Origin of the sequence: Streptosporangium sp. NPDC087985, from assembly GCF_044741965.1 — a bacterium.
In the GTDB taxonomy this organism is placed as follows: Bacteria; Actinomycetota; Actinomycetes; order Streptosporangiales; family Streptosporangiaceae; genus Streptosporangium.
In genome coordinates, this window is sequence record NZ_JBIUTQ010000004.1 from 57672 (window position 1) to 288357 (window position 230686).

Sequence of the window (230686 nt, forward strand, 5' to 3'; positions counted from 1 at the left end):
CCTGGCTCCCCATCCCCCTGGCCGCCTTCCAGGTGGAGCGCTAGCGCCGGTCACGCAGTCCCCGAGTGATCCAACCACCTCGAAGCCTCGCCCGAGGCGGCTGCTAGCGTGTGCTCGTGCCGAAAACAGACAAGGTGCGCCGTCGCTGAGAGCGGCGGCGCAAAACCCCAGTTCTCGCCGTCGCTCCTGACCTCAGGCCAGGAGCGCCTTCATGGCGCTCGGATTCCCCTTGTTCCGGAGCGCACTCATGTTCGCCTTGTCTTTTCGTCAACGTCGGCGTGTCCTTGTCGCTGCCCTCATCTCTGATGCGGTGTTCCCACTCGCGATCACCGGCGCGACAGCAGTTGTCCCTGATGTGACCGCGCAGCTGCCCGGTGCGGGTGCCCTGGGTCCGTGGATCGTCCTCGCCTACAACGGGCTGTTCGCCGCAGCCCTGCTGCTGGCGGGGGCGACAGCGGATCGCACCGCCCGCACCCGCTTTTTCGCCGTCGGCAATGTCGTTGTCGCAGCCACCGGGGTTCTGACCGCCCTCGCTCCAGACCTGTTGTCTCTGGTGGCCCTCCGCGCGGTCGCCGGCGTCGGGGCGGCCATGTGCGCCGCCGGTGGATCGTCGATGATCTTGGCCGTGTACCCGCCGGAGGAGCGGCGTCGGGTGTACGGCTACGCGGGCGCCGTGCTGGGCAGCAGTCTGGCGCTGGGCCCGGTCGTTGCCCAGGCCCTCATGGCCATCGGAGGTTGGCCCCTCGTCTTCGTCGCGCCGGCGGCTGTCGCCGCCATCGCGGCCTTGGCCACGCTCGCGCTTCCGGGTCTTCGCAGCCCCGAGGTGCCCGACAACTTCGACCTTGCCGGCGCTGTCCTCTTCGGGGTGACCATCGCCGCCGCGGTGACCGCGCTCGGGCTGGGCCTTGGGGCCGGCGTCCCGTGGTGGGGGCCGGGTGTACTCGTCCTCGTCGCGGCAGCCGGCGCCACGGGGCTCGTCCGCGTGGAACGGCGTGCGTCTGATCCCGCGATCCCCGTGGACCTGTTGCGGATCCCCGCCTATCGCGCGTACGCCTCGGCGACGGGTGCCTTCATGGGGATGCTCGTGGTGGGGTTGACCGTGCTCCCTCAGCTTGGCTCTGCCCAGAGCATGGGCCCAGGCGAGGCAGCGGTCATGCTCAGCCTGCTGACCGTGCCGTCAACGGTCCTTCCGCTTCTCGCCGCTCGGCTCTCGCGCCGATGGGCACGGCAGCTGGTGACAACCGCCCTGTCCGTCTGCACCGTCACCGCGGTCATCCTCCAGGTGACCAACCATCCTGTCGCCCTTCTCGTCGCGGCCGGGGCCCTCGGGCTGTGTCTTGGGCTGACCGAAGGCGTCCCAGACGGGCAGGCACTCAGGTACGTGCCCTCCCAGCGCGGAGGGGCGGGCGCCGCACTGTTCAGCACGGCGCGGATGAGCTTGGAAACACTCACCCTGGCGACTGCCACCGGGGTGATGGCGGCTCTCGGCCCCTCATCCGGAATGGCAGTCGCCGGAGCCATGTGCTTCACCGCCGCCGTCATCGTCCAGCAAGCCGTCCCCTCCCGCGATGCATAGACGGCCATCCCAGGCAGTCAACGGAGGGATCACCGTTCGCTGATTCTCAGTGTTTCTCGGTGAGAGCCAGCGAGCTGCCGCGTTGCCGGGGCAGCCGCGCCGCCGTACCCGGGTCGCGAAGGCGACCGGTAGGGGTCACGGAATCGGCCGCCGGTCGGTGGACCGGCGGCCGCCTGAACATCCCAGCGGGGGTCAGCGGAGCTTGCGGACCTCCACCGTCTCCTTGCGGTAGTTCTTGCCGTTACCGTCAGGCTTGTAGTTCTTCTCGACGTTGCCGGCGATGTCCACCGCGAACCAGTGCACCTCGGCGGTCTTGTCGAGCGTGATCTGCTGTGCGTTCTCGCGCATCCCCGCGGCGGTGAGCTTGGCGGAGTTCAGCGTCGGGCGGCTGCCGTCCAGCGTGTAGTACACGTTGGCGGGCTCGTTGGTCGTGAAGGTGAACGTGGTCGAGGTGTCGGTCCGGCCGGTCACCTTCAGGTCCGACTCGGGACGCTGGCTGTCCTCGGCGAAGGCCCGGGCGACCTCGAGGATGCCGATCTGACCGGAGGCGAACTCCATCGCCTCCTCGTGACCCTCGGCGAACGGCGGCTGGAAGCCGACGGCCTCGAACCGGTTGGTCTTCGGGTTGTAGATGTCCGCGCCGACCTCGAAGTCCCAGCCTATGATGCCCCGGTTGAACCAGTGCTCGTCGGCGCTGTTACCGGCCGCGGAGTACAGCACGTCCGGCACCGGGCCGGTGCGACCCGGCCAGATCCCCGTACCGCGCCAGGACTGGACCGCGGAGAGGATGTGGTCGGAGGCGGTCCAGAAGAAGTTCTCCGTGCCGAAGTCGACCCGCGGCAGCAGCTCGCGCCCGGCGGTCTTGTACGCCCCCGGAGGCCACATGAAGTAGCCGCCGTAGGAGTGGGTGTTCATCGCGAACTTGATGTTCGGGTACTGCTGGGTGAGCCAGACCTCGTTCCGCGCCTCCGGCTCGGACAGCTTGGCCGGGCCGGAGAACGTGTCGCTGCTGCAGCTCGACGAGGCGCCGCTGTAGCCGTCGAAGATGGAGCCGACCGAGAAGTTACGGTTCAGGTCCACACCCCAGCTGTTACGCGCCGCCGGGTCCGACATGTTCGCCGCACAGTGGTTGGTCATGTTGCGGCGCTGCATGTTGTAGTCGTACATGCTGTAGTGCGCGCCGTCGGGGTTGACCGCCGGCATGATGAAGATGTCGAGGTTGTCGACCAGCTTCTTGGTCTGGTCATCCTTGGCGTAGTTGCGCAGGAGCCGCTCGGCGGTCTCCACGCAGGTCAGTGAGGTGACCCACTCGCGGGCGTGCTCCTGGCAGTAGAGGAACACGCCGGTCTTCGAGCCGTCCCGCTGCTTGCCGATGCGCAGCGCCTTCACCTGGAACGGGTCGCGCGAGACGCTTGACGGCGCCTTGAGGTTGTCGGTCAGCCCCGTCGCCGGTGCCGCGGCGACCACGCCGGTGCCGGCGTTGCCCCGGTAGGTGGCGGCGGTCAGCAGCGCGGATGCCGCAGCGTTGGCGTTGAGGGCGTTCACCACCTGGACGGCGGTGCTGCTGACCGCGCCGGACGCGTCCGTGGCGAGGTTGACCACGACGTTCTTACCGCTCACCGAAACGCTCAGCGCGCTGGACGCGGCGGCCGGCTTCACCAGGGCGACGCTGATGTCGTTGCCGCCCTCGTGCCCGTACGCCTTCGAGCTCACGTAGAACGTGCTCGCCGCGACGGTGCCGAACTGCGCCTGCGCCGCCCGGCGGTAGCCGTTCGTCTTGTTGGGCAGGTCGACGATCTGCGAGAGCTTGGGGAACTCCTTGGCCAGGGAGGTGATCCGGCTGGTGAGCTCGGTCGGGTCCATGTAGTGGTCGACGAAGTCCGCGACGTAGTGCTTGCTGGGGGCCTTGCGCTTGGCACCCAGCCACTGGGTCACCGGGACCGTGACCGAGCCGCCCCGGTTGCTGGTGATCGTGACCGTGCTGGGAGCCTCGGTGATGGTCAGCGGCGAGTTGAACCGGTGGTACATGTACTGGCCGGCGTCGGTGAAGCGCGACATCGTCGCGGTGCCGCCTGAGCCGGGGGCCGTCCCCTTACCGCTGTCCCAGGTGGCGGTGAGCACGGTCTGCGCGTCGGTGGCGCTCGACTTCACCTCGACCGAGAGGAAGCGCTGATTGTCGAGGCTGGTGAACCACTCGGCGCGGAGCGAGGTCAGCGTGTCGGTCTCCGCCGCCGCTTCCGCCGCGGACGCGATCGCGGCCCGCCTCTCCGCCGTGTTCTCGGCGAAATCGGTCTGGTCCGAGATGGCGTCACGGACGTCAAACCCAAGATCGCGGAGCCCCTGAGCCTCCTGGGGGCTCAGTACGGCGTGCACCTCGAAGCCGCTGTCGACGGGCTTCTTGTACTCCGCCAGGTCGACGCCCAGGGAGTTGAGCCGGTCGACACCGTCCTGGTCGGGGACGATGATGCGCAGCAGTGCCACGCCGTTCTGTTCGGTGCTGGGTTGCCGGTCGGGCACAACCGTGCCGGTCGACGGGGATGGGTCGGCCAGAACGGGCATCGAGCCGAAGCTGAGGGCAATGGGTAAGGCGAGCACGACCGCGACACGGCCGGCTCTCCTGCCATTGAGAGAGCTCCTCATGAGAGATTCCTCCAGTTGGCGCACGGCCCCGGGTAGGGGGTCATCCCGGCAGGAAGTACGCAATTAGCAAGAATCTTCGTCAGATGTCCGATTTTCGTCAAGACTCTAAATCAACACATTTAGTGCATATAATGCCGTAAGTGAATCTTTATCTAAGCTTTATGCAAAACCCATATCGCCTGACATGCAACCGTCGCCGGCAGCGCCTTCCAGAAGGCGCTGCCGGATATCACCCATTTAGTGACTTTTGAGCGATTTGAAAGCGGGTGACGACCCCCCCCGCTCGGCCACCTTGCAGGTTCGATCAATACCCGTCGATCAAATGCTCCACATCCTGATCCGGGTCAACGGCTCAACGGTGCGCGCGGAGCGCCGCGATGAACCACTCGAACACCGGGACACCGGAGGGGAAGGGCGGCGTGCCGTTGAGGATCCCCATCAGCTGCCAGTAGCGCTCCACCCGCCGGTCGGTGAACCTCTCCACCTGGTCCGCCAGCCGTAGGCGCTCCTCGACGGGAGTGTCCGCGGCGACGACCCGGTCCAGAACGGCCCTGCCCTCGGCGGAATCGGGGGCGACCCCGGCGGCCAGCGCGCCGCCGCAGTGCTCCAGGACCGGCGCGGGGTCGTACGGCTGCGGCTGCTCGCCGGGCTCCGTGCCCGCCACCGCCATCTGCCGTACGCGCTGCCGGAACGCCTCGTCGGCGACGAGCTCGGCGAGCTCCACCCAGGCGTCCACCTGCTCGGTGGTGGGGTCGGCCGGCAGCTCCGCCGGCATCCGGCGCATCGACTGCGCGATGTGGGCCCCCGGCGCGTCAGGGTCGAGGCCGGCGAAGGTGTGGTCGACGAAGTCGTCGATGACGCGCTGCCGCTCCTGCGCGGACAACCGGGCCAGCTTGTGCATGAGTCTCATCTCCTCGGTGGTGCTTCCTCGTTCGGCGACCGACCGCAGCACCGCGCGCCGCAGCTGGAGGACGCGGATCTCCGTATCCAGCGCGTCGGCGTGTGCCCTGGCGATGTCGGCGACGGTGCCCTGCCCGCGCAGGACCCGCCGGACCGTCTCCAGGTCCAGCCCCAGCTCACGGAGCGTCCGTACCAGGTCCAGGCGTGCCACCGCCGCGACGTCGTAGAGCCGGTAACCACCGGCCGAGCGACGCGTCGGCGGAACGACGCCCACGTCGGACCAGAAGCGGATGGTCCGCACCGGCAGTCCGGTACGGCGGGCGAGCTGTCCAATGGTGAACAGCTCGGTGCGGTCGTTCACGAGACCAGCTTCAACCTTCCACTCGCCGGAGACTCAAATCCATTTTCGCGCCAGCGGAAATCCGGGAGAGCGTCGAGGGCCACCAGCCCGTCGAGACCACCGGACCGACGGCGGGGATGGAGCCATCGGGAGGATCATCCACCCTCACCCGCGCCAGCCGCGGGTGACGGCATCACCGTGGGCGTGGCGGAGGACCGGGCAGGCCAAGTCCCCACGTGTGCAGCCTGCCGTCGGAGCCACCGGCGACGGCGATGGTCTCACCGTCCAGCTGCCCCAGCGCCACCGACGTGACGGCGTCGCCGTGACCGGTCAGAGGCTGCCCCAACTGCTTACCGGCGGCCAGATCCCACACCCGCACCGCACCGTCCGAACCACCCGAGACCGCGACGGACTTCCCCTCCAGCTCCCCCAGCGCCACCGACCAGACAGTGTCGCCGTGACCGGTCAGGGGCTGCCCCAACTGCTTGCCGGCGGCCAGATCCCACACCCGGACCGTGCCGTCCGAACCACCCGAGACCGCGACGGATCTCCCCTCCAACTCCCCCAGCGTCACCGACGTGGTGGTAGTGGTAGGGCCTGTCAGGGACTTACCGATCTGCTTCCGCGTCAGCAGATCCCGTACCAGCACCGTGCCGTCATAGCCGACGGAGACGACGATGGGCTTACCGCCCAACTGCCCCAGCGCCACCGACCAGACAGCGGCGCCCTGACCGGTCAAGGGCTGCCCTGACTGCTTACCGGCGGCCAGATCCCACACCCGCACCGCACCGTCCGAACCACCCGAGACCGCGACGGACTTCCCCGCCAACTCCCCCAGCGCCACCGACCAGACGATGTCGCCGTGACCGGTCAGAGGCTGCCCCAACTGCTTACCGGCGGCCAGATCCCACACCCGCACCGTGCCGTCATAACTGCCGGAGACGGCGATGGACCTACCGTCCGACCGGCTGACCGCCACCGACGTGACGGCGTTGCCGTGACCGGTCAGGGGCTGCCCCAACTGCTTACCGGCGGCCAGATCCCACACCCGGACCGTGCTGTCGTCTCCGCCGGAGACGGCGATGGGTTTACCACCCAACTGGCCGACCGCCACCGAGGTGACGGTGGCGGTGTGGCCGGTCAGCGGCTTGCCCAGGGCGCTCCCGACGGGGGTCGGGGAGTCCGTAGGGCCGGGGGCTGTGGAGTGGGTGCCCTCTGGTGCGTGGAGCCAGGAGGGGACCGCCGCGATGATCCCGGCAGCGGTGAGCGCGGTCAGGCCGCCGAGCAGGAGGCGGCGCCGCGAGCTCCGGCGAGCGGCGGGAAGGCCGGGCTGGTCGTCGTTGGTGAGGCGGCGCAGCAGGTCCGCGGCGCCCGGCCGAGCATCGGGACGTTTTTCCAGGCAGGTCTTCAGCAGCGGACGCAGGTCCTCGGGAACACCGTCCAGGTCGGGCTCGCCGGTCAGGATGGCGTGCATCACCGCGGGAAGGGTGGAGCCCGGGAAGGCCAGGTGTCCGGTGGCGGCGAACACCATCGTGGCGGCCCAGCCGAAGACATCGGCCGCGGGCCCCGCCGGCTGCTGCTCGAACTGTTCGGGCGCCATGTAGGCGGGGGTGCCCACCGGGCCGGAGCGGGTGGTGAGGTGCTCCAGCACCCGGGAGATGCCGAAGTCGATGACCACCGGGCCTTCGGGTCCCAGGATGACGTTGCCGGGCTTGAAATCCCGGTGGACGATCCCGGCGCGGTGGATCGCGGCCAGGGAGGTCAGGGTGGCCACGGCCAGGCGGTGCAGGCCACTGCCGGTGCGCGGGCCGTCGCTGTTGACCAGCGTGTCCAGCGCTATGCCGGGGATGTGTTCGCTGACGATGTAGGGGCGGTCGGCGAACAGGCCCATGTCCAGCACCCGGGCGGTGCAGAAGGGCGCGATCCGGCGGGCGATGTCGGCCTCGCGCAGCAGGCGCCTGCCCGCGTCGGGATCGGCCGCCATCCGGGCGTGCAGCACCTTGATCGCCACCGATGTGCCGGTAGGGGTGCGGGCGCGGTAGACGATGCCCTGGCCGCCCTCGCCCAGCACGCCGGTCAGCAGGTAGTCGCCGATCCGCTCGGGATCACCCGGATCCAGCGGGCGGCGACTCGGCAACGCCCACCTCTTCGGAAACCTCGACGATCGCGATGCGGATCACAACGATAGATGACCCTTGTAAAGGAGCGGAAGGCTTTCGAAATTCAGGATTTTCCGGCAGAGACGCTTCAGGCCGGCGGTCACGGAGACCGGCGTTCCAGGGGCCACCCATGTCCGATGATGACGTAGAGAAACATATCGACTACGATACGTGACCGGACGTGAAGATCATGCTTGGCTGGCGAGCATGATACCGAGCAGGAGTTTCGTCGCGATCGGGTTGGCGGTCGCGGTCGCCGGAGGGATGGCGGGGGCAGGGCCGGGTGCGAGAGCGGCCACCGCCGGTGCCGTACATGAAGGTGCCGCACGCGATGGTGCCGTACGAGATACGGTCCCGCAGGTTGAGGCATACCTCGACGGGATCCGCCACGAGCCGGGCCGGCTCCGGGAGTTCGTGTCCGACCTGCCCAAGGGCGCCGACCTCCACACGCACCTGTCGGGGGCCGTGTCCACGGAGTTCCTGCTCCGTTCCGCCGGACGCGACGGCCTGTGCGTCGACACCACGTCCTTCGTCGCGTCGGCACCGCCGTGCGTCACCGGTCAGCGACCGGCCCACGACGCGACCACCGACCCGCACTTCGCCGACGACATCGTGCGGGCGTGGTCGATGCGGGGATTCACCCCGGGCACCGAGTCGGGCCACGACCACTTCTTCGCGGCGTTCGGCAAGTTCGGAGCCGCGTCCTCCCACAAGGGAGAGATGCTGGCCGCGTTCGCCTCCGAGGCCGCGGCCGAGCACGAGTTCACCCTGGAGGTCATGCTGTCCCGTCAGTCGGGCGCGGTCCAGGAACTCGTCAAGAAGGTGGGGGCCGGCACCAATCTGGCGCAGCTGCGCGACCGGCTGCTCGCCGACGGCGCGATGGCCAAAATCGTCAGCGCGGCGCGCGCGGACGCCGACGCGGACATCGCCCAGATGCGCACCGGTCTCCGCTGCGGCCGTAAGGGCGCCGATCCCGGCTGCAGGCTGCCGCTGCGTTTCCTCCTCCAGGTCACCCGCACCGCCGCGCCCGAGGTCGTCTTCGGCCAGATGCTTCTGGGATTCGAGCTGGCCGAGGCCGACAAGCGCTACGTCGGCGTCAACCTCGTCGCCCCGGAGGACAACCCGGTCGCACTGCGCGACTACCGGCTGCACATGCGCATGCTCGGCTACCTGCGCGGCGTCTACTCGAAGGCTCACATCACCCTGCACGCCGGTGAGCTCGCCCCCGGCCTGGCCCCGCCCGCGGATCTGCGGTTCCACATCCGTGACGCCGTGGAGACCGGCCACGCCGAACGCATCGGGCACGGCGTCGACGTCAGCGGCGAGGACGACCCGGACGGCCTGCTGGCCGAACTGGCCCACAAGCACGTCCTCATCGAGATCGCTCTCACCAGCAACTGCCAGATCCTCAAGGTGTGCGGCGCCCAGCACCCGTTCATGACCTACCGCAAGGCGGGCGTCCCCGTCGCCCTCGTCACCGACGACGAGGGCATCGAACACACCGACATGACCAACGAGTACATCCGGGCGATCACGGACTACGGGCTGCGTTACACCGAGCTGAGGACCCTCGCCAGGGCCGCGCTCGACCACAGCTTCCTGCAGGGCCGCAGCCTCTGGAAGGCACCCGACGACCACACGCCCGCACCCGAGTGCGCGGGCTCGCCTCTCGGCGGCACCACACCCGTCCCGGCCTGCCGCGCGCTCCTGAAGAGAAGCGCGAAGGCCAGAGCCGAATGGAGGCAGGAGGCCGCCTTCACCGCCTTCGAGGACCGCTACGACGGCTGACGAGGAACGGCATCCTGTCCCTGCCCCCTGACAGGAAGATCCCGCCTTTGGGGGTTGAGGACTGACCGATCACCCCGGAACAGGACGGGTGAGGGCGGGACGGTGGCCCGCACCTTTGTCGGGTGCGGGCCGTGTTCCGGTCAGCCGCAGTGGAAGACGGGCGTGGTGAGGTTGGCCCAGTTGTAGTTCTTGTCCTGAATGCTGGCCTGAACCTTGATGCAGCGGTTCGTGCCGTTCACGGTGATCGGCCCGGCATAGTAGGAGAAGTGGCCACTGTCGCTGTCGTGGTCCAGCGCGTTGGACGTGCACGAGCTGCTGCTGGAGCCCTTGGCGCAGGCCCACATCTGCACGATCATGCCCATGTTCTGGCCATTGGAGGCGACACCGTAGTCGACCGATCGGTTCAGCTGGGCGCAGTTGACGCCCGAACCGTAGTAGAGGTCCAGGTAGCCGTAGACAGAGCCACCCGAGGTCTTCACGGCCAGGTGGTCGATGTGCGACCCGCTACAGGAGGCCGCGGCGGCGGGCGTCGCGGTGAGCGTCAGCGGGACGGCGGTGGCGCCGATGAGCGCGGCGGCCGCGACAGCGGTCTTCACAAGCTTCACGGAGGGACCCCTTCAGTCATGATCGGAATCGACATCACAGGACCGTAACCACGCCTTGGAGCTGCCTCAATAGATCTCAGCGGCAACAAAAGAGGATAATCGGGCGTCCTCAACTCGAACGGATCATGAACTGCGCGAGAACGCACTGCCCAGGGGATGGCCACTGCTGCGACGATGTGGTCATCCGATAACGGTCACCAGGCGACCTGCAGGGACGCCAGGCCGTACACGACGTGGAAGGAGCGGAAGTGCGTGTCGGGCTCGGCCACGCGCAGCTCGGGGAAGCGCTGGAACAGCGCCGGGAAGGCGATGCGCATCTCCATCCGTGCCAGCGGCGCGCCCAGGCAGTGGTGCACGCCGTGGCCGAAGGCCACGTGGCCGTGCGCGCCCCGGCTGAGGTCCAGCATCTCCGGGTTGGGCAGGAGCGCGGGATCGCGGTTGGCGACAGGCAGACCGCACATCACCAGCTCGCCGGACCCGATGGTATGGCCGGCAAGCTCGACCTCCGTGGTGGTCGTCCTGACGATGCTGGCGTGGAGGATGCTGAGCCAGCGCAGCAGCTCCTCCACCGCGGCGTCGATGCGCTCGGGCTCCTTCCTGAGCAGCTCCAGCTGGTCGGGATGGCGCAACAGGGCCAGCGTGCCCAGCCCGAGCATGTTGGCGGTGGTCTCGTGACCGGCCACCAGCAGCAGACCGCCGATGCCGATGAGCTCGTCCGTCGTCAGGTCGTCGCCATGTTCGCGCACCAGCATGCCGAGCAGTTCCTCACCCGGATCAGCCTGGGCGCGGGCGACCAGCTCGGCCATGTAGGCGCGTGACTCCGCCTGCATCGCCATGCGCTCCTCGACGGGCGCCGACACATCGAGCAGCCGGTTGGTCCTGCGCTGGAAGTCCTTCCGGTCGGCGTACGGCACGCCCAGCAGCTCGCAGATCACCAAGGACGGGATCGGCAGCGCGAACGACGACACCAGGTCGACGGGAGACCCGGCGCGTTCCATCTCGTCCAGGTGTTCCTCGACGATGCGCATGATCCGCGGCTCCAGCCGGCGCATCCGGCGGATCGTGAACTCCGGCGTCAGCATCCGGCGCAGCCGGGTGTGCTCGGGAGGATCGCAGGCGAGCAGGTTGCCCGCGCGCAGCACGGCGATCTCCTCCTCGCTCCTCCACGGGGCGCCGGGCAGCCGGAAGCTGCCCGGCCAGGTGTTGCTGAACCGCTCGGTGTCGCCCAGCACCGCGCGCACGTCCTCGTAGCGGGTCACCAGCCAGGCATCGACGCCCAACGGCGTGCTGATGCGCCTGACCCCCTCCTCCTCCCGCAGCGTCCCCAGCTCCGGATCAGGATCGAACCCCGCTCGCCGCATGTACAGCGGTAGCGTCGACGACTCGCTCATGCAACCCCCTGGATGACTCGCTGTCCCGACTGATCTGACAGAGACATGACAACCCACCCCTTACCCGCAAAGGGTCCCGGCGACCCACCGGAGCGCCCGCCGGGCAGCGCTCCTGATCACGAGAGCGGAGATCAGGCATGCGCGGGATCCGACCCCGTGCGACGTGTCCACCGCCATGGGGAGCTCCGCCATCGGATACGGGGAGCCTGTCAGGTTCCGGCCCTCAGTTGAGGGTCGGTGATCCCGCCGGGGCAGGCGAGCCGGGCGATGTCCCAGCCGGCACGCCGGGCTCCGGCCTGGTAGGCGCTCTCGTAGAAAGCCAGTACGGCGGCGCGCGGGTCGGGCTCGGAGCGGGCGTCGGCGTAGCGCAGCACGGCCAGGTGGCTGCCTCGCTGCGCGATCCACCGCGCGGCCTCGGGCCTCAGGGGCTCGCTGTCCAGCCCCTCGGGCTCGGGGGCGGTGTAGGAGTAGAAGGCGGGCTCGGGGAAGGAGTCGTCACCGAACCAGAAGCCGGAGCTGATCACCTCCCGGGAGTAGGCCTCCCGCGTCACGGAGTCGACCGAGGGCGGCTGGTCGACCCGGCGGTCGGAGAAGCGGGTGCAGGCGATGTCGAAGGTGTGCCAGAAGTGGTGGACCGGGCTGATCTTTCCCGAGAAGCCCGCGGCGAACTCCTCCAGCACCAGGTTCACCTGGCTGAGGACCTGCCAGTAACGGGTGGCCATGGCGGGGTCGTAGGCCGCGTGCTCGGTGTCCTCCTCGAACGGCCGTCCGGAGTCGGGCAGGTCGAACGGCCGCGGTATGTCCAGGTCCACCCGCACGTCCAGCTCCGCCAGCGCCCCCATGACCCTCCGGTAGAAGGATGCCACCGACTGGCCGTAGAGCGGGAACGACACCGCCCGGCCGTCCAGCGCGGTGACGAGCAGTCGGTGGCCGACGAAGTCGAAGTCGATCGTGAAGATCGGGTTGCCGTCCGCCTGCCCCATCGGACGGGTGGTGAGCCCCCGGCCGGTGAGATGGAACGGCACGTTCCACCAGTGGTTGCGCCGGACCTCGGCGGTGAGCCGGATCTTGCCTATCACCTGGCAGAACCGGTGCAGCGTGGCCTTGGTGTCCTGCCACTCGGCCAGCGGTATCGGGGCGAACAGCTCCATGACGCCACCATTCCCGCAGCGTGCGCGTCAAAGACCCCGCCAGAACCACGGAGAGCAAGATCTTCATCGGTCTCTCTCCGCCGCTTGGCTCCCATGGCGACCAGTGTGCCGATCGGCATGGGAAGCCGGGCGAATCCAATGTTTTTATGATGCCAGGAACACCTCGTCGAGATGCCATTCGAGAGTCTCCGCATCAGGCCGGTCGTGCGGGTGTCGGGGAACGGCGATCTGGCTTCCGGCACGCCGGTAGAACTCCTCACCGTTGCCGAACTCCGTACGCAGCCGTGGACTGACCATCAACTGATAGGCGGGGTCGACGGCCAGGTAGCCCCGGTCGAAGAGGGTGTGCACGTCCGAGCGCAGCAGCAGGCCGTTGTCCAGTCGATGCTCTCCTCCGGAGGCGATCGGGCGGATATGGGCGGCCTGGAGAACGGGGCGGATCTTGTCGCCGGTAATGGCGCAGCGCCGCTCGTAGGCGCTCAGCACGACGGCCTGGAACGCCTGCTGGCCGAGTCTCTGCGGGACCAGCCGAGGATCACCGTAGACCGGTCCGTCCCGATGCCACGGCCTGGAAAGGTCGATCTCGACGGCGGTTCCCAGCAGTCGCGGAAGCAGCTCGTGGAAGTAGTACGCCTGTGGATGGGAGGCGAGGTCGTAGCTCTTTCCCTGCACGAGGTTGGGCGCGAAGTCCGGCGGCTGGTCGGCTGGCGCGTCAAGCGGGAAGAACCGGGTGTCGCGGAGGAGGACGCAGCCGATGACCGGGTCCTCCTCAGGGGCGATCGGCTGCTTGCGGTACTGACTCACCCGCATGCGCATCTGCTGGAGACTCGTGGCGCCGTTCGCCTCTCGGAAGATGTCCCAGGCCTCGGAGATGCGCAGCTTCTCGAAGCCGTTGAAGAAACCACCACCCACCACCCGGTTGTGCGGGTGATGAGTTTTGAAGAAGAACGGTTCACCGGGGTTCAGCGCCTTGAATCCGCCACCGGAGGGGCGCCAGAAATTGGCCTCGGTCAACGTGGGACGCGCGGCGAGGAACCGGTGCCACCCGCCATCCGTCACTCCGACGTATGCCTTCACAAGGCATGATTGTGCATCTTCACGAGATGCATGGCCATGGAGATGTTCACCTGATGCCGTAGCGAAATCTGGCATCTCGCCTTCCAACGCCGCGCTGCGACCGCTTGCCTGTTCTTCGGCTACGACAACCTCACCACCTGGCGGTCCTCCGAGAGGGACCGACTGTTCCGGCCCGCCCAAGATCGGGACTGTTCGGCTCGACTGCTCAAGTCCGCGCCTTCACAGCGGAAGAAGGAGTTGCCGGAAAATGATGTTCTACATATTAATGCATTAATCGGACAGATTATTATCCAAGCCGCTCACACGAATGACGATTTCATGATGTGATCCCCATCCTGTTCCGTGGCAAGGGTTTCAAAGAGCACACCGATGGGATAATCCGCACCATGATCGTAGTCGATCTCCTCGAACGGCCGACCTACACGATGGCACCGGTCGATCGCCTGCTCGGCCTGTGCTCAGGCACTGCACGACGCTGGATTGACGGATATACCCGCAATGGTCGCGCCTACAATCCGGTTGTCCGGCAGCGTCATACCGGCGAAGAGATGGCGACTTGGGGCGAGTTCGTTGAGACCCGCCTGCTGGCTGGATACCGCAATACAGGCGTCCCCATCATCAACATGCGGCCGGCCATAGCAAAACTGCGGGCCGAGACCCGATCGCAGTATCCACTCGCCCAGTCGGCGAACTTCGTGACCCCGCACGGCAAGGAGCTCGTCCAGCGGATTCAGGAGCAGGTCGGTCTACAGAAAGAGCTTCTCCTCGTGGTGATCCACAGCGGCCGGCTCGTCATGGCCCATCCCGTCGAACCACCTTGAGATTCGGGCTGTCCGCGCGTACGAATCCGCACCGGAACCGGCACTCCGCTCCGAGGACGTGGAACGAGACTCGCGGGCCGCGAGAAGCCCGTGGCGCAGGGTCCGTTACTTCTTCACCGAACCATCGGTGTGTATGGCTGCCTGCGCCGCGCTCGACCGAGCAGGCCAACGGATCGCTCCGCTGATCGCGGCGACCGGAGAACTGAGCGAAACACAGGCGCGCGTGACCGCGAACGCCCTCGTTTTCGGCTACTTCGCCGCACTCGAGCAGTGGTACCTCGACGGCGGCGACAGTCCTATCGCCGACTACGTCGAGAAAGGCATGCGACCGTTACGCAGGATCTGGTCACCGTCCGACCGCGCAATCTCCGCTCCCGGTTCTCATCCGAAGAGTCGAGAAGGATGTGGTTCTCGTGTGGAGCCGGATCTGGGACCGGAGGAGACGCTTGGCGAGCAGGCCGAGCCCAGGTGACCGTAGCGCCCTGCGGCACAGGCCGTACGGGCTCCGACGGGATGGCCCCGGGCACGGTGGGAATGCCGGGGGCCACCGTTACGCGGAGGTCAGCAGCGGACGAGCAGACCCGTGATGGCGGAGCAGGTGGCGGAGGCTGAGTCGTTGGAAGACCGGGGGTCGGCCGGGCTGCTGTCGAGGCGGGCGGCCGTGACGGTGAGGTGGCTGCTGATGACGAGCAGCTGGGTGTGCAGGCCCAGCGACCTGGTTACGGAACCGCCCGCGGGGATGGCGCCGAGGTCACAAGTGACGGTCCGCGCCGAGGTGTTGACGGCGCAGCCGGGGGCGCTTGGCTGGGCGAAACCCGCCGGGTAGGTGAAGCGCAGGCGTGCCGCGGTCGCATTACCGGGGCCCTGGTTGGTGACGGTGGCGGTGAAGGTGGCGTAGAGGACGCCCAGTCCCTTGGGCGAGGAGTCCAGCGAGACGGCGAGGTCGGCCGCGGGCGGGGCGGTGTTGATCGTCAGGTCGCCGAGGTCGGTGGTGACGGGTCCGTCGTCGAAGTTCTCGATCAGGGTGGCGTGCAGGGGGACCTTGCCGGATGCCGAGTTTTTGAAGGGGATGTAGACGACAGTGCGGTTCGTGTCACCCGGGGCGAAGGAGCGCCAGTCGACGGTGACGGTGCGGGCCGCGGTGTCACCGGTGACGGCCTGGGTGTGGCCCGCCACGTCGGGCGACCACCAGGAGAGCCTGCCCGCGTCGATGCTGCTGTCGGCCTCGGGGGCGAAGGTGATGGTCAGCGGAGCTGAGGCGATCGTGCGATCGGAGGTGTTGGTGTAGACGAGGTCCAGCAGGGCCTCACCGCCGGGGGCGACGGTCCTGGACGCGGTGAGCGTGATGTGCCCGGGCTGCCCGATGGTGATCGTGGTGGCGTCATCGGCGGCGGCGGGCTGCGGGACCACCACGCCGACGGCGGCCAGGAACGCCAGCAAGAGGCCTGACACCACGGATGTCCGGCGCGTACGGCCCGGTGTGGCGCATGTCGTCGGGGACATGTCTTCTCCTTCATGTAGCGAAGAACGGCTCGATGGTCGCCCTGCGGGATGTCCCGCCGGCCTCCGCCCGGCAGGGGCCGGAAGCAGGCAGGCGGAATCTCTCCGTACAGGACAACATGCAGAGTGTGACGAATCTTCGTGAAACATGAGGTGGTTCTGGCATATCAGATGAGATCGGCATGATTTCGGTTTGGTCGGCATGATTTCGCTCTGGCTGGAGAAGGCCGCCGACCCGCCCGTTCCCTCGGACTCGGGCCGCAGCTGAGCAGCCAGCCGGTGGAGCACCTCCCCGGAGACGTCGAGGACGGCCCGACGGGGCATCGGGGGATCGCGGGGGGAGCCTTTCAGCGAGGGTGGTCCGCTGCGGCGAGCCGGGCGGCGCGGGTGATGAGGTAGTCCCGCTCCGGGATGCTCGTCGTACGGCTCGCCGCCTCGCGGTAGTCGTCGATGGCCGCCCGGCGGTCGCCGGCCATCTCCAGGAGGTGGGCCCGGGCCACCACGAGGCGGTGGTGTCCCGCCAGGCGTCCGCCGGCGTCGAGCGCCTTGAGCATGTCGAGGCCGGTCCCGGCGCCGTGCACCATGGCGGCGGCGACGGCGCGGTTGAGCGAGACCACGGGGTTGTCGGACATCCGCTCCAGCAGGCCGTACAGCGCCAGGATCTGCGGCCAGTCGGTCTCCTCGGCCGTCGTCGCCTCGTCGTGGACCGCGGCGATCGCCGCCTGGAGCTGGTAGGGGCCGACCGCGCCCCTGGCCAGGGTGGCGGTGATGAGCGCGACCCCTTCGGCGACGGCCGTGCCGTCCCACCGGCTCCGGTCCTGTTCGGCCAGCGGGATCGGGGTGCCGCCCGCATCGGTCCGCGCGGGGCGCCGGGCGTCGGTGAGCAGCATCAGTGCGAGCAGCCCGGCCACCTCGCAGTCGTCGGGGAGCAGGTCATGAGCCATCCTGGCCAGCCGGATCGCCTCGCGCGACAGCTCGACGCGGTGCAGGGTGGAGCCGACGCTGCTGGCGTAGCCCTCGTTGAAGATGAGGTACAGCACGTGCAGCACCGAGCCGAGCCGCCGCGCGCGTTCCTCGGGGGCGGGCATCCGGAACGGGATACCGGACGCCTTGATGCGCTGCTTGGCCCGGCTGATCCGCTGCGCCATGGTCGCTTCGGGCACCATGAATGCCTTGGCGATCTCGGCCGTGGTCAGACCGCCCACCGACCGCAGGGTGAGGGCGATCGCCGATGCCGGGGTCAGCGCGGGATGACAGCACAGGAACAGCATGACCAGCGTGTCGTCCCGATCCGCCCGGTGCGCCTCGTCCGCCGGTGGCGCCGTCCGCCGGTCCGCGGGTGCCTGCGTGGCCACCCGTTCCTCCCGGCGGCGGCGCGCCTGCTCGCTCCGTAGCTGCTCGGTCATCCGGCGGGACGCGACCTGGATGAGCCACCCCCGCGGATTGTCGGGCACGCCTTCCTCGGGCCACTGGGCCGCGGCGTCCAGCAGCGACTCCTGGACCGCGTCCTCGGCGGCGTCGAAGTCTCCGAAGCGCCGGGTGAGCACGCCGACGACCTGCGGCGCCAGTCCGCGCAGCAGGTCGTCGACGGCCGGGCTATCCAGCGGTCACAGCTCCTCCGGCAGGGCCGGCATCACCGGTCACAGCTCCTCCGGCGGGCCCGACATCACCTGGCGCACCTCGATCGGCATGTTCAGCGGCTTACCGCCGGGGCCGGGCGCGGCCGAGACGTACGCGGCGAGATCGATCGCCCGTTCCCGGCTCTCGCAGTCGACGATCCAGTAGCCGACCAGGAACTCCTTCGTCTCGGGGTAGGGGCCGTCGGTGACGACGGGGGCACCGCCGTCCCCGGCCCGCACGATCCTGGCCTGTCCCGGGTCCGCCAGCCCCTGCGCGTCCACGAGCTCCCCGGCGTCGGTGAGCTTGCTGTTCACCTCGTGCATGAACTCGATGTGGGCCTTGACCTCATCCGGGAGCCAGGTGCTCATCGGCGGGAGGCCACTCTGCTCACCGAACTGCATCAGCATCATGTACTTCACGTTCTCGTGTCCCTCACGTTCGCGCGTCCTCGCTGACGCTCTCACATACAGGTCGAAGCACGCCCCCGCGTTCTCGACATCCCGGCGGGAATCCGAAGAAAAAATTCAGCCGGAGTCCGCCGCCGAGGTCCGGGGCGACGTCGCCCGGCGACCACCGCACAGAACCCTGCAAATACCCGCAAGCCGAACCAACGGCGCAATATGCCTTTTGACCTGCCCCGACACTACTCGATGGCTACACTGCGCGAGCGAAGGTCAACAATCAGTAAAGAAGGTGCTCGTGAGACGACGGCGGATCATGATGGCACTCGCGGGGGCGGGGGTGGTGGCCGTCGCCGGGACGGCGCTGTTCCTCTCCGGCGAGCAGGCCCCTCAGGCGGCACGGTCGGCGCCGAGCGCGCCCGTCCCGGGAGATCCACTGACCGGCGAGGAGGTCACGCGGGCGACCGCCATCGCGTCGGCCACCTTGCGGGCGCATATGACCACCGGGCAGGTCGACCTGCTCTACGTCGAGCGCGACGACGACAAGGGCGCCGAGGACCGGCGGCGGGCCGACGCCTACCTGTACGACTACGCCACCGACAGCCTGATCGTGCGGACCGTGGACCTCGGTCAGGGCAAGGTCGTGAAGGAGACGGCGACGCGGGGCGTGCAGCCGCCGCCGTCCAAGGCGGAGGAGGTCAGGGCCGCCGAGCTGCTGCTGGCCGACCCGGTGTACGGCGGGGGCGTGCGGGAGTCCTACGCCAAGGCACTCGGCGGCGGGCTGTTACGGTCCGCCGCGGACCTGGGGCTCCGGGGGCTGATCTTCACGCCGGGCCAGGAGCGCGGGGGCGAGCCGTGTAAGACCCACCGGTGCCTGCGGCTGTTCGTCCGTCTCCCCGGCAACACCTGGCTGGACACCAGCCGGATCGCCGTCGACCTGTCCGCCAAGAAGATCTACACCCTGGAGTGGTGACCGTGTTCCTGCGCCTGGCCCTCTCCTGCGCCCTGCTCACCGGCGGCCTCGGCACCGCACCTGCCGCCCATGCCGGGAATGCCGCACCTGCCCCGTCTCCCACACGGACGCCTCCCGTACAGGCGCCTGCCGTACGGACACCCGCCGTACAGGCGCCGCAGCCTCCGTGCAGCGCGCCGTACCGGATCGACGAGACGCTGCCGAACGGCGCGCGCTGGCAGCTCTGCTGGGAGATGCGCAACATCGAGGGGCTGACCCTCACCAAGGTCGTCTACACGCCGAAGAACAGCAGACCGGTCGGCGTGCTGCGCAGCACCGCGCTCGCCCAGATCCACGTGCCCTACGACAGCGGCAACCCCCGCTTCCACGACATCGGTTCCCTCGGCTACACCGCCATCCCGTTGCAGGCCGCCGACTGCCCCGGCGGCGAGCGGCGCGAGCAGTCCGTCTGCGTGATGACCCGGGCGCGCGGCCACGCCTACCTCAAGAGCGGCTACGAGGAGCCGGCCAAGTCGGCCCAGGGACGCGATCTGGTGGTGTTCGCCGCCTTCCAGGTCGGCTGGTACACCTACCTGGCCGAATGGGCCTTCTCCGACGACGGGGCGATCACCCCGCGCGTGGGCGCGACCGGCTCGCTGTCCGGGTTCACCACCACACCCGAGCACGGCTGGCCCATCGGCGTGGGCAGCCGGACCTTCGAGGAGAGCCACAGCCACAACATCTTCTGGCGCCTCGACTTCGACGTCCAGGGCAAGGCCGACGACGTCGTGGAGCAGTACGACTTCTCAGGGTCGGGTACGGCCAAGCGGAAGCTCAAGCGCACGGTCTTCACCAGGGAGACCAAGGCCGTCAACAGCCCGATGCGCTGGTGGCGCGTGGTGGACCGCAAGGTCCGCAACTCCGACGGGCACCGCGTCTCCTGGGAGATCAACAACTCCGACAGCGCGGAGTATCGCGGCCCGGCCGGCGAGGCCTTCACCCGCGCCGACCTCTACGTCACCAACTACCGTTCCTGCGAACGCCTGGCGACCAACAACCCGGCGCCCCACTGCGCCGCGTCCGTCGACCGCTACGTCAACGGCGAGAAGCTCACCGACCCCGTGCTCTGGGTCAACGTCGGCTACCACCACGTCGCCCGCGACGAGGACGCCGACCCCATGCCGACCCACTGGCAGGGCTTCCGCATCACTCCCCGCGACGTCACGGCCAGGAACCCGCACTGACCTCACCCTGCTCCCCTGAGCTCCCGGCCGCGGCGGTCCTCATTACGATCAACCCGTCGGCGGACAGTGTTTCCATAAGCCGTTTCCATAAGCTGTGAGAGACGCCTACCGGGATTCTTCTGCCAGCAGATCCGCACGTTTTCCCAACACGCATGGTGATACCGGACAAGGGCATGAGTTGGAGCACCCCGGTAGGGCAGGGTAGGGATATCGATCTCTGGGAGTGAGTCATGAACGCGGATCTGGACCTGGACCGGCTGGCGGGCGGGGCACACCACGATCCCCACTCGATCCTGGGTGCCCATCTGGGGCCCGAGGGCGTGACCATCAGAGCGCTGCGGCCACTGGCCCAGAGGGTCCACGCGGTCGTGGGCGGCGAGGCTCACCCCATGAAACACGTGGCTCACGGCGTGTTCTCGGTGACGATCCCCGGGCTGGACAAGATCCCCGACTACCGTTTCCAGGTCACCTACGCCGGGGCCGAGCCGTACGAGATGGCCGACCCCTACCGGCACTGGCCCACGCTGGGCGAGGTGGACCTGCACCTGATCAGTGAGGGGCGTCACGAGCGGCTGTGGGAGGTGCTCGGCGCGCGGATCATACGGCACGAGGACGTGGACGGCACGGCCTTCGCCGTGTGGGCGCCGAACGCGCGCGGGATCCGGGTGATCGGCGACTTCAACCACTGGGACGGCACCGGCTACCCCATGCGCTCGCTCGGCAGGTCAGGGGTGTGGGAGCTCTTCATCCCGGGGCTGGGCGAGGGCGACCGCTACAAGTTCGGCGTCCTCGGCGCGGACGGGGTCTGGCGGGCCAAGGCCGACCCGATGGCCCGGCGTACCGAGACCCCGCCCGCGACCGCGTCGGTGATCGACAGGTCGGCGTACGAGTGGCAGGACGGCACGTGGATGCGGCAGCGCGCGGGCCGTAACGCGCTGGAGGAGCCGATGAGCACCTACGAGGTGCACCTCGGCTCGTGGCGGCCGGGGCTGTCCTACGAGGAGCTGGCAGGCGAGCTGGTCGACTACGTGGTGGACATGGGGTTCACGCACGTGGAGTTCATGCCGGTGGCCGAGCATCCGTTCGGCGGTTCCTGGGGCTACCAGGTGACGTCCTACTACGCGCCGACCGCCCGGTTCGGCAGCCCGGACGAGTTCCGTCACCTGGTGGACCGGCTGCACGGGGCGGGCATCGGGGTGCTGGTCGACTGGGTGCCCGCGCACTTCCCGATGGACGACTGGGCGCTGGCCCGGTTCGACGGGACGCCGCTGTACGAGCACGCCGACCCGGCCCGGGGCGAGCACCCCGAGTGGGGCACCTACATCTTCGACTTCGGGCGCAGGGAGGTGCGTAACTTCCTGGTCGCCAACGCGACGTACTGGCTGCGCGAGTTCCACATCGACGGGCTGCGGGTGGACGCGGTCGCCTCGATGCTCTACCTCGACTACTCGCGGCGCGAGGGCGAGTGGACGCCCAACGAGTACGGCGGGCGGGAGAACCTCGACGCGGTGGCGTTCCTCAAGGAGATGAACGCGGTGGTCTACCGGGACCAGCCGGGGATCGTCACCGTCGCCGAGGAGTCGACCGCCTGGCCCGGGGTCTCCCAGCCTGTGTATCTGGGCGGGCTGGGGTTCGGGTTCAAGTGGAACATGGGCTGGATGCACGACACCCTCGCCTATCTCAGGCACGAGCCGATCTTCCGGCAGTACCACCACCACCAGATGACGTTCTCGCTGATGTACGCCTTCTCGGAGAACTTCGTGCTGCCGCTGTCGCACGACGAGGTGGTGCACGGCAAGGGGTCGCTGCTCGGCAAGATGCCCGGCGACGAGTGGCAGCGGTTCGCGAACCTGCGGGCGCTGTTCGCCTTCATGTGGGCTCACCCCGGCAAGCAGCTGCTGTTCATGGGCGGGGAGTTCGGCCAGGGCTCGGAGTGGTCGGAGTCGCGCGGTCTTGACTGGTGGGTGCTCGACTTCGACGGGCACAGAGGGGTCCAGCGGCTGGTCCGCGACCTCAACCGGGTCTACCGGGAGACCCCCGCCCTGTGGAGCCTCGACTTCTCCGCCGAGGGCTTCCGCTGGATCGACGCCGACGACGCGGCGGGCAACGTGTTCTCCTTCCTGCGGCGCGCCCGGGACGGTTCCGCCGTGGCCTGCGTGGTCAACTTCTCCGGCGGGCCGCACGAGGACTATCGCCTGGGCCTGCCCTTCGGCGGCCCGTGGGAGGAGGCGATCAACACCGACGCCTACGACTACGCGGGCAGCGGCGTGGGCAACCTCGGTGCCGTGGAGGCGGTGGAGGAGCCCCATCACGGCCTGCCGTACTCCGCCCGCCTGCGCGTCCCGCCTCTGGGTGCCGTCTGGCTCCGCCATGCCGGCGACGGGGAACCGGCCTGATCTTCATCGGATTCTCCGCCGGTCCGGGCCGGTCACGCATGGCGTGACCGGCCCGTTCCTTGTCCGGCGGGTGTCCGGCCGGTGTACGGCGGGCATCCGGCCGACCCGGATTGGCCGGCGAGGCATTGACCGGCTGGGAACGAGAACCTACTCTTTAGAAATTAATAGGAAACTTTCCTGTGAATACGGGGGCTAGGCACTCTCTGACCTGGAGCGACCCTTGCGACGAATCACCATTGGCTCCCTGATCGCAGCGGCGGCGCTGCTCGTCCCCCTGGGAATGAGCAACGCGACGGCCGCCACCCCGGCCACCGCCACCTACGCCACCACCATCGACTGGGGGACGGGCTTCGAGGGCAAGGTCACCGTGAAAGCGGGAACGAGCGCCCTGACGAGCTGGAAGGTCGAGTTCGACCTCCCATCCGGTAGTTCGATCCCCTCGGCATGGGACGCCGACCTCACCAAGAGCGGCAACCACTACACCTTCGTCAACAAGTCGTGGAACGGAGCCGTGGCGGCGGGGGCCTCCGTGAGCTTCGGATTCAACGGCGCGCCCGGCGGGCTGACCGGGGTGCTGAACTGCAAGCTCAACGGCGGCGCCTGCACCGGCGCCCCGGATCCGACCCCCGCCCCGACCCCCACCCCGACGGTCACCCCAACCCCCACCCCAACCCCAACCCCGACGGTCACCCCGACCGGCGACCCCAACCCCTCGGGTAAGAAGATCGTCGGCTACTTCACCAACTGGGGCGTCTACGCCCGCAACTACCACGTGAAGAACCTGGTCACGAGCGGCTCCGCGGCGAAGCTGACCCACATCCTGTACGCGTTCGGCAACACCACGGGCGGCCGGTGCTCGATCGGCGACTCCTACGCCGACTACGACAAGGCCTACACCGCCGACCAGAGCGTCGACGGAGTGGCCGACACCTGGGACCAGCCGCTGCGCGGCAACTTCAACCAGCTCCGCAAGCTGAAGAAGGCCTACCCGAACATCAAGGTGATCTGGTCCTTCGGCGGCTGGACCTGGTCCGGCGGCTTCACCCAGGCCGCGGCCAACCCCACCGCGTTCGCCGACTCCTGCTACAGCCTGGTCAAGGACCCGCGCTGGGCGGACGTCTTCGACGGCATCGACGTCGACTGGGAGTATCCCAACGCCTGCGGTCTCACCTGTGACAGCAGCGGCCCCAACGCGTTCAAGAACGTGGTCTCGGCGCTGCGCTCCAAGTTCGGCGCCAACGCCCTGGTCACCGCGGCGATCACCGCTGACGGCTCCAACGGCGGAAAGATCGATGTCGCCGACTACGCGGGTGCCGTCAACAACCTGAGCTGGCTCATGCCGATGACCTACGACTACTTCGGCGCGTTCAACGCCCAGGGGCCGACGGCTCCGCACTCCCCCCTGACCTCCTACACCGGCATCCCGCAGGCCGGTTTCAACTCCGACGCAGCGATCCAGAAGCTGAAGGGCAAGGGCATCCCTGCCAGCAAACTGCTGCTCGGCATCGGCTTCTACGGCCGCGGCTGGACCGGTGTGACGCAGGCGGCTCCGGGCGGCAGCGCCACCGGCGCGGCCCCGGGCACCTACGAGGCCGGCATCGAGGACTACAAGGTCCTCAAGACCAAGTGCCCGGCCACCAGCACCATCGCAGGCACCGCCTACGGCCTCTGCAGCGGCCAGTGGTGGAGCTACGACACCCCGTCCACCATCGCCGGCAAGATGACCTACGCCAAGAACCAGGGTCTGGGCGGCGCGTTCTTCTGGGAGGCCAGCGGCGATACCGCCAACGGCGAACTCATCAGCGCGATCTCCAACGGGCTCAAGTAATATTTCGACACTCGGCCCTCCGTGTGCGTCACGCCGCGGGGGGCCGAGCCGTTTCTGAAAAGATCCTCATAATCCGGATCAAGGTATTCACTCAGGACAAAGGGCTCTCTAGACTCCGAATCGCCTGTTTGACCCCCCGGAGGATGTGTGCGACTTCGAGCCCTCGCGGCCCTGGCGATCATGCTTACCATCGCCCCCGGCGTCCCCGCGTCCGCCGAGAACCCACCCGCGCCCCCGCCCGTCGTCGCCCAGGATCCTCCGGCATCCGCCGCGGAGACACCGGCCGAGGAGACACCGGAGCCCGCCGCGGGGACACCGGAGGCCAAGCTCGAACCCGGGCTCACCGTCGACGGCGGCGAGGCCCGGGTCATCGTCGAGGTGGCCACCCCCGTGGAGACCGCGTCGGTCGCGGACGAGGCCCGGGAACTGCCCGGCGCCGAGGTCGTCCTCCAGCCGCCGGACACCTCGTTCATCGTGGTCGAGGGCACGGGCGAGTCCCTGGCGGCGCTGGCCGAGGACCCCCGGGTCGTGTCGGTCCGCCGTGACCGCGCCTACACCGCCGCCTCGCTGGCCTCGGGCCTGACGCTGATCGGAGCGGACCGGGCCCAGGCGGAGGGGGTCACCGGCGAGGGCAAGATGATCGCGGTCATCGACACCGGGATCGACCGGGACCATCCCGCGCTGGGCGGCAGGGTCGTGGAGGAGGCCTGCTTCTCCGCGGCGGACGGCGGCCCGGAGTCGCTCTGCCCCAACGGGAGCACCACGCAGATCGGGCCGGGTTCCGCCGACGCGAAAACCTCCCGGTGCGTGGACGGCACCGTCAACCTGTGTGACCACGGCACCCACGTGGCGGGCATCGCCCACTCCGTCGCGCCCGGCGCGGACATCGCGGCCATCCAGGTCTTCAGCCGCACGGACGACTGCGACATGGGGGAGGATGCCTGCCTGAGCGCCTACGAGTCCACGATCCTGCTCGCCCTCGACCACGTCACCAAGCTGAAGGACGACGGCGCCGACATCGTCTCGGTGAACCTCAGCCTCGGCGGTGGCCTCTACGATGGCGCCTGCGACGGCGAACCCGAGATCGGGGCGATGAAGGCGAAGATCGAAGCGCTGCTCGCCAGGGGCGTGACGACCGTCGCCGCAGCCGGGAACGACGGTTTTCCCGGTGCCGGAGCCCCGGGCTGCATCTCCAGCGCGGTGACCGTGGGCGCGATGGATGACAGCGACCACGTCCCCCACTGGTCCAACTACGGCCCCGTACTCGATCTCTTCGCCCCCGGTGTCGCGATCGACTCCGCGGTGCCGGGCGGCGGGACCGCGGTCTACAGCGGGACCTCGATGTCCACCCCGCACGTCACGGGCGCGCTGGCGCTGCTGGCCCAGAAATTCCCCGCCGACACGACGGACGCGCTCCTCGGCAGGCTCACGGCGGCGGGGCGCCCGATCATCTACGACGGGGTGACCACTCCGCGCCTCGACGTGTACGGCGCGCTCACCGGCAGCGCCCCCTCGCCCCCGGTGACCCAGTCACCCGACCCGGACGAGCCCGGTGACGAGCCGAGCCCGGCCCCGAGCTCCGGGCCACCGCCGGCCCCCGGTCCGGTGACCCCGCCCGCCCCGAGCCCGGTCCCGCTGCCGACGGTGACCGTCACGGTGACCGTGACCGCCACGCCCACCACCCTGCCGGCGGTGTGCACCCGGGGCAGGGCGAAGACGACCCTGACCGCCGCCCAGTGGGCCACCGAGATGACCCGGGGCAAGGGAGAGCTGTCGGACGAGACACTCGGCTGCTACCTGCGCCTGGTCGCGAAGGCCAGCGACGTCTTCCCCGAACTGACGCGCGCCTCTACGCTGGGTACCGCCTACCGGGTGCTCCGGCCTTCCGCGAAGATCAAGCTCACCGGGAAGGTCAAACTGGAGAGCGAGCTGCTGGCCGCCTGGCTGAACTGGGCGCACGGCGGGGTCAACTTCACCGCGAGGATCAACGAGTCGACCACGGTCCGGCAGGCCCTCGCCTCGGCCGAGCGGCAGCGGCTGAAGAGCACCATCTCCTCCGCCTCCATCTCAATGCTGAAAAAGCATGTGAACTCGCGACGTATCGCGTAAGCCCGAGATGGGTCGCTTAAGGTGATACCCATGGACCCGACCAAGGTGATCATCGACGGCGTCGACCGGTTCCGGCAGCGGCGCACCGCTCCACTGGTCCTTGAACTCGACCTCACCGAGGGCCTCACCGAGGGCCCTCCGGCGGATCCGCTGGGCGCGCTCCTGTCCATGCGCAGAACGAGTCTGACCGACGTGCTGTCCGCGCTGAAGCGCGCCCGGAACGACCCCCGGGTCAGGGCGCTGATCGTCAAGATCGGCACCCGGCCGCTGGGGCTGGCGATGGTGCAGGAGCTGCGCCAGGCCGTGGTCCAGTTCAGGGCCGCCGGCAAGCTGACGGTCGTGTTCGCCGAGACGTTCGGCGAGTTCGGTGCGGGCACCGTCCCCTACTACCTGGGCAGCGCCTTCGAGCGTGTCTACCTGCAGCCGTCCGGCGACGTCGGGCTGACCGGCATCGCGATGGAGCAGCGCTTCCTGCGGGGTGCGCTCGGCAAGCTCGGTGTCGAGCCCCAGATGGGCCAGCGGCACGAGTACAAGACCGCGGCCAACACCTTCACCCAGGACCACATGACCGAGGCCCACCGCGAGTCGATGGGCCGGATCACCGAGTCGGTCACCGAGCAGATCGTCGCGGGGGTCGCCGAAGGACGCGGGCTGGAGCCGGCCAAGGTCCGCCGGCTCATCGACGAGGGCCCGTTCATCGGCGCCGAGGCCGTCGAGGCGGGGCTGGTGGACCGGCTGGCCTACCGTGACGAGGTCTACGACGAGGTCAAGCAGGCCGTCGGCGACGACGCGCTCCTGCTCTACGTGGGCCGGTACGCCAAGGGGCTGATCGCGAAGAAGCTCCCGCGCCCCGGTGAGCAGACCGTCGCGCTCGTCCACGGCACCGGCGCGATCCGGCTCGGCCGCAGCGGGCGCAGCCCGCTGGGCGGCGGCGGTTCGATGGGCTCCGACACCGTCTGCGCCGCCCTGCGTGCGGCCCGCCGTGACGAGCACGTGAAGGCCGTCGTCTTCCGGGTGAACAGCCCGGGCGGTTCCTACGTGGCCTCCGACGCCATCTGGCGCGAGGTCGTGCTCACCCGCAGGGCGGGCAAGCCGATCGTGGTCTCGATGGGCGACATGGCCGCCTCCGGCGGCTACATGGTCTCGATGGCCGCGGACGCGATCGTGGCCCAGCCGGGCACGCTCACCGGTTCCATCGGCGTTTTCGGCGGCAAGGCGGTCATCGGCGGGCTGCTGGAGAAGCTCGGCGTGACCTCCGAGACGGTCGGCGAGGGCACCAACTCCGGGATGTTCTCCCCCACGACCGCCTTCTCCGAGGCCCAGTGGGCCCGGATCAACGCCTGGCTCGACCGGGTGTACGACGACTTCGTGAACAAGGTGGCCGAGGGTCGCGGCCTGTCCAGGGAACGCGCCCACGAGCTGGCCAAGGGCCGGGTCTGGACCGGCGCCGACGCCCACGCGGGCGGGCTGGTCGACGAGCTCGGCGGCCTGGAGGACGCCCTCGCCCTGGCCCGGGAGAAAGCCGGCCTCGCCGCCGACGCCCCGGTGCGGGTCTATCCCAAGCTGAACCCGCTGGAGCGCCTGCGCCCGCCGGACTCCAGCGAGGACAGGACCGCCGCCCTGGCCAAGGTCCGCCTGGAGTCCTGGGGCCCGCTCGCCCACCTCGCCACCGAGCTCGGCCTGCCGTCCCACGGCCCGCTCATGCTCCCCGGCTCGTGGACGATCCGCTAGCGCGGCGGGCGGTCTGCCGGCACGGCGGCGGGACCGGTCAGCCGACGGGGCGGTACCGGCCGCGGAGCCGTACGAGCGGGAGAACCTTCGGGTTGACGTAGCTCACGTCCAGGACGCGGGCGATGTAGAGCGTGTGGTCCCCGGCCGGGACGACCTGGACCGTCTCGGCCTCCAGGGCGGTCACCCCGCCGTCCACGACGAGCGCCTCGCTCAGCTCCCCCCGGTGGTGCGGCGTCCCCGCGAGCAGCAGCCGGGCGCCGGGCCGGCCGGCGGTGGCGAAGCGGCTGGCGATCGTCTTCTGCTCGGCGGACAGCACGCTGGCGGCCCAGCGGTCGCGGCGCAGCAGGAGTTCGTTGAGGTAGCCGGTGTTCTCCATGCTCACCATCACCAGCGGCGGGTCGAGCGAGATGGAGGTGAGGGTGCCGACCGTCGCTCCCACGTCGTCGCGCTCGTCCTTGACGGTGACCACCGTCACCGCGGTCGGCGCCTGCGCCATGGCCTCGATGAACTCTTTCATGCCGCCATCATCCCGGACCGCGCCCGCCACTCCGGACGCCCCGAGGTCCGGACCTCCGGGTGTCCGGCAGAAGCGGTACGGCCCGCGCACGGGATCGCGCGCGGGCCGTACCGGGTGGAGCCGGGAGAGAGCCGGAGGGCCTAGAGCAGGCCGTTCTGGGTCAGCCAGTCCTTGGCGACCACGGCGGCGTCGTCCTTGTCCACCGCGATGCGCTTCATCATGTCGACGAGGGTGGCGGTGTCGAGCTTGGCGGAGACCGCGTTCAGCGTGGTCTTCACCGTGTCGCCGGTGGCCGCCCTGTTGACCAGCGGCGTGATGTTCTGGGCGCTGAAGACGTTCTTCGGGTCCTCAAGCGAGACCAGGTCGTTGAGCACGATCTTCGGATCGGTCGTGAACACGTTTCCGGCCAGGACCGTACCGCTCTTGATGGCGTCAGCAGTGGTGGCGGCGGTCGGCTTCCACTCCTTGAACTCCAGGCCGTAGACGTCCTTGAACTGGGCCTCACGGCGTTTCTTGAACTCCGGCGGCCCGCCCACGACGTAGTCCTTGGAGATCTTGGCGAGGTCCTCGATCGAGGTCAGGCTGAACTTGGTGGCGCTCTCCTTGGTGACCGTGAGGGAGTCCTTGTCCTCGGCCGCCGCCGAGTCGAGGATCTCCACCTGGTCCGGGAGCTCCGTCTTCAGCTCGGCGTTGACGTCGTCCTTCGACGTCGCCGTGCTCTTGGGGGCGATGAACGCCAGAAGCGCTCCGTTGTACTCCGGCAGGATGGTCAGGCCGCCGCTCTTGATCTGGTCGTAGACGATCTCGCGGCTGCCGATGTTCGGCTTCTCCTGGACCTTCACGCCCTTGGCCTCCAGTGCCTGGGCATAGATGGAGCCGAGCAGCACGCTCTCGGGGAAGTCGAAGGAGCCGACGACAGCCGTCTCACTGGAGGCCGACGCGGACTCCGGGGCGGCCGGGCTCGCGGACGCGCTGGTCAGGGGGTTTTCCCCACCGCACGCGGTAAGTGTGAGCGCTGCGGAGAGGAGGATCGCCGCAGTGCCGGACAGGCGCTTCACCGTAATTTTCCCTTCTAAAGCGGGGGGTAATACATAGATTAGCGGATCTGTTTCCTCTGGCTCACCCCCGGCGACACCGTCATCCGCTGCACCACCGTGAACAGCACCTGCACCCCGAGTGCGAACAGCACGACCAGTACGGCCCCGCCGACCACGCTCTCGTAGTCCTTGGTCGCCAGGCCGTCGATGATGAACCGGCCGAGCCCGCCGAGCCCCGCGTAGGCGGCGACGGTCGTGGTCGCGACCACCTGGATGGCCGAGAGCCGCAGGCCGAGCAGGAGCAGCGGCAGCGCGACCGGCACGAGCACCCGGCCGAGGACCTGTCCGCCGCGCAGGCCCATGCCGTACGCGGAGTCGCGCAGTTCGGGGTCCACCCCGCGGACGCCCTCGTAGGTGTTGACCAGGATGGGCGGTGCCGCCAGCGCCACCAGCGGGATGAGCACCGGCCAGACCGTGGCAGTGCCGAGCACCAGCACGATCAGGACGAGCAGGCCGAGCGTGGGCATCGCCCGGGCGACGTTGACCGTGATCACGATGAGGTAGGCGCCCCGGCCGGTGTGACCGATCCACAGCCCCAGCGGCAACGCGATCAGCGTGGCCAGCAGCAGTGCCGCCGCCGAGAAGGCCAGGTGCTCCAGGAGCCGGGCCGGGATACCGTCGGGCCCCGACCAGTTGTCAGGGTTTCCGAAGAAGCCGATCAGCCAGTTCACGTGTTCCCCCTCGCTCGCACCCAGGGGGTGAGCAGGCGCTGCACGACGAGCAGGAGCCCGTCCGCGAAGAGGGCGAGCACCACGACGAGCACGATCCCCACGACCGCCGGGGTCGGGAAGTCACGTTTGAAGGCGTCGGTGAACAGGTTTCCCAGGCCGCCCTGACCGATCAGCGCGCCCACGCTGACCAGGCTGATGCTGGAGACCGCGACCACGCGCAGCCCGGCCAGCACCACCGGGACGGCGATCGGCAGCTCGACCTGGATCAGCCGTCGCAGCGGGGTGAACCCCATCGCCACCGCGGACTGCCGGACGTGGTCCGGGACCGAGTTCATCCCGTCCACCACGGCGGGGACGAGCACGGCCACCCCGTAGAAGGTCAGCGGGATGATCACTGTCGCCGGCCCGAGTCCGGTCGCCGGAAGCAGGAGCATGAAGACGGGGAGGGACGGCAGGGCGTAGACGACGTTCATCAGCCCGGCGGTCGGCTGGTACAGCAACCGCCAGCGCACACACGCCAGCCCGATCGGCAGGGCGATCAGCAGCCCCAGGACCACGGGGAACAGCGACATCAGGACATGCTGTCCGAGCAGGAGGTCGATGCTGCCCGCCCGGCCGGTGCTCCAGTTACGCCAGATCCAGTCCCAGCGGACCAGCGGCTCCTCACCCACCAACGGCTCCCCGGGAGGCGAGGGTCAGCGCCTCGTCCAGCTCCTCGTGGGTGGCGACGCCCTCGACCCTGCCCGTGCCGTCCACCGCGATCGCGCTCCCCGAGGGCGACAGCAGCGCCGCGTCCAGGGCGGCGCGGAGCGAGTCGCGGCCCCTGACGAACGTCCCGTACGGCGCGAGCGGCGCGTCCGCCAGCGTGCCGGACTCCGGCAGGTCCTTGACGGCGGCCCAGCCCAGCGGCCGGTTCCTGTCGTCCACCACGGCCAGCCAGTCCTCGGCCGTCCCCCGCACCGAGGAGACCCCGGCGGAGGCGGGCGCGGTCAGGTCGGTGCGCAGCCGCAGTCCCTCGTCGGAGACGAACGACAGCCGCCGGATGCCCCGGTCGCGGCCGAGGAACTCCCTGACGAAGTCGTCGGCGGGCCGGGCCAGCAGCGTCGAGGGGTCGGCGAGCTGCGCCAGGCGTCCCCCGACGCGCAGCACGGCCACCCGGTCGCCGAGCTTGATGGCCTCGTCGATGTCGTGGGTGACGAACACGATGGTCTTGTGGAGCTCGGCCTGCAGCCGGAGCAGTTCCTCCTGCAGGCTCGCCCGCACGATCGGATCCACCGCGCTGAACGGCTCGTCCATCAGCAGCACCGGCGGGTCGGCCGCCAGCGCGCGGGCCACGCCGACGCGCTGCTGCTGGCCGCCGGAGAGCTGGAAGGGGTAGCGGTCGGCCAGCTTGAGGTCGAGGCCGACGCGCTCCAGCAGCTCCATCGCCCGGTCCCGGGCCCTCTTCCTGTCCCAGCCGAGCAGGCGGGGCACCGTCGCCACGTTGTCGACGATCCTGCGGTGCGGGAAGAGCCCGGCCTGCTGGATGACGTAGCCGATCCCCCTGCGCAACGTCGGCGGATCGATGGTCTTCACGTCCACGCCGTCGAGGAGGATCCGGCCCTCCGTCGCGTCGATCATCCTGTTGATCATGCGGAGGGACGTCGTCTTGCCGCACCCCGAAGGGCCGACGAACACGGTTATCTCCCCCGTGGGCACCTCGAGTCCAAGGTCGTCGACGGCGACGGTCCCGTCGGCGTAGCGCTTGGTGACACGGTCGAATTTGATCATGCGCAACCTCTTGCTCTCCGGCAGAGCCGCGGCCGCCGGCCACAACTGCCCCCGTGATCCAGCACGGGCCGTCCTATGGCTGACGTTCCCGATCCGTCTTCCCGTCTCCGGTCGAAGCGCCTCCGAACAGCGCGATATCTATCAAATGGGCATTCAATCCTACAGAGAACCTCAACAACTCGGCATGATTACCCATATCGTGGAGATTGACACCTCCAGTTTCATACGCATCACAGGCCCTACGGCCTCCACTCCACACCACGCTCGCCCGAACTACCAGAGGAACGGCCCCGTGCCCCCACCGCTCCTCGGTCAGCGCATGCGCGGCGAACTGATCGCCGAGCTCTACGACCGTCACGCCGCCGGACTGTTCGCCTACTGTCACGATCAGCTCGGTGACTCCGGATCCGCCGCCGCCGCGCTGGTGGCCGTCTTCGCCACCGTCCCCGACGTGGAGCCCCCGCGTGCCGCGCTCTACGCGGTCGCCCGTCGTGAGATCTACCTGCGGGACGTCGTCTACTCGCCACCCTCCGCCGGCGCCGACCCGGTCGCCGCCTTCGTCGAGCGGGTGCTGCGTGACCTGCGCCCACACCAGCGCGAGGTGCTGTACCTGTCCGGCATGTGCCAGATGGACACCGCCGAGCTCTCGTGGGTGCTCGACGTGGCGGCCGACACCGCCGACGAGCTGACCGTGAGCGCCTGCCGCCGCTTCGCCCAGTCGCTGAACCTGGCCCTGGCCTCGGCCAGGGTGCCGGACCATCTGACCGACGTGTTCGGCGCCCTCCCCGTCGCCCCGGTCCGCGACGTGCTCGTCCGTGCTCCCTGGGCCACCCCGCCCGCGGCCCTGCGCGCCGCCGCGCTGGGACCCCGGCCCGGTACGGCCTCCGCCGCGTCCTCTCCCATCCTGCGGGTCAAGCCACTGTGGCCGACGACTCCGGCATGGCCGCTCCCGCTCACCGGCACCGGCGCCGGTGAGCCCTCCCCGTCGGAAGGCTTTCCCGACCCCTTCTCCTTCCGGGACCTCGACGTGCTCTCCGCGCACGAGGCCACCACCGAGCCGATGCCCCAGATCAGGGACGCGGTCCTGACGGCGCTCGACGACGTGCTCTCGCGGCCCCGGCGGCCGAGGCTTCAGCGGCCGAGGCCGCGACCGCGCGGCGCCGCACCCCTGCCCACCCCGACCGTGTCTCCCCTGGCCTCCCCCGCCGCGCCTCCTCCGTCCACCCCCACCGCGTCTCCCTCGGCCGCCCCCACCACTCCGCCCTTCCTGGCCGCCCCGCTCCCCGCCGACATACTCGACGACGTGCTCGACGAGCCCCCGGCGGAGAGCCTGTTCCGCCCCCGCACCCCCGAGGCTCCGGCGGCCCTGCTCCACACCGACAAGCTGGTCGCCTCCGCGCCCCGCGCGGAGCCGGTCCCCGCCCCCGGCTCCGCCCCCGGGCCCGAGACGGACACGCCGGGCGGCGCCGTGACCGGCGGGGCGGGGTCCGACGCCGAGACGGCGCAGGCCGTACTCCTGAAGCGGGCGGACCGGCCGACACGTCGCAGGCCCCGGCCGACCAGGAAGGAGAGGCACCACGACTGGATGTGGGAGCTGATCGGCTTCCTCATCTGCGTGGCGATCGCGATGCTCGTCTTCTTCGTCATGCCGACCAGGTGACGCCGTAGGAGCCGTTCCACGGTACGGGTCACTCCGCCGACAGGACCAGCCCGCTGGTCGGCACGCCGGGGACCGCGGGGGACCGCGCTCAGCGGCCGGGGAGGGCGAACCTGACGGTGCCGGAGGCGTGGTCGCCGAGGCTCACCCTGCCGCGGACCTCAACCGTGAACTCACCGTCATCGCACGCGACGACGGTGCCGGTGAAGGTCAGCGTGTCACCCGCGTAGGCGGGGACGCCAAGCTTGACGTTGATGCCGCGGATCAGCGACTCGGGGCCCGCCCAGTCGGTGACGTAGCGTTCGACGAGGCCCATCGTGGTCAGGATGTTGAGGAAGATGTCCTGCGAGCCCTGCGCGTGAGCGCTCTCGACGTCGTGGTGGACCGGGGTGAAGTCCATCGTCGCCAGCGCCGTCGAGACGATCATCGTGGGGCTGAGGTCGATCACGAGATCGGGGAGAACGGATCCGACCCCCACCTGATCTTCGGTAAGTGTCCGCATCACAACTCCCGGGGGGCCCACATCGGCAGGATCAACTCGTCATCCATCTGGCGATACGTAACACTCAACGGCATACCGATACCCACTTCTCCGGGTGGGCAGTCCACGACGTCGCCCACGATCCGCACCCCTTCCGGCAGCTCCACCACAGCGACCACAAAAGGCGCTTTCAACCCCGGCCTGGCTAGATCTTGTTGAAGTCCACTGGCGCTCCAGGGGGTGCCGCCGGCGGTGCCGGATGAACTCGTCGATCTCGGTGATGTCGCCGGGAGCCGGGGGTCACCTTCCCGGGCATCACGCCTCCCAGCGGTGATGCTCAGGCCGGCCGCTCCGGAAAATAGAACGCATTCTATTATTTGCCCGGGGGCGACTGATCGCAATAGCTGCCGACACCCGGCTGTAATACATATGCCGTGAAAGGATGGGGCATCTTTGTGACCGGCGGGTAATCAGTCAGAGGGTCCGGAAATCAGATAACGTGTTCTCATGCGTACCCCGCATATGACCATCGAGGCGCCCGTTGCCTCACGCCTCCCCGGCCCGCCGCCCCCGAGCGCCGCCGGACGGGCCACGATCAAGGGGGCAACCGGCGTGCAGAACGGATCGGCGTCCGCGGGCGTCCGCACGAGGAGTCAGCACCAGCGGCGCAAGCGCATCGTCCAGGCGGCCGCCGCCCTCGCCTCGCGCGGCGGCGTCGAGGCCATGCAGATGCGCACCGTCGCCGAGCGTGCGGGAGTCGCCCTCGGCACCCTCTACCGCTACTTCCCCTCCAAGATGGATCTTGTCGTCGCCGTCGTCAGCGAGGAGATCGATCTTCTCGAGGGCAGCATCGAGCGCCGCCCGCCCAGCGCCGCCACGGCCTCGGGACGCGCCGTCGACGTCCTGATGCGCGCCACGCGCGGCCTGATGCGTGAGCCCGAGCTCGCCGACGCGCTCATCCGCTCACTGATCATGGCCGAGGTGGACACCCCCTTCGGGGACCGCATGACGGGCCTGCTGCTGCGCGTCGTCGGAGACGGGCTCACCCCGGAGACCGCCACCGAGGAGCAGTTCGCCCTTACCGACTCGCTGGCCAGCATCTGGGTGCACGAGCTGCTGGAGATGCTCCGCGGCCACCGCACCTACGAGCAGATCCAGCGCCGCATCGAGATCGCCGCCACCCGCCTGCTCGCCGACCTGCGGCCGGCCGCCTCCGCCTGAGGTCTTCCCCCGAGACCCTCCGCCCGAGACCTTCCGCCTGAAACTAGAACGCGTTACGGTCGCAGGTGGAAGATGATCAGAGCGACGTTTTGGTAAAACGCGCCAAGGGACCGGCTCGCTGACGCCGGCTCCGAGCCGCCGGGCGAGGGGATCGTATGGGTGCAGTGATCGTCGAGGCCGTGAGAACCCCGATCGGCAGGCGTAACGGCTGGCTGGCGGGGCTGAAGCCGCAGGCGGTGCTCGCCGCGGCGCTGAGGGGCCTGGTTGACAGGTCGGGGATCGACCCGTCGGCCGTGGGCCAGGTCTTCGCCGGGTGCGTCACCCAGTCGGGTGAGCAGGGCGGCCACGTCGGACGGCACGCCTGGCTCTACGCCGGCCTGCCGTACCAGACGGGCGTGACCACGATCGACGCGCAGTGCGGCTCCTCCCAGCAGGCCGTACACCTGGTGGCGGCCCTCATCCAGGCGGGCATCATCGACGTCGGCATCGCCTGCGGCGTGGAGGTGATGAGCCGCGCCCCGCTGGGGAGCAACGTGTTCCCGGCCGATCCCCGGCCCGGCGACTGGGCCATCGACCTGCCCGACCAGTTCACCGCCGCCGAGCGGATCGCCCAGCGGCGCGGGCTGACCCGCGAGCGGCTCGACCGGTTCGGCGCCCGGTCCCAGCGGCTGGCCGCCGAGGCATGGGCCGAGGGCCGGTTCGACCGGGAGATCGTCAAGGTGACCGCGCCGATCCTCGGCGAGGACGGGCAGCCGACCGGCGAGAGCCGCACCGTGGACACCGACCAGGGGTTGCGCGAGACGACCGTCGAGGGGCTGGCCAGGCTCAAGCCGGTGATGGGCGGCGGCCTGCACACCGCGGGCAGCGCCTCCCAGATCTCCGACGGCGCGGCGGCCGTGCTGCTGATGAGCGAGGAGGCCGCCGCCCGGTACGGCCTGCGCCCCCGCGCCCGCATCCTCGCCCAGGCGCTCGTCGGCGCCGAGCCGTACTACCACCTGGACGGGCCGGTGAACGCGACGGCCAGGGTCCTGTCCGCCGCGGGCATGACCATCGGGGACATCGACCGGTTCGAGGTGAACGAGGCGTTCGCCTCGGTCGTCCTCTCCTGGGCCGCGGTGCACGGGCCGGACATGGACCGGGTCAACACGGGTGGCGGCGCCATCGCCCTCGGCCACCCGGTCGGCGCGACCGGCTCCCGGCTGATCACCACCGCCCTGCACGAACTGGAGAGGTCGGACTCGTCCACCGCGCTGGTGGCGATGTGCGCGGGTGGGGCGCTGGCCACGGCGACCGTTCTCGAACGGCTCTGAGAGCGAGAAACACCACCGTTGACATCCCGCCGCGGGGCCGTACGGCAGGCGGCGCCCGGCAGACGCCGGTGGCGGGGTGAGACCCGAGGGGTGATCCGCCGCATGCCAGGGGACCCGGTCCGCTACGCCCTACACTCGTAGACATCCGATGTATGAGGGAATCCGGGGACGGTGAAGCGTGGCGGTCACCGACGCCGCTATCGACAGGATCAAGCAGATGATCCTCTCGGGCGAGCTCGTCCCCGGGAGCAGGCTGCCGAAGGAGTCCGAGCTGGCCGGACGGCTCGGCCTGTCGCGCAACTCCCTGCGGGAGGCCGTCCGCGCCCTGGCCCTGATCAACGTGCTGGACGTGCGTCAGGGCGACGGCACCTACGTGACCAGCCTGGAGCCGCGGCTCCTGCTGGACGCGATGTCGTTCGTGGTGGACTTCCACCAGGACGACACGGTGCTGCAGTTCCTCCAGGTCCGGCGGATCCTGGAGCCGGCGGCGACCGCGATGGCCGCGTCGCGGATGACCGCGGCCGAGGTCGACCGGCTGCGCGAGATCCTCGGCGCGCTGCCCGCGCACCCGAGCGTGGAGCAGCTCGTCGCCAACGACCTGGAGTTCCACCGGCGCATCGCGGCGGGCTCGGGCAACGCGGTGCTCTGCTCCCTCCTGGAGAGTCTGTCGGGCCCCACCACCAGGGCGCGGATCTGGCGGGGGCTGACCCAGGAGAACGCCCTGGAGAAGACCCGCGAACAGCACGCCGCGATCTGCGACGCCATCGCGGCCGGGCAGCCCGAGGTCGCCCATGCCTGGGCGACGGTCCACATCGCCGGTGTCGAGGAGTGGCTGCGCAGCGCGCTCGCCTGAGCAATCATCCGCCGCGGGCATCCCGGCGATCGACGAGGTGGTGGAGAGCGTCACCCATCCCTGTCTGCGGCCGGCCCGCAGAGTTCTCTGCCGATGACCGACAGGGATCGACAGGTGTGCGCGGACAGTAAAGAACTGGGCGCCGACAGGCAATGTCCGGCTTATGTCGTCAACCTAATATGAGGTGTCCGCAAAACCGATTCCTCTTCAGGAGGGGAATACATGCGATCGACTCGCAGAATTCTTTCCGCTGCCGCCACAGGCATTCTCGCCGTGGGAATGATGACAATCGCCTCCCCCATGGGCGCCGCGCACGCGGCCGCCTCCGACTGCACGAATGGCAAAAACGGCTTCGTCGACATTCCCTACAACAAGACCGGAACCGTCATTAACAGCATTACCCTGGACGGCAGCAGGAAAGTAGAGCTGCACGCGGGCACGATCAACGGCGCCCAGCACGGATGGGCCATCATCCGGGGAGCGACCAAGAAGGGCGACCGAGTCTGGATGGACTGGACCCAGAACTCCGGGACCAGCTGGATCCAGTGCGGTCCCTTCACCGTGCAGAGCGACGGCTCGCCGAACACGAGCGCGGCCAAAAAGACGAGCACTGCGAGCGGCTATCGGTTCCGGGCCTGTGGGGATACCCCCACCAAGTCCGCGGTGTGCGGCCCCTGGTGGTAGGGACAGCAATCCGCGTCCGCTCGCCCTGGGATCGGTAAGGAACAGGGAGCAGGCCGGGCCATCCGGTCCAGAGCGTTCTCGAACCACACGGAGAAATACCGCACGACACGCGGAACCATGCCAGGAGCCACCCGAGGGGTCCGCCAGGGCGAAACGGCGGACCCCTCAATGGTCCAGGGCCCCGGATATCCGGCGTGTTTCCCCGCTATCGGCGATCCCCGCACTTCACGACCGGTCACTACATCTCGACAGGCCCCTTCAAGGACTTTTCGGACACTCCCCACCTGTGGTTAACCAGCAGAGTCCCCGTCGGAGCCCTGCCGACAACCGGCAGGGGTCGACAGGCGTGCGCGGACAGCAGAGCGCTGTGCGCCGACAGACAATGTTCGGCTGATGCGATCCACCTAGCACGAGGTATCCGTAAAACGGATTCCTCTTCAGGAGGGAAACACATGCGATCGACTCGTAGAATTCTTTCCGCTGCCGCAGCAGGCGTTCTCGCCGCGGGAATGATGACAATCGCCGCCCCCGTAAGCGCCGCGCAGGCATCCGTCGCCGACTGCGTGAAAATTCCCTACGAAAAGACCGGAACCATCGTTAGTAGCACTCTCATGGACGGCAGGAGACTAGAGCTGCACACGGGCACGGTCAACGGCGCCCAGCACATATGGGCCGTCATCCGGGGAGCGACCAAGAAGGGCGACCGAGTCTGGATGGACTCGACCGCCAACTCCGGAATCAGCTGGATCCAGTGCGGTCCCTCCGTCGTGCAGGGCGCCGGCTTGCCGGCCACGAGTCCGGCCCAACAGACGAGCGGTGCGCCCGGCAATCGGTTCCGGGTCTGCGGGGACACCCTTACCCGGCTCGCGGTGTGTGGCCCCTGGTGGTAGGACGCCTGGTGAGCGGACCCCGGAAAAGTGACATCGAGTAGCCCGTCGCCTGATCCGCGGCAGTAATGGGCCACACGATCGGCCAGAGGAGCGGGCAGGTACGAGCTTCGAGATCATGAAGTTCTCAACGCCAAATGATCAGAGAAGACCGTACCTGTCCCCTCATCATTATGATCAAACGGGACGGCCGGGTGGGGCGCTGGGCCGGCCCCACCGGATGACAGGTATCGCGTCATCCCCTAGCTTGGACAATATGGTTGACCAAGCAGCGGATCGGGCCGCCTGCCGTGTCCGTTGACCCGCCGGGATTCGAGCTGCCGCTCCGGCTGTTCATGGGTTTCCGCGTCCTCATCGACGAGCTCCACACCGAACTCGTCCGCCAGGGGCATCCCGACCTCCGGCCGATGCACGGCTTCGTCTTCCAGGCGATCGGCACCGACGGCACGACAGCCACCGAACTCGGCCGCCGACTGGGGGTCTCCAAGCAGGCGGCGGGCAAGACCATCGACTCGCTGGAGCAGCTCGGCTACGTGGAGCGCGGCTCCGACCCGCGTGACGCGCGGCGCAAGGTCGTACGGCTCACCGAGCGCGGCGTCGACTCCCTCGTGCGGTCGGCGCGCGTCTTCGACGAGCTGCGCGCCCGCTGGGCCCAGACGCTCGGCGAGGAACGCCTGCGTGCGATGGAGACCGACCTGCGCAAGGTCACCCCGGCGGATCTCTTCCGGCTCGACGTCCCGGGCTGGTTCGGCGGTTACTGACGGCCGCCCCTGCCGTTCAGCCCGTGATCAGTTCCTCGGCCGCGAGGTCGGCCCAGAGGTCCTCGGGGACGGGCCGGCCGGCCAGGGCCGCGTTGCGGGTGACCTCGGCGGCGGATCTGGCGCCGACGACCACCGAGACGACCGCCGGGTGGCGTAGCGGGAAGGCCAGTGCCGCCTGGGGCAGGGTGACGCCGTGACGCTCGCAGACGGCCGCGATCCGGCGGGCGCGGGCGAGCAGCGGCTCGGAGGCCGGGGCATAGTCGTAGGTGCCCGACGGTTCGTGGGTGGCCAGCAGGCCGCTGTTGAACACCCCCGCGGCGAACACTGGGACGCCGCGCTCCTGACAGAGCGGCAGCAGTTCCTCGGCCCCCGACCGGTCGAGCAGGGTGTGGCGGCCGGCCAGCATGACCATGTCCACACCGGTCTCGCGGACGAACCGGGTGAGCATCTCCGCCTGGTTCATGCCGACCCCGACGGCCCTGACGACCCCCTGGTCGCGCAGCTCGGCCAGGGCCGGATAGGCCTCGGACACGGCCTGCTCCCAGTGGTCGTCCGGATCGTGGATCAGCACGATGTCGACCGCGTCGAGGCCGAGCCGCGCCAGGCTCTCCTCCAGCGACCGTCGCACCCCGTCCCGCGAGAAGTCCCACACCCGGCGGAGGTCGGCCGGGACGTCGAAACCCTGGTCGTCCCTGCCGGCGGGACCACCGGCGGGCGCCGGCACGAGCAGGCGGCCGACCTTGGTGGACAGGGTGTAGGAGTCGCGGGGCCGTCCGGCCAGGGCGGCGCCGAGCCGCCGCTCCGACAGGCCGAGCCCGTAGTGGGGCGCGGTGTCGAAGTGACGGAACCCGGCGTCGTAGGCGGCGTCCACCGTCGCCCTGGCCTCGTCGTCGCCCACGGCGGTGAACAGGTTGCCGATCGAGGCGGAGCCGAAGCCGTAGGTGCTGAGGGGGAAGGTCATGGCAGTCAATCCTGTACCTTGCCGTAGCCGCTGGGGAAGAGGATCAGTCCTGCGCCTTGCCGCCGGCGAGGCGGCTGATCATCAGGGCGATCAGGATGATCGAACCGTAGACGAGCTGCTTCCACTCGCCGGGCACGCCTTTCAGCGTCAGGATGTTCTCGACGAGACCGATCACCAGGACACCGGTGAGAGCGCCGAGGATCGTGCCCTTGCCGCCGTCCATGCTGACCCCGCCGATGACCGCGGCGGCGAAGGCCATGAAGATCCAGCCGACGCCCTGGTTGGCGCTGATGCCGCCCAGGCGGCCGGTCTCCAGCACTCCGGCGAGCGCGGCGATCACGCCACCGACGACGAAGACGGTCCACAGGACCCGCTCGACCCGGATGCCCGCCGCGCGGGCGGCGTCGGCGTTGCCGCCGATGGCGTACAGCGCGCGACCGGCCCGGAAGTAGCCGAGCGCGGCGATGGCCCCGGCGAAGAGCACGCCGGTGATCCAGATGGCCGCAGGGACGCCCAGCCAGGTGGCACTGCCGAGGTAGAGGAACGACTCCGGCAGCGCGAACAGGCTCTTGCCCTGGGTCAGGCCGAGCTGGAGGCCGTGAACGACGATCATCATGGCCAGCGTGACGATGAAGGCCGAGAGCTGGAACCGCATGATCAGGAAGCCGTTGAAGGCGCCGATCAACCCGCCGATCAGCAGGCAGAGCGGGATCACCAGGACGGCGGGCAACTCCAGGCCGAACCCGCCGGAGGCCACCGGGATGACCAGCATCACGCCGACGGCGGGGGCCATGCCGACCGTGGACTCCAGAGACAGGTCGAACTTGCCGGCGATGAGGATCAGCGCCTCGGCGAGCACCACCAGCGCCAGGGCCGACTGCTGCTGAAGCACGTTGATCAGGTTGCCCGGGGTGAGGAAGACCGGATCCACGAAGGATCCGGCGATCAGCAGCATGACGATCACCGGGACCAGGGTGAGGTCCCGGAAGCGCCCGAGCTGGATGCGGCGGCCCGCCGGAACGGCCGCCGCGGGAGAGGTCTTTGTCGTGGTCATCGCTGGTCGATACCTTCCATCGCCGCCACCAGTTCGGTGTCGGTCCAGCCGCGCGGCACGTCCTTCACGACGTGGCCGTGGAACATGACCAGGACCCGGTCGCAGATCCGCAGGTCGTCGAGCTCGTCGGAGACCAGCACCGCTCCGGCCCCCCGGGCGGCCGCGTCCTCCACGGCGCCGAGGAGCGCGTGCTTGGCCTTCACGTCCACCCCGGCGGTCGGGTTGATGACCACGAGAGCGCGGGGGTCGTCCGCCAATGCCCTGGCCAGCACGACCTTCTGGGCGTTGCCACCGGACAGGTCGCCCACCGGCTGGTCGGGGCCGGTCGTCTTGATGTCCAGCTCGGCGATCATCCGGGCGCCGCGCTCACGCCGTCTCGCCGGGGAGATCAGGCCGTACCGGCCGAGCTTGTGCGCGATCGGAACGGTGGCGTTCTCCGCGATCGACAGCAGCGGGACGAAGCCCTCCCGGTGCCGGTCCTGGGGGACGAAGCCGAGCCCGGCGGCCAGAGCCGAGGGCACGTCTCCCGGTCTGACCTCGGTGCCGTTGACGGTCACCGTGCCGGTGTCGGCCCTGCGGAGGCCGACCAGGGTCTCGGCCAGGCCGACCTTGCCGCTGCTGCCCGAGCCGGCCAGACCGACGATCTCCCCGGACCGGACGGCCAGGTCCACCCTCCGGTAACGGCCGTCGAGGCTGAGCCCTCGGGCGGCGAGGACGACGGGGGCCGAGGTGTCGGCCGTACGGGACCGGTGTTCGTAGGCGGCGGAGGCCTCGCCGGTCATCGCGTCGACCAGCCGGTCGTGCGGGAGGTCGCCGACCTTCGCGGTGACGATGTGCCGGGCGTCGCGGAAAACCGAGACGCTCTGGCAGATCTCGTACACCTCCTCCAGGTGGTGCGAGATGAACATCATCGTCACGCCCTGCTCCCGCAGCGCGCGCATCCGGTCGAAGAGCCGCTGGATGGCAGCGCCGTCGAGCTGGGCGGTGGGTTCGTCAAGGATGACGAACCGGGCGCCGAACGACAGTGCCCTGGCGATCTCCAGGAGCTGACGCTGCTCGACGCCGAGGTCTCCGGCGAGGCTGTCGGCGTCGACGTCCACGCCGTACTGCTCCAGGAGCTGCCTGGCCCGTGAGCGCAGAGCACGCCAGTTGATCGCGCCCCGATCCGTCTGGCGGTTCAGGAAGAGGTTCTCCGCGACGGTGAGCGCGGGAATGATCGTCGACTTCTGGTAGACACAGGCGACGCGCTGCCGCCAGGCGTCCCGGTCGGCCGGCGGCGGGGCGGGCTCTCCGCCGAAGCGGATCTCGCCCTCGTCGGGGCGCTGGAGACCGGTCAGGATCGACACCAGGGTGGACTTGCCCGCGCCGTTCCTGCCGACCAGCGCGTGCGTCTCCCCCTCCGTGATGGCGATCCCGGCGCGGTCGAGCGCGGTGGTCGGGCCGAAGCGCTTGGTGATGCCGAGCGCTTCGACCGCCTTAACGGAAGATGTCATCACTTGACCTGATTGCCCCAGAGATTCTTGTCGTCGACATTCTCCTTGGTCACCAGCGGGGCGGGAAGCTGGTCCTCAAGACCGTTCGGAAGCTGGATGATCGTGCTGTCGTGGTCGGTCGGGCCGGGCTGGAAAGTCTTGCCGTCGACCGCGGCCTTGGCGTAGAAGAGCGCGTACTTGGCGTAGAGATCGGCCGGCTGGGAGACCGTGGCGTCGATCTCCCCCTTGCGGATGGCCTCGAACTCCTGTGGGATGCCGTCGTTGGAGATCACGAAGACGTGCTTGGGGTCCTCCAGCGGCACGATCAGGCCCTTGGCCTTGAGCACCTGCAGGGTCGGGGCCAGATGGACGCCGCCGGCGTGCATGTAGACGCCCTTGATATCCGGGTGCTGCTGGAGGCGGGTCTGCAGCATCGAGGCGGCCTTGGTGCCGTCCCACTCGGTCGGCTCCTCGAAGATCGTGATGCCGGGGAACTTCTCCTTCATGCACGCGCCGAACGCCTCGGCCCGGTCCCGGCCGTTGACGGACGACAGCGCGCCCATGAGCTCGACGACCTTGCCCTTGCCGCCCAGCTTCTCACCGAGGAACTCGCACGCCTTGGTGCCGTAGGCCTTGTTGTCGGCCCGCACGACCATGAAGACCTTGCCCTTGTCTGGACGGGTGTCCACCGAGACGACCGGGATGTTCTTACCCTCCAGGGTCTGCAGCGTGGAGGCGATCGCGCCGGTGTCCTGCGGGGCCATGACGATCGCCTTCGCGCCCTGGCCGAGGAGCGCCTGGGTGTTGGCGACCAGCTTGGCCACGTCGTTCTGGGAGTTGGTCGGCGGCATCAGGTCGACGCCCAACTCCCCGGCGAGCTGGGGGACGTACTTGTTGTAGGAGTTCCAGAAGTCGGAGTCGGCACGCGGGAAGTCGACCCCGATCTTTCCGCCCTTGGCTCCGGTGTCGGCGGGCGCGGCGGAGGTGCCGGTGGTCCCCGACGAGCCACATGCCGAGATGGTGCAGACGAGCGCGAGCAGTGCCACGCCCGTTGCCGCAGTTTCACGTCTCATACCGTTGCCTCGATTCGAAACCAAGTGGGGGGTGAACTTGCTGGTGAACCGGTATCTCGTACCTCGTCCGCCGCCGGGCCGCGCCGCGTCACGTGGCGGGTCGGAGCCTGAGCCCCTGCATCCCTCCGTCCACGGCCAGGACCGTGCCGGTGGTGGAGCCCGCGAGCGGGCTCGCGAGGTAGGCGATCGCGGCCGCGACCTCGTCCGCGCTCACCAGGCGGCCCATCGGCTGGCGTCCCGAGAGGGCCGCCCGCTCGGCCACCGGGTCGGGGGCCGCGTCGAGCAGGCGCTGCACCCAGGGCGTGTCCGCGGTGCCGGGGTTGACGCAGTTGACGCGGATGCCCTCGCGGACGTGGTCGGCGGCCATCGCCAGGGTGAGCGACTGGACGGCACCCTTGGACGCGCTGTAGAGCGCCCGCTGGGGCAGCCCCGCCGCAGCGGCGACCGAGCAGGTGTTGACGATCGCCGCGCTCGCCGAGAGCCGGAGGTACGGCAGGGCCGCCCGGGTCACCCGGACGATGCCGAGGACGTTGACGTCCAGGACCCTGAACCACTCCTCGTAGGGGTTGTCCTCGACCGTCCCGGCCGCGCCGATCCCGGCGTTGTTCACCAGGATGTCGAGGCCCCCCATCTGCCCGGCGACCCGGGCGACCGCCGTACGGACCGTGTCCTCGTCGGTGACGTCCGCCTTGACCGGGATGAACGGCTCGCCGGGCGGGTTGACGTCCAGGCAGGCCACCGTCGCGCCGCGCTCGGCGAGCAGGGTGGCCGTGGCCAGGCCGATGCCGGACCCGCCGCCGGTGACCAGCGCTCGCAGGCCGTCGAACTCACCCATTGAGGGACCTCCAGACCGGACCGTCGGGATAGGTGTGGTCGCTGATCGACCGGGCGTGCATGGCCGCGCCGGAGCCGGGGCGGCTCGGCGCGACGTAGGAACCGTTCCTGATCACCACGGGGTCGGCGAAGTGCTCGTGGAGGTGGTCGACGTATTCGATCACCCGGTTCTCCATCGAGGCGCTGACCGCGACGTAGTCGAACATCGCCAGGTGCTGGACCAGCTCGCACAGGCCCACCCCGCCCGCGTGCGGGCAGACCGGGACGCCGAACTTGGCGGCGAGCAGCAGGATCGCGATGTTCTCGTTCACGCCCGCCACGCGGGCCGCGTCGATCTGCAGGTAGGAGATGGCCTCGGCCTGCAGGAGCTGCTTGAAGATCACACGGTTCTGCACGTGCTCGCCGGTGGCGACCGGGATCGGCGCGATGCCCCGCGCGATGGCGGCGTGACCGAGCACGTCGTCGGGGCTGGTCGGCTCCTCGACCCAGTGTGGCCGGAACTCCGCTAGGGCGTTCACCCAGGCGATGGCGGATCCGACGTCCCAGCGCTGGTTGGCGTCGACGGCGATGGGGAAGTCGTCCCCGCAGGTGTCGCGCGCGATGCGCATCCGCCGCCGGTCGTCCTCCAGGTCGGCGCCGACCTTCAGCTTGATCTGGGGGAAGCCGTCGGCCATCGCCTTCTCGCAGAGGCGGCGGAGCTTGTCGTCGCCGTAGCCGAGCCAGCCGGGCGAGGTGGTGTAGGCGGGGTAGCCGTGTTCCTTCAGGTACGCGATCCGCTCCTGCCGTCCCGGCTCGGCGGCGCGCAGGATCTCCAGCGCCTCCCGCGGGGTGAGCGCGTCGCTGAGGTAGCGGAAGTCCACCAGCGCGACGAGCTCCTCGGGCGACATCCCGGCGAGCAGCAGCCAGAGCGGCTTGCCCTCCCGCCTGGCCTTCAGGTCCCAGAGCGCGTTGACCACGGCGGAGATCGCCATGTGCATGACGCCCTTCTCGGGGCCGAGCCAGCGGAGCTGGGAGTCGTGGACCATGTCCGTCCAGAGCGCGCCCAGGTCCTCGACGTCCTTACCGAGCACGTACGGCTCCAGCGCCCTGATCGCGGCGGTCTGCACCTCGTTGCCGCGGCCGATGGTGAAGGCGGAGCCGTGGCCCTCGGACCCGTCGTCGGCCTTCAGCACCAGGTAGGCGGCCGAGTAGTCCGGGTCCGGGTTCATCGCGTCGGAGCCGTCGAGCTCCAGCGAGGTGGGGAAGCGGATGTCGTGGGTCTCCAGCGCGGTGATGCGACAGCCGGTCACGCCTGCCCCACGGTCTGGCGCTGGCGGCCCAGGCCGTCGATCTCCAGCTCCATGATCTGGCCCGCGCGCAGGTACGGCGTGCCCGGAAGGCCGAGTGCGACGCCGGCCGGGGTGCCGGTGTTGATGACGTCGCCGGGTTCCAGGACCATGAACCGGCTGAGGTAGCGGACGATCTCGGCGACATGGAAGATCATGTTCTTGGTGTCGCCGTCCTGGTACAGCTCGCCGTCCACCCGGAGCCGCAGCCCGAGGGCCTGCGGGTCGGCGATCTCGTCGGCGGTGACCAGCCAGGGGCCGAGCGGGTTGAACGTCTCGCAGGACTTGCCCTTGTCCCACTGGCCGCCGCGTTCGAGCTGGAACTCGCGCTCGGAGACGTCGTTGGAGATCGTGTAGCCCGCGACCTTGGAGAGCGCCTCTCCGTGCGTCTCCACATAGCGGGCCGTCTCGCCGATGACGACGGCCAGCTCGACCTCCCAGTCGGTCTTCACGCTGCCTCTCGGGATCAGAACCTCGTCACAGGGCCCGATGACCGTGTTGGGGGCCTTCATGAAGACGATCGGCTCGGCCGGGATCGCCGCGCCCGTCTCCTCCGCGTGGTCGCGGTAGTTGAGCCCGATACATACGATCTTTCCGGGCCGGGCGACCGGCGCGCCGATCCGCAGCCCCTCCGCCTCCAGCACGGGCAGCTCGTCCCGCTCCAGCGCCTCGCGGACGCGCGCCACTCCCCCGGAGACGAAGAAGGTCCCGTCGATCTCGGGTTCGGAGATCGCGCGGAGCGCACCGGCCCCGTCCATGACGGCTGGTCGCTCCTGGCCGACGGGCCCGACTCGCAGCAGTTTCACACCGCACCCTTCGCTTATACATCGGATGTATCGTGCCGTGATGTTGAACGACGTCGGACCTCCATGTCAATCCCCCTGAGAGATACATCCGATCCGTTACCGATGGAGAATCCGCAGATGACGGCCCATCAGGGGGGTGATCCCCCGGCTCTCTCCGGGCATTCATCGGATGGGCCGCGCGGAGGACGGCGGGGATCCCCCGGTGGACCGTCCAGAGCGCGAGTCCGCTCCATTGATCCACAGGCTTCAAACATCGGAGGTCAAACCTTGTTATCGCGGGGGTTTCGGTGCTATCTCCTTGGGACAGGCCGGCCCCCTGATCGGAGGAATCCGTGTGTCCGACGACCTGACGCTCTGGTACGACAGACCCGCCGCCGACTGGGAGACCCAGGCACTGCCCATCGGCAACGGCGCGCTGGGTGCCATGGTGTTCGGCGGGGTGGCGAGCGAGCGGATCCAGTTCAACGAGAAGTCGCTGTGGACCGGTGGCCCCGGCTCCAGCGGCTACGGTTCCGGCGACCGGACCGGTCCCCGGCCGGAGGCGATCGCCGAGGTCCGGGCACGGATCGACCGGGACGGCAGGATGGCCCCCTCGGCGGTGGCGGCCACGCTGGGCCGGCCCAGGAGCGGGTTCGGGGCCTACCAGCCCTTCGGCGACCTCTGGCTGGACGTGCCGGACGCCCCGGCCGGCCCCACCGGCTACCGGCGGGAGCTGAGCCTGCGCGAGGCGGTCGCCAGGGTCGGCTACAGCTCCGGCGACGTGACCTACTCCCGCGAGTACTTCGCCAGCCACCCCGGCGGCGTCATCGTCGGGCGGATCTCCGCCGACCGGCCGGGCAAGGTCTCCTTCACGCTCCGAACCTCCTCCCCCCACCCGGACGGGCGGGTCTCGGTCGCGGACGGGCGGCTGACCGTCCGCGGCACGCTCGCCGACAACGGCATGACGTTCGAGGCGCAGGTCCAGGTGGTCACCCGGGGCGGCAGCCGTACCGACGGGACCGACCGGGTCACCGTCACGGGCGCCGACAGCGCGATGTTCGTGCTCTCGGCGGGCACCGACTACGCCGACGCCTACCCCTCCTACCGGGGCCCCGACCCGCACGCCAGGGTGACCGCCGCCGTCGACGCCGCCTCGGCCAGGAGCTTCAGCCGGCTCAGGGCCGCCCACCGACGCGACTACGGGCAGCTGTTCGACCGGGTGCGGCTGGACCTGGGGCAGCGGGTTCCGGCGGTCCCGACCGACCGGCTCCGCGCGGCCTACACCGGCGGCGCCTCGGCCGACGACCGGGCCCTGGAGGCGCTGTTCTTCGCCTACGGCCGCTACCTGCTCATCTCCTCCTCGCGTGAGGGGTCGCTCCCGGCCAACCTGCAGGGGGTGTGGAACGACTCCACCAGCCCGCCCTGGTCGGCCGACTACCACGTCAACATCAACCTGCAGATGAACTACTGGCCCGCCGAGCAGACCAACCTCGCCGAGACGGCCGTCGCCTACGACCGGTACATCCAGGCCATGGTCGCGCCCGGCAGGAAGACCGCTCAGGAGATGTTCGGTTCGCGGGGCTGGGTGGTGCACAACGAGACCAACCCGTTCGGGTTCACCGGCGTGCACGACTGGGCCTCCGCCTTCTGGTTCCCCGAGGCGGCGGCGTGGGTGACCCAGCAGATGTACGACCACTACCTCTTCAGCGGCGACACCGCCTACCTGCGGGACACCGCCTACCCGGTGATGAAGGGCGCGGCCGAGTTCTGGCTGGACAACCTGCACGTCGACCCCCGTGACGGCACGCTCGTGGTCTCGCCGAGCTACTCCCCCGAGCAGGGCGACTTCTCCGCGGGCGCCTCGATGTCCCAGCAGATCGTCTTCGACGTGCTGACCGGCAGCCTGGAGGCCGCGAGGACGCTGGACGTCGACTCCGCCTTCCAGACCGAGGTCACGGCCGCGCTGGCCAGGCTCGACCGAGGGATCCGGGTGGGCTCCTGGGGCCAGCTCCAGGAGTGGAAGAGCGACTGGGACGACCGCGGCAACCCCCACCGGCACGTCTCCCACCTGTTCGCGCTGCACCCGGGGCGGCAGATCGTGGCGGGCACGCCGGAGGCGGCGGCGGCCAGGGTCTCGCTCACCGCGCGCGGCGACGGCGGCACCGGGTGGAGCAAGGCCTGGAAGATCAACTTCTGGGCCCGGCTGCTGGACGGCGACCACGCCCACCGGATGCTCAGCGAGCAGCTCAGATCCTCCACGCTGGACAACCTCTGGGACACCCATCCCCCGTTCCAGATCGACGGCAACTTCGGCGCCACCTCCGGCATGGCCGAGATGCTGCTGCAGAGCCGGCACGGCACCGTCCACGTGCTGCCCGCGCTGCCGTCCGCCTGGCCGACCGGCTCGGTCACCGGCCTACGCGCCCGGGGTGACGTGACCGTGGACGTCTCCTGGCGGAACGGCTCCGGTGAGAGGATCACCCTGCGGCCCGGGAGAACCGGGACCGTCAAGGTCCGCGCGGCCCTGGTCTCGGGTGACCACCGGGTCCGGGACGAGACGGGCGCCGCGGTCAGCCCGAGCCGCGACGGCGACACGCTCACCTGGAACGCCCAGGCGGGCCGGACCTACACGATCGTCAGCAAGGACACCGCGGCACCTGAACACCCAGGCGGGCAGGACCCACACGGCTGTCGGTGAGAGCGCCGATCCGCCCCGCGCGGCGGCCCCGGCCGACCGGGCCCCCTTGACTCGGCCCCCGCCGCGTAATAGAACACGTTTCAGAAGGCCGTCTCGCCAAGCGCTTGATCAAATTCCTGGCGACCCGGCATGCCCCGACGGAAGGCAGGCCCCCCTTTGACGGCGGCCTCACGACCGCCCCGTCCACGACGGGTCTTTCCGCGAGGCCCATGCCGTACGGACAGGCGGGTACGCCCGCCGACCGTGCCCCCTAGGCTGCATCGAAATGAGCCGCGTCGAGAGACGCCGGTCCGGTTCGCGCAGGAGGACCAATGGATATCGATCTGGTCGATCAGGACCTCTACCGGAGGGACGGCGCTCCTCACGACCAGCTGACCTGGCTACGGGCCAACGACCCCGTCCACTGGCACCGGGGCGACGACGAGCGGGGATGGCCCGGCTTCTGGGCGGTCACCCGGCACGCCGACGTGGTGCAGGTCTCCCGCCGCTCCGACCTGTTCTCGTCGAGCAGGAGACTCGCGCTCTTCAACGAGCTGCCCGAGGACCTGCTCGCACTCCAGCGGATGATGATGCTCAACCAGGATCCGCCGGAGCACACCCGGCGGCGCTCCCTGGTCAACCGGGGGTTCACCCCGCGCATGATAGGCGCCCTGGAGCAGCACATCCGTGACATCTGCCACGAGCTGGTGGACGAGGCCAAGGGGCGCGGATCGGCCGACTTCGTCAGGGACATCGCCGCCCCGCTGCCGCTGTACGTGATCTGCGAGCTGCTCGGCGCCCCCGTCGAGGACCGGGACAAGATCTTCAACTGGTCCAACCAGATGATCGGGTCCGAGGATCCGGACTACGCCGCCGACCCCTCCGCGGGTGCGAACGCGGCCATGGAGGTCTACGCCTACGCCAACGCCCTGGCCGCCGCCCGGCGCGAGCAGCCGCGTGAGGACATCGTCACCAAGCTGCTCATGCCCGACGCCGCCGGCGAGACGCTCACCACGGAGGAGTTCGACCTCTTCGTGCTCCTGCTGGTCGTCGCGGGCAACGAGACCACCCGCAACGCGGCCTCCGGCGGCATGCTCGCCTTCTTTGAACACCCCGAGCAGTGGCGGCGGCTGGTCGCCGACCCCGCCCTCGCCCGCACCGCCTCCGACGAGATCGTCCGCTGGGTCTCCCCGGTCAACCTCTTCCGCCGTACGGCCACCGCCGACACGACGATCGGCGGGCAGGAGGTCAGGGAGGACGACAAGGTCGTGGTCTTCTACAGCTCCGCCAACCGGGACGGGGACGTGTTCGCCGACCCCGGCGTCTTCGACATCGGCCGCGACCCCAACCCGCACATCGGCTTCGGCGGCGGCGGAGCCCACTTCTGCCTCGGCAACCACCTCGCCAAGCTGGAACTCCGGGTGCTCTTCGAAGTGCTGGCAGAGCGGCTGCCGAACCTCGCCCAGGCCGGTCCGGCCCGCCGGCTCCGCTCCAACTTCATCAACGGCATCAAGGACCTGCCGGTCACTCTCAGCTGAAGGGCGGGAACGACACGGACAGGACCGCGATCACGATCTCGCCCGTGATCCCGCGGGCCGGTCCGGCGTGTCCCGGGGCGCTCCCCGGCGCCTGCGGAGACACCGGCCGTGACGGAGGTGGCGCGGGCGACGTCCACGCCCCCTCGCACGTGCGGAAACACCTACCGCCGCATGAAGTGCCCTTTCCCGGAACGTCGACTATGGTCGAGGTGATGAGGGAACCGCGGTGGGGCACACCCAGGCCCACTGCGGCCGCGGCCGCGGTGAGCCTTGTTCTCGTTGTCATCCTGGCCGCCATCGCCCCCTCCCCGTGGTCCGGCGGGTGGAGACCCACCGACGTCGGCACCAGCCTCTGGGTTCCCCAGACCAACGGCACGCACCACTCAACGGCGCCCAGACTCCTGGCCGGCGGTGCCGAGCACCTGCCGACACCGGGACAGCTCCGCTCCCTCCTGGCCGTGGGCTCCGGGGCGGCGGCCATCCTGCTGTCAGCCGCCTGGCTCTCCACGGGCCCGGCCTCCGTTCCCCGGCGTGACGTCCAGCGGGTCGTCAGCTCACGCAGTCCACCGCGCTTCTAGACTCCTTCCCTTTTCCCGGCCTCCATCGAACGGTGAGTTCGAGCGGGGGCTCCAAGCAGCGCGGTGCAACGCATCGCCATGCGTCTGGGTTCCGGCTTTCCCGGTGGCGGGCCGCGCTCGGCCCGAGCCACCGTGAGTCATTCAAGGAGTCGATGTCGTCATGGGTGACATCAGATCGACAAGCAGGCTGCTGGAGGAGTACCAGCGCCACACCGCCCAGCTTGATGAACTGCACGCGCTCCTGCACGAGCGGCTCGTCGCCGCGCGGGCGGAGTGGACCTCTCTCACCGAGAACGAGACCGTACCGGGACCTCCGGCCGCGGGCGAACCGGTCCCACTCGCGTGGGGACGTGCCGAACGTGCCAAGACCACCGTCGCGGAGATCGAGGCGGCGATCGAACGGCTGAACTTCGGGGTGTACGGCACCTGCCAGCGGTGCGGGGCGTTCATCACGCTGCGCCGGCTGCGGCGCGTCCCGCACACCCGGCACTGCAGCGTCTGCCACGACGCAAGGAGCCGGTGACGTGATCACTCACGGCAGACACGCCGCCCTCGACCTGGGAACGGCGCGGACCCGGCTGCTGCTCTCCGGGAATGACACGCTGCTCGACGAGCCGTCCGCCGTCCCGGCAGATCTGTCGGAACCGGACACCGGTACGGCGGGCGCCGTACCGGACGCGCGGTGGCGCTGGCCGGTACGGCACGGCATGGTCGCCGACGCGTCCGCCTGCGCCCGGCTGACCGGCCGCATCCTGCGCGCCTCGGCCAGGCAGGGTACGGCTCCGCTGGAGCGTCTCCTGCTCGGCGTGCCGGTGGCCGCGTCCGGAGCGGAGCGCCGGGCCGCCGTCACGGCGGTCCGCGCCGTGGCGGGCTGCCCGGTGGCGGTGGTGGAGGAACCGCTGGCCGCCGCCGTCGGCAGCGGCGTGAGCGTGACGGACCCGCACCCGCGGATCCTGCTGGACATGGGCGCCGGAATCATCGAGGCGGCCGTCATCAGCCGCGGTCAGGTCGTCGACACCGGCTCCGTGCAGATCATCAGGGAATTCCACCCGGGGAGGGTCACCGGCATGCCCGCCCATCTCCTCACCCATGTCGCGGCCACACTCGCCGATCTCGTCAACCGCGTTCCGGCCTCCATCCGGCGTGGAGCGCGCGACCGGGGCCTGATCATCACCGGCGGCGGTGCCACCCGCCCCGGCCTGGCCCAGCACCTGTGCTCCGCACTGCGTGTCAGCGTCAGCGTGGCCCCCGACCCGGCCCGCGCCACCGTCCGCGGCCTGGCCCGGCTGCTGGCCTCAGACCGGCCTTGACGGCCACTCCTACATCTCTTCTCCCGTACTTCCGAAAGGACTCGGACATCGTGATTTCCGACATCCACCTCAGCAGCATCCAGCTCGACACCATCCGCGAGGAGCTGGAGGGACAGCTTTTCCGGCGGACCAAGCAGCTGGCGGACCTGGAGGCGGCGGTGAACGACGACGCCGTGGAGGTCTCGGCGAAGTCGGGCCTGCTCGCTGACATCGCCTCCACCGAGCGGAGCACCGTCGTCGTACGCAACGCCCTGCAGAGCATCGCCGAGCTGACCTACGGCCGCTGCGAGAACTGCAGCTCGGCCATCCCCTACGAGCGGCTGAAGGCCCGTCCCCTGGCGCGCTTCTGCATGGACTGCCAGCGCCGCCACGAGAACCGCTGAGCTCCCCCGCCCCATCCCGGGCCGGCACCCCCACCGGCCCGGCCCGGCACAACCCCGTGCGCGCATGATGCGGCCGACCTGGGCGGCGACCTCGCACCTGTGAGCGGCAATCGGCCGCTTCACCTACCGCCGCTACACCGGGCACGACGTGCGGCGGCTGTACCGGGTGCGGGCCCTGCGGGTGCTCGGGCTGTCGCTGGAGGAGATCGCGGGCGTACTCGCGGACTCTGCGGGCGATCTGGCGGCGATGCGCGACCTGCTCACGGCCCAGCTACACGGGCTGGAGGCACACGCCGCACAGGTCCAGCAGCTCACGCACCAGCTCCGCGGGCTGCTGGGACAGATCGACAGCGCGTCGATGCCCGATCCGGACCAGTTCATGACAACCTTGGAGATGATCTCGGTGTTCGAGACCTCATTCACGACGGAGCAACGGGAGCGGTTGGCCCAGCGCAGGGCCGAACTCGGTCCGGGGGCCGTCGAGGCGGCCAGGACCGAATGGGCCGGGCTCGTCGAGGAGCTCCTGCGGCACGTCCAGGACGACACCTCCGTCGACGACCCGCGGGTGCGGGCCCTGGTCGACCGCTGGGACGCGCTGGGGAACCGGTTCCACGCCGACGGCGCCGACGGCGAGCAGACCAAGGCCGCGGCACAGAGGATATGGAAGGAGAACAGCGAGGAGATCGGCCAGAGCCTGCCGTGGCCCGTGGACCGGATGCGCGGCCTTGTCCACTACCTGGAGCGGGTCCGGCAAGCCCGATAACCGGAGCCGGCAGGGGACGAGGCGGCCGCGGGACAGGCAGGCCGCGCCGAGGCCGGGGGCCGGAGGTCAGGGCCAGGAGGAGTCCTGGTCGGGGTCGCCGCCCTCGGACAGGAGTGTGACGTCGGACTCGACCATCATCCCGACGAGCTCCTCGAAGGAGACCGAGGGCTCCCAGCCGAGCTGCGCACGGGCCTTCTTCGGGTCGGCGCAGAGCAGGTCCACCTCGGCGGGACGGTGCAGGGTCTGGTCGCCGACCACGTACCGCTCCCAGTCGAGGCCGGCGGCGGTGAAGGCGGCCTCTACCAGCTCGCGGACGCTGTGGGTACGGCCGGTGCCGATCACGTAGTCCTCCGGCGTCTCCGCCTGGAGCATCAGGTGCATCGCGCGGACGTAGTCGCCCGCGTAGCCCCAGTCGCGGCGGGCCTCCATGTTGCCCAGGCGCAGCTCGGAGGCCAGGCCGAGCTTGATCCGGGCCACGCCGAGGGTCACCTTGCGGGTGACGAACTCGGCTCCCCTGCGCGGGGACTCGTGGTTGAACAGGATCCCCGACACCGCGTACATGCCGTACGACTCGCGGTAGTTCTGGGTCAGGAAGTGACCGTAGGCCTTGGCCACGCCGTACGGCGAGCGGGGGTGGAAGGGGGTGGTCTCGCTCTGCGGGGTCTCCCGGACCTGGCCGAACATCTCCGACGACGAAGCCTGATAGAAGCGGATCTGTCCTGACCCGGCGGCCGTCCGCGAGGACGAGATCCCCGAGCAGACCCGGATGGCCTCCAGCATGCGGAGCACGCCCATGCCGGTGACCTCGGCGGTGAGCTCGGCCTGCTCCCACGACATCGGGACGAACGATATGGCGCCCAGGTTGTAGACCTCGTCCGGCTGGACCTTCTCCACGGCGGAGATCAACGAACCCTGGTCGAGCAGGTCACCGCGGACAAGCCGGACGTCCTGCAGAAGCTTGCGCACCCGGGAGACGCGGGGGTTGGCCTGACCCCGGACCAGACCCCACACCTCGTACCCCTGCTCCAGCAGGCACTCGGCCAGATAGGAACCGTCCTGCCCGGTGATACCGGTGATCAGTGCGCGCCTGGCCAACGCGTCCTCCTTGTTCGTCGAGCGGACCTTGTGCCACTGAGTGGCGAATGTACCGCCACGCCCCTATATGGGCACCATGTTGGCCCCGCCACGGCTAGAACAGGTTTCACCGAATCACGCTCGATCTGGCTAACTTCGCAGCTCGGGAGCGGTGAGGACCGTTCTAGGAACAATTACACATCGGGTCCAAGAAGATTCCTAAATGGTAGGGTCCGATGTACTAAGGTCATCTTTCGCGGTGCCTGTCCCCTTCCGGACAGGTTGAGGAAGGGGTTGCCGTGCCAGGTGCGGACTCACTGCGGGTTGCGCTGCTGTCCTACCGCAGCAAACCGACCTGCGGCGGCCAGGGGGTCTACCTGCGTCACCTCAGCCGTGAGCTGGTCGCCCTCGGACACCACGTCGAGGTCTTCTCCGGCCAGCCGTACCCCGAGCTCGACGAGGGTGTCATCCTCAACAAGGTCCCCAGCCTGGACCTCTACCGCGACGAGGATCCCTTCCGCACTCCCAAACTGCACGAGTACCGCGACTGGATCGACTGCCTTGAGGTCGCGACCATGTGGACCGCCGGGTTCCCCGAGCCGCTGACCTTCACCCTGCGGGCACACCGCGAGCTGAAGAAGCGCGTCGGCGACTTCGACGTGGTGCAGGACAACCAGACCCTGGGCTACGGCCTGCTCGGCATCCAGAGGCTGTTCCCGCTGGTCGGCACCATCCACCATCCGATCAGCGTGGACCGGCGGATCGAACTGAAGGCCGCGCCGCTGCGCAAGCGGCTCTCCCTCAGAAGGTGGTACGGCTTCGTCCGGATGCAGGCCAAGGTCGCACCCCGGCTGAGCCCGATCCTGACCGTCAGCGAGTCCTCCCTCGCCGACATCCACCGTGACTTCAACGTGCCGCAGGCCAACATGCGGCTCATCCCGCTCGGCGTGGACACCCGCTACTTCCATCCGCGGCCGGAGATGCCCAAGCGGCCCGGCTCGATCGTCGCGGTGGCCAGCGCCGACTCCCCCATGAAGGGCGTCTCGACGCTGCTGCGGGCGGTGGCGAAGCTCGCCACCGAGCGCGACGTGAACCTCACCGTGGTCAGCAGGCCCACCCCCGGCGGCCCGACCGAGAAGCTGGTCACCGAGCTCTCCCTGAACGACCGGGTCAGATTCGTACACGGCATCTCCGACACCGAGCTGGGCGAGCTGATCGCCACCTCGGAGATCTCGGTCGTGCCCTCCCTCTACGAGGGCTTCTCACTGCCGGCCGTCGAACACATGGCCTGCGGCACCCCGCTGGTCGCCAGCCGTACCGGCGCGCTGCCCGAGGTGGTCGGCGACGCGGCCGTCCAGGTGGCCCCCGGCGACCCCGAGGAACTGGCCGCCGTCCTGCGCCGCCTGCACGACTCCCCCGAGGAGCGGGCCGCGGTGGGCAGGAAGGGCTACGACCGGGTCATGGAGCGCTACACCTGGAACGTCGTCGCCCAGCGGACCGTGGAGGCCTACCACGAGGCCATCCAGACCCACCGTGCGAAGTAACCCGGCCGGGCGAGGGAACCGACCTCGAACCGATCATCTCAAGAGGAGCGGCGAGTGCTGACTGTCGACTTCGGCCGGTTGCCCGTGGGGCCCGGAACCCGAGTTCTGGACCTGGGCTGTGGCGGCGGACGGCATGCTTTCGAGGTGCTGCGCCGGGGAGCCGACGTCGTGGCCTTCGACATGGACGCCGGCGAGCTGGAAGGCGTGGCGAGCATGTTCGTCGCGATGGACAAGGCCGGTGAGGTGCCCCCGGGCGCGACGGCCGAGACCGTGACCGGCGACGCGCTCGCGATGCCGTTCGAGGACGCGAGCTTCGACCGGGTGATCGCGGCCGAGGTGCTGGAGCACATCCCCGACGACATGGCTGCGATGCGGGAGATCTTCCGGGTGCTCAAGCCGGGCGGCCAGGCCGCCATCACAGTGCCGAGCTTCCTGCCGGAGCGGATCTGCTGGGCGCTGGACGAGGCGTATCACACCGCCCCCGGCGGTCATGTCCGCATCTACACGCTGGCCGAGCTGAGCGCCAAGCTGAAGTCGGTCGGCATGGAGATCGGCCCGCACCACCACGCCCACGGCCTGCACGCGCCGTACTGGTGGATCAAGTGCGCGGTGGGCGTCAACAACAACGACCACCCGCTGGCCAAGGCCTACCACGAGATTCTGGTCTGGGACATCATGAAGCGCCCGGCCGCCACCCGGATCGCCGAGGCGGTGCTGAACCCGCTCATCGGCAAGAGCGTGGTGCTCTACGTCCGGAAGCCCGCTTGACCTCCTCCCCAGGGTTGAAGTCCGTGGTCTCCATGCTGAAAGGATTGAGATGACCTCCTGGGACCCGACAGACTGGAACCAGGTCATCCGGACCGCGCAGAGCATCGCGGCGGTGCAGGAACGCGACGGCGGCGTCCCCTGGCCCGACGGACACGTGGACGCCTGGAACCACATCGAATGCCTGATGGCGATGAGCGTGGCCGGGCTGGCCGGGCCGGTCCGCAGAGGCTACGACTGGCTGGTCCGCACGCAGCGTGCCGACGGCTCCTGGCCGATGAAGCTGGCCGGGGGCAGGGCCGTCGAGCAGGGCGGCGAGTCCAACCATGCCGCCTACGTCGCGGTCGGCGTCTGGCACGAGCTGCTGGTCACCGGGGACGAGGGCTTCGCCCGCGAGATGTGGCCGGTCGTCCGGTCGGCGCTGGACTTCGTGGTCGGGCTGCAGACCACCCGGGGCGAGATCGTCTGGGAGCGGGCCGCCGACGGCAGCCCCGCCCGGTACGCCCTGCTGACCGGCTGTTCCTCGATCTACCAGGGGCTGCGCAGCGGTGTGCTGCTGGGTGAGCGGCTGGGCGACCCGCAGCCCGACTGGGAGCTCGCGGCCGACGAGCTCGGTCACGTGCTCGCCGCCCACCCCGAGGCGTTCGCCGACAAGAGCCGCTTCTCGATGGACTGGTACTACCCCATCCTCGGCGGCGCGGTGCGCGGTCCCGCCGCCCAGGCGCGGCTGGCCGAGGAGTGGGACACGTTCGTGGAGCCGGGGCTCGGCATCCGCTGCGTATCCGACCAGCCGTGGGTGACCGGCGCCGAGTCGTGCGAACTCGTGCTCGCGCTGGAGGCCATGGGTGAGCGGGACCGTGCGCTGAGACTCTTCGCCGACATGCAGCACCTGCGGCACGAGGACGGTTCGTACTGGACCGGCTGGCAGTTCGTGAACGAGAGGTGGTTCCCGCACGAGCGCTCCGCCTACACCGCGGCCGCCGTCGTGCTCGCCGCCGACGCGCTGGCCGGCCACACCGCCGCCGCGGGCATCTTCCGGGACGCGGGCAGGTACGTCACGGACCGTCCCACCGCGGCCTGCGGCTGCAGCCACGCCCGTTCACTGACCTGACCGGCCCCCTGGGATCTAACGGTTTCTTTGCCAGGACCCGAAACGCGGTGCTTGAAGCCCTGAATCCGGATTACTACGTTCAGGCATGTGAGCAATGCGGAGGGCACCCGGACAGTGGCTCAGGGCGACGGAGCCGGACAGGCCGCCACGGGGGAGGCCCCTGGCGCGGACCGGATCCGTGGCACCGACAGGATCGTCGCGAGGAGGGTCGCCGACGCGGAGATCACCGCGGAGATGGACCGGGTCCCCTGGGCGGAGGAGGCCGAGGCCGGGGAGGCCGTATACGGGGAGAGCGTCTCCGATCCGGCGGCTCCCATCGCTCCGGGACCACCGTCTCCCGACGCCCCGGTCCCGGCGGCCACGGCCGTTCCGGGAGCGTCGACCCCGGCCACGCCGGGTCCCGCGACCTCAGCCCCGACGCCCCCGGTGGATCCGGCCGAGCTGGAGCTGACCAGGCCACGCGGCCTGCCCGGCCTGCTCTGGCAGGATCTCGCCCAGGTCGACTCCGGACCGCGCAGGTTCCGGCTGGGCCCGGCGCGCGAGCGGCTGGAGACCGCCAACCAGTCGTTCCTCACCGGCTTCAACGCGATGGTCGCCGGTGAGGTCGAGCGGATCGACGACCTCCACGAGGAGCTGCGCGGGTTCGCCTACGAGGGCGCGGGCATGGCCTGCGCGACCCTCGACGTGCTCACGATCACCGGCGGCCGGCGGCTCAGGGGCCTGCTCAGCGGGCAGGGCATGCGCTATCCGCACCTGGTCCACCTGGGCACCGGCTGGGCGTACGCCCGGCTGGGCCTGCGGCCGATGTGGGGCATCCGCTCGGTCCACCCGCTGCTGCGCTGGCTGGCGTTCGACGGTTTCGGCTTCCACCAGGGCTTCTTCGCCACCGACCGGACGGTCGGCCGGCAGCGTACGGCCGGCCTGATGGACCGGACCCGCCGGGCGATATTCGACCAGGGACTGGGCCGGATGCTCTGGTTCCACGAGTGCGCGGGCGCGGACGACGTCATCCTGCGCATCGCCGAGTTCCCTCCGGGACGCCGCGCCGACCTATGGAGCGGCGTGGGCATGGCCGCCACGTACACGGGCGGGGCGGACACCGCCGGGCTGGAACGGCTGAGCGCGGCCGCGTCCGAGGACGGCTTCCGCGCCCATCTCGTCCAGGGCAGCGCCTTCGCCTGTGCCTGCCGGCTGATCTCCGGGATCGTGCCCGGGCACACGGCCGCCGCGGCCCCCACGCTGTGCGGGGCGGAGGTCGACGAGGCAGCCGGCTGGACCGACTCCGCGCTCGTCGCCCTGGGGCACAACGCGCACAGCGGTGACCATTACCAGGCCTGGCGGGCGGGGATCCGGAAGGCATGGGCGCGGCGTAACCGCGACTCATGACCTCAGCTCGGGGGAGCCGTGAAATCGATATCGGGGGTCCGTAGATGCGCGGCGGGAGCTCTGGCCGTGGCCGCCTGCGCCACCGGCTGGAAAATGACCGGACCACCCGGCACCTCGGCGGCGGAGGCCGTCCCGGACTTCTCCTTCACCGCCGTCCCTCTCGGCCCGGCCGACCGGCCGGGTGATCGGAGTCTCCGGCCGGTCGCGCCGGGCTACCGGAGCATCCGCGCCTGGGCGTCGTCGACGGGCGCGGGAGTCGCGCTGTTCGACGCCGACAACACGGCCGTCTCCAACGACGTGTGCCTGGTCGACCCGCGCCACGACACGGTGACCGTGAGCCCCGTACCGGGCACGCCCCGCGGCTACCGGCCGTTCACGCTGGTCGCGCCGGGGCGCAGGCCGTACGAGGCGCCGATGGGATGCCTGCCGGTCGACCTCGACCAGGACGGCTGGCAGGACCTGGTCGTCTACTACTGGGGCCGCTCACCCTCGCTGTTCCTCCGCGTCCCCGGGGTTCCGCCGTCCAGGGCGGCCTTCCGCCGGCGTGACCTGACGGCGGAACCCGAGGTCTGGAACACCAGCGCCGCCACGGTCGGCGACTTCGACGGGGACGGCCGCCTCGACCTGGTGTTCGGCAACTACTTCCCGGACGGCGCCCGGGTGCTGGACAAGACCGGGGACCACGGCGACATCGCGATGCCCGACTCGCTGTCCGACGCCCGCAACGGCGGCACCAACCGGCTCTACCGGGCGACGGGGCCGGCACGGTTCGCCGAGGTCAAGGGGGTGTTCGACGAGGTCGGCGGCAAGGGCTGGACGCTCGCGCTGGGCACCCAGGACCTGGACGGCGACGGGCGGCCCGACCTGTACGTGACCGGCGACTTCGGCCCGGACAGGCTGCTGGTCAACGAGTCCACGGCCGGGAGGATCAGGTTCCGGGAGGCACAGGGCACCCGGGACCTGACCACGCCGAGGTCCAGCGTCGTCGGCCAGGACTCGTTCGAGGGCATGGGGGTCGGCTTCACCGACCTCAACGCCGACGGCACGCCGGACATCCTCGTCAGCAACATCGCGGAGAACGACGGGTGGCACGGGAACAACTTCGCCTTCGTCTCCCGGCCGGGCGGGTTCCATGACGGCCACGCGCCCTACGAGGAACACGGCGAGGACCTGGGGTTGAGCCGGAGCGGCTGGTCCTGGGACGTCAAGGCCGCCGACTTCGACAACGACGGCACCGACGAGATCATGCACGCGACCGGGTCGGTCAGGGACACCGCCGGCCGCTGGGCGCGGCTGCGGGAGGGCGCGATCTCCAACGACCCGGCCCTCTCCCCGTCGGCGCTCTGGCCGGACGTCGGGACCGACCCTCCGGACCGCGACGCCAACAGCTTCTTCACCCGGGGCGCCGACGGGCGCTACGTGGACGTGGCCCGGCGCGCCGGGGTCGGCGGCGACGCGGCCGGCCGCTCGTTCGCGGTCGGCGACGTGAACGACGACGGGCGGCTGGACTTCGTGGTCGCCAACCAGTGGTCCGCGTCGGTGTTCTACCGCAACGACGGTGCCACCGCGCCGTTCGTGGGCCTGCGGCTCCGCCTCCCCGCCGGATCCTGCGGTACGGCCGCCGCCCCGACCGGCACCGGCCGGGCGCTCTCCGCGCTGCTCGGCCCCCTTCCGTCCCCTCTCCCGCCGGGGCGGCCCGGGATGGCGATCCCCGCGTTGGTCAGCCCGGACCCGTTCCTCCCTCCCTCGCGCCGCTCCGCCGTACCCGTCCCCGCCCTGACGCGTCCCGCCATCGGCGCCACCGCCAGGATGCGCCTGCCCGGCGGGACCACACTCAGCCGTCAGCTCTACCCGGCCAACGGGCACAACGGTGTCTCCGCACCGGAGCTGCTGTTCGGCCTGGGGACAGACGCGCCGGGCGGCCTGTTCCCGGTCGAGCTGTCCTGGCGCGACGCCTGCGGCGTCCCACGCACCGCGTCGGTGTCCGTGAAGCCCGGCTGGCACCGGATCCTGCTGGCCGACGGCCACGCCTCGGAGATGAACTGATCATGAATGCCGTCCGGGGTCGCGACAGGACGCTCCGCCGTTTCGCCGGTTCCATCACTCTCGTCACGGTGCTCGGGCATACCGTGCTCGGCTTCGAACAGCCATATCTGGCGCCCGTCGTGGGCGCGGCCACCGGTATGGGCACCGCGTTCGTGCTGGAGACCGTGGAGGCGTGGGCGTGGCGGCGCCCGGCCCGGTACCGCGGGGCGCGGGGCCTCCGGCTGGCCGGCTTCTTCCTGCCCTCCTACGTCACCGGGCTGACCTGCGCGATGCTGCTGTACGCCGGCGCGCGCCCGATGCCGGTCGTGCTGGCCGTCATGATCGGGGTCGGCAGCACGTACGTCCTGCGGACCAGGACGCCCGGCGCGGCAGGACACCGGGCCGGAGCCACGCCCGGCATGCACTACATGAACCCGCCGTGCCTTGGCGTCGCCGTCGTGCTGCTGCTGTTCCCGTGGGTCGGCGTCGCACCGCCGTACCCGTTCACCGAATGGCTGTCGGGGCCGTCCGGCGCGCTCGTCCCGCCGGTGGTGCTGGTGCTGGGCTCGGTGGCGAACGCCGTGCTCATCGGGAGATTGCCGCTGCTCCTGGGCTGGGTGGGCGGGTCCGTCCTGCAGGGGCTCGTCCCGGGCGGCCTGGCCGACGGCTCCGTGGCCGGTGTCCTGCTGCCGATGACCGGCGTGGCGGCCGTCCTCTACACCAACTACATGATCACCGATCTGGGCACCACGCCCGCCCGCCCCCGCCACCAGGTGGTGTTCGGCCTCGCCACGGCGGCGGTCTACGGCCTGCTGGTCCGGTTCCACATCGTCCCCGGGCTGTTCCTCGCCCTGCTGATCGTCTGTGCCGGCCGGGGGGCGGGCCTTGCCCTGCTCGCCCGGGTCCGGCCGCCCACCGTTCCCGTCCCCGCCGACGCGCGTGACCTCTCCGAGGTCCCGGCGGGCGTCCAGCCGTGATCCATGTGAACACCTGAGGGGTGTGCCGAATGTCCGTCGCGATCGTGGGACTGGCCTGTACCTATCCGGACGCGCCCGATCCGGGGACCCTGTGGGAGACGGTGATGTGGCGACGGCGGGCGTTCCTACGCCTCCCGGCCGAACGGCTGGACCTGGCCGACTACCACTCCCACGACCGGTCGGCCCCCGACCGCACCTACAGCGACCGCGCCGCCCTGATCGAGGGCTGGGAGTTCGACCGGGCTGCCTTCGGCGTCCCCGAGCCGGTCCACCGCGTCACCGACCCGGCCCACTGGCTGGCCCTGGAGACCGCGTCCCGAGCCCTGGCCGACGCCGGTCTGCCCGGTGGGGAGGGTCTCGACCGGGACAGGGCCGCGGTGGTCGTCGGCACCACCGCGGCCGGCGGGATCACCCGGGGCGCCACGCTCCGGCTGCGCTGGCCGCACGTACGGCGCGTGCTGGCCTCGGCACTGGCGAGGCTCTCCGGGGAGACGGCCGCCCGGCTGCTGGCCCAGGCGGAGGCCGAGTATCTGCGGCCATTCCCGGAGGCCTCGGACGAGAACCTGGCCGGAGGTCCGCCCGGCACGGTCGCCTCGCGCATCTGCGCCCATTTCGACCTGCGCGGCGGCGGATACACGGTGGACGGCGGATGCGCCTCGTCCCTGCTGGCGGTGATCACTGCCTGCCGCTCGCTGCTGGACGGCAGCGCGGACTTCGCCCTGGCCGGCGGCGTGGATCTCGGCCTCGACCCGTCCGAACTGGTCGGACTCGCCAAGGCGGGCGTGCTGGCGGGTGAGCGCATGCGGATCTACGACACCCGGTCGGACGGTCTCTGGCCGGGTGAGGGCTGCGGGATCGTCGCCCTGACGCGCACGGCCGACGCCCGCGCCGCCGGGCTCCGGATCTACGCGGAGATCGCCGGTTGGGGTGTGTCCTGCGACGGCAGGGGCGACGACGTCACCCGCTCCGACGCCGACGGCCGACTCCTGGCCCTGCGCCGCGCCTACGCCCAGGCCGATGTCTCCCCTGCCGAGGTCGCCCTGTTCGAAGGCGCCGGCACCGGCACCGCCGCCGGTGACACGGCCGAGCTCACCGCCCTCACCCGTCTTCTCTTCGAGGCCGTACGGCACGCGGCGGCCGAGCCCGGCGTCCTCCATCGGGCGACGGCTGGGCCCGTTGCCGGGCGGCGGGCGGCGATCGGGTCCGTCACCGCCAACATCGGGCACACCAGGGCGGCGGCCGGGGTCGCGGGCCTGATCAAGGCCGCCCTGAGCATCGCCTCCGGCGTGCTCCCCCCGACCACCGGCTGTGTGGACCCCCACCGCCTGCTTACCGTCCCCGGCACACCCCTGCGTGTGCTGCCCGCCGCCGAGCCGTGGCCCGCCGGTCCCCGTCACGCGGGGGTGAGCGCCGCGGGGTTCGGTGGTGTCAACGCCCATCTCGTCCTCAGCGCCCCCGACCCGGTGGACGCGGGCATCCGCCTCACCGCACCGGAGATCACCCCGGCCCGGCGGGCGGCCGACCGGCCCTCCCGGGAGGAGCCGCTGGTGTTCGCGTTCTCGGGGCAGGACGCGCGGGCCGTACGGCCGGTGCTGGAGCGGGTCGCCGACCAGGCGGTGCGGTGGTCGGAGGCGGAGCTCTGCGATCTCGCGTACGCGCTGGGGACCGCTCCGGCCGGGCCGGTGCGGATCGCGATCGTGGCGGGATCGGCGGAACAGCTGGCCGAGCGGGCTGGCATCGCCCTGGAGCGGTCGGCCGCTCCGGGATCCGGCCGGGAGACCGTCCTGCCGGGAATCCACTTCGGGCCGGGCGACAGGGATGGCGCTGACAGGGACGGCGCGGCACCGGCCCGCACCGGCCGGGGAGCGGACACCGTTCACCCGCGTGACGAGAACGCGGCCTCCCACTCCCCCGGCGATCTCCCCCCGGCCCAGGCCGCCGCGCTCTGGGCGGCCATGGCGATTCCGGACCTCACCCCCCTCTACGGCGGCCGGCCCACCCGCCCCATGGACATCTGGCGCGACCGTCTCTTCATCCCCGGCCCCTGCTCGTCCGTCCCGTACGGCGACGCCGCGGGCAGGCCCCCGGGCGACGCGGGCCGGGTGGATGACGGTCCGGTGGCCGGGGTGACGCGCTGGGTGAGGTGTTTCGCCGCGGACCCGGTGACCGGCGAAAGCAGCCCGCTCACCCTTGACCCGGCGGGGCCGCTCCCGGTGGGCCCCGCGGACGTGGTGCTGGTCAGCGGCGGCGGCGAGGGGATCGGGTTCGCCTGCGCCATGGCGCTGGCCGAGGCCGGTGGATGCGGGCTGGCCCTGCTCGGGCGGGAGGAGCCGGACCACGATGTGATCCTGATGGGCAACCTGAAGGAACTGACCGGCAGGGGGATCCGGTACGGCTACGCGGCGGCGGAGGTGGGCGACGCCGAGGAGGCGGCACGTGCCGTACGGGAGCTGGAGAGCACGCTGGGGCCGGTCACCATGGTGATCCACTCGGCGGGCGCCGGTGAGCCGGGCCGGGCCGCCGACCTCACGACCGAGGACGTCGAAGGGCGTGTCGCGTCCTGGCTGACCGGCCTGGACAACCTGCTCGCCGTCACCACGCCCCGGCGCGTCGTGACGTTCGGCCCGCCGATCGGCCGGTACGGCCCGGCCGACGCGGCGGTGCGGGAGCGGGTCGCGGGGATCGGCGGGCTGAACGTCGACTGGCCGGTGTGGGCAGGGACGGATCCGCAGGGGCCACCGGACGCGGCCGAGCTCCCGGCCTGCACCGATGAGGCGGCCATCACGTCGCGGGAGGGGGCGGAGCTGTTCCTCACCCTGCTCAGGACCGGTGACCTGCCGTCCGGCGTGGCCGTCCACGGCCGGCCCGACGGCCCTCCGGCCCCGTGCCCGGGGGGCGGCCGGTTCCTCGACGAGGTGCGCGTGCACGTCCCCGGGGTGGAGCTGGTCGCCGACAGCCGCCTGTCGCTCAGGAGCGACACCTACCTGGACGACCACCGGATCGACGGGCAGGCGGTGCTGCCCGCGGTGGTGGCGCTGGAGGCGATGGCGCAGGCCGCGGGGGCGCTGGCGGGGCGGCCGCTGGACGAGGCCGGGCAGATGACGTTCGACCGGCCGGTGGTCGTGCCCGACCGGGGCGGCACCACGATCCGGGTGTGCGCGCTCCGGCACGGGCAGACGGTCGAGGTGGTGGTCCGCAGCGAGGAGACCGGGTTCCACGTCGACCACTTCAGAGCGGTCTTCCCGGTGGACCCGGCCCACGAGGCGCTGGCCGTACCACAGCTGAACCGGGACGGCTCCGAGCCGCTGGGCGCCGGGGACCTGTACGGCGCGCTGTGCTTCCACACCGGGCGGTTCCAGCGGGTCAGGGAGCTCACCCTCGTCGAGGCGCGGGGGTGCCGGGGCGAGCTGCACGGCGACGACCCCGACGGTTGGTTCACGGGCAGGCCGGTGCTGGGCAGTCCGGGACTGAGCGACGCCACGATCCACGCGCTGCAGGCGTGCGTGCCACACCGGCGGCTGCTGCCGGTCGGCGGCGAGCGGCTGGTGGTCCGGCCGTCCCAGGGGGACGTGCGGCTGCACGCCGCCGAACGCCACCACGACGGGGGCGAGTACGTCTGGGACGTCACCGCCACCGACGTGCGCGGGCGGCTGGTCGCGGCGTGGACCGGGCTACGGCTGAGGGACGTCGGCCCGCTCCCCCGGCGCGACCCATGGCCGCCGAACCTGCTGGCCGTCTACCTGCAACGGGCCGCGGTCGCGCTCGGCCTCGATCCGGCGCTGCACGTGACCATGGACGGCGGGACGTCCCGCAGTCGGCTGGGCGACCTCATGCTCGGCGTGGACGGTCCGGCGTACTGCTCCTGGGGTCGGGTGGATGAAGCGCGAGAGTCTCTGGGAGAGACGTTCGCCCCGCTGGTCGACGAGCTGCGGCAGTGCTGCGACGAGCCCGGGGAGACCGTGGCCGCCCGGGTCTGGACGGCCGTCCGCTGCCTGTCGAAGGCGGCCCTGCCGCCGGCGACACCGCTTACCGTGGCGGGGGTCCACGAAGGCGGCTGGCTGCTGCTGCGGGCGGGGGCCGGACTGATCGCCTCGGCGGTGGTCCAGGTCAGGGGGGTGAGGGAGCCCGTAGCGGTCTCGATCATGACCGTGGAACGGCGTTGAGCCCCCGCTGGCCGCTCCGGCGGGTCCCGTGGGGGTGTGCGGGGTCCCGCCGCCCCGGCCGGAGCGCGGCCGGTCGCTCAGCCGATGCCCGGGCCGATCCGCTCCAGCACCCGCAGCGAGTCCTCCCATCTGACCTCCTTGAAGGCGCCGGAGGCGAGAGCCCGCTGGTAGACGCGGTAGGGCGCCTGCCCTCCGGTGGCGGGGTCGGGGTAGACGTCGTGGAAGACCAGCGCGCCGCCCGGCATGACGTGCGGGGCCCATCCCTCGTAGTCCTTGGTCACCGGCTCCTCCGAGTGGCCGCCGTCGATGAAGAGCATCGCCAGCGGGGTGTTCCACAGCCGGGCGACCTGCTCCGACCGGCCGACGACCGCGATGACCTCGTCCTCCAGCCCTGCGGAGGCGAGCGTGGTGCGGAAGGTGGGCAGCGAGTCCATCTTGCCGAAGCGGGGGTCCATCAGCGAGGGGTCGTGGTGCGCCCAGCCGGGCTGGATCTCCTCCGAGCCGCGGTGGTGGTCCACGGTCAGCACGACGGAACCGGCCTGCCGGGCTCCCGCGCCGAGGTAGACGGCCGATTTCCCGCAGTAGGTGCCGATCTCGCAGATCGGCCCGCGCGGGCCGTACGCGGAAGCCGTCTCGAACAGGACGAGACCCTCGGCGTGGGGCATGAAACCCTTGGCGCGCTGGGCCGCGTGCAGCAGGTCGGCGGGCATGGTCGGGTTGCTCATTGAGGCAGACTACCGAGACCGAACAACATTCCGAACGACCCTTGCCCGACCTTGTGGAACATGTTCTACTTTGCACCGTGAACCAGCGCGCTCACATCGTGATGACCGAGGACGAGATCACCGCTTTCATCGAAGGTTCGCGGAAGCTCCAGCTCGGCACGGTCAATTGGGCTCACCGCAAGCTCGCCACCGCGGCATAGGAGGCCCACATGGAGATCAAAGTTGACTATCTGGTCTGCGAGGCCAACGCGGTCTGCACCGGACTCGCCCCGGAGGTCTTCGAACTCGATGACGACGACCAGCTGCATGTGCTGTTGCCTGAGCCGCCGCCGGAGATGACGGACCGCGTCCGGCACGCCGTGCGGTCCTGCCCCAAAGCCGCACTCTCCCTTGAGGAGAACTAGGAGGACCCCCATGCGTGGTGCGCTTCTGCATGCCGTCGGTGACGACAAGCTCGACATCCGCGACGACTTCACCCTCGCGCCGACAGGTCCGGCGGACGTCCGCGTCAGGATCAGGGCGACCGGCGTCTGTCACTCCGACCTGTCGGTGATCAGCGGCGTGCTGCCCATGCCGCTCCCCGTCATCCCCGGGCACGAGGGCGCGGGCGAGGTGGTCGAGGTCGGCGACCATGTCACCACGGTCCAGCCCGGTGACCACGTCATCATCAACTGGACCCCGGCCTGCGGCAGCTGCGCGAACTGCCTGGTGAACCAGCCGTTCCTGTGCATGACCCACATGATGGACAGCTTCGTCAACGCCCGCTTCCGCTACGGCGGCGGCACTCCGGCGTTCGGCATGGCCGGGTGCGGCACCTGGTCCGAGGAGATCGTCGTGCCCTGGCAGGGAGCGATCAAGGTCGATCCCGAGGTGCCCTACGAGGTGGCGGCGCTGATCGGCTGCGGCATCACCACCGGTGTCGGCGCGGCCCTCAACACCGCCCGGGTGAAGGCCGGTTCGACCGTCGCGGTGGTCGGCGCCGGCGGCATCGGCCTCTCCATCATCCAGGGGGCCCGCATCTCCGGCGCGACCACGATCCTGGCGATCGACCCGCTGGAATCCAAGCACGAGCCGGCCAAGAAGGTCGGGGCCACCCACGCCGTCACCCCCGACCAGCTCATGGACGCGATCGGGTCGCTGACTGGCGGCAGGGGGTTCGACTACGGTTTCGAGGCCGTCGGCAAGTCCGCCGCCATCATGACCGCCTGGCAGGCCACCCGCCGTGGCGGCGACATGATCGTGGTGGGTGCGGGCGCGATGGACGACACCGTCCCGCTGAGCGCCTTCAGCCTGCTGTTCGAGGGCAAGAACATCCTCAGCTCGCTGTACGGCGGGTCGGACGTCCGCCGCGACTTCCCGTTCTTCGCCGAGCTCTACAGGTCCGGCAAACTCGACCTGGAGAGCATGATCAGCGCTCGCATCAGGCTCTCCGACCTCAACGACGCCGTGGCCGCGCTGAAGAGCGGCGAGGTCCTGCGCCAGATCGTCATCATGGACTGAGCCGGGTTCCGGTACGGCCCGCGCCCGCCGGTGCGACCGGAGGGCGCGGGCCGCACCCGTCTCACTCGGAGGAGAAGGCCGCGTCGAAGGAGGCGGTCGGCGGGGTGATGGCGTTGAGCCTGCGGATCACGCCCAGCGCCTCGGGGGCGCCGTCGAGGCGGTCCATGCCGGCGTCCTCCCACTCGATCGAGATCGGCCCGGCGTACCCGATCGCGTTCAACGCCCGGAAGCAGTCCTCCCACGGCACGTCACCCCGGCCGGTGGAGACGAAGTCCCAGCCGCGGCGCATGTCGGCCCAGGGCAGGTGGGAGGCCAGCCGGCCGCGCCGGCCGTCACCGGTGCGGACCTTGGCGTCCTTGCAGTCGACGTGGTAGATCCGGTCGGCGAAGTCCAGGATGAAGCCGACCGGGTCCAGCTCCTGCCAGACCATGTGGGAGGGGTCCCAGTTCAGCCCGAACGCCGGCCGGTGGCCGATCGCCTCCAGGGTGCGCACCGTGGTGTGGTAGTCGTAGGCGATCTCGCTGGGGTGCACCTCGTGGGCGAAGCGCACCCCGACCTCGTCGAAGACGTCCAGGATCGGGTTCCACCGGTCGGCGAAGTCGGCGTAGCCGTCCTCGATCATCGACGGCGGCACCGGGGGGAACATCGCGACGGTGTGCCAGACGGAGGAGCCGGTGAAGCCGATAACGGTGTCCACGCCGAGCTTGGCCGCGGCGCGGGCGGTGTCCTTGATCTCCTCCGCGGCGCGGCGGCGGACCTGCTCGGCGTCGCCCTCCCCCCAGATGCGGGCGGGCAGGATGGCCTGGTGGCGGGCGTCGATGGGGTGGTCGCAGACGGCCTGGCCGACCAGGTGGTTGGAGATGGCCCAGACCTTGAGGTTGTGCTTGGCCAGCACCTCGCGTTTACGTTCGACGTAGGAGTCGTCGGCCAGTGCCCTGTCGACTTCGAAGTGATCGCCCCAGCAGGCGATCTCCAGGCCGTCGTAGCCCCACTCGGAGGCCAGCCGGCACACCTCCTCGAACGGCAGGTCGGCCCACTGGCCGGTGAACAACGTGATCGGGCGGGTCACGATTCCTCCACTGGGGTGAAACGGCTGCTGTCGGCGGCGCTGGCCTCCACCGCCGCCAGGACGCGCTGGACGCGCAGGCCGTCGGCGAACGACGGCGAGGGAGCGGTACCGGCGGCGATCGCCTCGATGAAGTCCTTCACCTCGTGGGTGAAGGTGTGCTCGTAACCGAGCCCGTGACCGGGCGGCCACCACGCCGCCGCGTAGGGATGGTCGGACTCGGTCACGATGACCCGCCGGAAACCGGCCTCGGCGGCGGGCAGGGTGTGGTCGTGGAACCACAGCTCGTTCATCGCCTCGAAGTCGAAGGCCAGGCTGCCGGCCGAGCCGTTGACCTCGAGGCGCAGCGCGTTCTTACGGCCGGTGGCGAACCGGGTCGCCTCGAACATCCCCACCGCGCCCCCGCTGAAGCGGGCGGTGAACAGCGCGGCGTCGTCGACGTCGACCGTGCCCGTCCGCGAGGAGACGGCGTCGGCGCTCAGACCGGCGGAGGTCTCGGCCAGCGGCCGCTGCGTGACGAAGGTCTCGGTCAGCGCCGAGACACCGGTCAGGTGCTGGCCGGTGACGAACTGGGCGGTGTCGACGATGTGCGCGCCGATGTCGCCCAGCGCGCCGGAGCCGGCCCTGTCCTTCTGCAGCCGCCACACCAGCGGGAACTCGGGGTCGGCGATCCAGTCCTGCAGGTACTGGGCGCGGACGTGGTGCAGCTGTCCGAGCCGGCCCTCGGCGACCCACCGGTGGGCCAGCGCGATGGCCGGCACCCGCCGGTAGTTGAAGGCGACCATGGCGTACACGCCCCGGGCCGCGGCCCGCGCGGCGGCGTCGACCATCGCCTCGGCCTCGGCCACGCTGTTGGCCAGGGGCTTCTCGCAGATGACGTGCTTTCCGGCCTCCAGCGCGGCGATCGCGATCTCGGCGTGCGAGTCGCCGGGCGTGCAGATGTCGACCACCTGCACATCGTCACGGGCGATCAGATCCCGCCAGTCGGTCTCGGCCGCCGCCCAGCCCAGGTCTCGTGCCGCGGCGGAGGTGGCCTCCTTCGACCGCCCGCCCACGGCCGCCATCACCGGCCGGTAGGGCAGGTCGAAGAACGCTCCGACGCTCCGCCAGGCCTGGGAGTGCACCCGTCCCATGAACGCGTACCCGACCATGCCGATCCCCAGTGTCGGCCTGTCGTCTGCGGCCATCAGGACTCGAATCCGAGCGGCAGGTACTGAGCGACGTTGTCCTTGGTGATGGTCTCCGAGGCCAGCGTGATCGACTGGGGCACCTGGTTCTCCAGCAGGTCGCTCATCCCCTTGCCCTGCGCGATCAGGCGGGCCAGCTTGATCGCCGAGGCGGCCATCGTGGGACTGTAGGTCACCGTCGCCTCCAGCACCCCGTTCCCGGCCTGGATGTCACGCATCGCGTTGGCCGACCCTGCCCCGCCGACCATGAAGAACTCGCTGCGGCCGGCCTCCTTGACCGCCGCCAGCACCCCGATGCCCTGATCGTCGTCGTGGTTCCAGATCGCGTCGATCTTCTTGTGCGCCTGCAGCAGGTTGCTGGTCACCTTCGTGCCCGACTCCACGGTGAACTGCGCGTCCTGGCGGGCCGTCACCGTGAAACCGTAGGTCTTGAGCGCATCGTCGAAGCCCTTGCTGCGGTCCTGGGTCAGCGGCAGCGTCGCGATGCCCTGGATCTCCAGGATCACTGGGTCGCTCACCCCCTTGTCCTTGAGCTTCCTGCCGATGTAGTGGCCCGCCGCCACGCCCATGCCGTAGTTGTCACCACCGATCCAGGTGCGATACGACAGCTTGTCGGGGAACACCCGGTCCAGGTTGATCACCGGGATGCCCGCGTCGCTGGCCTGACGGGCGATCTGGTTGAGCTGCTGACCGTCGTTCGGCAGGATCACCAGGGCCGAGACCTTCGCCGCGATCAGCGACTCCACCGCCGAGATCTGCGCGTTGATGTCGTTGGTCGGCTCGACCGGCTTGAACTCCACATCGCTGTACTGCCTGGCCGCCGCCTCGGCGTTCTTGGCTATCGCGGCGATCCAGCCGTGATCGGCCGCCGGAGCGGAGAAGCCGATGACGACCTTGTCGCCGGGGCTGTCGTTACCACCGGCCGGCGCGGCGACCGGCGCCGACTCCGCCGCGGCGGGCTGAGCGTCCGGCTCGTTACCGGTGCAGGCGCTGACCAGCGCCCCGGCCCCGATGACGGCTCCGCCCAGAAGGAAACCCCGGCGGGCGACTCTCTCTGTCATGACCATGCTCCTTTTGGAGGGAAAAGCGTGAGAAGGGAAAAGGATTCGGTGGGTCCGACACGTTCAACAGGTCCGGCGGGTTCGGCGCGTTCGATGGGTTCGATGGGTTCGGCGGGTGGGGGATCCCGCGTCCCGCAGGCCCCCGACCAGGCCGCGGGAGGCGGGCCGGGTCAGGTCCGAAAGGTCAGCCCGCGCCGCTGCAGCAGCACGGCCACCACGATGATCAGGCCCTTGGCGATCAACTGATCGCTGGTGTTGAGCCCGTTGAGAATGAACAGATTCGTGATCACCGTGAAGATCAGCAGGCCCAGGATCGACCCGATGATCGACCCCCTCCCCCCGGTCAGCAACGTGCCACCGATGATCACAGCGGCGATCGCGTCCAGCTCGTACAGATCCCCGTGCGTGGACGACCCCGTCGTGGTCCGCGCCATGATCAGCACCGCCGCGATCCCGCAGCATAGCCCCGACAGCGCATACAGCCACATCGTGTGCCGGCGGACATCGATCCCGGCCAGCCGCGCCGCCTCCGGATTCCCGCCGACGGCGTAGGTGCGGCGGCCGAACGTGGTGCGGTTCAACACCACCCACCCGGCCGCCACCACCAGCGCGAACACATACACCAGCAGCGGCAGCCCCAGCACCCGGGTGGTCGACAGCGCCACGATCGCGTCGTTGCCCTGCTGTACCAGCTGCGTGCGGCGGTCCGACATCCGCTGCGCCAGACCGCGGGCGGCCACCAGCATCGCCAGCGTCGCGATGAACGGCACCATCCGCCCGTAGGCGATCAGCAGCCCGCTGACCAGGCCCGCCCCCGTGCCGACCAGCACCGCGCACACGATCATCACCAGCGGGCCGTAGGACTGGGTGGCCAGGGTGGTCGCCCACACCGAGGCCAGCGCCATCACCGCACCCACCGACAGGTCGATCCCCCCACCGATGATCACGAAGGTCGCGCCCACCGTGATAACCCCGATGGTGGCGGCCAGCGCCAGGATGCTCACCAGGTTGGAGGCGCTGGCGAAGGTGTCCGGCACGGTCACCAGCCCCACGGCCGCCAGCAGCACCAGCGCCACCAGCAGCCCCAGGTGCGGGACCTCGGCCAGCCGGCCCACCCGGCCGACGCTCACGGCCGGCCTGCGCCCCGCCGCCCCGTTCCGGCCGCCCTCCCCATCCGAGGACCTACTCGCGCCCTCCCCGGCCGAGGACCTGTCCGCGGCCTCCTCGTTCCGGCCGCCCTCCCCGGCCGAGGGCTCCACGGCGTCCACCGGGGTCGCGGGAGCCCCGCCTTGCGGATCGGTCACAGCGCACTCCCTTCCATGATCATGTCGAGTACTCGATGTTCGTCCAGGTCACGGGCATCGGCCTGGTGGATGACCTGGCCCTCACGGATCACCAGCACCCGGTCGGCCAGCCCCAGCACCTCGGGCACCTCGCTGGAGACCAGCAGCACCCCGATGCCTTCGTCGGCCAGCCGGCGCACCACCGCGTACAGCTCCGCCCGCGCGCCGACGTCCACCCCCCGGGTGGGCTCGTCCAGCAGCAGCAGCTTGCGGCCGTCGACCAGCCAGCGGGCCAGCACCGCCTTCTGCTGGTTACCACCCGACAACGTCTTGATCGGCCGGTCCGGATCACCCGGCCGGATGTCCAGCGACTCCACCAGACGCCGCGCCTCGGCCGCCTCCCGGCGCCGGTCCAGCCAGCCCCACCGCGAGTAGCGGCCCAGCCCGGCCAGCGTGATGTTGCGGGCCACGCTCTGATCCAGCAGCAACGCCTGAGCCTTACGCTCCTCCGGCGCCAGGCCCATGCCCAGCCTGACGGTCCGGGCCGTGCCCCCGCCCCGTACCGGCCGCCCCTCCAGCACGACACTGCCCGTATACCGGCGTGCCCCGTAGATCGCCTCGATGATCTCCGAACGGCCCGAGCCGACCAGCCCGGCCAGCCCCACGATCTCCCCCGCCCGTACCGCGAAGGACACGTCGGCGAACACCCCGGGGACAGCCAGCCCCTCCACCCGGACCACCTCCGCACGGCCCTCGTGAGCGCCCGGCTCGGGCCGCGGCGGGAAGACGTACTCGACGTTGCGGCCGGTCATCAACGCCACCACCTGCGAGGTCGGCGTGTCCCGGGCCGGCAGCCCCACCGCCACCGTGCGGCCGTCCTTGAGGACCGTCACCCGATCCCCGATCTGCCGGATCTCCTCCAGCCGGTGGGAGATGTAGATCACCGCCACCCCCTGGGCGGTCAGCTCCCGGATGATCCGGAACAGGTTGTCCACCTCGTCGTGGGCCAGCGCCGCCGAGGGCTCGTCCATGATGATCAGCCGGGTGTCGTGCGACAGCGCCCGCGCCATGCTGACCACCTGCTTGGCCGCCGGCGACAGCCGCCCCACCTCCCCGTTCGGCCGGATCTCCCCGTGCCCGAGCCGCTCCAGCAACCCTCGGGCGGCCCGCGCCGCCTGCCCCTGGTGGACGAACCCCAGCCGGGACGGCTCATGGCCGAGGAAGATGTTCTCGGCCACGCTCAGCCCGTCGACCAGGTCCAGTTCCTGGTAGATCGTGGAGACACCCGACCGGATCGCCGCGATCGGGCTGCTCAGCCGGACCTGCTCACCGCCCAGGGTGATGGTGCCCTCGTCCGGCTGGTGCGCCCCCGCGAGGATCTTGATCAGGGTCGACTTGCCCGCGCCGTTCTGGCCGAGCAGGCAGTGCACCTCCCCGGCACGGACGTCGAGATCGACGCCGTCCAGGGCGCGCACGCCGGGGAACTGCTTGACGATCCCCTTCATCAGCAACAGGGGACTGTCTTCGGACATGAGGCCTCGCTGGGAGTCAAGGTGCCGAGCCCGGGTCAGGGTGCCGCATTCGGTTGGTTATGCAGAAGCTAACCCTCATTTGCTCATGTTGTGAAGACCTTTTAGCCAACAGTCCGCAGACTTTTGCGGATTTGGGCAAAAGTCTGCGGACTCGCCCGGTCGGCCCCAACTCCCCTGGCAGACCAGAAAGGGCGCCCTCCGAAGAGCCATGCGCGGAGACGACAGGCTGCCGAACCGTCGCGGATAGTGATCGCGCGTGTGAATTTCTGCTAAAGTTTCTGCCCCGAACAGGGCGAGGGTCAACGACGACACTCCTCCCAGCACGGCCCCGCCCAGAGACCCGGGCTGGAGGCAAAGCATGCCCTCATCTCCGCCCCTACGAGTGATCCAGTGGGCTACCGGTGCCGTTGGCCGATCCTCCCTTCGCGCACTGATCACCCGTCCCGATTTCGATCTCGTCGGGGTTCTCGTCTACGACCCGGACAAGGTGGGGAAAGACGCTGGAACACTCGTCGGCCTAACCGAAGCCGGCGTCACCTGCACCGATGACGTTGACGAGATCCTCGCCCTGGACGCCGACTGCGTGCTGCACATGCCGCTGCCGACGCTCTACTTCGGCGGCGACCGGCCGTCCGACATCGAGATGATCTGTGCCCTGCTCGCCTCAGGCAAGAACGTCGTCACCACCACCGGTTTCGTGTACCCCCAGTGTTACGGCCCCGGCGTGGTGGAACGCCTGGAGTCCGCCTGCCAGGCGGGCAACTCCTCGCTGCACGGCACCGGTATCAACCCCGGCTTCATGAGCGACATCCTCCCGCTCGCCCTGACCGGGCTGTCCAACCGGATCGACCACATCTACGTCCGCGAGTCCTCCGACTTCCAGGGGCACCCGTCCCGGCGGATCGTGGTCGACCTGTTCGGCTTCACCCTCTCGGCCAAGGACTACGCCGGCGCCGTGCGCCCCTTCCGCGCCTTCCAGCGCGCGCTGTTCGCCGAGAGTGTCCAGTTCGTGGCCGGAGCCCTCGGTGTAACCCTCGACCAGGTCGAGGAGAGCGACGAGTTCGAGCTCGCGTCCGAGGAGTTCGAGATCGCCGCGGGGCTGGTCAGCGCCGGCACCGTGTGCGCATCCCGCTGGACGTTCACCGGTCTCGTCCGCGGACGTCCGTTCATGACCGTGGAGTGCGTCTACAAGGCCGACGCCGCCAAGGTCCACCGCTGGCCCGACCCCGGCTTCACCATCCATATCGAGGGCGTCCCCCAGATGACGCTCACCGTCGACGAGATGTCCCACGGTCTCGCCGGCGCCGCCGCCCACGCCGTCAACTCGGTGGCCGCTCTCTGCGCCGCCCCGCCCGGCATCCGCACCCTCCTCGACCTCCCCCTCGCCACCGGCCGCGGCACCGTCCGCCTGGCCTGACCAGCCCGATCCGGCGGTCACCGTACGGAGGCAGGTGGATCGGGGGCCTGCGCGCCGCAGGCGGAGATCTACGGCGGTTCGATCACCGTGCCCATCGAGCACGACCGGTCCCGTGCGGGGGCGCTCCGGGAAGGGGCGCTCCCGCCCGAGATCAGGGATGCGGAGCGAAGCGGCCGAAGCGGCCCTGGTGGTAGAGGAGAGGATGGCCGCCGGGGTCGAGGTTGGCCTCGATGACGAGGCCGACGACGAGAACATGGTCGCCTATGTCGACGGTGGAATAGGGGGCGCAGATCAGCTGGGCGGACACGCCGTTCAGCAGGGGCACGCCCAGAGGGCCGGAGTACCAGGAAGTGGGGGCGGCGAAACGGTCGGCACCCTTGCGTGCGAACCGGGAGGCCAGCTCGGCCTGGTCGCTGGCCAGCACGTTCACCGCGAAGTGATCGGCCTGACAGAGCCGGGGCCAGGTGGTCGAGGACTGGTCGACGTAGAAGGAGACCAGCGGGGGCACAAGACTGACCGAGGAGAACGAGGTGGCCGTCAGGCCGACCGGGATCCCCTCGGCCTGGGCGGTGACCACGACCACCCCGGCGGCGTGGACGGCCAGTGCCCGCCGGAACTGCTCGGCGTCGACCGCCCTGCCGGACATGGTCTCGGTCATGGCTTCTCGATCCGCACGATCACTTTTCCTCCTCGGCGGCATGAAACACGCTTATGGTCCGCAACTCATTCATAACTCCATCTCTTCCCGATATCACGCCGAAACTTCCTCTCTGAGTACCGCAGCCACCTGAGAAGCGGCCGTACCCGAGCGATCTTCCACCGGCGATTACGCGGGGAACCAGAGGTCGGGCTCGCCCGCGACCCGGCGCAGGCGACCCCTGGCCTCCAGCCAGACCAGGTGCGCCAGCGTCTCGTTGTTGGCCCCCCGGCGCATGAACGGCGGGATGGTCTCCCACGGACGCGACCACGTCAGTCTGGTTGCCGCGTCCCAGCAGGTGATCCCGTCCGCGGCGCCGACCGCCGCCTCGATCTCGGCCAACCGCTCCTCGTGGTGGGCGATCACATGGTCGACCCGGTCGGCCAGCTCCAGGAACCGGTACTCATGCGCGGGCAGCACCTCGTCCACGTCGAACTTGCCTACCGCCGCCAGCGCCCCGAGGTAGTCGGCGAGCGGGTTGGGTGCGGACTGCGAATGGACGGCCACGATGGGTGTGATCCTGGGGAGCACGTGGTCGCCGGAGAACAACAGCCGCCGTTCCTGCTCGACGAAGCACAGGTGGCCCGGCGAGTGGCCGGGCGTCCAGATCGCCCGCAGGTCCCAGCCCGGCAGATCGAGGCGGTCGCCGTCCTCGATCAGCCGGTCGGGCATGGCCATGCTCACGTGGTGCCGGATCATCATCGAGGCCCCGGCCAGCTCGTCCAGCGTGAGACTCGGCACTCCGGCCCGCGCCAGCAGCTCGCGTTCCCGCGCCACCAGCGCGTCGACCTTGTCCTCGTCGTAGCGGCCGTGCAGCAGCCGGGAGTCCGCCGGGTGCAGCCCGATCCAGGCGCCCGACACCTCGCGGATCCGTCCGGCCAGCCCGTAGTGGTCGGGGTGGATGTGGGTGACCAGGATGGCCTTGACGTCGGTCACCTCGTATCCGGCGACCGCGAGTCCAGCCGCCAGCGCGCCGTACGCCTCGTCGGTGTTCCACCCCGCGTCCACGATCGCCACCCCGTCGGGGAGTTCGAACGCGTAGACCAGCACGTAGCGGAGAGGGTTGATGGGGATCGGCACCGGAATCGACCACAGCCCCGGCCGCACCCGCTCCACCTCGGGGAACCCCCCGCTCCTCCATGCCGCGCGCTGCGCCTCGTTCGCCGGTGTCACCATGTCCCGGACTCCCTTCGTCGCCCCGATTGTGCCCTCCCAACCGAACCATGTTCTACGCGGGGTGGCATACGGTCTAACCATGAAGCTGGGACGTGAGATCTCCGACGCCGGACGCTTCATCCGGCAGCCGAACCGGTTCACCGCACGCATCGAGGCGGGCGGCGAGCATCCGCCCGAGCCGGGCCGCTATCAGCTCTACGCCTCCTACGCCTGCCCGTGGGCGCACCGCTCGCTCATCGTGCGCGAGCTGCTCGGCCTCCAGGACGTCGTCGGCGTGACGATCGTGGACCCGATCAGGGACGAGAAGGGCTGGCGCATCCCCGGGAACGATCCGGTCACCGGCGTGGAGTATCTCTCGGAGCTCTACCTGGCGACCGACCCCGGCTACGAGGGCCGCTACACCGTGCCCTGCGTCTGGGACCGTACGGCCAAGCGCCTGGTCACCAACGACTACCCGCAGATCACGCTCACCCTGGAGACCGCCTTCGCACCGTGGCACGCCCAGGACGCGCCCGACCTCTACCCCGCCGAGCTGCGCGGGGAGATCGACGCGCTGAACGAGGTGATCTTCAACGGGCTCAACAACGGCGTCTACCGAGCCGGGTTCGCCACCTCCCAGGAGGCCTACGACGAGGCGGTCACCCAGGTCTTCGACACCCTGGACCTGCTGGAGGAACGGCTCGCCACCCGGCCCTACCTGCACGGCGACGCGCTCACCGAGAGCGACGTCCGGCTCTACCCGACGCTCGCCCGGTTCGACGCGGTCTACCACTCCCACTTCAAGTGCGCGATCAGACGCCTGACCGACTACCCCGCCCTCTGGGCCTACGCCCGCGGCCTGTACGCCATCCCGGCCTTCCGTGACACCACCGACTTCGACCACATCAAACGGCACTACTTCATGACCCAGACCAACATCAACCCGACCCGGATCGTGCCACAGGGCCCAGAACTCGACTGGACCGCGGACTGATCACCGGGATGCGTCAGGCGCGGCCGGTGCTAGGCGCTCTTCTCCGCGGCCTCGACCACGTTGGTCAGCAGCAAGGCCCGGGTCATCGGGCCCACACCGCCGGGGTTGGGGGCGAGGAAACCCGCGACGTCCTTGACGTCGGGGGCGACATCGCCGGCGATCTTGCCATCGACCCGGGAGACCCCGACGTCGAGCACGGCGGCGCCGGGCTTGACCATGTCGGCCGTGATCAGGTGCGGCACGCCCGCGGCGGCGACGACGACGTCGGCGCGACGGGTGTGAGCGGCCAGATCCTCGGTGCCGGTGTGGCAGAGGGTGACGGTGGCGTTCTCCGAGCGGCGGGTCAGCAGCAGGCCGAGTGAGCGGCCCACGGTGATGCCCCGCCCGACCACGACGACCTCGGCGCCCTTGATCGGCACACCGTACTCCTGCAGGAGCAGGACGATGCCGTGCGGGGTGCAGGGCAGCGGCGCGTCGACCATGTGGACCAGGCGGCCCAGGTTGACCGGGTGCAGGCCGTCGGCGTCCTTCGCCGGGTCCATCCGCTCGATCAGCGCCATGGTGTCGAGGTGGCGGGGCAGCGGGAGCTGGACGATGTAGCCGGTGCACTCCTCGGCCGCATTGAGCTCGTCGATGACCGCCTCGACCTCGGCCTGGGTGGCGGTCGCCGGCAGGTCCCTGCGGATGGAGGCGATGCCGACCTCGGCGCAGTCGCGGTGCTTGCCCGCCACGTAGATCTGGCTGCCCGGGTCGTCGCCGACCAGGACGGTGCCGAGCCCGGGGGTGATACCCCGCTCTTTCAGCACGGCGACACGCGCCGCGAGGTCTGCCTTGATCTTCGCCGCGGTGGCCTTGCCGTCCAGAATCTGCGCACTCAAGGGTTCAGTCCTTCCAAGTGGTCATCCGCGCTCCGCGTCCCTGCGCTCAATGATCCTGCGCGTGAAGGGAATGATCTCCACGGCCTTGGCCCCAAGGTAGGCGGCGCCGAAGGCGAAGATGAGGAGCAACCAGGGACTCTCCCAGAATCCACTCATGATCACAAAGGCGTTCAGGGTGCCGTCCAGCAAAGGCATGAGGGATCTCCATGGAGGTGACGGAGGGGATGCTTCAGGTTAACTACGGTTCAAACCTTCTCCGGCCAGAAAATCTGTCCGGTCCGTCACTTTCCTATCTCTGATGTACGGCTGCCCCGGTGGTGCGGCAGCCGTACACCTGTGCGTAGATCAGTGGAAGAAGTGGCGGGCGCCGGTGAAGTAGAGGGTGACCCCGGCGGCCTCGGCCGCGGCGATCACCTCTCCGTCCCTGATGGAGCCGCCGGGTTCCACGACCGCCTTCACCCCGGCGTCGATGAGCACCTTGAGGCCGTCGGCGAACGGGAAGAACGCGTCGGAGGCCGCGGCGGAACCCCGGGCGCGGTCGCCCGCGCGGGAGACCGCGAGCTGCGCCGAGTCGACCCGGTTGACCTGGCCCATGCCGACGCCGACGCTCGCGCCGCCGGCGGCGAGCAGGATCGCGTTGGACTTCACCGAGCGGCAGGCCTTCCAGGCGAAGGCCAGGTCGGCGAGGACCTCGGCGGAGGCGGCGGGGCCCGCCTTGAGCTCCCAGGTGGACGGGTCGTCGCCGGGGGCGTTCACTCGGTCGGTGGTCTGCACCAGCAGGCCCCCGTCGATCCGGCGGAACTCGGCCGCGTTGCCGGGCCCCTCCGGGCAGGCCAGCAGCCGGATGTTCTTCTTCTCGGTGAGCACGGCCAGCGCCTCGGCGGTGAAGGCCGGGGCCACCACGACCTCGGTGAACACCTCGGCGACCTGCCGCGCCATCGCCTCGGTGACCTCGCTGTTGACCGCGATCACCCCGCCGTACGCGGAGACCGGGTCACAGGCGTTGGCCTTGCGGTGCGCCTCGGCGACATCGGCGCCGACCGCGATGCCGCACGGGTTCTGGTGCTTGATGATCGCCACGGCGGGCTCGGCGAAGTCCCAGGCGGCCCGCCAGGCGGCGTCGGCGTCAAGGTAGTTGTTGTAGGACATCTCCTTGCCGTGCAACTGCTCGGCGTTGGCCAGGCCGTCGCGCCCGCCGGAGTACAGCGCCGCCCCCTGGTGCGGATTCTCGCCGTAGCGCAGCGGCGACCGGAGCGTCCACGCGGCGCCCATGTAGCGTGGCCAGGCCCCTTCCTCGGCGGCGTAGACGTCCGCGAACCAGGAGGCGACGGCGGTGTCGTAGGCGGCGGTGTGGGCGTACGCGGCGGCGGCGAGGCGGCGCCGCTCGGTGAGGGTGAAGCCACCCTCGGCCACCGCGGCGAGCACGTCACCGTAGGCGCCGGGATCGACCACGATCGCGGCCGTGCCGTGGTTCTTGGCCGCGGCCCGGATCATCGCGGGGCCGCCGATGTCGATCTGCTCCACGCAGTCGCGGTCGGAGGCGCCGGAGGCCACGGTCTCCTGGAACGGGTAGAGGTTGACCACCACCAGCTCGAAGGGGGCGATCTCCAGCTCTTCGAGCTGCTTGACGTGGGCGGGATTGCCGCTGTCGGCCAGCAGGCCGGCGTGCACGCGCGGGTGCAGGGTCTTGACGCGGCCGTCAAGGCACTCGGGAAACCCGGTCAGTGCTTCGACGGGAGTGACGGGGACGCCGAACGAAGCGATCTTCGCGGCGGTCCCTCCGGTGGAGACGATCTCCACACCCGCGGCGTCGAGCCCGTGGGCCAGCTCCTCCAGCCCGCTCTTGTCATACACCGCGATCAACGCGCGCCGGATGGCGATGCGGGTCACTTCGTGCTCCTCTTGTCTGGTTCCGGTCTCATCCGGGGCGCCCGGCTCATCTGCCGGGTCGTCCGAGGCGAAAGATCCTGCCGGTCACGGTCCAGCCCTCACGGGCCATCCGTCCGACGGTGTCGACGAGCAGGCTCCGCTCGACGGTCTTGATGCGTTCGTGCAGGGTGGCCTCGTCGTCGCCCTCCAGCACGGGCACGGCCTTCTGGGCGACGATCGGCCCGGTGTCGACCCCCGCGTCGGCGAGCATCACGGTGCAGCCGGTGATCCGCACGCCGTACGAGAGGGCGTCACGGACCCCGTGCGCCCCCGGGAAGGCGGGCAGCAGCGCGGGATGGGTGTTGAGCACCGGGAAGGCGGACAGCGTCGGCGCACCGAGGATCTTCATGAATCCCGCGCAGACGACCAGGTCCGGCCGGTGCTCGGCGATCCGCGCCGCGACGGCCCGGTCCCAGGCGTCCCGTCCGGGGTGGTCGGCCAGCCTCTCGACGAAAGTGGGGAGACCGGCCCGTTCCGCGCGGGCCAATCCCTCGATACCGTCACGGTCGGCCCCCACCGCCACGATCCGGGCACCGTAAGACTCGTCTGCCGCAGCGTCCAGCAGGGCCTGTAGGTTGGTTCCAGAACCGGACACGAGGACCACAAGCCGAGCGGCCTGGGATGACACCGACGCACTCCATTCGGACGGGGACTCACGCCGCTGCAAGGGTATCTGCCTGTCCACTCACACGATGCAAGGAGGTCAGGTGACGACTCCCGTCCAGGCACGGCCGGCGGAGGGCGCGGGACGACGGGCGTTGTGGCTCGCGTTCTCCTCGGTGGTGCTGACGCTCTTGCTCCCCCTGGCGGGGCTCGTCATGTCGATCTTCGCCCTCGTCGCCTCGATCCGCGCGATCCGGGCCCTGCGGTCGGTGACCAAGCCATCGACCCCCGCGGTCCTCGGCATCGTCGTGTCGTCGCTGGCGCTGCTGATCTCCCTGGGAGTGACCGCGATGCAGTTCTACTTCAGCGACGAGCTGAGCGCCTACGCCGAGTGCCGCAAGGGGGCGGGCACCGTCACCGCCCAGAACGAGTGCGTGGATCATCTCGAACGGGCGATGGAGAAGAAGATGCCCTTCGTCCAGCCTGGCGACGTGCGGTTCCCCTTCCCTCCCTGAGGGGGCTAGTCACGGTCCCAGGCGTAGGGATCCAGGTAGATCACGTGCCCGCCCTTGTCGTCGGACTCGTCCACGATGTCACGCCGGGGCGGGCGTGGCGGTTCGCGGTGGTGTGCCGCCGGCGGGTTCTCCGCCGCCGCCGAGGCGTGCTCGTCCTCCCAGTCGTCCTTGATGATCGGGATCGGCTGGGTGTCGCACTCGGTGGCGTCCATCCAGTGGCCGGGGAGCATGCGGGGTCCGTCCGGCTCGGCGAGCCCGACCTTGTCGGCCACCGCCCCCGCCGCCCTGGCGATCCTGGCCCCCGCCCTGCGGACCGGCTCGGTCGCCGCGCCGACCTTGGCGGCGGCCTTGGCCACGACCGGGTTGTATCCCCGGAAGATCAGCCACCAGTTGGCCAGCCCCGCCGAGATGCCCGCGGCGACGCCCACCTCCAGCGTCACCGAGAGCATGACCTCCCAGGCCGCGGGTCCGACCGCGGAGAGCCTCTCCCCGCCCAGTGAGCCACCGGACAGCGCGGCCAGCCCCCCGGCCGCCGCGCCGGTCACCAGCCCGCAGACGAACCCCCACAGCGGCGCGCCCTCGTACGACGGCGACGGCGCGATCCTGACGCCCAGGACGCCCGCCACCGCCCCCGCCGCGAACGGCAGCGCGATCACCACCATCACCCATGCCGGGGTGGTACCCGACTCCGGCAGAGCGCCCAGGAGCGGCAGGCTTGGCACGGTCCCGAGCTGGACGCCCGTCGGCGCGACCAGCGTGCCGGTACCGACCGCGAAGCCCGGCCCGGCGATGTAGGCCATCCCCCAGATGACCGCGTTGAGCAGGTAGAGACCCTGGACCAGCAGGAGCAGCAGTCCGCCGACGAAGCCCGGTGACAGGACGCCGGAGAGCTCCTGGACCTGTCTGAAGTTCACCACGATGGCGCCGAGCACCATGAGGGCGCCCGCCACGAGCATGATCCCCAGCGCGGCGGCCGAGGCGGCCATGACCGAGCGCAGCCGTTCGGGCAGCAGGCGCAGCATCGACCGCCACGGCCCGACCGTCCTGGCGGTGGCCAGCGAGCCCGCGAGGAAGGCCAGTACGAGATGGCTGACCAGCACGTCGCCGAGGAACGGCTGGGTGACCTCGTTCCTGGTGACCAGCGCGATGATTCCGGCCAGCAGCGCGTACGGCGCCGCCAGCGAGACGCCCGCCTGGGCGACCAGTACGAGCTGAGCCCGGCGCCGGGCGTTGGCCTCGTCCTTCGGACTGTTCTTGGGCAGCCGGGCGGGGAGCCGCAGCCGCAGGTCCGCGTCCCGGGCCATCCAGATCCCGGCGCGGTACAGCAGGATGGCCGGAAGCACGGTCAGCCCGAGCGGGAGCAGCCCGAGCGAGCCGCCCGGAATGGCGAACCCCGCGTGGTGTGCCGCCAGCCAGAGCTGTGCCGCGGCGCGGAAGACTCCCGGCAGTCCCGGGCCGAGCGCGCCCTTGGGAGAGGCGATCCAGCCGACCAGGGTGAGGGTGGTGAGCACCGTCAGCCCCACGCCGAGCGTCCAGGCGGCGGCGAGCATCCCGGAGACGGGAAGCGGCCGTCGGACGTCGTCGTCACCCGTGACGCCGGGTAGGGGGATACGGCTGAGGACGTTACGGGGAACCGTCCGGAGCTGATCGAGAAGGGCCGTCACAATAGTCGATGGTCTCAGGATCTTCCGCGTGGACGGGACTTCTCCGCCCCGCGTGTCGCATGCCGTACGGGAAGCTTCCGGACAACAGGAAAGGCGCCCGGCAGGACACCGGGCGCCTTTCCTGAAGGACTAGCGCGCCTGCATGACCTCGCGCATCAGGCGGGCGGTCTCGCTCGGGGTCTTGCCGACGCGGACGCCGACCTTCTCCAGAGCCTCCTTCTTCGCCTGGGCGGTGCCGGCCGAGCCGGACACGATCGCGCCCGCGTGGCCCATGGTCTTGCCCTCGGGGGCGGTGAAGCCCGCGACGTAGGCGACGACCGGCTTGGTCACGTGCTGCTCGATGTAGGCGGCGGCGCGCTCCTCGGCGTCGCCACCGATCTCACCGATCATCACGATCGCGTCGGTGGCCGGGTCGTCCTGGAACGCCTGGAGGGCGTCGATGTGCGTGGTGCCGATGACCGGGTCGCCACCGATGCCGACGGCGGTGGAGAAGCCGAAGTCCCGCAGCTCGTACATGAGCTGGTAGGTCAGCGTTCCGGACTTCGACACCAGACCGATGCGGCCGGCGGTGGTGATGTCGGCGGGGATGATGCCGGCGTTGGAGGCGCCGGGCGAGGCGATGCCGGGGCAGTTCGGCCCGATGATGCGGGTCTTGTTCCCCTTGGCGACCGCGTAGGCCCAGAACTCGGTGGTGTCGTGGATCGGGACACCCTCGGTGATCACCACGCAGAGCGGGATCCCCGCGTCGATGGCCTCCTTGACGGCGTCCTTGGTGAACGCCGGGGGCACGAAGACGACCGACACGTCGGCGCCGGTCTCCTTGATGGCCTCGGCGACGGTGCCGAAGACGGGCAGGCCCTCGTGGGTGGTGCCGGCCTTGCGGGCGTTGACGCCACCGACGACGCGGGCGCCGGAGGCGAGCATGCGGCGGGTGTGCTTGGTGCCCTCACCACCGGTCATGCCCTGAACAATGATCTTGCTGTTCTCAGTCAGCCAGATAGCCATTACGCACCTACCGCGGCGAGTTCGGCGGCGCGCTTGGCCGCATCGTCCATCGTGTCGACCAGCTCGACGCGCGGCAGGTTGGCGTCGGCCAGAATCTGCCGCCCGAGGAGGGCGTTGTTGCCGTCCAGACGGACGACCAGCGGGTGGGTCACGGCCTCGCCACGGCTCTCCAGCAGCTGGAAGGCGGAGACGATGCCGTTGGCGACCGCGTCACAGGCGGTGATGCCGCCGAAGACGTTCACGAAGATCGACTTCACGGACGGGTCGGAGATGATGATCTCCAGGCCGGCGGCCATGACCTCGGCCGAGGCGCCGCCGCCGATGTCGAGGAAGTTGGCCGGCTTGGGCTGGCCCGGGAACGCCTCACCGGCGTAGGCGACCACGTCGAGAGTCGACATGACCAGACCCGCGCCGTTGCCGATGATGCCCACGTTGCCGTCGAGCTTGACGTAGTTGAGGTCCTTCTCCTTGGCCGCGGCCTCAAGAGGGTCCTCCGCGTCCTTGTCCTCGAAGACCGCGTGGTCGGACTGGCGGAAGGCCGCGTTGTCGTCGAGGGTGACCTTGCCGTCGAGGGCCTTGACCTGGCCGTCGACGGACAGGATCATCGGGTTGACCTCGACCAGGGAGGCGTCCTCGTCGATGAAGGCGCACCAGAGCTTCTCGATGAGCTCCGCGGCGCCATCGAGCGCGGCCGCCGGCAGGCCACCGGCCTGGGCGATCTCGCGGGCCTTGGCGCGGTCCACTCCGTCCAGGGGAGAGACCGGGATCTTGGCGACCTTCTCAGGGGCGCTGTGCGCGACCTCTTCGATGTCCATGCCGCCCGCGGCGGAGCAGATGGCGAGGAAGGTGCGGTTCGCACGGTCGAGCAGGAAGGAAAAGTAATATTCCTCCGCGATCGCACTGGCCTCCTCGATCAGGACCTTGTGGACCGTGTGGCCCTTGATGTCCATACCGAGGATCTGGGTGGCCTTCTGCTCGGCGTCGGCGGCGTCGTCGGCGACCTTGACGCCACCGGCCTTACCGCGGCCACCGGTCTTGACCTGTGCCTTGACGACGACACGGCCGGTCAGCTGGTCGGCTGCCGCCCGCGCCTCCTCCACAGTGTGCGCGACAATGCCACGCGGCACTGGGATGCCGTACTCCGCGAAGAGCTCCTTCGCCTGATGTTCGAACAGGTCCACGAGGGTCCGTCCTTGCTTGTCCGGCTGGTGTACAGATATCGGCGAGCCGGCTCCTTGATCAGAGAGGGAGCCCGGCGGTTTTGCGCCAGTGAAGCCTAGCCCCCGCAGGGGCGTGCGCAGGTCACCGGGTCCCTAAACGCCGGCGGGAACGGCACTGCGCACCCACTCGACGATCTCCTGAGTGGTCGCACCCGGCGTGAAGACCCGGGCCACGCCCATCTCCTGGAGCTCGGGCATGTCGGCGTCCGGGATGATCCCGCCGCCGAACACCACGATATCCGCAGCGTCGTTCTCCTTCAGCAGTTCGATCACCTTGGCGAAGAGCGTCATGTGCGCCCCGGAGAGGATGGACAGCCCGATCGCCGCCGCGTCCTCCTGGATGGCGGTGCGGACGATCTGCTCCGGTGTCTGGTGCAGGCCGGTGTAGACGACCTCCATCCCGGCGTCTCGCAGCGCTCGCGCCACGATCTTCACGCCTCGGTCGTGCCCGTCAAGCCCGGGCTTGGCGATGACGACGCGGATCCTCGACACGGCACTCATTCAGACCTCCTTGTCTGCGCCCCACTCGCAACGTGAGAGCTGTCCGCAGCGTAACCGGCCGTCCCGCCCGGCCACATACCAGGTCGTCACAGATCACCCGGCAGCGATGATCATGGGGCTGAATTTCGCGAGACCTTTCCACGCAGGCCTATTTTGCTGTCTTTATTGACATAACTACGTGCCCCGGTACGGCATGCTCTACAGTTTTTGATCTTCTACCCTCAGGAGGGAGATCACATATGAAGCGATGGATCACCGCGGTGTCCGGCGCCCTGGCCGTGTCCGCGGCCACCGCCCCCGTGAACGCCCAGGCCGCTGTCGTGAACACCCCCGCCACTGTTGTGAGCACCCATGCCGTTGCCGTGAACGCCCGGGTGGCGGCCACCGATCCGGTCGCCGCGTTGACGGCGCGGTTCGCCGCCGGCCACGGCGTGACGATCGCCGAGATCAGCAGGACGAGCTCCGGCGGAATGCTCCTGTTTGCACAGAAGCGCCGCGGCGTCGCGCAGTTCGACGCCGCGGGCATGACGGGATACGACATCCTGACCGCGTCGGCCCTCCCCGGGGAGACCGCCACGCCGGTACGGAGTCTCGCGGTCGGCGGGAACGTCTACACGAGCGGCGGCCTGCTCGGCGAAGGCCTCCCCGACGGCAGGAAGTGGATGAGGGCTCCCGGCAGGATCAGCGACCTGTCGCCCTTCCTGACCCCGGTCCTCGCCCTGGAGCCGGCCACGCTGAAGACCCTCCTGTCCACCAGCAAGGTCAAGAAGGCCGACGCGGCCCTGCACACGGGCACGGTCACCTTCGGCGCGCTCTACCGCGCCTCACCGTCCTACCGGGCACACCTGCGCGGGCGGCCCAGTGCCCAGGTCGCGGCCATGACGGTGACCTGGCGGCTCTGGCTCGGAGGCGACGGGCTCCCCCGCAGGCTGGTCACCTCGTGGGCGGAACCGCCGCTCAGTATGAAGGTCACCCGCACCAGCGACGTGCGGTTCGCCTCGTGGGGAACCCCGGTGAACCTCACCGCACCGCTGAGCGAGGAGCCGACCGGCTAGCGGTTGTCTCCGAATCCCCCATTCGGGGTTTTCGGCTCTCCCGAAGGGTCGCGAGATGCGTTCTGCACAGAATATCCACCCATTATTCAAGCCATCCGTTCACGTATGAGATTCCATCGTGATCTTGGACCGCAAGAATGTCCAACCTCTCCCACACGGGGTAGAGGAGTCATTCGGGAGGAATTCCTTTGAAGCGACACATCGCCGGGCTGGCATGCGCCGCGACGGCCCTGCTGAGCGCCCCCGCGCTCGCCCCGGCCGCGCACGCCCAGGCCGCCGATCCGGTGACCGCGCTGAAGAGCCGGTTCGGCAACGGCCGCGGCGTGAATTTCGTCGACACCACCAAATTCCACAGTCCCGCGGGGAATATGGTCTTCGCCCAGCGCAAGGGCGTATTCCAGTTCGGCACCTCCGGGATCAGCGCGTCCGACCAGACCGGCAAACTGCGGATCAAGAAGAGCGATCTCGACGCCCTGGGCGTAGGCGAGAGCACGGAGGACGAAAACCTCTCCAAAATGTTCGCCGGACTGACCAAGCCCGAACGGGTCATCCGGATCAAGAACACGTCCTATGTCTCCGGCGGCGTTCTGGGCGAGTTCCTGCCCGAGGACAAGACCTGGGTCCGCATCCCCATGGAGATGATGGGCACGATCGGCCCGGTGAGTCAGTTCGTCAACGTGGCCGAGCCCGCGACGCTCAAGGCCCTGCTGGCGCACGCCACCACCAAGCGCGCCGGGCTCTACAGCGGAAAGATCACCTTTGGTGAGCTCCAGAAGGTCTCACCCTGGTTCCGGGCCTCGATGATCAGCTTGGCGACCGGGTCGGCCGCCAAGACCGTGGTGGGCTGGAAGCTGTATGTCGGCGCCGACCAGCTCGCCACGCGGCTGACGACCACCTATTCCATGGCCGGCATGGGGAAGACGAGCATGACGGTCGACACCCGCTACACCGGGTGGGGCGCCAAGGTCACGGTCAAGGCTCCCCCCGCCGGGGAGGTCGCCGAACTGAAGGACCTGCAGGAGGGCGCGGAGACCGCCACCTCGATCCCGCTGTTCGGCAACTGATCACCTTGCGCTGACACACTCCCGCGCCCGGCAGGCATCGTCTGCCGGGCGCGGTCGATTGGTCCGTTTCTAACGCTACCTGCGGCGACTTGAGCAAGAATCTCGATGATCGCTCCGCGAGGACGCGAGGACCCCCACAGGAGGACGCCCTACATGAGGCGAATGATCGCCACTCTGACCGGTGCCACCGCGGCGGCGCTGATCGCGCCCGCGCTCGCGGCCACCGCCCCCGCGAATGCCCAGGCCGCCCCGGCGAGCGTCCGGACCGCGCAGACCGACCCGGTATCCGCGCTGAAGAGACAGTTCAAGCCCCACCGTAGCGTCAAGCTCGCCGAGAACGCGAAGATCATCGGCGAGGGCAAGGCCAACCGAGCGATCTTCAGCCGGCGCAGCGGCGTGCTGGAGTTCGGCACGCCGGGGGTGACGGCCTCGGACCTCACCGAGCAGTTCAGCCTGCCCGGAGCCGAACAGGAGCTCAAGAACCTGTTCGGTCCCTCCCGCACGATCACGGTGAAGGGCAACTCCTACACCTCAGGCGGGTTCTACGGCGACGCCCTTCCCGAAGGGAAGAAGTGGCTGCGCACCAAGGGAGACTCGGTGCTCCTGGGCAACCCCGCCCAGAAGATCATCGACCCCCTTGAGCCCGCCACCCTGAAGGCGACGCTGGCCCACACGGCGACCAGACGTCCCGGCGGCACCTGGGACGGCGTCCGGACCGTCGTCCACTCGGGCACGATCACCCTGGGCGAGCTCTACAAGGTCTCCCCCACGGTCCGCGCGGTGCTGGGCGCCAAGCCCTCGGCCACGTCCGCCACGCTGCCGGTGACCTGGAAGCTCTACCTCGGCTCCGACAAGCTCGTCCGGCGGGCCGTCTCCTCCTGGACGCAGTCCCTGCGTGGCCTGAGCAGCCTGGACATCACCTACCTGAACGACAGCCGCTACTCCGGGTGGGGCGCGAAGTCGGCCATCAAGGCTCCGCCCGCCTCGCAGGTGGCGGACTTCGGCGAGCTGAAGTTCGACGAGGAGCAGAGCGAGGACCCCTTCACGCGGGTCTTCAAGGACTGACCAGCCCAGGGCGTTCTCGGAGACGCCCGGCTCCGGAGAGCTCGGGGCACGGTCGGACGACCCGCGTGAGAAGGCCCGGTGAGCCAGAACACACCGGGCCTTGGCGCATGACCGCTCCGGCTCCGGTCAGAGCTTCTCCACCCGTGCGTAGCCCAGCAGCAGGGTCTTCACGCCGCTGCTACCAAAGTCGATCTTGGCCTTGGTCTTCTCGGCCACGCCGTCCACCGACACGACCGTGCCCAGGCCGAAGCTGTCGTGGGTGACCCGGTCGCCCGGGGCCAGGTTGGGGATCTGCCGGCCACCGGACTTCCTGGCGGGGGCCGGGCGGGACTCGCCGCGGGAGGTGCCTGCGGCGGCACTCCAGGCGTTCTTGCCCGGGTCGCTGCGCCAGTCGACCAGCTCGGCCGGGATCTCGGCGACGAACCGGGAGGCCGGGTTGAACGCGGGCGATCCCCAGGAACTGCGGACGGCCGCCCTGGAGACGTAGAGGCGCTTCTCTGCCCGGGTGATGCCGACGTAGGCCAGCCGGCGCTCCTCCTCCAGCTCCTTCGGCTCGCCCAGCGAGCGCACGTGCGGGAAGACGCCGTCCTCCATGCCGGTGAGGAACACCACCGGGAACTCCAGGCCCTTGGCGGTGTGCAGGGTCATCAGCGTCACCACGCCCTGGCCGCCGTCGCCCGCCGGGATCTGGTCGGCGTCGGCCACCAGGGAGACCTGCTCCAGGAACTCCACGAGCGTGCCCTCGGGGTTGGCCTCCTCGAACTCCGAGGCCACCGAGATCATCTCGTCCAGGTTCTCCAGGCGGCTCTCGTCCTGCGGGTCGCCCGAGGTGGCGAGCTCCGTCCGGTAACCGGTGCTCTCCAGCACCTCCTGGGCCAGCTCCGACGGCGGCATGCCGTCGGCCTTGACCGTCAGCTCGTCCATCAGCGCGACGAACTCCCTGATGGCGTTGAGCGACCGGGTGGCCATGCCCGGTGCCTCGTCCGCCCGGCGGAGCCCTTCGGCGAACGAGATCCGCTCGCGGGACGCGAACGCCTCCACCATCGCCTCGGCCCGGTCACCGATGCCGCGCTTGGGCACGTTGAGGATCCGGCGCAGCGACACCACGTCGTTGGGGTTGGCCAGCACCCGCAGGTAGGCCAGCAGGTCCCGGACCTCCTTGCGCTCGTAGAAGCGCACCCCGCCGACCACCTTGTACGGCAGGCCGGTCCGGATGAAGATCTCCTCGAACACCCGGGAGGCCGCGTTGGTCCGGTAGAACACCGCCACCTGGCCGGGCACCACGCCCTCGTCGTCGGTGAGCCTGTCGACCTCCTGGGCGACGAACATGGCCTCGTCGTGCTCGTTGTCGGCGACATATCCGATGATCTTCGGCCCGGTCCCCTGGTCGGACCAGAGGTTCTTCGGCTTGCGGCTCTCGTTACGCGAGATCACCGCGTTGGCCGCGCTCAGGATCGTCTGGGTGGAGCGGTAGTTCTGCTCCAGCAGGATCGTCCTGGCGTTGGGGTAGTCGCGCTCGAATTCGAGGATGTTGCGGATCGTCGCGCCCCGGAAGGCGTAGATCGACTGGTCGGCGTCACCGACCACGCACAGCTCGGCGGGGGCGACCGTGCCCTCCCTGACCAGGTCGCCGTCGGCGGTGCGCAGCTCGGGTGCGCCGACGAGCTCACGGATCAGGGTGTACTGGGCGTGGTTGGTGTCCTGGTATTCGTCGACCATGACGTGCCGCCAGCGGCGGCGGTAGTGCTCGGCCACGTCGGGGAAGATCTGGAACAGCGTGACCGTCAGCATGATGAGGTCGTCGAAGTCCATCGCGCCGGCCTCGGTCAGCTTCCGCTGGTAGTTCCGGTAGGCCTCGGCGAGCGTGCGCTCCAGGTGATTGGAGGCCTGGTCGGACGCCGTCTCGTAGTCGATCAGCTCGTTCTTGAAGTTGCTGACCTGGGCGGAGAAGGAGCGCGGCGGGTAGCGCTTGGGGTCGAGGTCCATCTCCCGGCAGACCATCGCCATCAGCCGCTGGGAGTCGGCCTGGTCGTAGATGGAGAAGCTCGTCGGGAACCCCAGCCGCTTGGCCTCGCGGCGCAGGATCCGGACGCACGCGCTGTGGAAGGTCATCACCCACATCGCCGCCGAGCGCGGACCGATGAGGGTGTCGACCCGGTCCTTCATCTCCCGCGCGGCCTTGTTGGTGAACGTGATCGCCAGGATCTCCTGCGGCTGCACACCGCGCTCGGCCAGCAGGTGGGCGATGCGGTGGGTCAGCACCCGCGTCTTGCCCGACCCGGCGCCCGCGACGATGAGCAGCGGGCTGCCGTGGTGCACGACGGCCTCGCGCTGCTGAGGGTTGAGCCCGTCGAGCAACGGGTGGGTCAGGGAATCGGCTGGGATCGACACGCCCCCTAGGTTATGGCGGTCCGCCGACAACCGGATCCCATCGCGGAGAGGAATGCCGGTGGACTTGTCGGCAGTTGTCAGAATTGATCGGCACGCGGAGAAACAGAGCGGAAGAACAGAGGGGCTCTCATGCTGTCTGAGAACGAGATCAACCGGGTGCTCGTGGTGACGGCGCACCCGGATGACGTCGACTTCGCCGCGGCGGGTTCGATCGCCCGGTTCACCGACCGGGGTGTCGAGGTGACCTACTGTGTCGTCACCGACGGGGACGCGGGCGGCATCGACCGCGAGCTGGACAACGGGGGCATGGCGGAGCTCCGCCGTACCGAACAGACCAACGCGGCGAAGATCGTCGGGGTGGCCGACGTGCGTTTCCTTGGCTACCAGGACGGGACCGTGGTGCAGAGCCTGGACCTGCGGCGCGACATCACCCGGGTCATCCGCCAGGTCAGGCCCGACCTGGTGATCACTCACACCCCGGAGCGCAACTACAGGTTCATCTCCCCCAGCCACCCCGACCACCGCGCGGTCGGCGGCTGCACGCTCGACGCCGTCTACCCCGACGCGCGCAACCCCTACACCTTCCCCACGCTCCTGCACGACGAGGGTCTTGCGGCGTGGACGGTCCGGGAGGTCTGGCTCAGCGGCGGCCAGACCCCCGACCACCACGTCGACATCACCGCCACCTTCGAACGCAAGCTCTCCGCGCTGCACGCCCATGCGAGCCAGATCGACCACGTGGAAGGTTTCGACGACTTCCTCCGGACCCGGTCCTCCCGGTTCGCGGCCGAAGCGGGCCTCGGTGAGGGCAGCTACGCCGAGGCCTTCCAGCGGGTTCCCACCGCCTGAGCCAGTCGACGGCGGAAAACGACCGCCGGTGGGAGAGGCTCTCCTCCGTGAGCACCATCGTCCCGTCCCCTGTCACCGCCGCCGTCGTCGTCCTCCTGGCCCTCCTGGGTGCCACCGTCGCCCTGCTCGGCCACCTCGGGCACGCGCGCGGCATCGTCGTCGCGTGCCTGCGGGCGGCCGTCCAGCTCGGCGCGGTGGCGCTGATCATCGTCTGGGCCGTCCAGCGTTCGCTCGCCGTGGCGGCCTTCGTGCTGATCATGTACGGCGTGGCGAGCCTGACGGCGGGCCGCCGGATCACCTCGGGCCGCGCGGTCCGCTGGGCCGCCGTACCCGTGGCGGCGGGGACGCTGCCGGTCCTCGTGCTGCTCGTCGGCACCGGGACCGTCCCGTTGAAGGGCATCACGCTGATCCCCGTCGCGGGCATCCTGCTCGGCGGGTGCCTGACGGCCACGGCGCTCGCGGGACGGCGGGCGGTGGAGGAGCTCGTCCAGCGGCGCGGGGAGGTCGAGGCGGCTCTCTCGCTGGGCATGTCCGAACGGGACGCGGCGCTGGAGATCTGCCGTCCGGCGGCGGCTCAGGCGCTGGTGCCCGCGCTGGACCAGACCTCGACCGTGGGACTGGTCACGCTGCCCGGAGCCTTCGTGGGGATGCTGCTCGGCGGGGCGAGCCCGATCCAGGCCGGGGTGGTGCAGTTCGTCGTGCTGGTCGCGCTGCTGGCCGCCGAGGCGACGGCCGTACTCGTCACGGTCGAGCTGGCGGCTCAGGGCCGGTTCCCGGCTCGGCGGTGAGGCGACCGCCCAGCCGGGCGGGATCGGCCGGAGCGAGCCGGGCGAACAGATAGCCCAGCGAGTTGGTCGCGACGTGCAGCAGTGCCGGCGCGGCCAGGCCTCCCCGGCGGCGGAGCTCGCAGAAGAGCACTCCGGCGAACCCCGTGGCGGCCACCGAACCCGCCACCACCCGCGACACCTCCCAGGCTGAGGCCCCCGGCCGCGGATCCGGCGGGCGCCCGGCACCGCCCTCACCGCGAGGCCCGCCACCGCCGTCGCCATGTGGCACGTCGCCACATGGCACGTCACCGGGCGTCTCAGCCAGGGCCAGGCCGCTCAGCGCGGGATTGGCGGTCGTCATGTCGATCGCGGGGAGCACGTGCCAGAGGCCGAACAGGGCCGAGGAGACGGCGACGGCCGTGCGGGGACCGTAGGAGCGGGCGAGGAGCGCCTGGAGCACACCGCGGAAGCCGATCTCCTCCAGCAGGACCGTGCCGATCGGCACCTGGAGCAGGGCCTCCTCAACGGCTCGGGCGCGGGAGAGCGACAGCGCCCGCTCGTCGCGGAAGAAGCGGCGGGTGGCCGGGATCGCGATCCCGGCGCCGTAGACCGCGGCGACGGCCGAGGCGAGGGCGCCACCGATCCGCAGGCCACGCGAGCGCCGATGGAACCCCAGCTCGGGCCAGGAGAGCCCGGAACGGCGGCCCAGGGTGAGCAGCGCGCAGGTGGCGGCGGCCGAGGTCAGCGGGGCCAGGCGCGGCGCGAGGCGGTTGTTGAGCACGTTCGCCGCCGCCAGGACGGCCACCGCGCCCGCGAGCGTGGCCCTCCGTTCGGCCGTCACAGCCCTACCCGCCCCGGACGGGTACGCCCTGATCCGCCTCGGCCTGCCGGGGCCGGGACCACCCATGGCGGGCTCATCCCGCGGCGGGCTGCCGCCATCCGGAAGGGAAGCGCAGGTTGCGCCGCTCCTGGACGGTGAGCCCTCCCCAGATCCCCTCCGGCTCCCCCGCCCGCAGGGCGTAGGTCCTGCAGTCGGTCAGCACCGGGCATCCCGCGCAGACCGCCTTCGCCCGCGCCTCCTGATCGGCCGACTGCGACAGTGGAAAGAACAGCTCGGGGTCGCTCGCGCGGCAGGCGCCCCGTACAGCCCAGCCGATCTCGCGGACCGTCCTCCGCATGCATTCACCCCCTGGTGGGTCACCGGCCTTCAGACTAGACGGACCGCGGCGTCGCGACATCGACCTTCCGGTGAATTTCCAGGTAACCACCAGGATGTACTCAGCAGGCCGGATGCCGGCGGAGACCGTCTGGCGCTGCTCCGCGTACGGAACCGGGCGGGCGCCGCCTCGCGGGGATCACGGTACCGGCCAGGTGTGAACGGGTTCGTTGGTGTGCATGTGCTCGATGTAACGCAGGGTCATCCGGCGCAGCGCCTCGTGCCGGTCGGGGCCGCCCAGCGCGTTCACCGCCTCGATCTGCCAGCGCGCCCCGGTCCGGCCGGTCGCGCACCGCCGTTCGATGATCCCCAGCAGCCGGTCCCTGGACTCGGGGTTCACCCCCCACAGGTCGAGACCCTCGTAGGCCAGCGGCAGCAGGCGGCGCAGGACCAGCTCGGTGGCGGCCACCTCGCCGAGTCCCGGCCAGTAGAGGCGCGCCTCCTGCCCGTACCGGGCGGCAACGTGCAGGTTGTCCGCGGCGGTGGAGAAGGGCATGCGCGTCCACACCGGCCGCTCGGCGTAGGGAAGCATGCGCATGAGGCCGTAGAAGAACGCGGCGTTGGCCGTGACGTCCACGACCGACGGTCCGGCGGGCAGCACCCGGTTCTCCACCCTCAGATGCGGAGTCCCGTCCACGACGGCGTAGATCGGCCGGTTCCACCGGTAGACGGTGCCGTTGTGCAGGGTCAGCTCGCCGAGCTCGGGGGTCACGCCGCGGGCGAGCTCCTCGTGCGGGTCGGCGTCCTCGCATATGGGCAGGAGCGCGGGGAAGTAGCGCGTGTTCTCCTCGAACAGGTCGAAGACCGAGGTGATCCACCGCTCACCGAACCACACCCTCGGCCGCACGCCCTGGGTCTTCAGCTCCACCGGGCGGGTGTCGGTGGCCTCCTCGAACAGCGGGAGCCTGGTCTCCTGCCAGAGACGCCGCCCGAACAGGAACGGCGAGTTGGCCGCCACCGCCACCTGGGCTCCCGCGATGGCCTGGGCCGCGTTCCAGTTGGCGGCGAACGCCGCCGGGCTGACCTGGAGGTGGAGCTGGAGGCTCGTGCAGGCCGCCTCGGGGGTGATGCTGTCGGCGTACGTGTCGAGGGGTTCCTCGCCCTCGATCACCAGGTGCAGGTCCTCGCCCCTGGCCTCGAAGATCTGCTCGTTGAGCAGCTTGTAGCGCGGGTTGGCCGACAGCGTGCCCTCGTGGACGTCGCTCTCCCGCAGCGTGGGCAGGACACCGACCATCACCATGTGGCCGCCGACCGTGTGGGACCGTTCCTCCGCGTGGTTGAGCCGGTCCCGCACCACCTTCTCCAGCCGTACGAAGCCGTCCCCCTCAAGGGACTCCGGCAGGACGTTGATCTCCACGTTGAACTGGCCGAGCTCGGTGGCCCAGTCCGGCTCGGCGATCTCCGCCAGCACCTCGGCGTTCTTCATGGCGGGTTCGCCGCGATCGTCCACCAGATTGAGCTCGATCTCCAGCCCGGCCTTCGGCCGGTCGAACGCGAACCGGGACTCGCGCAGCATCTGCGCGAAGACGTCGAGACATCGGCGGACCTTGTCCCGGTATCGGCGTCGGTCCTCCCGGTTGAACACCATTACAGGTACGTCACGACCCATACTTCGCAGAGTCGCACATAAGGCATAGATAGTACAGATCAGACCAGACGTCGCGCGGTGGCCCACCGAGAGAGCTCATGGCGGTTGGAGAGCTGGAGCTTGCGCAGGACGGACGACACGTGGGTCTCCACGGTCTTGACCGAGATGAACAGCTCCTTGGCGATCTCCTTGTAGGCGTAGCCCCGGGCGATCAGGCGCAGGACCTCACGTTCGCGCTGGGTCAGCGAGTCGAGCTCGGGGTCGATCGGCGGGGCCTCGCTGGAGGCGAAGGCGTCCAGCACGAAGCCGGCCAGCCTCGGGGAGAACACCGCGTCGCCCTCGGCCACCCGGCAGATCGCGTCGGTGAGCTCGCGGCCGCTGATGGTCTTGGTGACATAGCCCCGGGCACCGCCGCGGATCACCCCGATGACGTCCTCGGCGGCGTCGGAGACCGACAGCGCGAGGAAGCGGACCGTGGAGCCGGCGCCGAGAACGCGGCGGAGCACCTCCTGGCCACCGCCGCCGGGCATGTGCACGTCGAGCAGGACCACGTCCGGCCGGAGCTCCGCGATCGTCCTGACCGCGGATTCCACGTCCTCGGCCTCCCCGACCACCTCGATGGAGTCGCCCAGCTCGGCGCGGACACCGGAGCGGAACAGCCGGTGGTCGTCGACGATCAGAACCCTCACGCCGCCCATGAGCCCTCCTTCACCTGTCGCACCCTCGCATTGCCGTCCCTGCAGGCTCGCTCGCTCACGCCTTCTCCAGCTTCATGGTCAACATCACTTCTGTACCCTCGCCGGGTTCGGTCCGCACGCGGGCGCTGCCGCCGTGGCGCTCCATCCTGCCGATGATCGACTGGCGGATGCCCATCCGGTCCTCAGGCACCTCTCCCATATCGAACCCGACGCCACGGTCCCGGATGAAGATGGTGACCTCCTCCGGTTCCGCCTCGGCATAGACCGAAATAACCGACGATTCAGAGTATTTCGCGGCGTTGACCATAGCCTGCCGGGCGGCCTGCATCATCGCCGACAGTTCCGGCGTCAACGGGCAGTCACCCACGCAGACCACCTCGATCGGCACGCCGTGCGCGTCCTCCTCCTCCGCGGCCACCCGGCGCACCGCGGCGGCCACCGACGCGTCGGCGTCCTGTTTCGGCTGGTAGAGCCAGTTGCGCAGCTCACGTTCCTGGGAACGGGCGAGCCGCATCACCTCGCGTGAGTCATGGGCGTTGCGCTGGATCAGCGTGAGCGTGTGCAGCACGGAGTCGTGCACGTGCGCGGCCACCTCGGCCCGTTCCTCCTGCCGGATGCGCTCGCGGCGCTCGCGCTGCAGCTCCTTCCACAGACCTGCCAGCCAGGGGGCCGCGATGAGCCCGGCACCGCCCACGACCACCAGCGTGAACATGATGCCGGACCGGGCCTTGCTCAGTTCGTTGTTGGCCGCCAGGAAGCCGATCGCGCCGACGACCACGAGCCCCAGGCCGATGAACGTGCGGACCCGGTTCCGCCGCACCTGCCCGACCGTGGTGCTCATCCACCGCCGCCGCCGGTCCGGGTCGGCCTGCTGCCACAGGATCAGCGAGCCGATCCCGCCGACCGCGATCGGCCAGGCGCCGATCCCGCCCGTCGAGGCGCCGGTGAGCCAGCCGAGGGCCATCAGCGCCACACCTATCGCGCCGTAGGCGACGAGCTGGCTCCAGTCCCGGCTGGGCTCCTTCCCCTCGTACGGCTCGCGCGGAGTGAACATCCACAGCGCCGCGTAGGCCACGGCGCCGATCCCGTCCAGCACTGTGAGCAGCACGAATGCCAGCCGCAGCACGACAGGGTCGAGCCGGAGCTGGGCGGCGGCGCTCTGGGCCACCCCCGCGACCAGGCGGCCCTCCACCCGCCTCATCAGCCGGGGGAAGGCGGGCTCCTCGGGGGCCGCGGGCGCCGCGTCGTGAACTGTCTGTCGGTCAGCCATATCGTTAGCATCGTCACATGTCGGAGCCACCTCGCGCATCCGGCGTTCCCCTGACCCGACCCTGAGAGAGGCTCGCATCCTCCGGGAGGACTCAGGGGTCTCCCGGATGCGGTCCCCGGTGGGGAAGGGCCACGATGGAAACATGACCGACACCGGGAACGAGCACGACTCGGCGAGCACCCCGTCCGACTCGCCGCCCGCATCCGCCCTCGCCGGAGAGCGCCCGCTCCACCGTAGCAACGAGGGGCGCATGCTCACCGGAGTCTGCGCGGGGCTGGGCCGCTACGCAGGGATCGATCCGGTGCTGTTCCGTGTCGGCTTCGCGGTGCTGGTCCTCGGCTCCGGAATCGGCGTCATGCTCTATGTCGCGGCGTTCCTGCTGATGCGGGAGACGGACGGCGGGCCGGGATACGTGGAGCAGTGGACCCGCCGTACGTTCGACAACGAGACCGTACTGGCGCTGCTGGGCTGCGTGTTCGCCCTCGGGCTGATCATCAATGTGTCCTCGGGCGGCATCGGCACCGGAACGGTCGTGGTCGGCACGCTGTTCGCCATCGCCCTGCTCACCGCCCACTCGCGCGGCGTCGACCTGTTGCCCCTGGCCCGCTCCCTGCCCGACCGGCTACGCGGCCGCCCGGCTCCGCACCCGCCCGCGGCCTTCGGTCCCGCCCAGCCGCCCGTCACCGACCCCTACTCGGCCGCGCGCCCCCATCCGGCCGCGCAGCCGCGGACCGGTTCGGTGTCCACCGCCTTCCACCCGGCCCAGGCTCCGCCCGCGCCGCAGGCCGGAAGCACGCCGGCGACCGAGGACGTCCCGTTCCCCGAGAACCTGCCGCAGGCCGAGAACGCTCCGCCGGCCGGGGACACGGCGTCCTACGGCCCCACCCCGTCCCCCGTGAGCACCCCGCCGGCCCCCCGCACCGCCGCCAGGCCGTCCTTCGACTCCTCCGGCGAGCCGTTCTCGCCCTACGGGCCCTACCAGCCTCTGGACCCGCGCATGCGGCAGCAGCCGTACCCCCCCTATGGCCTGTCCGGGTACGGCGGACCGGTCCGGACGGCGACCCGGCCGAAGCGGCCCCGGTCGTACGTCGGAGGTATCACCCTGTGCCTGGCCATGATCATTGGAGGGATCACCGTGGCGGTCCAAGCCACCTCGGGATCGGTCAACATGACGGTCGCCGGCGGCGCGGCGCTGATCACCATCGGCGGCGGGCTCATGGTCGCCGCCTGGTTCGGCCGGGGCGCCGCCCTGATCGCGGCGGGCATGATCATATCGATCGCCCTGGTCGCGGGGTCCACGCTGCCCAGCATGCCGAAGAAGTTCGGCAGCTACCACTGGGCCCCGACCAAGATGTCCGAGATCGCCGGGGGTTACGCGGTGGGCATCGGCGAGGGCACCCTCGACCTCAGCGACCTGACGTTCCCACCGGGCTCCCGGACGGTCCTGGAAGCGTCCGTCTCCGTCGGCCAGATCAGCGTGATCCTGCCACCGACAGCCCGGGTCGAGGTCAACGGATACACCAAGCTGGGCGACGTCAAGATCGACCATACGGTGGAGGGCGGGGCCGACATCCGGCACGACAAGGTTCTGGAGCCCGAGGTGACCCCGGAGGGCGACGCGGCGACCATCGTCCTGAACGTCAAGGCGGGCATCGGAGACGTGGAGGTGCGCCGTGCTGCCTGAGTCCGAGCGGACCGGTCCCGGCAGGTGGCATCGGACGGACTGGATGGCCCTGCTCAGCGGCCTGCTGTTCGTCGGGGTCGGGATCGTGTTCGTCCTCCGTCCGGCCGTCGAATCGTTGATCATGATCCCGGTCCTGCTGGGCGGCCTGGGCCTGGCCGGCCTGGTCGCCATCCTCGCCCGGGTGGCCCGGCGCTGAGCCGATCTCGCGGCTCTGTGCCTTCCTCGCCACAACCGGAGCCAGGGAATTCCCACCCTCACGGGTCGGATCTTCCTGCTTCGCGGACGATCCACGCCTGCCCAACCGCGTGGCACCGCGCCGCGCTTCCTCCCCGGAGCTAAAGTCCATGGTCTCCGCGCTGGAAGGATTCAGATGAACTTCACCGAGGAGACGGCCCGAGCCAAAGTTCAGGCCGCCGAGGATGCCTGGAACACGCGGGATCCCGAGCGGGTCTCGCTCGCTTACACGCCCGACTCGGTCTGGCGCAACCGGGACGAGTTCCTGACCGGGCGCGAGGAGATCAGGGAGTTCCTCACTCGCAAGTGGGCCAGGGAACAGCACTACGCGCTCCGCAAGGATCTGTGGACGTTCAGCGGCAACCGCATCGCCGTACGGTTCCAGTACGAATGCCACGACGCGGACGGCCAGTGGTGGCGCAGCTACGGCAACGAACTGTGGGAGTTCGCCGACGACGGGCTGATGAGGCGGCGCGAGGCGAGCATCAACGACCTCCGGATCAACGAGGCGGACCGCCGTATCTTTGGCGACCGCAGACCGAAGGAACTTCCATTGGCGTGATGCCAGGGGGTTGACCGGGCAGAACAGGGGCGTACGTTCACTTCTGTCGGTTCTCATTTCTCCTATCCCCCGCACGGGTGTTCTTGGAGGATGTATGCCCCGAATCACCGTCATCGTCGACGGCGTCACGTACGAGGACGACGTCGAACCGCGCCTCCTCCTCGTCCACCTGCTGAGAGATCGGCTCGGCAAGACCGGGACACCCATCGGCTGCGACACCGGCAACTGCGGCGCCTGCACCGTGATGCTCGACGGCAGGAGTGTCAAGAGCTGCTCCGTGCTCGCCGTACAGGCCGACGGGAGCGACGTCGTCACGGTCGAGGGCCTCGCGCAGGGGGGCGAGTGGCACCCCATGCAGAAGGCCTTCCACGCCGAGCACGCCCTGCAGTGCGGCTACTGCACCCCAGGCATGATCATGGCTGCGATCGACCTGCTCCGCGACGACCCGGACCCGTCGGAGGAGGCCGTCCGCCAGGGGCTTGAGGGCAACCTGTGCCGGTGCACCGGTTACTGCAACATCGTCCGGGCGGTACGGCGCGGCGCGGCGGAGATGTCACGGGCCGGGGAGCGGGCAGCGGAACGGACCGGGGAGCGGGCAGGGGAGCGGCGGGAGGTGCCGACTCCATGAGCGAGCAACTCGACGCCGGCCTGATCGCCGAGCAGATCGCCGAGAGCGGCCAGGTCAGCGAGCCCGTAGGCGCCCGCGAGGTCGGCAGGGCCCGCAGGCGCAAGGAGGACGCCCGGCTGGTCACCGGCCGGACCACGTGGACCGACAACATCCAGCTCCCCGGCATGCTGTACGTGGCGTTCCTGCGCAGCCCGATGGCGCACGCCCGGATCACTCGGGTGGACGCCTCGGCCGCGCGCACCCGGCCGGGCGTGGTCGCGGTCTACACCGGCCAGGACCTCGCCGGCGAACAGGGCAGCCTGCCGTGCGCGTGGCCGGTCACCGAGGACATCGTCATCCCCGCCCACCCGCCCATGGCGGTGAACGAGGTCCGCTACGCCGGCGAGGCGGTGGCCTGCGTGGTCGCCACCGACCGCTACAAGGCCGCCGACGCCCTGGAGGCGATCGAGGTCGACTACGAGCCGCTGGACGCGGTGATCGACATGACCGAGGCGCTCGCCGAGGGCAGCCCCAAGGTCCACGAGTCCGGCAACCGGGCCTTCACCTGGAAGTTCGCCGGAGGCGACATCGACGCGGCGTTCCGCGACGCCCCCGTGGTGATCGAACGGACCTACGTGCAGCAGCGGCTCATCCCGACCGCGATGGAGCCCCGCGCGGTCGTGGCCACCACCGACGGCGACGACTTCACCCTCTACTCCTCCACGCAGATCCCGCACGTGCTCCGCGTCATGCTCGCGCTGACGACCGGCATCCCCGAGCACAGGCTGCGGGTGGTCGCCCCCGACGTCGGCGGCGGCTTCGGCTCCAAGCTCCAGGTCACCGCCGAGGAGGTGCTCGCCCTGCTCATCACCAGGCGGCTGGGCAAGCCGGTGAAGTGGACCGAGTCACGGTCCGAGGGCAACCTGACCGTGCACCACGGCCGCGACCAGCTCCAGCGGATCTCCCTCGCGGCCGATCGGGACGGGCGCATCAGGGGCGTCCGGGTGGATCTCCTCGCCGACATGGGCGCCTACCTGATGCTGGTCACGCCCGGCATACCGCTGCTCGGCGCGTTCATGTACAACGGCATCTACAAGGTGGACGCCTACGACTTCACCTGCACCGGCGTCTTCACCACCAAGATGCCGACCGACGCCTACCGGGGCGCCGGACGCCCCGAGGCGACGTTCGCCATCGAGCGGGCCGTGGACGAGCTGGCCAACGAGCTCGGCCTGGACCCCGTCGAGGTACGGCGCCGCAACTGGATCACCCACGAGGAGTTCCCGTACGAGACGGTCTGCGGGCTCACCTACGACTCCGGCAACTACGAGGCCGCGACGGAGAGGGCCCTCGCGCTGTTCGGCTACGACAAGCTCAGGGCCGAGCAGGCCGACCGGCGGGAGCGGCGGGACCCGGTCCAGCTCGGCATCGGGGTCTCGACGTACACCGAGATGTGCGGGCTGGCGCCGTCGCGCGTACTGGGCTCACTCAGCTACGGCGCGGGCGGCTGGGAGCACGCCACGGTCCGGATGCTGCCCACCGGCAAGGTCGAGGTGGTCACCGGGACGAGCCCGCACGGCCAGGGACACGAGACGGCCTGGAGCCAGATCGTGGCCGACGCGCTGGGCGTGCCGTTCGGCGACGTCGCCGTGCTGCACGGCGACACCGCCGTCTCTCACAAGGGCATGGACACCTACGGCTCGCGCTCGCTGGTCGTGGGCGGCGTCGCCGTCCTGGCGGCCTGCGAGAAGGTGAAGGAGAAGGCCCGGCAGCTGGCCGCGCACCTGCTTGAGGCCTCCCCCGACGACCTCGAGTTCACCGGCGGGTCGTTCACGGTACGGGGAACGTCCGAGGGGAGGACCATCCAGGAGCTCGCGCTGGCCACCTTCGCCGCGCACGATCTCCCCGACGGCGTCGAACCCGGGCTGGACGCCGACGCCACCTTCGACCCGGACAACTTCTCCTTCCCGCACGGCACCCACCTGTGCGCGATCGAGGTGGACACCGAGACCGGCGCGCTCACGATCCGCTCCTACGTGGCCGTGGACGACGTGGGTTCCGTGGTCAACCCGCTGATCGTCGAGGGCCAGGTACACGGCGGCATCGCCCAGGGCATCTCCCAGGCGCTTTTCGAGGAGGCGGTCCACGACGCGGAGGGCAACCTGCTCACCACGACGATGGCCGACTACCTGATCCCGTCGGCGGCCGACCTGCCCGACTTCACCACCGACCGTACCGAGACCCCGGCGACCAGCAACCCGCTGGGCGTCAAGGGCGTCGGCGAGGCGGGCACGATCGCCTCCACCCCGGCCGTCGTCAACGCGGTCGTGGACGCGCTGCGCCCGTACGGCGTGCACGACGTGCGGATGCCGTGCACGCCCGAGCGGGTCTGGCGTGTGATCACCGAGGGAGGGACCCGATGATCCCCGCGCCGTTCGACTACATCCGGCCCACCTCCCTGGAGGAGGCCTGTCAGGTGCTCGCCGAGGCCGACTCCTCCGGCGAGGACGTCAAGGTGCTGGCCGGCGGGCAGTCCCTGCTGCCGCTGCTGCGCCTGCGGCTCGCCTACCCCACCGCGCTGGTGGACCTCGGGCGGCTGCCCGGGCTGCGCGGCGTGGAGGACCGGGGCGACCACGTGTACGTCGGCGCGCTCACCACGCACGACGAGGTGCTCCGCTCCGACGTGGTCAGGGAGCAGGTCCCGCTGCTCGCGCTGGCCACCGCCACGGTGGCCGACCCCGCCGTACGGCACCGCGGCACGTTCGGCGGGTCGATGGCCCACGCCGACCCCGCCGGAGACCTGCCCGCCGTCGCGCTGGCGCTGGACTGCGTGTTCGTCGTCCGGTCCAGCGAGGGCGAGCGGGAGATCCCGGCGGGTGAGTTCTTCGTCGACTACCTGGAACCGGCGCTCGGCCCCGGCGAGGTGCTGCTCGGCGTCCGGGTGCCCAAGCTCGGCCCGGGCTGGGGCTTCCACTACGAGAAGTTCCACCGGACGGCGCAGGCCTGGGCGATCGTCGGCGTGGCGGCGGCCGTACGGCGTGACAACGGGACCATCGGGGAGGCGCGGATCGCGCTGACCAACATGGGTCCGACGCCGGTGCGGGCACGGGCGGTGGAGACCGCGCTGCGCGGGGTGAGCCCCGCCCCGGCCGGTGAGAACGGGGCACGGGACCCGGTCAGGAACGCCTGCGGTGAGGCGGATTCCGGCACCTCACCCCCGGCGGATCTGCACGCCGGACCCGACTACCGCCGCCACCTGGCCCGGGTGCTGACCTGCCGGGCGGTCAGAGCGGCGAGCGGCTGAGCGGCGTTTCGCAGGCCGGGAGCCCGCCTCCCGGCCTGCCGGGCAGGCAGACTGGTAGTGCCGCCGCGCACGGTCAGCAGTGTCGCGGAAGCGGGCGATGGACAGGGAGCGGATCGATGGCGATGCGATTCGAGCACGAGTTCACGGTTCCGGTACCGGTCGAGCAGGCGTGGTCGGTGCTGCTCGACGTCGAGCGGGTGGCGCCCTGTCTGCCCGGGGCCGCCCTCGACACGGTGGACGGCGACTCCTTCACCGGCCGGATGAAGGTGAAGGTCGGGCCGATCACGGTGACCTACCTGGGTGACGCCACCTTCGAGGACGTGGACAAGGACGCGCACGTCCTGACCATCAAGGCCGCCGGCAAGGAGTCGCGGGGGGCGGGCACCGCCGGCGCCACGGTCACCGCGCGGCTGTACCCGGCCGGTCCGGACACCCGGGTCACGGTCGAGACCTCCTTCAGCGTGACCGGCCGTCCGGCCCAGTTCGGCCGGGGCCTGATGGCCGAGATCGGCGAAAAGCTGATCGACAGGTTCGCGGCCAACCTCGCGGAGCTGCTCAGGGAGCATCCGGTCACGGAGAACGTCCCTGCCCCTCCTCCGCTGGCCACCGTGCGGGACGAGGCCGAGCCGGTCCGCCATCTCACCGCCGTCCCCTCTCCCCCGGAGACGGCGATGGTGGAGAAGGCCCGCGGCCTCGACACCCACCCGGCCGGCACCGCCCGCACCTCCCTCACCCCCGAGGAGGAGGCCCTCGACCTGATGGAGATCGCGGGCATCCCCCTGCTCAGACGCGCCGCCCCGGTGGCCGCCGCCCTGACCGGGCTCGTCCTGGCCGGCTGGCTGGTCCGCCGCACCCTCCGCCGCCGTCACTGAGGCCCCGCCCCTGCCTCCGTGACGGATCCACCCGGGCGAGCGGGCGGTCTGGGTCGGAACCGGTCAAGAAGGAGACAGTAGTTCACAAGCCACACAAGGTTACTTTTAGTTACGGGAATATCTCTAAATGTGATCAATACGCCCGACTGCAGTGTGGTGGTCATCACCTACAACGACGCCGCGCGGCTGCCCAGGGCCGTGCGGTCCGTGCTGAGGCAGTCGCTGCGGAACGTCGAGGTGATCATTTCGGACGACGGGAGCACCGACGGCACCGAGCGGGTCGGGCGGAAGCTCCAGCGGGAGGACTCCCGGGTCCGCTACCTGCGCGGGGAGGTCAACAGCGGCGGCTGCGGGGCGCCGCGCAACAGGGGGGTGGCGGCGGCCCGCGCGCCGTACGTCATGTTCCTGGACAGCGACGACCGGCTGCCCCGGCACGCCTGCAAGAGCATGCTCTGCGAGATCGAGCGGACCGGCGCGGACTTCGTCACCGGGCAGATCTCCCGGCTGTACGAGTGGAACGGCAGAACGCAGCGCTACTACCCGGACCTGTTCGCCCGGCGCAGGACCGTCGAGGGGATCGCGCGGGAGCCGGAGCTGTTCCTCGACTCCTTCAGCACCAACAAGCTCTACCCGGTCGGACTGCTGCGGCGGCTGCCCTTCCGGGAGGACCTGCACTACGAGGACCACATCTTCACCACCGAGCTCTACTGCGCCGCACGGCGGTTCGCCGTGGTCCCGTGGACCGTCTACCTGTGGCACCGGTCCGTGGAGAAGGACGAGACCCGGCTGTCGATCTCGCTGAGCATCGAGGAGATGGACAACGTCCGGCAGCGGATCAGGGCGGCCCGGCTGAGTGACGGCATCCTGCGCGACCACGGCCTCGCCCACCTGGTCCCCGAACGCCAGCACCGCTTCCTCCGCCAGGACCTGCGGGTCTACCTGAACCCGCTGCCCTCTCGTGACCCCGCGTGGGCCGAGGAGTTCTCCTCCCTGGTCCGCCCCTACCTGGAGGAGATCGATCCGAAGGCCTTCGTTCCGGTCGAGCCGGTCATCCGGGTCTGCTGCGGCCTGATCCTCGACGGCCGGTCCGACGAGCTCGTGGTCGCCGCCCGGTCCCTGAACGGGCCGAAGGCCGCGCCGCGCTCCGCCGTACAGGAGGGCGGCCGGACCTACTGGGGCACCGTCCCCGCCGAGAAGATGGACATCACCTCGCTGCGGATGGCCGAGCTGCCCTACACCGCGGCCCGGCTCCGCCACGAGGCCTCCTTCACCGGCCAGGGCACCCGGGTCACGCTGACGGTCAGGACCTATGACCCGTTCGGAGTGCTCGCGGCCAACCCCGGCTGGACCGCGTTCCTGGGGTTCAAGGATCACCGGGTGCCGCTGGCTCCGCGCGAGCAGGACGACGGCAGCCACCTGAGTGAGGTGACCGTCGACCTCGCCGCGCTCAAGCACGGTCGCCATGGCCCCCTGGGCTTCGACGGCCGGTACGACCCGCTGGTCGGGATCGTCCGCGCCGACGGCCGGGTGACCACCGACCCGCTGCTCGTCGAACCCGCCGCCGAACCGTTCAGCGCCCTCCTCCCGGGCCACCGGGTCACCGTCATGGCGGAAGGGACGGCGGCGGTCCTGCGGGTACGGTGGCAGCGCCGGAGCCTGCTCCGTCCGGTGTCCCGGCTGGGGCGGCTGGCCCGCGGGGTGATCCGCCGGGCGGGCCGGACGGACGTGAAGCTCCGCGTCTACAAGGGACTGCTCAGAATCGTGCCGCCCCGCGAGGACCTGGCGCTGTTCGAGTCCGACGTCGGTGCCGGCTACACCGGTAGCCCCCGCTACGTCTACGAGGAGCTCAGGCGGCGGCGGGCGCCCCTCGACATGGTCTGGTCCGTCGCCAGGAACCGGCGGAACTTCCCCTCGGACGCCCGGCTGGTCCGGCGGATGAGCTGGCGACATCTGTGGACCATGGCCAGGGCGGGCTACTGGGTGGACAGCCACGGCATGCCGCTGGCCTATCCCAAACCGGCCCGGACCCGCTACCTGCAGACCTGGCACGGCCAGGGCATCAAGTCGGTGGGGTTCAACGCACCGGACCTGCGGGCCGACTTCCCCGGGCCGCGGGCGCAATGGCGGGCGGCGGTGGCCCGGTGGGACGCGCTGGTCGCGCCAAGTGCCGAGTTCGAGCGGTTCTTCCCGTCCTCCCACGGGTACGAGGGGCCGCTACTGCGGTACGGCTCACCCCGGTGCGACGTGCTGGTCCACGGCGACGACGAGGCGGTACGGCGGGCGAAGGACCGGTTGGAGATCTCCCCGGGACGCAGGGTGCTGCTCTACGCGCCCACCTACCGGGACCAGGACAGGTCCTCGGGACGGTCGATCCGGGCCGACCTGGCCATGATGGCCGAGGCGCTCGCCGACGAGTGGGTGGTGATCCTCCGGCCCCACCCGGTCGAACGCTACGAGGTGCCGGAGCACCTGCGCCACTTCGTCCGCCCGGCCGGCTCCTATCCCGAGGTCAACGACCTGATGCTGACCTCTGACGCGCTGCTGACCGACTATTCCTCACTGATGTGCGACTACGCGATCACCGGCCGTCCGATGCTGTTCCTGATCGACGACTGGGACGAGTACCGCGGCGTGGAGCGCGGGGTCTACCACGACCTGCCGGCGATCGCCCCCGGCCCCTGCCTGACCACCACCGAGGAGCTGGTCGAGGCGCTGCGCGGCCTCAACGAGGTGTCCGCGTCGTTCGCCGCCAGGTACATCGAGTTCCGCAGGACGTGGTGCGCCGACGAGAAGGGCAACGCCTCGGCGAAGGTGGTGGACGCCTTTTTCGGCGGGGTGCGGGCCCGGCCTCCCGCACGGGCCGCCTCGCGCGTCACCGCGCGGTGGCCGATCCGGCCGCCCTCTCCGGAGCGGTGGCCGATCCGGCCGTCCCCGCCGGAACGGTCGTGGTGAGCGGCGGATGAGTTCCGTGATGTTCGCCTGCATGGACGCCGACACGCTCGGCGGGATACAGCGGGTGACCCACACCGTGGCGCAGGGGCTGGCCGAGCGGGGGCACGACGTGCACGTGGTCGGGCTGCATCGGGCCGGGAACCCGTTCCGCTACGTGGAGCGGCCCGGCTACCGGCACCACGTGATCCACCGTACGCCGGTCGGCGGGCTCTCCCCGCTGGGCGTGCGCCGGGAACGCCGCCGGCTCGGCAAGCTGTTCCGGGAGCTGGAGGCGGGGTTCGCGGTGCTCACCTCGCCGGGTGTGGTGACCCGGCTGGGACCCCTGCTGCCGGAACACCTGCTGCCGCTCGGCCAGTACCACGGCTCCTACGAGCACGCGCGGGGGTCCTGGCACTTCGACTCGGTCAGGAAGCACTACGGCGGACTGGAGAAGGCGGTGTTCCTCAGCGAGGACGACGCGTGGCTGTTCTCCGAGCACGGGTTGCTCCCCAACACCTGGGCCATCCCCAATCCGCTGCCCACCTGGCCGGTGCGGACCGCCGGCCTGACCGGCCACCGGGTTCTCGGGATCGGCAGGTTGGCGGGCGTCAAACGGTTCGACCGGTTGGTCTCGGCCTTCGCGGAGGCCGGTCGCGCCGTGGACGGGGACTGGGAGCTGCACCTGATCGGCGAGGGTGCGGAGCTGGAGCGGCTCCGCTCGCACGCGCGCGCGTGCGGGGTGGCGGACCGGGTGGTGTTCCGCGGTACGGTGCCCGCCGCCGGAATGGGCCGCGAATACCTGGCCGGGTCGGTGCTCGGACTGTCCAGCGAGCACGAGGGACTGCCGCTGGTGCTCGGCGAGGCCGCCTCCTACGGCGTGCCCTCGGTGGCGTTCGACGTTTCGGGCGGGGTGCGGTCGCTGCTCCTCGACGGGGAGACCGGCCTGCTGGTGCCGCCGGCCGATGTGACGGCCTTCGCGGCGGCCCTGGCCGGGCTGATGGCCTCGGTGGACGAGCGGCGGCGGCTGGGCGCCGCCGCTCGTGCGCACGTCGAGGTGTTCCGGCTGGAACGGGTCCTGGACCGGTGGGAGGCCCTGTTCGACCAGGTCACCCGCTGAGCCCCGGACCGGGCGCCCCCGGCCTCCGGACCGGCGGGAGGGCCGCCCGGCCGTACGGCGGAGGCCCCTTCGGTCAGGTCACCTGTCGGCCGTGACGGGTTCGTTGCGCGGCTGGGGCACTCCGGCCAGGACGAGCTGGCCCGAGGTGAGCCGTGCGCCCAGCGGGTTCGGCTCGCGGAGCCGTATCAGCCGGTCGAAGGCCACCCGCTTGACCCGGGCCAGTTTCCGTTTGGCCGCGGTCCGCTCGTAGGCGACCATCCGCGAGGTGTCGGTCTTCGGCGCTCCGCTGAGCTCGTAGCCGTAGGTCTCCAGCCGGTCTCCGAGGACGCTCTCGCACAGCGAGATCTCCCAGGGATCGAGCCGCTTCCTCCACGAGCCCGACCGCGAGGTCGTCACGTCCTCGTGCGTGAGCGAGTGCCAGGTCTTGCGCGGGGGACAGGCAGCCTCGGCCACCGCTTTCGGCTCGCACATGGCCGGGTCGAAGTTCTCCCCGAGGAACTCGCACAGCCTGCGCAGATGGGCCTCGGGATCCGTCGTCAGGTCCTCGTAGCGCAGCTCGTGGTAACTGCCCTCGGGGAGCTTGGGCGCGCCGTGCCGGGCGAAGTCGATCGCCTCGGCCCAGGCCGCCACCGCGCTGTAGACACTCCCGTTGTACCAGGGCATCTCCTTCAGCGACGCGACGCAGTCGCGGCCGTCCCTGATCAGGTGGACGAACTGGGCGTCCGGGAAGAGCCTCAGCAGCACGTCGATGTTCTGGAAGTACGACGGCCGCTTGTCGCCCCAGCGCGGCTTGCCGTGCTGGACCGCGTAGGAGCGGAGCACGATGCCCAGCGCCGAACCGAGCGTCGGCGGTCCGGCGACGATCTGCCGGATGACCTCCTCGCCGTCCAGGCCCAGGTCGTGGAAGCGCGACTGGCGGCGGTTGACCACCCACTCGGCCAGCTCCCGCCTGCGTGCCGGGTCGTTCAGATCGCCGAAGTGCAGTCGCCGCTGGTAGGCGGTGACCAGGAACCGGGTCTCCGGGGGAATCGCGATGCGGGCGTGGGCGTGCGTCATGAGCTGCAGCATCGTCGTCCCCGAGCGGGGACAGCCCACGATGAAGATCGGTCGATCCGATTGCATTGTCAGACCTTCGCCAGCTCGCCCAGTTGCCGGGTGGTGAGCTGCGCGGCCACCGGACTCGGTTCGCGGAAGCGGTTCAGGCGGTCACGGAACTCCTTGCGCCGGCGGGCCCAGCGCCGTTTGGACGCCGCCCTCTCGCACGCCTCGACGTGCTCCTTGGTCGCCTTGGGGGCACCGGTCAGTTCGTAGCCGTTGGCGGTCAGCCGGTCGGCCAGCACCGTCTCGCAGACCGCGACCTCCCAGGGCTCCAGCCTGGTCTTCCACGAGCCCGCCCGGGCGGTGGTCACGTCGCCGTGGGTGTTGCTGTGCCAGACCTTGTGCTCCGGGATCGCCACCCTGCCCACGTGGTACGGCTCGCTCATCGCCGGGTCGTAGTCCTCGCCGAGGAAGTCGCACAGCCTGCCGAGTTCGGTCTCCGGATTGGCCGTCAGGTCCTCGTAGCGCAGCTCGTAGTAGCTGTCGGCCGGAAGGTTCCTGGCGTGCCTGCGGCCGTAGTCGATGGCCTCGGCCCAGTTGGTCACCGCGTGGAAGACGTCCTTGGTGTACCAGGGCATCTCCTTCAGCGACGCGACGCAGTCGCGGCCGTCCCTGATCAGGTGGACGAACTGGGCGTCCGGGAAGAGCCTCAGCAGGAGGCCCACGTGGTGGAAGTAGCTCGGCCGCTTGTCACCCCAGCGGGACTTGCTGTGCAGCTCGGCGTAGGAGCGGAAGGTGATCCCCATCGCCGAGCCCAGCGTCGGCGGCCCGGCCGCGATGTTCTCGATCAGCTCTTCCCCGTCGAGCTTGAGCTCCTTGAACTTGGTGTCCTTGTCGCTCACGATCCATCGGCCCAGCCTGCGCCGGTTCCCCTGCTCACGCAGGTCCCCGAAGATGAACCTGCGGTAGTAGCCGGGCACCAGGAACCGCGTCTCCGGAGGCACCGCGATGCGCGGATGCGAATGCAACATGAGCTGCAACATGGTGGTGCCGGAGCGTGGGCAGCCGATCACAAAGATCGGTCGGTCGGACTGCATGACAACGAACCCCCGTAAAAGATGATCAAACAGGTACGCGTTGCGCGTTCTCCGGGCGTGGCACAGGAGGCGCGACCCGCGTGAACAGCCACATTCGGTAGATCAGAAAGACTTCGTTCAGCAGAAGGAGCGTCCCCGCCACGATCGAGACGGGCAGCAGCGCCGCCACCCCCACCAGTGGAGCGATCACGAACACCGCGGCGTGGAACTCGATGCCGCTGATCAGGTGGGTCCGCACCCGGTGACGGACGAGGAACCGGCTGATCCTGCGGCGCACGGTGAGCGCCCGGGGCGCCCGGGGCGCCCGGGGGACCCGGGGCGTCCCGGACATCCCGGGTGGCCGGGGCTGTCTGGGCACCACCAGTCCCGCGTTCGCCTGGGATTCCAGCCTGTTCTCCTTGACCACCTCTCGCACGCGCTTCATCTGCGGCGCGTTCACGTAGCGGAACAGGTCAAGGACGGCGATCCCGGCCCCGAGCATGATGTAGGCGTCGTCCCCCGTCGCCGCGTACTGCCCGAACGCCAGCCCGGCCGCGCAGCAGACCACCCTGATCCGGTCGCCCACGTAGTCGAGCCATAGGCCGAACGCGGTCCCCGTCTCCTTGAGCCGGGCGATCTTCCCGTCCATGCAGTCGACCATGAAGCTCACGTAGAACAGCGCGGCCCCCGCCACGAGCTGTCCGAACGCGAAGCAGACGGCCGAGCCCATCCCGAGGACCAGCGACAGACGTGTGAGCCCGTTGGGGGTGATGGCCGTGTGATTGGCGACGAGCAGGGTGAGCCTGCACGCCACCGGATCGACCATGTAAACCGTCCACCAGGAGTCTTTTCGTTTGCGGGTCGCGTGAACGTCGTTCAACGAATAGGCCCTCATGCGTCCCAGCATGGCCACCCCGCGTGATCAATGGATGACACTCGGACGCCAAGAGAGGATCTCCATACCGGTTTTTGACCAGCAGCGTCACCCCGGGATGACCGCCCCTGTGAGGTTCCCTCGCGACGCGATCGGGCGGTCGCCGGGCAGGCCCCCGGAGAGCCGTCCCGGCCGGGTCATTCCCGGAAGACGTGGTCGACGACGCGTGCGGCGGCGTTTCCGTCGTCGAGACGGCAGAACCGTTCCCTGAAGCCGCGGTAGGCGGCGGCATGGGCCGAGACGGTCCCGTCGAGGTCGGCCAGCACGTCGATCACCTCGTCGGCGGTCTCCGGCAGGGGCCCCGGAACGTGCTCCGCCGGATCGAAGTAGAAGCCGCGCTGCCGTTGACGGTAGTGCTCCAGGTCGCGGGCAAAGAAGATCATTGGACGGCCGGTGCCCGCGTAGTCGAACATCAGCGACGAATAGTCGGTGATGAGAACGTCGGCGATGAGCAGCAGGTCCGTGACGTCCGGATACCTGGTGACGTCGGCGAACCGGGGGTTCAGGCTGATGGGCCTGACCGTCCTCGACGTCCGCGGGTGGTCGCGGAACAGGAGGACGTGGTCGTCGCCGAGCGCCTGGAGCGCCCGGTCGACGTTCAGCCGGATGTCCGGGTGGTGCCTGCCGCCCGAGAACACCTGGTCGTCCCGCCAGGTGGGCGCGTGCAGCACCACGCGCCGGTCCGGCGGGATGCCCAGGGCCCGGCGCACCCGCGCCGCCGCCTCCTCGCTCCCGGGCCGGTGCAACAGGTCGTTGCCGGGACGGCCGGATTCGAGAACGGGCCCGCCGTACCGGAGGGCGCCGGGCAGGACCGAGGTGCCGAAGGAGCTGGGCGAGATCAGCAGATCCCACCTGGCCACCTCTGCGGCGAGCCTGCGCAGCCGGTCCGTCCGGCTGCTGAAACGGCCCTCGGCGATGTCGTGGGCGACGCGCTTGAGCGGGGTGCCGTGCCAGGTGCGGACGTGGACCTGACCATCACGCTTGGTGAACCAGCTCGGCGCCCTCCCGTTGGAGATGACATGGCCGGCCTGGGCCAGCACCTCATAGTGGTCCCGGCTGTCGCGCAGCACGACACGCGCGTCCCCGGGCGGCCGGACCTGACCGTCGGCGGAGATCCACACGCACTCGCGGCCGTCACCCCTGCGCCGCAGTTCCTCGTATATCGCGCGCGGGCTGCCGGAGTAGTGACGCCCCTGCCAGGACTCGAACACCACGAGATCCCGGAGTGGCTCCTTCCGGAAGGCCGGGTAGTCCCGCTCCGCCAGACGCCGCTGGGCGTGGTTGCCCGCGGCGGCGCCGAGCGCCGGCCGGACGTCGACGGCGATGCCGTTCACGCGGTACGCCCGCACCCGGAACGTTTGCGTCCCGGCGGTCTGGACGGCGGGCAGATCAGTGAGGAGGCTCCTGGCCGGCCTGACGGGGTACAGCTCCCCTCCGGACTCGACCAGGATCTCCCACCGGCCGCCGGTGAGCGGTACGTGCTCGCCGTACAGTTCGAACCGGGTCAGCGGGAACACGCAGGAGAACCTCTCCCCCTCCCACTCCAGCGGCACGTGGTGCGTCCCGCCCCCGCCCACCTCGCGCAGGACGAGCCGGGCCCGCGGGTCCGTGACCCCGGCGTACCGTCCCGTCAGGCGGATGCCGTCGTCCGCGTCCCCTCCGATCTCGGTCACCAGCGGCCGGATGGGACGGACCACCACGCTGAGGGGGCCGAGCGCGGTCGCGACGACACCGACCTCGCGGTCCCCCGTGGTCACATACGCCTCGGCGCCCAGGGGTCCGGCCGCCAGCTTGCGGGGCCTGCCCGGTCCGGCGGTGACGGAAAGATCCCACCGGGGGTCGGGATCGATCTGCGGGCCGGCGGTGTCACTCCCCTGTGGGTCGGCCGGAAGCAGTTCCGCGACGGGCAGCCGGGCGCTGAAACCGGCCCGGCCACCGCCGAGGGGGACGCAGCGGGCGGGGACGCCGAACTCCCTTCCGCCGCGGCGTAGCCGTGCCAGCAGCGTCCCGCTCGACTCGGCCTGGATGTCGGACGTCACCCAGCCGGACACCTCGAACGTCCCCTCGCCGCCCGGCCGGACCTCCGCCTCGGTGTGGACCGGCTGCACCCTGAACAGGACCTCGTCGTCGGCGTTCACGTCCACGTGCAGGCCGACCCCGGGGAGCACCGGGATGCCGGGGGACCGGCGGACGTCGCTGCTCGCGGTGGCGGTCAGCGGACCGGACCGCCGTACGGCCTCCGCGGTGACCTGGACCTCCAGCTGCCAGCGGGTCTTCCTGGCGGCCTGGGCCAGCACGGCGAGGTCGAGGTCGACCTCGAACCCCGACCAGTCGTAGCAGTTCACGCCACGGCGGGAGGTGGCGGTCACGTCCGTGCGGAGCAGCCGCTGGACGGGCAGCTCGATCACGCGCTCGGTCCGGGTGTTGCGCAGCGTCACCGTGAGGTCCGACGACTCCTTCCGTGGCAGGTCGATGCCCCTGATGTAGGCGCGGCCGGACACGCGGAGGTGGTCGCCGCCGTCCCGCAGCTCGATCTGGTCGACCCGGCAGACCAGCGGGAAGTCACTGTCACCCGCGCGGAAGACCTCCTTGGGCAGCACGCCCCTGTGCATCATCGGGTGGTCGGCGTACCAGCCGAACATGCGGCGCGTCATCCCGTGGAACACGCCCTCCTGCCGTTCTGCCAGCACCTCGGTGAACTCGTCCGTCCGGCGACGTCTCAGCAGCTCGAACACCAGGCGCTGCTCCCAGGGGAGCCCGGACAGGATGCCGGGATCCATGCGCTCGACGAGCGCCCCCGCGTTCTCCACCAGCCGCTCCCGGTAGTCCTCGTCGGCGTCCAGGACGGCGTTGACGTAGAGGGTGAGATCGCTGCGGAGGACGAACTCGTCGAACTGGCGCCGCAGCGCGGGGGACGCGTGAGCGGACAGGAAGGCCTGGACCCGCGTTATCGACGCGATCCGGTCCTCCAGGTTGCCGGGGACGGTACGGCTCTGCGTGATCGACGGGTCTCCGGCCTCCCGCTGCCGCCAGCAGTAGACCACGTCGCCGAGCACGTCGACCGAGCGCGCCAGCACATGGGCCGGGATGGTGACGGGCGCGTCCTCGTAGAGCCCGGCGGGGAAGCTGAAGCCGTGCTCCCGGTAGAAGTCGTGGCGGAAGACCTTGTTCCAGGCCGTGCGGTCCAGGAGCAGCTCGGGGCGGAGATTGACGTGCGTCTGCCGTACGGTCTCCCGGAAGGGCCGGGAGTGCAGGCCGGAGCGCCAGGTCTCGACGGAGTTGAGAAAGAGGACGTTGCCGCACGCGAAGTCGGAGCCCGACCCGCGCAGTGAGGAGACCAGCAGCTCGTGGGCGTCGACGGGCAGCACGTCGTCGCTGTCGACGAAACACAGGTACTCACCGGTCGCGTGGAGCGCCCCCGCGTTCCTGGCCGGTCCCAGGCCGGCGTTCTCCTGGTGGATGACCCGGAAGCGGTGATCCTTCTCGGCGAACGCCTTGGCGATGACGGCGCTGCCGTCGAGCGAGCCGTCATCCACGCAGATGACCTCGGAGTCGCGGAGCGTCTGCCTGGCGATGGACGTCAGGCATTCCTCGAGATAAGGCTCCACATTAAAGAAAGGGACCACAATACTCAGAAGCGGCGACAAAGCGTCAGCCTCCAACATCCGTGAAATACGGACCTACCTGGGTGATCCAGACGGGATCCGGAGCGGGTCCGGGCACGCTCCCTCTCCCTGAGAATGAGGAGGGTGCCTGACAGACGCTCGGAGCATGCGGTTAAATGGCGCGGCTCTGGCCGATCCTTGACCACCTCGGACCGCCCGGCGTCCGATGTCCTCGCCGGGATGCGTGAAGGCCCGCAGACCCGCCGAGCGGCGGATCCACGGGCCTTCAGGACGTGCCGGGCCCCCGTCGGGGGCCGGTCAGACCAGATCCCAGGTGAGTGGGGTTCCCCGGACGGCGTCACGGCGGAACGTCCGGCCGACGACCGTCGTGAACGCGTCCGGCGGGAGCCCTCCCGCCGGGCGGATGGAGCGGACGTTGCTCTCCGACGCCACGTCACCGGCACGGACGTCGGCCACGACGTACAGGGACCGGCGGAAGCGCCTCCCCTCGCTCTCCGCGGAGACGGGGCGGACCACGGCGCTGCCGAGCGCCTGCCACGCGCGGTCGCTCTCGACGACGAGTGCCGACAGCTCGTCCGGCTCCAGCGAGAACGCCGCGTCGACACCCCCTCCCGCCCTGTCGAGCGTCACGTGCTTCTCGATCACGCACGCGCCGAGCGCGACCGCGGCCACCGCGGCGCCGATGCCCGGAGTGTGGTCCGACAGCCCGACCGGCAGCCCGAACGTCCTCGCCAGCGCGGGTAGCCGGCGCAGGTTGCTGTCGGAGACCGCCGCGGGATAGGCCGCGGTGCATCCCAGCAGGACGAGGTGCTCACATCCGGCTCCCCTGGCCGCCTGAACCGCCGCGTCCATCTCCCCCAGGCTCGCCATGCCCGTCGAGATGATCAGCGGCTTTCCGGTCCGCGCCACCCGGCGGATCAGCGGAAGATCCACGATCTCCGACGATGCGATCTTGTAGGCGGGCGCGCCCAGGCTCTCCAGAAGGTCCACGGCCGTCGGGTCGAACGGGCTGGAGAAGACGGTCAGCCCCAGCGACCGCGCCCGCTCGAAGATCGGCCCGTGCCACTCCCAGGGCGTGTGCGCGCGCTCGTAGAGATCGTAGAGACGCTCACCGCCCCACAGGTCGTGCCCCCGGGACACCCGGAACGACGGGCCGTCCGCGTCGATGGTGATCGTGTCCGCGCGGTAGGTCTGGAGTTTGAGCGCGTGCGCTCCCGACGCCGCCACCGCATCGACGATCTTCATCGCCGTGGTGAGATCGCCGTCGTGGTTCCCGGACATCTCCGCGATGACGTACGGCGCCGCCTCGACGCCGACGGACCTCCCATTAATGATCATCTTCGCTCCGCTCGACTCTCAGCGCCATGTTCCCGCGCGAAGTGCGCGTCATCTGGATCCGCCACCCGCCCGTCTCCCAGTCGGGGAGGTCCTGGAGGGCCACGGGCATCCGCAGCGGCTTGCCGTCGGCCATCCCGGACAGGAACATGTTCCAGACGGCCGTCTCCTGCTCGACCCGCAGGTCCTCGGCGGGCACGCCCACCACGAACTCCCTACAACCGTCCCGTGCCGGGGCGGTCTCGACGGGATAGGTCCGCACGAGACCGTCCATGACGCTCATCACCAGGGTGACGCCCTCGGCGTTCTCCTGTTCGGCGTGCCAGCCGAGGATCCGCAGCCGGTCCCCGACCGGCTCGCACCCGGTCACCGCCGCTCTCGGGCGCCTGACGGTGAGGACGGCGGCCCCCTTGTCGTCCGCGAGAGGCTGGACCCACATCCCGGCGTCCGTCTCGCGGGGGGCGGGTACCGGAGCGTGGTTGCGCAGCCGGGCCTCCCGGACGATCCCGTCCACGGTGAACCTGACCCACAGCTCCCATCGGGAGGCCTGTCCGGAGAGCGGCCCGGGATCACAGTCGAAGGCGAACCCCAGGTCGTCCCGTTCCACCGGCAGCTGCAGCACCGTGCCGGTCGCGCGGTCGTACAGCCACACGTCGATCGAGCACGACGCGGCCGCCCTCACCATGACCCCGGGCAGTTTCACCCTGCCCTCGCCGCGCAGCCTGCCGTCGCGCCACTCCCAGCTCTCCAGCCGCCCGGTCATCGTGAGCTCTCGCGAGACGTCGAAGACCCAGCGGGGGATCCCGTACCCGCGCCGGAAGGGGTAGTCGGCATACCATTTGCGCCGTGACAGCAGGCCTCGCCGTACGCGGGCCTCCTCCATGCTGTCCCGCTCGAACCGGACCGCCTCGGCCAGCTCCGTGACCATGCGCCGGTGCATCAACTGGATCTGCAACCGGCGGATCGCGGGCAGTTCCAGGTGCGCGTTGCGTCCGACGGTGTCGAGGTAGGAGCAGACGACCTCCAGCAGGAGGTCGGGCTCGACGCCCGCCGCGAGCGCCTCGACCGCCACCCGGAGGTCGTTGAAGAGGGTGTCCCGCTCATACACACGGCGCAGCCCCGGAGTGTGCTCCTCAAGGAACCGCGCGGTCTCGGAGACGGAGATCATGAGATCGGTGACGTTCTCCGCGCGGAAGCGGCGCTCGGTGATGGACCCTTCGCGCAGGCGCCAGATGTAGACGACCTCGGAGAGCACGTCCACGGCCCTGGCGCGCACGTGGGCGGGGATGGTCACCGGCATGTCCTCGTACAGCCTGGCGGGGAACTCCATGCCCAGGGTGTCCCAGAACGAGCGCCGGAAGACCTTGTTCCACACCGAGCGGTCGAAGAGCAGATGCACGTTCCGGGTGATGTGCGTGCCCGTCTGGGCCCTTCTGAAGGCGTTGCGGTGCGCCCAGGACTGGATCAGCCCCTCGGAGGTGAGCCGCTGCACGTTGCCCGACGCGATGTCGGACCCGCTCCGCTCCAGGGAGTCCACCAGAAGCTCATAGGCGCGCTGAGGCACGATGTCGTCACTGTCGGCGAAAGCCAGGTAGCGCCCCGACGCGTACTTCACCCCGGTGTTCCTGGCGGGTCCTAGGCCCTGGTTCTCCTGGACCACCACCCGGAAACGGGAGTCCTGCGCCGCGTACTCCTTGGCGATGACCGCGCTCGCGTCCGTCGATCCGTCATCCACGCAGATGATCTCAAGATCGTCGAGTGTCTGGTCCCTGATCGACGTCAGGCACTCCTCGAAGTACGGTTCGACGTTGTGGTACGGAACGACCACACTGAGTTGTGGCATACAGCCTGCCCCCCGGAGATGTTGGACTAACGTGCGGCGCTTCGGACGGGCCGGCGCCTCAGGCCCGATTGGCGCTCCGGCCCGAACCGGCACCGAACATCCGGCGCACCGGCCCGAGGGCCGCCGCCGAAGCGGTGATCACGCGCCCCACCCGGAAACCCGCCGAGGACCGGATCCTCTCGTCACGCCGTTCCGCCTGCTTCACGGCACGGACGGCCTTCACCAGCTTGGCCTCGGCGGTGTCCAGGTCACGCTCAAGCATGGTGATCTTCTGCTGGGCCTCCTCCAGCCGCGCGCGCAGCCGTCCCCTGGCGGCGTACAGCTCCCGGTAGCTCTCCCGCCATCCCCCCGGTCCGCCGTGGCTCTGCCCGCTCTGGTCCGGCCCGCTCTGGCCCGGCCCGTCGTGACCGGGCCCGTCGCCGGCGGCCCCGTCCTGGACCGGCCCGTCCTCGCCGGTCCCCCCGTCCTGGGCGCCGTCATCCTGGGAGCCCGCCAGATCGGCGTCGATCTCCGCGTCCAGCTCCGCTCCCCGGCGGACGATCTCCAGGTCTGCCGTCCTGCCCATCATCGAGAGCAGCGTCAGCGTCAGCCGGTCGGTACCGAGCTGCCAGGACCAGGGGTGCCACAGCCCCGAATCCAGCAGCCGCACGGCGAAGTGGCGCATGACCCTGGCCAGGACCACATCGGTGTCGAGCTCGCCGGGGAGCTGCCAGCTGGCGTCCAGCATCGCGAACCGGGTGCCGTCGAAGATCACGTTGTCGGCCACGGCGAAGGCCGTCCATCCCGGCACCTTCCCCTCGCCGCCGTGGCCCTCCATCCACCGCAGGAAGAGCGCGAGGACCTCGCGGATCGCGACGACGTCGTTGCGGGCACAGGCGGCCATGAGGATCTCGGCCAGGAACCGGCCCTCGGGGATCGGCCCGTCGAGCAGTCCGGGCGTCCGTATCACCCGCCCCGACACGCGCAGCGTCCTGTCGCCGCGCGCCCTGCGGACCCATCCTCCCTGCGCCGCCGGAGCCAGCTCACAGGGCAGCCGCCAGTAGGGAGCGGCGTCGGCGTCCATGGTCAGCGCCACCGGCGTGGTCGCGCAGCGGCCACCGGCGGCATGCGCCACGACCACCCAGCGCGTCGCGATCCGGGCCCCGAGCCCACCGGCCATCGCCATCCGGCACAGATGCCGCGAGTCGTAACCCGCCGGGGGCGTGCCGAAAACCCCGGCGCAGGCGGCCACGGCGAGGGCGGTCGGCGCCGAGGCGTTCTCCAGGGCCGAGACGTCCAGCAGGAGATGCGGCCCCGACGGATGACCGTATGCCGCGTAGCTCCTGCCCAGCGTGAGACCGGAGCCGTCCAGAAGACCCGTGAGCTGCTCCAGATTCACCGGCCGGGACTGGTCCAGCTCCGCGGCGGCCCAGTCGTCGTCCGCACGCTCGTGAACCTCCGAGGGATCTCCGGCGAACCGGTGGACGCCCAGCGGGTTCTCCACGCCCAGCACGAGCGTCCCCCCCGGGGCGAGCATCCCGGTGAGCCGCCTCAGCGCCTCGGACCAGGAACCGCCGGCGTGGTCGAACGACATGAGGCGCTCGACCCCGTCAAGGGCGATCACCACGTCGAACCCCTCGGGGAACGCCGCCTTCTCCAGGCTCCCGCAGTAGACCGTCGCCTCGTGCTGCTCCGCCAGGCGGCAGGCGTCGGAGTAGGAGCGCAGCAGCACGCTCAGCTCGCACGCGCCGGCGACCGGCTCGTCGAGGAGGGCGGCCGGGTGCGGCCCCGCGACCAGGACCCGGGCACCGCTGGGAAGGAGGGGGCGCAACAGTTCGCCGAGCACTCCGGCACCGGGAGATCCGTCCCGTTCGGTATCGGACCACTCAAGCATCTCTCCCCCTATGAGACGGACTCGGGCCACGGCGTCGTCACAGATCATCGCTCTCCCCCGGCCATCCGAAAACGGTTCTGATCTCCTCGGGGGACACCAGGTACTTGACCCCCAGCTCGTCGTCGGCGATCTCCCGGGCTGCGGCGAGCGAGACCTCGGCGCCGTGAAGCTCCGGCCACAGCCGCCGGATGCGAGCGACCCCGCCGTGCATCGGGTCCTCGTCCGCCAGGACCATGGGGTTGCCGTACACGGCCGGTTCGCATCCGGCCGCGATGCCGTGGAACACGGCGGTGCTCAGCCGGTTGGACGCCACCCGCCGATGACGGCGGAGCTCGGCGAGCTGCCGGTGCGGGAAGAGCGGATCGGTCCCCTTCTTCATCCAGCCCCGGGCGCCGTGGCTGATCACCCGGAACCCCGCCTTCTCGTAGAGGCTCCGGATCTCGGGCATGCCGAACTCCAGCCAGTAGAGGCAGACGGTGACCGTCCCCTGCTCGACCTCACGGATCTCGTCGATCAGCCGCCGGTGGTCCCCGTCCACGTGCTGGCGCTCCCAGCCGTGGAAGGGGTACCAGATCGTGCCCTCCCGCGCCGTTCCCGGCTCCTCGGGCTCCATCCGCGTCAGGTAGAGCCACGGGGCACCGATCGGGTAGTAGTCGCGGCGTCCCCGCGCCCAACCCCGGCGGCGCATCGTGTCCGCCCAGACGAACTTCGGTGTCGCCGGAACATATCTCTCCCGGGGGCCGAACCCGTCCAGGGCATTCCATCCGTGCTGGAGGTATCCGTTGATGCGGGGCGGCCTCCGCCGGTCCAGCCCGCAGTACCGGGCGAAGACATGGGCATGCCCGTAAAAGTGGTTCGTGTGGTGCATCGTGCCTCCGCTCAGCCGAGAATCGCGTGGAGAGCTTCGACGACCCGGTCCTGCTCCGAGTCGGTGAGGCTGGGGAACAGGGGCAGCGACAGTTGCCGCGCGTAGAACTCCTCGGCGACCGGGCACATGCCGCGCCGGTAGCCCATGTCCGCGAAGACGGGGTGCCGGTAGACGGGCAGGTAGTTCACCTGGACGCCGATGCCCGCCTCCCGCATCCGCTCGTACACCTCACGCCGCCGCCCGTCGAGGACCCCCACGGCGTACAGGTGCCAGGCGGGGTCGGCGTGGGGACGCCGGGTGGGTAGCCGCAGCCCGGCCAGGCCGGAGAGTGCCTCGTTGTACCGCTCGACGAGCCGGGCCCGCCGCTCCCTGAACGCGCCCAGCCGCTGGAGCTGGCTGATGCCGAGGGCGCACAGCACGTCGGGCAGGCGGTAGTTCAGGCCGAACCCGTGGACCTCCTGGTGCCAGCCGCCCTCCTCCGGGTCGCGCAGCTCCCCCGGATCCCGGACCAGCCCGTGGTTCCTGAACCGCCGGGCACGCCCCAGAAGCTCCTCGTCGGCCGTGGCGACGGCGCCGCCCTCGGCCGTCGTGATCGTCTTCGTCGGGAAGAAGGAGAAGGTCGTCAGGTCGGCGAGCGTGCCCACCGGCCGGTCGCGGTAGCGCGACCCGAGGGAGTGCGCGGCGTCGCCCACGACCACGGCCTCGACGCGCGAGGCGGCCTTGCGCAGCGCGTCGTACTCCGCGGGGTGGCCGGCGTAGTCGACGGCGGTGACGGCCCGCGTGCGCGGACCGGCCACCGCCTCCACGGCCGCGGGGTCGAGGTTGGCCGTGTCCTCCTCCACGTCGGCGAAGACGACGCGGGCGCCGAGCATCGCGGCCATGGCCGCGGTGGCGACGAACGTGATCGGCGAGGTGACCACCTCATCCCCCGCGCCGATGCCGGCCGCCGCGTAGGCCGTGTGCAACGCCGCGGTCCCCGAGGTCACCGACACGCACGGCACACCGCCGGTCCAGGCCGCGAGCTCCGCCTCGAACGCGCCGACGGCCGGCCCGGTGGTCAGCCACTCTCCGCGCAGGACGTCCAGGACACCTTCGATGTCACGTCCGTCGATCGACTGCCTGCCGTACGGGAGCATCAGACCCTCACCGCGAGCAGCTCGCGGATCCCCTCGACCGAGAGCCACTGGTCGTTGGTGTCGGAGCGGTAGGAGAAGCCCTCGGGGACGCTCTGACCGCCGGGCGACGGGACGTAGCCCCAGGTCGCGATCGTGGGCTGCACCACGTAGCGGCTGGCCAGCCGTATCGTCCTGCGGCTGTCGTCGGCGGCGATCATCTCTTCGTGGAGCTTCTCCCCGGGCCGGACGCCGACCTCCTGGAGCGGCGAGCCCGGGGCGACGGCCTCGGCCAGGTCCGTGATCCGCATGCTGGGAATGCGCGGGACGTAGAGTTCGCCGCCCTGCATCAGGTCGAAGGAGTCGACGACGAACCGGACGGCCTGGTCCAGAGTGATCCAGAAGCGGGTCATCCGCTTGTCGGTGATCGGCAGGCTCGCGTTCTCGGCCGCCAGCTTCTGGAAGAAGGGGATCACCGATCCCCGGCTGCCCATCACGTTGCCGTACCTGACCACGGCGAACCGGGTCACATGGTGAGAAGCGTAATGATTGGCCGAAACCAGCAGCTTGTCCGCTACCAGCTTGGTCGCTCCATAAAGATTGATAGGGCTGGAGGCTTTGTCCGTCGAGAGCGCGATCACCTTTCTGACACCGCAGTCAATGGCCGCCTCGACGACATTCTGGGAACCGCTGACATTGGTCAGAACATATTCGAACGGGTTGTATTCGGCCGTGTCGACCTGTTTGAGCGCGGCCGCGTGCACCACATGGTCGACGCCGTGCATGGCACGGGTCAGACGGCTACGATCGCGCACGTCACCGATGAACCAGCGCAGCCGGGAGTCGTCGGCGAACAGCTGCCTGACCTCATACTGCTTGAGCTCGTCCCTGGAGAACACGACGACCCGCCGCGGGTCATGGTGGTCGAGAACGTGCCGGATGAAAGCTTTTCCAAACGATCCCGTCCCACCTGTGATAAGGATCGATGACCCCTCAAGTTCGCCCACCCGAGTCCCCCCATACAAGACTTTCGTAACTTACGGTAGTCATTCAGTGACGAGTTTGTAGCATAACGTAGCGTCACCATCACCCAGCCGAGTTAGGAAATGTTTTGGCCGTTCACATCGCCGGAGTCATTCAGGCCCGCATGGGGTCCACCCGCCTGCCGGGAAAGGTTCTGCGGACGCTGGGCGGGCGCACCGTTCTGGAACGGGTCGTACGCGCCGCCTCGTACGGCGACGCCCTCGACGACCTCGTGGTGGCCACCACCACCGAGCCCGCCGACGACGCCGTCGTCACGGAGTGCGAGCGGCTCGGGGTCTCCTGGCACCGGGGTCCGGTGGACGACGTGCTGACCAGGTTCCTCGGCGCTCTCGACCGGCTGGACTGCGACGCGGTCATGCGCCTCACCGCCGACTGCCCGCTGCTCGACCCGGAGATCATCGCGATGACGGCCGCCATGTGGCGGGCCACCCCCGCGCTCGACTACCTGAGCACCAGCCCGCAGCCCAGGACCCTGCCCAGGGGGATGGACGTCGAGATCGTCTCCGCACAGGCGCTCCGCGGCCTCGACGCGGTGGCCACGGACCACCACCGCACCCACGTGACGTCCTACCTCTACACGCACGCCGGACGCTTCCGGATCATCGGCCTCGTGTTCCCTCCGGGCGACGCCGATCTGCGCGTCACGCTCGACACCCCGGAGGACTGGGAGCTGATCAGCGCCGTCGTCGGCCACTTCGGGGATGAGCCGGTGCCGCTGCGGACCCTGACCGGGTGGCTGCGGGAGCGGCCCGAGGTCGTGGCGCTCAACGCCGCCGTACGGCAGAAGGCCCTGGAGCAGGCGTGAGCACGGCACCGGAGCCCGCACGTCCGGTCCCCACGCCCGGGGAAGTCCGCTGAAGCGCGTCGGCATCCGGTGTGACGCGGGCACCGGCATCGGCGTCGGCCACCTGATGCGCTGCCTGGCCCTCGCCGAGGAGCTGCGGGACCGGCGGCTGGAGGTCGTCGTCCTCGGCGACGTCGGAGGGCTGGAGTGGGCGGGGGACCAGCTGGCCCGGCGCGGCCTGACACCGCTGCCCGGACCGGACGACCCCGCCGCACTGGTCCGCGCCGCCCGCCGCCTCGCGCTCGACGCCGTGGTCCTCGACTCCTACACCCTCGATCCCCGCTGCGCGGGGGCGCTGCGTGAGGCGGGCGTCAGGGTGCTGGCCATCATCGACGAGGACGACCGGGGCCAGGACGCCGACCTCTACCTGGACCAGAACCTCGGCGCCGAGCGGGGACCCGCCCACCTGCCCGGCGGAGCGGTCCGGCTCGCCGGGGTGCGCTACGCCCTGCTCCGCGACGACGTACGGCGACTGCGCCGGCCGGGGCCGGTGGAACCCGTCCTGCGGGAACCGGTGAAGGCCGGCCCGCGGGAGCAGGTGGAGACCGGGCAGCCGCCCCGCGTGCTCTGTTTCTTCGGGGGCACCGACGCGGCCGGGGCGGTGCCCGTCCTGACGGGAGAACTCGTCGCGACGGGCGCGCCGTTCCTGGCGACGGTCGTCACCCCGCGCGAGGGGGCGCTCGACCATCTCGGACCGGCGGACGGCCAGACGATCCGCCGGATCCTCCCCACCGACGACCTCCCCCGCCTGGTCGCGGCGGCGGACCTCGTCGTCACGGCGGCGGGCAGCAGTATGTGGGAGCTTCTCTACCTGGGGAAGGCCGCCGCGCTCGTCTGGGTGGCGGAGAACCAGCGACCGGCCTACCAGGAGGTGGTCGCGCGCGGGCTGGCGACCGGACTCGGCCACCTCGACACCGTGACCCGCGTGGGCGGCCCGGCCCGCGCACGCCTGCGGGAACTGCTCACCCGCCCGTCCGCCCGCGCGGAACTCGGCGCACGCGGGCCCGCGCTGGTCGACGGAGAGGGCAGGGTACGGGTCGCCGACGCCCTGCTCTCCCCGTGACCGCGATCACCTGAACCTCCCGAGGATGCCCCGGTCTTCAGGCCGGGGAGGAATCGGGAGCGGGAGGGCCGCCCAGGCCCGAGCGTCCCTGACCGGTCAGGTATTTCGATCGGCTTCTTTCTGAGTCGTGTAGCCGTAGCCGTCCGCGCGCTGAAGATGACGGACATGCCGGTGGTTGATCCCGGCGACGCGACCGTGCCGGGTGGTGATGTCGAACGAACCGGAGGAGCGGACCAGGACTCGCCCGAGGTGAACCCCGGCCTTCTTGCCTGCCGGGACGTTCGCCCGGACCAGGTCGCCGGTCTGGAAGCCGTGGTGCAGTTTGATCCGTGGCCGGACCAGACGGGGGAACCCGTAGCGGTCGGGGGTGGTGCGGGCGTAGGTGCCGCGCCCGGTCGCCGTGACCACCAGGACCGTCGACGGCCAGACGGTCACGGTCTCCAGTTCGCCGACGTGCAACGCGTCCAACGTGTGCGACTTCGGCGCTTGGGTGCGGGAGCGGTTCCACTTCGTACGACCGCCCGAGGCGGGGTGAACGGGCAGGCCGGTCGCTTCCAGGGCCCGCCACAGCGCCCACCGGGTGGCGTTGACGGCGGCGGCGTCGCGCAACGGCGCTTTGGCCTGCTTGAGGATCTTCGTGAGCAGCGCGGGCCTGCCCGTGAGGAACTCCTCGATCGGGGTGGCGCTCTTCGCCTGGTTGCAGGGGATGCAGGCCAGGGTGAGGTTGCTGATCCGGTCCGAGCCGCCCCGGGAACGCGGGTGGATGTGATCGATATTCAACGGCACGCCGGTCGCACCGCAGTACGCGCACACCCGGCCCCACTTGGCCAGCAGGTATTCGCGCACCTCGTACCCGGCGAGGGTGCCCTGCCGGTACTCCGCTCCTTCGAGCGGCCGGCCCGCCGACAGGGCGTGTGTGTCGAAGGAGACCCGCTCCACGTGCACGGCGGCCACGGGCGCCCAGCGGGTCAGCCGCGCCACCCACGACACGGTGCCGTCGACGCGGTGTTGCAGGGACGGCGCGAGCCACCCCTTCGGCTTGGTCCGGTTGAGGAACCGGGGCGCGCGGTAACGCAGGTTCGCGCTACGGCGCCGCCGTCGATACTGCGAGCGGGCGGTGAGCTTGTCTCGTATCGCTGCGCCCCGGTGGTCGAGCTGGATCGCGTACGTTCCCCTCCGGTCTGCGCCGCGCGGGGTGAACACGGCCAGGCCGGTGTGCTTGCTGCCGGGGTCGATGCCGACGTGCACGCCTTCGACGGTCGAGGTCGCCGCGTCGCGGTCCTTGAGACGGATGACGAACGGGGTGTGACGGTGAATCACGGCCCGCCCGGCTGCCAGCAGGCGGCGGGCACGGGCGGGATGGCAGGGGTCGAGCGGGGTGCCGTGCCTGTCCAGGACGAACACGACGGGGTGAACCTCACGGTTGGCTCCCTCAGACGTCGAAGCGCCCTCGGGGTGACGCCGAGCAGACCGGGTGCCGGTCGGCTCGATCTCCCCTCGCCCAGGTTGAACACCAGGTACCGCCTGGCGGCGGTGTCCGTGAGCCGTTCCGTGCCCACCCTCGGGGTTGTCTGCTCCCACGGATTCCAGAGCGGCAGGCTGAGGAAGCACCTGCCGGTGGGTCTGCGATCTTGTGTTCAACGTGGCCATCAAAATGCACCTCCTTGAGCTGACGGCCAGGGCTGGTCAACGCGGGGCTTCAAAGCGCATTACCGCGCCTCAAGCCCCCTCCCTCAGGAGGGGGTCGTTGACCTGACCAGTTCGATGACGACGACGGGCTCCTCGACCCCGGCCACCTCGCGCGTGTAGGTGCCGACCTCGGCGAACCCGTGGCGGCGGTGCAGGGTCCTGACCGCCTCGTTGCGGGCCAGGACCTCGCCGCACAGCGTCTCGATCCCCAGCTCGGCGAAGGCGTACTCGACGGCCTCACCCTCGATCCGCATCCAGGCGGCCAGCAGCTCCCCGCGCTCGGTGAGCCCGTCCACGTCGAGGTAGAAGCCCCATCCGGCCCGCCGCGCCTGGACGTCGTGGCCGGAGATGTTCACCACTCCGCTCGGCACGCCACCGTGCTCGTAGACCAGGATCCGGCACGTGGGATCCGTCATCGTCGCGGTCCACCACCCGCGGTGTTCGGTCTCGCCGATCTCGTGATCGGTGAAGCTGACCCCGCGCACCCGCGGGTGGTTGCGCCACCTCCGGACCATCTCGCTCTCGTGCTCGAAGGCTCTCCTGAGCATGGCGGTCAGCCGGTCCGGACCGTCAGGTAGGCGGGAGGATCCTGGATGTGGCCGAGATCGGACTCCAGGATCTGGAGCTCACCCCGGGTCCCTACCTCCTGGAAGCCCGCGAAGCGGTAGGTCACGAACATCACCCGGTTGCGGTCGTTGGGCAGGAACTCCGCCTGGAGCCGCACGCCGGCGTCCCGCGCCATCCGCATGATGTGGTTCAGCAGGACCGTCCCGACGCCCCGTGACATCACCCGGCAGGACATGAGCAGGAGCTTGAGCGTCCAGATCTCGGCTCCGCGCTCGACAAGACCGAGGCCGATCTTCCCGTAGGAGCCGAACCTGTCCTCAAGGCCGGCCACCAGCAGCAGGTGGTCGGGGGACCGTACGAACGCGCTCAGTTCCTCGTAGGAGTAGGTGATCCCGGTGGAGTTGAGCTGGTTGGTGCGGACGCTGAGCTCCTCGGCGCGCCGCAGGTCGGCCTCCGCCGCGGCCGAGATCACGAAGGTCATGTCGAGCGTGGCCAGGAAATCCTCGCTCGTCCCGCCGAACTCGCGCTGGGCGGCGTCCCTGAGCTCGGACCCCAGGTACATGGAGCGCCGGTTGCGGGAGTCCTCAGTGACGAACCTCGGGGTGAAGACCGGCATCTCCGGAATCCTGGCCACGTCGCGGGCGTCCAGGCAGAGCACCTCGGGATGGCTGAAGGCGACCTCCTCCCGCTCGAACGACTGGTCGTCGATCAGCGCCAGCGTGTCGATCCCGATGTTCAGGGACTCCGCGATGGCCGCCACGGACTCGGACTTCGGGTTCCAGCCGATCTGGGGGGCGAGGAAGTAGTCGCGCAGGCCGAACCGGTCCAGCTGCTCGATGGCGGCCTCGCTGTGGTTCCTGCTGGCGATCGACTGCAGGATCCCCCGCTCGTCGAGCACCCTGACGACCTCCGCGACCCCGGGCCGGAGCGTGACCTTCTCGTCCTCCAGGAGGACGCCGTCCCAGAGCGTGTTGTCCAGGTCCCAGACGACGCACTTGATCGGGCCCCGCCTCTCGACGCTCGTGGTCACGCGGACACCGCCCCCTCCTGCGAGGCGGCCGAGATCCGCCGCACCAGCGCCGCCATGGAGTGGACGCTGCGGAAGTTGTCCATCTGAAGCTCGTCATTGGGCACCGTCACCGCGAAGGTCCGCTCGACGAACATCACCACCTCCATCGCGAACATCGAGTCGACGAATCCCAGAGCGAAGATGTCGTCGTCATCGGCCCAGCTCCGGCCGGGGAAGCGAGGTTCGATGAATGCCCTGAGCTGCGCGTCGATATGATCTTGCATCGATTTCACCCTTTCAGTCACGGCAAGCATCGGGGTAGCTCGCGGTATCGTCGCGACAGCGTAGTGTAATCATCCGGTGGATGAGAGTCCCTTCGGACCGGGCCGCGGGTGCGCGCCCGGCCCGGGGACGGCGGGCCGTCCGACGGTCCGCGGCGCTCCGGCCGTGAGCCGTGCGGGGGTGGTCCGGCCTCAGGGCGCGATCTCATAGACCGCCATGGGGCCTTTCTCGTAGCGGAGTCCGGCGAACTCCCCGAGATCCGGCGCGGTCGAGGCGCGTCTCCTGTCGACCATCAGCCAGCGCACGCCGTACCGGTGCGCGAGCGAGCGGACCGCCTCCGCGGTGGGGGCGTCGAAGACGGCGTCGTTGGCCGCCAGCAGTTCCCGGTCCCAGAAGGGGAACGAGGCCGTGGAGTCCCGGTTGACGTCGGTCAGCGACGCCAGGTTCCGCGCCGTGTACCCCCAGCCTTCGACCAGGATCCGCCTCTCGGTATACGCCGCTACCCAGAACTGCCGGTTGTCGCAGGACCGGGAGGCGGTGAACCGGCAGTGGGCGTTGGTCGCCACGATGTCGTCCGCTCCTGAGTGATCCCGCAGCCAGCGCGCGCTCTCCACCCCACCCTCCGGGATCTCTCTCGCCTGGGCGGGGACCGCGGGGGTCAGAGCCGCGGCCGCGGACTGCGCCACCGTGGGCGCCGAGAACCCCGCCAGCAGCAGCTGGATCGCCGCCCGCCGCCACCGTGTCCGCCGGAACAGGAGGAACGCGGCGGCCACGACCGCGCACAGCACGATCACCGGTACGGCCAGGGCGGCGCCGAAGCCCGGGCCGCTCGATCCGGAGCCCTCCGGCCCCGGGCCGCCGGGTCCCACGAGGGCGAGGGGCGACGTCGGCCCCACCGTGGCGACCAGGACCGCCACCACCCCTCCGGCCACCGCGCAGGAGCAGATCGGCCAGGTGCGCCGCCGCCGGGGGACCTTGGCGAGGGCGGCCAGCAGGCCGGCCGCGGCGGCGATCGACAGGTACGGCCTGGCCGCGGTGAGGAAGTACAGCTGGCTCATGCCCGGATGCCCGAACACCGTCACCGCGGCGATCCCTCCCAGCCCCGTGCCCAGGAACAGCGTCAGCGCCCGGCCCGGAGCCGGGAACGCGCCCGGGGACCAGGGCCCCGGCCCAGAGGGCGGTCCACGCCAGCAGGAAGACCAGGGAGAGCACCGCGGGAGCGGCCCCGAACGTCTGCGTGGGGCTCAGCCACGCCAGGGAGACGCTCGGCGGGCCGCCCGGGAAAGATCCGTCCGTCCAGGGGTACGGGTTCAGCGGACCGGCGAGGTAGGTCAGGGCAAGCCCCAGGAGTCCGACCCGCCAGGTCTTTGTGATCATGAAGCCCGCAGCCGGGATGAGCACGACGGAGACCGCCATCATGGGCAGGACCGCGAGGCGGTACAGGATCGTCTGGGGGTCGATCCCGGTCACCCAGCTCGTGGCGGCCATGTCCGCGTAGACGAACCAGTGGTAGGACAGCGGCTCGCCCAGCACCTGGGGGACGGTCGGCGGCAGATGGTTGCGCAGCTCGCCGACGAGCGCGAGATGGAAGGGCATGTCGACGTAAGGGCTCGCGTTCCCCGGCCAGGTCAGGCCGTGGGTCCCGAAGAAGGTGAGGCCGCTGGACACGACGAGGAAGCAGAACAGCCCGGCCAGGGCGGAGGCGGCCCGGAGGGGGACCCGCACTCCCGCGGCGATCCACCGTCGCCGCAGCCGCGGTCCCTGCGCCTCTTCACCGTGCTCCGCGCCCGCGGCCACGGTCACCGTGTCCAAGGGCCCCCCATCCGTCGTGGGGCCCGGCCGATCCGGGTGGTACGCACACCCCCGGTTACAATGATCTTGCCGAGGGTAGGGGCGGTTCCCGCGATTCACCTCTCGCACACCGTGCTCTTACCGAGCTTTTGAGAACAGCCTGTCCCTGAGAGCTCACTGGCAGAAGCCTGAAGGTCGGCTGGCAGACGGCCGATCGACCCGACTTCGTGCGAAGTGTCCGGATAAGATGCCTTTTTCTGTCCCGCCCGCATCTCTCGTCACACTCGGAGCTCCCCTCATGAAGTCTCCTGCCCGAATGCTGCTGGCCATCCCCTGCGCGCTCGCCCTGGTGGCCACGCCGACCGCCGCCTGGAGCGCGGACCCGCCCAAGACCCCCGCCCCGGCCACCACCGCGGCCAAGACCACGACCACGGCTGCAGCCGCAGCCGCAGCCGCAGCCAAGACCACGACGTCGGACAAGGCCAAGTCCGCCGCCAAGGTCGCGCCCGTGAACTGCGCGAAGGTCAAGTGCATCGCGCTGACCTTCGACGACGGCCCGGGCCGATACGCCGACAAGCTGCTCGACACCTTCAAGAAGTACAACTCCAAGGCCACGTTCTTCCTTGAGGGCCAGTACGTGAAGTCCCGCCCGGCCTTCGCCAAGCGGATGGCCGTCGAGGGCCACGACCTCGGCAACCACAGCTACACCCACCCGCACCTGCGCGAGCTGGACGAAGGCAAGATCCGCGAGGAACTGACCAGGACCCAGGACATCGTCAAGCAGGTCACCGGCAAGTCGCCGACCATGATCCGCCCGCCGTACGGCGAGCTGGACGAGCGGGTCAAGGCGATCGCAGAGGAGATGGGCATGCCCATCGTGCTGTGGAACGGCGGCTCCCGCGACTGGGCGACCAAGAACGAGAAGGCCATCTACGACGAGGTGCTGAAGAACGCCAAGCGTGACGGCGTCATCCTCATGCACGACTGGGTCGAGCAGACCGTCAAGGTCATGCCCAAGCTGCTGACCGCGCTGCAGAAGCAGGGCTACCACGTCGTGGCGGTCTCCTCCCTGCGCGGTGCGAAGCAGCTCAAGGCCGCCGACATCTACCCGGTCGGCAGCGAGAAGGACAAGGAACTGCCGTCCGAAACCCCCTACGAGGGTGCCGAGAGCGCCGAGTCTCCCGCCGACGACTTCTGAGCCACCCTCCTGCCCAGCCGCTGCATCGGCAGCTCGACGTAACGGTAGGTGAGCCAGCTCAGGCCGACCACCGCGGCGACGAATCCCGCTGACAGCGGCACCTGCACCACCGGCTGCGCGGCTCGCACGTCTCCGACGAGAGCGTTGACGAGCCTCAGCAGCGGGTGGTGCAGGAGGTAGAGCGAGTAGCTGATCAGGCCGAGCCGGACGAGGAATCGAGGCAGGCGGCGGGGGCGCAGGGCCATCCCACCCGCGAACGTCGCCCCCGCGAGCGCGATCGTGGTGAACCACACACCCGGCTGGACCCACCACCAGCCCGCCTGAGGCGCCCACACCGGGGCCAGCGCCACGAGAACGACGGTGACCGCCACCGGCCAGAGGCCGCCCGCACCCTGCTCCCAGCGGCGGATCGCGGTCCCGGTGAACATCACCGCGAGGATCGCCGCCCCGAGCCACGGCACGAAACTGCCGAAGAGCAGCAACACCACGGACATGCCGCCGAGGACGTAGGCGGCGACGGTCCGGAACCGGCCGCTGATCAGGCACACCATGCCCACGAGGAAGATCGGGCCCGACACGTAGGCGGGCCAGGGCCCCCTGAGCGGCGGCGCCGACAGCAGCAGCCCGGTGACGACCGCCACGGCACCGAACCCCACGGCGAGAGTCCCGCTCCGGCAGTGCAGGCCGCGGACGAACAGCGCGGTCACCAGCAGGTAGAAGACCATCTCGTAGGAGAGCGTCCACATGGTGTCGGCCAGCCCGCCCACGTGGACCACATCCAGCAGCATCGTGGCGTGCGCGGACACGGACGACAGGTCGCGGGGCACCTGCTCGCGGACCGGCACCCAGAAGGCCATGAACAGAACGGAGGCCGCGACCAGCAGGTAGACCGGGTAGAGCCGGAACACGCGGCTGATCCAGAAGGCGCGGACGTCACCGCGCCCCTCCAGCGAGACCGGGATGATGTAGCCGCTGACCAGGAAGAACACCAGGACGCCGTACATCCCGAGGTTGAACCAGTAGGGCCGGAGCGCGGGCATGAACCAGGGCAGCAGATGTTCCAGGAGCACCGCTACGGCGGCGAGCCCGCGCAACGCGTCCAACCAGGCCAGCCGGGCGGCGGACGTGGCCGTGGGAGATCCGACACCGGTGACTGTCGAGGACACCTGCCCCAACCTACCGGGGCGGCCAGGGCCGGACAGGCCTAATGGTCACCGTGTTTCCCCGGCCTCCAGCGGAGAACGGCGCGGCCCCGCGGAGTCACTCTCCGCGGGGCCGCGCCGTCGGTCCTACTCCCACTCGATGGTGCCCGGGGGCTTGCTGGTCACGTCGAGGACCACACGGTTGACCTCGCGGACCTCGTTGGTGATCCGGGTGGAAATGCGGGCCAGCACGTCGTAGGGGACGCGGGACCAGTCGGCGGTCATGGCGTCCTCGCTGGAGACCGGGCGCAGGACGACCGGGTGGCCGTACGTGCGGCCGTCGCCCTGGACACCAACCGAGCGGACGTCGGCGAGCAGGACGACCGGGCACTGCCAGATCTCCCGGTCGAGCCCCGCGCGGGAGAGCTCCTCGCGGGCGATGGCGTCCGCCTCGCGGAGGATCTCCAGGCGGTCATGGGTGACCGCGCCGACGATGCGGATGCCCAGACCGGGGCCGGGGAACGGCTGGCGCCAGACCATCGCGGAGGGCAGCCCGAGCTCCTCGCCCGCGCGCCGGACCTCGTCCTTGAACAGCGTGCGCAACGGCTCCACCAGCGCGAACCGCAGGTCATCGGGGAGGCCGCCGACATTGTGGTGGGACTTGATGTTGGCGGTGCCGGTGCCGCCGCCGGACTCGACCACGTCGGGATAGAGGGTGCCCTGGACGAGGAAGTCGACCGGGCCGTCGGCGATGATGGCGCGCTGCTCGTCCTCGAAGACCCGGATGAACTCGCGGCCGATGATCTTGCGCTTCTGCTCGGGGTCGGTGACCCCGTCGAGTGCCTTGAGGAAGCGCTCCTGAGCGTTCACCACCCGGAGCTTGACCCCGGTGACGGCCACGAAGTCGCGCTCGACCTGCTCGGCCTCGCCCTTACGCAGCAGTCCGTGGTCGACGAACACGCAGGTCAGACGGTCGCCGATGGCGCGCTGCACCATCGCGGCGGCGACCGCGGAGTCCACCCCGCCGGACAGCCCGCAGATGGCGCGGCCCTCCGGGCCGATCTGCGCGCGGATCGCCTCGACGGCGTCCTCGACGATGTTGAGCATCGTCCAGGAGGGACGGCAGCCCGCCGCGTCGAGGAAGTGCTTCAGCACGGCCTGGCCATGCTCGGAGTGCAGGACCTCCGGGTGGAACTGCACACCGTACAGGCCCCTGCCGGGGTGCTCGAAGGCCGCGACCGGCGTCTCCACGGTCGCGGCGGTGACGAGGAAACCCTCGGGGGCGGCGGCGACGCTGTCACCGTGCGACATCCAGACCGACTGCCTGGCGGGCAGCCCGGCGAAGAGCACACCCTCCCGGGCCACATCGAGCTGGGTCCCGCCGTACTCCGCGGTGCCGGTCCTGGCCACCTGACCGCCGAGCTCCTGAGCCATGACCTGGAAGCCGTAACAGATGCCGAAGGTGGGCACCCCGGTCTCGAACAGGCCGGCGGGCGCGGCGGGTGCGCCTTCGGCGTAGACCGACGAGGGGCCGCCGGACAGGATGATGGCCTTGGGCTTCTTGGCCATCATCTCCTCCACCGGCATCGTCGAGGGGACGATCTCGGAGTAGACATGGCATTCACGCACCCGTCGCGCGATCAGCTGCGCGTACTGCGCACCGAAGTCGACGACCAGGACCGTGTCGAACTCAGACACCAAGACCCCCAAAGGAAACACACCGGTACTCTCAGTCTATCGGCGCCCAGGAGGCCCGGGTCAGAGAGCTCGGCTGAGAAGACCGAGGGGCGGCGAGCCGAGGTCGAGCATCGCGGCGTGGAAGCGCTTGAGGGTGAACCCGGCCCCCCACTCGGCCCTGGCCCGCTCACGCAGGTCGAGGATCTCCAGCTTGCCCCAGGTGTAGCGGCCGTAGGTCGGGTCGAAGGTGGCCCGTGCCGCCTCCGACATCGCCGCGGGACCGGCCAGGTGGGTGTCGGCCTCGAAACGCCGGGCACCTTCCTCGACGGTCATCGAGCCGGTGTGCACGCCGATGGCGCAGGCCAGCCGGGTCACCCGGATCAGCGCCTCCAGCCACACGCCGATCTCGAAGCGCGGGTCCTCGGGGGCGAAGCCCTCCTCGACGCAGAGCTCCTCGGCGTAGTGGGCCCAGCCCTCGGCGAACGCCATCGACATCAACGTCCGCCGCACGTCGGAGGGGGCGTGACGCAGGGCACGGCCGTGCGAGAAGTGCCCCGGAGCGACCTCGTGCACGTTGATCGCGGGCAGCGTGGTGGCGCTGAAGACCTCCAGCCACTCCTCGATGTCGCGCTCCGGCCAGGAGGGGTCTGGCGGGGTGACGTGATACCACGACGGGCCCTCGGGCTCGCCTGGCGCGGCCCAGCTCATCATCGCCATGGCCCAGCGGCGTGACTCGGGCGCCAGGCCGACCAGGCACTCCCCGTCGTGGTAGGGGACCAGATCCCTCTCCCGGGTGAAGGCGATCGCCCGCTCGGCGCCCGCCCGCGCCGCGTCGAGCACCCCGTCGATACCGGGGTGGTCACGGACCAGCTCGCGCGAGACGTCCAGCGGCGACCTGTCACCCATGCCCAGCTTCGCGCACGACTCGGTGAGCCGCGCCATCAGCCGGTCGCGCTCGGCGTCGGCCCTCGCGGCGAGCGCGCCCAGGTCCACCGGGAGCCCGTCCCCCGCGCTCATCAGCAGGGACAGACCCTCGGCGCCGAGGGACGCGTCCGGGTCTCCGGAGCGCGCGGCCTCCTCGACATGCGCCAGCAGGCGGGCGTGTGCCTTCAGCGCCGCCTCGCGCACGGACTCCTCCGCGTCCTCCGGCACCCCTGCCGCCAGACCCCGTACGGCCCCCAGCAGCGCGGTGGCGACCGGTGCGCTGAGCAGGTCGAGCGAGGCGATCGCGTTGTCCACGGCCTCGGGCCAGCGGGCGAGGTGGGCGAGCTTGGCGGCGGCCCGCTCATCCGCCGGGGCGTACTCCCGGTCGTAGGTGGCCAGGTCGAGGTTGCTGAGATGCTCCATCGGGCTGCGCCGGTGCAGCTCCAGCTCACCGAACCTGACCCGGGTGGCCACCTCGAAGATCTCCAGATGGGTGGCGTCATGGGGGTCGTCCGGCAGCGCCCCCTTCCCGAGCGCGGCCAGCCCGGCACGCACACCCTCGGGCGAGAGGTCCTGGATCACCCCGTCGTACTCGTGCCTCCCCGCCCCCTCGCGGGAACCGGCGATGTCCATGTCACATACCGCCCGCAGGCGGCCATCCAGTTCGCTCATGACCGCGACGCTATCCCACGACGATCTCCCCACGCCGGGGCCCGGCATCGCCGCGTCCCGCCGCGCATGGGACGCCGCCAACCCCGACTCCGATGTCCGCTGAAAACAGGTAGGACCAATCGTGCACCGGATGGCACAATGATCGGATGTCTGTCCGCATCACCACCCTCGCCGAACGCCCGGAGCTCGCGGAGCAGCTGTGGGCCATGAAAACCTCCTGGCCCGAGTTCATGCTCCACGACCCGATGGCGACTCTCTACTACGAGGTCTGCACCACGGTCTATCCGGAGTTCGTCCTGGTGGCCGACGACGACGCCGACCCGGGACGGCTGGTAGCCAGGGGGTTCAGCGTCCCGTTCACCTGGAGGCACGAGGAGCTGCCGGACGACGGCTGGGACGCGGCGATCCGGTGGGCGTGGAACACCCGGCGGACCGGCGCGGAGCCCACCCTGGTCTCCGCACTGGAGATCACCGTCCGACCCGACCTGCTCGGCTCCGGGCTGTCCCCTCTGATGCTGGAGGCCATGCGGGACAACGCCGCCCGCCTCGGATTCACCGAACTGCTCGCCCCGGTACGGCCCAACGCCAAGCATCTGGAACCGCGCACCCCGATGGCGGAATACGCCGCGCGGACCCGGCCCGACGGCCTGCCGGTCGATCCGTGGCTACGGGTCCACGTGCGCGCGGGCGGCACGATCGTGAAGGTGGCGCCGCGCTCGATGACGGTCGCCGGCACGCTCGCCGAATGGCGGAAGTGGACCGGCCGGCCCTTCGACGAGAGCGGCCCTGTCGAAGTGGCCAGAGCCCTGGTCCCGGTCCACTGCGACCTCGACCATGACCACGCCGTCTACGTCGAGCCCAACGTCTGGGTCCGCCACCGGCTGAGCTGACGCCCCGGCATCCTGACCTCCCTCCTTCCCTGATGGCCCGCACCGGGCCCGGTGTCCGTGCTCGTCACCCGCCGGTACGGCCGCCGCCCGCGCGGCCGGCAGCGCGGTGAGATTGGCCGGCGCCCCCGATCGCCCAGGGCCGGGCGGCCGGTGTCGAGGTGACCGGCGTCAACGAGGATCTCGTGACGCTTGCCGAGATCGCCGAGCGGACCGGACGGACCTTCGCCACGGCCGACCACTGGGCCGTCGGCCGCCGGGGGCCCGGGGGATTTCCGGATCCGGACTGGGGCCAGGTCCCCGATCTGCGGCGGCAGCTCAATGCGGATCCGGTCAGAGGTCCTGATGCTCAACGGGACGTCTCGATCCGGCACGCCGCTGGTAGCGCGAGCGGGCCAGGTGGTGGGCCGTGCGGAGCAGCTCTCGGATCGCCGACTCCGTTCGCGGCCCCGGGTTCACCACAGCCAGCCAGCCCAGAGTGCCGTAGACGGGGTGCGCCATCACGGAGTCGATCATGCTCGGGTCGACCTCACTCGTGGTCGCGTCGCGCGGCGGTTGCCCTGTCCAGCTGGTGAAGGCGTCCTTTCCGGCGAAGAGGTTCAGGCGGAAGGTGTCGGGACGGTTCAGACGTGATCGCTCGTCGCCCGGATAGTCCTTCGTCACGATCGTCGCGAAGGGCTGGGCTGTCTTCGGAACCTCGCCATCGGGTGCGTAGTAGAAGAACGTGTCGCCCCAACTGATCTCAGGTGAACCGTCGCCGCGTGCCGGCCTGAGGGCCAGAACCCCATCGAGGTCGTTGAGGAATTCGATGATCTCGTCGATGCTCATGTGTTGTAGCGTTTCATTCATGTGCTTGTGGAGACTTTTCCCCAAACACACCGAGGTGGACTGGTGAGAAGTCGCAAGTCAGCCAATATGCGGACGATCGATGTTGCGCGACATGCCGGGTGCTCCGTCCAACAGGTGCGCAATCTCGAGCGCGACGGCGTGCTACCCCCAGCGACGCGCACCAGCACGGGATACCGGATCTACGACGAGGCGCATCTGCGTTCCGCGCTGGCCTATCGAGCTCTCGCGGACGGCACAGGGCCGGTCGAGGCCAAGAGGATCATGCACGCGGCGCACGCACATCTCATTTCGGACCTGCTCGCCCTGCTCGACGCGGCACACGCTCGGCTCGACACGGAGCGGCGGGAGCTCAAGCTGGCCAGAGAGGCCGCCGCGACAGTCTCCGAGGAACCGATCGACGATGTCCGCCCATCAGACACCATGAGCATCTCTGAGCTCGCCGTCGCGCTCGGTGTGCGCCCCTCGACGTTGCGGCACTGGGACGCGGAAGGGCTCGTCGTGCCCCGTCGAGCCTCCCCGCGAGGACCGCGACGGTACTTCCCCGACGATGTCCGAGACGCGCGGATCGTCCATCAGCTACGCATGGCCGGCTACCGTATCGCCCCACTCCAAGCCTTGATGCCGGAGCTGCGACGCACCCGCCGGTGGGACGAGGTGATGACCACACTGGCCGCCCGAGACGCGCGCATCGATGCCCGATCGAGAGCTCTCCTCGACGGTGCCGCCGCACTCAGCACGTTGATCCCACCGACGAGAGCTACCTCCCGGGAGGCTGCCGTGGGCACACAGGCGTGAGTCTCAGATGCCCGAAAGAATGACCTGGGGGGATGCGCAGGTGACCGTCCTCAACCTCCTGTCCCGCAACAGCCAGAGCCTGTTCGGGGCTCGGAGCATGAGGTTGCGGATTCACCCACGCGGTACGGCCTGGCCCTGGTAGGGCACAGGCCTAGGTGATGTCGACGATGGGCAGGCGGAGGGCGCCGGGGGCGGCGGTGGGGACGGCCGGGGTTCTGGGGGCGACGGGTGACAGCCGGACGTAGGGGGAGCCCGGGGCGGGGCGGGGGTCTGCCTCTCCCCTGTTGGGCCAGAGCGACATGGCGCGTTCGGCCTGGGCGGTGATGGTCAGGGAGGGGTTGACGCCGGGGTTGGCGGAGACGGCGGAGCCGTCGACGACGTGCAGGCCCTCGTGACCGTGGACGCGGTGGTAGGCGTCGATCACCCCGCTGTCGCGGTCGGCGCCGATGGCACAGCCGCCCAGGAAGTGCGCGGTGGCGGGGATGTCGAACAGGTCGAGCCAGGAACCGGCGGCCATGCCGCCGACCTCCTCGGCGGCATTCCGGACGAACTCGTGGCCGGCCGGGAGCCAGGTGGGGTTGGGCTCGCCGTGGCCCCGCCGGGAACGGAGCTTCCAGCCGAACACGCCCCGGCGCGCGGACAGGGTGATCGAGTTGTCCTTCGCCTGCATGACCAGGGCGATGAGCCCGCGTTCGGACCATCGGTGGTGGTTGAACAGCCTGGGCACCAGGTGGGGCCGGCGCAGGACCTCTCCGAGGAACTTCAGCCAGCGCGGGGCGCCGCCGCCGTCGATCAGGAGGGAGCGGAGCATGCCCATCGCGTTGGAGCCGTCGCCGTAGCGGACGGGCTCGATGTGGGTGTGGGCGTCGGGGTGGATGGAGGAGGTGATCGCCACGCCGTGGTTGAGCTTCTCGCCCTCGACGGACAACCGCTCGAACCCGAGCAGTGCCTCGGAGTTCGTCCTGGTCAGGGTGCCGAGCCGGTCGGACAGCCGGGGCAGGGTCCCGGTGGCCTTGAGGCGGTGCAGCAGGCGCTGCGTGCCGTACGTGCCGGCCGCGAAGATCACCTGCTCGGCCGTGAGGGTACGGCGCCGCCAGGGTGCCCCCGTCCTGCTCACCTCGACCTCGTAACCGCCGTCCGCCGGACGGACCGAGGTGACCGTGGTCTCCGGATGGACCTTGGCCCCGGCCTTCTCGGCCAGGTAGAGGTAGTTCTTGATGAGCATGTTCTTGGCGCCGTGGCGGCAGCCGGTCATGCACTCGCCGCACTCGGTGCAGCCCCTGCGGCGCGGCCCGGCTCCGCCGAAGTAGGGGTCGGCGACCTCGACGCCCGGCTCGCCGAAGAAGACGCCGACCGGGGCCGGACGGAAGGTGTCGCCCACGCCCATCCGGCCGGCGACCTTCTTCATGATCTCGTCGGCACGGGTGAGGGTCGGGTTGACCACCACGCCCAGCATCCGCCTGGCCTGGTCGTAGTAGGGGCCGAGCTCGGCCTTCCAGTCGGTGATCGCCGACCACTGGGCGTCGGTGAAGAAGGGGTCGAGGGGTTCGTAGAGGGTGTTCGCGTAGACCAGCGAGCCGCCGCCGACCCCGGCGCCCGCGAGGACCATGACGCCGGTGCCCTTCTGGCCGCGCAGCACGTGGATGCGCTGGATGCCCTTCAGTCCGAGCCCCGGCGCCCACAGGAAGTCACGGGCCCGCCAGGAGGTTCTAGGCAGCGTGTTCTCGTCGAACCGCCGCCCGGCCTCCAGCACGGCGACCCGGTAGCCCTTCTCCGTCAGCCGCAGCGCCGCGACGCTCCCGCCGAACCCCGAGCCGATCACCAGCACGTCGTAGTCGAACATCCGTGGATTCCGTTCGGGCGGTGGCCGGACCGTGGCGGGCGCCGTCGCTCCGGCCGTCGCGGGCCTCACTTCAGATGGAGCTTCTTCATGGTCTTGAGCAGGCCCGCCAGGGTGTCGGCGTATCTGTCGTAGGTCATGCCGAGGATCGGTTCGAAGCCCAGCCAGGAGGCCTGGCTGGAGATGGTCTGCACCTCGGTGTACTTCAGCAGGCCCTCGGCCCCGTGGCGGCGGCCCAGGCCGGAGGACTTCATGCCGCCCATGGGCGCCTCGTAGGAGGCGTAGGCCGAGCCGTACCCCTCGTTGATGTTGACGGTTCCGGCCATGATCCGGGAGGCCAGCGCGCGGCCCCGGGACAGGTCGCGGGTCCAGACGGAGGCGTTGAGGCCGTAGGCGCTGTCGTTGGCCTTCTCGACCACCTCGTCCTCGCCGGCGAACCGGTAGATCGAGACGACCGGGCCGAAGGTCTCCTCCCGGCACAGGTCCATGCTCTCGTCCACGCCGACCAGGATCGTGGGCTCGTAGAACAGCGGGCCGACGTCGGGGCGGGCCTTCCCGCCGGCGAGGACCCGGGCCCCCTTCGCGACGGCGTCGTCGACATGGGCGCCGACCGCGTCGAGCTGGCGCCGGGAGGTGAGCGAGCCCATCTGCACGTTCCAGTCGAGCCCCGCGCCGAGCTTCATGTTGCGGGCCTGGCGGACGAACTTCTCCACGAACGCGTCGTACACCGAGTCGTGCACGTAGAGCCGCTCGATGGAGATGCACAGCTGTCCGGCATTGGTGAAGCAGGCACGCAGTGCGCCCTGGGCGGCCACGTCCAGGTCGGCGTCGTCGAGGACGACCATCGGGTTCTTGCCGCCGAGCTCCAGCGAGCAGCCGATCAGCCGCCTGGCCGCCGCCTCGGCGATCTTCCGGCCGCCCCGGGTGGAGCCGGTGAACGCCACGTAGTCGGCGCCCTCGATCAGCGGCTCGCCGACCTCGGCGGGGTCGCCGAGGACGACCTGCCAGATCTCGCGGGGCATGCCGAGGGAGGCCAGCAGGTCGATCGTCCACAGCGTGGACAGCGCGGTCTGGGTGTCGGGCTTGTGGACCACGGCGTTGCCCGCGAGCAGGGCCGGCACGACGTCGGTGACGCCGAGCGAGAGTGGGTAGTTCCATGGGGAGATCAGGGCCACGGTCCCCTTGGGCCGGCGCACCTCGACGGTCTTCGTCGCGACGGGGAAGATGCCCGCGCGGCGCCGGGGCTCCAGGAGGCCGGGTGCCCGCCGTACGTAGTGGAGCGTGCAGCCCGCGACGTCGAGGACCTCCTCGAAGGCGTGTCTGCGGGCCTTGCCGGTCTCCCACTGGACCACGTCGAGGATCTCCTCGCGCCGGTCGAGGATGGCGTCGTGCAGGCGGAGGAAGGGCTTGACCCGCTCGTGCGCGGGCAGGGCGGCCCATGTCCGCTGGGCCTCACGCGCCCTGGCGTGGGCGGTACGGACGTCTTCCGCGGCGGAGACGGGCAGGTCGGCGAGGGTCTGGCCGGTGAAGGGCGCGGTGATCGCCTGTGTCTTCCCGCTGGAGGTCACCTGCCGGACGACACGTTCGATCATGCTCGGGTCGAGTGTCCGGATTGCACCAGGAGTGGCAGCCATGCTCGGAGAATATTCTGGGGTGGCGGTTGTGGCTACTGGTCGGTATCGAGTTGAACCGGGTCTGGTTTCGATCCGTCGTAGGGGCATGAGGACATCGATACGTACGGCCGGCGCCGTCACCCTCGCCGCCGCCCTGCTCGCCACGGCGTGCAGCTCGACGGAGGCGGAACCCGGCGCGAGCCGTACGGCACCGGTCGCCCTGGGGAACATCAAGCTGGTCTCCTACACCGGCTGTGACGACATGCTGGCCGGGCTGCGGGCGGCGGCGGCGAAGGTGGTCGGCCCGTGGGGTCTGACCGGCCCGCAGATCCTGTCCATGGAGGCGCGCTCGGATGTCGCCACGGCCCAGGCCAAGGTCGCGGCGCCCGAGCACTCGACCACGAACGTGCACGAGGCCGGGGTCGACGAGCCGGACCTGGTGAAGACCGACGGCGACCGGGTGATCACCGTCAACCGCGGCGTGCTGCGGGTGGTGGACACCGCGACCAGGAAGGTCACCGGCACGCTGAGGCTGGTGGACGCCGAGCAGGCGTGGGCCCCGGCCGACCTGCTGGTCAGCGGGGACCGGGCGCTGGTGCTGTTCTCCGGCGGCGGGATCATCCCGTTCGGCGCGGTGGCCAAGCGCCCGGTGAGCCCGGGCCCGCGTTACGTCCTCGTCGACCTGTCCGGGGCGCCGAAGGTGATCGGCTCGCTCACACCGAACGGCTCCCACGTGGACGCCAGGATGGTCGGCTCGACGGTCCGGGTCGTGGTCCGCAGCCAGCCCGAGATCAACTTCCCGGACCTCGGCCCCGACCTCTCGGAGAACGAGCGGACCCGCCGGAACGCCGAGATCGTCGAGAGGGCGCCGATCGAGGCGTGGCTGCCGACGTTCGAGACGACGGACGCCAAGGGCGCGACCTCGACCGGCGCGGTCACGTGCGACCAGGTCACCCATCCCGCCGAGTACACCGGCACGTCGATGCTGACCGTGCACAGCTTCGACCTGTCCCGGGGATTCGCCGGAACCGCGCCGATCAGCGTGGCGGCCGACGGCGACACGGTCTACGGCACCGGCTCCAGCCTGTACGTGACCAGCAACCCGCGCTGGTGGTGGCCCCGGCCGATCGAACCGCCGGTGATCGACGACGTGCCGACGGCCACCGAGACCCCTGCCCCTCCGGCCACCCCGGCGGCTCCGCAGGCCGAGCCGACGGCGGCGGAGCCGACGCCGGTCGAGCCGCCGGAGGAGACCGAGGTCCACCGGTTCGACATCGGCGCGCCGGGCGCGCCCCGCTACGTGGCCTCCGGGAAGGTGCCGGGCCGGCTGCTCAACCAGTACTCCCTGTCGGAACACGAGGGGCACCTGCGGGTCGCCACCACCTCGACCGCCGGGCAGAACAGTTCCAGTGCCGTCTACGTGCTCGATGCCGACACCCTGGGCAAGGTCGGCGAGATCGGCGGGCTGGGGCAGGGTGAGCGGATCTACTCGGTCCGGTTCATCGGCCCGGTCGGCTACGTGGTGACGTTCAGGCAGGTGGACCCGCTCTACACCCTCGACCTGAGCGACCCGGCGGCGCCGAGGAGGACCGGCGAACTGAAGATCACCGGCTACTCCGCCTACCTGCACCCGGCGGGCGACGGGCGGCTGATCGGCATCGGTCAGGAGGCGAGCGAGAAGGGCCGCACGCTCGGCACCCAGGTCTCGCTGTTCGACGTCAGCGACCCGGCTGCCCCGCGCCGCCTGTCGCAGATGTTCCAGAAGGACTCCGGCTCCGAGGCCGAGTGGGACCCGCACGCCTTCCTCTACTGGGCGAAGACAGGTACGGCCGTCCTCCCGCTGACCGTCTGGAACGGCGGCGAGCAGGTCAACGGCGCCGCCCTGGTCCTCAGGATCGACGACTCCGCCGTCACCAGGGCCGGCACCGTCGTCCATCCCCGGCCGAAGCCGGCCGGCGACACCCGCTTCGCCCCTTACGACCCGGGCATCCGCCGTTCGGTGGTGATCGGCGACAGCCTCTGGACGGTCTCCGACCTGGGCCTCAAGGTCAGCGATCTGAACGGCCTCGCCGACCAGGCCTGGATCCCGTTCGACTGACCCGGCGAGCACGTCCGGCGCCTCCGGCCCCGCCGCCGGGGGCGTCCGCGTGTCCCGGCAGATCATGGTGACCGTCGAAAACGGACAGATCACTACCTCCGTCTAGCGGTACCACTAATGCCTTATTACACCGACATACCCTTCTTTACAAGATCTTGTCATAAAACTTGAATCAGTGTTACCTCTTGCGCAACACGCGGAACCACGCGTGGCCCGGCCAACCACGGCCGTCTCTGTGCAGGAGGATCGGTGTCGACCAAACATTGGTTACGCATCGCCGTCATCGCAGCCGCCACCACGGCGCTCGCCATTCCCCTTCCGGGTATCGCCCAGAGCAAACCTGGAGGACCACCCTCCAAGGCTCATGACTTCCAGGCCGAGGAGCACGGCAGGCCCGATGTGGACAACCGGCGCGGCCGCGTCGCACCCCCGGCCCTGCTGTCCAAGGCCGCGAAGGCCTCGACGGTCCGATGGAACATTCTCGGCACCCCGGCCATCGTCACCGACTCCGCACCGCTCGCCGAAGGACTGAGTGCCGACCCCGAACAGGCGGCACGGGCCTATCTCAAGGCCAACGAGAACCTCTTCGGCCTCTCGGGCGAGGCCGTGGACGCGCTGGAGAAGCTCGCGGTCAACCCCATCGGGGACGGCCACGCCGTACTGCTCAGGCAGAAGTTCGGCGACCTGCCCGCGGGCGTGGACGGGCAGGTGGCGATCGGTGTGACGGGCGGCAAGGTCGTCTACGTCACCTCGACGCTGTCCCGCTCCACCGAGGCGCCCCCGGCCGCCGCGATCACCGAGCAGCAGGCGCTGGAGATCGCGGCCGGGGACAGCGGGATCGACCTGGCCACGGCGAGCACCAAGAGGGTCACCTCGGTGGCGGTGCCCGCGCCCGACGGGACGCACAACGCCTTCCAGGTCGTCCTGATCGGCGAGGACGAGAGCGACGTCGCCGGGTACACCACCCATGTGGACGCGGTCAGCGGCGAGATCCTGACCCGCGAGAACCTGGTGGACCACCACTTCGAACCGGACAACCCACGCTGGGCCGTCTTCCCGGCCAACCCGCCCGACGACTACTCCTCCACCGACACCCGCGTGACCTGGTGCTTCCAGGCCGGCCCCGGCTGTGACCAGGCCATCGGCCACGACCCGGCGACGGGCAGGGCCTGGGACGTGGACCACGTGACGGGCACGCCGAGCGGCACCAGCCTCGGCAACGCCGCCAGGACCTTCGAGAACCGCGCCAGCAGCAACTCGAACAGCGTGGGCAGGCGCAGCAACGTGGCCACGCCGGACCGGAACTACACCTATCCGTGGACCAACAGCTGGCACACGTCCAAGTGCGACCCGGCCGTGCTGGACCAGCCTGGTGAGGCCGACCTCGAAGCCGCGATGGCGAACCTGCACGCCATGCACAACCGGATGCACGACTGGTCCTACCGGCTCGGCTTCACCGAGACCGCGTGGAACATGCAGAAGGACAACGGCGGTCGCGGCGGCCTCGGCAACGACCCCGAGCAGGGCAACGCCCAGGCGGGCGCCCGGGTGTTCAGCGTGCGCAACAACGCCAACCAGGTCACCGGCCCCGACGGGGTCGCGCCGATCACCAACATGTACCTCTGGCAGCCGACCGCCGGCTCCTTCTACTCGCCGTGCGCGGACGGCGACTACGACATGTCGGTCATCGGCCACGAGTACACCCACGCGATCTCCGGCCGCATGATCGCCGGTCCGAACGCCGGGTGGAGCGGCGCCCAGGCCGGGGCCATGAACGAGAGCACCTCCGACCTGTTCGCCATGGAGTACCTCTTCGAGAACGGCTTCCGCCCCTCGGGCGACACGCCGTACGTGACCGGCGCCTACGTCACCGGCGACAAGAAGGCGGGCATCCGCAACTACGACATGTCCAACTCCCCGCTGAACTACAGCAACATCGGCTACGACCTCGTCGGCCCGCAGGTGCACGCGGACGGCGAGATCTGGTCGGCCACCCAGTACGACGTGCGCAAGGCCTTCATCAAGCGGTACGGCGAGGGCACCCCGGCCGAGCAGAAGGCGTGCGCCGAGGGACAGACCACGCTGGAGCAGTGCCCCGGTAACCGCCGCTGGACGCAGGTCTCCTTCGACGCACTACTGCTGATGGCCTCCGGAGCGGTCAGCTACGTCGACCACCGCGACGCGCTGCTCGCGGCCGACACCATCCGGTTCGGCGGCAAGAACCAGGACATCATGTGGCAGGCCTTCGCCCAGCACGGCCTCGGCGAGGGCGCGGCCAGCAAGGGTTCGAACGACGCCCACCCGACCCCGAGCTTCGTCGACCCGGCCGGCAAGAACGGCAGGCTGCAGCTCAAGCCGCTGAGCGACGCCAAGGGCGCGGTGCTCAGGCTCTACGTCGGCGACTACGAGGGCCGCGCCGTACCGGTGGCCGACACCGACCCGGCGACCGAGCTGAGTGACACCGTCGAGATGACCCCGGGCCAGTACGACTTCGTCGTCGTCGGCGACGGGTTCGGGCACACCCGGGTGAAGTTCACGGTGCGGCCCGGCGTGACGCTGCCCATGCCTCTGCCGCTGGCCAAGAACCACGCCTCCGCGGCGCTGGGCGCGACGGCGACGGGCGACGGGATCAACCACGGCAGGCTGATCGACGAGACCGAGGCGACGAACTGGGCCTCGCTCACCGGCGCGGTGAAGGGCAAGTCAGTCACCGTCGACCTGGCCGGGACCAAACCGGTGCTGGTCAGCAGGGTCCAGGTCAGCGCCATGCTGCGTCCCAACATCAACGACCCGGCCGACCCCGGTGCCCAGAACCGCTTCAGCGCCCTGCGCGCCTTCGAGGTCCTGGCCTGTAACGCCGCGAAGAAGGACTGTTCCTCCCCCGCGTCGTACTCGGTGATCTACACCAGCCCTGACGACGCCTTCCAGACCCGCCTGCCGCGTCCGCGCGGCGCCGACCTGATCATCAAGTCCTTCAAGGTCTCGCCCACCCAGGCGACCCACCTGACCCTGCGGGCCGTCTCCACCCAGTGCACCGGCAACCCGCTCTACGCCGGTGAGCAGGACAACGACCCCAACTCCGCGACCGACTGCGCGACCGCCAGCCCGGCCAGGGACCAGCTGCGCGCGGCCGAGTTCCAGGCGTTCTCCCGCTAGTCCGATCCCACCGGTCCGATCCCATACGGCTCCCGCCCTCGCGGCGGGAGCCGTACTCGCGTCGGGAGCCTTACTCGCGCGATCCCGGGGCCGGCGGCGGCTCAGGCGATCTCGGGGGTCGCGACGGGAACGACGTCGGGTGCGCCGAGGCGGATCGCGTCGGCCTCCTGGTCGGTGTCCTGCTCCTGGGAGAGGCGCTCGGCCTCGACCTGCTTCGTGTAGTACTCCACCTCGCGCTTGACCTGCTCGGCGTCCCACTCCAGCGGCCCGGCGAGCAGCTCGGCAGCCTCCTGTGCCACAGCCAGCCCGCGGTGGAAGGTCTCGATCGAGATGTGCGTGCGCCGGGCCAGCACGTCGTTCAGGTGACGGGCGCCCTCGTGGGTGGCCGCATAGACGATCTCGGCGCGCAGGTAGTCGTCCGCCCCGGTCAGCGGGAGGGCCAGCGACGGATCCCGCTCGATCAGCGCGAGAACCTCGTCGATCATCGACCCGTACCGCTGCAGCAGGTGCTCGATCCGCGCCACGTGCAGCCCGGACGAGTGGGCCAGCCGCTGCCGGGAGTTCCACAGCGCCTGGTAGCCCTCCGCCCCGGCCAGCGGGATCCGGTCCGTGCACGACGGCGGGACCCGCTGGTCCAGCCCGTGCGCCACCGCGTCCACCGCGTCCTGCGCCATGACCCGGTACGTCGTGTACTTCCCCCCGGCCACCATGACCAGCCCCGGCACCGGGTGCGCCACCATGTGCTCGCGGGAGAGCTTGGACGTCTCCTCCGACTCCCCCGACAGCAACGGCCGCAGCCCGGCGTACACACCCTCGACGTCGTCGCGGGTGAGCGGCACCGAGAGCACCTCGTTCACGTGCTCGAGCACGTAGTCGATGTCCGAGCGGGACGCCGCGGGGTGGGCCCGGTCCAGGTCCCAGCGGGTGTCGGTGGTCCCGATGATCCAGTGACGCCCCCACGGGATCACGAACAGCACCGATTTCTCGGTACGCAGGATGATCCCGGTGAGGGAGTGGATCCGGTCGCGCGGGACGACCAGGTGGATGCCCTTGGACGCGCGGACGTGGATCTGCCCCCGGCCGCCGACCAGTTCCTGGATCTCGTCGGTCCACACCCCCGTGGCGTTGACCACCTGCTGGGCACGGACGTTCATCTCGGTTCCGGCCTCCAGGTCGCGCACCCGGACCCCGGTGACCCGCTCGCCCTCCCGCAGGAAGCCCACCACCTGGGCCCGCGACGCCACGTGCGCCCCGTAGGAGGCGGCGGTCCGCAGCATGGTCATCACGTAGCGGGCGTCGTCGACCTGGGCGTCCCAGTACTGCACCGCACCGGAGAACGCCGCCCGCCGCAACGAGGGCGCGAGCCGCAGAGCCCTCTTCCGCGACAGGTGCCGGTGTCCGGGCACGCCCCGGGTGGAGCCGAAGGAGAAGCCCAGCGAGTCGTACAGCACCAGGCCCGCCCCGACGTACGGCCGCTCCCAGCCGAGGCGCGTGAGCGGGAGCAGGAACGGCACGGGCCGCACGAGGTGCGGGGCGATCCGCTGCAGCAGCAGCGCCCGCTCCCGGAGCGCCTCCCTGACCAGGTCGAAGTTGAGCTGCTCCAGATAACGGAGCCCGCCGTGGATCAACTTGGACGATCGGGACGAGGTGCCGGAGGCGAAGTCGCGCGCCTCCAGCAGCCCGACGCTCAGCCCGCGGGTCGCCGCGTCCAGCGCGACCCCGGCACCGACGACCCCGCCGCCGATCACCACCACATCGAGCTCCTGAGCGCCCATCTGCGTCAGTGCGGCGACCCGTTCGGCAGGGCCGAGCCGTGCCGTTCCCATTCGCGCCGTCATGGTGCATCCCCCCGGGGGTACGGGTTGTCATATGGCGTCGGATATCTACCCATCCACCCTAGGCATCACTACCGATCGGTAGGGGGCCGCGGGACGAGATTCCCACCACATCCTCCGGGGCGGCGCGGCAAGGTCGGTGTTCCTTCCCCCGTGAGCGCCGTCGACCGGCCCTCCGGGAACCGGGGAGGATGGTTCCATGAGCATCACACTCACCGACGCCCGTGTCGTGACCCCCGAAGGTGTCCACGGAGGCTGGCTCACCATCGAGGACGGCCGCATCACCCACGTGGGCCAGGGTTCCGCCCCCGGTCCGGGCCACAACCTGGCGGGCCGATACGTCGTGCCGGGGTTCGTCGACATCCACAACCACGGCGGGGCGGGGGGTTCCTTCCCCACGGGCGATCCGGACGAGGCGGTCAGGATCGCCGCCCTGCACGCCCGGCACGGCACCACCACGCTCATGGCCAGCCTGGTCACCGCGACGCTGGACGATCTGGCCAGGGCGACCGCGGCCCTCGCCGACCTGTGCGAGGACGGCCTGCTGGCCGGGATCCACTTCGAGGGCCCCTACATCTCCAGGGCCCGCTGCGGCGCGCACAACCCGGCACTGCTCCGTGACCCCTCCCCGAGAGAGTTCACCGATCTGCTCAGAGCCGGGCGCGGCCACGTGCGGATGCTCACCGTCGCCGCCGAACTGCCCGGCGCGCTGGACACCATCCGGGAGGCGGTCGCCAACAACGTGATCGCCGCGCTCGGGCACAGCGACGCCACCTACGAGCAGACCATCACGGGCATCGACGCCGGCGGCAGCGTCGCGACCCACCTCTACAACGCGATGCCGCCGCTGCACCACCGCGATCCGGGGCCGATCGCCGCGCTGCTGGAGGACGAGCGCGTCACGGTCGAGCTGATCAACGACGGTGTTCACCTGCATCCGGCGATGATGCGCCTGGCCTACGACGTCGCGGGTCCCGGCAGGACCGCGCTGATCACCGACGCGATGGCGGCCGCCGGCATGGGCGACGGTGTCTACGGACTCGGCCCGATGAAGGTGAACGTCACCGGCGGCGTCGCCCGGCTGGCCGAGGGCGGCTCCATCGCGGGCAGCACCCTGACCATGGACGTCGCGTTCCGGCGCAGCGTCCAGGAGGTCGGCCTTTCCCTGCCCGAGGCGGCCGAGATCGCCTCGCTCACCCCTGCCCGGGTGCTCGGTGTCGCCGACCGCCTCGGTTCCGTCTCCGTCGGCAGGCAGGCCGACCTGGTGGTGCTCACCGGCGACCTGGAGGTCTGCGGGGTCATGAAGCGCGGAAACTGGATCGTCGAGCCCTCCTGACCCTCACGACCACTTCCAGCGGATGCCGATCAGGCCTGGCTGGAGCGAGCCTGTCACCAGGTGAACCGCGTGATGGGCGTTGAGGGTGAGCTCGGCCTGGTCGTGCTCGCTCGCGGCGGAGTCGTGGCGGGCGAAGCGGTGGACGCCGACCGGCAGGGCACCGGGGTCGAAGCTCACCCGGAGCATGTACTGACCCGCCGGGAAGCGGAAACCCCGCTCGTACTCGGTGCTCTCCACACCGCTCGGATCGGCGAGCTCGTAGCGGATCACCTGGGTGTCCCCGGCCCGGAGCACCCGATCGAACAGCAGTTCGGCCACGACCAGAGCGGCCGGCCCGTCGCGGCGGATCCGGCCGATCCTGCAGTCCTCCAGTGCCCGGATCCGCACGCGCTCCACGTCACACCCGATGTCGCCCCGGTAGAACATGATGTAGCGATCGGACCCGTCCTCGTACGCCTGCACCACCTGGAGGGTCTCGCGCCGGGTGGTGCTGCGGTCCGCCCCGATCCGCAGTGACTCGTACATCCCGGCGATGTGCAGCCGCCGGTCGTCGGCCACGCTGTCCAGCTCGTGCAGCAGGGTCGACAGGGCGTCCGTGGAGCCCAGGATCGAGGAGTAGGACGCCTCGGTCGGCTGCGGCCCGGCGCTCTGACCCCGGCCCCGGGGCCGGGGCGGGCCGAGCAGTCCCATCAGCGAGCGCGGCGGCAGGCTGAGGATCTCCTCCAGCGCACGTACGGCGCGCAGCGATTCGGGCCGTTCTGGACGGCGCAGGCCCTGCTGCCAGTAGCTCAGGCTCGTCATCCCGACCCGCAGACCGCGCTCCTCCAGGCGCCGGCGGAGCCTGTCCAGGGTCAGGCCACGCGCCTCCACCGCGGCGCGGAGCGCGACGTGGAACGGCCCCTCGCTGAGAGCGATCCGGAGCTCGGGATCATCCGACACATGGGCATGTTCACAGATTTTCCCCCATACGTCACTTTCGTGATCCCAGACATTCCAGTGAACGCCGTGGCCCCGGTGTATGCCGCCACAACGGCGGACGCCCGGCCCCACGGGCCGGGCGTCCGCACGGATGTCAGCGAACGTCAGCCGGTGTGCGGCGCGACGACGACCTCGACCCGCTGGAACTCCTTCAGGTCGGAGTATCCGGCGGTGGCCATCGTCCGCTTGAGCGCACCCATCAGGTTCATCGAGCCGTCGGCCACCGAGGACGGGCCGTGCAGGATCTGCTCCAGCGTGCCGACCGTGCCGAACTCGACCCGCTTGCCCCGGGGAAGCTCGGGGTGCTGCGCCTCCGAGCCCCAGTGGAAGCCGTGACCTGGGGCCTCGACGGCCCTGGCCAGCGGCGAGCCGACCATGACCGCGTCGGCGCCGCAGGCGATCGCCTTGGCGATGTCGCCGGAGGTGCCCATGCCGCCGTCGGCGATGACGTGGACGTAGCGACCGCCGGACTCGTCCATGTAGTCGCGGCGTGCCGCAGCCACGTCGGAGATCGCGGTGGCCATCGGCACCACCACTCCCAGCACCGTGCGGGTGGTGTGCGAGGCGCCGCCGCCGAAGCCGACGAGCACGCCGGCCGCGCCGGTCCGCATCAGGTGCAGTGCCGCGGTGTAGGTGGCACAGCCACCGACGATCACCGGAACGTCGAGCTCGTAGATGAACTGCTTGAGGTTCAGCGGCTCGGCCCGGCCGGACACGTGCTCGGCGGAGACCGTGGTGCCGCGGATCACGAAGATGTCCACGCCCGCGTCGATGACGGCCTTGTGGTGCTGGACCGTGCGCTGCGGGGACAGGCGGACGGCCGTGGTCACCCCGGCCGCGCGGATCTCCTCGATGCGCCGGCCGATCAGCTCGTCCTTGATCGGCGCGTCGTAGATGCCCTGGAGCCGCTTCGTGGCGGCCTCACCCTTGAGTTCGGCCACCTCCGCCAGCAGGGGCGTCGGGTCCTCGTAGCGGGTCCACAGTCCTTCGAGGTCCAGCACGGCGAGACCGCCGAGCCGGCCGACCTCGATCGCGGTCTTCGGCGAGACCACACTGTCCATCGGGCTCACCACGACGGGCAGATCGAACCGGTAGGCGTCGATCTGCCAGGCGATCGAGACCTCTTCCGGGTCGCGAGTGCGACGGGACGGGACGATGCCGATCTCGTCGAGCGCGTAGGCGCGACGGCCGTTCTTGCCGCGCCCGATCTCCACCTGAGTCATATGTCTGTCTTTCCCATTCCATGCGGGTACGGCTCACGCCAAGCGGCGCAAGCCGTACCGTGCCGTTGTGGCCCGCCTGCTCGCCGAGCCCGGCGCGGATTCCTTGTTCTCCGTGCCGCGGCGTCCGCGACAGGCCCCTAACGACGGTGGTAGTTCGGAGCCTCGACCGTCATCTGGATGTCATGCGGGTGGCTCTCCTTGAGGCCCGCCGCGGTGATCGGCATGAGCTCGCACCTGGTGTGCATCTCCGCGATCGTGCGGCACCCGGAGTACCACATCCCCTGGTGCAGGCCGCCGACGAGCTGGTGGGCGACCGCGGCGACCGGGCCGCGGTAGGGCACCTGGCCCTCGATGCCCTCGGGGATGTACTTGTCCTCGCCGCTGACGTCGGCCTGACCGTAGCGGTCCTTGCTGAAGGAGACGCCGCCGCGCTCGCGATTGCGGACCGCGCCGAGCGACCCCATCCCCCGGTAGGACTTGAACTGCTTGCCGTTGATGAACATCAGCTCACCCGGGGACTCCTCACAGCCCGCCAGGAGCGACCCCAGCATGACCGTGTCGGCACCGGCGGCGATGGCCTTGACGATGTCCCCGGAGTACTGGAGGCCACCGTCACCGATCACCGGCACACCTGCCGGACCGGCGGCCAGCGAGGCCTCGTGGATGGCCGTCACCTGGGGAGCACCGACGCCGGCGACCACGCGGGTGGTGCAGATGGAGCCCGGCCCGACGCCTACCTTGACCGCGTCGGCTCCGGCGTCGACCAGCATCTGGGCGCCTGCCCGGGTGGCGATGTTGCCGCCGATCACCTCGACCCGGCTGTTGGCCTTGATCTTGGAGATCATGTCGGCGAGCCCCTTGGAGTGACCGTGCGCGACATCCACGATGATCACGTCGACACCGGCCTCGATCAGAGCCGCCGCCCGCTTATCGGCGTCACCCCCGACGCCGATGGCCGCCCCCACGACGAGCCGGCCATCGGCGTCCTTGGTGGCGAGCGGGTACTGCTCGCTCTTGGTGAAGTCCTTGACCGTGATGAGCCCGCGGAGCCGCCCCCCGGCGTCGACCAGCGGGAGCTTCTCGATCTTGTTCTCCCTGAGCAGCTCGAACGCGCCGTCCCTGGAGACCCCGACCGGCGCGGTGATGAGCGGCATCGGGGTCATGACCTCGCGCACGGGACGGCGCTGGTCGGTCTCGAAGCGCATGTCACGGTTGGTGACGATGCCGACGAGCACGCCGCCCGGGTCGGTCACCGGGACACCGGAGATCCGGTAGGTGGCGCAGAGGCGTTCGACATCGGCGAGGGTGGCGTCCGGCGAGCAGGTGACCGGGTTGGTGACCATCCCGGCCTCGGACCGCTTGACAAGATCGACCTGCTGGGCCTGGTCCTCGATGGAGAGGTTGCGGTGCAGGATGCCGATGCCGCCCTGACGGGCCATCGCCACCGCCATCCGGGCCTCGGTGACCGTGTCCATCGCCGCCGAGATCAGCGGGATGCGCAGGGTGATCCCCCGCGACAGCCGCGTTCCGGTGTCAGCCTCACCGGGCTGCAGGTCGGAGTACGCGGGAACCAGGAGCACGTCGTCGAACGTGAGTCCCGGTTCGGTGAACTTGGCCATCTGCAACCCTCCTGCCACGGCGCTCTCATGAGTGGGGAAAGGCGCCGGCCCCCTGGTCGTAGTTTAGAGTCTGGCTCCAAACCTGGGGGACACCGGGGAAAGAAGCCAGGTCCTGAGTGACTGGTGCAGTTCGCAGCCTGTCGGCCACATCAAGGCCATAAGGTGGGATAGTGCTCGACGATGTCCCTCGCGACCCGTTCGCGGATGACCCCGACGACCCGGCGGCGGCGCTGGGAGAGCCAGACGACCCCGAGCCGCTGACCTCAGCCGAACGCGACGAGGCCATGACCGACCTGGCCGACGTGGAGGTCTTCCACTCGCTGCTGGGCCCCCAGGGGGTGCTCGGCCTGGTCCTCGACTGCCCCGAATGCGGCGAGCAGCACTACTTCGACTGGGAGCTGCTCCGCGGCAACCTCCGCCAGATGATCGAGAACGGCAAGCCGCAGGTGCACGAGCCCGCCTGCCGGCCCAACCCCACGGACTACGTCACCTGGGACTACGCCCGGGGCTACGTGGACGGTGTGCTCGACACCGGGGAACATCCCTGATCAACGTCGTCGATCAGGGCGGACAGCAGCCTGACGGCGGCATCGGAGGCGGGGACGTTCTCTCTGCGGGAGAGCGCCTCCAGGAGGGCGTCGGTCTCGGCCACCGCCGGATCCTCCGCCGGCCCGTATCTCCGGACCGGACGTCGTGGATGGACCGTCGTCATGGCAGCGCCCGCTCAGGGCGCTCGCCGGCTCCGCGAGCCCCGCTCCGCGCTCCGCGCCCGTGCTGCCCGAGCAGGCCCGGCTGCTCCATGGTCAAGCCGTCGACTCCAGCTCCGCCATCGCCCGCAACCGTGCCAGCGCCCGATGCTGGGCAACCCGGACCGCCCCTGGTGACATGCCCAGTACATTACCCGTCTCCTCCGCGGACAGGCCCGAGACCACCCTGAGCATCAGCAGCTGGCGCTGATTGTCCGGGAGCCTGGAGAGCAACCTGCGGGCATGCTCGGCCTCGATGTAGCGGACCACGGTCTCCTCCGGCCCCGGGCCCTCGTCGGGCCCGTCCGGGAGGTCCTGGGTGGGTACGGCGGAGCGCACGGAGCTGCGCAGCGCGTCGGCCACCTTATGGGAGGCGATACCGAAGACGAAGGACGCGAACGGGCGCCCCATGTCACGGTAGCGGGGCAGAGCGGACAGCACCGCGATGCACACCTCCTGGGCCACGTCGTCCGCGATGTGATACTGACCGGAAACCCGGCCGAGACGAGCACGGCAATAACGGACGACCATTGGCCGTAACTGCGCGATCAGGGTTTCGATCGCGGTGCGATCCCCTTGAACGGCGAGGCTCGTCAGATCCTTGAGATCATCCCTGTGGGCGACCCCTTCAGATCTCGTCGCAAGCCTTACCCCACTTTTGGCGTCGGCGACGCATCCCTCGGTCACGTTAGGCATGATGCCCGCCCCGATCCGGCCTGTCGTCATAGCAAACGGCTACGGATTGGTCACATTGAGGCGGAGATAACGGGGCGTAATCGAATGACGACAGCGACGACCTTAGTGCGCCTGGATATTTCATTGGATAGCCGAATATGTCGACTATTTGTTAGATAGATCTTTGCTCTTCCAAGAGGAGCATAGTGACGCTTTGGAGCCCCTTGTGGTTTACCGGAAAACAGTACGGCTCGCGCCCCCTGGGGGACGCGAGCCGTACCGGATCCGATGGAGATCAGTGGCCGTGGCCGTGCCCGTGGCCGTGACCACCGGCGGCCGGGGCCTCCTCCTCGGGCTTGTCCACCACGAGGGCCTCGGTCGTCAGCAGCATGCCGGCGATGGAGGCGGCGTTCTGAACGGCCGAGCGGGTGACCTTGACCGGGTCGATGACGCCCTGGGCGATCAGGTCGCCGTACTCGCCCGTGGCGGCGTTGAGCCCCTGACCGGCGGGGAGCTCGGCCACCTTGGTCGTCACGACGTAGCCTTCGAGACCGGCGTTCTCGGCGATCCAGCGAGCCGGCTCGATGAGCGCCTTGCGGACCACGGCGACACCGGTCGCCTCGTCGCCGGAGAGGCCGAGGTCGTCCAGGACCTTGGCGACGTGGATGAGCGCGGAGCCACCGCCGGAGACGATGCCCTCCTCGATCGCCGCACGCGTCGCGGAGATGGCGTCCTCAAGGCGGTGCTTCTTCTCCTTGAGCTCCACCTCGGTGGCCGCGCCGACCCGCAGCACGGAGACACCGCCGGCGAGCTTGGCGAGGCGCTCCTGCAGCTTCTCCCGGTCCCAGTCGGAGTCGGACTGCTCGATGGCGTGCCTGATCTCCTTGACCCGGTCGGCGATCGCCTGCTCGTCACCGGCCCCGTCCACGACGGTGGTGGCGTCCTTGGTGATCACGACGCGGCGGGCGGTGCCGAGCACCTCAAGGCCGACGTTCTCCAGCTTGAGGCCGACCTCCTCGCTGACCACCTGGCCACCGGTGAGGATCGCGATGTCCTGCAGCATGGCCTTGCGACGGTCACCGAAGCCCGGCGCCTTGACGGCGACGGAGGTGAAGATGCCACGGATCTTGTTCGTGACCAGGACGGCAAGGGCCTCACCCTCGACGTCCTCGGCGATGACGAGCAGCGCCTTCTTGGTCTGCGCGATCTTCTCCAGCAGCGGCAGGAAGTCCGCGACGGAGGAGACCTTGCCCTGGGTGATCAGGATGTAGGGGTCCTCCAGGACCGCTTCCATGCGCTCCTGGTCGGTGACCATGTAGGGCGACAGGTAGCCCTTGTCGAACTGGAGACCCTCGGTGAACTCCAGGTCCAGACCCATGGTGTTGGACTCTTCGACGGTGATGACACCGTCCTTGCCCACCTTGTCGAACGCCTCGGCGATCAGCTCGCCGATCTTGGAGTCCTGCGCGGAGATCGTCGCTACGTTCGCGATCTCCTTCTTGTCCTCGACCGGACGGGCGGACTCGATCAGCTTGTCGCTGACGGCCCGGGCCGCGAGGTCGATACCCCGCTTGAGCGACAGGGGCTGGGCACCGGCGGCGACGTTGCGCAGACCTTCGCGGACCATCGCCTGGGCGAGGACGGTCGCGGTGGTCGTGCCGTCACCGGCGACGTCGTTGGTCTTGGTGGCGACTTCCTTGGCGAGCTGGGCGCCGAGGTTCTCGTACGGCGTCTCCAGCTCGACCTCGCGAGCGATGGTGACACCGTCGTTGGTGATGGTCGGCGCACCGAACTTCTTGTCGATGACGACGTTGCGGCCCCGCGGGCCGAGAGTCACCTTCACGGCGTCTGCGAGGGCGTTCACACCACGCTCAAGAGCGCGGCGTGCGTCCTCCTCGAACGACAGGATCTTCGGCATGTCAATCCTCTCTAAAAGTACGTCGGCGTATCAAAGCCCCGGGCGCTCACGCGACCCGGGGCTCGATACGTCATCTTTGTGAAGCGTGAACTACTTCTCGATGATGGCGAGCACGTCGCGAGCGGAGAGCACCAGGTACTCCTCGCCGCTGTACTTCACCTCGGTGCCGCCGTACTTGCTGTAGAGGACGATGTCGCCCTCCTTGACGTCGAGCGGAATCCGCTTGTCGCCGTCCTCGTCCCAGTTGCCGGGGCCCACCGCGAGGACCTTGCCCTCCTGCGGCTTCTCCTTGGCGGTGTCCGGGATCACAAGGCCGGAAGCGGTGGTCTGCTCGGCCTCCAGCGGCTGGACCACAATGCGGTCGCCGAGCGGCTTAACGGGAACCTTGGTGGCGGTCGTCACGTCGGACCTCCCCTTCAGATTTGAATGATCTAGAAGAGGCGACCAGCGGTCTGCCGTCGCGGGTGTCAGACCTGCCTCGTCGCATATGATTTGGCACTCTCGATGGGAGAGTGCCAATACGGAACAGTATGCAAGGAGGCCTTGACAGTCAACACGAACCGCCCGTGTGTGCTTCCGGCGAACATCGCCCCTCCCCCTTCAGGGGACAGAACCCCTCCGATTCGGGGAACATACGGGAGGATGAGGGTGAGATCTGACGGGATGTATGTCGATGACCACACAGAGTGACGGTGACGACGCTACGGTGGACGACGTGACCAGCACGGTAAGCGAGGAGACGGGCACGGCGCGCGCGACGGGCGATCCGCTCGCCAACTGGCCCTACCCCCCGGAGGGGGGGTGGACGGCCGACGACCTCGACGACCTTCCCCAGGAGGGCCCCAACGGCGAGCTGGACTTCTTCAAGCACGTCGAACTCGTCGATGGAGCCCTCATCTTCATGTCCCCCCAGAAGCGTTTCCACGATGTCGTGATCCGCAGGCTCGCAAGCGCCTTTGAGTCCCAGGCACCCGGAAGTCTCGCGGTGGCCACCCAGATGGACATCACCCTTGGTGCCAGGCAGCGCCCCTGTCCCGATGTGCTTCTCATCGATGCCGCCCTGGATCATGAGCACGACCGCACGTCGTATACCCCTGATGAGGTCCATCTGGTCGTGGAGGTGGTCTCGCCCGAGTCCAAGCTGCGTGACCGCGAAGTCAAGCCTCTCCGTTACGCCGGAGCTGGAATAACCCACTTCTGGCGCATCGAGGAAGAGGGCGGCAAACCAATCGTTTACGTCTACGAACTCGACCCCGCCACCCACGCCTACGTCCCTACCGGCATCCATCACGGCAGGCTCTCCGTACAGGTGCCGTTCCCCATCGAGATAGACCTCGCCGACCTGCTGAGCTGAGGCGGTAACGTCGGACGACGTGGACCTTGACGCATTCCGGGAACTGCTGACGCCGCGTGGCCAGGAGGCACTGGGGGCGGCGGCCGAGATCGCCGGTGACGACCCGGTGGCGGCGGTGACGCGGCTCAGGAAGACCTACGACGCCGGCCTGACCTCGGCCGCGCTCACGCAGGCCACGCTCAGACGACGCGCCAGGGAGAAGTTCGGCGCCGACGCCGATCTCATGTACTTCACCTCCGGCGGCCTGGAGCAGGCCACCCGGCGCGAGGTAGCCGACCACCGGACCCGCCGCATCGCCCCGGGCTCCCGGGTCGCCGACGTGTGCTGCGGCATCGGCGGTGACCTCCTCGCGCTGGCCAGGGCCGGATGTGAGGTGGAGGCCGTCGACGCCGACCCGCTCACCGCCGCGATCGCCCAGGCCAACGCCGACGCCCTCGGCTTCGGGGATCGGGTCTCGGTCCGTGCGGCCGACGCCGCCACGCTGGATCCGGCCGCCTTCGACGTCCTGTTCGCCGATCCCGCCCGCCGCACCGCGCGGGGCAGGACCTTCGACCCGATGGCCTACTCTCCGCCGTGGCCCGACGTGCTGGAGATGGTGGCAGCGGCGGAGGCCGCCTGCCTGAAGGTCGCCCCGGGCATCCCCTACGCGTTCATCCCCGCCGGCGCCGAGGCCGAGTGGGTCTCCTACAAGGGCGAGGTCAAGGAAGCCGTGATCTGGTGCGGCGCCCTGGCGGGCGACGCGGAACGCAGGGCGACGATCCTCCCCGCGGGCGCGACGGTGACGCCCGACCCGGCGCTCGGGCCGGTCGGCCACGGCCCCGTCGGCCGGTACGTGTACGAGCCGGACGGCGCGGCGATCCGGGCCCATCTGGTCGCGGAGGTCGCCGCGATGGTCGACGGCCGTCTGCTCGACCCGCACATCGCCTACATCACCGGGGACGTCGCGGCGCGGACGCAGTGGGCGTCCCGATACGAGGTCCACGAAGTGCTGCCGTTCTCGCTCAAACGGCTACGGGCGGCGCTCCGCGAGCGCGGGGTCGGCAACGCGACGATCAAAAAACGCGGTTCGGCGGTCGACGTCGACCGCCTGCGTAAAGATCTGCGACTCTCCGGCGACAACTCAGCCGTGGTTATTCTTACCCGAATTATCGAAAAACCATTTGCCCTTATCTGCACCCCTTCCTGACCTGCCGAAACGGTAAATTCAGATAATTTAGCGGCAATCACGATCTTTTAAAGTCCGCCCTGAAAATCTTGATCCAAAGGCTAGGGTTGTCGCGCGGGCCTTCTTCCCCGCGTGCGGTTCAACCGCGTTCATTAGCAGACCGGACCAATCCCACCGCGCGGCTGAACGTCGGCGAGTGAAGGAGTTTTCGGTGGATCACTCCGACCGCATCCCGCTCCAGACGGGCAGCCAGGCCGCCATCTCCGACCGGATGCGCGAGCTCCTTGCCCGCGCCGCCCAGGATCACGTGTACGAGCAGCGCACTCAGGGGGCCGTGCTGGACGAGATCCGCCAGCGCCTGGAGAGCATGGAGTGGTTGCTGCGGGAGGTGAGGGAGCGCGAGCTCGGCGGGCTGAGCGGCACGCTGGAATCCGTCCACGGCCGGCTGGACGACATCTCCGTCCGCCCACCGGTCTGGGCCGAAGGTCTCGCCCAGCATGTCGAGGCGGTCCGCGACCGGGTGGACGCCATAGGCGAGCGCGTGGGCTCCGTCAGCCAGCGCGTCGACTCCGTCCGTGACCGGGTCATCCCTCTCGGGGAGCTACCGAGCCTGTGGGCCGATGTCGGCGCCGTCGGCGAGAACGTGGACGAGGCCCTCATCCGCCTCCAGGCGATCGCCGAGGACACCCGGGGCGTCGGTGACCGCGTGGGCGAGTTCGCCGAGCGCCTCGGTCAGATACAGACCGGCATGGAGGCGGCGGCCACCCGGTTCACCCGCCTGGACAGGTCGCTGACCGACCTCGCCCAGCGGGCCGAGCGCCTTGAGTCCGGGATGCTCGACCTCTCGGCAAACGTGCGGAAGACCGTCAGCGACGCGGCCGACCGCCTGCTCGCCGCCGTCGAGCAGGTCAACGGCAGGGTCAACCTGCTCGTGACCCGGACGGACAGCAGGGCCGACGGCGTCGAGGGCCGGCTCGACGCGCTGGACGAGCGCCTCGACGAGGTCGAGAGCCGCATCACCGGCCGCGTTGAGGCCGTCGACTCCCGCCTGGCCACGCTGGACGGCCACACGGAGAAGATCGGGCTCCGGCTGGAGGACGTCGGCGATCAGGTCGAGGCCGTCGACCAGCGTATCGGCCGGCTACCCGCCACCCTGAACCTCGGCGAGATCATCGGTAACCAGGCAGGCGATCACGCCAGGCGTCTCGACTCCCTTGACGAGCGCGTCGCCCAGGCCCAGGCCGCTCTCGTCCCCCTGGCCGACATGCTCCGCGCCCAGCCCGACCGCGAGCAGCTCGTCGAGACGCTCAGCGAGACGATGGCGCCCGCCCGCATCGAGCTCACCCGCAGCCTGAGCGCCCTGGAGGAGACCATGCTGGCCCTGGCCGAGGCACTGCTCCGCCCCATCAGGGACAAGGACTGACGATCTCCGTCCTGCCGCATCGTTGCAGGTCAGCAGCTATATCTGATCCAGTACTGCGGGTAATCACCCCAGTTCAATCGGGGTCACGTGCGAAATACAGGGTTAAGGAGCTCGGGGCCGGCTCCCCGGCTGTGAACCCCACCGGCGCCGTCAACCGGGCCGTGCGGCGTCGAGGGCGTGGTCCGCGGCCGGCCCCGCACCCGCCTCGCGGCACAGGTTGCCCCTGACCACGCCGAGCAGGGACGTCAGCTCCTCCGTCTGCTCCTCCGTCAGCCCCCGGGTCATCCGGCGGTGCATCTCGGTGAGGATCCGGTCCACCTCGGGGCGGAGCGCGTGCCCCCTGGGCGTGATCTCGACGATGCTGATCCGCCGATTAGCCAGGTCGGGCCTGCGGCTGACGAAGCCGCTGCGCTCCAGGCGCTGCAGGGTCTTGGTCATGGTGGACACGTCGATGCCGACGATCTTCGCCAGCGCGTTCTGCGACTGGGGGCCGTTGTCCCACAGGGCGCCCAGCACGCGCTCCTGGCCCGGGTAGAGGTCGATCTCCCCGAGGAGGCCGGCGAGCAGGACGCGGTGACCTCGGGAGGCATAGGCCATCAGGCAGTTGAGGTCAGCGTCGTACTCGCCGCACCCCTTGGTCGCTTCGCACTCCTCGTCGAACAACGGCTCCGCCATGTTCAGGTCCTTCCGTCCCCTCCGAGACTACCGCTTGCATGTTGGCCGACCAAGTTGTAGAACTACTTCTTGGCTAGCCAAGTTGGCCAGCCAAGAAAGGACTCGTCATGCCGTTCTCACCGTTCGCGCTGGCCGGCCTCCAGCTGCCCAACCGCCTGATCATGGCCCCCATGACCCGCTCGCGGTCCTACGTCGACGGGATTCCCTCGTCGCTGACCGCCCTCTACTACGCCCAGCGAGCCTCCGCGGGCCTGATCATCACCGAGGGGGTGCAGCCCAGCCAGGCAGGAAAGGGTTACATGAACACCCCGGGCCTGCACACCGACGAGCAGGTGGCCGGGTGGCGGGAGGTCACCGACGCCGTCCACGCGGCGGGCGGCAGGATCTTCGCCCAGATCATGCACGCCGGCCGGATCGGCCACCCCGACAACACCGGCGCGCTGCCCCTCGGTCCGTCCGCCGTGCGACCGGCGGGGCAGATCTTCACGCCCACCGGCCTACAGGACTACCTCACCCCCCGGGAGCTGACCACCGCCGAGGTGGAGTCGACCATCCAGGACTTCGCTGACGCCTCCGCCCGCGCCGTGGACGCGGGCTTCGACGGGGTCGAACTGCACGGCGCCAACGGCTACCTCATCCACCAGTTCCTGTCACGGAACGCCAACCTGCGCGAGGACCACTTCGGCGGGTCGGTGGGCAACCGGATCCGCTTCGGTGTGGAGACCGCGCGGGCGGTCGCCGACCGGATCGGCTCGTCCAAGGTCGGCATTCGGCTCTCGCCCGGCACCGGTGCGGGAGACCTGGTCGAGGACGACACCCACGAGGTCTACCCGGCGCTGGTCTCCGAGCTCACCGGGCTCGACCTGGCCTACCTGCACCTGTTGGCGGGCCCCTCGGACGACCTCAACTCGGAGATCCGCAAGACCTGGCCGGGCACCCTCATCGTCAACGACTCCTCGATCGGCGACCCGGCCACCAGGGTCCCGCACCTGCTGAAGCACGGCGCCGACCTGGTCTCGCTGGGCGCCTCGTTCATGGCCAACCCCGACCTGCCGCTCCGCCTCCGCCTCGGCGCCGAGCTCAACCAGGCCGACTTCGGCTCGGCCTTCGGCGGCGACCACCGCGGCTACACCGACTACCCGGTGCTGGCCCTGCACTCCGCGTAGGAGCGGCGCGAGAGCACCTCGAAGAGCCCGTACAGCCGCCGCCCACCGGGGGCGCGGCGGCCGGCGGGACCGGAGCCCCGCGACGGCCGTGAGCCCGTCACACGTGGACCGTGGTGATGGGCAGCGAGGAGTCGGCGGGGATGTCCAGCGGGGACGGGGTGACACCGGCCGCCACCAGGTCGGAGCCGAGCGTGGCCACCATGGCCCCGTTGTCCGTGCACAGCCCGGGCCGGGGGACGCGGAGCCGTACACCGGCCGCGTCGCAACGCTCCTGGGCGAGGGCCCGCAGCCGGGAGTTGGCCGCCACGCCACCGCCGATCAGCAGGTCCTGGACGCCATGGTCGCGGCACGCCCGCAGGGCCTTGCGGGTCAGCACGTCGACCACGGCCTCCTGGAACGACGCCGCCACGTCGGGCACGTGGATCGGCTCGCCGGACCTCTCCCGGGCCTCCACCCAGCGGGCCACGGCGGTCTTCAGCCCCGAGAAGGAGAAGTCGAGCGTCCCGTCGTCGTATTTGCCGCGGGGGAAGGCGATGGCCGTACCGGAACCGTCCTGGGCCGCCCGGTCGATATAGGGGCCGCCGGGGAAGGGCAGGCCGAGCACGCGGGCCACCTTGTCGAACGCCTCACCGGCGGCGTCGTCGACCGTGGACCCCAGGGAGATGATGTCCCTGGCGACGTCGGGCACCAGCAGCAGGGAGGAGTGGCCGCCCGAGACCAGCATGGCGATGCACGGCTTGGGCAGGGCCCCGTGTTCGAGCTGGTCCACGGCCACGTGGGCGGCCAGGTGGTTCACGCCGTACAGCGGCACGCCCAGGCCTAGCGAGTAGGCCTTGGCGGCGGCGACGCCAACGAGCAACGCCCCGGCCAGGCCCGGACCGGCGGTCACCGCGATCGCGTCGATGTCGGTGAAGCGCAGGCCCGCCTGTTCCAGTGCCCGCTCGATGGTCGGCGTCATCGCCTCCAGGTGCGCCCGGGAGGCGACCTCCGGCACCACGCCGCCGAACCGGGCGTGCTCCTCGACGCTGGACGCGATCGTGTTGGCCAGCAGGGTGTGCCCCCGGACGATGCCCACTCCGGTCTCGTCACAGGAGGTCTCGATGCCCAGGACTAGGGGTTCGTCACGCATTGAGGTCCTTCTTCATCGTGATCGCGTCGGTGCCGTCCTCGTAGTAGCGGCGGCGCAGGCCGAGCCGCCCGAATCCGAACCGCTCGTACATCGCCTGCGCGTCCGGGTTGTCGGCGCGTACTTCGAGGAAGATCGACTGCGCGCCCCGCCGTACGGCCTCCGTCAGCAGTTCGGTCAGCAGGGCCGCGCCGATCCCGGCCCGTCGCCGGTCGGCCAGGACGGCGATGGTCTGCACGTCCGCCTGGTCTCCCGCCGCGAAGAGTCCGGCGTAGCCGACGATCTCCTCATCCACCAGGGCCACCACGTAGTGCCGTGTCCTGGGCTGCTCGTCGAGCTCACTGCGGAGCATCCCCTCGCTCCACGCGTCGTGGGGGAAGGTCTCCCGCTCGATCTTCATCACGGCGGGCAGGTCATCGGTGGTCATCTGGCGCAGCACCGCGGTCATGTGGAGACCTTCTTCGGCGCCGAGGGCACCCGGGCGTCAGGACGGCGCAGGTAGATCGGACGGGGCAGGCTCAGCACGGGGTGCGTGCCGCTCTCCACGACCTCTTGGACATCCGGCCTGCCGAGCTGCTCGGCGGCCAGCGCCGCCAGCGCCCCCGCGAGGGGATACTCCGGCGCGTCCACCAGGCGGGAGGCCCCGACGACCTCGGCGTACAGCCGCGCGCCGGCCCCGACGAGCGGAAGCTTGCCGGGCAGGTCCTGCGGCTTGTCCACCGAGGGTCCGGACAGCCGGACCCTCATGTCCTCGTAGTGGCCCCAGAACACCTCCTTGCGCCGCGCGTCGGTGGCCACCAGGAACGGCTCGGTCAGGCCACTGCCGTAGGCGACGGCGTCGAGCGTGCACACGCCGTAGGCCGGGACACCCAGCGACGTCGCCAGAGCCTGGGCGGTCATCAGGCCGACCCGCAGTCCGGTGTAGGGACCCGGGCCGGAGCCCGCGACGACGGTGGTGACGTCGCCGAGCGAGGCTCCCGCCTCCCGCAGGACCGTCTCGATCGTGGGCACGAGCAGTTCACCGTGGCGACGCGCGTCAACGGTCGTCGCCTCGGCGAGGACCCTCTCACCGTCGTGCAGCGCTGCGGTGACGGCGGGGGTCGCGGTATCAAAAGCCAGGACCAGCACGGACAGCTAGCCTAGTCCGTCCGGCGGCGCCCAGTCCCCTCGCCTGTCCGGACGGAGACCGGGCGTCCGGCTGGGGACGGACCAGGTCAGCCCGGAAGAGGCCTTGCCAGGGACCTGTTCCACGACGGCGATCACACATCGTGACCAACGATGGCGCATGAGGGGCGGGGTATATACAGAGCGTAAGACTATGGGCTTGGCGCGAGGATCGCGGCTGAAGTGTTTCCGCCTCCCTCATGAGCGGAGTTCCAACGCTCCCGGCAGTGGTGCTCGGCGTTCCGCGGGTCGTGATCGTTTTTGCGAGGGGATCAGATGTCGGCGGAGGTTCACATCGCACCTGGGACGTGTGGCACGGCTGTCCGCGCACATGGCCAGACCCCGGGGACAGTGTGATGGGCGGTTGGCTGCAGGCCGCGTTCATCATCGTGGTCGTGGTCGCTCTCCACATACCGCTGGGCGACTACATGGCACGCGTTTACACCGACTCGCGGCACTGGCGCGCCGAGAAGATGATCTACCGGCTCTGCGGGGTCGATCCCAGGTCCGACCAGCGCTGGCCCCACTATCTGGCGTCGCTGCTGGCCTTCTCGGGCACCGGCGTCCTGCTGTTGTACGCGGTGCTCCGGCTCCAGCCCGAACTGCCCCTGTCCGTCGGCCACAGCGGTCTGCCTCCCGCCACGGCGTTCAACACGGCGGTCAGCTTCACCACCAACACGAGCTGGCAGAGTTATTCGGGCGAGTCCGCGATGGGCCACTTCGCGTTGGCCGCGGGACTGGGGGTGGAGGCGTTCGCGAGCGCCGCCGTGGGGATGGCCGCCGGCCTTGCCCTGACCCGCGGGCTGATCCGGCACCGTACGGACCGGATCGGGAACTTCTGGGTCGACCTCGTCCGGAGCGTCACCCGTATTCTGCTGCCGTTGTCCCTGCTGTCCGCCCTCATGTTCGTGGCTCTCGGCGTCATCCAGAACTTCGAAGACACCGAGGTGACGGTCACCACCCTGACCGGCGGCCGGCAGCGGATCCTGGGTGGTCCGGTCGGCTCGTGGGAGCCGATCAAGCTGATGTCCGGTGATGGCGGCGGGTTCTTCAACGCGAACAGTGCCCACCCGTTCGAGAATCCGACGGCCGTCACCAACGTGATCGAGATCGTGCTGATGCTGCTGATCCCGGTCGGGTTCATCCGCATGTTCGGCCGGCTGGTCGGCGATCGGCGTCAAGGTTGGACGCTGCTGGCCGTGGTCGGCGTACTGTCCGTGCTCGCGGTCGTCGGCGCCGCAGCGGCGGAGAACGCCCACCGCGGCACCGTCGCCACCGCGGTGGGCGCCGCGACGGAGGGCAAGGAGACCCGGTTCGGCGTGACGGGAAGCGCGATCTTCGGCGTCGCCGCGACCACCACCGCCGATGGGGCGGCCAACTCCAGCTACGACAGCTTCACCAGTCTCGGCGGCGGCGTCCTGATGGCCGGCATGATGCTCGGCGAGGTGAGCCCGGGCGGCTGCGGCAGCGGCCTGTACGGCCTGCTGATGATCTCGCTGGTCACGGTCTTCCTGGCCGGGCTCATGATCGGGCGTACCCCCGAGTACCTCAGGAAGCGGATCGGCGCCCGGGAGGTCAAGCTGGTGGTGCTCTACCAGCTCACCACTCCGGCCGTGGTCCTCATCGGGTCTGCCGTCGCCATCGGTTCATCGAACGGACGTGCGGCGATGGGCAACCCCGGCGCGCATGGCCTGTCCGAGGTCGTGTACGCCTTCACCAGCACCGCCAACGGCAACGGAAGCGCGTTCGGCGGTTTGAACGGCGACACGACCTTCTTCAACGTCGCCCTCGCGATCGCCATGCTCGTCGGCCGCTACCTCCCGATCATCTTCGTCGTCGCTCTGGCGGGAAGCCTGGCGAGGCAGCAGCCCGGCATCACGACCGTCGGCACGCTGCGCAGCCATGGGCCCGCGTTCACCGTCATGACCATCGGTGTGGTGCTGATCGTCGGCGGCCTCACCTACCTGCCCTCCCTGTCACTGGGCCCTCTGGCCGACGGCCTGCACCACATGCCCGGGTAGACCCGCGAACGACCGCGGGGCGGCTGCCGGCGATCCGCTTGTCTCTGTCCTGTCCGCGGTGATTTTCCGCTGTCTCCCGGTCAGGTCGTGGAGCCGGCCGGCTTGACCAGGGTGGCGTAGACGATCACATTGTCGCGGTACTCGTGCTTGTCCCAGTCGAAGCTCCCGCCACAGGTGATCAGCCGGAGGCCGTCCTCCAGGTAGACCTTGTCCGCCGGGAACCTGTCCTTGCTCACCCGCTCCACGGAGTCCACGCGGTACTGGGCGACCTTGCCGTCACTCCGTACGACCTTGACGACCTGCCCCTCCCGCATCTCCTTCAGCTTGTAGAAGACCGCCGGGGCGGTCTTGGTGTCCACGTGGCCGAGAATCACCGCGGGCCCCTGGTCGCCGGGGACGGCGCTGTCCTTGACCCAGCCCGCCGTGTCCGGTTTCTCGTACGGCGGAAGCTCGATCCGGCCGTCCGTGACGCCGAGCTTCATCAGGGGCGCCTTGATGCCCAGCGACGGGATGTCGATGCGGCTGGGGACGATCGAACTCCGGGCGGGCGACGTGTCCACGCCGTCGCCGCCCCTGCTGAACGCGACCATGACGACGCCCGTGATGACTCCGGCCACGATGATCCGTGACCAGCGGGAGGATTCGGCCATCGGGGACTACGGACGGCGGCGACGTACGACCGCGAAGCCGACGCCGCCGGCGAGAGCCGCCGCCAGCAGGGCTCCGGTCACGCCGTACGGCATGCCCGAGTCCTGGGGACCGCCGGCCGCGGTGCCTCCGCCACCCGTACCGGGTGCGTGAGTGCTGATGACGGTCCGGGTCGGCTTGGCGGTGGGCGTGTCCTTCGGTGCCGGCGTGGCGTCCGCCACGACCCTGAGACTGGCCTTGCCGGTGTCGTTGGTCCCCTCGCACCTGGCGTTGACGTCGTAGACGCCGGCCGCGCTACCGGTGGCGACCATGGCCTGGCCGCGCACCCACGGCTTCGCCACGGGGGTGGCGCTGGCCGAGGGCGCCGGGCTGGGCGTCGTGAGGATCGGATCGAGGGTGACCGGTGTGCGGAAGATCTGGGACGACGCGGTACCGCGATGCTCGGGGCCTCCCTCGGGGATCGGACAGTTCGCCAGCACCCACACCTTCTGTCCCGCCTTGACGCGGGCCGGCTGCAGCTGGACCTCGATGTCCTGCCGGCTGACCCCCGTCTCCGGTCCGGTAGTCGAGGTCGCCCCCGCCGGACTGCCCGACTCCGCCTCAGCCGCGCATCCGACCATCCCCGCCATCCCGAAAAGGGCGATGGCCCCTAGAACCGCGACACGCTTGACCCTTGGCACCGTCGCACTCCACTTCGCAGTCCGGCCGACGACCCTCGCCCAGCACAACTTCCCACCACTTACCCATTAAACATGGGCAAAAGCGCCAGAGTCGATCATCAATCCTGATGATCTATATCAAGTGGGGCGTAGTGCCAGCGTGCCAGGATTTCCCCGCCTACGGGGGCGTATCAGATGATGCTCTCCCATCGGGCACCGATCCCGCGGAGCCGTACCGTCCGTTCCTCACCGGAGTCGCTCCGGTCGATGGAGATCTCCAGCCGGTCGTCGGCGAGCCCCTCGACGAGGCCCTCGCCCCACTCCACGACCGTCACCGACTCCTCCAGCGAGGCGTCCAGGTCGAGGTCGTCGACCTCCAGGTCGCCGCCCAGCCGGTAGGCGTCCGCGTGCACCAGCGCGGGACCGCCCGACAGCGAGGGGTGCACCCGCGCGACGACGAAGGTCGGCGAGGTGATCGGCCCCCGCACCTTGAGCCCGTCGGCGATCCCCTGGACCAGGGTCGTCTTGCCCGCGCCGAGCGGCCCGGACAGCACCACCAGGTCTCCCGGACGCAGCAGCCCGGCCAGTTCCATGCCCAGCTCCCGCATCTCCTGCGCGGTCGCCACGATTCTCACTGCTCACTCACTCCCGTCGGTGGTCGTGCGGGCTCCGCCCGCCGCTCCGGACCCCGCCTCATCACTCCGGGTCGCCCGGGACACTGTCGGAGACCGCCCGCTTGAGCAGGTCGCGTAACGCGTCGTTGACGACCGTCGGCCGCTCCAGCTGGACCAGGTGCGAGCTGCCGGGGACCTCGGTGAACTGGGCGCGGGGCAGCGCCGCCGCCATCGCCCTGCTGTGGTCCACGGGCGTCAGCCAGTCCTTGTCACCGACCACGATCGAGATGGGCACGCCGTCCAGGACGGGCAGCGCGGCCAGCTTATCGTGCGACATCAGCGCCGGGTAGAAGTCAGCGATCACCTCGAACGGGGTGGAGCGGATCATCGACTCGACGAAGTCGACCACCGTGGGACTGACGTTCTTGGGATCGCCGAAGCCCAGGAAGCGCAGGGCCAGGAAGGCCACGTCGTTGCCCGCCTCACGGCCCCTGTCGACCAGCGCGCCGCGGCGGCCCAGCATCGACACCGTGCCCGGCGTGACCTTGTGCACCGCCTTGGCCAGCAGCGCCGGCAGGCCCAGGGAGACCTCGGCCAGCCTGCCCGCGGAGGTGGAGATCAACGTGACACCCTTGATCCTGTCGCCGAACAGCTCGGGGTGCCGGTCGGCCAGCGCCATGATCGTCATGCCGCCCATGGAGTGCCCCACCAGCACACACGGCCCGGGCACCAGCTCGGCGATCACCTCGGCCAGGTCGTCTCCGAGCCGGTCGATGATGGCGTCCTCGGCCGTGGTGCGCGGCGAGCGCCCGTGGGAGCGCTGGTCCCACAGGACCAGGCGGTAGGAGTCGCGCAGGTCACGCCGCTGGTAGTGCCAGGAGTCCAGGTTGAGGGTGTAGCCGTGACAGAACACCACGGTCAGCGGGGCGTCCTCGGGACCGTCCACCTCGGCGTGGAGGGACACGCCGTCGGAGGTGGTGACCGTGGTGGGCTGGCCGCGCAGCTCGCCCAGCGGCTCGTTCGCCTCGAGGTCGGGCCGGATCCTGATACGGCCGATGGCATACCGCTTGGCGTAGGCGGCGGCGGCCACTCCAGCTGACGCCATACCGACGGCCGCACCCGCGATTCCGACCTTGCGCCGTGTGGTGATGCTCATGCGACCCCCTGAGATGCCTTTCACCGGTAAACGCGTGGAACCCGCAGACCGATTCTGGTCACAATCTCATGCGTGATCGTGCCAAGGGAATCCGCCCAGTCCTGCGCGGTCGGTTCGCCCCGCGAGCCGTCGCCGAACAGGATCACCTCGTCCCCCTCGGCCAGCGGGTCGTCTCCCATGTCGATCACGAACTGGTCCATGCAGACCCGCCCGGCGATCCGCCGCCGCCGGCCACCTGCCAGCACCTCCGCCTGGTTGGTGGCGTTCCGCGGGATCCCGTCCGCATAACCGAGGGGGACAAGGCCCAGCGTGGTCTCGCGATCTGTCACGTAAAGGTGCCCGTAGGACACTCCCGAACCCGCCGGGACCCGCTTGGCCAGCGCGATCCGCGCCACCAGGGTCATCGCGGGACGGAGGCCGAAGTCTCCGAGCTCGGGCACGGGGCTCAGGCCGTAGCTCGCGATGCCCGGACGGACCATGTCGTAGTGTGCCTGCGGCAGCGTCACCGTCGCCGCCGAGTTGGCGATGTGCCGGATCACGTGGGAGCCCCCCGCGCCCGCCTTCTCCGCGACGGCCAGCGCCTCGTCGAAGGCGGTGAGCTGGGCCGCGATGGACGGGTGTCCCGGGATGTCGGCGCAGGCGAAGTGCGACCAGAGCCCGACGACCTCGATCGTCCCGTCGGCCTGCCTGTCCATGGCACGGTCCACCAGCGCGGACCAGTCGGCGGGCGCCGCGCCGCCGCGCGTGAGGCCGGTGTCCGCCTTCAGGTGCACCCTGGCGGCCCTGCCCGTACGGCCGGCCGCCTCGGCGATCTCGTCCACCAGCGCGGGAGCGGCGGCCGACAGCTCCACTCCCTGGTCGATCGCCTGGTCCAGCGGCTCGCCGGGCGGGATGATCCACGACAGGACCGGCGCGGTGATCCCCGCGGCCCGCAGTGCCAGGGCCTCACGGATGTAGGCGGTGCCGAGCCGGGCGGCCCCGCCCTCCAGGGCCGCGCGGCCGCAGGCGACCAGCCCGTGCCCGTAGCCGTCGGCCTTGACCACGACCATGGTCTCGGCACCGGGGGCGTACTCCCTGAGCAGGGCGACGTTGTCGCGGATCGCCGTCAGGTCCACCCGGGCCTCCGCCGGGGTCATCGGGAAACTCATCCTTCCATTCTGGCAGGTCAGCCGCTCTGCCCGAGCCGATCGGCGAGCGACCCGATGACCCCGGGGAGGGCTTCGAGGACGTCCCAGGCGGCGAGCGGGCCGTGCTGCCCGGCGATTCCGTGCAGGTGAGCGGCGCAGGAGGCCGCGTCGTATCCGCTGAGTCCGCCGGCCAGCAGCGCGCCCGCGATCCCGGCCAACACGTCTCCGGTACCGCCGGTGGCCAGCCAGGGGCTGCCGGTGAGGTTGACCCTGACCGGCCGGCCCTCCTGCGCGACCAGCGTGGTCGAGCCCTTCAGCAGGACGGTCACGCCCAGTTCCGACGCGGCCCACCGTACGTGCTCCAGCCGCCGGGCCTCGATCCGCGCCCGCGGCACGTCCAGCAGGCGGGACAGCTCGCCCGCGTGCGGGGTGATCAGCACCGGCGCCGCCCGCCGGAGGATCGACCTGTCCTGGGCGGCCAGCGTGAGACCGTCGGCGTCCACGAGGACCGGGACGTCGCTCGCCAGCACCGACCGGGCGATGGCGAGCGACTCGGGCCCGGCGCCGAGGCCTGGGCCGAGGACCCACGCCTGCACCCGGCCCACCCCGTCGATCCCCTCACCCGGTCGCAGCGGAGTGATCACGGCCTCGGACCAGCGGGCCCGCACCTGGGCCACCGGCTCGGCGGCCCCGGCGTAGCGGACCATGCCCGCCCCCGTCCGGATGGCCCCGCCGACGGCCAGCACCGCGGCCCCGGTGTACTCGTGGCTGCCGGCCGCGACGCCCACGACACCCCTGCTGTACTTGTCGGAGCCCGCATCCGGCCTGGGCAGCATCAGCGCCACGTCGGCGCCGGTCAGCGCCGTCACCTCCGGGTCCGGGAGGTACGGTCCCAGCCCGATGTCGACGAGCTCCACCCGGCCCGCCCTGCCCGCGCCCGGGTCGACGAGCAGGCCGATCTTGTAGGCCCCGAACGTCACGGTGACGTCGGCCCGGACCGCGGCGCCGTCGACCAGCCCGCTGCCGGCGTCCACCCCGCTCGGCACGTCCACCGCGACCACCGCGCCGGGCGCCTCACCGGCCAGCCCCGCGAGGGTCGCGTACGGCTCACGCAGGGCTCCCGCCCCGCCGATCCCGACCAGCCCGTCCACGACCAGGTCCGCCGCCCGGATGAGCTCGCCGGCCGCCGCGCCCGGCGACGGCCCTGCCCCTCCGGACACGCTCCCCGGGGACGCCGCCGGGCCGCCCTCGGACGCGGTCGCGCCGCGGAGATCCGTCACGCGGCCTCCGGCCCGCCGCAGGGCTGCCAGCCCGGCTCCGTGGACCCGTGCCCCGGCGAGGATCGCGTCCACCCTGGCTCCCCTGGAGGCGAGCCGCGCCCCGGCGTGGAGGGTGTCCCCGCCGTTGTCGCCGCCGCCGACCAGCAGCACGACGCGGGAGCCGTACACCTGACCGAGCGTTCTGGCGCAGACCACGGCGAGCCCGGTGGCCGCCCGGTCCATGAGCGTGCCCTCGGGCACCCTGGCCATCAGCGCCGACTCGGCCGTCCTGATCTGATCGGTGGTGTAAGCGGTCAGCATGATCCAGACGCTATCCCGCTTCGGCGATCACGTAGGCGACGGCCACGCCCCCGTCGTGCGTCAGTGACACGTGCCACCGTGTCACGCCGAGTTCCGCCGCGACCTCGGCGACCCGGCCGCTCACGTGCAGTTCAGGCCGGCCGTACGCGCCGGTCCGTATCTCGGCCTCCTGGTGGCCCAGGCCCGGCGGGGCGCCGAGCGCCTTGGCCACCGCCTCCTTGGCCGCGAACCGCGCGGCCAGGGAATGCACGGCCAGGACCCGCTCGCCCTCGGTGAACAGCCGGCTCCGCAGCCCCGGGCTCCGCTCCAGCGTCCTCTCGAACCGAGCCATGTCCACGACGTCCACGCCGATGCCCACGATCACCGCTCCAGGTTAGCGAAGCGCCCACACCGTGACCGTGTCCCGGGGATCGCCAGACGATGTCCGGCCGACTGGGCGACCTTGACCTCTTCCCCCTTTTACTCCCCGGTAATCCAGAGGAGTTGTCCACAGCCTGTGGACAACGTGACGACAGGGGACCCCCGTGGCGGAGAAACACCTACTCCACGGTGACGGACTTGGCCAGGTTGCGGGGCTGGTCGACGTCGTGGCCCTTGGCCGCGGCCAGCTCGCAGGCGAAGACCTGCAGCGGCACCGTGGCGACCAGAGGCTGGAGCAGCGTCGGCACGGCGGGGATGCCGATCAGCGTGTCGGCGTAGGGCTCGACCGCGGTGTCCCCCTCCTCCGCGATGACGATGGTCTTGGCACCCCTGGCCCGGATCTCCTGAATGTTCGACACGATCTTGTCGTGGAGCACGCGCTGACCGGACGGGGACGGGACGATGACCACCACCGGCAGGCCTTCCTCGATCAGTGCGATCGGGCCGTGCTTGAGCTCCCCCGCCGCGAAGCCCTCGGCATGCATGTAGGCCAGCTCCTTGAGTTTCAGCGCCCCCTCCAGCGCGACGGGGAAGCCCACGTGACGGCCGAGGAAGAGCACGCAGCGCTCGCCCGCCAGCGAGCGGGCCAGCGCGCGGACCGGTTCCACGGTCCGGAGCACCTCCTCCACCTTGGACGGCATCTGGGCCAGCCATTCGATGACCTGGGAGATCTCGTCACCGAACTTGGTGCCCCGGATCTGGGCCAGGTAGAGCGCCACGAGATAGCAGGCCACGAGCTGGGTGAGGAAGGCCTTGGTGGAGGCGACGGCGACCTCCGGGCCCGCGTGGGTGTAGAGGACGGCGTCGGACTCGCGCGGGATCGTCGAACCGTTCACATTACAGATGGACAGCACCCGGGACCGTTGCTCGCGGGCGTGCCGTACGGCCATCAGCGTGTCCATCGTCTCTCCGGACTGGGTGATCACGATGACCAGCGTGTCCCGGTTGAGGATCGGGTCGCGGTAGCGGAACTCACTGGCCAGCTCGACCTCGCACGGCACCCCGGCCCAGTGCTCGATGGCGTACTTCGCGATGAGCCCCGCGTGGTACGAGGTCCCGCACGCGACCACGATGATCTTGTTGACGTCCCGCAGCTCCTGGTCCGACAGCCGCATCTCGTCCAGCACCAGCTGCCCGTCGGGCCCGACCCGGCCGAGCAGCGTGTCGGCGACCGCCCTCGGCTGCTCGGCGATCTCCTTGAGCATGAAGTGGTCGTGGCCGTCCTTCTCCGCGGCCGACGCGTCCCAGTCCACGTGGTAGTCCCGTGTCCGCGCGGGAGCGCCGTGGAAGTCGGTGACCGTGATCCCCGACGTCCGCAGTTCGACCACCTGGTCCTGACCGAGTTCGACCGCCTCCCGTGTGAAGGCGATGAACGCCGCCACATCCGAACCGAGGAAGCTCTCCCCATCCCCCCGTCCGACCACCAGCGGCGAGTTGCGCCGCGCGCCGACGACCACGTCCGGTTCGTCCACCGAGACCGCCAGCAGCGTGAACGCCCCCTCAAGCCGCCGGCACGTCCGACGCATCGCCTCGGCCAGACCGCCCCCGGCGAACCGCTCCAGCAGATGCGCCACCACCTCGGTGTCGGTCTCGGAGGCGAGCTTGTGCCCGTCGTTCTCCAGCTCGGTCCTGAGCGCGGCGAAATTCTCGATGATGCCGTTGTGGATGACCGCGATCCGCGACTCACAGTCGGTGTGCGGGTGGGCGTTGCGGTCGGTCGGCGCGCCGTGGGTGGCCCACCGGGTGTGCCCGATCCCCACCGTCGCCGGCGGGGCCGGCCGCGCGGCCAGCACGGAGCGCAGATTGACCAGTTTCCCGGCCCGCTTCTCCACAGTCAGCGCGCCGTCGACCCCGACCAGTGCTATCCCGGAAGAGTCGTACCCGCGGTACTCAAGGCGCCCCAGCCCTTCGATCGCGACCTCGACCGCCTGGCGGCGGCCGACGTATCCCACGATTCCACACATGGCAACCTCCTCTGTCATGGGAAGAATGGACCGTTGAGCCTATGGAGAACCCCCCCGGGGATCCAAGAATCCTGCCCGGCATCGGGCAGAGCCGTCCCCCCCTGAGACTGCTTCCAGCCGATCAGTAGGCTTCGAAGTTATGACCAACGGGTGGGACGCGACGCCGTACGTCGAGCTGAGCCGGGCGCAGTGGAGCGAACTCCGCAAGAACACGCCTCTGACGCTCACCGAGGACGAGCTTGAGGAGCTGCGCGGGATCGACGACCCGATCGACCTCACCGAGGTCACCGACATCTACCTGCCGCTCACGCGGCTACTCAACCTGCACTTCACCGGGGCCAAGCAGCGCAGCGCGGCGCTCAACACCTTCCTGGGAACCAGCCAGCGGCCCACGCCGTACATCCTGGGTATCGCCGGCAGCGTCGCGGTCGGCAAGTCCACCACCGCCCGGCTGCTCCACACCCTGCTGGCCCGCTGGCCCGAGCACCCCCGGGTGGACCTGGTCACCACCGACAGCTTCCTCTACCCGAACAAGATCCTCGCCGAGCGAGACATCACGCACCGGAAGGGCTTCCCGGAGAGCTACGACCGGCGGGCCCTGGTCCGGTTCGTCGCCGACGTCAAGGCCGGCCTGCCCAAGGTGAGCGCCCCCGTCTACAGCCACCTGGAGTACGACATCGTGCCCGGTGTGACCCAGACCGTGTGCCGGCCCGACATCCTCATCGTCGAGGGCCTCAACGTCCTGCAGCCCGCCCCGCCCACCGCGCTCGCGGTCAACGACTACTTCGACTTCTCCATCTACGTGGACGCCAAGATCGAGCACATCCGCGACTGGTACCTGGACCGCTTCCACAAACTCCGCCGCACCGCCTTCGAGGATCCCAAGTCCTACTTCAAATATCTCGCCGACCTGTCGGACGACGAGGCGACCGCGTTCGCCAGGAACGTGTGGCGCGACGTCAACGAGCGCAACCTCGTGGAGAACATCGCCCCCACCCGGGGCCGGGCCGGCCTGGTGCTGCACAAGGGCGCCGACCATTCCGTCCGGCGCGTACGGCTCCGCCGCGCCTGACCCCCGGACAGGGGCGCGGGTAGGAGCCGTGGCCGCCCTCACGGAGGAGGGACGGCTCCTACGTGAGGCGGAGGAATTCACGCCACACGGTAGGTAGTGTCCGAGCATGACTATCCTCGCCACCGAGGGACTGACCAGACGTTTCCCCCGGGTGACGGCGCTCGACCAGCTCACCGTCACCGTCGGTTCCGGCGTGACCGGTCTGGTCGGCGCCAACGGCGCGGGCAAGTCCACGCTGATAAAGATCCTGCTGGGCCTGCTCCCCCCCTCCGCCGGCAGCGCCCAGGTGCTCGGCATGGACGTGACGGTCCAGGGCGCCGAGATCCGCCGGGTCGTGGGTTACATGCCCGAGCACGACTGTCTGCCGCCGGACCTGTCCGCCACCGAGTTCACCGTGCACATGGCGCGGATGTCGGGCCTGCCGCGCACCGCGGCCCGGGAACGCGCCGCCGACGTGCTGCGCCACGTGGGCCTCTACGAGGAGCGCTACCGCGCGATGGGCGGCTACTCCACCGGTATGAAACAGCGGGTCAAGCTGGCCCAGGCCCTGGTGCACGACCCGCGGCTGGTGCTGCTGGACGAGCCCACCAACGGCCTCGACCCGCAGGGCCGCGACGAGATGCTCGCCCTGATCCGCCGGATCGGCACCGAGTTCGGCATCAGCGTGCTGGTCACCTCCCACCTGCTGGGCGAGCTGGAGCGGGTGTGCGACCACGTCATCGTGATCGACGGCGGCAAGCTGCTGCGTTCTTCGCCCATCGGCGAGTTCACCCAGACCACCCAGACCGTCACGGTGGAGGTCGAGGAGGGCCAGGACGCGCTGGCGGCCCGCCTCACCGAGCTGGGCGAGACCGTCACCGCCCACGGGCGGATGCTCCTGGTCCACGTCCGGGCACCGGAGACCTTCGACACCCTCCGCGACGCCGTCTGCGAGCTCGACCTCTGCCTGGTCCGCATGGAGCAGGGCCGCCAGCGCATCGAGGACGTCTTCAGGGAGCCGGTCAATGTCTGAGCCCACGGGTGTCATCCACGACATCGGATACCGCCACTACGACGGCGTACGGCTCGGCCGCGCCCACGCCACCGTGGCACTGGCCGTGCACAGCCTGCGCGGGGTGTTCGGGCTGGGCCGTACGGCCCGCGCGAAGATCATTCCTTTCCTGCTCGCGGGCGTCATGCTGCTCCCCGCGGTCGTCTCCATCGCGATCATGGCGCTGGTCAAGCGGGAGGCGATGGGCTACACCACGTACGCGGTCACCATGCAGGCCGTACTGGCGATCTTCCTGGCCTCGCAGGCCCCCTACACTGTGGCACCCGACCTGCGGTTCCGTGTGCTGCCGCTCTATCTGTCGCGCCCGGTGACGCTGACCGACTACGTGGGGGCGAAGCTCGCGGCGATGGCCGCGGCGATGTTCCTGCTGCTGGCGGTCCCGCTCACCGTGCTGTTCCTCGGCGAGGTGGTCATCGACCTGCCCGGTCCGACGCACACCACCGACTACCTCACCAGCCTGGCCGGGGCCGTCGCCTACGCGGTACTGCTGGCCTGCCTCGGTGTGGCGATCGCCTCCTTCACCCCCAGGCGCGGCCTCGGTGTGGCCTCGGTCATCGCCTTCTACCTGCTCACCTCGGCCGTCTCGACCGTCGTCGCGGCGACGATGGAGTCGGTGAACGACTACACCGCCGCCGCATGGGCCTGGATGATCAATCCGTTCTTCCTCGTCGACGCCGCGGTGCAGGTGGGGATCTTCGGTGCGAAACCCGCGGCACCCACCGTCTACCCGCCGGGGTCGGGTGTCGCGGTGGCGATCCTGCTGATGCTCGCGCTGATCGCCCTGTCGGTGACCGCACTGGTCCTCCGCTACCGGAAGGCTGCCGCACGATGAGAATCGACCTGGCCCAGGTCTCGCGCTGGTACGGCAACGTGGTCGCCGTCAACGACGTCACCATGACCATCGGCCCCGGCGTCACCGGCCTGCTCGGCCCTAACGGCGCGGGCAAGTCCACCCTGCTGCACATGATGGCCGGCTTCCTGGCCCCCTCCGGCGGCACCGCGACCCTGGACGGCACGGAGATCTGGCGCAACCACGACATCTACCGCTCGATCGGCCTGGTCCCCGAGCGCGAGGCCGTCTACGGCTTCCTCACCGGCTGGCAGTACGTGCTGTCCAGCGCCAGACTCCACCGCCTACCCAACCCCGACGACGCCGCACGCAAGGCGCTCGCCATGGTGGAGATGGAGCCGGCCAAGGACCGCAGGGTGGAGACCTACTCCAAGGGCATGCGCCAGCGCGTCAAGGTCGCCGCGGCGCTCGTGCACGACCCGGAGGTCCTCCTGCTCGACGAGCCGTTCAACGGCATGGACCCGCGCCAGCGCCTGCACCTGATGGACCTGATCCGCACCATGGGCGCCGCGGGCAAGACCATCCTGTTCAGCTCGCACATCCTGGAGGAGGTGGAGCGCGTCGCCCAGCACATCGAGGTCCTGGTCGCCGGCCGCCACGCCGCCTCCGGCGACTTCCGTGAGATCCGCCGCAGGATGACCGACCGGCCCCACGTGTTCCAGGTCCGCTCCAGCGACGACCGCCGCCTGGCCTCGGCGCTGATCGCCGACGCCTCCTCGGGCTCGGTCTCCCTCACCGAGGCCGACTTGGAGGTGCGGGCCGTCGACTTCCGGCGCTTCACCTGGCTGCTGCCCAGGGTCGCCCGGGACGCCGACGTGCGGATCTGGCAGATCTCCCCGGCCGACGAAGACCTGGAGAGCGTCTTCTCCTATCTGATCAACAGGAGCGGTTGACCATGAACGGTGTCATCGCCGGAATCTCCTACCGGGCCCTGCTCGGCCGTCGGCGGATCTGGCTGCTGATCATCCTGCCGCTGGTGCTGATCGGGCTGGCCGTGCTGCTGCAGGTCATCGGCAGCGGAGGCGAGAAGGTCACGGTCACGTTCATGCAGACCTTCGCCATCGGCACCATGCTGCCGCTGCTGGGGATGATCGCGGGGACCGGTGTGATCGCCCCCGAAATCGACGACGGCACGATCATCCACCTGCTGGCCAAGCCGATCTCCCGCCCGGTCATCGCGCAGACCAAGTTCCTGGTCGCCGCCTCGATACTCGCGCTGTTCGCCGCCGTGCCGACCTTCGTCGCGGCCTACCTGCTGGTCGGTCTCCAGTCCGGGATCGCTTACGGCTTCGCCCTCGGCGCCCTCGTCGGCGGTGTCGCCTACGCGGCGGTGTTCATGCTGCTGGGCATCCTGACCCGGCACGCGGTCACCGTCGGCATCGTCTACGCGCTCGTCTGGGAGGGAGTCGTCGGGAACTTCGTCCCCGGGGCGCGCAGATTCTCCATCCAGCAGTGGGCCCAGTCGGTCGGGGACCAGGTGTCGTCCTCGCCGTTCTTCTCCGCCGAGATCGCCCCTGGCTTCGCCGTACCCGCCCTGATCGTCATCACCGTCGGCGCGGTCGTCTGGGCCGGCCAGCGCCTGCGGAGCTTCTCCCTCACCGGCGACGAATGAGCATCGGAGTACGACCTGCGCCGGGGGGCCGGCCGTACTCCGATGCTCTGAGCCGTTATGAGGACGATCGCCGCAGGCCGGCACGGGGCCTGAACCGGCGGATGGCCAGCATGCCGGCCAGTGCCAGGGCCAGCAGGCCGACCCCGGCCCCCGCGGACCACAGGCGGCCGGTGGCGGGCTCGGCGGCCTCGCGAGCGGCCTTCTCCGCGGCCGCCCCAGCCGGCAGCTGGTCGGAGTGGGTGGCGCAGACGAGCGGCTTGTCGTCCGCCTGGGTGCTCGCGCAGGCGACGGTGGCCAGGCGCAGCAGGTCTTCCGGCGTGGCCTGCACCTCGGCGGTGGTGTGGAAGGTGGCGTCCTTGCCCGCCGGCACGTCGACGGTCCAGCGGACCTGGCCCTTGTCGGCCGTGCCGTGGCCGTCGGCCGAGACGAAGTGGAGGCCGGTCGGCAGGCTCTGGGTGAGGTTGAGTCCGCGCACCTTGCTCGTGCCGATGTTGTGGACGGTGACGGTGTAGGTGAGCCGGTCCCCCTCCTTGACGGCGGTCCGGCCGTTGTCGACGCTGATGCTCAACCTGGGAGCGGCTGCGACGGCCGTCTTCCTGCTGTTGTCCTCCGGGTGCGGCTTGAGCGCGGGCGCTGCCGACGAGGGTGGCGCGAGGGCGACGACTAGGAACACGCCGAGTCCGCAGAGAGCGGCGGCGCGCCGTTGAGCGGTGGAGGGACGTACCTCTGCCATGGCTTTCTCCTTCACGTTGTTCATGCATCGGTTGAGACGTCGTTCATGAGCCCCGCCGAGATCCCGCCGGAGGCGGCGGCGCGTCACCTGGCCGTCGCGATGTAGGTGAGCGTCGCCGAATAGTTGCCGACCGGGACGAAGGGGATGTCGGCTTCGAAGTCGTTGCCGATGGCGTCTCCATTGGGTGAGGACGGACCGGGCTGGTCGTGAACGATCACCGGGGTGGTGGCCGATATGGCCTGGAAGGCCGATGTGCCGCTCTCACGCACGCGCAGGTTCCCGATCGGGATGGTGGCGTCGTTGCCGGGCTGACCCGAGGTGAGCTCTGAAGACGCCGCCTCCACGGTGACGGTGTAGCCGTTGAAACTGTTTGTGGTAACCGTCATGGTCACGGCTCCGTTGTTCCGGACGGTCGAGTCCGGATGACCGCTCAGTGTGAAGCTGCTGGTCAGATCGGTGAGGTTGATAACCGTGTCTGCCACGGTGATCAGGACCGAGCAACCGGGGTTGGTGCCGCCTACGGGGCAGGTGCTGCCCGTGGTCGCCGAGGTGACCTGGTTGTTGAGAGCCCCGTCCCCGACCCCTTCGTCGGCGACGGTGACGCTGAAGGTGACAACCGCACTCGCCACTATCGGCAGAGCTCCGGTCCAGGTCAGCAGGTTCCCGGCCTGGTTGACGGTGCCGGTGGTGGCGGTCGCGTCGCCGTTGTAGGTCGCGTCATCCAGCACCTCGTCCAGCAGGTCGGTGAACGTGGCCGCGGCGTACGGGGCCTCGCCGGTGTTCGTGGCCACGATCGTGTAGCGGACGGTGTCGTCCGCGACCACGTCGCCGCTGTTGTCGGCGGTCTTGGTGATGGTGAGGCCGGGAACGAGGACGGTGACGATCGTGGTGCAGAGCGGATCGGTCCCCCCGGCGGGACAGGTCGTGCCGGGAGTGGTGGACACGACGGTGCCGGTCAGGACCTTGTCGCCCGGAGCCGGGTAGGTGGCGGTGACCGAGTAGGTGACCGTCGCGGTGGCGCCGATGGCGAGATCACCGGTCCAGCCCAGGGTTCCGTCGGTGTAGGTGACGGCGCCGGTGGAGGCGGTCGCGTCGTTGTCGTAGGTGGCGTCGTCGATCACCCCGGCCAGCGACTCGGTGAACGCGGCACCCGTGTAATCGGTCTCACCGGTGTTGGCCAGCGTCACCGTGTAGTGGACGGCGCTCCCGGCGACGACGGTGCTGGAGTCGGCGGTCTGCGTGATCGTCAACTGCGGCACCAGGACGCGTACGAACGTCGCGCACGCCGGGTCGGTGCCGCCTGCAGGGCAGGTGCTGCCCGGTGTGATCGAGGTGACGTTGCTGGTCAGCGCCTTGTCCCCGGGGTCGGGGTTCTTCACCGTGATGGAGTAGGTGACCGTGGCGCTCGCGCCGATGGCGAGGGCGCCGGTCCAGGTCAGCGCCGGCGCCGTGTAACCGAGGGTGCCGGTGGAGGCGGTCGCGTCGCCGTTGTAGACCGAGTCCGGGAACACCCCGTCGAGCGCGGCGACCACGGAGGCGGCGGCGTAGTCCGTCTGCCCGGTGTTGGTGAGCGCGATCGTGTAGACGATCGTTCCCCCAGGTGTGGTGGTCGCCATGTTGGCCGACATGGCGATGCTCAGGGCGGGGATCAGCACGGTGACGCTCGCGGTGCAGGCGGAGTTGGTGCTGCCCGCCGGACAGGTGCTGCCCGGCACGGACGAGGCGACGACACTGGTCACGGTCTTGTCCCCAAGGTCGGGGGCGTTGACCGTCACCGTGTAGGTGACGGTCGTGGTCGCGCCGGCCGCCAGATCGCCGGTCCAGATCAGAACGGAGTCGGCGAGCACGACGGTGCCGGAGGCGGCGACCGCGTCGCCGTTGTAGGCCGCGTCGTCCAGCACCCCGGCCAGCGCGTCCGTGACGGTCGCCCCGGCGTACGGCGCCTGACCGGAGTTGGCGATCGTGATCGTGAACCGTACGGTGGCACCGGGTGTCGTGGTCGCCGTATCCGCTGTGGTGGAGACGGCGAGGCCGGGGATCAGGACGGTGACGGTCGCGGTGCAGGCGGGATTGGTGCTGCCCGCCGGACAGGTGCTGCCCGGCACGGACGAGGCGACGACACCGGTCATGGCCTTGTCCCCGGGGTCGGGGTTGCGCACGGTGACCGAGTAAGTGATCGTCGTGCTCGCGCCGACCGCCAGATCACCGGTCCAGGTCAGAACGGAGTCGGCGAACACGACACCGCCGGTGGTGGTGGTCGCGTCGGCGTTGTAGGTCGCGTCGTCCAGCACCCCGGCCAGCGCGTCCGTGACGGTCGCCCCGGCGTACGGGGTCTGGCCGGAGTTCGTGACCGTGACCGTGTAGCCGACGGTGGAGCCGGGTGTGGTGGTGACGGTGTCCGCGACGTTGGTGACGGACAGGGCGGGGACGAGCACCGTGACGAGCGTCGTGCACGCCGGGGAGCTCCCGGTGGACGGGCAGGTGCTGCCCAGCATGTCGGAGGAGACCTCGTTGATGATCTGTTTGTCGCCGGGGTCGGGGTTGAGCACGGTGACCGAATAGGTGATCGTCGCGCTCGCGCCGACCGCCAGATCACCGGTCCAGGTCAGATGGGGACTGGTGAAGACGGCCGCGCCGCTCGTGGCGGACACGTCGCCGTTGTAGACGGCGTCGGAAAGGACCGCCGTGAGATCGTCGCTGACGGTCGCCCCGGTGTACGGGCTCTGGCCGGAGTTGGTAGCGGTGATCGTGTAGGTGATGATGCCGCCAGGGGTGACCGTGGTCCTGTCCACGCTCTTGGAGACGGTCAGGGCGGGGGTCAGCACGGTCACGGATGAGGTGCAGGCCGGGTCGGTGCTCCCGACGGGACAGTTGTTCCCCGGGGTCGCCGAGGTCATGACGGCGGTCAGGACCTTGTTCCCGGGGTCGGGGTTGCGCACCGTAACCGAGAAGGTGACAGTGACGGTCACCCCGACCGCGAGAGGACCGCTCCACTCCACCTCGCCGCTCCCGGGGACGGCGACGAGGTTGCCCGCCGTTGCCGCCCCGTCGCCGTTGTAGACCGCATCGTCGACGACACCGGCGAGCAGGCTGTCCACCACGACGCTGCTGTACGGCGTCTGCCCGCTGTTCGTGACCGTGATCGTGTAGTTCACCACCTGGGTCGGGATGGCCGTGGTGACGTTCGCCACGTTCGTGATCGTGATCCTGGAGACCAGGACCTCGTTGGAGCAGTCGGGGTTGGTCCCGCCGGACGGGCAGGTGGTGCCCGAGGTGGTGGAGGTGACGGCGCTGGTCAGTCTCTGGTTACCCGTGCCCGGGCTGTTGACTGTGACGCTGTAGGTGATGGTGGCCGCCTGCCCCGGGTTGAGGCTCCCGGTCCAGTTGACGGCCTGGCTGCCGAAAGTGGCGGTGCCGGTCGTGGCGGACACGTCGCCGTTGTAGGCGGCGTCGTTCAGCACCCCGGCCAGTGAGTCGGTGAAGTTCGCCGCGGCGAAGGGGACCTGCCCGGTGTTGGTGACGACGACCGTGTAGCCGACCGTCCCGCCTGGCGTGGTCGACGTGGTACCGGCCGTCTTCACGACCGTCAGGACCGGGCTGAGGATGACGACACTCGCGCTACACGCCGTGTTCCCGCTGGCGGGCGGGCAGGTGCTGCCCGCCGCGGTGGACGCGACCGAGTCGGCCAGGAGCTTGCCGCTCGTGCTGGCGCCGCCGACGGTGACCGAGTAGGTGAGGGTCGTGGTCGCGCCGACCGCCAGGTCGCCGGTCCAGGTCAGAGTGCTGTTGGCGAAGCCGACCGTACCGGTCGTCGCGGTCGCGTCCCCGTTGTAGACCGCCTGGCCCAGCACCCCGGACAGGGAGTCGGTGACGGTGGCACCGGTGTACGGAGCCTGCCCGGTGTTGGCGATCGCGACCGTGTAGGTCACCGCGCCCCCGGGAACCACCACGGACCTGTCGGCCGTCTTGGTGATCGTCAGGACGGGGACCAGCACGGAGACGGTGAGGGTGCAGCCGGGAGCGGTCGCCACGAGGCACGGGCTGCCCTGCGCCGAGGAGACCGAGGTGAGGGGGATCACCTTGTCGCCCAGGTCGGGGTTGTTCACCGTGATGCTGCCGGTCAGCGTGACGCTGCCCCCCACGGGGATGCTCCCGGTCCAGGTGAGCCCGTCGAGGCCCAGCGTCAGCGATCCGGAGGTGGCGCTCTGGTCACCGTCGGGGACGGCGTCGTCGAGACCGCCGATCCCGTTGAACAGGACGCTGATCCCGGTGTACGGCGTCTGCCCCGTGTTGGTCATCACCGTGGTGTAGTGCACCACACTGCCCGGCAGATAGGTCGCCGCGTCGGACGTGTTCAGGATGGCGAGCCTGGCCAGTGTCACCGTCACCGAGCAGCGGGGGTCGGTGCTCGCGACCCCGCAGTTGCTGTCCGGCGACGACGACACCAGGGTGTTGGTGAGGATCCCGTTACCGGAGTCCGGAGTGTCCGCGGTCACCGAGTAGGTGACCGTGGTCGACCCGTTCGCCGGGACGGTCCCGGTCCAGGTCAGGACCTGGCTGACAACGGCGACGACACCCGTGCCGGCCGCGGCGTCGCCGTTGTAGGTCGCGTCGTCCAGCACCCCGGCCAGTGATTCGGTGAACGTGGCGTCGACGTAGGGGGTCAGCCCGCTGTTGCTGACCGTGATGGTGTAGGTGACCGTCCCGCCCTGCGCGACCGAGGGGGCGCTCGCGGCCTTGTCGAAGGTCAGCGTGGTGATCTGGGCGACCGGGACGCTGGTGCCACAGCGGGGGTCGGTCCCGCCGGCCGGGCAGTTGTTACCCGGGGTGGTGGAGGTGATCGCACTCACCAGGTTCGCGTTCCCGATCAGCGGGTTGGCGACGGTGACCGTGTAGGTGATGGTCGCGCTCGCGCCGGGCGCGAGGTTCCCGGTCCAGGTCAGGTTGGGGCTGGTGTACGACACGCTGCCCGCCGTCGCCGTCGCGTCGGTGTTGTAGGCCGCGTCGTCCAGCACCCCGGCCAGCGAGTCGGTGAACGTCGCCCCCGTATAGGGGAGTTGCCCGGTGTTGGTGGCGGTGACCGTGTAGGTGACCGTGCTTCCCGGCACCGCCGTCGTGGGGGCGGCGGTCTGGGTGATCGTCAGCGCGGGGATGAGCACGATCACGGTGCTGTTGCACTGCGGGTTGCCGCTCGCCGGGGCGCAGTTGCTGCCGGTGGTGGGTGAGGAGACCGTGCTGGCCAGCGTCCGGTCACCAAGGGCGGTGTTGTTCACGGTGACCGAGTAGGTGACCGTGGCGGTCGCGCCGACCGCCAGATCCCCGGTCCAGGTCAGATTGGGGCTGGTGTACGACACACTGCCGGCCGTCGCCGTCGCGTCGCCGTTGTAGACCGCGTCGTCCAGCACCCCGGCCAGCGAGTCGGTGAACGTCGCCCCCGTGTACGGGGTCTGTCCGGAGTTGGTGACGGTGACCGTGTATCCGACGGTACCTCCCTGGACGGTGGCGCCGGTGTCGGCGGTCTTGGTGATCGTCAGGCCGGGGACGAGCACGTTCATCAGAGACGTGCAACGGGGGTCGGAGCCGCCGGACGGGCAGTTGCTGCCGGGAGCGGCCGAGACCAGGGTGCCAGTGATGATCTTGTCGCCCGGGTCGGGATTCTTCACGGTCAGGGTGCCGGTGACCGTGACGACGCCCCCCACGGGGATACTGCCGGTCCAGGTAATGGCGGTGGCAGTGAGGATCAGCGTTCCCGAGCTCGCGACCTGGTCCCCGTTGGGGATGGCGTCGTCGACGACACCGGCGGTGGGACTGGCGATGCTGATCCCCGTGTAGGGGACCTGCCCGGTGTTGGTGAATGTGGCGTTGAGGCGGATCGTCGAACCGGGTGTCGTGCTGCTCCCGACGAAGCTCTGGGAAATGACCAGCCGCGCCACCGGCACCGAGACGGCACATCGGGCGTCGGTGCTCCCCGTCTGGCAGTTGCTCCCCGGCGCGGCCGAGACGGTGGTGTTCACGAGCAGGGCGTCGCCCGGGTCGGGATTCCGCACGGTGACCGAGTAGGTGACCGTGGCGCGCGCACCGACCGCCAGATCCCCGGTCCAGGTCAGGTTGGGGCTGGTGTACGACACGCTGCCGGCCGTCGCCGTCGCGTCGGCGTTGTAGACCGCGTCGTCCAGCACCCCGGCCAGCGAGTCGGTGACGGTGGCGCCGGTGTAGGGCGTCTGCCCGGAGTTGGTGACGGTGAGCGTGTAGCCGACGGTGGCCCCGGGTGTCGTCGTCGCGGCATTCGCGGTCTTGACGACGGTCAGCGCCGGCACGAGGACGGTCACCGAGGAGGCGCACCGGATGTCGGTGCCGCCGGACGGGCAGTTGCTGCCCGGGGTCGGTGACACAGCGACGACGTACATACGCCGGTCACCGGGGTCCGGGTTGAGCACCGTGACCGAATAGGTGATCGTCGCACTCGCACCGACCGCCAGGTCACCCGTCCAGGTCAGGTTGGATCCCGTGACGGCGGCCGTACCGGCCGTGGCGGACACGTCACCGTTGTAGACCGCGTCGCTGAGCACCTGGGTCAGCGACTCGGTCACCTGGGCGCCGGTGTAGGGGGTCTGGCCCGTGTTGACGGCCGTGACCGTGTAGGTGACCGTGCCGCCCGGCGTGGTCGTCTGGGTGTCGGCGGTGTTCGTGATCGTCAGTGCCGGGACCAGAACGGTGACGGTCACGGAGCAGCCGGGAGCTCCCGGGTTGGCGGAGGGACAGGTGCTACCGGAGGCATCGGAGACGATGGAGGCGCTCAGGATCCGGTCGCCGGTGTCGGGGCTGTTCACGGTGACCGATCCGGTGATGGTGACCGTCTGGCCGACCGCGATGTCCCCGGTCCACCCGAGTGCGCCACTGGTCGGGCTGAGTTGGAGGCTGCCCGAGCTGGCCGTGATGTCGCCGTTGTAGGTCGCGTCGTCGAACACGCCCGCGCTGATGAAACTGGCGCTGGCACCGGTGTAGGGGGTCTGCCCGGTGTTGGCCAGCGTGAGCGTGTAGACCACCACGCCACCCGGGACCGTGGTGGCCCCATTGGCCCCGGCGGTGATCGTCAACTGCGGGATGAGGACCGTCACGCTGTCGGCGCACCGGGTGTCACTGCCACCGACAGGGCAGTTGCTGCCCGTGGTGGGTGAGGAGAGCGTGTTGGTCAGTGTCTTGTCCCCGTTGTCAGGGTTGTTGACGGTGACCGAGTAGGTGACCGTGGCCACCGCGCCGACCGCCAGATTGCCGGTCCAGGTCAGCATGGAGCCGGCGAAGCCGACCGAGCCGCTGGTCGTGGTGGCGTCCGCGTTGTAGGCCGCGTCGTCCAGCACCCCGGCCAGCGCGTCGGCGAACGTCGCCCCCGTGTAGGGCGTCTGCCCCGAGTTGACGACCGCGACCGTGTAGTGCACGACCGATCCGGGGGTCGTGGTCGACGCGTCGGACGTCTTGGTGATCGTCAGACCGGGGATCAGCACCGTGACCGTGGTGAGGCACCCGGGGGCCGGGTTGCCCGCCGGGCAGGTGTTACCCGGCGCGGCGGACGTGACGGAGGTCCTCAGCACCCGGTTGCCGTTGTCGGGGTTCTTGACCGTGACCGAGCCGGTGATGGTGACGGTCGCGCCGATGGCCAGGTCACCGGTCCATGTGGCGGTGCCGTTCGGGTTGCGGACGACGGTACCCGATGTCGCCACGAGGTCGAGGTTGCCCGTCGCGTCGTCCAGCACGTCCACCAGGGAGGCGGTGAAACTCGTCCCGACGTACGGGGTCTGCCCGGTGTTGGAGGCCGTGAACGTATAGTGCACGATCGAACCGGGCGTCGTGGTGGCCACGTCCGCGCTGCTGCTGATCACCAGGGCGGGGATCAGGACCGTGACGGTGGCGGTGCACCCCGTGCCGGGGTTTCCGGGCGGGCAGGTGCTGCCGGGAGTGGTCGAGGAGATCGTGTTGGAGACGGTCCGATCCCCGGTGTCGGGGTTCTTCGCCGTGGCCGAGTAGGTGATGGTCGCGCTCGCGCCGACCGCGAGGTTCCCGGTCCAGGTCAGGTTGGGGGCGGTGTACGACACGCTGCCCGCCGTCGCGGTAGCGTCGGCGTTGTAGACGGCGTCGTCGAGCAGGCCGGCCAGCGAGTCGGTGAACGTCGCGGCCGTGTAGGGGGTCTGGCCGTTGTTCGTCACCGTGACGGTGTAGCCGATCGTCCCGCCGGGGGTCGTCGTCGAGACGCCGGCGGTCTTGACGATGGACAGCCCGGAGACGGTCACCGTGGCGGAGCACCGGGGATCGCTGCCGCCGGCCGGGCAGGTGCTGCCGACTGTTGGTGAGGTCACCGCGTTGGCCAGCACCTTGTTGCCGGTGTCGGGGCTGTTCACCGTGACCGAGTAGCCGATGGTCACGGTCGCGCCGGCCGCCACGTTGCCGGTCCAGGTCAGCGTCTGGGCGGCGAAGGAGACCGATCCGCTGGACGCGGTCGCGTCCGCGTTGTACGTCGCGTCGTCCAGGACGTCCGTCAGCGGGTCGTTCACCGTCACGCCGGTGAAGGCGCTCGACCCGGTGTTGCTCACGGTGATCGTGTAGCCGACGGTGCCGCCCGGGGCCGCCGAGGAGACGTTGGCCGTCTTGACGACGACCAGGGGGCCGGCCGTGATGACCAGCGTCGCCGCCCTGGTGTCGGCCAGGCCCGCCGCGTCGGCCACCCGGAAGGTGACCGGGTAGCTGCCCGTCGTGGCCGGGGTGCCCGACAGCACACCGGTGGCGGCGTTCAGGGTGAGACCGGGCGGCAGGCTGCCCGCGCTGACCGACCACGTGTAGGGGGTGACCCCGCCGCTGACGGTCAGCGGGACGCTGTAGGCGACCCCGACCTGCCCGGCCGGCGGCGGGTTGAAAGTGAAGACCGGCAGCGCCGCGACCGTCAGGCTCACCGTTCTAGTGGTGCTCTGGTTCTGGGCGTCGAGCACCTTGACGGAGAAGGAGAAGGCGCCGCCCGATGTCGGGGTGCCCGACAGCAGGCCGGTGGACGTGTTGAGGGTGAGACCGGGCGGCAGGCTGCCCGCGGTGATCGACCAGACGTACGGCGCGGTGCCGCCCGTCACGGTCAGCGGGATGCTGTAGGGGATGCTCACCTCGCCGTTGGGCGGCGCCGCGAACGTCAGGGCGGGCGCCGCCGCGATGACCAGGGTGACCGCCTGGGTGGCACTCACACTGCTGGCGTCTGTCACCTGCACGGTGAAGGAGTAGCTGCCCCCCAGGGTGGGGGTGCCCGACAGCACACCGGTGGCGGCGTTCAGGGTGAGACCGGGCGGCAGGCTGCCCGCGCTGACCGACCACACGTACGGGGTCGTACCACCGGTGACCGTCAGCGGAACGCTGTAGGCGACGTTCACCTCACCGGCCGGCGGCGCGGCGAAGGTGAAGGCGGGCGAGGTGTTGGGGACGACCGCGCTGGAGGGCAGGGACGCCTGGCCCGGACCCGCCGCGTTCACCGCGGCGACGGTGAACGTGTACGAGGTTCCCGGGGTCAGGCCGGTGACGCTCCGGGTGGTCGCGGTGCCGTTGAACGTCTGGGTCGGCTGCGCGACACCGCCGATGAAGGGCGTGACGACGTAGCCGGTGATGGTGCTGCCGTTGCTCGCCGGCGCCGTCCAGGTGAGGACCGCCGAGGTGGTTCCGGCGGTGGCCGCGGTGATGCCGGGCCGGCCGGGGACGTTGTAGGGGACGACCGCGGTGGAGGCGGGGCTGGCCGCGCCGGTGCCGATCGCGTTCACCGCGGCGACGGTGAAGGTGTAGGACGAGCCCGCGGTCAGCCCGGTCAGCGTCCTGCTGGTGGCCGAGGCGTCGAAGGCCACCGGGGTCTGGGCCACGCCGCCGATGGAGGGCGTGACGACGTAGCCGGTGATGGTGCTGCCGTTGCTGGCCGGCGCCGTCCAACTCACCGTCGCGCTGGTCGTTCCGGCCACCGCCGTGGGCACGGTGGGCGTCCCGGGCGCGGAGGTGTAGGTGTAGGTGGCGGCAGCGGAGAGCCCCTGGGTGACGACCGTGACGTTGACCGCTGCGACCGTGGCCCTGGCGGGCATGGAGGGGATGGTCAGGGTGCCGTTGGCGTTGGCGGTGAAGCACCCGGTGGTGGCTCCGGAGGCGCAGGGCAGCAGGATAACGGAGGTGCCGGCCGCCTGCTCGGCGGTGGTGCCGATCTGGATGGTGGTCGCGGTGGAGATGTTCGACCCGCTCACGACCACCGAGGAGCCACCGGCGATCGAGCCCGTGGTCGAGCTCAGACTGATGCCGCTGGGCGCCGCCGGCAGCGTTCCCGGTGTCGTCGACGACGAGAAGGCGGGGTTGGCGTCCACCGACGACGCCGTGACCACGGTCGCGGTCTGGACCAACGCCGGCGTGACGCTGCTCCCGGTGACGACGCCCGTCACGGTGATCGGTGGTAACGACGCCCCCGTCGCGAACGGGGTGTTGCTGTTGGTGCAGGTGATGGTCTGCCCGGACGGCGCCGCGCAGACCCATCCCGTGCCGTACGCGCCCACCGGCACCACCCCGGCCGGCATGGTCTGGGTCATTGAGATCGGGGAGGTCTCCCCGAGACCGCCCGAGGCGACGCCGGAGACGACGCTGTAGGTCACCGAAGCGCCCGGTGCCAGCGTCGTGGCGGTGTAGCTGGTCTGCGCGACGGTCAGCTGGGGGACCTCGCTGACCGTGGTCACTGTGACGTTGTCGATCTCGTGGAAGTCGGTCACGCTGCCGGTCGAGCCCACCCAGCCGAACGCGAGCTGGCGGGGGATCCCCGCGGAGGTCAGCCAGCTCGCCGGGTACAGGCCCGTGGGGACCGTGGGAAGCGTGCCCGTCAGCGTCTTGGTCGAGCCATCCACCAGGGTGACCACCACCCGGTAGCTGTTGGCCGGGATCACCAGGCCGGTGGCAGTGTGCAGAGCCGAGCTGCCGGGGTTGATACCGACCTCGACGGGGACGGCCGTGCGGGCGGTCGACCTCAGGGCGAGGGGGGTGGCACTCGTCGAGGCGGCTGTGGTGTTGATCGCGCAGTAGCCGACGGTGCCATTGCCCGGCCCTCGGACGACGACCTGGCCGGGCACCCGGACGCCCGTCCCGGACAGGTTCGTGCAGCCGCTCCCCTGATAGGTGCTGCTGCTGTAGTTTCCGTAAACGTCGAGGCCGATGCCGAGATAACCGGATGCCAGGCCGGCCAGGTTACTGGTCCCGGTATAGCCCAGCGAACCGCCCGACTGGCCGATGTTGGCCGGCGACTGGGGATTGGTCGGGGCGACCGCCGCCAGCACGAAGGTGATGCCGTCGGCCCCGCCTCCGCCGTACTGGTAGGTGTTGAACGTCACGTCGAGACCCTGCGAGGTGGGCACGCTGACGGCGCCGAAAACACCGCCCGTCTTACCCGTCGTCGCGTCCGTCAGGCGCAGTTTGCCGGAGCCCTGACTGTCCAGGTTGCCGGTGCAGCTGTGCAGGACGCCGGTGTTGGGATTGCCGGCGGCGGTGAGGCAGGCGACGTTCGTCCCTGACTGGCCGCTGGGCAGCGCGGGCAGCACCACGGCGCCGGTCCCGTCGGCCGTGTTGTCGTGGAAGGGCTGGTTGAACACGACCGTGCCGGTCGCGGACGCGGTCGTCGGGGCCAGCACGGTCGACGTACCAGTCAGGGCCAGCACGAGGATCCGGGCGATCGACCTTCTGCACCGGGGTGCCCACGCCACCGCACCGGCCGCGTTCCGGCCATGCCGTCTGGGTCGCGCACCCGCGCGGACGTCCCCGTTCATCGCCGCCACCCCCGTGAGCCCGGCGTCACCGTGCGGCGCGGGCCGGGAAATGCGTATCGCCGGCGGCACCTCTGAAAGGAAGATCCGCTACAGCAACTCAGAGTTTCCGATCAATGACAGAAAGTGTCAACGACGGAGAATTGCTGGCGTGGCGTCAGATGAGATGCTTCTCCGGGCACGCGTTATCCGAGGATCGCGGCCCTGTCACCGGCACACCCTCGGGGACAATGCGATCACAACCCGCCCGAATGACACGGTGGCACGATGGCCCGCCATGACGGGCACGACCTTACGGACCGGGGAACGGCGGCGTGGCTCCGACCGGCGGCCGGCTCGGCGGTCTCAGATATTGACCGGTCGATGAACGACAGCCGCCCTGTCCTTGCCCGGCGTGCGGAGCACAGCGGACAAGGACAGGGCGGCTACGTTCAGACGCAGACCGTACGGACGACGTCCGCCAGGCGGCCCGCCATCAGCTCGGCCTGCTCGGCGGAGGCCGCCTCGACCATGACGCGGATCATCGGCTCGGTGCCACTCGGCCGGATCAGCACCCGGCCGGTCTCCCCCAGCTCCGCCTCCGCCGCCGCGACCGCGGTGGACAGTTCCGGGACCGTGGCCTTCGCCCGATCCACGCCCTTGACGTTGATCAGGACCTGCGGCAGCCGGGTCATCACCGATGCCAGCTCCGCCAGCGAACGGCCCTCACGGGCCATTACCGCCAGCAGCTGGAGCGAGGTCAGCAGCCCGTCCCCGGTGGTGGCGTGGTCGAGCATGAGGACATGGCCGGACTGCTCGCCACCGAGGTTGTAGCCACCGGCCTTCATGGCCTCCAGCACGTAGCGGTCGCCCACGGCGGTCTCGACCACGTCGATGCCCGCGTCCTTCATGGCGATCTTGAAGCCCAGGTTGGACATGACGGTGGCGACCACGGTGTCACCCGCCAGCTTCCCCTCGGCGTGCATCGCCATGGCGAGCACGGCCATGATCTGGTCGCCGTCGACCACCTCGCCCGTGTGCGAGACCGCCAGGCAGCGGTCGGCGTCGCCGTCGTAGGCGATCCCGACGTCCGCGTTGCGGGAGACGACGATCTGCTGGAGCTTGTCCAGGTGGGTGGAGCCCACCTCGGCGTTGATGTTGAGACCGTCGGGGCGGGCCCCGATGGTCTCAACCGTCGCGCCGGCCCTCTGCAACGCCTCGGGGGCCACCACGTGGGCGGCGCCGTGGGCGCAGTCGAGGACGACGTTCAGGCCGTCCAGACGATGGGACACGGTGGACAGCACGTGGGACACGTAACGGTCGGCTTCGCCGTACGCTTCGCGCACGCGACCGACCGAAGCGCCGACAGGGCGCTCCCACTTCTCGCCGAGCCGCTGCTCGATCTCGCTCTCCACCGCGTCGGGCAGCTTGTAGCCGCCGCGGGTGAGGAACTTGATCCCGTTGTCCGGGGCCGGGTTGTGGGAGGCGGAGATCATCACGCCCATGTCGGCTCCGAGAGCCGTGGTGAGGTATGCGACCGCCGGGGTGGGCAGCACGCCGAGCCGGAGGACATCCACGCCAGACGACGCAAGGCCGGCGACCACAGCGGCCTCCAGGAATTCTCCTGAAGCCCGGGGGTCCCGGCCTACGACGGCGATCGGGCGGCCTCGCCGCCCGACGCTGGCATTGAACGCCCCGGCATCGCCGAGGACATGAGCCGCGGCCACGGACAGGTCCATGGCGAGCTCGGCCGTGAGGTCGCGACCAGCGACCCCACGTACCCCGTCGGTGCCAAAAAGGCGCCCCAATTTAACGCTTGCTGTACTGCGGAGCCTTGCGGGCCTTCTTGAGACCGTACTTCTTACGCTCGGTGGCGCGGGCGTCACGGGTCAGGAAGCCGGCCTTCTTCAGCGGCGGGCGGTTGACCTCGACGTCCAGGATGGCCAGCGCGCGGGCAAGGCCCATACGCAGGGCACCGGCCTGGCCGGTCACGCCACCACCGCTGATGCGGGCGATGACATCGAACTGGTCCTCGGCACCGAGAACCACGAAGGGCTCGTTGACGATCTGCTGGTGGACCTTGTTCGGGAAGTAGCCGTCAAGCGGGCGACCGTTGATCGTCCACTTGCCGGTGCCCGGCACGATGCGCACGCGGGCGACGGACTCCTTGCGGCGGCCCGTGCCGTACGAGTTGCCCGTGGTGATGGGCTTACGGACGGCGGCCTCGCCGCTGACAGTGGACTCAGAGGTGTACTCGGAGGGGAACTCCTCCGGGGAGTACTCCTGCTCGCCCTCGACGGGCGTCTCGACACCGGTGGACTCAGCCACGGTTCTCCTCTAACTTTCCTACTCGGCGTCGGCCATCGGCCAACGCTGCTGGCGATAAGCAGCTAGCGACTACTGGGCGATCTGGGTCAGCTCGAAGGGCACAGGCTGCTGCGCCTGGTGGGGGTGCTCGGAGCCGGCGTAGACCTTGAGCTTCTTGATCATCTTCCGGCCGAGAGCGTTCTTGGGCAGCATGCCCTTGACGGCCTTCTCGACCGCGCGGTCAGGGCGCTTCTCCATGAGCTCGCCATAGGTCACCGCACGCAGACCACCGGGGTAGCCCGAGTGACGGTACGCCTTCTTCTGCTCGAGCTTGTTGCCGGTCAGCGCGACCTTGTCGGCGTTGATGACGATCACGAAGTCACCGGTGTCGACGTGGTTGGCGAAGGTCGGCTTGTGCTTACCGCGAAGCAGGATCGCGACGTGGCTGGCCAGCCGGCCAAGCACGATGTCGGTGGCGTCGATGATGTGCCACTGACGCTCGACTTCGGCAGGCTTGGGTGTGTACGTGCGCACGGTCGTATGCCTTCTTTGCTCGCGTCTTCAGCGCTGTCGGAAATGACAGCAACATGGTCGGTAGGTGCGGGCACACGACAGCCCGGACCTTCCGTCTCCCTGAATTCAGGAGATGACGCCGGACGCGCCGCGCATCGGTCTACAGAGGAGACCAATTCGCACACAACGAACTAGCAGGATACCGGCGCAGATGAGCAGGGGTCAAAACGACGCGACACTTCGCCGGTGTCCGCGAGCAGTCTACCGGCGACGGGAGAGTGCACGGGAATCGGCGCACTCAACTTCCACAGAACGGTTCCGACACGTTCTCGACATTCTCTTCTTCCTCATTGCAAACATCTCTATCTTTGACAGCGGTATGTGGCAGCTTCCTCACCCCCGGCATACCCAGCGGACCAGCCTGCGCCGCATGGGACTGTTCGCGTGCATGATGACGGTGCTGCTGCTCGGGTTCCTCATCGGCAGGGAGAGCCGCGGCGAGGAGACCCCTGACCAGATCTACCTGAACAACGCCGGACCTGTGAAGCCCACCCCCACCGGGCAGCGCGCGCCGCTCGCCAGGGTCGTCCGTCCCTCCCCCGCTCCCGTGACGACGCGGCAGCAGTTCCCGCCGCGCGTCCCCCGGGACTCCCGGACCCCGGCCGGCGAATTCACCGACGACGACGAAGCCCACTACATCCTCAACGGAGAGAGAGGGGGAGGGGAGGGCGGCACCTCCGTCTTCTCCCCCCTGACCTCGATGGAGAGGAGGATCATCCAGCTGACCAACGTCCAGCGCAGAAAATACGGCTGCGCCCCCCTCCGCATCGACAGGCGGCTGATCAGGTCGGCCAGGGCCCACTCGGAGGAGATGGGCCAGAGCGGCACCTTCTCCCACAGCTCCCCCGACGGCGCGTCGCCCTGGGACCGGATGGAGGCCGCCGGCTACCGCGACGGCGGTGCGGAGAACATCAGCCGCGGCTACGCCTCGGCCGCCGAGACGGTGCGGAGATGGATGGCGACCAGCAGCCACCGGGGCAACATCCTCAACTGCAGGCTGACCGCCACCGGCGTCGGGATCATGGAGGGCCCGGGCGGCCCCTGGTGGACGCAGGACTTCGGCTACTCCTGAGCCAACCGGCGCCGAGACCGGGCTACCCTCGGCGCATGGGTTTTCCCGGGGAGCCACCGCGCCGCCAGCCGTACGTCCAGCCTGACACGCCGCCACCCGCACAGGGCGAGCGCTGGTTCGAGCCCGCACCGCACAACCAGAGTCCTCGCGGATCCGAGTCGGTTCCGTACGGTCACGCCCCCCGCGGTGCCGAGGCGGCACCCTACGGTCAGGCCCCCCGTGATGTGGACCCCGCGGACACCGCGAGGCCCGCGCAGCCGGAACAGCCGGAGCCGCCGGAGCAGCCGCGGAAGGCGATGTGGAGCCCCTACGACGAGGGCCCACGCTCCCGGCGGCCGATCTTCATCGCTCTGGGCGCTCTGGGCGCGCTGATCGCCGGAGGCGTCGGCCTGGCCGTGCTCGCCAACTCCGATCCCCCTCCGGACCCTCATACGGCAGCCCCTCCCGCCCAGGCCTCCAGCGTGCCGCTTCCCAGCAGCCCGAAGGGCAAGTTCGGGTTCGCCGGCTCCCGGGCCACCGACCGCTACGCGCTCACGCTGAACGAGCTGTTCGGGCACAGGAAGGTGGCGCTGGGCCGTCAGAGGTACGAGATGACCACCCGCAGGACGGACAAGAAGTGCAATGACGCCGTGGTGGGCAGCAATATCCAGAAGGCACTCACCGCGGGCAGATGCACCCAGCTCCTGCGGGCGAGCTTCCGCGACACCGCAGGCGCGATCATCGGCACTGTAGGGGTCGCCAACCTCAGCACGTCGGCGGCTGCCTCCAAGGTCATCTCGGCCGGAGCCGGCAAGTCCCGGGAGGAATACCTCAAGGCGCTCCCCGGCAAGGACGACGTCACCAAATTTCTCGGGAAGGGCGAGGCGTTCGCGGGCGGATGGAGCCACGGGCACTACGCCGTCATGGTCTGGTTCCAGTACAAGGACGGCCACCTGCCGAAGGATGACGAGGTCAAGAAGCTCAACCAGGCGGCCTTCGGAGCGGTCGACGCGACCGTCACCCCCGCTCTGGAGGCCCGCTCGCTGACCGGAAAACGACCTTGAGCGTGAGCCCGTCGAGTCGATTTCCACCACAGAACCGGTGGGCGATACGGCTGGGAACGCCCATACCCGCATGACGATCTCCGGCTATCGCTACGCTTCGACGTATGCGTGGCCAGGAATCCGGGTCCGAACACGAACGCGAAGCCGAAGGTTCGGCCACACCGGCGACGCCTCCGCCGAGTTTCGGCCAGCCTTCGCCGCACGTGCCCCGGACCGCTCTCACAGGTGACGATCAGCCCTACGACCCCTCGGCGTGGCCGGAGCCGTCGCCGGGGACAGCCCAGCCGTGGACTGTCCCCGGCGACGGTGACGTTCCCTACGACTGGTTCGCCGACCCCGACGACGGCCTCCCCACCCCTCCGGGCCCCTCCGCCTCGCCGTGGGCCGTACCCCCACTCCCGACAGGAGCAGCAGCTTCTTCAGGAGCGGCAGGTCCTTCAGGAACGTCGATCGTGCCCGGAGCACCGCCGTGGCAGCCGCCGCCGGCCTTCACCGCCGCCACCGCCGATACGCAGCCGGGGTGGCCCTCCTCCGCCCCGGATGCCCACGGCGCTCCTCAACGGCCTCCGGCCACGGGAGAGCCCGCATGGCCCGGCCTTGAAGGGACCACGGTCCCTCACGGCGACGTCGCCGTCTGGCCGCCCTCCGCGGCCTTCCCCGGCAACCCGGACGAGAACACCGTCAAGGTCCACACCGCCAAACCCGCCGTGCCGGGTCACGAGGAGCCCCCGGGCTCCACGCCACCACCCGGACCGGGCTCCCCACCCTCCGTGCCTGCGTCCGCCGCGCAGAGCCCGGCGTCCCCACCGGAGCTGATGCCACAGGTGTCCCCGTCGTCCTCTGAACCCCTCATCGGTGTCGCCGTGCCGTCCCCGGCTCCGGCGACACAGCTTCCCGAACCGGTCCAGGATCCCGACTCCGGCAGGCCGGGGCTGTCTCCACCCGCCGAGGACCAGACCACCCCGCTGAGCGGCTCACCGATGACCGCGCCGCTGTTCCCGCTCGTTCCGGCGCCGCCCGCCCAGCAGCCGGCCCAACAGCCGGCGCCGTCGGCCGGGACGGTCGAACTGCGCGGCCCGTTCACCCCACCCTCAGCGGTCGTGCCCGAGGTTGCGGTCTCCTCTCCCGCCCCTCCCCCCCGCGGCAAGGCGGGCACTCTGCTGGTCGCGGCCGTGGTGGTGGTCGTGGTCGGTGGCATCGGCACCGGCGCCTTCTTCGCCTACCAGTCGTTCAACGCCAAGAAGGAGGCCAGTGCGGCTGTTCCGATCCCCATCCCCGAGGTCATCGACCCCACCGAGGATCCCGAGCCGTCCGCGCCGGAACCGGCCAACACCGCGGTGATCGACTCGGAGAAGACCGACCCGGGCAACCTGACCCTGGCCCGCACCTTCACCAAGAAGGTGACCATCGCGGGAGAGACCTTCGTCAGGGTCAAGACCGACGTCACCCAGCAGTGCCAGACGGCGGCGGCCGGAAAGTTCGCCGGCGCGCTGCGGAGTAAGGACTGCCGCCGGGTGTTGCGGGCCACCTACGTGGACAGCAAACGGAAGTACGCCGTGACGACGGGGATCGCGGTGCTTCCCACCCGGGAGTCCGCCATCGAGGTTGACAAGGCCAAGGACCTGAACAGCAACCTGTGGTTCCGCGGCCTGCCCGGCACTCCGGGCACCGGCGCCGAGCGGGTGCACATCGCGGGCGGCTACGCGGCAGGGCTGGTGTGGGGCCGCTACATCGTGTTCAGCTACGCCACATTCAGCGACGGCCACACCCCGACGGCGAGGGAGAAGGGTCTCGGCAAGGTCAGCGGTGCGTTCCGCGACCAGACCGCCCAGGTTGTCGAGCGCCGTGTGAGGAGCTGAGGGGGGAGACCTCCGTCACGCGCTGAGCGTGCGTACCCGGCGGGTCTCCCCGGCCCGCCGGGCCAGCTCCGCGGGCTCGGGATAGCGGACCTCCTCAAGGCAGAGACCGTGTGCCGGTGCGACGTGCACCCCGGAGTCCCGTACGGCCCGCGTCAGCACCTGCCCGGGCCAGTCCACTGGGAGGCGCCCCTCCCCGACGGGCAGCAGCGATCCGACGAGTGCCCGGACCATCGAGTGACAGAACGCGTCGGCCACCACCGTCGCGACGAGGATGCCGTCCTCCCTGATCCAGTCGAGCCGCTGCAGCTCGCGGATCGTGGTCGCGCCCTCGCGCTTCTTGCAGAAGGCGGCGAAGTCGTGCTCGCCCAGCAGGGCGGCCGCGGCCGCGTTCAGCCTGTCGAGGTCGAGCGGCCGGGTGTACCAGACGACCTCGCGGCGGCGGAGTGGGTCCACGCCGCCCGGGGCGTCCGAGATCCGGTAGGCGTACCGCCGGGACATCGCAGAGAATCGGGCGTCAAAGCCCTCAGGAGCCACCGTAACGCGATAAATCCTGACATCGGAGGGAAGAACTCCGGCCAGCCTTCTGCGGAGGCTGGAGAGACGCTCATCGAGATCGTCCGGCAGTCCGGGTCCGGCCTCGGCCGAAAGGACCGCACCGGCCCCGAGGGGGACGGAGGGCCCGGCGCCTGCGAGGGTGTCGCCACCGGCGGAGGCGCCGACGACGGACGCTCGTCGGCCGTGCCGGCTCTCCAGCGCGCCGAACGCCTCGGTTTCGAGATCCACATGGGCCACCTGACCCCGGGCGTGCACCCCGGCGTCGGTCCGCCCTGCCACGGTCAGTCCCGGCGGCTCGGGAAGCCTGAGGATCTTGCCGAGTGCCTCCTCGATCTCCCCCTGAACCGTCCGCCGCTCTGGCTGCTTCGCCCAACCGGAGAAATCGGTGCCGTCATATGCGAGGTCCAGGCGTAGCCGTACCACGATGTTCCTCCCGGAGAACGGGGTCGGGCCCGGCACCCCTGAAGGGGATGCCGGGCCCGATCACATGACCTGAAAGATCAGGCGTTGTCCTTCTTGGCCTCGGTCTCCTCAGCGGGAGCCTCGGCGACCTCAGCGGCCTTCGGCTCCTCGGTGACCTCGGTGGTCTCCTCGGCCTTGGGAGCCTCAGCCTTGGGGGCCTCGGCAGCGGCCGGAGCCTTGGTGGTGCGGACCGTGTTCAGCGGCTCGGACACCAGCTCGATGACGGCCATGGGGGCGGCGTCGCCCTTACGGAGGCCGATCTTCGTGATGCGGGTGTAGCCGCCGGGACGCTCGGCGAAGGTCGGCGCGATCTCCGTGAACAGGTGGTGGACGACACCCTTGTCACGGATGACGGTCAGCACCTGGCGACGGTTGTGCATGTCGCCCTTCTTCGCCTTGGTGATCAGCCGCTCCGCCACCGGGCGCAGGCGCTTGGCCTTGGCCACCGTGGTCTTGATCCGGCCGTGCTGGAACAGCTGGGTGGCGAGGTTGGCCAGGATCAGCCGCTCGTGAGCCGGGCTTCCGCCGAGACGGGCACCCTTTGCGGGCTGAGGCATTTCGTTCTCCTTGAGAGTGAACCCGCCCCGGCCGTACGAGGTACCGGGGTCAGGCCGGGGGTCCTATGACCCCCGATGTGCAAACTCAGTACTGCTCGGTCTCGACGTACGCGCTGTCGTCGTCGTCGTAGCCGCCGCCGGCCACCGCGCTGGGGTCGAATCCAGGCGGGGAGTCCTTCAGCGCGAGCGTCATCTCGTGCAGCTTCTGCTTGACCTCTTCGATGGACTTCGCACCGAAGTTACGGATGTCCAGCAGGTCCTGCTCGCTGCGGGCGACGAGCTCACCCACGGTGTGGATGCCCTCGCGCTTGAGGCAGTTGTAGGAACGGACCGTGAGGTTCAGCTCCTCGATCGGCAGCGCCAGGTCGGCGGCCAGAGCCGCGTCCGTCGGCGACGGGCCGATGTCGATGCCCTCGGCCTCGACGTTCAGCTCGCGGGCGAGACCGAACAGCTCGACGAGGGTCTTACCGGCCGAGGCCACCGCGTCACGGGGCTTCATGGACGGCTTGGTCTCGACGTCCAGGATCAGACGGTCGAAGTCGGTGCGCTGCTCGACACGGGTCGCCTCGACCTTGTAGGTGACCTTGAGCACCGGGGAGTAGATGGAGTCGATCGGGATACGGCCGATCTCCTGGCCCGGCTGCTTGTTCTGCGCCGCGGAGACGTAGCCGCGACCGCGCTCGACGGTCAGCTCCATCTCCAGCTTCGCCTTGCCGTTCAGCGTGGCGATGCGCAGCTCGGGGTTGTGCACCTCGACACCGGCCGGAGGCGCGATGTCGGCGGCGGTGACGTCGCCGGGGCCCTGCTTGCGCAGGTACATGACCACGGGCTCGTCATGCTCGGAGGAGACGACCAGTTCCTTGAGGTTCAGGATGATGTCGGTGACATCCTCCTTGACACCCGGAACGGTCGAGAACTCGTGGAGCACGCCCTCGATGCGGATGCTGGTCACAGCCGCGCCCGGAATGGACGACAGCAGCGTGCGACGCAGCGAGTTGCCGATGGTGTAGCCGAAACCCGGCTCCAGCGGCTCGATGATGAACTTCGACCGGGTCTCCTCGAGGGTCTCCTCGAGAAGGGTCGGACGCTGAGCGATCAGCATGTGGGTTCTCCCCTGCCTGGCGACGCCCGCTATTTGACGTCGCTCGAACAACAGCATAGGTGCCGTACGGCGAACCGCACGGCACCCCCCGTGAGCTACTACTTGGAGTAGAGCTCGACGATCAGCTGCTCCTGGACCTGGGTGTCAATCTGCTGACGGACCGGGAGCTGGTGGACCAGGACGCGCATGGCCTCCGGAGCGACGCCCAGCCAGGCCGGGAACGTCTTGTCACCGGAGGTGGCGCGCGCCACCTCGTAGGGCAGAAGGTTGCGCGAACGCTCGCGGACCTCGACGATGTCGTGCTCGCGGACGCGGTACGACGGGATGTCGACCTTCTTGCCGTTCACCAGGATGTGTCCGTGACGGACCTGCTGGCGGGCGGCGTCACGGGACTCGGCGAAGCCGGCGCGGTAGACCACGTTGTCGAGACGGCTCTCCAGGATCTGGAGGAGGTTCTCGCCGGTCTTGCCACCCTTGCGGTTGGCTTCCTCGTAGTAGTTGCGGAACTGCTTCTCGAGGATGCCGTAGATGCGGCGGGTCTTCTGCTTCTCGCGGAGCTGGAGCTGGTACTCAGACTCCTTCGGCCGGCCGCGGCCGTGCTCACCCGGCGGGTAAGGACGGATCTCGATGGGGCACTTCGCGGACTCGCACTTCTTGCCCTTGAGGAAGAGCTTGGTCTTCTCACGACGGCAGAGCTTGCAGTCCGCTCCGGTGTAACGAGCCATTTCTCTCTATCTCCTGGGGCTCAGACGCGCCGACGCTTGGGCGGACGGCAGCCGTTGTGCGGCACGGGGGTGACGTCCTGGATGGACCCAACCTCGAGGCCGGTCGCCTGCAGCGAGCGGATCGCGGTCTCACGGCCGGAACCGGGGCCCTTGACGAAGACGTCGACCTTGCGCATGCCGTGCTCCATGGCGCGGCGAGCGGCGTTCTCGGCGGCCATCTGCGCGGCGAACGGGGTGGACTTACGCGAGCCCTTGAACCCGACGTGGCCGGCACTGGCCCAGGAGATCACGTTCCCGTTCGGGTCGGTGATCGAAACGATCGTGTTGTTGAACGTGCTCTTGATGTGGGCGTGCCCGTGAGCGACGTTCTTCTTTTCCTTGCGGCGCACCTTCTTAGGGGCACCCTGACGGCTCTTAGGAGGCATTCTTTGCCTTCACTCCTGAGGTCTTCGGTCCTGCGGCTGCGCGGACTACTTCTTACCGGGCTTCTTCTTACCGGCCACGGTCTTCTTCTTGCCCTTACGGGTGCGCGCGTTGGTCTGCGTACGCTGACCGTGCACGGGAAGGCCACGGCGGTGCCGGATGCCCTGGTAGCACTGAATCTCGATCTTGCGACGGATGTCGGCCTGAACTTCGCGACGGAGGTCACCCTCGATCTTGTAGTTCGCCTCGATGTAGTCACGCAGCGGCACGAGCTCTTCGTCCGTGAGCTGGTGAACCCGGAGGTCACCGCTGATGCCGGTGGCCTTGAGGGTCTCGAGCGCACGCGTGCGGCCGATTCCGAAAATGTAGGTGAGAGCGATCTCCAGCCGCTTGTCGCGGGGGAGATCGACGCCAACCAGGCGAGCCATGGTCGGGCATTCTCCTTCGTTATGGCGGAGGTCCTACGCCTCACTTCCCCTCCCCATGCCCGGGGTGAGGGCCCCGGCCTCCGACCGGGGGTCTCCTGCGGGGTACGGCCAACGGCCGCCTGCGCAGGTGTGAAACGTGATTACTTTGCGGCCTCACATGAGTCGAGTCCGCCACCAGTGAGCGGACTCTCGCAAGGCCTGTTCTCTACGACTAGCCCTGACGCTGCTTGTGGCGCAGGTTGTCGCAGATCACCATGACGCGACCGTGCCGGCGGATCACCTTGCACTTGTCGCAGATCTTCTTGACGCTCGGCTTGACCTTCATAGTCCTTATTCGTCCCTCAGACGCTTACTTGTATCGGTAGACGATCCGCCCACGACTGAGGTCGTAGGGGCTCAGTTCGACGACAACCCTGTCGTCAGGAAGGATCCGGATGTAGTGCATCCGCATCCGCCCGCTGATGTGGGCCAGGACCTTATGGCCGTTGTCGAGCTGCACCCGGAACATCGCGTTCGGGAGCGACTCAACCACAGTGCCCTCGATCTCGATGGCGCCGTCTTTCTTGGCCATGTCCCTCGCGTTTCACTGATCGGTCGTCTGAGGCTTCGGAACACTAAGCAGCCGCGACCCAGCGCTTCGATGAGAGCGGCGGTTGCGACACCGCCGACGCGCAATGGTCATAGTGAACCGAAGAAGGAGTGTACGGCACCGGGCGAGGAAATGCGAAACACACGGCCGGCACCTTGACACAACCGCTACTCAGGATACCCCAGATCCGAGAGGAGACACCCGGAACGGTACATCGCATGAGCGATTACATGGTCATCAGGGGAACGTCCGGCCTGGTCGGAGCCGCCATCGCAGGTCACCGGCCTCAGCCGCCGCCTGCCTGCCGGACCGTTCACCCGGACAGCCGGGAACAGGCCCCTGAATCCGTGCCCGCCCGGAACGCGGCCCCGCCGATGAGCAGCATGAAACAGTTCCGGACGGGCACGGAGCTCTAGCGATCGCTCCGCCTCCGGTATCCGTGCACCAGCATGGAGCTCGCCCCCAGGGCTGTCACGATCACGACCAGCGATCCGAAAAGCCAGGAGGTACGCGCGGAATGATCGGCGACGGCCATCGCGAGACTCTCGTCACCGGCGCTCGGGCCGGTGTCCGGAGGGATGTCGCCCACGACGAAGGTGCCGTCATAGGGACCGCCCTCAACACAGCGGACGGTGACGGCATAGGTACCGGGTGCGGCGTGGGGGCTGATCCGCACGGCCCCCTGCGTCACGTGGTCGTGCCGGCGGAGCCGGGCCATGGTGGCACTGAACGCCGCCGAATAGGCGGTCGCCGGAGTGCCGCACGGACCGGCGGAGATGCTGACGGTCTGTCCCGGCCGGGCGGTCGACGGCGTGACCTCCACGCCACCGATCCCGGTCATGCCGCCCGCGAACACCAGGGCCACCGCACTGCCCACCACGGCTCTGGCCGTCACCACGGGGTCTCGCCCAAGGCCCATTCACCCACCCCCACCTCATGGCCTGCTCGACAACGATCATCTACCCGGCCCCATCAAGGTCAACTACCGAGGGTGGTAAAGCTCTGACACAACGCGAAAAACCCTCCGATGACCATGGTCATCGGAGGGTTCCGTGTGATCGGTACGCCGAGAAGGAAGCACACGCCCGGGGTCGAGCGTGGACTGTTACCGGTCCGGCCGGTTGCCGAGGCCGGTGGTGATGGTGGTGACCAGCAACACCGCTCCCCACGGACCCATCACCCACAGCGGCCAGGGATAGGGGAAGTGGAAACCACCCGTCGCTCCGATGATGAACCAGATCACCCAGTTGACGCTGCTCGCCACCGCCCAGGCGCTCCATGCCGCCGTCAGCCCCTTGCTCTGCGCCCGGTGGACGTCACGCCGCTCACGCCGCTCACGCCGCTCCGGACGGCCGGCGGCGGCTCCCTGCAGCTCGCGCAGGTCGACGTCGGGAAGGTCGGAGGTGAGCGTGACGAGCTCGCCGTAGGTCTTGCTCGTGTAGAGCTGCTCCAGGCGCTGGTCGAACTCCTCGACGGTGAGACGGCCCTGCGCGTAGTGCTCTCGTAGGACCGAGGCGACCTTGTCCCGGTCTCCATCCGACGCCCGCATCTCCGGACCAGTCGCCATCATCGATCACATCCGCTCGCCGGCGGGCGGTGTTCAACCTAGCCCGCGTCTCCCAACAGGTCGGCAAGCCGCTCTTTCCCCCCGTCAAGCGCGGTCAGTACCCAGGGTCCATTATGTGTCACCGCGACGCTGTGTTCGAAGTGAGCCGAGGCCTTGCCGTCGACGGTGACGACGGTCCAGTCGTCGGACAGCACCTTGGTCCGGTCGGTGCCGAGGTTCACCATCGGCTCGACCGCGAAGCACATGCCCGGCTCGAAGCGCGGTCCCCGACCGGGCTTGCCGTGGTTGGCGACCCAGGGGTCCATGTGCATCTCGGTGCCGATGCCATGCCCGCCGTACTCCCGGGGGATGCCGTAGCGGCCCTGGGAGCGGACGTACTTCTCCACCTCGTGGCCGATGTCGGACAGGTGGCGCCCCGTGGTGAGCGCGGCGATGCCCCGCCACATGGCCTCCTCGGTCACCCGCATCAGCTCGGTCAGCTTGGGGTCGACCTCGCCGACGGGGACCGTGATGGCCGAGTCGCCATGCCAGCCGTCCAGGATGGCGCCACAGTCGATGGAGATGACGTCGCCCTCCCGCAGCGGGCGCTGGTTGCTCGGAATGCCGTGGACGACCTCGTCGTTCACCGACGCGCAGATCGTCGCGGGGAAGCCCTGGTAACCCTTGAAGGAGGGGATCGCTCCCTCGTCCCGGATCGCCTTCTCCGCGATCACATCAAGGTCCAACGGTGTCAGTCCCGGCCGCACGCTCTCGCGGAGCAGCTGCAGGGTCCGTCCAACCACCAGACCCGCCGCCCGCATCTTCTCCAGCTGCTCGGGCGTCTTCATCTGAATTCCGTGCTTGTTCTTCTTGAACACGTGCGCACCCCCTGGGGTGGTTCAACGGGCAATCCGGGAGTCCAATTCCCCCGATTGTGCCCTAAACGACAGCACGCCACCCATGGGGACTCATGGGTGGCGTGCTGACTGGATGTTCTCTGGTCCTCAGTCCTTGAAAGGACTCAGGGCCTCCATCGCGCGCTGGGTGATCTCTTCCACCGGACCGGTCGCGTCCACCCCGACGAGGATGCCCTCGTCGGCGTAGAAGGAGACGAGCGGAGCGGTCTGCTCCTGGTAGACCTCCAGCCGGTGCCGGACGGTCTCCTCCTTGTCGTCGTCCCGCTGGTAGAGCCGCCCGCCGCAGGCGTCGCAGACGTCGTCCTTCTTGTCATCGAAGTCGACGTGCCAGATGCGACCGCACTGGCTGCAGGTCCGGCGGCCGGCCAGCCGGCGCACGACCTCCTCGTCATCGACCACGAGCTCCAGGACGATGTCCAGAGCGACGCCGAACTCCTCGAGCATCTTCTTCAGAATCTCGGCCTGAGGAACGTTTCTGGGGAAACCGTCGAGCAGGAAGCCGTCCTGCGCGTCGCTCTCCAGAAGACGGTCACGGACCATCGCGATGGTGACCTCGTCGGGTACGAGATCACCGCGGTCCATGTATTCCTTGGCAAGCTTGCCGAGTTCCGTGCCGCCCGAAACGTTGGCACGGAAGATGTCACCTGTCGAGATCTTCGGGATGGACAGGTTCGATGCGATGAACTGGGCCTGAGTCCCCTTACCCGCTCCGGGGGGCCCTACCAGAACGAGACGCACTACTTCAGGAAACCTTCGTAGTTGCGCTGCTGGAGCTGGCTTTCGATCTGCTTCACGGTGTCAAGGCCGACACCAACCATGATCAGAATGCTCGTCCCTCCGAACGGGAAGTTCTGACTCGCGCTGACTATCGCCAGTGCGATGATCGGGACCATGGCGATCAGGCCCAGGTAGAGCGCACCGGGAGCGGTGAGTCGCGTGAGCACGTAGTTCAGGTACTCGGCCGTCGGCCGACCCGGGCGGATACCCGGGATGAATCCACCGTACTTCTTCATGTTGTCAGCCACTTCAACGGGGTTGAAGGTGATGGACACGTAGAAGTAGGTGAAGAAGACGATGAGTACGAAGAAAGTGATCATGTACGCCGGAGTGTCGCCCGTGACCAGGTTCTGCTGGATCCACTGGATCACCTTGTTCGGCTCTTCCTGAGCGTTGCTGAAGAGCGTCGTGACCAGCTGCGGGAGATACAGCAGTGAGGAGGCGAAGATGACGGGGATGATGCCCGCCTGGTTCACCTTCAGCGGGATGTAGGTCGAGGTCCCGCCGTACATCCGGCGGCCGACCATGCGCTTGGCGTACTGCACCGGAACCCGGCGCTGGGCCTGCTCGACCATGACCACCAAGGCGATCATTGCGATACCGGTCACGATGACCACCGCGAAGACGAAGAGACCCTTGGTCCGGGCGATGTTCATCAGTTCGGCCGGGAAGACCGCGATGACCTGCGTGAAGATCAGAATGGACATGCCGTTGCCGACGCCGCGGTCGGTGACGAGCTCGCCCAGCCACATGATGACGGCGGTGCCGGCCGTCATCGTCAGCACCATCGTGATGATGGTGAAGACGTTGTCCTTGTCCAGCAGGATGTCCTCGCGACACTGCGGGAAAAGCTGCCCGGTGCGCGCGAGAGCGATGAAAGCCGTTGACTGGAGAACGGCCAGACCGATCGTCAGATAACGCGTATACTGAGTGATCTTGGTCTGACCTGCCTGTCCCTCCTTCTTGAGGGCCTCCAGGCGAGGAATCACCACTACCAGAAGCTGAAGGATGATGCTCGCGGTGATGTACGGCATGATGCCGAGCGCGAACACCGACAGCTTCAGCAAGGCGCCACCGCTGAACAGCTGCACCATGCCGTAGATGTTGCTGCTATCGCCCGCCTGTGCCTGCTGGAGGCATCGGGCGATGTTTTCGTTGTTGACACCCGGAGTCGGAAGAACCGAGCCGAGCCGGAACAGCGCGATGATGCCCAGTGTGAAGAGCAACTTGTTGCGCAGGTCCGGCGTACGGAACGCTCGGGTAAACGCGGTCAGCACGGTCCCTCCTGCGCGCCTGAAAGGCGAGGTCGGTCAGCGATGGTGCGGGGGTGGTCCATCTTTTGCATCTCAAGTTAGTGAGCCCGCGGAAATGAGTTGAGGCTCACTATCCAGCGAACTCTAACGCACTACGGGCACGGGGGCCCATTATGAGCCCCCGCGCCACGTCATTATGCCTACAGCTCGGAGATGGAGCCCCCGGCAGCGGCGATCTTCTCCTTGGCGCTGGCGGAGAAGGCGTGCACCTGCACGTTCAACGCCACGGAGATGTCGCCGGTTCCCAGGACCTTAACGAGCTGCCTCTTGCGGACCGCGCCCTTGGCGACCAGCGTCTCGACGGTGACGTCGCCACCCTCGGGGAACAGCTCGCCGAGCTTGTCCAGGTTGACGACCTGGTAGGTCGTCTTGAACAGGGCGTTGGAGAAGCCCTTCATCTTGGGCAGACGACGCTGGAGCGGAACCTGGCCACCCTCGAAACCGAGAGGAACCTTGTTCCGGGCCGTCGTGCCCTTGGTGCCACGACCGGCGGTCTTGCCCTTGGACGCCTCGCCGCGGCCCTTACGGACCTTCGACTTGTTGGCGCCGGGGGCCGGACGCAGGTGGTGGATACGGAGCGGAGTGTTCTCTGCCATGTCTAGTCGACCTCTTCCACGGTGACCAGGTGCGTCACCACGGTGACCATGCCGCGGATCTCCGGGCGATCCTCCTTGACGACGACGTCGCCGATTCGCTTCAGACCGAGCGAACGCAGCGAGTCACGCTGGTTCTGCTTGCCACCGATCTTGGAGCGGACCTGAGTGATCTTCAGGCGTGCCATCGGCTAGCTCACCGCCTTAACCGCCGCGGCCTCGGCGATGCCCTCGGCGCGAGCCTTGAGCATGGCCTTGGGGGCGACATCCTCGATCGGCAGACCACGGCGGGCCGCGATCTCCTCGGGGCGGCTGAGGCCCTTCAGAGCGGCCACAGTGGCGTGCACGATGTTGATCGGGTTGTCCGAGCCGAGCGACTTGGACAGCACGTCGTGAATGCCGGCGCACTCCAGCACGGCGCGCACCGGGCCACCGGCGATGACGCCGGTACCGGGCGAGGCCGGACGGAGGAAGACGACACCCGCGGCCTCTTCACCCTGCACGATGTGCGGGATGGTGCCCTGAATGCGGGGCACCCGGAAGAAGTGCTTCTTGGCCTCTTCGACACCCTTGGCGATGGCCGCGGGCACTTCCTTGGCCTTGCCGTAGCCGACACCGACCATGCCGTTGCCGTCACCGACGATGACGAGGGCGGTGAAGCTGAAGCGACGACCACCCTTCACGACCTTGGCCACTCGGTTGATCTTTACGACGCGCTCGATGTACGAGACGCCCTTGTCAGCGTTGCCACCGCGGCGATCGTCACGACGACCGTCACGCCGCTCGCCACCGGCGGCGCCACCGCGACGCGGAGCTCCAGCCATCAGTGGTTCCTCTTCTCGTTGCTCTTGTTAGAACGGGCCATCAGAACTCCAGCCCGCCTTCACGGGCGCTGTCCGCGAGGGCCGCCAGGCGACCCGCGTAGCGGTTTCCGCCACGGTCGAACACGACCGCGGTGATCCCGGCAGCCTTGGCCCGCTGAGCGAGAAGCTCGCCGACCTGCTTCGCCTTGTCGGTCTTGGCGCCCGGCGCCGTGCGCAGGGAGGCGTCCATGGTGGAGGCGCTCACCAGCGTGTGGCCCTGGGCGTCGTCGACGATCTGCACGAACAGGTGTCGCGTGGAACGATTGACGACCAGACGCGGGCGCGCGGCCGTACCGACCACCTTCTTGCGGACTCGGCCGTGGCGGCGGGCCCGCGAGACGGCGCGGGCGGCCGTGTGCTTGCCGAACGCAGTCTTGCCAGCCATGCCTACTTACCAGCCTTTCCGACCTTGCGGCGGATAACTTCACCCTGGTAACGCACACCCTTGCCCTTGTACGGGTCGGGCTTGCGCAACTTGCGGATGTTCGCGGCGATCTCGCCGACCTTCTGCTTGTCGATGCCGTCCACGTGGAACAGGGTCGGCTTCTCGACGCGGAAGACGACACCCTCGGGGGCGTCGACGATCACCGGGTGGCTGAAGCCGAGAGCGAACTCGAGCTGAGTCGGGCTCTTGGCCTGAACGCGGTAACCGACGCCCACGATCTCCAGGGTCTTGGAGTAACCCTGGGTCACACCGGTCACCATGTTGGCGATCAGCGTGCGAGACAGGCCGTGCAGCGCACGGACCTTGTTCTCGTCGTTGGGACGAGTGACGGTGACGGTTCCGTCGTCGCCCTTGGCGACGACGATCGGCTCCGCGACCGTGTGAGAGAGCGTGCCCTTAGGGCCCTTGACCGTGACATCCCGGCCGTCGATGGCGACGTCCACGCCGTTCGGTACAGGGATGGGCAGCCGTCCGATACGTGACATGCTGTGATTTCTCCCTTCTACCAAACGAAGGCGAGGACTTCCCCGCCCACTCCACGCTTGCCGGCCTGCTTGTCGGTCATGAGGCCACCGGACGTCGAGATGATCGCGACACCCAGTCCGCCCAGGACTCGAGGCAGGTTGTCCTTCTTTGCATAGACCCGCAGGCCGGGCTTGGAAACCCGGCGCAGGCCCGCGAGCGACCGCTCACGGCTCGGCCCGAACTTGAGCTCCACCACGAGGTTCTTTCCGACCTTGGCGTCCTCGACGCTCCAGGCCTGAATGTAACCCTCCTGCTGAAGGATCTCGGCGATGTGCGCCTTGATCTTCGAGTACGGCATCGCCACGGTGTCGTGGTACGCCGAGTTCGCGTTTCGCAGACGCGTCAGCATGTCTGCGATCGGGTCGGTCATCGTCATGGCCGGTGGCCTTCCTCACCGCGGTTTCCACAAGGGACCTGCGGTGTGGTCATGGGCGCTTGAGGCAGCGCCCGGTGAATACGACTTCTATTGACTAGCTGGGGATGACCGCGCAGCCCGTGGTGTTCACAGGCCGCGCGGGCGGCTACCAGCTGGACTTGGTGATGCCAGGCAGCTCGCCCCGGTGCGCCATCTCGCGGAAGCAGATACGGCACAGGCCGAACTTCCTGTAGACGGCGCGGGGACGACCACAGCGCGAGCACCGAGTGTACGCCCGGACCTCGAACTTGGCCTTACGAGCAGCCTTGACCTTGAGCGACGTCTTCGCCATGATCAGGCCTCCTTGAAGGGGAAGCCGAGAAGCTTGAGCAGCGCCCGGCCCTGGTCGTCGGTCTTAGCGGTGGTCACGACAGTGATGTCCATACCACGCTGGCGGTCGACCTTGTCCTGGTCGATCTCGTGGAACATGACCTGCTCGGTCAGACCGAAGGTGTAGTTGCCGTTGCCGTCGAACTGCTTGGGCGACAGGCCCCGGAAGTCACGGATACGGGGCAGCGCCAGCGACAGCAGCCGGTCCAGGAACTCCCACATGCGGTCGCCACGCAGCGTGACGTGCGCACCGATCGGCATGCCCTCGCGCAGCTTGAACTGGGCGATGGACTTGCGGGCCCGGACAACCGCCGGCTTCTGGCCGGTGATCACGGTGAGGTCGCGGACGGCGCCGTCGATGAGCTTCGAGTCGCGTGCGGCCTCACCGACACCCATGTTCACCTTGATCTTGGTGATCGTGGGTACCAGCATGATGTTCTCGAACCCGAACTCCTCGTTCAGCTTCGCGATGATCTCTTCGCGGTAGCGCTGCTTGAGGCGCGGAAGCGGCCGCCCGGTCTGGGCAGACTCAGTGGTGTTCGCGGTCATCAGTTGTCCTCACCCGACTTGTCAGAGGCGGCCTTGGCCGACTCCTTCTTGGCAGGCTTGTCGTCATCCTTGAGCTTCTTGACGTTGCTCACGTGGATGGGAGCCTCCATGGTCTGCACGCCGCCGGTCTTGGCGCCACGCGGACCCTGGTTGGTCTCCTTGGAGTGCTTCTTGATCATGTTGACGCCTTCGACCACGACGCGCTCCTCGCGCGGGTGGGCGGCGAGCACACGACCCTTGGCACCCTTGTCCTTGCCGGCGATGACCTGGACCAGGTCACCCTTCTTGACGTGAAGCTTCGGCATTACAACACCTCCGGAGCGAGCGAGATGATGCGCATGAACTTCTTGTCACGCAGCTCACGTCCGACGGGACCGAAGATACGCGTGCCACGAGGGTCACCGCTGTCCTTGATGATCACGGCGGCGTTCTCGTCGAAGCGGATGTAGGAGCCGTCGGGCCGGCGGCGCTCCTTGACAGTACGGACGATGACCGCCTTGACGACGTCGCCCTTCTTCACGGTGCCGCCAGGAATGGCGTCCTTGACCGTGGCGACGATGATGTCGCCGATTCCCGCGTAGCGCCGACCCGAGCCACCGAGCACACGGATGCAAAGAACTTCTTTCGCACCCGTGTTGTCGGCGACCTTGAGTCGCGACTCCTGCTGGATCACTTGTACTCCTGTTTGTCTCGCTGGTTCTCACCGACGGTGAGCCTTGCGGAACTGATGTGGTCTTGTTCCCCCGGCGACAGACGAGCCGCCGCCGCAGGCGGAGCGAAGATCGACCTCGCCCCCTTGGACACCAGCATGGGGGGTGACCGGGTCACCCCCCACGAGGCGCGTTTCTTACTTGGCCTTCTCGAGAATCTCGATGACCCGCCAGCGCTTGCTGGCCGACAGCGGCCGGGTCTCCATCAGGAGGACACGGTCGCCGACGCCGCAGGCGTTGGCCTCGTCGTGCGCCTTGTACTTGGTCGTCCGACGGATGACCTTGCCGTACAAGGGGTGCTTGACACGGTCCTCGACAGCGACGACGACGGTCTTGTCCATCTTGTCACTGACGACCAGACCCTCGCGGGTCTTGCGGTAGTTCCGCGTCTCGGTTGTGCTCTCGGCTGTCTCAGCCATCGATCGACTCCTTCTCAACCGTAACAATGCCGAGCTCCCGCTCGCGCATCACGGTGTAGATACGGGCGATCTCGCGGCGGACGGCACGCAGCCGCCCGTGGCTCTCCAACTGGCCGGTCGCGGCCTGGAAGCGGAGGTTGAACAGCTCCTCCTTGGCTTCCTTCAGCTTCTGAACCAGGGTGTCCTGGTCCTCCACCCGCAGCTCACCGGCGGTCAGGCCCTTAGCCATCACGCCTCACCCACTTCACGCTTAACGAACCGGCACTTCATCGGGAGCTTGTGCATCGCACGACGCAGGGCCTCGCGAGCCACCGGCTCAGCGACACCCGACAGCTCGAACATGATTCGGCCGGGCTTGACGTTGGCGATCCACCACTCCGGCGAACCCTTACCGGAACCCATGCGGGTCTCGGCCGGCTTCTTGGTGAGGGGACGGTCCGGGTAGATGTTGATCCAGACCTTGCCGCCACGCTTGATGTGACGAGTCATGGCGATACGAGCCGACTCGATCTGGCGGTTGGTCACGTAGGAGTGCTCAAGCGCCTGAATACCGAACTCACCGAACACCACCCTGGTGCCGCCCTTGGCAGCGCCGTGACGGTCGGGCCGGTGCTGCTTGCGGTGCTTGACCCTGCGAGGGATCAGCATGGTCAGCTCCCTTCAGCACCCGGCTGCGTAGCCGGGCCGGTCTCGGGGGCAGCCTGGGAGGCCGCCTCGTTCCTGGGGGCACGGTCGCCACGAGCTGCACCGCCACGACGGGGGCGGTCGCCACCGGCGCCACCACCACGACGGGGACGGTCGCCACCGGCACCGGGGCCGCGACGGTCGTCACGGTCCCGACGCTGGCCCGCACGAGCACCGGCGGCAGCCGCCTCACGCTCGGCGCGGCTGGTCGGAGCCTCACCCTTGTAGATCCACACCTTCACGCCGATACGGCCGAAGGTGGTACGGGCCTCATAGAGGCCGTAGTCGATGTCCGCACGGAGCGTGTGCAGGGGCACACGGCCCTCGCGGTAGAACTCCGAACGGGACATCTCAGCGCCACCCAGACGACCGGAGCACTGCACCCGGATGCCCTTGGCGCCGCTCTTCATGGCCGACTGCATCGCCTTGCGCATGGCCCGACGGAACGAGACACGGCTGGACAGCTGCTCGGCCACACCCTGAGCGACGAGCTGGGCGTCGATCTCGGGGTTCTTGACCTCAAGGATGTTGAGCTGGACCTGCTTCTTGGTCAGCTTCTCGAGATCGCCACGGATCCGGTCGGCCTCGGCGCCGCGGCGGCCGATGACGATGCCCGGACGGGCGGTGTGAATGTCGACCTGAACCCGGTCGGTGGTCCGCTCGATCTCCACCTTGGAGATGCCGGCCCGCTCCATGCCCTTCTTGAGCATGCGACGGATCGCCACATCCTCGGCAACGTACGACTTGTAGAGCTTGTCGGCATACCACCGGCTCTTGAAGTCGGTCGTGATGCCGAGGCGGAACCCGTGCGGGTTAACCTTCTGACCCACTAGCGGGTCCTCCCCTTCGGCTCGCGGGACTCCACGATCACGGTGATGTGGCTCGTCCGCTTGTTGATCCGATAGGCACGACCCTGAGCGCGGGGACGGAACCGCTTCAGCGTCGGGCCCTCGTCGACCCACGCACGGCTCACGAAGAGCGTGTCGCGGTCGAGCTTGAAGTTGTGCTCCGCGTTGGCAATGGCGCTGGACAGCACCTTGTACACGGTCTCGCTCGCCGACTGGGGAGCGAACTGCAGCACGGCCTGCGCCTCCGAAGCGGGCAGCCCGCGAATGAGGTCCACCACGCGGCGGGCCTTCATGGGCGTGTGGCGCGCGAACCGCACCTGAGCCCTGGCTTCCATCGCTTACTCCTCTTACCTTCTGCTTCGTGTCGGTCGAGTCCGTCTCGCCTTGCAACGATCAGTACGGCTGTCGCCTTCTGACCGTTTCCGGCTCGACTTCCTCTCCCTAAGGCGCTTACCGCCGGCTGCGGCGGTCTTCCTTGACGTGGCTGCGGAACGTCCGCGTCGGCGCGAATTCTCCGAGCTTGTGGCCGATCATCGACTCGGTGACGAACACCGGGACGTGCTTGCGGCCGTCGTGAACGGCGATCGTGTGACCGAGCATGTCGGGAACGATCATGGAGCGCCGCGACCACGTCTTGATGACGTTCTTGGTGCCCTTCTCGTTCTGGACATCCACCTTCTTCTGAAGGTGGTCGTCCACGAAGGGACCCTTCTTAAGGCTACGTGGCATTTTGGCTGCTCCTACCGCTTCTTCCGCTTGGTCCGACGACGGATGATCAGCCGGTCGCTGGCCTTGTTCGCCGCACGAGTACGACCCTCGGGCTTGCCCTTGGGGTTGACGGGGTGACGACCACCGGAGGTCTTACCCTCACCACCACCGTGCGGGTGGTCGACCGGGTTCATCGCGACACCGCGGACGGTGGGGCGCTTGCCCTTCCACCGCATACGGCCGGCCTTACCCCAGTTGATGTTGGCCTGCTCGGCGTTGCCGACCTGGCCGATGGAGGCCCGGCAGCGGACGTCGACCTGGCGCATTTCGCCGGACGGCATACGCAGCGTGGCGTACTGGCCCTCCTTGGCGAGCAGCTGGATCTGCGCACCGGCGGACCGGCCCAGCTTGGCGCCACCACCCGGACGGAGCTCCACCGCGTGGATGAAGGTACCGGTCGGGATGTTGCGCAGCGGGAGGCAGTTACCCGGCTTGATGTCGGCCGCGGGGCCGTTTTCGATCTTGTCGCCCTGCTTGAGGCCGGTCGGGCAGAGGATGTAGCGCTTCTCCCCGTCGGCGTAGTGCAGCAGAGCGATGCGGGACGTGCGGTTCGGGTCGTACTCGATGTGAGCGACCTTCGCCGGGATCCCGTCCTTGTCGTGGCGCCGGAAGTCGATGATCCGGTAAGCACGCTTGTGCCCGCCACCCTGGTGGCGGGTGGTGACCCGGCCGTGGACGTTACGGCCACCCTTGCCGTGCAGGGGTGCAAGCAGCGACTTCTCGGGCGTGCTGCGCGTGATCTCGGAGAAGTCCGAGACACTGGCGCCGCGGCGACCCGGGGTCGTCGGCTTGAGTTTACGGATGCCCATCTTTTTCGTTCATCCTTCGTCGGTTAATCCGGTCGAATGCCCCTCGCCTCCCGGCGAGGGGCGTTCTCCCTGTTACTTAGCGAGCGGGTCAGCCGACCTGGCCGAAAATGTCGATCCGGTCGCCCTCAACCAGGCTCACGATCGCGCGCTTGGTGCTGGGACGCTGGCCGTAGCCGGCCCGGGTCCGCTTGCGCTTGCCCTGGCGGTTGATGGTGTTGACGCTGGCAACCTTGACACCGAAGATCTTCTCGATGGCAATCTTGACCTGCGTCTTGTTGGCCGTCTTCCGCACCAGGAACGTGTACTTGTTGTGCTCGTCGATCAGGCCGTAGCTCTTCTCGGACACAACCGGCTTGATGATGATGTCGCGCGGGTCGGCGATCTTCTCCATCAGGCGTCTTCCTTCCCGCTCTTGCTCAGACGCGTGACGACCTGGTCGTACGCCTCCTGAGTGAAAACGACGTCGTCGTAGCAGAGCACGTCGTAGGTGTTCAGCTGCCCGGCGTCCAGCAGGTGGACCTCGGGAGCGTTACGCAGGCTCAGCCAGGTGAGCTCGTCACCCTCGTCCACGACGACCAGGACGCTACGGGTCTGCGTGATCTTCCGCAGCGACTCGAGAGCCGCCTTGGTCTTCGGGGTCTCACCCTGGACCAGACCGCTGACCACGTGAACGCGGCCACAGGCTGCCCGGTCGGAGAGGGCGCCACGCAGGGCGGCGGCCTTCATCTTCTTGGGGGTCTTCTGGGAGTAGTCCCGGGGGAGCGGACCGTGAACGGTGCCACCGCCGGCGAACTGCGGAGCGCGGGTCGAACCCTGACGGGCGCGGCCGGTGCCCTTCTGGCGGTACGGCTTCTTGCCGCCGCCACTGACCTCACCACGGGTCTTGGCCTTGTGGGTGCCCTGCCGGCGAGCGGCGAGCTGGGCCACGACGACCTGGTGGATCAGCGGAACGTTGACCTTGGCGGCGAAGACGTCGCCAGGCAGGTCGACGGTGCCGGTCTTCGCTCCGCTCACGTCGAGGACGTCAATGGTGCTCACTTGGCAGCCCCCTTCTTGGCAGCGGTACGGACGAGAACCAGGCTGCCGTTGGCGCCGGGAATCGCACCCTTGATCAGGATGAGACCCTTCTCGGCGTCCACGGCGTGGACCTTGAGGCTCTGGATGGTGGTGCGGACGTTACCCATCCGACCGGCCATGCGCAGGCCCTTGAAAACGCGGCCCGGGGTGGCGCAGCCACCGATGGAACCAGGCGAACGGTGCTTGCGCTGGGTACCGTGCGAGGCGCTCAGACCCTTGAAGCCGTGGCGCTTCATGACACCCGCGAAACCCTTGCCCTTGCTCTTGCCCGTCACGTCGACGAACTGGCCGGCCTCGAAGGTGTCGGCGAGGAGCTCCTGGCCCAGGGTGTAGTCGCTCGCGTCGTCGGTACGGATCTCCGTGAAGTAACGACGCGGGGTGATGTCGTGCTTGCGCAGGTAGTCGCCGAGCGGCTTGTTGACCTTCCGCGGGTCGACCTGCCCGAAGCCGAGCTGCACGGCGGAGTAGCCGTCCTTCTCGGGGGTGCGGACGCGGGTCACGACGCACGGACCGGCCTCGACGACGGTCACCGGGACCATCCGGTTGTCCGCGTCGAAGACCTGGGTCATGCCGAGCTTCTTGCCCAGGACGCCCTTGATCTGCTTAGCCATGTCAGTGCGTTCCCTCAGAGCTTGATCGAGATGTCAACGCCGGCGGGGAGGTCGAGTCGCATAAGCGAGTCGACCGTCTTCGGCGTCGGGTCGATGATGTCAATGAGCCGCTTGTGCGTGCGCATCTCAAAGTGCTCGCGGCTGTCCTTGTACTTGTGCGGCGAGCGGATGACGCAGTACACGTTCTTCTCGGTCGGCAGCGGCACCGGGCCCGCGACCTTAGCGCCAGTCCTCGTCACCGTCTCGACGATCTTCTTGGCCGAGCTGTCGATGACCTCGTGGTCATAGGCCTTGAGCCGGATGCGGATCTTCTGTCCCGCCATAATGGCCTCGGTGTCCTTCGCTGTCGTCTGAAAAAGTTACGTGCGGCCTGTTGCCGCTATGTTGACGGTCGAGTCCGTCTCGCCGTGTGACCCGCGGATCCGTCTCGGACGTCTCCGCCGTTCCCGGCTCGCTTTCCTCTCCCGTTCCCCCACGTAGCAGACCTTGTCAATCTGCGCTTTCTTCCGTGATCTGGCAGTCACCTCGGTCACGTGACGGCCGAACCGACTGCGAGATCACGGTTCGTGGGGTAGTGCTGGAGGGACATGCCGTACGGCACGGACCTCCTCGTGGTGTGGCGGCCGGTCCTGCGATGAGGGCCGGCCGCCACTCCGCGATGGTACTACTTGATGATCTTGGTCACTCGACCCGCACCGACGGTGCGGCCACCCTCACGGATGGCGAACTTGAGACCGTCCTCCATCGCGATGGGCTGGATCAGCTGGACGCTCATCTCGGTGTTGTCACCGGGCATGACCATCTCAGTGCCCTCGGGCAGGTTCACAACACCGGTCACGTCAGTCGTACGGAAGTAGAACTGCGGACGGTAGTTGTTGAAGAACGGCGTGTGGCGGCCACCCTCGTCCTTCGACAGGATGTAGACCTGAGCCTCGAACTCGGTGTGCGGGGTCGTCGTGCCCGGCTTGATGATGCACTGGCCGCGCTCGACGTCCTCACGCTTGATACCGCGCAGGAGCAGACCGACGTTGTCGCCCGCCTGGCCCTCGTCGAGGAGCTTGCGGAACATCTCGACACCGGTGACCGTGGTGGTGGTCTTGGCGTCCTTGATGCCGATGATGTCGACGGTCTCGTTGACCTTGACGATGCCACGCTCGATACGGCCGGTGACGACGGTGCCGCGACCGGTGATCGAGAAGACGTCCTCGACCGGCATGAGGAACGGCTTCTCGGTCTCACGAGCCGGCTGCGGGACGTTCTCGTCCACAGCGGTCATGAGCTCGATGATGCTGTCGCCCCACTTCTCGTCGCCCTCGAGCGCCTTCAGCGCCGAGACGCGGACGACCGGCAGGTCATCGCCGGGGAACTCCTGGGCGGAGAGGAGCTCGCGGACCTCGAGCTCGACGAGCTCCAGGATCTCCTCGTCGTCCACCATGTCGGCCTTGTTCAGGGCGACGACGATGTAGGGGACGCCGACCTGGCGGGCCAGGAGGACGTGCTCCTTGGTCTGCGGCATCGGACCGTCGGTGGCGGCGACCACGAGGATCGCGCCGTCCATCTGAGCCGCACCGGTGATCATGTTCTTCACGTAGTCGGCGTGACCGGGGCAGTCCACGTGAGCGTAGTGGCGCTGCTCGGTCTGGTACTCGACGTGCGAGATGGAGATCGTGATACCACGAGCCTTCTCCTCGGGCGCCTTGTCGATCTTGTCGAACGCGGTCGCCTCGTTGAGGTTCGGAAGACGGTCGTGGAGCACCTTGGTGATCGCCGCGGTCAGAGTGGTCTTGCCGTGGTCGATGTGTCCAATGGTGCCGATGTTTACGTGCGGCTTGGTCCGCTCGAACTTGGCCTTGGCCACTGCTCTGTCTCCTTAGAGATTCTGACTTGACTTGCGTCTTCGTATTCGGGTTTGGGGAGGCCGGCTCCTCTCGGACCCGGCTGACGAGCAGTTACTCGCCCCGCACCCCTCGGCCGGGGAGAGACGATCTTCTCGTCTCTCCCCCAGCCAAAGCGGATGCTGGACTACTCGCCCCGCACCTTCGCGACGATCTCCTTGGCGATGTGCGCAGGCACTTCCGCATAGGAGTCGAACTGCATGCTGTAGCTCGCGCGTCCCTGCGTCTTGCTACGGAGGTCACCCACGTAGCCGAACATCTCAGAGAGAGGCACGAGCGCGCTGACGACGCGGTTGCCACCGCGCTCGTCCATTGCCTGGATCTGCCCGCGGCGACCGTTGAGGTCACCGATGACGTCACCCATGTAGTCCTCGGGCGTGGTGACCTCAACGGCCATCATCGGCTCCAGGATTACGGCGTCCGCCTTGCGCGCGGCCTCCTTGAAGGCCATCGAGCCAGCGATCTTGAAGGCCATTTCGGACGAGTCCACCTCGTGGTAGGCACCGTCCTGCAGGGTGACCTTGACCCCGACCATGGGGTAGCCGGCGAGAACGCCGAACTCGGCGGCCTCCTGGGCGCCCGCGTCGACCGAGGGGATGTACTCCCTCGGGATGCGGCCACCGGAGACCTTGTTGGAGAACTCGTAGCCGTCGTTGCCGTCGCCCAGCGGCTCAAGGTCGATGATGACCTTGGCGAACTGGCCGGAACCACCGGTCTGCTTCTTGTGGACGTAGTCGACCTTCTCCACCTTGCGGCGGATGGTCTCCCGGTACGCCACCTGAGGCCGGCCGATGTTGGCCTCGACCTTGAACTCGCGGCGCATCCGGTCGACGAGGATCTCCAGGTGGAGCTCGCCCATACCCCAGATGACCGTCTGCCCGGTCTCCTCGTCACGCCGGACCTGGAAGGACGGGTCCTCCTCGGCCAGACGCTGGATGGCGGTGCCCAGCTTCTCCTGGTCGCTCTTGGTCTTGGGCTCGATGGCGACGCTGATGACCGGCGCCGGGAAGTTCATCGACTCCAGGACCACGGGGTGCGCCGGGTCGGACAGGGTGTCACCGGTGGTGGTGTCCTTCAGGCCCATGACGGCGACGATCTGACCGGCGACGGCCGACGGGCGCTCTTCGCGCTTGTTGGCGTGCATCTGGTAGATCTTGCCGATCCGCTCCTTGCGGCCCTTCACCGAGTTGGTCACGGCGGTGCCGGTCTCGAGCGTGCCCGAGTAGATGCGGATGTAGGTGAGACGGCCCAGGTGCTGGTCGGCCGCGATCTTGAAGGCGAGTGCGGAGAACGGCTCGGTCACGTCCGCGTGACGCTCGATGACCTCGTCCTCGTTGCCGACCGCGTGGCCCTTGAAAGCCGGGATGTCGGTCGGAGCGGGGAGGTAGGCGACGATCGCGTCGAGCAGGGGCTGGACGCCCTTGTTCCTGAACGCGGTGCCGGTCAGGACCGGGTTGACGGCGCTGGACAGCGTCGCGCGGCGGATGGCCGCGACCAGCTGCTCCTCGGTGGGCTCGACGCCCTCCAGGAAGAGCTCCATCAGCTCGTCGTCGTTCTCGGCGATGGTCTCGACGAGCTTGTCACGCCATTCGCGGGCGGCCTCGGCGTGCTCCGCCGGGATCTCCACGACCTCGTACATCTCGCCCTTGGCCGTCTCGGCGCTCCAGAGCAGGCCCTTCATCTTCACCAGGTCGATGACGCCCTTGAAGTCGGCCTCGACGCCCCAGGGAAGCTGCAGGACCGCGGGGGTCGCGTGCAGGCGGCTGATCATCATGTCGACGCAGCGGTGGAACTCCGCGCCGACCCGGTCCATCTTGTTGACGAAGCAGATGCGGGGCACGTCGTAACGGTCGGCCTGACGCCACACCGTCTCGGACTGGGGCTCGACGCCTGCCACGCCGTCGAACACGGCGACGGCACCGTCGAGGACGCGCAGCGAACGCTCCACCTCGATGGTGAAGTCCACGTGACCCGGTGTGTCGATGATGTTGATCGTGTGACCGAGCCACTCACAGGTGGTAGCAGCAGAGGTGATGGTGATACCACGCTCCTGCTCCTGCTCCATCCAGTCCATCGTGGCAGCGCCCTCGTGAGTCTCACCGATCTTGTAATTGATACCGGTGTAGAACAGGATGCGCTCGGTCGTCGTGGTCTTGCCCGCGTCGATGTGAGCCATGATCCCGATGTTTCGGACCTTGGCCAGTTCCAGAGCGGTCGTGGTGGCCACTTCTCTCGCGTCCTCGTCGTCTCGTCGAACCCGCTGTTACCAGCGGTAGTGGGCGAAGGCCTTGTTGGACTCGGCCATCTTGTGGGTGTCCTCGCGCTTCTTGACACTTGCGCCGAGGCCGTTGCTGGCGTCGAGCAGTTCGTTCATGAGGCGCTCGGTCATGGTCTTCTCGCGGCGGGCGCGGGAGTACTGCACCAGCCAGCGCAGGGCCAGGGTGGTGCTACGCGAGGCGCGCACCTCGACCGGGACCTGGTAGGTCGCGCCACCGACACGGCGGCTGCGGACCTCAAGGGTGGGCTTGACGTTGTCCAGCGCGCGCTTCAAGGTGACGACCGGGTCGTTGCCGGTCTTCTCCTTGGCACCCTCAAGGGCGCCGTAGACGATGGACTGCGCGATGGAGCGCTTGCCGTCCAGGAGAACCTTGTTGATCAGCGCGGTGACCAGCGGCGAGTTGTGGACCGGGTCAGCCATGAGCTGACGACGGCCAGGAGAACCCTTGCGAGGCATTCTTACTTCTCCTTCTTCGCGCCGTAACGGCTACGGGCCTGCTTGCGGTTGCGGACACCCTGGGTGTCCAGCGAGCCGCGGATGATCTTGTAGCGAACACCCGGCAGGTCCTTCACACGACCACCGCGGACGAGCACGATGGAGTGCTCCTGGAGGTTGTGACCGACACCCGGGATGTAGGCCGTGACCTCGATGCCGTTGGTGAGCCGGACACGCGCGACCTTGCGGAGGGCGGAGTTCGGCTTCTTGGGGGTCGTGGTGTAAACGCGCATGCAGGTGCCGCGTCGCTGGGGGCTGGCCTTGAGCGCCGGGGTCTTGGTCTTGGTGACCTTGTCCTGGCGGCCCTTGCGGACCAGCTGCTGAATCGTAGGCACCGCGTCTCCGTTCGTGCTTGCCGGTGATTCGAATGTTGATGCTTTTGCAGGCACTGCCGGTGTCATGACCTGCGGTTTTTCCATCCACTCCGACCCACGCGGTCGGGCGTGTCGCGCAAGTATTGCGCCACATCCTCGGCCAGGCCAGTGGAGGAGACCATGCGGCGCCCCTGCCGACTCCCCTCGGGAAACCCGTCGACGCGCACGCATGAGAACCCATGAAGCCATGGGCACGGAGGGAAAGACTACCTAGTCCAACGCAACACGTCAAAACGGTTGCGCCCTCGGGGCGCCATTATGGGCGCCGCGTCCGTGTCATGACTCCCGCGATCGGTTTCCGGCCGACCGCCGCTGGGTCCGTAACGAGTTTACCCGCCGCAGGGGACTTCTCCAGCCGTTCTCTCCGTTAAGGCGCGACTTTCAGCGCAACATTCCGGTCAAGGAGATCCACTGCGACGCGGAGTCGCCGGACAGACGACGGCGCCCGGCCCCTCTCGGAGGGACCGGGCGCCGTCTGCGATCGCTTAGCGGTTGTACTGACCGAAGTCGTACTCCTCCAGCGGCACGGCCTCACCGGAGCCCGAACCGAAGGTGTAGTCCGCGGCGGAGCCGTCGTAGCCACCGACCGTGTACATCGCGGCCTTGGCCTCCTCGGTGGGCTCGACCCGGATGTTGCGGTACTGCGGCATGCCGGTACCGGCCGGGATGAGCTTTCCGATGATGACGTTCTCCTTGAGACCGAGCAGCGAGTCCGACTTGGCGTGGATCGCCGCGTCGGTGAGCACTCGGGTCGTCTCCTGGAAGGAGGCCGCCGACAGCCAGGACTCGGTGGCGAGCGAGGCCTTGGTGATACCCATCAGCACCGGGCGGCCCGAGGCCGGCGTACCGCCCTCGGCCACGCACTCGCGGTTGATCCGCTCGAAACGCGGCCGCTCGACGAGCTCACCGGGCAGCATGTCGGCATCACCCGACTCAAGCACGTTCACGCGCTTGAGCATCTGCCGGACGATGATCTCGATGTGCTTGTCGTGGATCGACACACCCTGCGAGCGGTAGACCTGCTGAACCTCCGCCACCAGGTGCAGCTGCACGGCCCGCGGGCCGAGGATGCGCAGCACCTCGTTGGGGTTGACGGCACCGGCGACCAGCTGCTGGCCGACCGTGACGCGCTGCCCGTCGGAGATCAGCAGACGCGACCGCATGGACACCGGGTACGCGATCTCCTCCGAACCATCGTCCGGAACGACCACGATCTTGCGGGTCTTGTCGGTCTCGTCGATGCGGACCCGGCCCTCTGCCTCGCTGATCGGGGCGACACCCTTGGGGACGCGCGCCTCGAAGAGCTCCTGAACACGGGGCAGACCGTGGGTGATGTCCGCGCCCGCCACACCACCGGTGTGGAAGGTACGCATCGTCAGCTGGGTGCCGGGCTCACCGATCGACTGGGCGGCGATGATGCCGACCGCCTCGCCGACGTCCACGAGCTTGCCGGTCGCGAGCGAACGGCCGTAGCAGGTGGCGCAGACACCGATCTTGGCCTCGCAGACGAGGGCGCTACGGGTCCGGACGGTCTCCACTCCGGCGTTGACCAGCGCGGTGACGTGGATGTCGCTGATGTCGACACCCGCGGCCGCGATGACCTTGCCGTCCACTTCGACATCCTCGGCCAGGATGCGGCCGTGCACGTTGCTCTCGGCGTTCTCCGCCTTGACCAGGTTGCCCTGGGAGTCACGCTCGCCGACGTGCAGCGGGACGCCGCGGTCGGTGCCGCAGTCGATCTCGCGGACGATGACGTCCTGCGCGACGTCCACCAGACGACGGGTCAGGTAACCCGAGTCGGCGGTCCGCAGCGCGGTGTCCGCCAGACCCTTCCGCTGTCCGTGGGTGGAGATGAAGTACTCCAGCACCGACAGGCCCTCGCGGAACGAGGCCTTGATCGGACGCGGGATCGTCTCTCCCTTGGTGTTGGACACCAGACCGCGGATACCGGAGATCTGCCGGACCTGCATCAGGTTTCCTCGGGCGCCCGACTGGACCATCATCCAGACCGGGTTGGTCTTCGGGAACGCACTCTGCATGTCGTCGGTCACGTCACTGGTCGCGTGCGTCCAGATCTCGATGAGCTCCTGACGGCGCTCCTCGTCCGTGATCAGACCACGCTCGTACTCCCGCTGGACCTTGTCGGCCCTGCGCTCGTACGTCTCCATGATCGCGGCCTTGTTCGGCGGCGCGATGACGTCCTCGATGGAGATCGTCACACCGGCCCGGGTCGCCCAGTAGAAGCCGGCGTCCTTGAGCGCGTCGAGCGCGCCCGCGACCTCCACCTTGGGGTACTTCTCGGCCAGCTCGTTGACGATGGCCGAGAGCTGCTTCTTGCCGACCTGGGAGTTCACGTACGGGTAGTTCGCCGGCAGCGTCTGGTTGAACAGGCAGCGGCCGAGCGTGGTCTCCAGGCGGTAGCTGTCGCCCGGCTCCCAGCCCTCGGGAGCCGTCCAGCCGCGAGGCGGCGGGACGTCACCCTTCAACCGGATCTGGATCTTGGCCTGGATGTCCAGCTCGCGCCGGTCATAGGCCATGAGCGCCTCGGACACCGAGCCGAACACCCGGCCGTGGCCGGGGGCGTCCTGGTCGTCGTCCTTGAGCGTGGTCAGCGAGTACAGACCGATGATCATGTCCTGGGTGGGCATGGTCACCGGCTTGCCGTCGGCCGGCTTCAGGATGTTGTTGGTGGACAGCATCAGGATGCGGGCCTCGGCCTGCGCCTCAGCCGACAGCGGCAGGTGCACGGCCATCTGGTCACCGTCGAAGTCCGCGTTGAACGCGGTGCAGACGAGCGGGTGGATCTGGATGGCCTTGCCCTCGACCAGCTGCGGCTCGAAGGCCTGAATGCCCAGGCGGTGCAGCGTGGGCGCACGGTTGAGCAGCACGGGGTGCTCGGTGATGACCTCTTCGAGGACATCCCACACGACCGGGCGGGCACGCTCGACCATCCGCTTGGCCGACTTGATGTTCTGCGCGTGGTTCAGGTCGACCAGGCGCTTCATCACGAACGGCTTGAACAGCTCCAGCGCCATCTGCTTGGGCAGGCCACACTGGTGCAGCTTCAGCT

The 230686-nt window shown here is 69.6% G+C and carries 206 protein-coding genes (2 of these 206 only partly in view); 74 read left to right on the forward strand and 132 right to left on the reverse strand.

Annotation, left to right across the window (positions count from 1 at the left end; all coding sequences use genetic code 11):
* Positions 1 to 44, forward strand: the 3' portion of a protein-coding gene (locus tag ACIN94_RS11415) for a phosphotransferase (RefSeq protein WP_400703201.1). 1270 nt of this gene lie to the left of the window's left edge; the window shows 44 of its 1314 coding nt (coding positions 1271-1314); its start codon lies off the left edge, out of view; its stop codon occupies positions 42 to 44.
* 266 nt (positions 45 to 310) lie between these two features.
* On the forward strand, positions 311 to 1576 hold the full coding sequence (locus ACIN94_RS11420) for an MFS transporter (protein ID WP_400703204.1): 1266 nt from the start codon (positions 311 to 313) through the stop codon (positions 1574 to 1576).
* A 192-nt stretch (positions 1577 to 1768) separates the two neighbouring features.
* Here ACIN94_RS11420 and ACIN94_RS11425 read toward each other — a convergent pair whose 3' ends face one another.
* The 3 genes from ACIN94_RS11425 to ACIN94_RS11435 form a co-directional block, all read right to left on the reverse strand.
* A complete protein-coding gene (locus ACIN94_RS11425; RefSeq protein ID WP_400703207.1) occupies positions 1769 to 4216 on the reverse strand; it encodes a M14 family zinc carboxypeptidase in 2448 nt (815 codons plus the stop codon).
* Between the two features lie 352 nt (positions 4217 to 4568).
* The gene (locus ACIN94_RS11430) at positions 4569 to 5477 is read right to left on the reverse strand and encodes a MerR family transcriptional regulator (RefSeq protein WP_400703210.1); all 909 of its coding nucleotides are present in this window, start codon (positions 5475 to 5477) and stop codon (positions 4569 to 4571) included.
* A gap of 172 nt (positions 5478 to 5649) precedes the next feature.
* On the reverse strand, positions 5650 to 7593 hold the full coding sequence (locus ACIN94_RS11435; RefSeq protein ID WP_400703213.1) for a protein kinase: 1944 nt from the start codon (positions 7591 to 7593) through the stop codon (positions 5650 to 5652).
* A gap of 229 nt (positions 7594 to 7822) precedes the next feature.
* Here ACIN94_RS11435 and ACIN94_RS11440 point away from each other — a divergent pair, with 229 nt between their 5' ends.
* Positions 7823 to 9403: a hypothetical protein gene (locus tag ACIN94_RS11440; protein WP_400703216.1), complete on the forward strand. Its 1581-nt coding sequence runs from the start codon at positions 7823 to 7825 to the stop codon at positions 9401 to 9403.
* Positions 9404 to 9543: 140 nt separating this feature from the next.
* Here the strand turns inward: ACIN94_RS11440 and ACIN94_RS11445 are convergent, their stop codons facing one another.
* The 4 genes from ACIN94_RS11445 to ACIN94_RS11460 all read right to left on the reverse strand — a co-directional run bounded on the left by ACIN94_RS11445 (position 9544) and on the right by ACIN94_RS11460 (position 13627).
* Positions 9544 to 10008 carry a hypothetical protein gene (locus ACIN94_RS11445; RefSeq protein WP_400703219.1) on the reverse strand — a complete coding sequence of 155 codons (465 nt, stop codon included), beginning with the start codon at positions 10006 to 10008 and terminating at the stop codon, positions 9544 to 9546.
* 194 nt (positions 10009 to 10202) lie between these two features.
* The gene (locus ACIN94_RS11450) at positions 10203 to 11399 is read right to left on the reverse strand and encodes a cytochrome P450 (protein ID WP_400703222.1); all 1197 of its coding nucleotides are present in this window, start codon (positions 11397 to 11399) and stop codon (positions 10203 to 10205) included.
* A 209-nt stretch (positions 11400 to 11608) separates the two neighbouring features.
* Complete coding sequence (locus tag ACIN94_RS11455) at positions 11609 to 12550, reverse strand: DUF5996 family protein (RefSeq protein ID WP_400703225.1); 942 nt, start codon at positions 12548 to 12550, stop codon at positions 11609 to 11611.
* Between the two features lie 144 nt (positions 12551 to 12694).
* Positions 12695 to 13627 carry an HNH endonuclease gene (locus ACIN94_RS11460; protein WP_400703228.1) on the reverse strand — a complete coding sequence of 311 codons (933 nt, stop codon included), beginning with the start codon at positions 13625 to 13627 and terminating at the stop codon, positions 12695 to 12697.
* A 323-nt stretch (positions 13628 to 13950) separates the two neighbouring features.
* Here ACIN94_RS11460 and ACIN94_RS11465 point away from each other — a divergent pair, with 323 nt between their 5' ends.
* Complete coding sequence (locus ACIN94_RS11465) at positions 13951 to 14448, forward strand: hypothetical protein (RefSeq protein WP_400703231.1); 498 nt, start codon at positions 13951 to 13953, stop codon at positions 14446 to 14448.
* A gap of 133 nt (positions 14449 to 14581) precedes the next feature.
* Complete coding sequence (locus ACIN94_RS11470; RefSeq protein ID WP_400703234.1) at positions 14582 to 14920, forward strand: hypothetical protein; 339 nt, start codon at positions 14582 to 14584, stop codon at positions 14918 to 14920.
* 89 nt (positions 14921 to 15009) lie between these two features.
* Here the strand turns inward: ACIN94_RS11470 and ACIN94_RS11475 are convergent, their stop codons facing one another.
* The 3 genes from ACIN94_RS11475 to ACIN94_RS11485 all read right to left on the reverse strand — a co-directional run bounded on the left by ACIN94_RS11475 (position 15010) and on the right by ACIN94_RS11485 (position 17978).
* On the reverse strand, positions 15010 to 15951 hold the full coding sequence (locus tag ACIN94_RS11475; RefSeq protein WP_400703237.1) for a hypothetical protein: 942 nt from the start codon (positions 15949 to 15951) through the stop codon (positions 15010 to 15012).
* Positions 15952 to 16295: 344 nt separating this feature from the next.
* Positions 16296 to 17552, reverse strand: a complete 1257-nt coding sequence (locus ACIN94_RS11480; RefSeq protein WP_400704065.1) for an RNA polymerase sigma factor — start codon at positions 17550 to 17552, stop codon at positions 16296 to 16298.
* A 36-nt stretch (positions 17553 to 17588) separates the two neighbouring features.
* Entirely contained in the window at positions 17589 to 17978 is a 390-nt protein-coding gene (locus ACIN94_RS11485; protein WP_400704068.1) for a YciI family protein, read from the reverse strand.
* Positions 17979 to 18267: 289 nt separating this feature from the next.
* Here ACIN94_RS11485 and ACIN94_RS11490 point away from each other — a divergent pair, with 289 nt between their 5' ends.
* From ACIN94_RS11490 to sppA, 6 genes are all read left to right on the forward strand, one after another.
* On the forward strand, positions 18268 to 18942 hold the full coding sequence (locus ACIN94_RS11490) for a hypothetical protein (protein ID WP_400703240.1): 675 nt from the start codon (positions 18268 to 18270) through the stop codon (positions 18940 to 18942).
* Entirely contained in the window at positions 18939 to 20165 is a 1227-nt protein-coding gene (locus tag ACIN94_RS11495) for a copper amine oxidase (protein ID WP_400703243.1), read from the forward strand. Before ACIN94_RS11490 ends, ACIN94_RS11495 begins: the two co-directional genes overlap by 4 nt.
* A 230-nt stretch (positions 20166 to 20395) precedes the next feature.
* Positions 20396 to 22561: a 1,4-alpha-glucan branching protein GlgB gene (gene glgB / locus ACIN94_RS11500; RefSeq protein ID WP_400703246.1), complete on the forward strand. Its 2166-nt coding sequence runs from the start codon at positions 20396 to 20398 to the stop codon at positions 22559 to 22561.
* A 220-nt stretch (positions 22562 to 22781) separates the two neighbouring features.
* A complete protein-coding gene (locus tag ACIN94_RS11505) occupies positions 22782 to 24389 on the forward strand; it encodes a glycosyl hydrolase family 18 protein (RefSeq protein WP_400703249.1) in 1608 nt (535 codons plus the stop codon).
* Between the two features lie 147 nt (positions 24390 to 24536).
* The gene (locus ACIN94_RS11510) at positions 24537 to 26498 is read left to right on the forward strand and encodes a S8 family peptidase (RefSeq protein ID WP_400703252.1); all 1962 of its coding nucleotides are present in this window, start codon (positions 24537 to 24539) and stop codon (positions 26496 to 26498) included.
* 30 nt (positions 26499 to 26528) lie between these two features.
* The gene (sppA, locus tag ACIN94_RS11515) at positions 26529 to 28229 is read left to right on the forward strand and encodes a signal peptide peptidase SppA (protein ID WP_400703255.1); all 1701 of its coding nucleotides are present in this window, start codon (positions 26529 to 26531) and stop codon (positions 28227 to 28229) included.
* Positions 28230 to 28266: 37 nt separating this feature from the next.
* Here sppA and ACIN94_RS11520 read toward each other — a convergent pair whose 3' ends face one another.
* The 5 genes from ACIN94_RS11520 to ACIN94_RS11540 form a co-directional block, all read right to left on the reverse strand.
* Complete coding sequence (locus ACIN94_RS11520; RefSeq protein ID WP_400703258.1) at positions 28267 to 28746, reverse strand: flavin reductase family protein; 480 nt, start codon at positions 28744 to 28746, stop codon at positions 28267 to 28269.
* Positions 28747 to 28886: 140 nt separating this feature from the next.
* Complete coding sequence (locus tag ACIN94_RS11525; RefSeq protein WP_400703261.1) at positions 28887 to 29804, reverse strand: ABC transporter substrate-binding protein; 918 nt, start codon at positions 29802 to 29804, stop codon at positions 28887 to 28889.
* A gap of 38 nt (positions 29805 to 29842) precedes the next feature.
* Positions 29843 to 30514: an ABC transporter permease gene (locus ACIN94_RS11530; RefSeq protein WP_400703264.1), complete on the reverse strand. Its 672-nt coding sequence runs from the start codon at positions 30512 to 30514 to the stop codon at positions 29843 to 29845.
* Positions 30511 to 31185, reverse strand: a complete 675-nt coding sequence (locus ACIN94_RS11535) for an ABC transporter permease (protein WP_400703267.1) — start codon at positions 31183 to 31185, stop codon at positions 30511 to 30513. Before ACIN94_RS11535 ends, ACIN94_RS11530 begins: the two co-directional genes overlap by 4 nt.
* Positions 31178 to 32284 (reverse strand): ABC transporter ATP-binding protein, encoded by a 1107-nt coding sequence (locus ACIN94_RS11540; protein WP_400703270.1) that lies wholly within the window; start codon positions 32282 to 32284, stop codon positions 31178 to 31180. Before ACIN94_RS11540 ends, ACIN94_RS11535 begins: the two co-directional genes overlap by 8 nt.
* A gap of 292 nt (positions 32285 to 32576) precedes the next feature.
* Between ACIN94_RS11540 and ACIN94_RS11545 the strand changes: the two genes are divergently transcribed.
* Positions 32577 to 33944 carry an RNA polymerase sigma factor gene (locus ACIN94_RS11545; RefSeq protein ID WP_400703273.1) on the forward strand — a complete coding sequence of 456 codons (1368 nt, stop codon included), beginning with the start codon at positions 32577 to 32579 and terminating at the stop codon, positions 33942 to 33944.
* Between the two features lie 88 nt (positions 33945 to 34032).
* On the opposite strand, the gene ACIN94_RS11550 is transcribed toward ACIN94_RS11545, so the two are convergent.
* Both ACIN94_RS11550 and ACIN94_RS11555 read right to left on the reverse strand, forming a co-directional pair.
* Entirely contained in the window at positions 34033 to 34443 is a 411-nt protein-coding gene (locus tag ACIN94_RS11550) for a MaoC/PaaZ C-terminal domain-containing protein (RefSeq protein WP_400703276.1), read from the reverse strand.
* Positions 34443 to 34823, reverse strand: coding sequence for a Zn-ribbon domain-containing OB-fold protein (locus tag ACIN94_RS11555; protein ID WP_400703279.1), 381 nt, complete (start codon positions 34821 to 34823; stop codon positions 34443 to 34445). Before ACIN94_RS11555 ends, ACIN94_RS11550 begins: the two co-directional genes overlap by 1 nt.
* A gap of 106 nt (positions 34824 to 34929) precedes the next feature.
* Between ACIN94_RS11555 and ACIN94_RS11560 the strand changes: the two genes are divergently transcribed.
* The 5 genes from ACIN94_RS11560 to ACIN94_RS11580 all read left to right on the forward strand — a co-directional run bounded on the left by ACIN94_RS11560 (position 34930) and on the right by ACIN94_RS11580 (position 40138).
* Positions 34930 to 35643 carry a TetR family transcriptional regulator gene (locus ACIN94_RS11560; protein WP_400703282.1) on the forward strand — a complete coding sequence of 238 codons (714 nt, stop codon included), beginning with the start codon at positions 34930 to 34932 and terminating at the stop codon, positions 35641 to 35643.
* Between the two features lie 155 nt (positions 35644 to 35798).
* On the forward strand, positions 35799 to 36953 hold the full coding sequence (locus ACIN94_RS11565; protein WP_400703285.1) for a steroid 3-ketoacyl-CoA thiolase: 1155 nt from the start codon (positions 35799 to 35801) through the stop codon (positions 36951 to 36953).
* 178 nt (positions 36954 to 37131) lie between these two features.
* Positions 37132 to 37806: a FadR/GntR family transcriptional regulator gene (locus ACIN94_RS11570; protein WP_400703288.1), complete on the forward strand. Its 675-nt coding sequence runs from the start codon at positions 37132 to 37134 to the stop codon at positions 37804 to 37806.
* Between the two features lie 222 nt (positions 37807 to 38028).
* Positions 38029 to 38490: a hypothetical protein gene (locus ACIN94_RS11575; RefSeq protein ID WP_400703291.1), complete on the forward strand. Its 462-nt coding sequence runs from the start codon at positions 38029 to 38031 to the stop codon at positions 38488 to 38490.
* Positions 38491 to 39637: 1147 nt separating this feature from the next.
* Entirely contained in the window at positions 39638 to 40138 is a 501-nt protein-coding gene (locus ACIN94_RS11580) for a MarR family winged helix-turn-helix transcriptional regulator (RefSeq protein WP_400703294.1), read from the forward strand.
* Between the two features lie 16 nt (positions 40139 to 40154).
* Here ACIN94_RS11580 and ACIN94_RS11585 read toward each other — a convergent pair whose 3' ends face one another.
* The 7 genes from ACIN94_RS11585 to ACIN94_RS11615 all read right to left on the reverse strand — a co-directional run bounded on the left by ACIN94_RS11585 (position 40155) and on the right by ACIN94_RS11615 (position 47663).
* Positions 40155 to 41099 carry an aldo/keto reductase gene (locus tag ACIN94_RS11585; protein ID WP_400703297.1) on the reverse strand — a complete coding sequence of 315 codons (945 nt, stop codon included), beginning with the start codon at positions 41097 to 41099 and terminating at the stop codon, positions 40155 to 40157.
* A gap of 43 nt (positions 41100 to 41142) precedes the next feature.
* The gene (locus ACIN94_RS11590) at positions 41143 to 42153 is read right to left on the reverse strand and encodes an ABC transporter permease (RefSeq protein WP_400703300.1); all 1011 of its coding nucleotides are present in this window, start codon (positions 42151 to 42153) and stop codon (positions 41143 to 41145) included.
* Positions 42150 to 43646 (reverse strand): sugar ABC transporter ATP-binding protein, encoded by a 1497-nt coding sequence (locus ACIN94_RS11595; RefSeq protein WP_400703303.1) that lies wholly within the window; start codon positions 43644 to 43646, stop codon positions 42150 to 42152. Before ACIN94_RS11595 ends, ACIN94_RS11590 begins: the two co-directional genes overlap by 4 nt.
* Positions 43646 to 44698, reverse strand: a complete 1053-nt coding sequence (locus ACIN94_RS11600; protein ID WP_400703306.1) for a sugar ABC transporter substrate-binding protein — start codon at positions 44696 to 44698, stop codon at positions 43646 to 43648. Before ACIN94_RS11600 ends, ACIN94_RS11595 begins: the two co-directional genes overlap by 1 nt.
* 88 nt (positions 44699 to 44786) lie before the next feature.
* Positions 44787 to 45533, reverse strand: coding sequence for an SDR family NAD(P)-dependent oxidoreductase (locus ACIN94_RS11605; protein WP_400703309.1), 747 nt, complete (start codon positions 45531 to 45533; stop codon positions 44787 to 44789).
* Positions 45526 to 46821, reverse strand: a complete 1296-nt coding sequence (locus ACIN94_RS11610) for an L-fuconate dehydratase (RefSeq protein ID WP_400703312.1) — start codon at positions 46819 to 46821, stop codon at positions 45526 to 45528. The genes ACIN94_RS11605 and ACIN94_RS11610 overlap by 8 nt, the downstream gene beginning before the upstream one ends.
* Positions 46818 to 47663: a fumarylacetoacetate hydrolase family protein gene (locus ACIN94_RS11615; protein ID WP_400703315.1), complete on the reverse strand. Its 846-nt coding sequence runs from the start codon at positions 47661 to 47663 to the stop codon at positions 46818 to 46820. The genes ACIN94_RS11610 and ACIN94_RS11615 overlap by 4 nt, the downstream gene beginning before the upstream one ends.
* 334 nt (positions 47664 to 47997) lie before the next feature.
* Here ACIN94_RS11615 and ACIN94_RS11620 point away from each other — a divergent pair, with 334 nt between their 5' ends.
* From ACIN94_RS11620 to ACIN94_RS11650, 7 genes are all read left to right on the forward strand, one after another.
* Positions 47998 to 50340: a glycosyl hydrolase family 95 catalytic domain-containing protein gene (locus tag ACIN94_RS11620; RefSeq protein WP_400703318.1), complete on the forward strand. Its 2343-nt coding sequence runs from the start codon at positions 47998 to 48000 to the stop codon at positions 50338 to 50340.
* A gap of 311 nt (positions 50341 to 50651) precedes the next feature.
* Entirely contained in the window at positions 50652 to 51857 is a 1206-nt protein-coding gene (locus ACIN94_RS11625) for a cytochrome P450 (protein ID WP_400703321.1), read from the forward strand.
* A 212-nt stretch (positions 51858 to 52069) separates the two neighbouring features.
* On the forward strand, positions 52070 to 52435 hold the full coding sequence (locus tag ACIN94_RS11630) for a hypothetical protein (protein ID WP_400703324.1): 366 nt from the start codon (positions 52070 to 52072) through the stop codon (positions 52433 to 52435).
* A gap of 160 nt (positions 52436 to 52595) precedes the next feature.
* Positions 52596 to 52958 carry a TraR/DksA family transcriptional regulator gene (locus ACIN94_RS11635; protein ID WP_400703327.1) on the forward strand — a complete coding sequence of 121 codons (363 nt, stop codon included), beginning with the start codon at positions 52596 to 52598 and terminating at the stop codon, positions 52956 to 52958.
* A 1-nt stretch (position 52959) separates the two neighbouring features.
* The gene (locus tag ACIN94_RS11640) at positions 52960 to 53745 is read left to right on the forward strand and encodes a rod shape-determining protein (RefSeq protein WP_400703330.1); all 786 of its coding nucleotides are present in this window, start codon (positions 52960 to 52962) and stop codon (positions 53743 to 53745) included.
* 50 nt (positions 53746 to 53795) lie between these two features.
* A complete protein-coding gene (locus ACIN94_RS11645) occupies positions 53796 to 54128 on the forward strand; it encodes a TraR/DksA family transcriptional regulator (protein ID WP_400703333.1) in 333 nt (110 codons plus the stop codon).
* Positions 54129 to 54237: 109 nt separating this feature from the next.
* Positions 54238 to 54891, forward strand: a complete 654-nt coding sequence (locus ACIN94_RS11650; protein ID WP_400704071.1) for a MerR family DNA-binding protein — start codon at positions 54238 to 54240, stop codon at positions 54889 to 54891.
* 66 nt (positions 54892 to 54957) lie between these two features.
* On the opposite strand, the gene ACIN94_RS11655 is transcribed toward ACIN94_RS11650, so the two are convergent.
* Entirely contained in the window at positions 54958 to 55986 is a 1029-nt protein-coding gene (locus ACIN94_RS11655) for a GDP-mannose 4,6-dehydratase (RefSeq protein ID WP_400703336.1), read from the reverse strand.
* Positions 55987 to 56264: 278 nt separating this feature from the next.
* Here ACIN94_RS11655 and ACIN94_RS11660 point away from each other — a divergent pair, with 278 nt between their 5' ends.
* The 7 genes from ACIN94_RS11660 to ACIN94_RS11690 all read left to right on the forward strand — a co-directional run bounded on the left by ACIN94_RS11660 (position 56265) and on the right by ACIN94_RS11690 (position 67936).
* Positions 56265 to 57509, forward strand: coding sequence for a glycosyltransferase family 4 protein (locus ACIN94_RS11660; protein WP_400703339.1), 1245 nt, complete (start codon positions 56265 to 56267; stop codon positions 57507 to 57509).
* Between the two features lie 54 nt (positions 57510 to 57563).
* Entirely contained in the window at positions 57564 to 58277 is a 714-nt protein-coding gene (locus ACIN94_RS11665; protein ID WP_400703342.1) for a class I SAM-dependent methyltransferase, read from the forward strand.
* A gap of 49 nt (positions 58278 to 58326) precedes the next feature.
* A complete protein-coding gene (locus ACIN94_RS11670) occupies positions 58327 to 59385 on the forward strand; it encodes a prenyltransferase (protein WP_400703345.1) in 1059 nt (352 codons plus the stop codon).
* Positions 59386 to 59472: 87 nt separating this feature from the next.
* Positions 59473 to 60771 (forward strand): DUF1702 family protein, encoded by a 1299-nt coding sequence (locus ACIN94_RS11675; protein WP_400703348.1) that lies wholly within the window; start codon positions 59473 to 59475, stop codon positions 60769 to 60771.
* Between the two features lie 66 nt (positions 60772 to 60837).
* Positions 60838 to 62817, forward strand: a complete 1980-nt coding sequence (locus ACIN94_RS11680) for an FG-GAP repeat domain-containing protein (RefSeq protein WP_400703351.1) — start codon at positions 60838 to 60840, stop codon at positions 62815 to 62817.
* Between the two features lie 2 nt (positions 62818 to 62819).
* The gene (locus tag ACIN94_RS11685; RefSeq protein ID WP_400703354.1) at positions 62820 to 63773 is read left to right on the forward strand and encodes an enediyne biosynthesis protein UnbU; all 954 of its coding nucleotides are present in this window, start codon (positions 62820 to 62822) and stop codon (positions 63771 to 63773) included.
* Positions 63774 to 63802: 29 nt separating this feature from the next.
* Positions 63803 to 67936, forward strand: coding sequence for an SDR family NAD(P)-dependent oxidoreductase (locus tag ACIN94_RS11690; RefSeq protein ID WP_400703357.1), 4134 nt, complete (start codon positions 63803 to 63805; stop codon positions 67934 to 67936).
* A gap of 77 nt (positions 67937 to 68013) precedes the next feature.
* Here ACIN94_RS11690 and ACIN94_RS11695 read toward each other — a convergent pair whose 3' ends face one another.
* On the reverse strand, positions 68014 to 68661 hold the full coding sequence (locus ACIN94_RS11695; RefSeq protein WP_400703360.1) for a class I SAM-dependent methyltransferase: 648 nt from the start codon (positions 68659 to 68661) through the stop codon (positions 68014 to 68016).
* A 77-nt stretch (positions 68662 to 68738) separates the two neighbouring features.
* Here ACIN94_RS11695 and ACIN94_RS11700 point away from each other — a divergent pair, with 77 nt between their 5' ends.
* The 3 genes from ACIN94_RS11700 to ACIN94_RS11710 are packed head-to-tail and all read left to right on the forward strand — an operon-like array spanning position 68739 to position 70161.
* Positions 68739 to 68861, forward strand: coding sequence for a hypothetical protein (locus ACIN94_RS11700; RefSeq protein WP_400703363.1), 123 nt, complete (start codon positions 68739 to 68741; stop codon positions 68859 to 68861).
* A 9-nt stretch (positions 68862 to 68870) separates the two neighbouring features.
* Positions 68871 to 69065 carry a ferredoxin gene (locus ACIN94_RS11705; RefSeq protein WP_400703366.1) on the forward strand — a complete coding sequence of 65 codons (195 nt, stop codon included), beginning with the start codon at positions 68871 to 68873 and terminating at the stop codon, positions 69063 to 69065.
* 10 nt (positions 69066 to 69075) lie between these two features.
* Positions 69076 to 70161: a Zn-dependent alcohol dehydrogenase gene (locus ACIN94_RS11710; protein WP_400703369.1), complete on the forward strand. Its 1086-nt coding sequence runs from the start codon at positions 69076 to 69078 to the stop codon at positions 70159 to 70161.
* Between the two features lie 61 nt (positions 70162 to 70222).
* Here the strand turns inward: ACIN94_RS11710 and ACIN94_RS11715 are convergent, their stop codons facing one another.
* The 5 genes from ACIN94_RS11715 to ACIN94_RS11735 all read right to left on the reverse strand — a co-directional run bounded on the left by ACIN94_RS11715 (position 70223) and on the right by ACIN94_RS11735 (position 76290).
* Positions 70223 to 71230, reverse strand: a complete 1008-nt coding sequence (locus ACIN94_RS11715) for a sugar phosphate isomerase/epimerase family protein (RefSeq protein ID WP_400703372.1) — start codon at positions 71228 to 71230, stop codon at positions 70223 to 70225.
* Positions 71227 to 72414, reverse strand: coding sequence for a Gfo/Idh/MocA family protein (locus ACIN94_RS11720; protein WP_400703375.1), 1188 nt, complete (start codon positions 72412 to 72414; stop codon positions 71227 to 71229). Before ACIN94_RS11720 ends, ACIN94_RS11715 begins: the two co-directional genes overlap by 4 nt.
* Positions 72414 to 73475, reverse strand: coding sequence for a substrate-binding domain-containing protein (locus ACIN94_RS11725; protein WP_400703378.1), 1062 nt, complete (start codon positions 73473 to 73475; stop codon positions 72414 to 72416). The genes ACIN94_RS11720 and ACIN94_RS11725 overlap by 1 nt, the downstream gene beginning before the upstream one ends.
* 170 nt (positions 73476 to 73645) lie before the next feature.
* Positions 73646 to 74779 carry an ABC transporter permease gene (locus tag ACIN94_RS11730; protein WP_400703381.1) on the reverse strand — a complete coding sequence of 378 codons (1134 nt, stop codon included), beginning with the start codon at positions 74777 to 74779 and terminating at the stop codon, positions 73646 to 73648.
* Entirely contained in the window at positions 74776 to 76290 is a 1515-nt protein-coding gene (locus tag ACIN94_RS11735; protein ID WP_400703384.1) for a sugar ABC transporter ATP-binding protein, read from the reverse strand. The genes ACIN94_RS11730 and ACIN94_RS11735 overlap by 4 nt, the downstream gene beginning before the upstream one ends.
* Before the next feature lie 358 nt (positions 76291 to 76648).
* Between ACIN94_RS11735 and ACIN94_RS11740 the strand changes: the two genes are divergently transcribed.
* On the forward strand, positions 76649 to 77707 hold the full coding sequence (locus tag ACIN94_RS11740) for a dihydrodipicolinate reductase (RefSeq protein WP_400703387.1): 1059 nt from the start codon (positions 76649 to 76651) through the stop codon (positions 77705 to 77707).
* Positions 77708 to 77858: 151 nt separating this feature from the next.
* Here ACIN94_RS11740 and ACIN94_RS11745 read toward each other — a convergent pair whose 3' ends face one another.
* Both ACIN94_RS11745 and ACIN94_RS11750 read right to left on the reverse strand, forming a co-directional pair.
* Positions 77859 to 78365 carry a flavin reductase family protein gene (locus ACIN94_RS11745; protein WP_400703390.1) on the reverse strand — a complete coding sequence of 169 codons (507 nt, stop codon included), beginning with the start codon at positions 78363 to 78365 and terminating at the stop codon, positions 77859 to 77861.
* Between the two features lie 168 nt (positions 78366 to 78533).
* The gene (locus ACIN94_RS11750; protein WP_400703393.1) at positions 78534 to 79580 is read right to left on the reverse strand and encodes an MBL fold metallo-hydrolase; all 1047 of its coding nucleotides are present in this window, start codon (positions 79578 to 79580) and stop codon (positions 78534 to 78536) included.
* Between the two features lie 79 nt (positions 79581 to 79659).
* Here ACIN94_RS11750 and ACIN94_RS11755 point away from each other — a divergent pair, with 79 nt between their 5' ends.
* On the forward strand, positions 79660 to 80553 hold the full coding sequence (locus ACIN94_RS11755; RefSeq protein ID WP_400703396.1) for a glutathione S-transferase family protein: 894 nt from the start codon (positions 79660 to 79662) through the stop codon (positions 80551 to 80553).
* 29 nt (positions 80554 to 80582) lie between these two features.
* Here ACIN94_RS11755 and ACIN94_RS11760 read toward each other — a convergent pair whose 3' ends face one another.
* The 4 genes from ACIN94_RS11760 to purN all read right to left on the reverse strand — a co-directional run bounded on the left by ACIN94_RS11760 (position 80583) and on the right by purN (position 83988).
* Positions 80583 to 81431, reverse strand: coding sequence for a bifunctional methylenetetrahydrofolate dehydrogenase/methenyltetrahydrofolate cyclohydrolase (locus tag ACIN94_RS11760; protein WP_400703399.1), 849 nt, complete (start codon positions 81429 to 81431; stop codon positions 80583 to 80585).
* 21 nt (positions 81432 to 81452) lie between these two features.
* A complete protein-coding gene (locus tag ACIN94_RS11765) occupies positions 81453 to 81626 on the reverse strand; it encodes a hypothetical protein (RefSeq protein ID WP_400703402.1) in 174 nt (57 codons plus the stop codon).
* 150 nt (positions 81627 to 81776) lie between these two features.
* Positions 81777 to 83321 (reverse strand): bifunctional phosphoribosylaminoimidazolecarboxamide formyltransferase/IMP cyclohydrolase, encoded by a 1545-nt coding sequence (gene purH, locus ACIN94_RS11770; protein WP_400703405.1) that lies wholly within the window; start codon positions 83319 to 83321, stop codon positions 81777 to 81779.
* Positions 83322 to 83367: 46 nt separating this feature from the next.
* Positions 83368 to 83988 carry a phosphoribosylglycinamide formyltransferase gene (gene purN, locus ACIN94_RS11775; RefSeq protein WP_400703408.1) on the reverse strand — a complete coding sequence of 207 codons (621 nt, stop codon included), beginning with the start codon at positions 83986 to 83988 and terminating at the stop codon, positions 83368 to 83370.
* 79 nt (positions 83989 to 84067) lie between these two features.
* On the opposite strand from purN, the gene ACIN94_RS11780 reads away from it, so the two are divergent.
* Positions 84068 to 84478 carry a hypothetical protein gene (locus tag ACIN94_RS11780; protein ID WP_400703411.1) on the forward strand — a complete coding sequence of 137 codons (411 nt, stop codon included), beginning with the start codon at positions 84068 to 84070 and terminating at the stop codon, positions 84476 to 84478.
* Between the two features lie 5 nt (positions 84479 to 84483).
* Here ACIN94_RS11780 and ACIN94_RS11785 read toward each other — a convergent pair whose 3' ends face one another.
* From ACIN94_RS11785 to ACIN94_RS11800, 4 genes are all read right to left on the reverse strand, one after another.
* Positions 84484 to 86142, reverse strand: a complete 1659-nt coding sequence (locus ACIN94_RS11785; protein WP_400703414.1) for a DUF6350 family protein — start codon at positions 86140 to 86142, stop codon at positions 84484 to 84486.
* 129 nt (positions 86143 to 86271) lie between these two features.
* On the reverse strand, positions 86272 to 87147 hold the full coding sequence (gene sucD, locus ACIN94_RS11790; RefSeq protein WP_400703417.1) for a succinate--CoA ligase subunit alpha: 876 nt from the start codon (positions 87145 to 87147) through the stop codon (positions 86272 to 86274).
* On the reverse strand, positions 87147 to 88328 hold the full coding sequence (gene sucC / locus ACIN94_RS11795; protein ID WP_400703420.1) for an ADP-forming succinate--CoA ligase subunit beta: 1182 nt from the start codon (positions 88326 to 88328) through the stop codon (positions 87147 to 87149). Before sucC ends, sucD begins: the two co-directional genes overlap by 1 nt.
* Positions 88329 to 88460: 132 nt before the next feature.
* Positions 88461 to 88868, reverse strand: a complete 408-nt coding sequence (locus ACIN94_RS11800) for a cobalamin B12-binding domain-containing protein (RefSeq protein ID WP_400703423.1) — start codon at positions 88866 to 88868, stop codon at positions 88461 to 88463.
* Between the two features lie 239 nt (positions 88869 to 89107).
* Between ACIN94_RS11800 and ACIN94_RS11805 the strand changes: the two genes are divergently transcribed.
* The 3 genes from ACIN94_RS11805 (at position 89108) to ACIN94_RS11815 (ending at position 92052) form a co-directional block, all read left to right on the forward strand.
* Complete coding sequence (locus ACIN94_RS11805; RefSeq protein ID WP_400703426.1) at positions 89108 to 89923, forward strand: hypothetical protein; 816 nt, start codon at positions 89108 to 89110, stop codon at positions 89921 to 89923.
* 188 nt (positions 89924 to 90111) lie between these two features.
* A complete protein-coding gene (locus ACIN94_RS11810; protein ID WP_400703429.1) occupies positions 90112 to 90987 on the forward strand; it encodes a hypothetical protein in 876 nt (291 codons plus the stop codon).
* Positions 90988 to 91140: 153 nt separating this feature from the next.
* The gene (locus tag ACIN94_RS11815; protein ID WP_400703432.1) at positions 91141 to 92052 is read left to right on the forward strand and encodes a hypothetical protein; all 912 of its coding nucleotides are present in this window, start codon (positions 91141 to 91143) and stop codon (positions 92050 to 92052) included.
* 126 nt (positions 92053 to 92178) lie between these two features.
* On the opposite strand, the gene pcrA is transcribed toward ACIN94_RS11815, so the two are convergent.
* On the reverse strand, positions 92179 to 94437 hold the full coding sequence (gene pcrA / locus ACIN94_RS11820; protein WP_400704074.1) for a DNA helicase PcrA: 2259 nt from the start codon (positions 94435 to 94437) through the stop codon (positions 92179 to 92181).
* 135 nt (positions 94438 to 94572) lie between these two features.
* Between pcrA and ACIN94_RS11825 the strand changes: the two genes are divergently transcribed.
* Positions 94573 to 95292 (forward strand): PIG-L deacetylase family protein, encoded by a 720-nt coding sequence (locus ACIN94_RS11825; RefSeq protein WP_400703435.1) that lies wholly within the window; start codon positions 94573 to 94575, stop codon positions 95290 to 95292.
* Between the two features lie 47 nt (positions 95293 to 95339).
* Positions 95340 to 96080, forward strand: coding sequence for an ABC transporter permease (locus ACIN94_RS11830; protein WP_400703438.1), 741 nt, complete (start codon positions 95340 to 95342; stop codon positions 96078 to 96080).
* Here the strand turns inward: ACIN94_RS11830 and ACIN94_RS11835 are convergent.
* The 5 genes from ACIN94_RS11835 to ACIN94_RS11855 form a co-directional block, all read right to left on the reverse strand.
* Positions 96034 to 96900, reverse strand: a complete 867-nt coding sequence (locus ACIN94_RS11835; RefSeq protein WP_400703441.1) for a lysostaphin resistance A-like protein — start codon at positions 96898 to 96900, stop codon at positions 96034 to 96036. The two genes, ACIN94_RS11830 and ACIN94_RS11835, sit on opposite strands and share 47 nt — an antisense overlap.
* Positions 96901 to 96973: 73 nt before the next feature.
* Positions 96974 to 97237: a WhiB family transcriptional regulator gene (locus tag ACIN94_RS11840; RefSeq protein WP_400703444.1), complete on the reverse strand. Its 264-nt coding sequence runs from the start codon at positions 97235 to 97237 to the stop codon at positions 96974 to 96976.
* Between the two features lie 177 nt (positions 97238 to 97414).
* A complete protein-coding gene (locus ACIN94_RS11845; RefSeq protein ID WP_400703447.1) occupies positions 97415 to 98863 on the reverse strand; it encodes a glutamate--cysteine ligase in 1449 nt (482 codons plus the stop codon).
* A 59-nt stretch (positions 98864 to 98922) separates the two neighbouring features.
* Positions 98923 to 99561, reverse strand: a complete 639-nt coding sequence (locus ACIN94_RS11850; protein ID WP_400703450.1) for a response regulator — start codon at positions 99559 to 99561, stop codon at positions 98923 to 98925.
* A 55-nt stretch (positions 99562 to 99616) separates the two neighbouring features.
* Entirely contained in the window at positions 99617 to 100831 is a 1215-nt protein-coding gene (locus ACIN94_RS11855) for a PspC domain-containing protein (RefSeq protein ID WP_400703453.1), read from the reverse strand.
* 142 nt (positions 100832 to 100973) lie between these two features.
* Here ACIN94_RS11855 and ACIN94_RS11860 point away from each other — a divergent pair, with 142 nt between their 5' ends.
* The 9 genes from ACIN94_RS11860 to ACIN94_RS11900 all read left to right on the forward strand — a co-directional run bounded on the left by ACIN94_RS11860 (position 100974) and on the right by ACIN94_RS11900 (position 112142).
* Complete coding sequence (locus ACIN94_RS11860) at positions 100974 to 102515, forward strand: PspC domain-containing protein (protein ID WP_400703455.1); 1542 nt, start codon at positions 100974 to 100976, stop codon at positions 102513 to 102515.
* Complete coding sequence (locus ACIN94_RS11865) at positions 102505 to 102711, forward strand: hypothetical protein (protein WP_400703458.1); 207 nt, start codon at positions 102505 to 102507, stop codon at positions 102709 to 102711. The genes ACIN94_RS11860 and ACIN94_RS11865 overlap by 11 nt, the downstream gene beginning before the upstream one ends.
* Positions 102712 to 102885: 174 nt before the next feature.
* Positions 102886 to 103311, forward strand: coding sequence for a nuclear transport factor 2 family protein (locus ACIN94_RS11870; protein WP_400703461.1), 426 nt, complete (start codon positions 102886 to 102888; stop codon positions 103309 to 103311).
* A 94-nt stretch (positions 103312 to 103405) separates the two neighbouring features.
* Complete coding sequence (locus ACIN94_RS11875; RefSeq protein WP_400703464.1) at positions 103406 to 103939, forward strand: (2Fe-2S)-binding protein; 534 nt, start codon at positions 103406 to 103408, stop codon at positions 103937 to 103939.
* Positions 103936 to 106341, forward strand: a complete 2406-nt coding sequence (locus ACIN94_RS11880) for a xanthine dehydrogenase family protein molybdopterin-binding subunit (protein ID WP_400703467.1) — start codon at positions 103936 to 103938, stop codon at positions 106339 to 106341. The genes ACIN94_RS11875 and ACIN94_RS11880 overlap by 4 nt, the downstream gene beginning before the upstream one ends.
* On the forward strand, positions 106338 to 107222 hold the full coding sequence (locus tag ACIN94_RS11885) for an FAD binding domain-containing protein (RefSeq protein WP_400703470.1): 885 nt from the start codon (positions 106338 to 106340) through the stop codon (positions 107220 to 107222). Before ACIN94_RS11880 ends, ACIN94_RS11885 begins: the two co-directional genes overlap by 4 nt.
* A gap of 116 nt (positions 107223 to 107338) precedes the next feature.
* Positions 107339 to 108094, forward strand: coding sequence for an SRPBCC family protein (locus ACIN94_RS11890; RefSeq protein ID WP_400703473.1), 756 nt, complete (start codon positions 107339 to 107341; stop codon positions 108092 to 108094).
* 129 nt (positions 108095 to 108223) lie between these two features.
* Positions 108224 to 111046, forward strand: a complete 2823-nt coding sequence (locus ACIN94_RS11895) for a CDP-glycerol glycerophosphotransferase family protein (protein WP_400703476.1) — start codon at positions 108224 to 108226, stop codon at positions 111044 to 111046.
* A 7-nt stretch (positions 111047 to 111053) separates the two neighbouring features.
* Positions 111054 to 112142, forward strand: coding sequence for a glycosyltransferase (locus ACIN94_RS11900; RefSeq protein ID WP_400703479.1), 1089 nt, complete (start codon positions 111054 to 111056; stop codon positions 112140 to 112142).
* 78 nt (positions 112143 to 112220) lie between these two features.
* On the opposite strand, the gene ACIN94_RS11905 is transcribed toward ACIN94_RS11900, so the two are convergent.
* From ACIN94_RS11905 to pseB, 10 genes are all read right to left on the reverse strand, one after another.
* A complete protein-coding gene (locus ACIN94_RS11905; protein WP_400703482.1) occupies positions 112221 to 113264 on the reverse strand; it encodes a sulfotransferase family protein in 1044 nt (347 codons plus the stop codon).
* A 2-nt stretch (positions 113265 to 113266) separates the two neighbouring features.
* Positions 113267 to 114277: a sulfotransferase family protein gene (locus tag ACIN94_RS11910; RefSeq protein ID WP_400703485.1), complete on the reverse strand. Its 1011-nt coding sequence runs from the start codon at positions 114275 to 114277 to the stop codon at positions 113267 to 113269.
* A 25-nt stretch (positions 114278 to 114302) separates the two neighbouring features.
* Positions 114303 to 115151, reverse strand: a complete 849-nt coding sequence (locus ACIN94_RS11915; protein ID WP_400703488.1) for a CDP-alcohol phosphatidyltransferase family protein — start codon at positions 115149 to 115151, stop codon at positions 114303 to 114305.
* A gap of 176 nt (positions 115152 to 115327) precedes the next feature.
* Positions 115328 to 118855 carry a CDP-glycerol glycerophosphotransferase family protein gene (locus ACIN94_RS11920; protein WP_400703491.1) on the reverse strand — a complete coding sequence of 1176 codons (3528 nt, stop codon included), beginning with the start codon at positions 118853 to 118855 and terminating at the stop codon, positions 115328 to 115330.
* A 258-nt stretch (positions 118856 to 119113) separates the two neighbouring features.
* Positions 119114 to 120154 carry a pseudaminic acid synthase gene (gene pseI / locus ACIN94_RS11925; RefSeq protein WP_400703494.1) on the reverse strand — a complete coding sequence of 347 codons (1041 nt, stop codon included), beginning with the start codon at positions 120152 to 120154 and terminating at the stop codon, positions 119114 to 119116.
* Positions 120144 to 121994 (reverse strand): glycosyltransferase family 2 protein, encoded by a 1851-nt coding sequence (locus ACIN94_RS11930; protein ID WP_400703497.1) that lies wholly within the window; start codon positions 121992 to 121994, stop codon positions 120144 to 120146. Before ACIN94_RS11930 ends, pseI begins: the two co-directional genes overlap by 11 nt.
* A 58-nt stretch (positions 121995 to 122052) precedes the next feature.
* Positions 122053 to 123867: a class I SAM-dependent methyltransferase gene (locus ACIN94_RS11935; protein ID WP_400703500.1), complete on the reverse strand. Its 1815-nt coding sequence runs from the start codon at positions 123865 to 123867 to the stop codon at positions 122053 to 122055.
* A gap of 37 nt (positions 123868 to 123904) precedes the next feature.
* Complete coding sequence (locus ACIN94_RS11940; RefSeq protein WP_400703503.1) at positions 123905 to 124735, reverse strand: hypothetical protein; 831 nt, start codon at positions 124733 to 124735, stop codon at positions 123905 to 123907.
* An 11-nt stretch (positions 124736 to 124746) separates the two neighbouring features.
* Entirely contained in the window at positions 124747 to 125871 is a 1125-nt protein-coding gene (locus ACIN94_RS11945) for a DegT/DnrJ/EryC1/StrS family aminotransferase (RefSeq protein WP_400703506.1), read from the reverse strand.
* Positions 125871 to 126854 (reverse strand): UDP-N-acetylglucosamine 4,6-dehydratase (inverting), encoded by a 984-nt coding sequence (gene pseB, locus ACIN94_RS11950; RefSeq protein ID WP_400703509.1) that lies wholly within the window; start codon positions 126852 to 126854, stop codon positions 125871 to 125873. The genes ACIN94_RS11945 and pseB overlap by 1 nt, the downstream gene beginning before the upstream one ends.
* Positions 126855 to 126958: 104 nt before the next feature.
* Between pseB and ACIN94_RS11955 the strand changes: the two genes are divergently transcribed.
* Entirely contained in the window at positions 126959 to 127696 is a 738-nt protein-coding gene (locus tag ACIN94_RS11955; RefSeq protein WP_400703512.1) for a cytidylyltransferase domain-containing protein, read from the forward strand.
* Between the two features lie 106 nt (positions 127697 to 127802).
* Complete coding sequence (locus tag ACIN94_RS11960) at positions 127803 to 128798, forward strand: PseG/SpsG family protein (RefSeq protein WP_400703515.1); 996 nt, start codon at positions 127803 to 127805, stop codon at positions 128796 to 128798.
* Between the two features lie 96 nt (positions 128799 to 128894).
* Here ACIN94_RS11960 and iscB read toward each other — a convergent pair whose 3' ends face one another.
* The 5 genes from iscB to ACIN94_RS11985 form a co-directional block, all read right to left on the reverse strand.
* Entirely contained in the window at positions 128895 to 130202 is a 1308-nt protein-coding gene (iscB, locus tag ACIN94_RS11965) for an RNA-guided endonuclease IscB (protein ID WP_400703518.1), read from the reverse strand.
* 329 nt (positions 130203 to 130531) lie between these two features.
* A complete protein-coding gene (locus ACIN94_RS11970) occupies positions 130532 to 131035 on the reverse strand; it encodes a GNAT family N-acetyltransferase (protein WP_400703521.1) in 504 nt (167 codons plus the stop codon).
* 5 nt (positions 131036 to 131040) lie between these two features.
* The gene (locus ACIN94_RS11975; RefSeq protein ID WP_400703524.1) at positions 131041 to 132084 is read right to left on the reverse strand and encodes an HAD-IIIC family phosphatase; all 1044 of its coding nucleotides are present in this window, start codon (positions 132082 to 132084) and stop codon (positions 131041 to 131043) included.
* Positions 132081 to 132347, reverse strand: coding sequence for an acyl carrier protein (locus tag ACIN94_RS11980; protein WP_400703527.1), 267 nt, complete (start codon positions 132345 to 132347; stop codon positions 132081 to 132083). The genes ACIN94_RS11975 and ACIN94_RS11980 overlap by 4 nt, the downstream gene beginning before the upstream one ends.
* A 189-nt stretch (positions 132348 to 132536) precedes the next feature.
* On the reverse strand, positions 132537 to 133427 hold the full coding sequence (locus ACIN94_RS11985; RefSeq protein WP_400703530.1) for a hypothetical protein: 891 nt from the start codon (positions 133425 to 133427) through the stop codon (positions 132537 to 132539).
* A gap of 293 nt (positions 133428 to 133720) precedes the next feature.
* On the opposite strand from ACIN94_RS11985, the gene ACIN94_RS11990 reads away from it, so the two are divergent.
* Both ACIN94_RS11990 and ACIN94_RS11995 read left to right on the forward strand, forming a co-directional pair.
* Positions 133721 to 133843 carry a hypothetical protein gene (locus tag ACIN94_RS11990; RefSeq protein WP_400703533.1) on the forward strand — a complete coding sequence of 41 codons (123 nt, stop codon included), beginning with the start codon at positions 133721 to 133723 and terminating at the stop codon, positions 133841 to 133843.
* A 591-nt stretch (positions 133844 to 134434) separates the two neighbouring features.
* A complete protein-coding gene (locus ACIN94_RS11995) occupies positions 134435 to 135334 on the forward strand; it encodes a polysaccharide deacetylase family protein (protein WP_400703536.1) in 900 nt (299 codons plus the stop codon).
* Here the strand turns inward: ACIN94_RS11995 and ACIN94_RS12000 are convergent.
* The 3 genes from ACIN94_RS12000 to ACIN94_RS12010 all read right to left on the reverse strand — a co-directional run bounded on the left by ACIN94_RS12000 (position 135289) and on the right by ACIN94_RS12010 (position 139749).
* On the reverse strand, positions 135289 to 136500 hold the full coding sequence (locus ACIN94_RS12000; RefSeq protein ID WP_400703538.1) for an acyltransferase family protein: 1212 nt from the start codon (positions 136498 to 136500) through the stop codon (positions 135289 to 135291). The genes ACIN94_RS11995 and ACIN94_RS12000 overlap by 46 nt on opposite strands.
* A gap of 123 nt (positions 136501 to 136623) precedes the next feature.
* Positions 136624 to 138195 (reverse strand): glutamine-hydrolyzing GMP synthase, encoded by a 1572-nt coding sequence (gene guaA, locus ACIN94_RS12005; protein ID WP_400703540.1) that lies wholly within the window; start codon positions 138193 to 138195, stop codon positions 136624 to 136626.
* Between the two features lie 39 nt (positions 138196 to 138234).
* On the reverse strand, positions 138235 to 139749 hold the full coding sequence (locus ACIN94_RS12010; protein WP_400703542.1) for a DUF885 family protein: 1515 nt from the start codon (positions 139747 to 139749) through the stop codon (positions 138235 to 138237).
* Between the two features lie 146 nt (positions 139750 to 139895).
* On the opposite strand from ACIN94_RS12010, the gene ACIN94_RS12015 reads away from it, so the two are divergent.
* A complete protein-coding gene (locus ACIN94_RS12015) occupies positions 139896 to 140639 on the forward strand; it encodes an N-acetyltransferase (RefSeq protein ID WP_400703544.1) in 744 nt (247 codons plus the stop codon).
* A 330-nt stretch (positions 140640 to 140969) separates the two neighbouring features.
* Here ACIN94_RS12015 and ACIN94_RS12020 read toward each other — a convergent pair whose 3' ends face one another.
* Positions 140970 to 141464 (reverse strand): DUF6194 family protein, encoded by a 495-nt coding sequence (locus ACIN94_RS12020; RefSeq protein WP_400703546.1) that lies wholly within the window; start codon positions 141462 to 141464, stop codon positions 140970 to 140972.
* An 87-nt stretch (positions 141465 to 141551) separates the two neighbouring features.
* Here ACIN94_RS12020 and ACIN94_RS12025 point away from each other — a divergent pair, with 87 nt between their 5' ends.
* Positions 141552 to 142280, forward strand: a complete 729-nt coding sequence (locus ACIN94_RS12025) for a MerR family transcriptional regulator (RefSeq protein ID WP_400704077.1) — start codon at positions 141552 to 141554, stop codon at positions 142278 to 142280.
* A gap of 151 nt (positions 142281 to 142431) precedes the next feature.
* Here the strand turns inward: ACIN94_RS12025 and ACIN94_RS12030 are convergent, their stop codons facing one another.
* Together ACIN94_RS12030 and ACIN94_RS12035 are read right to left on the reverse strand one after the other, a co-directional pair.
* On the reverse strand, positions 142432 to 144123 hold the full coding sequence (locus ACIN94_RS12030) for a GMC oxidoreductase (RefSeq protein WP_400703548.1): 1692 nt from the start codon (positions 144121 to 144123) through the stop codon (positions 142432 to 142434).
* Between the two features lie 65 nt (positions 144124 to 144188).
* The gene (locus ACIN94_RS12035; RefSeq protein ID WP_400703550.1) at positions 144189 to 145754 is read right to left on the reverse strand and encodes a succinic semialdehyde dehydrogenase; all 1566 of its coding nucleotides are present in this window, start codon (positions 145752 to 145754) and stop codon (positions 144189 to 144191) included.
* Between the two features lie 85 nt (positions 145755 to 145839).
* On the opposite strand from ACIN94_RS12035, the gene ACIN94_RS12040 reads away from it, so the two are divergent.
* Positions 145840 to 147831, forward strand: a complete 1992-nt coding sequence (locus ACIN94_RS12040; protein WP_400703552.1) for a beta-propeller domain-containing protein — start codon at positions 145840 to 145842, stop codon at positions 147829 to 147831.
* Positions 147832 to 148080: 249 nt separating this feature from the next.
* A complete protein-coding gene (locus ACIN94_RS12045) occupies positions 148081 to 150987 on the forward strand; it encodes a M36 family metallopeptidase (RefSeq protein WP_400703554.1) in 2907 nt (968 codons plus the stop codon).
* Between the two features lie 101 nt (positions 150988 to 151088).
* Here the strand turns inward: ACIN94_RS12045 and ACIN94_RS12050 are convergent, their stop codons facing one another.
* The gene (locus tag ACIN94_RS12050; protein WP_400703556.1) at positions 151089 to 152825 is read right to left on the reverse strand and encodes a glycerol-3-phosphate dehydrogenase/oxidase; all 1737 of its coding nucleotides are present in this window, start codon (positions 152823 to 152825) and stop codon (positions 151089 to 151091) included.
* 196 nt (positions 152826 to 153021) lie between these two features.
* On the opposite strand from ACIN94_RS12050, the gene nagA reads away from it, so the two are divergent.
* Positions 153022 to 154158, forward strand: a complete 1137-nt coding sequence (gene nagA / locus ACIN94_RS12055) for an N-acetylglucosamine-6-phosphate deacetylase (protein ID WP_400703558.1) — start codon at positions 153022 to 153024, stop codon at positions 154156 to 154158.
* 3 nt (positions 154159 to 154161) lie between these two features.
* Here nagA and ACIN94_RS12060 read toward each other — a convergent pair whose 3' ends face one another.
* From ACIN94_RS12060 to guaB, 3 genes are all read right to left on the reverse strand, one after another.
* Entirely contained in the window at positions 154162 to 155097 is a 936-nt protein-coding gene (locus tag ACIN94_RS12060; protein WP_400703560.1) for a hypothetical protein, read from the reverse strand.
* Positions 155098 to 155240: 143 nt separating this feature from the next.
* Positions 155241 to 156350, reverse strand: coding sequence for a GuaB3 family IMP dehydrogenase-related protein (locus ACIN94_RS12065; RefSeq protein ID WP_400704080.1), 1110 nt, complete (start codon positions 156348 to 156350; stop codon positions 155241 to 155243).
* A 146-nt stretch (positions 156351 to 156496) separates the two neighbouring features.
* A complete protein-coding gene (gene guaB / locus ACIN94_RS12070) occupies positions 156497 to 157978 on the reverse strand; it encodes an IMP dehydrogenase (RefSeq protein ID WP_400703562.1) in 1482 nt (493 codons plus the stop codon).
* Between the two features lie 170 nt (positions 157979 to 158148).
* Between guaB and ACIN94_RS12075 the strand changes: the two genes are divergently transcribed.
* On the forward strand, positions 158149 to 158526 hold the full coding sequence (locus ACIN94_RS12075) for a DUF5319 family protein (RefSeq protein WP_400703564.1): 378 nt from the start codon (positions 158149 to 158151) through the stop codon (positions 158524 to 158526).
* On the opposite strand, the gene ACIN94_RS12080 is transcribed toward ACIN94_RS12075, so the two are convergent.
* The 4 genes from ACIN94_RS12080 to groES form a co-directional block, all read right to left on the reverse strand.
* Positions 158487 to 158630, reverse strand: a complete 144-nt coding sequence (locus ACIN94_RS12080) for a hypothetical protein (protein ID WP_400703566.1) — start codon at positions 158628 to 158630, stop codon at positions 158487 to 158489. The two genes, ACIN94_RS12075 and ACIN94_RS12080, sit on opposite strands and share 40 nt — an antisense overlap.
* A 151-nt stretch (positions 158631 to 158781) precedes the next feature.
* Positions 158782 to 159420, reverse strand: coding sequence for a sigma-70 family RNA polymerase sigma factor (locus tag ACIN94_RS12085; RefSeq protein WP_400703568.1), 639 nt, complete (start codon positions 159418 to 159420; stop codon positions 158782 to 158784).
* 274 nt (positions 159421 to 159694) lie between these two features.
* The gene (gene groL / locus ACIN94_RS12090; protein ID WP_400703570.1) at positions 159695 to 161317 is read right to left on the reverse strand and encodes a chaperonin GroEL; all 1623 of its coding nucleotides are present in this window, start codon (positions 161315 to 161317) and stop codon (positions 159695 to 159697) included.
* A 90-nt stretch (positions 161318 to 161407) separates the two neighbouring features.
* The gene (gene groES, locus ACIN94_RS12095; RefSeq protein ID WP_352068171.1) at positions 161408 to 161719 is read right to left on the reverse strand and encodes a co-chaperone GroES; all 312 of its coding nucleotides are present in this window, start codon (positions 161717 to 161719) and stop codon (positions 161408 to 161410) included.
* Positions 161720 to 161990: 271 nt separating this feature from the next.
* Here groES and ACIN94_RS12100 point away from each other — a divergent pair, with 271 nt between their 5' ends.
* From ACIN94_RS12100 to ACIN94_RS12110, 3 genes are all read left to right on the forward strand, one after another.
* Entirely contained in the window at positions 161991 to 162671 is a 681-nt protein-coding gene (locus ACIN94_RS12100; protein ID WP_400703573.1) for a Uma2 family endonuclease, read from the forward strand.
* Positions 162672 to 162690: 19 nt separating this feature from the next.
* Positions 162691 to 163857, forward strand: a complete 1167-nt coding sequence (locus tag ACIN94_RS12105) for a methyltransferase domain-containing protein (RefSeq protein WP_400703576.1) — start codon at positions 162691 to 162693, stop codon at positions 163855 to 163857.
* Between the two features lie 190 nt (positions 163858 to 164047).
* A complete protein-coding gene (locus ACIN94_RS12110; RefSeq protein WP_400703579.1) occupies positions 164048 to 165259 on the forward strand; it encodes a hypothetical protein in 1212 nt (403 codons plus the stop codon).
* A 150-nt stretch (positions 165260 to 165409) separates the two neighbouring features.
* Here the strand turns inward: ACIN94_RS12110 and ACIN94_RS12115 are convergent, their stop codons facing one another.
* Positions 165410 to 165934 carry a MarR family winged helix-turn-helix transcriptional regulator gene (locus tag ACIN94_RS12115; RefSeq protein WP_400703582.1) on the reverse strand — a complete coding sequence of 175 codons (525 nt, stop codon included), beginning with the start codon at positions 165932 to 165934 and terminating at the stop codon, positions 165410 to 165412.
* A 107-nt stretch (positions 165935 to 166041) separates the two neighbouring features.
* Between ACIN94_RS12115 and ACIN94_RS12120 the strand changes: the two genes are divergently transcribed.
* The gene (locus ACIN94_RS12120; RefSeq protein ID WP_400703585.1) at positions 166042 to 167100 is read left to right on the forward strand and encodes an alkene reductase; all 1059 of its coding nucleotides are present in this window, start codon (positions 166042 to 166044) and stop codon (positions 167098 to 167100) included.
* A gap of 97 nt (positions 167101 to 167197) precedes the next feature.
* Here the strand turns inward: ACIN94_RS12120 and tsaD are convergent, their stop codons facing one another.
* The 3 genes from tsaD to tsaB are packed head-to-tail and all read right to left on the reverse strand — an operon-like array spanning position 167198 to position 169354.
* The gene (tsaD, locus tag ACIN94_RS12125) at positions 167198 to 168229 is read right to left on the reverse strand and encodes a tRNA (adenosine(37)-N6)-threonylcarbamoyltransferase complex transferase subunit TsaD (protein WP_400703588.1); all 1032 of its coding nucleotides are present in this window, start codon (positions 168227 to 168229) and stop codon (positions 167198 to 167200) included.
* Entirely contained in the window at positions 168222 to 168674 is a 453-nt protein-coding gene (gene rimI, locus ACIN94_RS12130; RefSeq protein ID WP_400703591.1) for a ribosomal protein S18-alanine N-acetyltransferase, read from the reverse strand. Before rimI ends, tsaD begins: the two co-directional genes overlap by 8 nt.
* Complete coding sequence (gene tsaB / locus ACIN94_RS12135) at positions 168671 to 169354, reverse strand: tRNA (adenosine(37)-N6)-threonylcarbamoyltransferase complex dimerization subunit type 1 TsaB (protein ID WP_400703594.1); 684 nt, start codon at positions 169352 to 169354, stop codon at positions 168671 to 168673. Before tsaB ends, rimI begins: the two co-directional genes overlap by 4 nt.
* 392 nt (positions 169355 to 169746) lie before the next feature.
* On the opposite strand from tsaB, the gene kdpA reads away from it, so the two are divergent.
* Positions 169747 to 171411, forward strand: a complete 1665-nt coding sequence (gene kdpA, locus ACIN94_RS12140; RefSeq protein ID WP_400703597.1) for a potassium-transporting ATPase subunit KdpA — start codon at positions 169747 to 169749, stop codon at positions 171409 to 171411.
* A gap of 80 nt (positions 171412 to 171491) precedes the next feature.
* Here kdpA and ACIN94_RS12145 read toward each other — a convergent pair whose 3' ends face one another.
* From ACIN94_RS12145 to glmS, 8 genes are all read right to left on the reverse strand, one after another.
* On the reverse strand, positions 171492 to 172061 hold the full coding sequence (locus ACIN94_RS12145; RefSeq protein ID WP_400703600.1) for a class F sortase: 570 nt from the start codon (positions 172059 to 172061) through the stop codon (positions 171492 to 171494).
* 6 nt (positions 172062 to 172067) lie between these two features.
* Positions 172068 to 172739 carry a hypothetical protein gene (locus ACIN94_RS12150; protein ID WP_400703603.1) on the reverse strand — a complete coding sequence of 224 codons (672 nt, stop codon included), beginning with the start codon at positions 172737 to 172739 and terminating at the stop codon, positions 172068 to 172070.
* A gap of 170 nt (positions 172740 to 172909) precedes the next feature.
* Positions 172910 to 173353, reverse strand: a complete 444-nt coding sequence (gene tsaE, locus ACIN94_RS12155) for a tRNA (adenosine(37)-N6)-threonylcarbamoyltransferase complex ATPase subunit type 1 TsaE (RefSeq protein ID WP_400703606.1) — start codon at positions 173351 to 173353, stop codon at positions 172910 to 172912.
* A 61-nt stretch (positions 173354 to 173414) separates the two neighbouring features.
* Positions 173415 to 174488 carry an alpha/beta fold hydrolase gene (locus ACIN94_RS12160; RefSeq protein ID WP_400703609.1) on the reverse strand — a complete coding sequence of 358 codons (1074 nt, stop codon included), beginning with the start codon at positions 174486 to 174488 and terminating at the stop codon, positions 173415 to 173417.
* 20 nt (positions 174489 to 174508) lie between these two features.
* Positions 174509 to 175636, reverse strand: a complete 1128-nt coding sequence (gene alr / locus ACIN94_RS12165) for an alanine racemase (RefSeq protein WP_400703612.1) — start codon at positions 175634 to 175636, stop codon at positions 174509 to 174511.
* A gap of 17 nt (positions 175637 to 175653) precedes the next feature.
* The gene (locus ACIN94_RS12170; protein ID WP_400703615.1) at positions 175654 to 177195 is read right to left on the reverse strand and encodes an NAD(P)H-hydrate dehydratase; all 1542 of its coding nucleotides are present in this window, start codon (positions 177193 to 177195) and stop codon (positions 175654 to 175656) included.
* A 10-nt stretch (positions 177196 to 177205) separates the two neighbouring features.
* On the reverse strand, positions 177206 to 177559 hold the full coding sequence (locus tag ACIN94_RS12175) for a holo-ACP synthase (RefSeq protein WP_400703618.1): 354 nt from the start codon (positions 177557 to 177559) through the stop codon (positions 177206 to 177208).
* 175 nt (positions 177560 to 177734) lie between these two features.
* The gene (glmS, locus tag ACIN94_RS12180) at positions 177735 to 179579 is read right to left on the reverse strand and encodes a glutamine--fructose-6-phosphate transaminase (isomerizing) (protein ID WP_400703621.1); all 1845 of its coding nucleotides are present in this window, start codon (positions 179577 to 179579) and stop codon (positions 177735 to 177737) included.
* 139 nt (positions 179580 to 179718) lie between these two features.
* Here glmS and coaA point away from each other — a divergent pair, with 139 nt between their 5' ends.
* From coaA to ACIN94_RS12205, 5 genes are all read left to right on the forward strand, one after another.
* Entirely contained in the window at positions 179719 to 180651 is a 933-nt protein-coding gene (coaA, locus tag ACIN94_RS12185; protein WP_400703624.1) for a type I pantothenate kinase, read from the forward strand.
* A gap of 106 nt (positions 180652 to 180757) precedes the next feature.
* Complete coding sequence (locus tag ACIN94_RS12190; protein ID WP_400703627.1) at positions 180758 to 181663, forward strand: ABC transporter ATP-binding protein; 906 nt, start codon at positions 180758 to 180760, stop codon at positions 181661 to 181663.
* Positions 181656 to 182534, forward strand: a complete 879-nt coding sequence (locus ACIN94_RS12195; RefSeq protein WP_400703631.1) for an ABC transporter permease — start codon at positions 181656 to 181658, stop codon at positions 182532 to 182534. The genes ACIN94_RS12190 and ACIN94_RS12195 overlap by 8 nt, the downstream gene beginning before the upstream one ends.
* Entirely contained in the window at positions 182531 to 183445 is a 915-nt protein-coding gene (locus ACIN94_RS12200) for an ABC transporter ATP-binding protein (protein ID WP_400703634.1), read from the forward strand. The genes ACIN94_RS12195 and ACIN94_RS12200 overlap by 4 nt, the downstream gene beginning before the upstream one ends.
* A 2-nt stretch (positions 183446 to 183447) precedes the next feature.
* Positions 183448 to 184164, forward strand: coding sequence for an ABC transporter permease (locus ACIN94_RS12205; RefSeq protein WP_400703637.1), 717 nt, complete (start codon positions 183448 to 183450; stop codon positions 184162 to 184164).
* A gap of 55 nt (positions 184165 to 184219) precedes the next feature.
* On the opposite strand, the gene ACIN94_RS12210 is transcribed toward ACIN94_RS12205, so the two are convergent.
* From ACIN94_RS12210 to rplM, 5 genes are all read right to left on the reverse strand, one after another.
* Positions 184220 to 184897, reverse strand: a complete 678-nt coding sequence (locus ACIN94_RS12210) for a hypothetical protein (protein WP_400703640.1) — start codon at positions 184895 to 184897, stop codon at positions 184220 to 184222.
* A gap of 83 nt (positions 184898 to 184980) precedes the next feature.
* On the reverse strand, positions 184981 to 196704 hold the full coding sequence (locus ACIN94_RS12215) for a fibronectin type III domain-containing protein (RefSeq protein WP_400703643.1): 11724 nt from the start codon (positions 196702 to 196704) through the stop codon (positions 184981 to 184983).
* Positions 196705 to 197132: 428 nt separating this feature from the next.
* The gene (gene glmM, locus ACIN94_RS12220; RefSeq protein ID WP_400703646.1) at positions 197133 to 198488 is read right to left on the reverse strand and encodes a phosphoglucosamine mutase; all 1356 of its coding nucleotides are present in this window, start codon (positions 198486 to 198488) and stop codon (positions 197133 to 197135) included.
* Position 198489: 1 nt separating this feature from the next.
* Complete coding sequence (gene rpsI / locus ACIN94_RS12225; protein WP_400703649.1) at positions 198490 to 199008, reverse strand: 30S ribosomal protein S9; 519 nt, start codon at positions 199006 to 199008, stop codon at positions 198490 to 198492.
* Positions 199009 to 199077: 69 nt separating this feature from the next.
* Entirely contained in the window at positions 199078 to 199521 is a 444-nt protein-coding gene (gene rplM / locus ACIN94_RS12230) for a 50S ribosomal protein L13 (RefSeq protein WP_400703652.1), read from the reverse strand.
* Between the two features lie 409 nt (positions 199522 to 199930).
* Here rplM and ACIN94_RS12235 point away from each other — a divergent pair, with 409 nt between their 5' ends.
* The 3 genes from ACIN94_RS12235 to ACIN94_RS12245 all read left to right on the forward strand — a co-directional run bounded on the left by ACIN94_RS12235 (position 199931) and on the right by ACIN94_RS12245 (position 203534).
* A complete protein-coding gene (locus ACIN94_RS12235) occupies positions 199931 to 200632 on the forward strand; it encodes a CAP domain-containing protein (RefSeq protein ID WP_400703655.1) in 702 nt (233 codons plus the stop codon).
* A 35-nt stretch (positions 200633 to 200667) separates the two neighbouring features.
* A complete protein-coding gene (locus tag ACIN94_RS12240) occupies positions 200668 to 201675 on the forward strand; it encodes a hypothetical protein (RefSeq protein WP_400703658.1) in 1008 nt (335 codons plus the stop codon).
* Positions 201676 to 201779: 104 nt separating this feature from the next.
* Positions 201780 to 203534, forward strand: a complete 1755-nt coding sequence (locus ACIN94_RS12245; protein WP_400703661.1) for a hypothetical protein — start codon at positions 201780 to 201782, stop codon at positions 203532 to 203534.
* A gap of 15 nt (positions 203535 to 203549) precedes the next feature.
* Here ACIN94_RS12245 and ACIN94_RS12250 read toward each other — a convergent pair whose 3' ends face one another.
* From ACIN94_RS12250 to ACIN94_RS12440, 39 genes are all read right to left on the reverse strand, one after another.
* Complete coding sequence (locus tag ACIN94_RS12250) at positions 203550 to 204548, reverse strand: tRNA pseudouridine synthase A (protein ID WP_400703664.1); 999 nt, start codon at positions 204546 to 204548, stop codon at positions 203550 to 203552.
* 41 nt (positions 204549 to 204589) lie between these two features.
* Complete coding sequence (gene rplQ, locus ACIN94_RS12255; protein WP_400703667.1) at positions 204590 to 205108, reverse strand: 50S ribosomal protein L17; 519 nt, start codon at positions 205106 to 205108, stop codon at positions 204590 to 204592.
* Positions 205109 to 205193: 85 nt separating this feature from the next.
* A complete protein-coding gene (locus ACIN94_RS12260) occupies positions 205194 to 206210 on the reverse strand; it encodes a DNA-directed RNA polymerase subunit alpha (RefSeq protein WP_326819905.1) in 1017 nt (338 codons plus the stop codon).
* Positions 206211 to 206308: 98 nt separating this feature from the next.
* Positions 206309 to 206935, reverse strand: a complete 627-nt coding sequence (gene rpsD, locus ACIN94_RS12265) for a 30S ribosomal protein S4 (RefSeq protein WP_355523649.1) — start codon at positions 206933 to 206935, stop codon at positions 206309 to 206311.
* A 20-nt stretch (positions 206936 to 206955) separates the two neighbouring features.
* The gene (rpsK, locus tag ACIN94_RS12270) at positions 206956 to 207360 is read right to left on the reverse strand and encodes a 30S ribosomal protein S11 (protein WP_020542285.1); all 405 of its coding nucleotides are present in this window, start codon (positions 207358 to 207360) and stop codon (positions 206956 to 206958) included.
* A gap of 45 nt (positions 207361 to 207405) precedes the next feature.
* A complete protein-coding gene (rpsM, locus tag ACIN94_RS12275; RefSeq protein ID WP_400703676.1) occupies positions 207406 to 207786 on the reverse strand; it encodes a 30S ribosomal protein S13 in 381 nt (126 codons plus the stop codon).
* A 211-nt stretch (positions 207787 to 207997) separates the two neighbouring features.
* On the reverse strand, positions 207998 to 208111 hold the full coding sequence (rpmJ, locus tag ACIN94_RS12280; RefSeq protein WP_003956441.1) for a 50S ribosomal protein L36: 114 nt from the start codon (positions 208109 to 208111) through the stop codon (positions 207998 to 208000).
* Positions 208112 to 208135: 24 nt separating this feature from the next.
* Complete coding sequence (gene infA / locus ACIN94_RS12285; RefSeq protein ID WP_012887858.1) at positions 208136 to 208357, reverse strand: translation initiation factor IF-1; 222 nt, start codon at positions 208355 to 208357, stop codon at positions 208136 to 208138.
* 430 nt (positions 208358 to 208787) lie between these two features.
* On the reverse strand, positions 208788 to 209294 hold the full coding sequence (locus ACIN94_RS12290) for a hypothetical protein (protein WP_400703680.1): 507 nt from the start codon (positions 209292 to 209294) through the stop codon (positions 208788 to 208790).
* 186 nt (positions 209295 to 209480) lie between these two features.
* Positions 209481 to 209942, reverse strand: coding sequence for a DUF1707 domain-containing protein (locus ACIN94_RS12295; protein WP_400703683.1), 462 nt, complete (start codon positions 209940 to 209942; stop codon positions 209481 to 209483).
* A gap of 38 nt (positions 209943 to 209980) precedes the next feature.
* On the reverse strand, positions 209981 to 210799 hold the full coding sequence (map, locus tag ACIN94_RS12300) for a type I methionyl aminopeptidase (protein ID WP_400703686.1): 819 nt from the start codon (positions 210797 to 210799) through the stop codon (positions 209981 to 209983).
* 126 nt (positions 210800 to 210925) lie between these two features.
* The gene (locus ACIN94_RS12305) at positions 210926 to 211576 is read right to left on the reverse strand and encodes an adenylate kinase (protein WP_400703689.1); all 651 of its coding nucleotides are present in this window, start codon (positions 211574 to 211576) and stop codon (positions 210926 to 210928) included.
* The gene (gene secY, locus ACIN94_RS12310) at positions 211576 to 212892 is read right to left on the reverse strand and encodes a preprotein translocase subunit SecY (RefSeq protein WP_400703692.1); all 1317 of its coding nucleotides are present in this window, start codon (positions 212890 to 212892) and stop codon (positions 211576 to 211578) included. The genes ACIN94_RS12305 and secY overlap by 1 nt, the downstream gene beginning before the upstream one ends.
* Before the next feature lie 176 nt (positions 212893 to 213068).
* Positions 213069 to 213524, reverse strand: a complete 456-nt coding sequence (rplO, locus tag ACIN94_RS12315) for a 50S ribosomal protein L15 (protein WP_400703695.1) — start codon at positions 213522 to 213524, stop codon at positions 213069 to 213071.
* 2 nt (positions 213525 to 213526) lie between these two features.
* Positions 213527 to 213709 (reverse strand): 50S ribosomal protein L30, encoded by a 183-nt coding sequence (gene rpmD / locus ACIN94_RS12320; protein ID WP_012887849.1) that lies wholly within the window; start codon positions 213707 to 213709, stop codon positions 213527 to 213529.
* A gap of 3 nt (positions 213710 to 213712) precedes the next feature.
* The gene (rpsE, locus tag ACIN94_RS12325; RefSeq protein WP_400703699.1) at positions 213713 to 214345 is read right to left on the reverse strand and encodes a 30S ribosomal protein S5; all 633 of its coding nucleotides are present in this window, start codon (positions 214343 to 214345) and stop codon (positions 213713 to 213715) included.
* A gap of 40 nt (positions 214346 to 214385) precedes the next feature.
* On the reverse strand, positions 214386 to 214769 hold the full coding sequence (rplR, locus tag ACIN94_RS12330) for a 50S ribosomal protein L18 (protein ID WP_184755546.1): 384 nt from the start codon (positions 214767 to 214769) through the stop codon (positions 214386 to 214388).
* Positions 214770 to 214771: 2 nt separating this feature from the next.
* The gene (gene rplF / locus ACIN94_RS12335) at positions 214772 to 215314 is read right to left on the reverse strand and encodes a 50S ribosomal protein L6 (protein ID WP_400703703.1); all 543 of its coding nucleotides are present in this window, start codon (positions 215312 to 215314) and stop codon (positions 214772 to 214774) included.
* Positions 215315 to 215331: 17 nt separating this feature from the next.
* Positions 215332 to 215730, reverse strand: a complete 399-nt coding sequence (rpsH, locus tag ACIN94_RS12340) for a 30S ribosomal protein S8 (RefSeq protein ID WP_012887845.1) — start codon at positions 215728 to 215730, stop codon at positions 215332 to 215334.
* 145 nt (positions 215731 to 215875) lie between these two features.
* Positions 215876 to 216061 (reverse strand): type Z 30S ribosomal protein S14, encoded by a 186-nt coding sequence (locus ACIN94_RS12345; RefSeq protein WP_012887844.1) that lies wholly within the window; start codon positions 216059 to 216061, stop codon positions 215876 to 215878.
* Between the two features lie 2 nt (positions 216062 to 216063).
* Positions 216064 to 216648 (reverse strand): 50S ribosomal protein L5, encoded by a 585-nt coding sequence (rplE, locus tag ACIN94_RS12350; protein WP_400703707.1) that lies wholly within the window; start codon positions 216646 to 216648, stop codon positions 216064 to 216066.
* Positions 216648 to 216953, reverse strand: coding sequence for a 50S ribosomal protein L24 (gene rplX, locus ACIN94_RS12355; RefSeq protein WP_400703710.1), 306 nt, complete (start codon positions 216951 to 216953; stop codon positions 216648 to 216650). Before rplX ends, rplE begins: the two co-directional genes overlap by 1 nt.
* Positions 216953 to 217321, reverse strand: a complete 369-nt coding sequence (gene rplN, locus ACIN94_RS12360) for a 50S ribosomal protein L14 (protein WP_012887841.1) — start codon at positions 217319 to 217321, stop codon at positions 216953 to 216955. The genes rplX and rplN overlap by 1 nt, the downstream gene beginning before the upstream one ends.
* Before the next feature lie 174 nt (positions 217322 to 217495).
* Complete coding sequence (gene rpsQ, locus ACIN94_RS12365) at positions 217496 to 217777, reverse strand: 30S ribosomal protein S17 (RefSeq protein ID WP_012887840.1); 282 nt, start codon at positions 217775 to 217777, stop codon at positions 217496 to 217498.
* Positions 217770 to 218006: a 50S ribosomal protein L29 gene (rpmC, locus tag ACIN94_RS12370; RefSeq protein ID WP_012887839.1), complete on the reverse strand. Its 237-nt coding sequence runs from the start codon at positions 218004 to 218006 to the stop codon at positions 217770 to 217772. Before rpmC ends, rpsQ begins: the two co-directional genes overlap by 8 nt.
* Positions 218006 to 218425: a 50S ribosomal protein L16 gene (rplP, locus tag ACIN94_RS12375; protein ID WP_184538242.1), complete on the reverse strand. Its 420-nt coding sequence runs from the start codon at positions 218423 to 218425 to the stop codon at positions 218006 to 218008. The genes rpmC and rplP overlap by 1 nt, the downstream gene beginning before the upstream one ends.
* Before the next feature lie 2 nt (positions 218426 to 218427).
* Entirely contained in the window at positions 218428 to 219291 is an 864-nt protein-coding gene (gene rpsC / locus ACIN94_RS12380; protein ID WP_400703717.1) for a 30S ribosomal protein S3, read from the reverse strand.
* Positions 219291 to 219644 (reverse strand): 50S ribosomal protein L22, encoded by a 354-nt coding sequence (gene rplV, locus ACIN94_RS12385; protein WP_012887836.1) that lies wholly within the window; start codon positions 219642 to 219644, stop codon positions 219291 to 219293. The genes rpsC and rplV overlap by 1 nt, the downstream gene beginning before the upstream one ends.
* 115 nt (positions 219645 to 219759) lie before the next feature.
* The gene (gene rpsS / locus ACIN94_RS12390; RefSeq protein ID WP_012887835.1) at positions 219760 to 220038 is read right to left on the reverse strand and encodes a 30S ribosomal protein S19; all 279 of its coding nucleotides are present in this window, start codon (positions 220036 to 220038) and stop codon (positions 219760 to 219762) included.
* A gap of 11 nt (positions 220039 to 220049) precedes the next feature.
* Entirely contained in the window at positions 220050 to 220886 is an 837-nt protein-coding gene (gene rplB, locus ACIN94_RS12395) for a 50S ribosomal protein L2 (protein WP_400703722.1), read from the reverse strand.
* 88 nt (positions 220887 to 220974) lie between these two features.
* Positions 220975 to 221277: a 50S ribosomal protein L23 gene (rplW, locus tag ACIN94_RS12400; protein WP_184755541.1), complete on the reverse strand. Its 303-nt coding sequence runs from the start codon at positions 221275 to 221277 to the stop codon at positions 220975 to 220977.
* Positions 221277 to 221924 (reverse strand): 50S ribosomal protein L4, encoded by a 648-nt coding sequence (gene rplD / locus ACIN94_RS12405; RefSeq protein WP_400703725.1) that lies wholly within the window; start codon positions 221922 to 221924, stop codon positions 221277 to 221279. Before rplD ends, rplW begins: the two co-directional genes overlap by 1 nt.
* Entirely contained in the window at positions 221921 to 222574 is a 654-nt protein-coding gene (gene rplC, locus ACIN94_RS12410) for a 50S ribosomal protein L3 (protein WP_400703728.1), read from the reverse strand. Before rplC ends, rplD begins: the two co-directional genes overlap by 4 nt.
* A gap of 14 nt (positions 222575 to 222588) precedes the next feature.
* Entirely contained in the window at positions 222589 to 222897 is a 309-nt protein-coding gene (gene rpsJ, locus ACIN94_RS12415; protein ID WP_012887830.1) for a 30S ribosomal protein S10, read from the reverse strand.
* 341 nt (positions 222898 to 223238) lie between these two features.
* Positions 223239 to 224432 (reverse strand): elongation factor Tu, encoded by a 1194-nt coding sequence (tuf, locus tag ACIN94_RS12420; RefSeq protein ID WP_400703733.1) that lies wholly within the window; start codon positions 224430 to 224432, stop codon positions 223239 to 223241.
* A gap of 164 nt (positions 224433 to 224596) precedes the next feature.
* On the reverse strand, positions 224597 to 226645 hold the full coding sequence (fusA, locus tag ACIN94_RS12425) for an elongation factor G (RefSeq protein ID WP_400704083.1): 2049 nt from the start codon (positions 226643 to 226645) through the stop codon (positions 224597 to 224599).
* A gap of 87 nt (positions 226646 to 226732) precedes the next feature.
* Positions 226733 to 227203, reverse strand: a complete 471-nt coding sequence (rpsG, locus tag ACIN94_RS12430) for a 30S ribosomal protein S7 (RefSeq protein WP_326819890.1) — start codon at positions 227201 to 227203, stop codon at positions 226733 to 226735.
* A 2-nt stretch (positions 227204 to 227205) separates the two neighbouring features.
* On the reverse strand, positions 227206 to 227577 hold the full coding sequence (gene rpsL / locus ACIN94_RS12435; protein WP_012887826.1) for a 30S ribosomal protein S12: 372 nt from the start codon (positions 227575 to 227577) through the stop codon (positions 227206 to 227208).
* A 524-nt stretch (positions 227578 to 228101) separates the two neighbouring features.
* Positions 228102 to 230686: the 3' portion of a DNA-directed RNA polymerase subunit beta' gene (locus ACIN94_RS12440; RefSeq protein ID WP_400703737.1), read on the reverse strand. 1303 nt of this gene lie beyond the right edge of the window; only the last 2585 of its 3888 coding nucleotides appear in the window; its start codon lies off the right edge, out of view — the gene reads right to left on this strand; it ends in the stop codon at positions 228102 to 228104.

Excerpts from the sequence above, each read along its gene's own strand:
- ACIN94_RS11425 (WP_400703207.1), bottom strand. The coding sequence starts at position 4,216 with ATGAGGAGCTCTCTCAATGGCAGGAGAGCCGGCCGTGTCGCGGTCGTG.
- ACIN94_RS11440 (WP_400703216.1), top strand. The coding sequence starts at position 7,823 with ATGATACCGAGCAGGAGTTTCGTCGCGATCGGGTTGGCGGTCGCGGTC.
- ACIN94_RS11450 (WP_400703222.1), bottom strand. The coding sequence starts at position 11,399 with ATGAGCGAGTCGTCGACGCTACCGCTGTACATGCGGCGAGCGGGGTTC.
- ACIN94_RS11455 (WP_400703225.1), bottom strand. The coding sequence starts at position 12,550 with ATGGAGCTGTTCGCCCCGATACCGCTGGCCGAGTGGCAGGACACCAAG.
- ACIN94_RS11470 (WP_400703234.1), top strand. The coding sequence starts at position 14,582 with ATGGCTGCCTGCGCCGCGCTCGACCGAGCAGGCCAACGGATCGCTCCG.
- ACIN94_RS11475 (WP_400703237.1), bottom strand. The coding sequence starts at position 15,951 with ATGTCCCCGACGACATGCGCCACACCGGGCCGTACGCGCCGGACATCC.
- ACIN94_RS11485 (WP_400704068.1), bottom strand. The coding sequence starts at position 17,978 with ATGATGCTGATGCAGTTCGGTGAGCAGAGTGGCCTCCCGCCGATGAGC.
- glgB (WP_400703246.1), top strand. The coding sequence starts at position 20,396 with ATGAACGCGGATCTGGACCTGGACCGGCTGGCGGGCGGGGCACACCAC.
- sppA (WP_400703255.1), top strand. The coding sequence starts at position 26,529 with ATGGACCCGACCAAGGTGATCATCGACGGCGTCGACCGGTTCCGGCAG.
- ACIN94_RS11520 (WP_400703258.1), bottom strand. The coding sequence starts at position 28,746 with ATGAAAGAGTTCATCGAGGCCATGGCGCAGGCGCCGACCGCGGTGACG.
- ACIN94_RS11540 (WP_400703270.1), bottom strand. The coding sequence starts at position 32,284 with ATGATCAAATTCGACCGTGTCACCAAGCGCTACGCCGACGGGACCGTC.
- ACIN94_RS11550 (WP_400703276.1), bottom strand. The coding sequence starts at position 34,443 with ATGCGGACACTTACCGAAGATCAGGTGGGGGTCGGATCCGTTCTCCCC.
- ACIN94_RS11560 (WP_400703282.1), top strand. The coding sequence starts at position 34,930 with ATGCGTACCCCGCATATGACCATCGAGGCGCCCGTTGCCTCACGCCTC.
- ACIN94_RS11565 (WP_400703285.1), top strand. The coding sequence starts at position 35,799 with ATGGGTGCAGTGATCGTCGAGGCCGTGAGAACCCCGATCGGCAGGCGT.
- ACIN94_RS11575 (WP_400703291.1), top strand. The coding sequence starts at position 38,029 with ATGCGATCGACTCGCAGAATTCTTTCCGCTGCCGCCACAGGCATTCTC.
- ACIN94_RS11585 (WP_400703297.1), bottom strand. The coding sequence starts at position 41,099 with ATGACCTTCCCCCTCAGCACCTACGGCTTCGGCTCCGCCTCGATCGGC.
- ACIN94_RS11590 (WP_400703300.1), bottom strand. The coding sequence starts at position 42,153 with ATGACCACGACAAAGACCTCTCCCGCGGCGGCCGTTCCGGCGGGCCGC.
- ACIN94_RS11595 (WP_400703303.1), bottom strand. The coding sequence starts at position 43,646 with ATGACATCTTCCGTTAAGGCGGTCGAAGCGCTCGGCATCACCAAGCGC.
- ACIN94_RS11600 (WP_400703306.1), bottom strand. The coding sequence starts at position 44,698 with ATGAGACGTGAAACTGCGGCAACGGGCGTGGCACTGCTCGCGCTCGTC.
- ACIN94_RS11605 (WP_400703309.1), bottom strand. The coding sequence starts at position 45,533 with ATGGGTGAGTTCGACGGCCTGCGAGCGCTGGTCACCGGCGGCGGGTCC.
- ACIN94_RS11625 (WP_400703321.1), top strand. The coding sequence starts at position 50,652 with ATGGATATCGATCTGGTCGATCAGGACCTCTACCGGAGGGACGGCGCT.
- ACIN94_RS11630 (WP_400703324.1), top strand. The coding sequence starts at position 52,070 with ATGAGGGAACCGCGGTGGGGCACACCCAGGCCCACTGCGGCCGCGGCC.
- ACIN94_RS11635 (WP_400703327.1), top strand. The coding sequence starts at position 52,596 with ATGGGTGACATCAGATCGACAAGCAGGCTGCTGGAGGAGTACCAGCGC.
- ACIN94_RS11670 (WP_400703345.1), top strand. The coding sequence starts at position 58,327 with ATGACCTCCTGGGACCCGACAGACTGGAACCAGGTCATCCGGACCGCG.
- ACIN94_RS11685 (WP_400703354.1), top strand. The coding sequence starts at position 62,820 with ATGAATGCCGTCCGGGGTCGCGACAGGACGCTCCGCCGTTTCGCCGGT.
- ACIN94_RS11690 (WP_400703357.1), top strand. The coding sequence starts at position 63,803 with ATGTCCGTCGCGATCGTGGGACTGGCCTGTACCTATCCGGACGCGCCC.
- ACIN94_RS11695 (WP_400703360.1), bottom strand. The coding sequence starts at position 68,661 with ATGAGCAACCCGACCATGCCCGCCGACCTGCTGCACGCGGCCCAGCGC.
- ACIN94_RS11705 (WP_400703366.1), top strand. The coding sequence starts at position 68,871 with ATGGAGATCAAAGTTGACTATCTGGTCTGCGAGGCCAACGCGGTCTGC.
- ACIN94_RS11710 (WP_400703369.1), top strand. The coding sequence starts at position 69,076 with ATGCGTGGTGCGCTTCTGCATGCCGTCGGTGACGACAAGCTCGACATC.
- ACIN94_RS11720 (WP_400703375.1), bottom strand. The coding sequence starts at position 72,414 with ATGGCCGCAGACGACAGGCCGACACTGGGGATCGGCATGGTCGGGTAC.
- ACIN94_RS11725 (WP_400703378.1), bottom strand. The coding sequence starts at position 73,475 with ATGACAGAGAGAGTCGCCCGCCGGGGTTTCCTTCTGGGCGGAGCCGTC.
- ACIN94_RS11735 (WP_400703384.1), bottom strand. The coding sequence starts at position 76,290 with ATGTCCGAAGACAGTCCCCTGTTGCTGATGAAGGGGATCGTCAAGCAG.
- ACIN94_RS11740 (WP_400703387.1), top strand. The coding sequence starts at position 76,649 with ATGCCCTCATCTCCGCCCCTACGAGTGATCCAGTGGGCTACCGGTGCC.
- ACIN94_RS11745 (WP_400703390.1), bottom strand. The coding sequence starts at position 78,365 with ATGACCGAGACCATGTCCGGCAGGGCGGTCGACGCCGAGCAGTTCCGG.
- ACIN94_RS11750 (WP_400703393.1), bottom strand. The coding sequence starts at position 79,580 with ATGGTGACACCGGCGAACGAGGCGCAGCGCGCGGCATGGAGGAGCGGG.
- ACIN94_RS11755 (WP_400703396.1), top strand. The coding sequence starts at position 79,660 with ATGAAGCTGGGACGTGAGATCTCCGACGCCGGACGCTTCATCCGGCAG.
- ACIN94_RS11765 (WP_400703402.1), bottom strand. The coding sequence starts at position 81,626 with ATGCCTTTGCTGGACGGCACCCTGAACGCCTTTGTGATCATGAGTGGA.
- sucD (WP_400703417.1), bottom strand. The coding sequence starts at position 87,147 with ATGGCTATCTGGCTGACTGAGAACAGCAAGATCATTGTTCAGGGCATG.
- ACIN94_RS11800 (WP_400703423.1), bottom strand. The coding sequence starts at position 88,868 with ATGAGTGCCGTGTCGAGGATCCGCGTCGTCATCGCCAAGCCCGGGCTT.
- ACIN94_RS11805 (WP_400703426.1), top strand. The coding sequence starts at position 89,108 with ATGAAGCGATGGATCACCGCGGTGTCCGGCGCCCTGGCCGTGTCCGCG.
- ACIN94_RS11815 (WP_400703432.1), top strand. The coding sequence starts at position 91,141 with ATGAGGCGAATGATCGCCACTCTGACCGGTGCCACCGCGGCGGCGCTG.
- ACIN94_RS11825 (WP_400703435.1), top strand. The coding sequence starts at position 94,573 with ATGCTGTCTGAGAACGAGATCAACCGGGTGCTCGTGGTGACGGCGCAC.
- ACIN94_RS11840 (WP_400703444.1), bottom strand. The coding sequence starts at position 97,237 with ATGCGGAGGACGGTCCGCGAGATCGGCTGGGCTGTACGGGGCGCCTGC.
- ACIN94_RS11845 (WP_400703447.1), bottom strand. The coding sequence starts at position 98,863 with ATGGTGTTCAACCGGGAGGACCGACGCCGATACCGGGACAAGGTCCGC.
- ACIN94_RS11850 (WP_400703450.1), bottom strand. The coding sequence starts at position 99,561 with ATGGGCGGCGTGAGGGTTCTGATCGTCGACGACCACCGGCTGTTCCGC.
- ACIN94_RS11855 (WP_400703453.1), bottom strand. The coding sequence starts at position 100,831 with ATGGCTGACCGACAGACAGTTCACGACGCGGCGCCCGCGGCCCCCGAG.
- ACIN94_RS11860 (WP_400703455.1), top strand. The coding sequence starts at position 100,974 with ATGACCGACACCGGGAACGAGCACGACTCGGCGAGCACCCCGTCCGAC.
- ACIN94_RS11870 (WP_400703461.1), top strand. The coding sequence starts at position 102,886 with ATGAACTTCACCGAGGAGACGGCCCGAGCCAAAGTTCAGGCCGCCGAG.
- ACIN94_RS11875 (WP_400703464.1), top strand. The coding sequence starts at position 103,406 with ATGCCCCGAATCACCGTCATCGTCGACGGCGTCACGTACGAGGACGAC.
- ACIN94_RS11880 (WP_400703467.1), top strand. The coding sequence starts at position 103,936 with ATGAGCGAGCAACTCGACGCCGGCCTGATCGCCGAGCAGATCGCCGAG.
- ACIN94_RS11885 (WP_400703470.1), top strand. The coding sequence starts at position 106,338 with ATGATCCCCGCGCCGTTCGACTACATCCGGCCCACCTCCCTGGAGGAG.
- ACIN94_RS11890 (WP_400703473.1), top strand. The coding sequence starts at position 107,339 with ATGGCGATGCGATTCGAGCACGAGTTCACGGTTCCGGTACCGGTCGAG.
- ACIN94_RS11900 (WP_400703479.1), top strand. The coding sequence starts at position 111,054 with ATGAGTTCCGTGATGTTCGCCTGCATGGACGCCGACACGCTCGGCGGG.
- ACIN94_RS11905 (WP_400703482.1), bottom strand. The coding sequence starts at position 113,264 with ATGCAATCGGATCGACCGATCTTCATCGTGGGCTGTCCCCGCTCGGGG.
- ACIN94_RS11910 (WP_400703485.1), bottom strand. The coding sequence starts at position 114,277 with ATGCAGTCCGACCGACCGATCTTTGTGATCGGCTGCCCACGCTCCGGC.
- ACIN94_RS11915 (WP_400703488.1), bottom strand. The coding sequence starts at position 115,151 with ATGAGGGCCTATTCGTTGAACGACGTTCACGCGACCCGCAAACGAAAA.
- ACIN94_RS11920 (WP_400703491.1), bottom strand. The coding sequence starts at position 118,855 with ATGTTGGAGGCTGACGCTTTGTCGCCGCTTCTGAGTATTGTGGTCCCT.
- pseI (WP_400703494.1), bottom strand. The coding sequence starts at position 120,154 with ATGATCATTAATGGGAGGTCCGTCGGCGTCGAGGCGGCGCCGTACGTC.
- ACIN94_RS11930 (WP_400703497.1), bottom strand. The coding sequence starts at position 121,994 with ATGCCACAACTCAGTGTGGTCGTTCCGTACCACAACGTCGAACCGTAC.
- ACIN94_RS11935 (WP_400703500.1), bottom strand. The coding sequence starts at position 123,867 with ATGCTTGAGTGGTCCGATACCGAACGGGACGGATCTCCCGGTGCCGGA.
- ACIN94_RS11940 (WP_400703503.1), bottom strand. The coding sequence starts at position 124,735 with ATGCACCACACGAACCACTTTTACGGGCATGCCCATGTCTTCGCCCGG.
- ACIN94_RS11945 (WP_400703506.1), bottom strand. The coding sequence starts at position 125,871 with ATGCTCCCGTACGGCAGGCAGTCGATCGACGGACGTGACATCGAAGGT.
- ACIN94_RS11960 (WP_400703515.1), top strand. The coding sequence starts at position 127,803 with ATGCGCTGCCTGGCCCTCGCCGAGGAGCTGCGGGACCGGCGGCTGGAG.
- ACIN94_RS11970 (WP_400703521.1), bottom strand. The coding sequence starts at position 131,035 with ATGCTCAGGAGAGCCTTCGAGCACGAGAGCGAGATGGTCCGGAGGTGG.
- ACIN94_RS11980 (WP_400703527.1), bottom strand. The coding sequence starts at position 132,347 with ATGCAAGATCATATCGACGCGCAGCTCAGGGCATTCATCGAACCTCGC.
- ACIN94_RS11990 (WP_400703533.1), top strand. The coding sequence starts at position 133,721 with ATGAAGCCCGCAGCCGGGATGAGCACGACGGAGACCGCCATCATGGGC.
- ACIN94_RS11995 (WP_400703536.1), top strand. The coding sequence starts at position 134,435 with ATGAAGTCTCCTGCCCGAATGCTGCTGGCCATCCCCTGCGCGCTCGCC.
- ACIN94_RS12010 (WP_400703542.1), bottom strand. The coding sequence starts at position 139,749 with ATGAGCGAACTGGATGGCCGCCTGCGGGCGGTATGTGACATGGACATC.
- ACIN94_RS12015 (WP_400703544.1), top strand. The coding sequence starts at position 139,896 with ATGTCTGTCCGCATCACCACCCTCGCCGAACGCCCGGAGCTCGCGGAG.
- ACIN94_RS12020 (WP_400703546.1), bottom strand. The coding sequence starts at position 141,464 with ATGAGCATCGACGAGATCATCGAATTCCTCAACGACCTCGATGGGGTT.
- ACIN94_RS12025 (WP_400704077.1), top strand. The coding sequence starts at position 141,552 with ATGCGGACGATCGATGTTGCGCGACATGCCGGGTGCTCCGTCCAACAG.
- ACIN94_RS12030 (WP_400703548.1), bottom strand. The coding sequence starts at position 144,123 with ATGTTCGACTACGACGTGCTGGTGATCGGCTCGGGGTTCGGCGGGAGC.
- ACIN94_RS12035 (WP_400703550.1), bottom strand. The coding sequence starts at position 145,754 with ATGGCTGCCACTCCTGGTGCAATCCGGACACTCGACCCGAGCATGATC.
- ACIN94_RS12040 (WP_400703552.1), top strand. The coding sequence starts at position 145,840 with ATGAGGACATCGATACGTACGGCCGGCGCCGTCACCCTCGCCGCCGCC.
- ACIN94_RS12050 (WP_400703556.1), bottom strand. The coding sequence starts at position 152,825 with ATGACGGCGCGAATGGGAACGGCACGGCTCGGCCCTGCCGAACGGGTC.
- nagA (WP_400703558.1), top strand. The coding sequence starts at position 153,022 with ATGAGCATCACACTCACCGACGCCCGTGTCGTGACCCCCGAAGGTGTC.
- guaB (WP_400703562.1), bottom strand. The coding sequence starts at position 157,978 with ATGGCCAAGTTCACCGAACCGGGACTCACGTTCGACGACGTGCTCCTG.
- ACIN94_RS12085 (WP_400703568.1), bottom strand. The coding sequence starts at position 159,420 with ATGCCTAACGTGACCGAGGGATGCGTCGCCGACGCCAAAAGTGGGGTA.
- groL (WP_400703570.1), bottom strand. The coding sequence starts at position 161,317 with ATGCCGAAGATCCTGTCGTTCGAGGAGGACGCACGCCGCGCTCTTGAG.
- ACIN94_RS12100 (WP_400703573.1), top strand. The coding sequence starts at position 161,991 with ATGACCACACAGAGTGACGGTGACGACGCTACGGTGGACGACGTGACC.
- ACIN94_RS12115 (WP_400703582.1), bottom strand. The coding sequence starts at position 165,934 with ATGGCGGAGCCGTTGTTCGACGAGGAGTGCGAAGCGACCAAGGGGTGC.
- ACIN94_RS12120 (WP_400703585.1), top strand. The coding sequence starts at position 166,042 with ATGCCGTTCTCACCGTTCGCGCTGGCCGGCCTCCAGCTGCCCAACCGC.
- tsaD (WP_400703588.1), bottom strand. The coding sequence starts at position 168,229 with ATGCGTGACGAACCCCTAGTCCTGGGCATCGAGACCTCCTGTGACGAG.
- rimI (WP_400703591.1), bottom strand. The coding sequence starts at position 168,674 with ATGACCGCGGTGCTGCGCCAGATGACCACCGATGACCTGCCCGCCGTG.
- kdpA (WP_400703597.1), top strand. The coding sequence starts at position 169,747 with ATGGGCGGTTGGCTGCAGGCCGCGTTCATCATCGTGGTCGTGGTCGCT.
- ACIN94_RS12145 (WP_400703600.1), bottom strand. The coding sequence starts at position 172,061 with ATGGCCGAATCCTCCCGCTGGTCACGGATCATCGTGGCCGGAGTCATC.
- ACIN94_RS12160 (WP_400703609.1), bottom strand. The coding sequence starts at position 174,488 with ATGAGCATCACCACACGGCGCAAGGTCGGAATCGCGGGTGCGGCCGTC.
- alr (WP_400703612.1), bottom strand. The coding sequence starts at position 175,636 with ATGAGTTTCCCGATGACCCCGGCGGAGGCCCGGGTGGACCTGACGGCG.
- ACIN94_RS12170 (WP_400703615.1), bottom strand. The coding sequence starts at position 177,195 with ATGCTGACCGCTTACACCACCGATCAGATCAGGACGGCCGAGTCGGCG.
- glmS (WP_400703621.1), bottom strand. The coding sequence starts at position 179,579 with ATGTGTGGAATCGTGGGATACGTCGGCCGCCGCCAGGCGGTCGAGGTC.
- coaA (WP_400703624.1), top strand. The coding sequence starts at position 179,719 with ATGACCAACGGGTGGGACGCGACGCCGTACGTCGAGCTGAGCCGGGCG.
- ACIN94_RS12190 (WP_400703627.1), top strand. The coding sequence starts at position 180,758 with ATGACTATCCTCGCCACCGAGGGACTGACCAGACGTTTCCCCCGGGTG.
- ACIN94_RS12195 (WP_400703631.1), top strand. The coding sequence starts at position 181,656 with ATGTCTGAGCCCACGGGTGTCATCCACGACATCGGATACCGCCACTAC.
- ACIN94_RS12200 (WP_400703634.1), top strand. The coding sequence starts at position 182,531 with ATGAGAATCGACCTGGCCCAGGTCTCGCGCTGGTACGGCAACGTGGTC.
- ACIN94_RS12205 (WP_400703637.1), top strand. The coding sequence starts at position 183,448 with ATGAACGGTGTCATCGCCGGAATCTCCTACCGGGCCCTGCTCGGCCGT.
- ACIN94_RS12210 (WP_400703640.1), bottom strand. The coding sequence starts at position 184,897 with ATGGCAGAGGTACGTCCCTCCACCGCTCAACGGCGCGCCGCCGCTCTC.
- ACIN94_RS12215 (WP_400703643.1), bottom strand. The coding sequence starts at position 196,704 with ATGAACGGGGACGTCCGCGCGGGTGCGCGACCCAGACGGCATGGCCGG.
- ACIN94_RS12235 (WP_400703655.1), top strand. The coding sequence starts at position 199,931 with ATGGGACTGTTCGCGTGCATGATGACGGTGCTGCTGCTCGGGTTCCTC.
- ACIN94_RS12240 (WP_400703658.1), top strand. The coding sequence starts at position 200,668 with ATGGGTTTTCCCGGGGAGCCACCGCGCCGCCAGCCGTACGTCCAGCCT.
- ACIN94_RS12245 (WP_400703661.1), top strand. The coding sequence starts at position 201,780 with ATGCGTGGCCAGGAATCCGGGTCCGAACACGAACGCGAAGCCGAAGGT.
- rplQ (WP_400703667.1), bottom strand. The coding sequence starts at position 205,108 with ATGCCTCAGCCCGCAAAGGGTGCCCGTCTCGGCGGAAGCCCGGCTCAC.
- ACIN94_RS12260 (WP_326819905.1), bottom strand. The coding sequence starts at position 206,210 with ATGCTGATCGCTCAGCGTCCGACCCTTCTCGAGGAGACCCTCGAGGAG.
- rpsD (WP_355523649.1), bottom strand. The coding sequence starts at position 206,935 with ATGGCTCGTTACACCGGAGCGGACTGCAAGCTCTGCCGTCGTGAGAAG.
- rpsK (WP_020542285.1), bottom strand. The coding sequence starts at position 207,360 with ATGCCTCCTAAGAGCCGTCAGGGTGCCCCTAAGAAGGTGCGCCGCAAG.
- rpsM (WP_400703676.1), bottom strand. The coding sequence starts at position 207,786 with ATGGCTCGCCTGGTTGGCGTCGATCTCCCCCGCGACAAGCGGCTGGAG.
- rpmJ (WP_003956441.1), bottom strand. The coding sequence starts at position 208,111 with ATGAAGGTCAAGCCGAGCGTCAAGAAGATCTGCGACAAGTGCAAGGTG.
- infA (WP_012887858.1), bottom strand. The coding sequence starts at position 208,357 with ATGGCCAAGAAAGACGGCGCCATCGAGATCGAGGGCACTGTGGTTGAG.
- ACIN94_RS12290 (WP_400703680.1), bottom strand. The coding sequence starts at position 209,294 with ATGGGCCTTGGGCGAGACCCCGTGGTGACGGCCAGAGCCGTGGTGGGC.
- ACIN94_RS12295 (WP_400703683.1), bottom strand. The coding sequence starts at position 209,942 with ATGGCGACTGGTCCGGAGATGCGGGCGTCGGATGGAGACCGGGACAAG.
- rplO (WP_400703695.1), bottom strand. The coding sequence starts at position 213,524 with ATGGCAGAGAACACTCCGCTCCGTATCCACCACCTGCGTCCGGCCCCC.
- rpmD (WP_012887849.1), bottom strand. The coding sequence starts at position 213,709 with ATGGCACGCCTGAAGATCACTCAGGTCCGCTCCAAGATCGGTGGCAAG.
- rpsE (WP_400703699.1), bottom strand. The coding sequence starts at position 214,345 with ATGGCTGGAGCTCCGCGTCGCGGTGGCGCCGCCGGTGGCGAGCGGCGT.
- rplR (WP_184755546.1), bottom strand. The coding sequence starts at position 214,769 with ATGGCTGGCAAGACTGCGTTCGGCAAGCACACGGCCGCCCGCGCCGTC.
- rplF (WP_400703703.1), bottom strand. The coding sequence starts at position 215,314 with ATGTCACGTATCGGACGGCTGCCCATCCCTGTACCGAACGGCGTGGAC.
- rpsH (WP_012887845.1), bottom strand. The coding sequence starts at position 215,730 with ATGACGATGACCGACCCGATCGCAGACATGCTGACGCGTCTGCGAAAC.
- ACIN94_RS12345 (WP_012887844.1), bottom strand. The coding sequence starts at position 216,061 with ATGGCGAAGACGTCGCTCAAGGTCAAGGCTGCTCGTAAGGCCAAGTTC.
- rplE (WP_400703707.1), bottom strand. The coding sequence starts at position 216,648 with ATGACCGCGAACACCACTGAGTCTGCCCAGACCGGGCGGCCGCTTCCG.
- rplX (WP_400703710.1), bottom strand. The coding sequence starts at position 216,953 with ATGCCGAAGCTTCACGTCAAGAAGGGTGACCTGGTCCAGGTCATCGCC.
- rpsQ (WP_012887840.1), bottom strand. The coding sequence starts at position 217,777 with ATGGCTGAGACAGCCGAGAGCACAACCGAGACGCGGAACTACCGCAAG.
- rpmC (WP_012887839.1), bottom strand. The coding sequence starts at position 218,006 with ATGGCTAAGGGCCTGACCGCCGGTGAGCTGCGGGTGGAGGACCAGGAC.
- rplP (WP_184538242.1), bottom strand. The coding sequence starts at position 218,425 with ATGCTGATCCCTCGCAGGGTCAAGCACCGCAAGCAGCACCGGCCCGAC.
- rplV (WP_012887836.1), bottom strand. The coding sequence starts at position 219,644 with ATGGAAGCCAGGGCTCAGGTGCGGTTCGCGCGCCACACGCCCATGAAG.
- rpsS (WP_012887835.1), bottom strand. The coding sequence starts at position 220,038 with ATGCCACGTAGCCTTAAGAAGGGTCCCTTCGTGGACGACCACCTTCAG.
- rplB (WP_400703722.1), bottom strand. The coding sequence starts at position 220,886 with ATGGGCATCCGTAAACTCAAGCCGACGACCCCGGGTCGCCGCGGCGCC.
- rplW (WP_184755541.1), bottom strand. The coding sequence starts at position 221,277 with ATGGAGAAGATCGCCGACCCGCGCGACATCATCATCAAGCCGGTTGTG.
- rplC (WP_400703728.1), bottom strand. The coding sequence starts at position 222,574 with ATGGCTAAGCAGATCAAGGGCGTCCTGGGCAAGAAGCTCGGCATGACC.
- rpsJ (WP_012887830.1), bottom strand. The coding sequence starts at position 222,897 with ATGGCGGGACAGAAGATCCGCATCCGGCTCAAGGCCTATGACCACGAG.
- fusA (WP_400704083.1), bottom strand. The coding sequence starts at position 226,645 with ATGGCTCACATCGACGCGGGCAAGACCACGACGACCGAGCGCATCCTG.
- rpsG (WP_326819890.1), bottom strand. The coding sequence starts at position 227,203 with ATGCCTCGCAAGGGTTCTCCTGGCCGTCGTCAGCTCATGGCTGACCCG.